187 protein-coding genes, 3 tRNA genes, 2 rRNA genes and 3 pseudogenes (2 of these 195 only partly in view) are annotated in these 198,971 nt (G+C 34.7%); 107 read left to right on the forward strand and 88 right to left on the reverse strand.

What is annotated here, in order from left to right:
* The 4 genes from R3L15_RS01520 to R3L15_RS01535 form a co-directional block, all read right to left on the reverse strand.
* Positions 1-3,090 carry the 5' portion of a T9SS-dependent choice-of-anchor J family protein gene (locus R3L15_RS01520; protein WP_338732831.1) on the reverse strand. The gene continues 1,212 nt to the left of window position 1, outside the view, so 3,090 of the gene's 4,302 nt are visible here — the first part of the coding sequence; its start codon is at positions 3,088-3,090; its stop codon lies off the left edge, out of view.
* 1,749 nt (positions 3,091-4,839) lie between these two features.
* Positions 4,840-5,037, reverse strand: a complete 198-nt coding sequence (locus tag R3L15_RS01525; protein WP_338732832.1) for a hypothetical protein — start codon at positions 5,035-5,037, stop codon at positions 4,840-4,842.
* 24 nt (positions 5,038-5,061) lie between these two features.
* Positions 5,062-7,158, reverse strand: a complete 2,097-nt coding sequence (locus tag R3L15_RS01530) for a T9SS type A sorting domain-containing protein (protein ID WP_338732833.1) — start codon at positions 7,156-7,158, stop codon at positions 5,062-5,064.
* A gap of 1,337 nt (positions 7,159-8,495) precedes the next feature.
* Positions 8,496-9,245 (reverse strand): hypothetical protein, encoded by a 750-nt coding sequence (locus tag R3L15_RS01535; RefSeq protein ID WP_338732834.1) that lies wholly within the window; start codon positions 9,243-9,245, stop codon positions 8,496-8,498.
* A 1,428-nt stretch (positions 9,246-10,673) separates the two neighbouring features.
* Here R3L15_RS01535 and R3L15_RS14270 point away from each other — a divergent pair.
* The 16 genes and pseudogenes from R3L15_RS14270 to R3L15_RS01610 form a co-directional block, all read left to right on the forward strand.
* Positions 10,674-10,853, forward strand: a pseudogene (locus R3L15_RS14270) (hypothetical protein); the annotation flags it as partial.
* A gap of 72 nt (positions 10,854-10,925) precedes the next feature.
* Positions 10,926-11,099 (forward strand): annotated as a pseudogene (locus R3L15_RS14275) (DapH/DapD/GlmU-related protein); the annotation flags it as partial.
* On the forward strand, positions 11,099-12,520 hold the full coding sequence (locus tag R3L15_RS01545) for a lipopolysaccharide biosynthesis protein (RefSeq protein ID WP_338732836.1): 1,422 nt from the start codon (positions 11,099-11,101) through the stop codon (positions 12,518-12,520). The pseudogene R3L15_RS14275 and the gene R3L15_RS01545, both read left to right, overlap by 1 nt.
* Before the next feature lie 3 nt (positions 12,521-12,523).
* On the forward strand, positions 12,524-13,630 hold the full coding sequence (locus R3L15_RS01550; RefSeq protein WP_338732837.1) for a glycosyltransferase family 4 protein: 1,107 nt from the start codon (positions 12,524-12,526) through the stop codon (positions 13,628-13,630).
* The gene (locus R3L15_RS01555) at positions 13,627-14,316 is read left to right on the forward strand and encodes a sulfotransferase family 2 domain-containing protein (protein ID WP_338732838.1); all 690 of its coding nucleotides are present in this window, start codon (positions 13,627-13,629) and stop codon (positions 14,314-14,316) included. Before R3L15_RS01550 ends, R3L15_RS01555 begins: the two co-directional genes overlap by 4 nt.
* A gap of 1 nt (position 14,317) precedes the next feature.
* Positions 14,318-15,187, forward strand: coding sequence for a hypothetical protein (locus R3L15_RS01560; protein WP_338732840.1), 870 nt, complete (start codon positions 14,318-14,320; stop codon positions 15,185-15,187).
* Between the two features lie 41 nt (positions 15,188-15,228).
* Positions 15,229-16,242: a glycosyltransferase gene (locus R3L15_RS01565; protein ID WP_338732842.1), complete on the forward strand. Its 1,014-nt coding sequence runs from the start codon at positions 15,229-15,231 to the stop codon at positions 16,240-16,242.
* Positions 16,235-17,659 carry a hypothetical protein gene (locus R3L15_RS01570; protein WP_338732843.1) on the forward strand — a complete coding sequence of 475 codons (1,425 nt, stop codon included), beginning with the start codon at positions 16,235-16,237 and terminating at the stop codon, positions 17,657-17,659. The genes R3L15_RS01565 and R3L15_RS01570 overlap by 8 nt, the downstream gene beginning before the upstream one ends.
* A 411-nt stretch (positions 17,660-18,070) precedes the next feature.
* A pseudogene (locus R3L15_RS01575) lies at positions 18,071-18,801 on the forward strand (glycosyltransferase family 4 protein).
* Positions 18,798-19,655 (forward strand): sulfotransferase, encoded by an 858-nt coding sequence (locus R3L15_RS01580; protein WP_338732844.1) that lies wholly within the window; start codon positions 18,798-18,800, stop codon positions 19,653-19,655. The pseudogene R3L15_RS01575 and the gene R3L15_RS01580 overlap by 4 nt, the downstream one beginning before the upstream one ends.
* Positions 19,642-20,826 (forward strand): delta-aminolevulinic acid dehydratase, encoded by a 1,185-nt coding sequence (locus R3L15_RS01585; RefSeq protein ID WP_338732845.1) that lies wholly within the window; start codon positions 19,642-19,644, stop codon positions 20,824-20,826. The genes R3L15_RS01580 and R3L15_RS01585 overlap by 14 nt, the downstream gene beginning before the upstream one ends.
* Before the next feature lie 2 nt (positions 20,827-20,828).
* Positions 20,829-21,527, forward strand: coding sequence for a WecB/TagA/CpsF family glycosyltransferase (locus tag R3L15_RS01590; protein WP_338732846.1), 699 nt, complete (start codon positions 20,829-20,831; stop codon positions 21,525-21,527).
* 682 nt (positions 21,528-22,209) lie between these two features.
* Positions 22,210-23,304 (forward strand): non-hydrolyzing UDP-N-acetylglucosamine 2-epimerase, encoded by a 1,095-nt coding sequence (gene wecB, locus R3L15_RS01595; protein ID WP_338734101.1) that lies wholly within the window; start codon positions 22,210-22,212, stop codon positions 23,302-23,304.
* Between the two features lie 112 nt (positions 23,305-23,416).
* A complete protein-coding gene (locus tag R3L15_RS01600) occupies positions 23,417-24,529 on the forward strand; it encodes an MraY family glycosyltransferase (protein ID WP_338732847.1) in 1,113 nt (370 codons plus the stop codon).
* Positions 24,530-24,588: 59 nt separating this feature from the next.
* Positions 24,589-25,356 (forward strand): polysaccharide biosynthesis/export family protein, encoded by a 768-nt coding sequence (locus tag R3L15_RS01605; RefSeq protein WP_338732848.1) that lies wholly within the window; start codon positions 24,589-24,591, stop codon positions 25,354-25,356.
* Between the two features lie 3 nt (positions 25,357-25,359).
* A complete protein-coding gene (locus R3L15_RS01610) occupies positions 25,360-27,696 on the forward strand; it encodes a polysaccharide biosynthesis tyrosine autokinase (protein ID WP_338732849.1) in 2,337 nt (778 codons plus the stop codon).
* A gap of 80 nt (positions 27,697-27,776) precedes the next feature.
* Here the strand turns inward: R3L15_RS01610 and R3L15_RS01615 are convergent, their stop codons facing one another.
* From R3L15_RS01615 to R3L15_RS01665, 11 genes are all read right to left on the reverse strand, one after another.
* Positions 27,777-28,295 carry a hypothetical protein gene (locus R3L15_RS01615; RefSeq protein WP_338732850.1) on the reverse strand — a complete coding sequence of 173 codons (519 nt, stop codon included), beginning with the start codon at positions 28,293-28,295 and terminating at the stop codon, positions 27,777-27,779.
* A gap of 145 nt (positions 28,296-28,440) precedes the next feature.
* On the reverse strand, positions 28,441-29,109 hold the full coding sequence (rpe, locus tag R3L15_RS01620; RefSeq protein ID WP_338732851.1) for a ribulose-phosphate 3-epimerase: 669 nt from the start codon (positions 29,107-29,109) through the stop codon (positions 28,441-28,443).
* 141 nt (positions 29,110-29,250) lie between these two features.
* On the reverse strand, positions 29,251-30,114 hold the full coding sequence (locus R3L15_RS01625) for a sigma-70 family RNA polymerase sigma factor (protein ID WP_338732852.1): 864 nt from the start codon (positions 30,112-30,114) through the stop codon (positions 29,251-29,253).
* Positions 30,115-30,242: 128 nt separating this feature from the next.
* The gene (locus R3L15_RS01630) at positions 30,243-31,472 is read right to left on the reverse strand and encodes a glutamate-5-semialdehyde dehydrogenase (RefSeq protein ID WP_338734102.1); all 1,230 of its coding nucleotides are present in this window, start codon (positions 31,470-31,472) and stop codon (positions 30,243-30,245) included.
* A complete protein-coding gene (proB, locus tag R3L15_RS01635) occupies positions 31,460-32,236 on the reverse strand; it encodes a glutamate 5-kinase (RefSeq protein ID WP_338732854.1) in 777 nt (258 codons plus the stop codon). Before proB ends, R3L15_RS01630 begins: the two co-directional genes overlap by 13 nt.
* A gap of 1 nt (position 32,237) precedes the next feature.
* Positions 32,238-33,044 (reverse strand): pyrroline-5-carboxylate reductase, encoded by an 807-nt coding sequence (proC, locus tag R3L15_RS01640; protein ID WP_338732856.1) that lies wholly within the window; start codon positions 33,042-33,044, stop codon positions 32,238-32,240.
* A 282-nt stretch (positions 33,045-33,326) separates the two neighbouring features.
* Positions 33,327-35,513 (reverse strand): polyribonucleotide nucleotidyltransferase, encoded by a 2,187-nt coding sequence (locus R3L15_RS01645; protein ID WP_338732857.1) that lies wholly within the window; start codon positions 35,511-35,513, stop codon positions 33,327-33,329.
* Between the two features lie 176 nt (positions 35,514-35,689).
* On the reverse strand, positions 35,690-35,959 hold the full coding sequence (gene rpsO / locus R3L15_RS01650) for a 30S ribosomal protein S15 (RefSeq protein ID WP_125466962.1): 270 nt from the start codon (positions 35,957-35,959) through the stop codon (positions 35,690-35,692).
* Between the two features lie 168 nt (positions 35,960-36,127).
* Positions 36,128-36,985, reverse strand: a complete 858-nt coding sequence (gene accD, locus R3L15_RS01655; RefSeq protein ID WP_338732858.1) for an acetyl-CoA carboxylase, carboxyltransferase subunit beta — start codon at positions 36,983-36,985, stop codon at positions 36,128-36,130.
* A gap of 45 nt (positions 36,986-37,030) precedes the next feature.
* Positions 37,031-38,098, reverse strand: a complete 1,068-nt coding sequence (gene fbaA, locus R3L15_RS01660; RefSeq protein ID WP_338732859.1) for a class II fructose-bisphosphate aldolase — start codon at positions 38,096-38,098, stop codon at positions 37,031-37,033.
* Positions 38,099-38,147: 49 nt separating this feature from the next.
* Positions 38,148-40,673, reverse strand: coding sequence for a POTRA domain-containing protein (locus R3L15_RS01665; protein WP_338732861.1), 2,526 nt, complete (start codon positions 40,671-40,673; stop codon positions 38,148-38,150).
* A gap of 99 nt (positions 40,674-40,772) precedes the next feature.
* On the opposite strand from R3L15_RS01665, the gene R3L15_RS01670 reads away from it, so the two are divergent.
* Positions 40,773-41,501, forward strand: a complete 729-nt coding sequence (locus tag R3L15_RS01670) for an RNA methyltransferase (RefSeq protein ID WP_338732863.1) — start codon at positions 40,773-40,775, stop codon at positions 41,499-41,501.
* Here the strand turns inward: R3L15_RS01670 and R3L15_RS01675 are convergent.
* Together R3L15_RS01675 and ubiE are read right to left on the reverse strand one after the other, a co-directional pair.
* A complete protein-coding gene (locus R3L15_RS01675; protein ID WP_338732864.1) occupies positions 41,488-42,201 on the reverse strand; it encodes a porin family protein in 714 nt (237 codons plus the stop codon). The genes R3L15_RS01670 and R3L15_RS01675 overlap by 14 nt on opposite strands.
* A 1-nt stretch (position 42,202) precedes the next feature.
* Entirely contained in the window at positions 42,203-42,931 is a 729-nt protein-coding gene (gene ubiE, locus R3L15_RS01680; protein ID WP_405023542.1) for a bifunctional demethylmenaquinone methyltransferase/2-methoxy-6-polyprenyl-1,4-benzoquinol methylase UbiE, read from the reverse strand.
* A 137-nt stretch (positions 42,932-43,068) separates the two neighbouring features.
* Between ubiE and trkA the strand changes: the two genes are divergently transcribed.
* Both trkA and R3L15_RS01690 read left to right on the forward strand, forming a co-directional pair.
* On the forward strand, positions 43,069-44,418 hold the full coding sequence (trkA, locus tag R3L15_RS01685) for a Trk system potassium transporter TrkA (protein ID WP_338732865.1): 1,350 nt from the start codon (positions 43,069-43,071) through the stop codon (positions 44,416-44,418).
* Positions 44,419-45,912 carry a potassium transporter TrkG gene (locus tag R3L15_RS01690; RefSeq protein WP_338732867.1) on the forward strand — a complete coding sequence of 498 codons (1,494 nt, stop codon included), beginning with the start codon at positions 44,419-44,421 and terminating at the stop codon, positions 45,910-45,912.
* 68 nt (positions 45,913-45,980) lie between these two features.
* Here R3L15_RS01690 and R3L15_RS01695 read toward each other — a convergent pair whose 3' ends face one another.
* Positions 45,981-47,168, reverse strand: a complete 1,188-nt coding sequence (locus tag R3L15_RS01695; RefSeq protein WP_338732868.1) for a pyridoxal phosphate-dependent aminotransferase — start codon at positions 47,166-47,168, stop codon at positions 45,981-45,983.
* Between the two features lie 21 nt (positions 47,169-47,189).
* On the reverse strand, positions 47,190-48,287 hold the full coding sequence (locus tag R3L15_RS01700) for an acyl-CoA desaturase (protein ID WP_125466971.1): 1,098 nt from the start codon (positions 48,285-48,287) through the stop codon (positions 47,190-47,192).
* A gap of 143 nt (positions 48,288-48,430) precedes the next feature.
* Here R3L15_RS01700 and rsmG point away from each other — a divergent pair, with 143 nt between their 5' ends.
* Complete coding sequence (rsmG, locus tag R3L15_RS01705; protein ID WP_338732869.1) at positions 48,431-49,060, forward strand: 16S rRNA (guanine(527)-N(7))-methyltransferase RsmG; 630 nt, start codon at positions 48,431-48,433, stop codon at positions 49,058-49,060.
* A gap of 33 nt (positions 49,061-49,093) precedes the next feature.
* On the opposite strand, the gene R3L15_RS01710 is transcribed toward rsmG, so the two are convergent.
* The gene (locus R3L15_RS01710) at positions 49,094-50,704 is read right to left on the reverse strand and encodes a T9SS type A sorting domain-containing protein (RefSeq protein ID WP_338732870.1); all 1,611 of its coding nucleotides are present in this window, start codon (positions 50,702-50,704) and stop codon (positions 49,094-49,096) included.
* A 144-nt stretch (positions 50,705-50,848) separates the two neighbouring features.
* Positions 50,849-52,477, reverse strand: a complete 1,629-nt coding sequence (gene pruA / locus R3L15_RS01715) for an L-glutamate gamma-semialdehyde dehydrogenase (protein ID WP_338732871.1) — start codon at positions 52,475-52,477, stop codon at positions 50,849-50,851.
* 144 nt (positions 52,478-52,621) lie between these two features.
* On the opposite strand from pruA, the gene R3L15_RS01720 reads away from it, so the two are divergent.
* Both R3L15_RS01720 and R3L15_RS01725 read left to right on the forward strand, forming a co-directional pair.
* Positions 52,622-53,347 (forward strand): NRDE family protein, encoded by a 726-nt coding sequence (locus R3L15_RS01720; RefSeq protein ID WP_338732873.1) that lies wholly within the window; start codon positions 52,622-52,624, stop codon positions 53,345-53,347.
* Positions 53,337-54,335: a DUF6695 family protein gene (locus R3L15_RS01725; RefSeq protein WP_338732874.1), complete on the forward strand. Its 999-nt coding sequence runs from the start codon at positions 53,337-53,339 to the stop codon at positions 54,333-54,335. Before R3L15_RS01720 ends, R3L15_RS01725 begins: the two co-directional genes overlap by 11 nt.
* Here the strand turns inward: R3L15_RS01725 and apaG are convergent.
* Together apaG and R3L15_RS01735 are read right to left on the reverse strand one after the other, a co-directional pair.
* Positions 54,332-54,718 carry a Co2+/Mg2+ efflux protein ApaG gene (gene apaG / locus R3L15_RS01730; RefSeq protein WP_338732875.1) on the reverse strand — a complete coding sequence of 129 codons (387 nt, stop codon included), beginning with the start codon at positions 54,716-54,718 and terminating at the stop codon, positions 54,332-54,334. The two genes, R3L15_RS01725 and apaG, sit on opposite strands and share 4 nt — an antisense overlap.
* Before the next feature lie 97 nt (positions 54,719-54,815).
* Positions 54,816-56,066: a DUF5103 domain-containing protein gene (locus tag R3L15_RS01735; protein WP_338732876.1), complete on the reverse strand. Its 1,251-nt coding sequence runs from the start codon at positions 56,064-56,066 to the stop codon at positions 54,816-54,818.
* A 170-nt stretch (positions 56,067-56,236) separates the two neighbouring features.
* On the opposite strand from R3L15_RS01735, the gene R3L15_RS01740 reads away from it, so the two are divergent.
* From R3L15_RS01740 to nqrF, 6 genes are read left to right on the forward strand one after another with little or no spacing between them, the layout of a single operon-like run.
* A complete protein-coding gene (locus tag R3L15_RS01740) occupies positions 56,237-57,592 on the forward strand; it encodes a Na(+)-translocating NADH-quinone reductase subunit A (protein WP_338732877.1) in 1,356 nt (451 codons plus the stop codon).
* Between the two features lie 39 nt (positions 57,593-57,631).
* Complete coding sequence (locus tag R3L15_RS01745; protein ID WP_338732878.1) at positions 57,632-58,855, forward strand: NADH:ubiquinone reductase (Na(+)-transporting) subunit B; 1,224 nt, start codon at positions 57,632-57,634, stop codon at positions 58,853-58,855.
* Position 58,856: 1 nt separating this feature from the next.
* Positions 58,857-59,600, forward strand: coding sequence for a Na(+)-translocating NADH-quinone reductase subunit C (locus R3L15_RS01750; protein ID WP_338732880.1), 744 nt, complete (start codon positions 58,857-58,859; stop codon positions 59,598-59,600).
* A 4-nt stretch (positions 59,601-59,604) separates the two neighbouring features.
* Entirely contained in the window at positions 59,605-60,249 is a 645-nt protein-coding gene (locus R3L15_RS01755; RefSeq protein ID WP_338732881.1) for an NADH:ubiquinone reductase (Na(+)-transporting) subunit D, read from the forward strand.
* A 51-nt stretch (positions 60,250-60,300) separates the two neighbouring features.
* Complete coding sequence (gene nqrE / locus R3L15_RS01760; RefSeq protein ID WP_125466983.1) at positions 60,301-61,020, forward strand: NADH:ubiquinone reductase (Na(+)-transporting) subunit E; 720 nt, start codon at positions 60,301-60,303, stop codon at positions 61,018-61,020.
* A 1-nt stretch (position 61,021) separates the two neighbouring features.
* A complete protein-coding gene (gene nqrF / locus R3L15_RS01765) occupies positions 61,022-62,329 on the forward strand; it encodes an NADH:ubiquinone reductase (Na(+)-transporting) subunit F (protein ID WP_338732883.1) in 1,308 nt (435 codons plus the stop codon).
* Positions 62,330-62,511: 182 nt separating this feature from the next.
* Here the strand turns inward: nqrF and R3L15_RS01770 are convergent, their stop codons facing one another.
* From R3L15_RS01770 to R3L15_RS01790, 5 genes are read right to left on the reverse strand one after another with little or no spacing between them, the layout of a single operon-like run.
* Complete coding sequence (locus R3L15_RS01770) at positions 62,512-63,267, reverse strand: DUF6090 family protein (protein WP_338732884.1); 756 nt, start codon at positions 63,265-63,267, stop codon at positions 62,512-62,514.
* Entirely contained in the window at positions 63,260-63,979 is a 720-nt protein-coding gene (locus R3L15_RS01775; protein WP_405023543.1) for a DUF6090 family protein, read from the reverse strand. Before R3L15_RS01775 ends, R3L15_RS01770 begins: the two co-directional genes overlap by 8 nt.
* Before the next feature lie 29 nt (positions 63,980-64,008).
* Complete coding sequence (locus R3L15_RS01780) at positions 64,009-64,752, reverse strand: DUF6090 family protein (protein WP_338732886.1); 744 nt, start codon at positions 64,750-64,752, stop codon at positions 64,009-64,011.
* A gap of 28 nt (positions 64,753-64,780) precedes the next feature.
* Positions 64,781-65,551, reverse strand: a complete 771-nt coding sequence (locus R3L15_RS01785; RefSeq protein ID WP_338732887.1) for a DUF6090 family protein — start codon at positions 65,549-65,551, stop codon at positions 64,781-64,783.
* A complete protein-coding gene (locus R3L15_RS01790; protein ID WP_338732888.1) occupies positions 65,544-66,326 on the reverse strand; it encodes a DUF6090 family protein in 783 nt (260 codons plus the stop codon). Before R3L15_RS01790 ends, R3L15_RS01785 begins: the two co-directional genes overlap by 8 nt.
* Positions 66,327-66,478: 152 nt before the next feature.
* Here R3L15_RS01790 and R3L15_RS01795 point away from each other — a divergent pair, with 152 nt between their 5' ends.
* Together R3L15_RS01795 and R3L15_RS01800 are read left to right on the forward strand one after the other, a co-directional pair.
* Positions 66,479-66,856, forward strand: coding sequence for a Na(+)-translocating NADH-quinone reductase subunit F (locus tag R3L15_RS01795; RefSeq protein ID WP_338732890.1), 378 nt, complete (start codon positions 66,479-66,481; stop codon positions 66,854-66,856).
* Positions 66,856-67,830 (forward strand): FAD:protein FMN transferase, encoded by a 975-nt coding sequence (locus R3L15_RS01800; RefSeq protein ID WP_338732891.1) that lies wholly within the window; start codon positions 66,856-66,858, stop codon positions 67,828-67,830. Before R3L15_RS01795 ends, R3L15_RS01800 begins: the two co-directional genes overlap by 1 nt.
* On the opposite strand, the gene R3L15_RS01805 is transcribed toward R3L15_RS01800, so the two are convergent.
* From R3L15_RS01805 to map, 3 genes are read right to left on the reverse strand one after another with little or no spacing between them, the layout of a single operon-like run.
* Positions 67,831-68,601: a methyltransferase domain-containing protein gene (locus R3L15_RS01805; RefSeq protein ID WP_338732892.1), complete on the reverse strand. Its 771-nt coding sequence runs from the start codon at positions 68,599-68,601 to the stop codon at positions 67,831-67,833.
* Positions 68,598-69,386, reverse strand: coding sequence for a DUF3050 domain-containing protein (locus tag R3L15_RS01810; RefSeq protein WP_338732894.1), 789 nt, complete (start codon positions 69,384-69,386; stop codon positions 68,598-68,600). The genes R3L15_RS01805 and R3L15_RS01810 overlap by 4 nt, the downstream gene beginning before the upstream one ends.
* 3 nt (positions 69,387-69,389) lie before the next feature.
* Positions 69,390-70,208 (reverse strand): type I methionyl aminopeptidase, encoded by an 819-nt coding sequence (gene map / locus R3L15_RS01815; RefSeq protein WP_338732895.1) that lies wholly within the window; start codon positions 70,206-70,208, stop codon positions 69,390-69,392.
* 125 nt (positions 70,209-70,333) lie between these two features.
* Between map and R3L15_RS01820 the strand changes: the two genes are divergently transcribed.
* The gene (locus R3L15_RS01820; RefSeq protein WP_338732896.1) at positions 70,334-71,602 is read left to right on the forward strand and encodes an acetyl-CoA hydrolase/transferase C-terminal domain-containing protein; all 1,269 of its coding nucleotides are present in this window, start codon (positions 70,334-70,336) and stop codon (positions 71,600-71,602) included.
* A 1-nt stretch (position 71,603) separates the two neighbouring features.
* Here the strand turns inward: R3L15_RS01820 and R3L15_RS01825 are convergent, their stop codons facing one another.
* Together R3L15_RS01825 and gpmI are read right to left on the reverse strand one after the other, a co-directional pair.
* Positions 71,604-72,014: a BT0820 family HAD-type phosphatase gene (locus R3L15_RS01825; protein ID WP_338732898.1), complete on the reverse strand. Its 411-nt coding sequence runs from the start codon at positions 72,012-72,014 to the stop codon at positions 71,604-71,606.
* Positions 72,015-72,050: 36 nt separating this feature from the next.
* The gene (gpmI, locus tag R3L15_RS01830; protein WP_338732900.1) at positions 72,051-73,568 is read right to left on the reverse strand and encodes a 2,3-bisphosphoglycerate-independent phosphoglycerate mutase; all 1,518 of its coding nucleotides are present in this window, start codon (positions 73,566-73,568) and stop codon (positions 72,051-72,053) included.
* Positions 73,569-73,829: 261 nt separating this feature from the next.
* Here gpmI and R3L15_RS01835 point away from each other — a divergent pair, with 261 nt between their 5' ends.
* The gene (locus tag R3L15_RS01835; RefSeq protein WP_338732901.1) at positions 73,830-74,219 is read left to right on the forward strand and encodes an ankyrin repeat domain-containing protein; all 390 of its coding nucleotides are present in this window, start codon (positions 73,830-73,832) and stop codon (positions 74,217-74,219) included.
* A gap of 61 nt (positions 74,220-74,280) precedes the next feature.
* Here the strand turns inward: R3L15_RS01835 and R3L15_RS01840 are convergent, their stop codons facing one another.
* Positions 74,281-75,045 carry a M48 family metalloprotease gene (locus tag R3L15_RS01840; protein WP_338732902.1) on the reverse strand — a complete coding sequence of 255 codons (765 nt, stop codon included), beginning with the start codon at positions 75,043-75,045 and terminating at the stop codon, positions 74,281-74,283.
* A 49-nt stretch (positions 75,046-75,094) separates the two neighbouring features.
* Positions 75,095-75,544: a GNAT family N-acetyltransferase gene (locus R3L15_RS01845; protein WP_338732903.1), complete on the reverse strand. Its 450-nt coding sequence runs from the start codon at positions 75,542-75,544 to the stop codon at positions 75,095-75,097.
* A gap of 91 nt (positions 75,545-75,635) precedes the next feature.
* On the opposite strand from R3L15_RS01845, the gene R3L15_RS01850 reads away from it, so the two are divergent.
* Positions 75,636-75,711 (forward strand) — tRNA-Gly (locus R3L15_RS01850).
* Between the two features lie 29 nt (positions 75,712-75,740).
* Here the strand turns inward: R3L15_RS01850 and pepE are convergent.
* Positions 75,741-76,448 carry a dipeptidase PepE gene (pepE, locus tag R3L15_RS01855; protein ID WP_338732904.1) on the reverse strand — a complete coding sequence of 236 codons (708 nt, stop codon included), beginning with the start codon at positions 76,446-76,448 and terminating at the stop codon, positions 75,741-75,743.
* Positions 76,449-76,563: 115 nt separating this feature from the next.
* Here pepE and R3L15_RS01860 point away from each other — a divergent pair, with 115 nt between their 5' ends.
* The 5 genes from R3L15_RS01860 to R3L15_RS01880 all read left to right on the forward strand — a co-directional run bounded on the left by R3L15_RS01860 (position 76,564) and on the right by R3L15_RS01880 (position 81,408).
* Positions 76,564-77,367, forward strand: a complete 804-nt coding sequence (locus R3L15_RS01860; protein WP_338732905.1) for a carboxypeptidase-like regulatory domain-containing protein — start codon at positions 76,564-76,566, stop codon at positions 77,365-77,367.
* Positions 77,354-78,115, forward strand: a complete 762-nt coding sequence (locus R3L15_RS01865) for a hypothetical protein (RefSeq protein WP_338732906.1) — start codon at positions 77,354-77,356, stop codon at positions 78,113-78,115. Before R3L15_RS01860 ends, R3L15_RS01865 begins: the two co-directional genes overlap by 14 nt.
* Positions 78,116-78,170: 55 nt before the next feature.
* Positions 78,171-78,683 (forward strand): DUF6702 family protein, encoded by a 513-nt coding sequence (locus R3L15_RS01870; protein WP_338732907.1) that lies wholly within the window; start codon positions 78,171-78,173, stop codon positions 78,681-78,683.
* A 59-nt stretch (positions 78,684-78,742) separates the two neighbouring features.
* Positions 78,743-81,043: a M1 family metallopeptidase gene (locus R3L15_RS01875; RefSeq protein ID WP_338732909.1), complete on the forward strand. Its 2,301-nt coding sequence runs from the start codon at positions 78,743-78,745 to the stop codon at positions 81,041-81,043.
* 77 nt (positions 81,044-81,120) lie between these two features.
* On the forward strand, positions 81,121-81,408 hold the full coding sequence (locus R3L15_RS01880; protein ID WP_125467001.1) for a twin-arginine translocase TatA/TatE family subunit: 288 nt from the start codon (positions 81,121-81,123) through the stop codon (positions 81,406-81,408).
* Positions 81,409-81,411: 3 nt separating this feature from the next.
* Here R3L15_RS01880 and R3L15_RS01885 read toward each other — a convergent pair whose 3' ends face one another.
* The 9 genes from R3L15_RS01885 to kynU form a co-directional block, all read right to left on the reverse strand.
* Complete coding sequence (locus R3L15_RS01885; RefSeq protein ID WP_338732910.1) at positions 81,412-81,843, reverse strand: redoxin domain-containing protein; 432 nt, start codon at positions 81,841-81,843, stop codon at positions 81,412-81,414.
* Positions 81,833-82,486, reverse strand: coding sequence for an O-methyltransferase (locus tag R3L15_RS01890; protein ID WP_338732911.1), 654 nt, complete (start codon positions 82,484-82,486; stop codon positions 81,833-81,835). Before R3L15_RS01890 ends, R3L15_RS01885 begins: the two co-directional genes overlap by 11 nt.
* Positions 82,486-83,574, reverse strand: coding sequence for an amidohydrolase family protein (locus R3L15_RS01895; RefSeq protein ID WP_338732912.1), 1,089 nt, complete (start codon positions 83,572-83,574; stop codon positions 82,486-82,488). The genes R3L15_RS01890 and R3L15_RS01895 overlap by 1 nt, the downstream gene beginning before the upstream one ends.
* A gap of 38 nt (positions 83,575-83,612) precedes the next feature.
* Positions 83,613-84,134 (reverse strand): 3-hydroxyanthranilate 3,4-dioxygenase, encoded by a 522-nt coding sequence (locus R3L15_RS01900; RefSeq protein ID WP_338732913.1) that lies wholly within the window; start codon positions 84,132-84,134, stop codon positions 83,613-83,615.
* Between the two features lie 94 nt (positions 84,135-84,228).
* Positions 84,229-85,011 (reverse strand): SDR family oxidoreductase, encoded by a 783-nt coding sequence (locus R3L15_RS01905; RefSeq protein ID WP_338732914.1) that lies wholly within the window; start codon positions 85,009-85,011, stop codon positions 84,229-84,231.
* Between the two features lie 56 nt (positions 85,012-85,067).
* The gene (locus tag R3L15_RS01910; RefSeq protein WP_338732915.1) at positions 85,068-86,507 is read right to left on the reverse strand and encodes an aldehyde dehydrogenase; all 1,440 of its coding nucleotides are present in this window, start codon (positions 86,505-86,507) and stop codon (positions 85,068-85,070) included.
* A gap of 69 nt (positions 86,508-86,576) precedes the next feature.
* Positions 86,577-86,987: a RidA family protein gene (locus tag R3L15_RS01915; protein WP_338732916.1), complete on the reverse strand. Its 411-nt coding sequence runs from the start codon at positions 86,985-86,987 to the stop codon at positions 86,577-86,579.
* 3 nt (positions 86,988-86,990) lie between these two features.
* The gene (locus tag R3L15_RS01920; RefSeq protein ID WP_338732917.1) at positions 86,991-88,391 is read right to left on the reverse strand and encodes an NAD(P)/FAD-dependent oxidoreductase; all 1,401 of its coding nucleotides are present in this window, start codon (positions 88,389-88,391) and stop codon (positions 86,991-86,993) included.
* Positions 88,384-89,616: a kynureninase gene (gene kynU / locus R3L15_RS01925; protein ID WP_338734105.1), complete on the reverse strand. Its 1,233-nt coding sequence runs from the start codon at positions 89,614-89,616 to the stop codon at positions 88,384-88,386. Before kynU ends, R3L15_RS01920 begins: the two co-directional genes overlap by 8 nt.
* 231 nt (positions 89,617-89,847) lie before the next feature.
* Between kynU and R3L15_RS01930 the strand changes: the two genes are divergently transcribed.
* Positions 89,848-90,648: a class I SAM-dependent methyltransferase gene (locus R3L15_RS01930; RefSeq protein WP_338732918.1), complete on the forward strand. Its 801-nt coding sequence runs from the start codon at positions 89,848-89,850 to the stop codon at positions 90,646-90,648.
* Here the strand turns inward: R3L15_RS01930 and msrA are convergent.
* From msrA to R3L15_RS01945, 3 genes are all read right to left on the reverse strand, one after another.
* Entirely contained in the window at positions 90,645-91,331 is a 687-nt protein-coding gene (gene msrA, locus R3L15_RS01935) for a peptide-methionine (S)-S-oxide reductase MsrA (RefSeq protein ID WP_338732919.1), read from the reverse strand. The genes R3L15_RS01930 and msrA overlap by 4 nt on opposite strands.
* Positions 91,332-91,449: 118 nt before the next feature.
* Positions 91,450-92,229, reverse strand: coding sequence for a C4-type zinc ribbon domain-containing protein (locus R3L15_RS01940; RefSeq protein WP_338732920.1), 780 nt, complete (start codon positions 92,227-92,229; stop codon positions 91,450-91,452).
* Positions 92,230-92,232: 3 nt separating this feature from the next.
* Entirely contained in the window at positions 92,233-93,327 is a 1,095-nt protein-coding gene (locus R3L15_RS01945; protein WP_338732921.1) for a Nif3-like dinuclear metal center hexameric protein, read from the reverse strand.
* 53 nt (positions 93,328-93,380) lie between these two features.
* Here R3L15_RS01945 and lpxK point away from each other — a divergent pair, with 53 nt between their 5' ends.
* A complete protein-coding gene (gene lpxK / locus R3L15_RS01950; protein ID WP_338732922.1) occupies positions 93,381-94,388 on the forward strand; it encodes a tetraacyldisaccharide 4'-kinase in 1,008 nt (335 codons plus the stop codon).
* Here the strand turns inward: lpxK and R3L15_RS01955 are convergent, their stop codons facing one another.
* The 3 genes from R3L15_RS01955 to lipA are packed head-to-tail and all read right to left on the reverse strand — an operon-like array spanning position 94,389 to position 98,545.
* Complete coding sequence (locus R3L15_RS01955; RefSeq protein ID WP_338732923.1) at positions 94,389-96,629, reverse strand: ATP-binding protein; 2,241 nt, start codon at positions 96,627-96,629, stop codon at positions 94,389-94,391.
* 42 nt (positions 96,630-96,671) lie between these two features.
* On the reverse strand, positions 96,672-97,670 hold the full coding sequence (gap, locus tag R3L15_RS01960; RefSeq protein WP_338732924.1) for a type I glyceraldehyde-3-phosphate dehydrogenase: 999 nt from the start codon (positions 97,668-97,670) through the stop codon (positions 96,672-96,674).
* Positions 97,670-98,545 (reverse strand): lipoyl synthase, encoded by an 876-nt coding sequence (gene lipA / locus R3L15_RS01965; RefSeq protein ID WP_338732925.1) that lies wholly within the window; start codon positions 98,543-98,545, stop codon positions 97,670-97,672. Before lipA ends, gap begins: the two co-directional genes overlap by 1 nt.
* A gap of 436 nt (positions 98,546-98,981) precedes the next feature.
* On the opposite strand from lipA, the gene R3L15_RS01970 reads away from it, so the two are divergent.
* Together R3L15_RS01970 and R3L15_RS01975 are read left to right on the forward strand one after the other, a co-directional pair.
* Positions 98,982-99,824, forward strand: a complete 843-nt coding sequence (locus R3L15_RS01970; RefSeq protein WP_338732926.1) for a GLPGLI family protein — start codon at positions 98,982-98,984, stop codon at positions 99,822-99,824.
* Entirely contained in the window at positions 99,799-102,438 is a 2,640-nt protein-coding gene (locus R3L15_RS01975) for a carboxypeptidase-like regulatory domain-containing protein (RefSeq protein WP_338732927.1), read from the forward strand. The genes R3L15_RS01970 and R3L15_RS01975 overlap by 26 nt, the downstream gene beginning before the upstream one ends.
* A gap of 20 nt (positions 102,439-102,458) precedes the next feature.
* Here R3L15_RS01975 and R3L15_RS01980 read toward each other — a convergent pair whose 3' ends face one another.
* Genes R3L15_RS01980 through R3L15_RS01995 form a run of 4 tightly spaced genes read right to left on the reverse strand, consistent with a single transcriptional unit; the run spans position 102,459 to position 105,531 of the window.
* The gene (locus tag R3L15_RS01980) at positions 102,459-103,673 is read right to left on the reverse strand and encodes an Nramp family divalent metal transporter (RefSeq protein WP_338732928.1); all 1,215 of its coding nucleotides are present in this window, start codon (positions 103,671-103,673) and stop codon (positions 102,459-102,461) included.
* On the reverse strand, positions 103,670-104,218 hold the full coding sequence (locus R3L15_RS01985) for a sigma-70 family RNA polymerase sigma factor (protein ID WP_338732929.1): 549 nt from the start codon (positions 104,216-104,218) through the stop codon (positions 103,670-103,672). Before R3L15_RS01985 ends, R3L15_RS01980 begins: the two co-directional genes overlap by 4 nt.
* Complete coding sequence (locus R3L15_RS01990) at positions 104,209-105,321, reverse strand: glycosyltransferase (protein WP_338732930.1); 1,113 nt, start codon at positions 105,319-105,321, stop codon at positions 104,209-104,211. The genes R3L15_RS01985 and R3L15_RS01990 overlap by 10 nt, the downstream gene beginning before the upstream one ends.
* Positions 105,322-105,327: 6 nt before the next feature.
* On the reverse strand, positions 105,328-105,531 hold the full coding sequence (locus tag R3L15_RS01995; protein WP_338732931.1) for a membrane or secreted protein: 204 nt from the start codon (positions 105,529-105,531) through the stop codon (positions 105,328-105,330).
* Positions 105,532-105,673: 142 nt separating this feature from the next.
* Here R3L15_RS01995 and aqpZ point away from each other — a divergent pair, with 142 nt between their 5' ends.
* On the forward strand, positions 105,674-106,363 hold the full coding sequence (aqpZ, locus tag R3L15_RS02000; RefSeq protein WP_338732932.1) for an aquaporin Z: 690 nt from the start codon (positions 105,674-105,676) through the stop codon (positions 106,361-106,363).
* Between the two features lie 43 nt (positions 106,364-106,406).
* Here aqpZ and R3L15_RS02005 read toward each other — a convergent pair whose 3' ends face one another.
* The 4 genes from R3L15_RS02005 to R3L15_RS02020 are packed head-to-tail and all read right to left on the reverse strand — an operon-like array spanning position 106,407 to position 110,000.
* Complete coding sequence (locus tag R3L15_RS02005; protein ID WP_338732933.1) at positions 106,407-107,204, reverse strand: anti-sigma factor; 798 nt, start codon at positions 107,202-107,204, stop codon at positions 106,407-106,409.
* Positions 107,205-107,212: 8 nt separating this feature from the next.
* Complete coding sequence (locus R3L15_RS02010) at positions 107,213-107,746, reverse strand: sigma-70 family RNA polymerase sigma factor (RefSeq protein ID WP_338732934.1); 534 nt, start codon at positions 107,744-107,746, stop codon at positions 107,213-107,215.
* Positions 107,747-107,793: 47 nt separating this feature from the next.
* Entirely contained in the window at positions 107,794-108,807 is a 1,014-nt protein-coding gene (murB, locus tag R3L15_RS02015; protein WP_338732935.1) for a UDP-N-acetylmuramate dehydrogenase, read from the reverse strand.
* Positions 108,807-110,000: a pyridoxal phosphate-dependent aminotransferase gene (locus R3L15_RS02020; protein WP_338732937.1), complete on the reverse strand. Its 1,194-nt coding sequence runs from the start codon at positions 109,998-110,000 to the stop codon at positions 108,807-108,809. Before R3L15_RS02020 ends, murB begins: the two co-directional genes overlap by 1 nt.
* A gap of 136 nt (positions 110,001-110,136) precedes the next feature.
* On the opposite strand from R3L15_RS02020, the gene R3L15_RS02025 reads away from it, so the two are divergent.
* The gene (locus tag R3L15_RS02025) at positions 110,137-111,444 is read left to right on the forward strand and encodes an aspartyl protease family protein (protein WP_338732938.1); all 1,308 of its coding nucleotides are present in this window, start codon (positions 110,137-110,139) and stop codon (positions 111,442-111,444) included.
* Between the two features lie 33 nt (positions 111,445-111,477).
* Here the strand turns inward: R3L15_RS02025 and R3L15_RS02030 are convergent, their stop codons facing one another.
* Positions 111,478-111,903, reverse strand: coding sequence for a DUF1573 domain-containing protein (locus R3L15_RS02030; RefSeq protein WP_338732940.1), 426 nt, complete (start codon positions 111,901-111,903; stop codon positions 111,478-111,480).
* Positions 111,904-112,078: 175 nt separating this feature from the next.
* Here R3L15_RS02030 and R3L15_RS02035 point away from each other — a divergent pair, with 175 nt between their 5' ends.
* Together R3L15_RS02035 and R3L15_RS02040 are read left to right on the forward strand one after the other, a co-directional pair.
* Positions 112,079-114,706 (forward strand): valine--tRNA ligase, encoded by a 2,628-nt coding sequence (locus R3L15_RS02035; RefSeq protein WP_338732941.1) that lies wholly within the window; start codon positions 112,079-112,081, stop codon positions 114,704-114,706.
* A 1-nt stretch (position 114,707) separates the two neighbouring features.
* A complete protein-coding gene (locus tag R3L15_RS02040) occupies positions 114,708-115,517 on the forward strand; it encodes a DNA/RNA non-specific endonuclease (protein ID WP_338732942.1) in 810 nt (269 codons plus the stop codon).
* Here the strand turns inward: R3L15_RS02040 and R3L15_RS02045 are convergent.
* The 4 genes from R3L15_RS02045 to gcvP form a co-directional block, all read right to left on the reverse strand.
* Positions 115,510-116,358 (reverse strand): glycosyltransferase family 2 protein, encoded by an 849-nt coding sequence (locus R3L15_RS02045; protein WP_338732943.1) that lies wholly within the window; start codon positions 116,356-116,358, stop codon positions 115,510-115,512. The two genes, R3L15_RS02040 and R3L15_RS02045, sit on opposite strands and share 8 nt — an antisense overlap.
* Entirely contained in the window at positions 116,358-116,882 is a 525-nt protein-coding gene (locus tag R3L15_RS02050) for a methyltransferase (RefSeq protein ID WP_338732944.1), read from the reverse strand. Before R3L15_RS02050 ends, R3L15_RS02045 begins: the two co-directional genes overlap by 1 nt.
* A gap of 2 nt (positions 116,883-116,884) precedes the next feature.
* A complete protein-coding gene (locus R3L15_RS02055; protein WP_338732945.1) occupies positions 116,885-117,943 on the reverse strand; it encodes a 3-oxoacyl-ACP synthase III family protein in 1,059 nt (352 codons plus the stop codon).
* 102 nt (positions 117,944-118,045) lie between these two features.
* Positions 118,046-120,895, reverse strand: coding sequence for an aminomethyl-transferring glycine dehydrogenase (gene gcvP, locus R3L15_RS02060; RefSeq protein WP_338732946.1), 2,850 nt, complete (start codon positions 120,893-120,895; stop codon positions 118,046-118,048).
* A gap of 120 nt (positions 120,896-121,015) precedes the next feature.
* Between gcvP and R3L15_RS02065 the strand changes: the two genes are divergently transcribed.
* A complete protein-coding gene (locus tag R3L15_RS02065) occupies positions 121,016-121,846 on the forward strand; it encodes a hypothetical protein (RefSeq protein ID WP_338732947.1) in 831 nt (276 codons plus the stop codon).
* On the opposite strand, the gene R3L15_RS02070 is transcribed toward R3L15_RS02065, so the two are convergent.
* From R3L15_RS02070 to R3L15_RS02110, 9 genes are all read right to left on the reverse strand, one after another.
* Complete coding sequence (locus tag R3L15_RS02070) at positions 121,829-122,092, reverse strand: hypothetical protein (RefSeq protein ID WP_338732949.1); 264 nt, start codon at positions 122,090-122,092, stop codon at positions 121,829-121,831. The two genes, R3L15_RS02065 and R3L15_RS02070, sit on opposite strands and share 18 nt — an antisense overlap.
* 3 nt (positions 122,093-122,095) lie before the next feature.
* Positions 122,096-122,647, reverse strand: coding sequence for a sigma-70 family RNA polymerase sigma factor (locus R3L15_RS02075; RefSeq protein WP_338732950.1), 552 nt, complete (start codon positions 122,645-122,647; stop codon positions 122,096-122,098).
* 461 nt (positions 122,648-123,108) lie between these two features.
* A complete protein-coding gene (locus R3L15_RS02080) occupies positions 123,109-123,861 on the reverse strand; it encodes a methyltransferase domain-containing protein (RefSeq protein ID WP_338732951.1) in 753 nt (250 codons plus the stop codon).
* Positions 123,825-124,592: a DUF2071 domain-containing protein gene (locus R3L15_RS02085; RefSeq protein ID WP_338732952.1), complete on the reverse strand. Its 768-nt coding sequence runs from the start codon at positions 124,590-124,592 to the stop codon at positions 123,825-123,827. Before R3L15_RS02085 ends, R3L15_RS02080 begins: the two co-directional genes overlap by 37 nt.
* On the reverse strand, positions 124,579-124,956 hold the full coding sequence (locus tag R3L15_RS02090; RefSeq protein WP_338732953.1) for a DoxX-like family protein: 378 nt from the start codon (positions 124,954-124,956) through the stop codon (positions 124,579-124,581). Before R3L15_RS02090 ends, R3L15_RS02085 begins: the two co-directional genes overlap by 14 nt.
* A gap of 52 nt (positions 124,957-125,008) precedes the next feature.
* A complete protein-coding gene (locus R3L15_RS02095; RefSeq protein ID WP_338732954.1) occupies positions 125,009-125,512 on the reverse strand; it encodes a MarR family transcriptional regulator in 504 nt (167 codons plus the stop codon).
* A gap of 140 nt (positions 125,513-125,652) precedes the next feature.
* Positions 125,653-127,686, reverse strand: coding sequence for a M3 family metallopeptidase (locus R3L15_RS02100; protein WP_338732955.1), 2,034 nt, complete (start codon positions 127,684-127,686; stop codon positions 125,653-125,655).
* A 210-nt stretch (positions 127,687-127,896) separates the two neighbouring features.
* On the reverse strand, positions 127,897-128,376 hold the full coding sequence (gene purE / locus R3L15_RS02105; RefSeq protein WP_338732956.1) for a 5-(carboxyamino)imidazole ribonucleotide mutase: 480 nt from the start codon (positions 128,374-128,376) through the stop codon (positions 127,897-127,899).
* Between the two features lies 1 nt (position 128,377).
* Positions 128,378-129,532: a 5-(carboxyamino)imidazole ribonucleotide synthase gene (locus tag R3L15_RS02110; RefSeq protein ID WP_338732958.1), complete on the reverse strand. Its 1,155-nt coding sequence runs from the start codon at positions 129,530-129,532 to the stop codon at positions 128,378-128,380.
* Between the two features lie 134 nt (positions 129,533-129,666).
* On the opposite strand from R3L15_RS02110, the gene R3L15_RS02115 reads away from it, so the two are divergent.
* The 6 genes from R3L15_RS02115 (at position 129,667) to R3L15_RS02140 (ending at position 134,435) form a co-directional block, all read left to right on the forward strand.
* Positions 129,667-130,773, forward strand: a complete 1,107-nt coding sequence (locus tag R3L15_RS02115) for an adenylate kinase (RefSeq protein WP_338732959.1) — start codon at positions 129,667-129,669, stop codon at positions 130,771-130,773.
* Positions 130,774-130,814: 41 nt separating this feature from the next.
* On the forward strand, positions 130,815-131,813 hold the full coding sequence (gene obgE, locus R3L15_RS02120; RefSeq protein ID WP_338732960.1) for a GTPase ObgE: 999 nt from the start codon (positions 130,815-130,817) through the stop codon (positions 131,811-131,813).
* A 13-nt stretch (positions 131,814-131,826) separates the two neighbouring features.
* Complete coding sequence (locus R3L15_RS02125) at positions 131,827-132,534, forward strand: ion transporter (protein WP_338732961.1); 708 nt, start codon at positions 131,827-131,829, stop codon at positions 132,532-132,534.
* Between the two features lie 18 nt (positions 132,535-132,552).
* Positions 132,553-133,071 (forward strand): DUF4136 domain-containing protein, encoded by a 519-nt coding sequence (locus R3L15_RS02130; protein ID WP_338732962.1) that lies wholly within the window; start codon positions 132,553-132,555, stop codon positions 133,069-133,071.
* Between the two features lie 83 nt (positions 133,072-133,154).
* Positions 133,155-133,706, forward strand: a complete 552-nt coding sequence (locus R3L15_RS02135) for a DUF664 domain-containing protein (protein ID WP_338732964.1) — start codon at positions 133,155-133,157, stop codon at positions 133,704-133,706.
* Between the two features lie 12 nt (positions 133,707-133,718).
* Positions 133,719-134,435, forward strand: coding sequence for an SDR family oxidoreductase (locus tag R3L15_RS02140; protein WP_338732966.1), 717 nt, complete (start codon positions 133,719-133,721; stop codon positions 134,433-134,435).
* 37 nt (positions 134,436-134,472) lie between these two features.
* On the opposite strand, the gene R3L15_RS02145 is transcribed toward R3L15_RS02140, so the two are convergent.
* A complete protein-coding gene (locus R3L15_RS02145) occupies positions 134,473-140,670 on the reverse strand; it encodes an MG2 domain-containing protein (RefSeq protein WP_338732967.1) in 6,198 nt (2,065 codons plus the stop codon).
* A 142-nt stretch (positions 140,671-140,812) separates the two neighbouring features.
* On the opposite strand from R3L15_RS02145, the gene R3L15_RS02150 reads away from it, so the two are divergent.
* The 5 genes from R3L15_RS02150 to R3L15_RS02170 all read left to right on the forward strand — a co-directional run bounded on the left by R3L15_RS02150 (position 140,813) and on the right by R3L15_RS02170 (position 144,484).
* The gene (locus R3L15_RS02150) at positions 140,813-141,550 is read left to right on the forward strand and encodes a hypothetical protein (RefSeq protein ID WP_338732968.1); all 738 of its coding nucleotides are present in this window, start codon (positions 140,813-140,815) and stop codon (positions 141,548-141,550) included.
* 63 nt (positions 141,551-141,613) lie between these two features.
* Complete coding sequence (gene murC / locus R3L15_RS02155; RefSeq protein WP_338732970.1) at positions 141,614-142,969, forward strand: Mur ligase family protein; 1,356 nt, start codon at positions 141,614-141,616, stop codon at positions 142,967-142,969.
* A gap of 143 nt (positions 142,970-143,112) precedes the next feature.
* The gene (locus R3L15_RS02160) at positions 143,113-143,751 is read left to right on the forward strand and encodes a hypothetical protein (protein WP_338732971.1); all 639 of its coding nucleotides are present in this window, start codon (positions 143,113-143,115) and stop codon (positions 143,749-143,751) included.
* 90 nt (positions 143,752-143,841) lie between these two features.
* Positions 143,842-144,288 carry a hypothetical protein gene (locus tag R3L15_RS02165; protein ID WP_338732972.1) on the forward strand — a complete coding sequence of 149 codons (447 nt, stop codon included), beginning with the start codon at positions 143,842-143,844 and terminating at the stop codon, positions 144,286-144,288.
* A complete protein-coding gene (locus R3L15_RS02170; RefSeq protein WP_338732973.1) occupies positions 144,278-144,484 on the forward strand; it encodes a helix-turn-helix transcriptional regulator in 207 nt (68 codons plus the stop codon). Before R3L15_RS02165 ends, R3L15_RS02170 begins: the two co-directional genes overlap by 11 nt.
* Positions 144,485-144,551: 67 nt before the next feature.
* Here R3L15_RS02170 and R3L15_RS02175 read toward each other — a convergent pair whose 3' ends face one another.
* Positions 144,552-145,139, reverse strand: a complete 588-nt coding sequence (locus tag R3L15_RS02175; protein WP_338732974.1) for an FMN-binding negative transcriptional regulator — start codon at positions 145,137-145,139, stop codon at positions 144,552-144,554.
* Between the two features lie 53 nt (positions 145,140-145,192).
* Between R3L15_RS02175 and radC the strand changes: the two genes are divergently transcribed.
* The 4 genes from radC to R3L15_RS02195 are packed head-to-tail and all read left to right on the forward strand — an operon-like array spanning position 145,193 to position 148,732.
* Complete coding sequence (gene radC, locus R3L15_RS02180; RefSeq protein WP_338732975.1) at positions 145,193-145,891, forward strand: DNA repair protein RadC; 699 nt, start codon at positions 145,193-145,195, stop codon at positions 145,889-145,891.
* A gap of 9 nt (positions 145,892-145,900) precedes the next feature.
* On the forward strand, positions 145,901-147,202 hold the full coding sequence (locus R3L15_RS02185; RefSeq protein WP_338732977.1) for a polysaccharide deacetylase family protein: 1,302 nt from the start codon (positions 145,901-145,903) through the stop codon (positions 147,200-147,202).
* A complete protein-coding gene (locus R3L15_RS02190; RefSeq protein WP_338732979.1) occupies positions 147,192-147,881 on the forward strand; it encodes a YjjG family noncanonical pyrimidine nucleotidase in 690 nt (229 codons plus the stop codon). Before R3L15_RS02185 ends, R3L15_RS02190 begins: the two co-directional genes overlap by 11 nt.
* Before the next feature lie 29 nt (positions 147,882-147,910).
* Positions 147,911-148,732: a hypothetical protein gene (locus tag R3L15_RS02195; RefSeq protein ID WP_338732980.1), complete on the forward strand. Its 822-nt coding sequence runs from the start codon at positions 147,911-147,913 to the stop codon at positions 148,730-148,732.
* On the opposite strand, the gene R3L15_RS02200 is transcribed toward R3L15_RS02195, so the two are convergent.
* The gene (locus tag R3L15_RS02200) at positions 148,729-150,006 is read right to left on the reverse strand and encodes a replication-associated recombination protein A (protein ID WP_338732981.1); all 1,278 of its coding nucleotides are present in this window, start codon (positions 150,004-150,006) and stop codon (positions 148,729-148,731) included. The two genes, R3L15_RS02195 and R3L15_RS02200, sit on opposite strands and share 4 nt — an antisense overlap.
* A gap of 101 nt (positions 150,007-150,107) precedes the next feature.
* Between R3L15_RS02200 and R3L15_RS02205 the strand changes: the two genes are divergently transcribed.
* Positions 150,108-150,854 carry a rhomboid family intramembrane serine protease gene (locus R3L15_RS02205; RefSeq protein WP_338732982.1) on the forward strand — a complete coding sequence of 249 codons (747 nt, stop codon included), beginning with the start codon at positions 150,108-150,110 and terminating at the stop codon, positions 150,852-150,854.
* Here the strand turns inward: R3L15_RS02205 and rlmB are convergent.
* From rlmB to R3L15_RS02235, 6 genes are all read right to left on the reverse strand, one after another.
* Complete coding sequence (gene rlmB, locus R3L15_RS02210) at positions 150,851-151,585, reverse strand: 23S rRNA (guanosine(2251)-2'-O)-methyltransferase RlmB (protein ID WP_338732983.1); 735 nt, start codon at positions 151,583-151,585, stop codon at positions 150,851-150,853. The genes R3L15_RS02205 and rlmB overlap by 4 nt on opposite strands.
* A 67-nt stretch (positions 151,586-151,652) precedes the next feature.
* A complete protein-coding gene (locus R3L15_RS02215) occupies positions 151,653-152,672 on the reverse strand; it encodes a hypothetical protein (protein WP_338732984.1) in 1,020 nt (339 codons plus the stop codon).
* 5 nt (positions 152,673-152,677) lie between these two features.
* Positions 152,678-153,529: a hypothetical protein gene (locus R3L15_RS02220; RefSeq protein WP_338732985.1), complete on the reverse strand. Its 852-nt coding sequence runs from the start codon at positions 153,527-153,529 to the stop codon at positions 152,678-152,680.
* A gap of 19 nt (positions 153,530-153,548) precedes the next feature.
* Positions 153,549-155,054, reverse strand: coding sequence for a SusD/RagB family nutrient-binding outer membrane lipoprotein (locus R3L15_RS02225; protein ID WP_338732986.1), 1,506 nt, complete (start codon positions 155,052-155,054; stop codon positions 153,549-153,551).
* An 11-nt stretch (positions 155,055-155,065) separates the two neighbouring features.
* On the reverse strand, positions 155,066-158,131 hold the full coding sequence (locus R3L15_RS02230) for a SusC/RagA family TonB-linked outer membrane protein (RefSeq protein ID WP_338732987.1): 3,066 nt from the start codon (positions 158,129-158,131) through the stop codon (positions 155,066-155,068).
* Positions 158,132-158,251: 120 nt separating this feature from the next.
* Positions 158,252-159,874, reverse strand: coding sequence for a POTRA domain-containing protein (locus R3L15_RS02235; protein WP_338732988.1), 1,623 nt, complete (start codon positions 159,872-159,874; stop codon positions 158,252-158,254).
* Between the two features lie 250 nt (positions 159,875-160,124).
* Here R3L15_RS02235 and rpsL point away from each other — a divergent pair, with 250 nt between their 5' ends.
* The 36 genes from rpsL to R3L15_RS02415 all read left to right on the forward strand — a co-directional run bounded on the left by rpsL (position 160,125) and on the right by R3L15_RS02415 (position 182,514).
* Positions 160,125-160,499 (forward strand): 30S ribosomal protein S12, encoded by a 375-nt coding sequence (rpsL, locus tag R3L15_RS02240; RefSeq protein WP_036121756.1) that lies wholly within the window; start codon positions 160,125-160,127, stop codon positions 160,497-160,499.
* Positions 160,500-160,522: 23 nt separating this feature from the next.
* Entirely contained in the window at positions 160,523-160,999 is a 477-nt protein-coding gene (rpsG, locus tag R3L15_RS02245; RefSeq protein ID WP_036121758.1) for a 30S ribosomal protein S7, read from the forward strand.
* A gap of 8 nt (positions 161,000-161,007) precedes the next feature.
* Entirely contained in the window at positions 161,008-163,137 is a 2,130-nt protein-coding gene (gene fusA / locus R3L15_RS02250; RefSeq protein ID WP_338732989.1) for an elongation factor G, read from the forward strand.
* A gap of 11 nt (positions 163,138-163,148) precedes the next feature.
* Positions 163,149-163,454 carry a 30S ribosomal protein S10 gene (gene rpsJ / locus R3L15_RS02255; RefSeq protein ID WP_007650482.1) on the forward strand — a complete coding sequence of 102 codons (306 nt, stop codon included), beginning with the start codon at positions 163,149-163,151 and terminating at the stop codon, positions 163,452-163,454.
* A gap of 141 nt (positions 163,455-163,595) precedes the next feature.
* On the forward strand, positions 163,596-164,213 hold the full coding sequence (gene rplC, locus R3L15_RS02260) for a 50S ribosomal protein L3 (protein ID WP_338732991.1): 618 nt from the start codon (positions 163,596-163,598) through the stop codon (positions 164,211-164,213).
* The gene (gene rplD / locus R3L15_RS02265) at positions 164,213-164,842 is read left to right on the forward strand and encodes a 50S ribosomal protein L4 (protein WP_338732993.1); all 630 of its coding nucleotides are present in this window, start codon (positions 164,213-164,215) and stop codon (positions 164,840-164,842) included. The genes rplC and rplD overlap by 1 nt, the downstream gene beginning before the upstream one ends.
* Before the next feature lie 6 nt (positions 164,843-164,848).
* Entirely contained in the window at positions 164,849-165,139 is a 291-nt protein-coding gene (gene rplW / locus R3L15_RS02270) for a 50S ribosomal protein L23 (protein ID WP_125467072.1), read from the forward strand.
* A 10-nt stretch (positions 165,140-165,149) separates the two neighbouring features.
* Entirely contained in the window at positions 165,150-165,977 is an 828-nt protein-coding gene (gene rplB, locus R3L15_RS02275) for a 50S ribosomal protein L2 (protein ID WP_338732995.1), read from the forward strand.
* A 6-nt stretch (positions 165,978-165,983) separates the two neighbouring features.
* Positions 165,984-166,262, forward strand: coding sequence for a 30S ribosomal protein S19 (gene rpsS, locus R3L15_RS02280; protein ID WP_125467074.1), 279 nt, complete (start codon positions 165,984-165,986; stop codon positions 166,260-166,262).
* A gap of 6 nt (positions 166,263-166,268) precedes the next feature.
* Positions 166,269-166,676: a 50S ribosomal protein L22 gene (gene rplV, locus R3L15_RS02285; protein ID WP_125467075.1), complete on the forward strand. Its 408-nt coding sequence runs from the start codon at positions 166,269-166,271 to the stop codon at positions 166,674-166,676.
* Positions 166,677-166,685: 9 nt separating this feature from the next.
* The gene (gene rpsC / locus R3L15_RS02290) at positions 166,686-167,390 is read left to right on the forward strand and encodes a 30S ribosomal protein S3 (RefSeq protein WP_125467076.1); all 705 of its coding nucleotides are present in this window, start codon (positions 166,686-166,688) and stop codon (positions 167,388-167,390) included.
* A 20-nt stretch (positions 167,391-167,410) separates the two neighbouring features.
* The gene (gene rplP / locus R3L15_RS02295) at positions 167,411-167,836 is read left to right on the forward strand and encodes a 50S ribosomal protein L16 (RefSeq protein ID WP_125467077.1); all 426 of its coding nucleotides are present in this window, start codon (positions 167,411-167,413) and stop codon (positions 167,834-167,836) included.
* A gap of 13 nt (positions 167,837-167,849) precedes the next feature.
* Complete coding sequence (gene rpmC, locus R3L15_RS02300) at positions 167,850-168,041, forward strand: 50S ribosomal protein L29 (protein WP_338732997.1); 192 nt, start codon at positions 167,850-167,852, stop codon at positions 168,039-168,041.
* A gap of 14 nt (positions 168,042-168,055) precedes the next feature.
* A complete protein-coding gene (gene rpsQ, locus R3L15_RS02305) occupies positions 168,056-168,313 on the forward strand; it encodes a 30S ribosomal protein S17 (protein WP_125467079.1) in 258 nt (85 codons plus the stop codon).
* A gap of 2 nt (positions 168,314-168,315) precedes the next feature.
* Positions 168,316-168,684: a 50S ribosomal protein L14 gene (gene rplN / locus R3L15_RS02310; RefSeq protein WP_036121793.1), complete on the forward strand. Its 369-nt coding sequence runs from the start codon at positions 168,316-168,318 to the stop codon at positions 168,682-168,684.
* A gap of 12 nt (positions 168,685-168,696) precedes the next feature.
* A complete protein-coding gene (gene rplX / locus R3L15_RS02315) occupies positions 168,697-169,008 on the forward strand; it encodes a 50S ribosomal protein L24 (protein WP_338732998.1) in 312 nt (103 codons plus the stop codon).
* A 2-nt stretch (positions 169,009-169,010) separates the two neighbouring features.
* Complete coding sequence (rplE, locus tag R3L15_RS02320) at positions 169,011-169,562, forward strand: 50S ribosomal protein L5 (protein WP_338733000.1); 552 nt, start codon at positions 169,011-169,013, stop codon at positions 169,560-169,562.
* 4 nt (positions 169,563-169,566) lie between these two features.
* Positions 169,567-169,836, forward strand: a complete 270-nt coding sequence (gene rpsN, locus R3L15_RS02325; RefSeq protein WP_046756854.1) for a 30S ribosomal protein S14 — start codon at positions 169,567-169,569, stop codon at positions 169,834-169,836.
* Positions 169,837-169,910: 74 nt separating this feature from the next.
* Positions 169,911-170,309, forward strand: a complete 399-nt coding sequence (rpsH, locus tag R3L15_RS02330) for a 30S ribosomal protein S8 (RefSeq protein ID WP_338733002.1) — start codon at positions 169,911-169,913, stop codon at positions 170,307-170,309.
* A 13-nt stretch (positions 170,310-170,322) separates the two neighbouring features.
* Positions 170,323-170,865 (forward strand): 50S ribosomal protein L6, encoded by a 543-nt coding sequence (gene rplF / locus R3L15_RS02335; RefSeq protein ID WP_338733003.1) that lies wholly within the window; start codon positions 170,323-170,325, stop codon positions 170,863-170,865.
* A gap of 10 nt (positions 170,866-170,875) precedes the next feature.
* Positions 170,876-171,232, forward strand: coding sequence for a 50S ribosomal protein L18 (rplR, locus tag R3L15_RS02340; RefSeq protein WP_125467084.1), 357 nt, complete (start codon positions 170,876-170,878; stop codon positions 171,230-171,232).
* 7 nt (positions 171,233-171,239) lie between these two features.
* Entirely contained in the window at positions 171,240-171,764 is a 525-nt protein-coding gene (gene rpsE / locus R3L15_RS02345) for a 30S ribosomal protein S5 (RefSeq protein WP_036121814.1), read from the forward strand.
* Positions 171,765-171,776: 12 nt separating this feature from the next.
* Positions 171,777-171,959 (forward strand): 50S ribosomal protein L30, encoded by a 183-nt coding sequence (gene rpmD / locus R3L15_RS02350; protein WP_338733004.1) that lies wholly within the window; start codon positions 171,777-171,779, stop codon positions 171,957-171,959.
* A gap of 12 nt (positions 171,960-171,971) precedes the next feature.
* Positions 171,972-172,424 (forward strand): 50S ribosomal protein L15, encoded by a 453-nt coding sequence (gene rplO / locus R3L15_RS02355; protein WP_338733005.1) that lies wholly within the window; start codon positions 171,972-171,974, stop codon positions 172,422-172,424.
* 14 nt (positions 172,425-172,438) lie between these two features.
* Positions 172,439-173,785, forward strand: a complete 1,347-nt coding sequence (gene secY, locus R3L15_RS02360) for a preprotein translocase subunit SecY (RefSeq protein WP_338733006.1) — start codon at positions 172,439-172,441, stop codon at positions 173,783-173,785.
* 9 nt (positions 173,786-173,794) lie between these two features.
* A complete protein-coding gene (gene infA, locus R3L15_RS02365) occupies positions 173,795-174,010 on the forward strand; it encodes a translation initiation factor IF-1 (protein ID WP_125467089.1) in 216 nt (71 codons plus the stop codon).
* 4 nt (positions 174,011-174,014) lie between these two features.
* A complete protein-coding gene (ykgO, locus tag R3L15_RS02370) occupies positions 174,015-174,131 on the forward strand; it encodes a type B 50S ribosomal protein L36 (RefSeq protein WP_013305171.1) in 117 nt (38 codons plus the stop codon).
* Between the two features lie 2 nt (positions 174,132-174,133).
* Positions 174,134-174,508 carry a 30S ribosomal protein S13 gene (rpsM, locus tag R3L15_RS02375; protein ID WP_125467090.1) on the forward strand — a complete coding sequence of 125 codons (375 nt, stop codon included), beginning with the start codon at positions 174,134-174,136 and terminating at the stop codon, positions 174,506-174,508.
* 114 nt (positions 174,509-174,622) lie between these two features.
* Complete coding sequence (gene rpsK / locus R3L15_RS02380; RefSeq protein ID WP_125467091.1) at positions 174,623-175,006, forward strand: 30S ribosomal protein S11; 384 nt, start codon at positions 174,623-174,625, stop codon at positions 175,004-175,006.
* Positions 175,007-175,175: 169 nt separating this feature from the next.
* Positions 175,176-175,781 carry a 30S ribosomal protein S4 gene (gene rpsD / locus R3L15_RS02385; protein ID WP_338733007.1) on the forward strand — a complete coding sequence of 202 codons (606 nt, stop codon included), beginning with the start codon at positions 175,176-175,178 and terminating at the stop codon, positions 175,779-175,781.
* A 97-nt stretch (positions 175,782-175,878) separates the two neighbouring features.
* Positions 175,879-176,871 carry a DNA-directed RNA polymerase subunit alpha gene (locus R3L15_RS02390; RefSeq protein ID WP_338733008.1) on the forward strand — a complete coding sequence of 331 codons (993 nt, stop codon included), beginning with the start codon at positions 175,879-175,881 and terminating at the stop codon, positions 176,869-176,871.
* Between the two features lie 64 nt (positions 176,872-176,935).
* Complete coding sequence (gene rplQ, locus R3L15_RS02395; RefSeq protein WP_338733009.1) at positions 176,936-177,409, forward strand: 50S ribosomal protein L17; 474 nt, start codon at positions 176,936-176,938, stop codon at positions 177,407-177,409.
* 105 nt (positions 177,410-177,514) lie between these two features.
* Positions 177,515-178,621: a glutamine-hydrolyzing carbamoyl-phosphate synthase small subunit gene (carA, locus tag R3L15_RS02400; RefSeq protein ID WP_338733010.1), complete on the forward strand. Its 1,107-nt coding sequence runs from the start codon at positions 177,515-177,517 to the stop codon at positions 178,619-178,621.
* Positions 178,622-178,769: 148 nt separating this feature from the next.
* On the forward strand, positions 178,770-180,062 hold the full coding sequence (gene eno, locus R3L15_RS02405) for a phosphopyruvate hydratase (protein WP_338733011.1): 1,293 nt from the start codon (positions 178,770-178,772) through the stop codon (positions 180,060-180,062).
* 186 nt (positions 180,063-180,248) lie between these two features.
* A complete protein-coding gene (locus tag R3L15_RS02410; protein ID WP_338733012.1) occupies positions 180,249-181,535 on the forward strand; it encodes a citrate synthase in 1,287 nt (428 codons plus the stop codon).
* A 64-nt stretch (positions 181,536-181,599) separates the two neighbouring features.
* Positions 181,600-182,514 (forward strand): arginine deiminase family protein, encoded by a 915-nt coding sequence (locus R3L15_RS02415; protein ID WP_338733013.1) that lies wholly within the window; start codon positions 181,600-181,602, stop codon positions 182,512-182,514.
* Positions 182,515-182,529: 15 nt separating this feature from the next.
* On the opposite strand, the gene R3L15_RS02420 is transcribed toward R3L15_RS02415, so the two are convergent.
* Both R3L15_RS02420 and lysS read right to left on the reverse strand, forming a co-directional pair.
* On the reverse strand, positions 182,530-184,593 hold the full coding sequence (locus tag R3L15_RS02420; protein ID WP_338733014.1) for a response regulator: 2,064 nt from the start codon (positions 184,591-184,593) through the stop codon (positions 182,530-182,532).
* Positions 184,594-184,667: 74 nt separating this feature from the next.
* On the reverse strand, positions 184,668-186,359 hold the full coding sequence (lysS, locus tag R3L15_RS02425; RefSeq protein ID WP_338733015.1) for a lysine--tRNA ligase: 1,692 nt from the start codon (positions 186,357-186,359) through the stop codon (positions 184,668-184,670).
* Positions 186,360-186,570: 211 nt separating this feature from the next.
* On the opposite strand from lysS, the gene R3L15_RS02430 reads away from it, so the two are divergent.
* Genes R3L15_RS02430 through R3L15_RS02440 form a run of 3 tightly spaced genes read left to right on the forward strand, consistent with a single transcriptional unit; the run spans position 186,571 to position 189,131 of the window.
* Positions 186,571-186,729 (forward strand): YqaE/Pmp3 family membrane protein, encoded by a 159-nt coding sequence (locus R3L15_RS02430; RefSeq protein WP_125467102.1) that lies wholly within the window; start codon positions 186,571-186,573, stop codon positions 186,727-186,729.
* Between the two features lie 29 nt (positions 186,730-186,758).
* Positions 186,759-187,472, forward strand: coding sequence for a lipoyl(octanoyl) transferase LipB (lipB, locus tag R3L15_RS02435; RefSeq protein ID WP_338733017.1), 714 nt, complete (start codon positions 186,759-186,761; stop codon positions 187,470-187,472).
* Positions 187,473-187,532: 60 nt separating this feature from the next.
* Positions 187,533-189,131 (forward strand): T9SS type A sorting domain-containing protein, encoded by a 1,599-nt coding sequence (locus R3L15_RS02440; RefSeq protein WP_338733018.1) that lies wholly within the window; start codon positions 187,533-187,535, stop codon positions 189,129-189,131.
* A gap of 50 nt (positions 189,132-189,181) precedes the next feature.
* Here the strand turns inward: R3L15_RS02440 and R3L15_RS02445 are convergent, their stop codons facing one another.
* The 4 genes from R3L15_RS02445 to R3L15_RS02460 all read right to left on the reverse strand — a co-directional run bounded on the left by R3L15_RS02445 (position 189,182) and on the right by R3L15_RS02460 (position 194,089).
* Positions 189,182-190,231, reverse strand: a complete 1,050-nt coding sequence (locus tag R3L15_RS02445) for a nucleoid-associated protein (RefSeq protein ID WP_338733019.1) — start codon at positions 190,229-190,231, stop codon at positions 189,182-189,184.
* 106 nt (positions 190,232-190,337) lie between these two features.
* Positions 190,338-190,886 (reverse strand): hypothetical protein, encoded by a 549-nt coding sequence (locus R3L15_RS02450; protein ID WP_338733020.1) that lies wholly within the window; start codon positions 190,884-190,886, stop codon positions 190,338-190,340.
* A gap of 146 nt (positions 190,887-191,032) precedes the next feature.
* On the reverse strand, positions 191,033-193,459 hold the full coding sequence (locus R3L15_RS02455; RefSeq protein ID WP_338733021.1) for a ribonuclease HII: 2,427 nt from the start codon (positions 193,457-193,459) through the stop codon (positions 191,033-191,035).
* Between the two features lie 30 nt (positions 193,460-193,489).
* Positions 193,490-194,089: a ribonuclease HII gene (locus R3L15_RS02460; protein ID WP_338733022.1), complete on the reverse strand. Its 600-nt coding sequence runs from the start codon at positions 194,087-194,089 to the stop codon at positions 193,490-193,492.
* A 71-nt stretch (positions 194,090-194,160) separates the two neighbouring features.
* Here R3L15_RS02460 and R3L15_RS02465 point away from each other — a divergent pair, with 71 nt between their 5' ends.
* The 5 genes from R3L15_RS02465 to R3L15_RS02485 form a co-directional block, all read left to right on the forward strand.
* On the forward strand, positions 194,161-196,125 hold the full coding sequence (locus tag R3L15_RS02465) for a putative porin (protein WP_338733023.1): 1,965 nt from the start codon (positions 194,161-194,163) through the stop codon (positions 196,123-196,125).
* 759 nt (positions 196,126-196,884) lie between these two features.
* Positions 196,885-198,410 (forward strand): 16S ribosomal RNA (locus R3L15_RS02470).
* Positions 198,411-198,491: 81 nt separating this feature from the next.
* Positions 198,492-198,565, forward strand: a tRNA-Ile gene (locus R3L15_RS02475).
* A 100-nt stretch (positions 198,566-198,665) separates the two neighbouring features.
* A tRNA-Ala gene (locus tag R3L15_RS02480) sits at positions 198,666-198,739 on the forward strand.
* Positions 198,740-198,916: 177 nt separating this feature from the next.
* A 23S ribosomal RNA gene (locus R3L15_RS02485) occupies positions 198,917-198,971 on the forward strand; it runs 2,766 nt beyond the window's last position.
* Together the 16S and 23S rRNA genes with 2 tRNA genes alongside form the textbook arrangement of a ribosomal RNA operon.

Consider the following 198,971-nt stretch of genomic DNA (forward strand, 5'->3'; position numbering starts at 1 on the left):
TCCCGAAGTCGCTAGATTGCTATTCGCTACTTGAAAGGCAGGAACAAGTTGTCCCGATACAGGTGCCGCAATTAAATCGTTACCACCTGTTGTGCCAGAGCCCATTTGATTAGTGTAGCGGTTGTAGGTTGTTGTGCCACTACCAGAAACGGAATTTGCAAGTAAGCTAGAATACGTAGTCGAACTAGAGTTTAGTATTATTTCTCCATTGTTAGTAACATCATTAGCAATAACATAAATTCCTTCTGTAATAGTTACCGTAACATCATTTTCAATTTCAAGATTGTTAATGTGTACGTTTTCAGTACAGGTGTAATCACTTAAAATATAGGCATCAGAATCACTGGTACTTGATCTTGCATGATTGTTATTTAACCAAGTGTCGTTATCAAAATAAATAAGGTAATCTAGCTCTCCTGGATTTGCTTCAATGTCTGGGGTATTAATGAAATCACCACTAAAGATGTTTTGATAATCCCTTTCTCCAGCAACAGCTACTGTTGTGTTTGTGTCGTCTAGGAGAATACCGTCTGCTGTATCTACTGTACCACCTTCAAAAAGTTGCCATCTTCTGCCAGTTCCAAAAAACATACTTGAAGTTCCTTCCATAAATAAGGTGTTGTTATTTAATGTGCCAAATTCAGTTTCAAAACTTGTTTGTGTTTCGCCTCTTGAAATAATTAGGAAATTTCTAGGAGGGATTGTGGTTGGGCTAAAATCACTTAAGTCCCATACAGTACCATCGTAAAGCATTACTAGTTTTGTTGTGCTTAAATCTATAGTCGTGTCAGAAAAGTTAAAGATTTCAATAAATTCATTGTTATAGTCGCTTGCATCACTTACTTCTGTAATAAACAAGTCTCCAGGAGTTGGGGTGTTAGGAGCTGCTGTTGTAGTTGCTGTACCATTTAACGGTGATGTTGTGTTGTATAGAGGTCCATCTAAACACGCCTCGTTATAAGCAAACACAAACACATAATATGTTGTTTCAGCATCTAAATCTGTTGCTGTAAATGTATTGTTGGCATCAGCTTGAACAACAATTCCATTACCTAAAACATCATTAGTGTTGTATGTGGTTTCGTCGTTAGGCGTAGCGCCTAAAGTAGCCGATTCGCTTATGACTACTAAATAAGCATCGGCAGTAGTTGAGGTAAAGTTGCCACTTATACTATTATGGGTAATTGTGTTTGTTTGTAAGTTAGATGGTTGACTACTAGGTGTAATACATGAAGTTAGCTCTGGTGCTGTGACTTCTATATCAAAGGTGTCTTCCGCGGCAGAGTTGTATGCTTCTACTTGTATATAATAAGTTGTTCCAGTAGTTAAAACATATTCTATAGTTTCGGTAGAACTTAATGTTGCTGAGTCTGCAATGTGTGAATCAGGAGTTGGGCATGAGGAGCTATACAAATATAAATCGGCATCACCGGAAAAGTTAGATAAGGTAATCGTATAAGTTTCATCATACGTAGGCGTTATAGAATACCACACATCTACATTTTCAAATGGTGATGTGAATGTTGCGTTAGCTAAAGTGCCGTTTGTAACACCTGTATTTGCTGTTATAGCTATAGCGTTGCTGCATAGGTTGTTGTCTGGTGCAGGTTCTCCTTCCTCTAAAGTGAAATTTTCTAAAGTCCAGCTAGAACATGAGGTGTTGTCTTCGTATAGAAAAGCGAGATAAACATTAGTTGCATTTACGCCTTGTAAACCAGTATGGTCTTCTGTTACACCGCCATTACCACTAGTTATGGTGGTTATTGTTGACCATGTAGCAGTATTTGGGTCAGAAGTGCCGTCATAATCTGTAGAGTATTGTACAATGATATCTGTTCCTGAGTATTGTTCAGCTAAGGTAAAAGATAGTAATTCATTACTTGAACCCGATAAATCAAAAGCAGGGGTAATTAACCAATCTTCGGCATTACAATCATTAGAGTAAGCATTCATTTCAACACCACTACCAGAATTGTAGTCCCATGAATTAACTTCGTCATTATCATATTGTGTCCAATTATCTGAAAAAGGGTCAGTGCTAGTCGCATCAATACTATAGGGTAAGCTTAGTGCTGGTGCAGCTTCATTATCAGTAATTGTTAAATCAAATGTAGATTGAATACCCACAGCAGCATTATTACCACCAGTAACATTTTGAATGCTAAACGTTAAAGTCTCATCTCCTTCAAAAACTGCATCATCCGTAATTGTTATGGTTAGCGTTTCATTAGCAGAAGCACCTGCGGGAAAAGTTACAGTTTGTGTTGTATATCCGTCAATATCCGTATTGTCACCTGTGGTTAAAACCACATCAAAAGCGGTAGCGTTAGTCGCATCTTCGTTGGTGATGGCAAATTCCAAGTCATAAGTGCCAACGCCTTCAGAAACTGAGGCTGACGCTGAAGTGAATTGTACTTGGGTGTCGGTGGTAATTAATGTGCCTTTTAGAGTAAAATTGTCAACACCAAATGCTTCGTAGTTAGCATTAGAATCACATACTAATCTTAAGTATAATGTGCTTCCAGCGCCAGTAAAATTATCACTTACAATGGTTTGTAGTGAATATGTTAGGGTAACTCCATTTAGAGTATTATTTCCTCCTATAGCATTTCCATTTAGAAATATCGGTTCGTTTGTGCCATCACCTCCTGCTTGAAAATTATATAAAATATTCCAGTTTGAATTATCCCAAGAGTATTCAACACTTAAGTCATCAGAAGAATCCCAATCTTCTGGCACAGCTCCAAAATCTGCGGATAATTCTAAATCTGTATAATTTGTTACATCAATAGGGTCAAAACTCAAAATACCAGGACTACTTGAGTTAATTGAATTTGGGTTAGAGCCTACAAATAACCAAGAGCCTGTGACGTTTGTGTAAGGGCCATCTCCTCCACTCTCGTAAATAGCGTCATCACTTGGTTCAGCTCTATGGAAGTATCGGTCTCCCGAGTCAGTACTTGGGGTCTGACTAGGTGTATGACTGTAACCATTTAAATCTGTTTCAAAATCTTGGGTGTAAATTGTTGACTGCCCAAACCCCATAGTCGTTATGCATAAGGCGAGCAGTAAAAAGTACATGTGTTTCATAATATAATTTTCTTGTCTTGTGTTACAATATATTAGGAGGGGCAAAGTATTAAAATATTGCATGTACGGGGTAACCTACATGTTAAGAAATGATGAAATGAAGTGACTTTTAGATGAAAGGATTATTTTTTTGGATGAATGACAGTTAATAATTACCCAATAATACATACACTGTCATTCAGAGTGCCGTTGTCATTCAGAGCGCTAGCGAAGAATCTCACACGTAAAGAATAGATTCTTCAGTCACGATGTTCCTTTAGAATGACAAGTGTATTGTGTTATTTAGAGCGCCGTTGTCATTTAGAGCGCTAGCGAAGAATCTCATACATAAAGAATAGATTCTTCAGTCACGATGTTCCTTCAGAATGACAAGAGTATTATGTCATTCCGAGCGCCGTTGTCATTTAGAGCGCGAGCGAAGAGTCTCACACATAAAGAATAGATTCTTCAGTCACGATGTTTCCTTCAGAATGACAAGCGCATTATGTCATTCCGAGTACTACTGTTATTTAGAGCGCTAGCGAAGAGTCTCATACATAAAGAATAGATTCTTCAGTCACGATGTTCCTTCAGAATGACAAGCGCATTATGTCATTCCGAGTACCATTGTCATTCCGAGCGACAGCGAAGAGTCTCACACGTAAAGAATAGGTTCTTCAGTTACGATGTTCCTTCAGAATGACAAGCGCATTATGTCATTCCGAGTACCGTTGTCATTCAGAGCGCGAGCGAAGAATCTCATACATAAAGAATAGATTCTTCAGTTACGATGTTCCTTCAGAATGACAAGCGCATTATGTCATTCCGAGTACCATTGTCATTCAGAGCGCTAGCGAAGAGTCTCATACATAAAGAATAGATTCTTCAGTCACGAAGTTCCTTCAGAATGACAAGCGCATTATGTCATTCCGAGTGCCGTTGTCATTCAGAGCGCTAGCGAAGAATCTCACACGTAAAGAATAGATTCTTCAGTTACGATGTTCCTTCAGAATGACAAGAGCATTATGTCATTCCGAGTACCGTTGTCATTCAGAGCGTAGCGAAGAATCTATGTTTAAAAAGGTCAGATTCTTCAGTCACGATGTTTCCTTCAGAATGACAAGCGCATTATGTCATTCCGAGTACCGTTGTCATTCCGAGCGCTAGCGAAGAGTCTCATACATAAAGAATAGATTCTTCAGTCACGATGTTTCCTTCAGAATGACAAGTGTATTATGCTATTTAGAGCGCCGTTGTCATTTAGAGCGCTAGCGAAGAGTCTCATACATAAAGAATAGATTCTTCAGTCACGAAGTTCCTTCAGAATGACAAGCGCATTATGTCATTCCGAGTACTACTGTTATTTAGAGCGCTAGCGAAGAATCTTTCATCCGTATAAGAATAGATTCTTCAGTCACGATGTTCCTTCAGAATGACAAGGGCATTATGTCATTCCGAGTACTACTGTTATTTAGAGCGCTAGCGAAGAATCTCACACGTAAAGAATAGATTCTTCAGTCACGATGTTCCTTTAGAATGACAAGTGTATTGTGTTATTTAGAGCGCCGTTGTCATTTAGAGCACGAGCGAAGAGTCTCACACATAAAGAATAGATTCTTCAGTCACTGCGTTTCCTTCAGAATGACAAGCGCATTATGTCATTCCGAGTACCGTTGTCATTCAGAGCGCTAGGGAAGAATCTCATACACCAAACAATAAAACATGCCTTTGCCCTGCTGAGGAGCATTAGCGAGGGGAATGTTAGGCATATTAATCAAACAACCCATCACGAAAACCATCGCCTGGAGCTTCTGGCGAGGCAGCTTGGGCTTGCTTAGGGTTCAGTAAAACATAGGTACCTATAGCTGTTAGTGCAGCATATTTGCCGTAGTTCCCCATTTTTTTAAGAGCCTCCTTACGAGTCATGGTTGTTTTGGTAGTAGTCGTTTTTTTATGATTAGTTTTCATTATATAGGCGTGTTTTAAAGGGAGTTAATCAAGAGCAATTTTTTTGTTTATAGTACCATTTGCGGTTTGTAGTCTGAAGATATATATTCCTGCGGCTAATTTAGGGAGCGCAACAGTATGGCTTCTACTGGCTTGAAAGTCATGGTGTAATACTTGCTTTCCGCTTATGTCGTAAAGGTCTACTGCTGCCTTGCCTTGTAGTGAGCCTACAATCCGTAAGGCATTTCCGTGATCTATGGTGTAAACACTAATGGGATTGTTATTTAACAAGTGTTCGGTATGCAAGGCTTGATTCGAAGTATACATATAAAAGCGCCCCGTACCGTTCATGGTATTGTTTATAGTTATTTGGTAGTTACCACCGTTGTGTAACGACGTTACCGTTTCTGCTTCGGTGTCTTCTAGATATACACCTAAGCCTTCAGGGAGGTTAACGGCATTAGCGGTAAAGGTTAGGGTGCTTCCAGCAGTAGCGTTAACCCCAATAGGAATAACCATTTGGTCGTGGTTTGTGTTAGGTAAAGATTGAATGCCTAAATCGCGTCCAGTACTATTGTTTACCGCATGGCTGTAAATGGCAAAGGTGTTAGAGACCCCTGAAAATATAGAGCTATCATAACCGTTATCAAAACCTGTTGTGGTGCCATCAATATAAAAGATGTCTGTAGCACGTGTGAGACTTCCATTACTTAACATAAGGTGTAGTTCTGGGCGGGTATTTTCGGGATTACGCTGAAAGGTGTCAGTGTTTTGGTGCGATAGCATGGCTTGGGTAAAACTAAAGTTGCCACCAGTATCACTAGCGCTAACAAAAAAGCCTTGCCCAGGTGCAATAAAACGACTCCCTGTAGCGTGATTGATTTGTTGGTAGCTATCGGTGGCTTGATTCCAAAACCATAGGGTTTTTTCACTAAGTACGGCGTCATTAACATCAAGGATGTTGTTGGTGGCATCGGCATCGACCGTACCGGGGATGTATGCCGGGTAAGGATTCCCGATAAGGTTAAACCTATTCGCCGTTCCGTTAGCAATAGGCACATCCACAGCAGTAGTAGGCATGCTACCAGTAAAGCTAATATCGCCAGCATTAGCCAAAGCAACAGAATAGCCTGTTCCAGAGGCAAAACTTCCCGAACCACTACTGCCAGATTGGTAGTAATTCCAAGCCGAGCCATCATTCGCATAAGGTGCTAGCCCAAGGTTGGAGCCAGACCCACTAGCTAAATCTTCATTAGTCGCAAAGGTATCGATGTCCTGTCCGGAAACCGGCGCACTTACTAAGTACCAGTTAGCTGTTGGTAAGTTGCGGATATAAGTAATATCACCGGTGGTTGTACCATCAACAATAAGAGAGCTTCCTGAGTTAACAATTAAACTACCGTTGTTGGTTAGGTCGCCGGTAACACTTAGGGGATGACTAACCGTTAGGCTACTGCCACTATCTACGGTAAGGTATGGTATGTCCAATTCGCTGTCCATGGTTACGGTGCTGTTATTTGTAATGGTATATAAGCTTGTTAGTTGTAAATTATTAAAACCAAAATTTTGAACACCACCTTGATTGGTGGATTGAAACTTTACGGCATCTATATGTGTGAGGTCACTGCTGGCGGTGTTGTTGGTGCCGCTGGCACTACCAAAGCTAAAGGAGTAGGTGTTGCCGCCTTCATACGTAAAGGTAAAGTTAAGACTGGTATTGGCGGCATAAGGTTGCGCGGTGTCAAAATCACTGCCTCCATCATTAAACTTCCAATCCGATGCACCGCCTTTAAATACTAAAGTAATCACAGGTGTTCCTTGATTAAGGAGTTGTACAAATACTTCACCTACTTCATCGTTAATGGTGGTGGAATGTCCGATATCGACACTCAATTGATCGCCTGCTTGCAGAGGGCTGGGAAAGTCTCGTTCGGCAGCCGCATAGTTTCCAGAACCATCAGAGTATAAGGCAAAACTTGGGTCACCTTGGCCACTACCTCCTTTATAGTAGCCGGCTGAGCCATTAGTGTAAATATTCCAAGCACCAAACCCTGTGCCACCATTGTCACCATCTTGAAATCCGTCATCGTAGGCCGTTTCATTAATATTATCCATTGCTAAAGAAAAGCGATCCGTTCCCAAAGTTTGCGCAATGCTGATGGGTAGCGTGAGAGTAGTTAGTATTATCAATATATAAAATTGTTTCATAAGATATTGTGGTTTTCGTAATAGTTACGTGTTAAATTTAACAAAAATATAATGTTAGCAAAGGTGAGATGGTTACGAAAACGTTTTCGCGTTGATAACTTTTTAGTCGTGAATAGTGAGTTGTGAGTCGTCAGTTGTGAGTGGTGTGGTTGACTTAGATCTGTCATGTTGAACTTGTTTCAACATCTAAGGTTGCGCCTGTTTCCAGACCCTGAAACGAGTTCAGGGTGACAGTTCAGGGTGACAGCTCTGGGTGATAAGGTTTTATTTTATTGGATTTGTCATGCTGGATTTATTTCAACATCTAAGGTTGCGCCTGTTCTTGGATATTAAAACGAGTTCCTAGACCCTGAAACGAGTTCAGGGTGACAGTTCAGGGTGATAAGGTTTTATTTTATTGGATTTGTCATGCTGGATTTATTTCAGCATCTAAGGTTGCGCCTGTTCTTGAATCTTAAAGCGAGTTTCCAGACCCTGAAACGAGTTCAGGGTGACAGCTCAGGGTGACAAGGTTTTATTTTGTTGGATTTGTCATGCTGGATTTATTTCAGCATCTAAGGTTGCGCCTGTTCTTGGATATTAAAACGAGTTCCTAGACCCTGAAACGAGTTCAGGGTGACAGCTCAGGGGGATAAGGTTTTATTTTATTGGATTTGTCATGCTGGATTTATTTCAACATCTAACGTTGCGCCTGTTCTTGGATATTAAAACGAGTTTCCAGACCCTGAAACGAGTTCAGGGTGACAGTTCAGGGTGACAAGGTTTTATTTTATTGGATTTGTCATGCTAGATTTATTTCAACATCTAACGTTACGCCTGTTCTTGAATCTTAAAGCGAGTTTCCAGACCCTGAAACGAGTTCAGGGTGACAGTTCAGGATGACAAGGTTTTATTTTATTGGATTTGTCATGCTGGATTTATTTCAGCATCTAAGGTTGCGCCTGTTCTTGGATATTAAAACGAGTTCCTAGACCCTGAAACGAGTTCAGGGTGACAGCTCAGGGTGATAAGGTTTTATTTTATTGGATTTGTCATGCTGGATTTATTTCAGCATCTAACGTTACGCCTGTTCTTGGATATTAAAACGAGTTTCCAGACCCTGAAACGAGTTCAGGGTGACAGCTCGGGGTGACAAGGTTTTATTTTGTTGGATTTGTCATGCTAGATTTGTTTCAGCATCTAGCGTCACCTCATGACGTCCTATTACCTTTACCTTAATAAAAAAAGCGAACACTTTGGTGTTCGCTTTTTCTTAGGACAGCAGACAGCAGTTACAATACCTCGATGAGTTCTAAGGCGTTAAACGCCCCATTGTTTAAGGGGTATTGTATCCCGTTAACCTCCTGGAAAAACGCTACTTTTAAAAAGTAAAAGCTTTGTCCTGTTCCTGTAGCTGGAGCAGCAGGGGTTAAGGTTATTGTGGTTGCCGTCCCGTTAATGGGGAGGTTTTCCACATTACTTAACTGTAGGTCGCTACTATCTGTAGCGAAGTCGAGATTTAAAAATGCCGCACTAAAGCTCACGTGGGTAGCCCCTTCAGGAATACTAATTTGCTGATTCGGAATTAAATCGGTTATCGTTACCATTCCTGTGGCGGTGTCTAAGCTAAAATGTGCTTGAAGCACACTATCCATAGTGGCATGCTTGTTAAAATTAAACCCCTTAAGCCAGGCTTTCCCTAAGGCTGTTAAAATACCCGTAGCCACATTTCGCTGCCCTCTGGCTGAGGTAAGGTCTTCGTTTTTTACCTTACTCATAACTTGGGTTACCCTTGCTGTGACGCGTTTGTCTTTGGCGTCGGCCATTAGGCTGTTAATGGCTCTGCGTAACTGTTTGCCACTAGTAGCCATGTTGCCAAACTCTGAGATATTCTCTCGGGTACGTGCAAAATTAGGGTCGTTCATAATGCGGTTTTTAGAGACGCCGCCTTTACTACGAACGTAATATCCGTCTTCGTTTTTGTAGAAAGTCACCTCGCCGAGGGTACCTTCTACGTTAAATAATGACTTGTATTTAGCCATAACATTTTGGTTTTATGCATGCTCTGGCATGCGTTATACAATATAGTTTACCAAACAGTTGTGTGTATTCGTTAAAGGGGTCTATGTGCACCTAGTTGCCTAAACGGTGTTTTTTCACTGTTTGTTAACACAATATTAATCAGGATTTTGGGTGCTTTTTTTTTAAGTTCCGTTTAAGGCGTATAACGTCTTAACATGACTTAAGAGCTCTTTTTTTAGGGTGTTTTGTGGTGGTGGCTTCCTTTTTCTTCTGCGATTTTGTTTTAATCACCTGTTAATCAGAGTGTTGCATAGTTTGAGTCTTTGGCATGGTATCGTTGTGGGGTTTTCATAGGGTATCTATGGGGTATCTATAGGGTTGATCGTGAGATGTGAGATGTGAGATTTGAGTTGTGAGAGGTATGGTTTTACGGTTTCCAATTTTTTGATTTCCAGTTTTTAATGAGCGGTGAATAAGCGGGGTTTTGGTTGTCCTTTTTTATGCGCTTCCTTTAACACTAGTAGCAAGATGCCTCTATTTACGTGTTTTTTTATTTTAACTATAGACCTGGAATTACCTGTTGTTTTCAGGGGTTGTTAGCATTATTTCATAAGTTATTAACCGTTATGGTGTTGACTTTGTGTTGATACTTAAATTTGGTTGTCCTTTTTTTCTTTTCTAAGGGATGTTAGTTTTGTTTATATATTTGTTAATCATGCGATTGTATTTGTATAGGCAAGACATAATGACGTTAAATGCGGTAAGCGATAAGGTGGCTCTTAAGATCATGAACGAGATTCGTGACACTTACAACTTACCTAAAAAGCGCTATGTTAGTGTGCGCGCCTATTGTAAGTATTTTATGGTGCCGCGTGAGGAGGTGTATGATGCATTAAAACTTAAAAAAACCGGCTAACGATGCCTAATCCCAAATCCCAACACCCCCCAAATTCCTGCGTCCACATTCACCGAAGCTTCAGCGAAGGTGAAAAAGCAGGAATCTCAAAAAAACTGCGGCAATCTCAAAATACAACAACCAAAAATCAAAAATCGTAATTCATAACTCGTACATCCCTAATTCTCCGAAGCTTCAGTGAAGGTGAAAATCGTAACTCGTCAATAGTCCCTCGTCAATCAAAAATCGTATATCGAAAAGCTTATCATTTTCTTAGGAGGATATGGGAATTGTTTTAGTTTTGCATGATATGCTTTAGGATATGAGGTGATTAGATTTCTAAAATAGAGATAGAGGGTTATAGGTTGTGAGTTAATTACTAACACAATATTATATGTTAGCGATAAAAATTGAAAATAAGGTAAGGGTAGAGTGGAGAAATTTAAAGTCTAAACTGAGATCCTTGTTGCTTTTTGGAAAAATTAATAAGGTTTATTTTGGTCAAGGAGTAAGTTTAAGTGGTGAGTTAAAGTTGGGAGATAATATACATATTATGGATAACTCTAAGCTTAGGGGAAAGAACACTGTAATAGAAAACAAAGTATTCATTCACGAAAATGTTTTGATTAGGTCTCTTGAAGCTGTTGTGATAGGAGAGGGTACCACAATTAATAGAAATACGTGTGTGTTAGATAATGTTATAATTGGAAAGCATTGTTCAATTGCTCCTAATTGTGTAATAGTTGGTTCTAATCATAACTTTAGTGATGAGAAACAGTCCATAAAACAGCAAGGATTTTCATCCAAGGGTATTATAATTGGAGAGGACGTGTGGATTGGGGCAAATGTTACAGTTTTAGATGGTGTTAAAATTGGTAAAGGAGCTGTAATTGCAGCTGGAGCAGTGGTTAATAAAAATGTGCTAGAGTATTCTGTTGTAGGTGGTGTACCAGCTAAGTATATTGGAAAACGAGCTTAATGAGAGGTTATCATTATTCATGGAGTGCTATACAGCGTTTTGGAACTCAAATCATAAGTTTTGTTGGGAATGTGCTTATTGCACGTCTGTTAACACCCGATGATTATGGGCTAATTGCCATGTTGGCAATCTTTATGAGTATTGCCATGAATTTTACAGAATCTGGTTTTGCCGATTATCTCATTAGAGATCCTAAATCTTCATCTAAAGAATTTTCGGTTGTCTTTGTTCATAATGTTGTATTTGCTGTTCTGTTCTATGCTATACTCTACATAATAGCACCATGGATAGCAAGGTTTTATGAAGAGCCAGAACTTGTTGTAATCACAAGGGTGCTTGGACTAAATATTATAATAAAAGCATTGAGCTTATCAGAGTTTACCAGAATGCGAAAGGCATTAGAGTTTAAAAATATGGCCATTATTCAGATAGTTGGAGCTTTAGTGGGGCTAATAGTAGGTTATCTAATGGCATTATATAATTATGGTTATTGGGCATTGGTTGGTCAGGTGTTAACAATGGGGGTAGTTACATTGATAATGTTGACTGTGGTCAATGCATGGTGGCCCAAATGGTATTTTGATTGGAAAATGTATAAGGTTATGCGTAAGTTTGGAAACAATATGTTGGTATCGTACTTTACAAACCAAATAGGAGCCAATCTGTATGCAGTATTTATTGGTAAGTTTCATAGCGCATCGGCTTTAGGTTTTTACAATCAGGCAGAAAAAATCAATAAAATTAGTTTCCAAAGCATCAATGGGATTGTATTGACAACCTCTTATTCTCTATTAGCAAAAGAACAGAATAGAGTAAAGCGACTTAAAATGTATAAGAATCTGCTCAATCATTTTCTGTTTGTACATTTAGCAATAAGTGCGTTTATAATAGGTGCAGCAAAACCTATTATGAGCTTTGTTTTTGGGGTGCAGTGGTTGCCAACGGCTCCTTTGTTGCAATTAGTTTTAATTTCTTTTCTATTACAACCATTAGTTACTATTAATTCAAACATTGTTAAGATAGAAAACAAACCTCATATATATCGCAACCTTACGTTTTTGAGAAATGGATTGTTACTTTTAATGTTGTTGATAACCTACACATTTTCAATTGAAATTATTTTGATGGGTCAAATTATAGCAAGAATGATATCTGCTATTGTAGATGTTTTTGTCTGTGGAAAATATATTGAGTTTTATCCTGTAAAGCAGCTAGTTATTTTAACCAAACAAATCTTAGCTCCTGGTGTAGCATTGGTGTTTGGGTTTTTAATGCTAAGACAATTAGAAACTCAATTAGATATTGTTAAGTTAATGGGCTATGCCCTTGTATATATAATAGTGTTTGTAGGTGTGAATCTAGTGGTTAAAAATGAGACGATGGTTTTGTTAATTAAGAAAATCCAGAAGTCAAAGCAATAGTATATGGGGAGTAAGCCAAAAAAAATAGTGATACTTCACCTTGCACATTGGGATCAGCTTCTTGGTGGAGCAGAATTGCAACTCAAATATTTGTCCCAATATATAGCAAATATGGGGCATGAGGTACATTTTGTTTACCCTAACCGAACTCATAAAAAAATAGAAGATACTCATGTGCGGTTACACCCTTTAAACTATATAAAAACTATAGGGTCATATGGCAAAATGTGGTTTGTGTATAAAAGATCGATTAACAGTAAATTAAGCAAAATACAGCCAGATATAATAATAACACGTACATTTTCTTCTTGGGCTGGTATTGCTTCACAATATGCAAAATCACATAGTTTGAGGCATATTCATTTTATCGCTTCTAACAATGATGTGAATAATAGAGAGAAGAAAATTACATGGAGAAAAGCTTTTAATAAATTAGAGCTTAAATACTTTAATAAGATTTTTAACAGCAACACTGAGATTGTTGTTCAGAACGAGGAGCAAAAAAGATCAGTGGAGAATAAGCAAAAACTAAAGAGCATATTACTCTCTCAAGCTGCTCCAGAAAATGATGTAGCACTCATAGATAAAGCAGATGATGAATTGAAAGTAGTATGGATTGCTAACTTTAAGCCACTAAAGCGTCCTGAAAAATTTCTCGAAATAGTAGAGCACTTCAAAAACAGGGATGATATTACCTTTAGTATGATAGGTGGTTATAGCAATACTTATTATAATGATTTGCTCAAGCCATATCACGAAGTGTCTAACTTTCAGTATTTAGGGAAACTTACTAATGAAGAGGTAAATAAGGTTTTGGATACAGCTCATGTATTAGTTAATACAAGTGATTACGAAGGATTTTCAAATACGTTTATTCAAGCTTGGTTACGTCAAGTAGTGGTGTTGAGCCTTAACTCAGATCCTAATAACATTCTAAAGAATGAAAAAATAGGTTATCAAACAAATAGCATAGAAAAATTGAAGGCAATATTAGAAGGTTTCTGTAGAAATGATAAATCAACACTAATACATACAGGTAATAGTGCAAGAGAGTACGCTCTAAGTAATCATGTAATTAATGATAAATACTTTAAAAAAATTAAATTATGATCTCACATAAAAAAAAGCTCGTTTTTATACATCTTCCGAAATGTGCAGGAACCTCAATAGAACATGCATTGGGTCATTCAGAAGATTATTCTGGGAGGTCTAGTCAAGATCACAGATCTATAAGGGATATTCAACCAATAAGTTTAGCTGATATCAAATATTTCAGTAAGGACTTTTTACTTGCTTTAAGATATCGTTATAAATATTACAAAAACCAAAAAACGACAGTTAATCCAAACAATTATATTACTGTTAATAAGAAGGAATATGATGAGTATTTTAAATTTTCATTTGTTCGAAACCCATATCACAGAGCCTATTCATGGTATAATGGGATTATGAAAGACCCTGTTCACAGAAAGCAATATAATATAGATTCAGATATTACATTTGAAGAGTTTCTGGTAAAATACCTACATAAAAAAAGACTAATGAAACCTTATATGCATTTTTTAAAAGAATATTCTGGAAAAATACCTTTAGATTTTATTGGTAGATTTGAATCTTTAGAAGATGATTTCAAGTTCATATGTGATACTTTAAATATTAAGGTTGAACTGCCTCATAAAAATAATAAGAAGAGCTTTCAAAAGGACTATTCAAAAGTTTATACAGAGAAATCATACAATTTAATTACAGAATATTATAAAGAAGATATATCTTATTTTAACTATGTCTTTGAATAAAATGGGAAAAACAATAATAAATATATTAGGTGCAGGTCGATCTGGCACAACAATGCTAGATCTAATTTTAGGTAGCGATAATGAATCGTTTTCCATGGGCGAGGTTTGTGCATGGTTTCGGCCATTTAGAGAACATCATTTTACAATTGATTGTAATTGTGGTAATCCAAAATGCAAATATTGGTTAGCGTTAAAAGGAGTGGATGAAAGTAAATTTTATACCCATGCTTTTACAAAGTGGAATGTAAAATATATTATTGATTCATCTAAAAATTTATCTTGGATGATTGATGGCCACAGTTGGGCTAAAAAACAAAATATTGAAGTAATTAATTTTATTATATATAAGCCAATTATTGATTATATCTTCTCAATCTGGAAACGAGGGGAAAGTGTTGATGCTGCGCTTTATAGATACAAGTTATATTACAAGCGCTTTTTTGAATCGGGTATTGATGCTTACGCTGTAAACTTTGATGAGTTGGTAAATAATACTGATACTATGTTAGATGTAATTACCGACATCACAAAACAACCTAAAGTAGAGAACAGACACCAGTTTTGGGTAAAGGAGCATCATCATTTATTTGGTAGTGGAGGTACAAGAAATCAAGCTAAAGAAGGGGAGTCTAAAATAAAAACAAAAGAAAGTTTTCCAGAAGAGTTTGTAAAACAAATCCCAGATTTTAAAAATAGAATCGAGAGAGATAAACAGCTTTCAAGAATTTTGTTGAAATTAGAACAAATAGATGTTAAAGAAAAAAATAGGCAACCTAATCATGGTATTAGAAAGCCGTTATGGTATTATTATTTAAAAATACACAATAGGTTTAAAACAAAGTTTCCTTCATCATCAAAGACTAAGTTTTGAAAAGTTTATTGATCATTCATAAAAAACAATTTGGGTATCATATGGATACCTATAAGCTTGTTTCGCATCTCTCAAAATATTTTAAGATAACATATATTTGTTTTGACTCGGGCTTGCCTAAGTTAGAAGTTTTAGGTGTTAATATTCAGTACGTGAGTTCAATGGGCGGAGTTTTTAAGCGAGCAGTACGTTTTTTTAAAACCTCTTTTTATCATTTAAAAAAAACACACGATGTTGTTTTTTTAGATTATTTTCATGGATGTTCTTTGTTGAATTTTTTTTCAAAGTCAGATATTATATTAGATTATAGGACGGGTAGTGTTCACGCTAATAGTCTTAAACGAAAGATTGATGATGTAATGAGAGCAGTGGAAGCTAAATTTTTTAGTCGTGTTACGGTAATTTCTGATGGGTTGAGAAAGAAGCTTTGTATATCTCCTGATAAATCTTATATATTGCCTTTAGGTGCAGACGTTATGTCAAAGAAACCAAAAGTTTTTGATGTACCTCGTCTTTTTTATATTGGTACTCTCAATAACAGAGAAATGTATAAAACTATTAGTGGAGTGTCACTTTTTCTAAAATCAAATCCGTCATTTAAAAGCAGTTTAACTTATGATATTGTAGGGACAGGGTATAAAGGAGAAGAAGTTAAACTTCAAGAAATGGTGAAGGAGTTACAATTAGAAAACAATATTACTATTCATGGCAGAAAGTCCCATCATGAAATACAACCATTGTTAGATTATTGTAATATAGGTGTGTCTTTTATACCTATTACCAGTTATTTTGATCATCAACCTCCAACAAAAACTTTTGAGTATGTCTTGGCAGGTATGGTCTGTTTGGCTACTGCTACAATAGAGAATACAAAATATATCAATGATAACAATGGTGTATTACACAAGGATACACCAGAAGCATTTGCTAATGCATTACAAAAAGTAGTGTTGAACTTTGATGGTTATAATTCAAATGCTATTCAGAATACATTAAAAACGCATACTTGGAAAAATATCGCCTCACAATTTAAAGCTTATTTAGACAATGAATGATGCATTTATAGTCAATCCGCTAATGGTAGTGGCAGGTATAGTCCTTATTCCTGTGTTTATTTGGTTTGCTCGCCAACGGCTAACAAAAAATGTGTTGTTGATAGGAGCATTGTTTTGTCTTGTTTTTTCGGCAGGAACATTAGAGGTTATAGGTTTGAACAATTCCATTATAAGAATAGTTTCAGAAATTTTTGTCCTGCTGATATTTGCTAAAGGTGTTTTAATAGGGGCAAAGAAGAAAAAGCGTGTTTTTCCTGGCTTTTTTTGGCTTCTGTTATTTATAATTCTATCGGTTTTGTCAGCCACTTTAAACGAAATAAATAGTATATCGGTACTGCTTTTTTTTAGAGATTATTTAGTGGTGTTTCTTTTTTTCTATGGTGTACTAAACTTAACTTTAAGTTTTTATGAATACCAAAGGCTTAAAACACTTTTGCTCTACTTATGTATGGCGCAAATTGGGGCCAATATTATTAAATATTTAGTGGTTCGAGATATAATTGAGCCTTATATAGGAACAATGGCAGTTTTAGGTGGGAGTATAACTGTTATATTTGCACTCATTGGTACGAGTTATGCCTTGTCCAACTACCTTGTGTCCAAAAAAAGAATACACCTCCTGTGGGTATTGGGTTTTATGTTATTTTCCTTATTGGGTGGTAAAAGAGCATCTGTTGTATATTTTCCCATTCTGTTTCTTTTGCTTTCCTACATATATCAAAGACGTTTTGAGCAATTTAAATTAAGAGGGGTAAAGCGCTTCGCTCTTTTTACAATTTTTACTCTAGGGCTTATATATTTGTCCGTAAGATTAATGCCGTCGCTTAATAAGGAACGTAAAGTTTGGGGAAGTTTTGATATTGCTTATGCCTTAGATTATACTGAACGATATGTTACAACAGGGGCAGGTGCAATTGATGCTGTGGGTAGGTCAGAGGCCCCTATATACATATTGAATATGCTCATAGATGATAATCCGTATAGTTTAATGCTTGGTTATGGTGCTGGGCATTTAGTAAAATCGAGTTTTAACGAGCAGATGGTGAAAAGTGGAAGTCAACAAGAACTATCAGAACAACTTTACGGTGTTGGCTATGGAGCTAGGACGACCATTCTTCAGTTTTTATTACAGGTTGGTATTTTAGGAGTGTCAATATTTCTTATTTATATCAGCCGTGTTGTTATTTATTGTAAAAAGTCTTTTAAAGATGCGAAAAGTAGATGGGAAAGCCAACGCAATTATTTGTTTTTTATCGGAGTAGTGTTTGTTTATTTCTTAGATGTTTTTACGTATTCTACAACTATGAGTGGATTACGAGCACCTGCTCTAGTTTTATTTTTCTTTTTAGCACTTTGTCAAAGAGTGGAAATGTATAATTATTTTTTAACTAGTAAGTCTAATAAAAATAACGAATAGTTTTGTTGTGGTAATTAGAAAAGCATAGATGATAAGAATAACCAAAGAAAAATATATAGGTACACTATAAAAAGATCAAACTTTAGATAATTAAATTAAGTGAAAATTCTAATCAATACACCAGATTTAAGTTTACCAGGCGGTGTTGCCAACCACTATAAAGGGCTTTTACCATATTGGACAGAAGAAGTAAAGTACAATTTTGTAGGTGGTCGTAAAGGGATTCCTGGGTTTCTTATGCTACCCTACGATTATCTTAAATTCTGTTTGCTTTGCTGTTTTGGTGGTTATAATGTCGTACTGCTAAATCCTTCCTTGGGGCGCACAGCAATCAAAAGAGATGCTATTTTTTTAAAACTAGCGAAATGGTTTGGTAAAAAAACAGTGGTGTTTTTTCATGGCTGGGATAAAATGATAGCATCGCAAATAGATAAATCTCCGCGTTCATTTGTTAAACATTTTAATAGAGCGAATGGTTTATTGGTATTAGCAAATAGTTTCAAAAAACAATTACAGCAATGGGGAATTACAAAACCAATTTATCTAACAACAACTAAGGTTGATGATATTTTGCTTAGTAATTTTAAGATAGAAGATAAGATATTCAACAACACATTGTTATTCTTAGCTCGTATTGAAGCCAACAAGGGAATATTCATAACTATTGAGGTAATGAAAATACTAAGCAGCCAATACCCAGATTTAAAACTATTCATAGCAGGAACAGGGTCGGCACTCCAAAAAGCCAAAGATCAGATGGAGCAATTGCAGCTTAATAATGTTCATTTTTTGGTAACGTTTCAGGGGACGAGTTGGTGAAAACATTTACGAAGTCAGATATATATATTCTGCCAACAACGCATGGTGAAGGAATGCCAACGTCGGTGTTAGAGGCTATGGCATTTGGGCTTCCGGTAATATCAAGGCCTGTAGGAGGATTAAATGATTTTTTTGAAGAACAAAAAATGGGAGACTTAATAGAAAGCATAGAACCCCAAGAGTATGCAAACAGAATCTCACTTTTGTTAGAAAATAAAGAGAGGATCGTTAAAATGAGTAAGTACAATTATAAATATGCTCAAGAACATTTTATGGCCTCAAAAGTAGCTTCTGAAATTGAATCGATATTAAAAAATATATGAAAAACAGTCCAATATTCATTATCGGTGTAAGTAGAACAGGTTCTAAGTTTTATATGCAATTATTAAACTCTCATAAAGAAATTTTTATTGCGCCCGAACTTATGTTTAAGCACCCTCAAAAAAAGGACATGTTTTCTACTTTAAATGAAGAATTGAAACAGCTAGACAATAGATCCTTGATGGATTCAATTTATAATTTAAATCTAAAAGGCAGCTATAAAAGTACTATAGATTTAGTACCTTCTGATCTATTGATTAAACACCTAAATAAAGATGAGGTTAAAAATCCTTATGATGTTCTAAATATCATTTTGCAATTGGCGACTCAAAGTGAAGGTAAGAAAATCTGGGGAGCTAAATTTCCTATACATTTTAGTTATACCAATGAATTGTTAAAGGAAATTAATAATTGTTTGGTTTTATTTTTAACTCGAGATCCAAGAGACATATACACCTCAGATTATACTAAGAAGAGTAAAGAGAAAAGAACCACAGGTAACAAGTTCCCTATCAAGGGCTATTTATTAAAGCCGGCAGTATTGTTTTACACAATATGGGAATGGAGAAGAAGTTTAAATGTTTATGGTCAATTACAAAAAAGTAAGGATCATGATAGAGTTCGGATGTTCAAGTATGAGAACATAATTTCCCAAAAAGAGAATGTAGTCAAAGATATTGCCAATTTTATTGATGAGAGTCCGGAAGCTTTTTCAACTGAAGAAATGAAAATTGTAGATTCTAGTTTTTCAAAAAAACTTGAGTTAAATCGATGGAAAAAGAAGTTAAGTCTTATTGAGAAGTTGATTTTTAAAATAGCTGTTGGTCGTAAAATGAAAAAGTATGGATATTACTAAATCATTTCAAAAACTAAAAACCTATTGCGAAACCCAAAACTTCGCAGGTTGGGACCCTTACGATGGTTTAAACTCTAAAGTGTTTCAAGCATTACCTTTAAAACATTGGGATTTGGCACGCCTAGCTTGGATACAAGGCTTTAAGCGCAGTCCTGTTAATTTTAGGAAACTATTACTGGTACCTAAGCAGCACAACTCAAAAGGTATAGCATTATTTCTTTTAGGCTATTGCAGGTTATATCAAGCAGCCAGTAATGGTAAAGCTGAATTCGGAACCCCAGAAGAACTTTTAGAAAAGATAAAGTACATCACCCAACTACTTTTAGATATGAAAGTAGAAGGCTATGCAGGCGCATGTTGGGGCTATAACTTCGATTGGCAGGCAAGACGACTCTTCCTATTCAAAAAAAACACGCCAACAGTAGTAGCAACAGCCTTTTGTGTAGAGGCACTGATAGAAAGCTATAAGATTACACAAGATGAAAACGTACTAAATATAGCCCTGTCATCAGCAGAATTCGTGTTGCAAGATTTATCCCGTACAGCACACGGTAAAGGACACATCTTTTCATACAGTATCAAAGACGGCAACAATACGGTAATCAATGCATCGCTATTAGGTGCAAAAATTTTAAGCTATGCCTATAAATACAAGCAAAAGGAAGTGTATTTAGACATGGCAAAAAAAGCGATAATAGCAGCATGCGATTTGCAAGAAGATGATGGCTCTTGGATTTATGGCTTGCTACCAGTACAGTCCTGGAAAGACAGTTTTCACACCGGATTTAATTTAGATGCTATAGAAACCTATCAACAAAATACTGGCGATACCACGTTTCAAGAATACATAGATAAAGGGTGGAAATACTATACAGCACACTTTTTTGAAGCAGATGGAAAGCCAAAATATTATCACGATAAAACCTACCCTATAGACATTCATTGTCCGGCACAAGTCATAGTAACAGCTTCAAAGCTCAATCAATTCAAAGCACATACAGAGCTGTTAGAACGTACACTAAATTGGACGATTGAAAACATGCAATCTAAAAAAGGCTATTTTTATTACCAGTATAGACAAGGCATGAGTTCAAAGATTCCATACATGCGATGGAGCAACGCTTTCATGTTTAATGCAATGGCACACTATTACTTAGAAAAGAACAAATAATTATGCAGTCGCAAGCCCTAAATAACGTCATTACCTACGCACCAAAATCTAGAGAACAGCTCATAAACTATGCCTTTGAGCACCATAAAATCCTAGTAGCCGTAAATGCCGAAAAAATTCTACATGCCACCGATCAAAGTCGTGCCATTATTAACCGAAACTTGGGCTACCCAGATGGTATAGGTGCCGTTTGGGCATTACATAAAAAAGGCTATAAAGAGGTGGTTAAAATTCCAGGATGCGAACTTTGGTTAGACATTGTAAAAAAACACCATAAAACGAAGGCCTTTTATTTGGTAGGAGGTAAACAGGAAGTTATAGATGAAACAGTAGCAAAGCTTAAACAAGACTTTAAAGGCATCAATATCTGTAACTATAGAAACGGCTACATTAAAACTGAAGCTGAAGAAAAAGCACTCATTGAAGATATCGTAAAGCACCAGCCAGAGGTCGTTTTTGTAGCTATGGGCTCACCAAAGCAAGAACTTTTAATGGAGCGCATACAACAGCAACATCAAGCCGTATATCAAGGCTTAGGCGGAAGCTTCGATGTCTATACAGGCCATGTAAAGCGGGCTCCAAAATGGTGGGTTAAAAATAATCTGGAATGGGCATATAGACTCATTAATCAACCTTCAAGGATTAAACGTCAAATCCATCTCCTGCGATTTTTGTGGAACCTGCAATGGGGGCGGTATTGACAATGGACAATGGACAATGAGCAAGCCTTGTCACCCTTCTACCTGCCGTTAGGCAGAGAACTAGGTTCAGAGTCTTGGTTGTGTAGGTACGGTGTTTGGTTGAGATGCTGAAATAAATTCAGCATGACAACTTTTTGTCTATTATATCTTGTCACCCTGAGTTGTCACCCTGAACTCGTTTCAGGGTCTAGGAACAAGCGCAACCTTAGATGCTGAAATAAATTCAGCATGACAGATTTAAATAAACCACCCCATTCTGGTAACATCAGAAGACAAACGACTGTCTGTAGTGATAGCAAACAAAGATACGGAAGTGCGTTCCAGATTCTTCAGTTACTACGTTTCCTTCAGAATGACAAGAGTATATGCCATTCAGAGCGCCATTGTCATTTAGAGCACAGTGTCATTCAGAGCGTAGCGAAGAATCTATGTTTAAGAAGGTCAGATTCTTCAGTCACTGCGTTTCCTTCAGAATGACAAGAGCGTCGTTGTCATTCAGAGCGTAGCGAAGCATCTTTTACAACCCCAATCCCAGGCCTTAGACAGTCCGTAGATACGCCGTAGATACATCGTACATAGTCCGTATAGCCTTGGTACCCAAAAAAGGGCATTAAAAACCTCAGAATCACACGATAAAAAGTATATATTTGCCGTTCACATACAAACCTAACCCTAATTGTATATGCCACAAATAACCATCGTCGCTGGAGCAAGACCCAACTTTATGAAGATAGCGCCCATTATCCATGCGCTTCATGGGGTGCAGGATACGGGAAATGCAATAACTTACAGATTAATTCATACGGGACAGCACTACGACAAAATCATGTCCGGGAACTTTTTTGAGCAACTCAATATCCCACAGCCCCATTCCAATTTAGGCGCCGGTGGTGGGAGTCAAGCCGAACAAACGGCAGCCATTATGATAGGCTTTGAAAAAGAACTACAAGCTCACCCTAGTGATTTGGTCCTTGTGGTAGGCGATGTCACCTCTACCATGGCCTGTGCCATTACGGCGCAAAAGTTGCACGTCCCTGTGGCACATGTAGAAGGTGGAATTCGTTCTAACGATTGGGCCATGCCCGAAGAGATTAACCGTTTGGTAACTGATGCGATTACCAATCATTTTTTTACGACCTCCGAACTAGCCAATGCCAATTTGAAGGCCAGTGGCGTGCCCGATGCGCGTATCCATTTTGTGGGAAATACCATGATAGATACCTTGCTAGCCAATCAAGACCGTTTACAACCCCCCCCTGTTTGGAATAGCTTACACTTACGTCCTAAACAGTATGGCGTAATGACTTTACACCGCCCGGCCAATGTAGATGAAGAAACACAGCTAGTAGAGCTTATAAACGCCATTATGTCTCATAGTCAAGACATGCCCGTCGTGTTTCCTGTGCACCCGCGTACGGCTAAAATACTAGAACGTTTGGGGATTGGTCATAGTCGTTTGCACACCATTTCGCCATTGGGGTATTTAGAGTTTAACTATTTGGTGAAACACGCTAAGGTTGTTATAACAGACTCAGGAGGAATTACCGAAGAGGCGTCTGTCATGAATGTACCCTGTATGACCTTGCGAGATAATACCGAGCGCCCAGAGACCATAAGCCTAGGAACCAATGTGCTGGTAGGTACAGCCCCGAATGCCATACAACCACATTTAGAGACACTCTTTGCTGGCCAATGGAAAACGGCCAAAACCATACCGCTATGGGATGGCAAAGCCGCCCAACGTATTGTAACGAAACTACAAGATATTTTAACCTAAACCATAACATAGGGGTAACAGTTATTTGATATGACCACTTTGTTAAAGTCATGTTAATGTAATACATTTGTATTCCCCTCCCTTTAAACTGCTGGTTCAAATCTTATTGCTTATGATTAAAGAACTACTTTATGCGATTACCCCAGAAAACCACCCTGTTATATGGATGGTGGTAACCTGTGCATTGGGGTTTCTGGTGGCTTATAATGCGTACCCGTCTGTTTTATTTGTCGCTCGTGAAAAACACCTTATGGATGAACCCGAATCACGAAGTGCCCATAAAGAGCGTACCCCAACATTGGGTGGTATAGGTATATTTATTAGTATTATGGTCGTGCTTACGCTTGTAGGCGCTTTTTTAAACACAAAAGTGTTACTATTAGTCATGGGCAGCATTACCATCTTATTTTTTATTGGATTAAAAGACGATTTGGCGGGGACGTCACCAGGGAAAAAGCTTTTTGGGCAACTCTTAGCGGCAACCTTGTTGTTGGTGTTTACCAATACGAGAATTGTCGGGTTTTCGGGGATTCTAGAAGTTTCTGTATTGCCTTACGGGCTCTCGTTAGTATTTACGTTGTTTGTATATATTATTATTGTAAATGCTTACAATTTGATTGATGGTATTGATGGATTGGCAGGGAGCATTGCATGTTTGGTAAGTATGGTATATGGCATACTGTTTTTAATGGCTAACCAACTAAGTTTAGCGATTCTGGCTATGGCCTTAGTAGGAAGCATATTGGCGTTTTTACGGTGTAATTTTTCTAAAAAACATAAAATATTCATGGGCGATACAGGCTCTATGGTCGTGGGGTTCTTGTTAGCTTTTTTTACGGTTAGTTTTATTAATATCGTGCAAACTGCACCAAGCTCGCCTTATTATAAAGATGCACCAGTAGTGGCTATTGCGTTGTTGTTTTATCCGTTACTAGATACGCTACGCGTGTTTGCATTACGGGTGTTTAAATATAAAGTAAGCCCGTTTAAAGCCGACCGTAACCACATTCATCATCATATTATAAATTTAGGCTATAGCCACTTACAGGCCACCATTTGGATTGTTGCAATTAATGCCCTAATTATTGTGATTACTTTTAAGTTGTTGCCACTTAATTTAAATACCCAAATACTATGCTTAGTAGGGTATGGTGCCTTGCTGTATGGTTTGCCATTTGTAATAAAGGCTAAAGCTAAAACTTCCTTACCAGAAGATAGCTATTAAATTTATATTGTCCTTTGCGAATAAGTGAATAGTCTTATATTTGCGGCAATAGTAAACTTATGAGACAAACAAGACCTTTTATAATTTTAGTAACGGTGTTAGGGCTGCTGACGTCTTGCGCTTCTAAAAAAGACATCTTGTATATGCAAGATGCCGAAGCGGGAACTAGCAAAGCTATTAGCTATACTAATCCGACGATACAGCCTAACGATATCCTAAAAATCACCGTAGAAAGCACCTTGCCAGAGGCAGCATTACCGTATAATAAGGTAGCTTCTAATACGATGACCCAAAACTTGCAAATCATGCAATTAGATGGGTATTTAGTCTCTAAAAACAACACGATTACCTTTCCGGTATTAGGAACCATAGCAACACAAGGGAAAACCACCGCAACATTGGCTGAAGCTATTAGAGAACAACTTATGGAAGGTAACCATCTTGCCGATCCTTCTGTTAATGTACGCTTATTAAATGCTAAGGTATCGGTATTAGGCGAAGTCAAGCAACCCGGTACCTTTACTTTTACTGAACAGAACATTACCCTTATGCAAGCCTTAGGCTATGCCGGCGATTTAACCATAAATGGAAAGCGCGACGATATTATTGTGATGCGTGAATTGGATGATGAGATGCAAATTGCACATATAAACCTAACAGAGTCGTCATTTATAGATTCCGAGTTTTATTATATTAAACCTAACGATGTGATTGTGGTAAACCCTAATAACACTAAAGTAAAAACGGCTGGGTTTATTGGCAATGCAGGAACCGTGCTTACCATAGCGTCTTTAGCCTTAAGTGTGACTATTTTATTAACCCGATAAATTATGGCAAATACTCCCCAACAGACTCCTTTTGATTTTTATGATGACGACCCTGTTGATATCAAGGCGGAAGTACGACGTTATGTGCGCTATTGGCCGTGGTTTGTCGTGGGGTTGCTTATAACCCTATCAATAGCGATTTTTTATTTAAGATATACGCCTAATGTGTATCAAACCCAAGCCAAAGTTAAAATTCTTGACGAGTCCGAAGGCTTAGAATTACCCACAACAGGCTTTATCTTTAACCGTAGTAATATCAATTTAGAGAATGAAATTGAAATCATGACCTCTTATTTGATTTTAGAAAAAGTGGTGAAAGACTTAGGGTTAAATACAGCTTTTTATGAAGAAGGGAATATTAAAACCTCTCAGTTAGCCCAGTTACCTATTGGTTACGAACAACTTATTGCAGCAGATAGTGTGACAACGTCGGAAACCTATAAGGTGTCTGTTGAAGAAACTGGTTTTGAGGTTGAAGCTATAGATACTGAAGAGATTACCAACTTTGCCAACCACAACACCTATTTAAGCCGCCATAACTTGCCCTTTCAATTGCGACTGGAAGCTAGCCAAAAAGAAGTGCTTATAGGGAAAACCTTTATAATTAGCTTGCAGCCTATAAAAAAAGCCACGCTTGGATTAAAAAGGGCTATAGAGGTACAAACGATTGGGGAACAAAGCGATTTACTGCAACTAAGTATTAAAGGGGAGTCCCGAGAACGCTCAGAAACCATTTTAAATAAGCTCATAGATATCTTTAACCAAGACGGTATAGAAGACCGTCAGTTGGTATCTAAACGCACCTTGGAGTTTATAGACGAACGTTTTGTGTTTTTAGCAGAAGAGTTAGATTCTATAGAAGTTAATAAGCAAGAGTTTAAGCAAGAGAATAATCTAATCTATTTGGAAGTAGATGCTCAATCGGGTATAGAGCAGCGTAGTCAATCGGATGCCGAAGCGTTTAAGATAGAAAATCAATTGGCTTTAGCAAAAGCCTTGCAGGAGGCCCTCGAAAAACAAGATCAAACCGATTTGCTACCCGCAAATATAGGCTTACAGGACAATGGTATTAATGCCTTAATACAAGACTATAACACCATTGTGACTAACCTGAATAAAATAACGGTAAATGGAGGGCGTAACAACCCTACAGTTATTGCTTTAACAGATCAACTCGCTAATGTGCGTCGTAATATTACAAGTTCGGTAAATACGTATATTTCACAATTAGAACTATCTAAATCTCAAATCAGATCGCGAAACCAACGTTTTGTAGGTCAAGTAGCCCAACTTCCTGAAAAAGAAAAACTGTTACGGGCTATAGAGCGTCAACAAAAAATAAAAGAGAGTTTATACCTGCTATTATTACAAAAGCGTGAGGAAGCCGCTATTAATTTAGCCATTACCGAACCATCTATTAAAGTGGTAGAATACGCTTTAAGTGGCGAAGAGCCTATTGCGCCTAAGTCTAACATTATTTTAATGGGGGGCTTGTTATTAGGCTTGTTGTTACCGTTTGGGGTTTTATATCTAAGGTTTATGTTAGATACCAAAGTGCATCAAAAGGAGGATATTACTAAGGTAAATAGCGAGACGCCTGTTATCGCAGAGATTCCAGATATGAAAAAAGAGGGCACAAAACTATTTACAAACCCTAACGATCGCTCCATGTTAGCCGAAGCTTTCAGGATTTTAGCGGCTAATGTAAATTACAGTTTGCCTTTAGATGAGGAGGCTTTAGGAAAGGTGATTTTTTGTACCTCGACTATTAAAGGCGAAGGAAAAACCTTTACCAGTTTAAACCTCTCTCTGGCTTTGTCTAGTATGAATAAAAAAGTCTTGCTAATTGGGGCCGATTTGCGTAATCCACAAATTCATACCATTGTTAAAGTGGATAAAGATCAAGTGGGGCTATCTAATTATTTACACGACCCTACTATAGATTGGAAAACGTGTAAAACATCCCTTTTTAAAGCACATCCCAATCACCAGATCTTATTTTCTGGAAGCATTCCACCAAACCCGCCAAGTTTATTAACCAATGGTCGTTTTGAACAGTTGTTAGACGACGCTAAAACAGCGTTTGATTATATAATTGTAGATACCGCACCAAGTATTTTAGTAACTGATACCACGCTAATAGCACCTTTAGCAGATGCGACCTTATATATGGTACGTGCCGATGTGACTGAAAAAAGCTTATTGCAGTTCTCTAAAAACTTGGCAGAGACTAAAAAACTTAATAACATGTTGTATGTGTTAAATGGTGTAGGAGCAAGTAAAGCCTATGGGTATAGTTATAATTATGGGTATAATTATGGGTATGGGCATGCCAAATAATATAGATCTGTTATGATATAAAAAAGCCCCTAACGCATTCGCATAAGGGGCTTTTATTTTGTATTAAACGAGTATGTTGTTTATAAACAGAACACGAATTGTACGTGATGTTGAAAGTGGCTGCTATCTGCTGAGTTTTTGTCTAAAGCAAATTTAGCGATACTTTGTATTTTAATACCAAAGCTATGATCTGAATTTAACCAAGCAATCGCTCCAGCACCTGCATTTAACGAAAAGTTAGTTTCCTGAATGACAAATAGCCCAGGCCCTGCACTAACAAATATATCTAACCAAGAACGGTGATCCCAGAATAAATCACGTCCAATATGGTAATTGGCGTGTATATCTGTAGCAAAATAGGTTTCATCTTGAGGCGTGCCTCTACCATCAACCTTATCTCCAGCATTAAAGCCATTTAGCGATAGAGTGAGGTCTGCCGAAAAGGCGTCAGAAATAAGCTTGTTAGCAGTTGCAGAAATAGGGTGTTTAAACGCCCAGTCGTCAGGGCTGTTGTATGGAGATTGCGAACCAATATTGTTAATAAGGTTGGTACCTAAACTAAAACTCCAATCGTCTGCTTGGTGTTGCGAAAAACTCATAAGGCTAACGCTTAAAAAAAGAATAAGGCAAAAGTGTTTCATTGTAAATTGATTATAGGGTTATCGTGTTTAAAAATCAAATATAATATAATTTGTTAAAGATGTATACCTAGAAGCTATAAGATGTACTCATTTTAAGAATCTCTTAATTTGAGGCTAGTATGAGTTGTTTTAAATTAGTAATTGTGTCTTGTGGGGTAGCACTTTTAAAAATATAACTGCCAGCGACTAATACATCGGCACCAGCATCGACTAACGCCTTGGCGTTTTTGTTGGTTACCCCACCATCAATTTCTATTTGTGTGGAAGCGCCTTTTTTATCAATAAGGGCTTTTAGCTGTGTGATTTTGTTATAGGTGTTTTCAATAAATTGTTGCCCACCAAAACCAGGGTTGACACTCATGATACAAACCAAATCAATATCGGTAATCGTATCTTCTAATAGCGCTACATTTGTGTGCGGATTTATAGCTACACCAGCTTTCATGCCTTCGGCTTTTATAGCTTGAAGGGTGCGGTGTAAATGTGTACAAGCTTCGTAGTGTACAGTAAGGATATTGCTCCCTAATTCGGCAAATGTTTTTATGTAGCGATCGGGATCGACAATCATTAAATGCACATCAATGGTTTTATGGGCGTGTTTTGAAATGGCTTTTAAAACAGGCATACCAAAAGAAATGTTCGGCACGAAAACGCCGTCCATAATATCAATATGAAACCAATCGGCTTCACTTTGGTTAACCATGTCGATGTCGCGTTGCAGGTTCGCAAAATCTGCTGCAAGAATGGATGGGGCTATTAATTTAGACTTCATGAGTTGTGTTGTTTTTTGCAAAAATAGCGTAAAAAAATGAACCCTCGGTCATCACTCCGAGGGTTCTTTCATCAATCAAAAAACGAACAGTTATGTTTTGTAACTGTTGTGCTTGTAATATAAGGTTATTTTTTAAAAATCCTAACCTAAGTACGTTTTTAATATTTTACTTCTTGAGGTGTGTTTTAAACGTCTAATAGCTTTTTCCTTAATTTGACGGACACGTTCACGTGTTAAATCAAAAGTTTCTCCTATTTCTTCTAGAGTCATTGGGTGTTGATTTCCTAAGCCAAAATACAGACGAATCACATCGGCTTCACGTGGTGTAAGGGTTTCTAAGGCACGTTCAATTTCTGTACGAAGCGACTCGTGTAATAACTCTTTATCTGGATTTGGCGATTCACCACTATTTAATACATCGTAAAGGTTTGAATCTTCCCCTTCAACAAGCGGTGCATCCATACTTACATGGCGTCCCGAGTTTTTCATAGACTCTTTAACATCGTTAATAGTCATGTCAAGTTCCTTAGCAATTTCTTCGGGACTTGGTGGGCGTTCATGCGACTGTTCTAAAAACGCAAAGGTTTTGTTTATTTTGTTTATAGAGCCAATTTTGTTTAGGGGTAAACGTACAATACGCGATTGCTCGGCTAAGGCTTGTAAAATAGATTGACGAATCCACCAAACGGCATACGATATAAATTTAAATCCACGTGTTTCATCGAAACGTTGGGCCGCTTTAATTAGTCCTAAGTTACCTTCGTTAATTAAATCGGGTAGCGTAAGCCCTTGGTTTTGGTATTGCTTTGCAACAGATACTACGAAACGCAAGTTAGCTTTGGTTAATTTTTCTAAAGCGATTTGGTCGCCAGCTTTAATGCGTTGTGCTAATTCCACCTCTTCATCGGCAGTAATTAGGTCAACTTTCCCTATTTCTTGTAAATACTTGTCTAAAGAAGCTGTTTCTCTGTTAGTAACCTGCTTCGTAATTTTAAGTTGTCTCATTTAAATAAAAGATCCTATAAAAAAGTTATATAATGGTGTACTTATAGTTATACGTAATAAGCTACGTAAATGTTACAAAACAGCTAAAAAAAAAGCTGCAATATTACATTGCAGCTTGTTGTGCGTTCTTAAACTCTCACGTGGCCATCGCCAAATACATAGTATTTGTTGGTGACTAATTGTTTTAGTCCTAATGGTCCACGATGGTGTAATTTATCGGTGCTAATAGCGAGTTCGGCTCCAACACCCATTTGCCCACCATCTGTAAATCGGGTAGAGGCATTATGGTACACCGCAGCACTATCTATTTGTTCCATAAATAGGGCGGCTGTGTCTTTGTTTTCGGTAATAATGGCTGCAGAGTGGCCACCCGAATATTTGTTAATCATAGTAATCGCCTCGTCTGTTGACGCCACTTCGGCAAGCACAATTTTTAAGGCTAAAAATTCTTCATACCAAGTGTCTTCATTGTCAATAGTGGTTTCATTAGGTAATACTTTGGCTACGTTATCATCGGTTACAATAGTTACATTTACGCCCTGTAATACCTTTTGAAGGTCTTTTAATTTGTCCTCGTAATTAGGGATGTTTTTATTAATTAAAACCTTATCTAACGCATTACAGCCTGAGATTTTATCGGTTTTAGCATTTACGATTACTTTAACAGCTTTTTCCCAATCGGCATCCTCTGACACATATAGAAAGTTATTACCACGGCCACTTATAAGAACAGCACAAGAGGCGTGGTCTTTAACAAACTTAATTAAGCGTTCGCCACCACGAGGTACAATTAAATCAAGCGGTTCTGATGGATTTCTTAAGAACTCTTGTGTTTCTTCGCGTTTTAAGTGCAATAGTCTAATCCAGTCTTTAGAAAGTCCATTGCTTTCTAGGGCTTCATGCCAGCATTGTTCTAAAATTAAGTTGCTATTAATGGCCTCTTTACCGCCTTTTAATAAAATTTTATTGTTGGCTTTAAAGGCTAACACTGCCGCTTCGATGGTCACATCTGGTCTAGATTCGTAAATAATTAAAATCGTACCAAACGGTGCCGTTTTGTTGGTGATTTGTAGTCCGCTATCCAAGGTCATGTCCGAGATAGTTTGTCCTACGGGATCGTCTTGTGCCATGACTTCGCGTACGGCTTGAATCATGCCATCAACTTTTGCCTCGTTAACAACCAATCGGTCATACAAAGCTTGATCGTCTCGATTAAACGCATCGAGATCTTTTTTGTTGGCGGCGATAATATTTTGGCGTTCTCTATCCAAGATGGTAATCATGGATTGAAGCACGTTGTTTTTTATGTCTGAACTTAAAAGTTTCATAATGTGTGTTGTGTTTTTTAGTGAATAAATTTTGTGCCGACTTCTTTGTCGTCAATAATGTCTACAATAACATTTTCACGTTTTCCGTTGGCAATGTAAGTTGGGATGTCTTTTTTGGCAGTGCCTTTGGCAATTTTTAATTTAGAGGCCATACCACCACGCCCTTCGCCTTCTTTTTTATTAGAGGCTTTAACGTATTTTTCAACATTTTCATCAACTTTAACTTCGTCAAGTTTTTTAGAGCTATCGTCGTCTGGGTGTCCTGTATAAAGTCCATCGGTATCTGATAATATAATCAATCTATCAGCATCAAGCAACTCGGCAACTAGGCTAGCAAGTTCGTCATTATCAGAAAACATAGACATGGTTAATGATACGGCATCGTCTTCATTGGCAATAGGAATAACGCCTTCCGATAGTAAGCCTTCGTAACAATTCACCATGTTTTGACGGTGTTTGCCTGGATCGAAATCTCGTTTTGTGGCTAATACTTGAGCGCAACGCATACCATAATCGTGAAAGATGCTATAATAGTGTCGCATCATTCTTGGTTGTCCAATGGCCGAATAGACTTGGCGTCTAACAGATTTGTCTTTTATTTTAGTTTTTCCTAAAACTTCTTTTCCGGCAATAGCCGATCCTGAAGATACGAGGATAACCATGATGTCGCGTTCGTACAACACAGCAATTTGCCTTACCAGTTCTCGTAATACAGGGCCTAATATTCTATTGTCTTTGTTGGTTAACACATTGGTGCCCACTTTTACAACAATGCGTTTTATATCGTCTTTCATGTTATTTGTCGTTTCCTAGTTCTACAGCGCGATCAAAAGCGGCATAAGCGGCTTCTTGAATGCGTTGTTTTACATTATTGTCTTCCATAGAGTCTATCGCAGCTTGTGTGGTGCCGCCTTTAGAAGCTACACGGTCAATCCATGTTTCTGGGGAAATATTAGATTGATTAAATAACTCGATAGCACCTTCAAAGGTGTTGCTAACAAGTACTTTAGAATCGTAGTCTGAGAAGCCCATTTTCTGTGCGGCTTCTAACATAGATTGCATAAAGTAAAATACGTAGGCTGGCCCACTACCTGAAATTCCTGTAGAGGCGTCGATGTATTTTTCGGTGTCTACATGAATAGAGGTTCCTGTGGTGTCTAGTAAATTTCTTACCATAAGAAGTTCTACTCTAGATACAGCTTTAGACTCGGTATATGAGGTGACACCTTTACCTACTTTTGCCGGTAGGTTAGGCATGGTTCTAATGACTTTTTTTGCACCTAATTGCTCTTGTATGGTATCGATAGTTACACCGGCCATTAAAGATACAAAAATTTGTTGTTGGTTTATCATAGGTTTCATGTCTTCAAACAAGCTTTCACTATGATAAGGCTTTACAGCTATAAAAACGATATCAGCTTTAGGAAGGCAGTCTTCCAAGCTTTCGTAAACGTCAAAATTGGGGTTTTCTCTAAGTGTTGAAATTTTCTTTGGATCAGTATCATATATTTTTAGGTTGTGTTTTCCTAAAAGTGGTGATTGCGACATTCCTTCGGAATATGTTAATCCCATATTTCCTGCTCCAATTACAAGTACTTTCATGTTTTGTTTTTAAAATATTGATTTTCAATGTTATTTGCTATATAAGCCACAAGGATTATGCGATAGTGCCAAATAGTAGCATGGATTTGAAAAATTATGATATTGAAATGTTTTTCCTGTATATTGTAAGAGGTTGGAATGTAAACCGTGATTTTCTTGAAGAATGTTAAATTCTAACGTTGCTAAAAACTGTCATTATGTCGGTGACAAAACAGGGGTGTGCATAAAAAAAGCCTTAACAGATTTGTTAAGGCTTTTATGAGTATATAGTAAAGAGATAAACTATTCTTTATCTTTCTTGTGATCTTTATGACCGCCTTTATGATTTCCTTTAGGTTTGCTTTGGTAACCTTCAGGTTTAGGTAATAAGGCTTTTCTTGAGATTTTCTCACGTTTTGTTCTTGGGTCAAAACCAAAATACTTCACGTCTACAAGATCACCTAGGTTCATCACATCGGTTACGTTGTTTGTACGTTCCCAAGCCATTTCAGAAATATGTAATAACTGCTCGTTTCCAGGCGCATCAACAAATTCTAATACGGCACCAAAATCAAGGATTTTAACTACCTTCATTTCGTACACGCTACCTTTTTCAGGTTTAAATGTCATGGCCTCAATTTTAGCTAAAACAGCATCGATACCTTCTTGACTTGTTCCTAAAATTTCAACAACTCCTGTTTCGTTTTCTTCATCTTCGTTAATAACGATAGTCGTTTCGGTGTTTTTTTGTAGCTCTTGAATGTTTTTACCACCAGGGCCAATAAACGCACCAATTAAATCGCCAGGAATGGTTGTCGTCACCATTTTAGGAGCGTGTGATTTAACTGAGGTGTTAGGTGTTTCAATAGTATCTGTTAATTTACCTAGGATATGCATACGACCATCGCGCGCTTGTTTTAAAGCTTTTACTAAAATTTCGTAGCTAAGGCCTTTAATTTTAATATCCATTTGGCAAGCTGTAATACCATCGGCAGTACCGGTAACTTTAAAGTCCATATCACCTAAATGATCTTCATCACCAAGAATATCGCTTAATACCGCATAACGTTCGCCGTCGGAAATTAATCCCATAGCAATACCAGAGACAGGTTTTTTAAGTTGCACACCAGCATCCATTAAGGCCATTGTACCCGCACAAACGGTAGCCATAGATGATGATCCGTTACTTTCTAAAACTTCTGATACGACTCTTACAGTGTAAGGGCAATCGGCTGGAACCATTTTCTTTAACGCACGTTGTGCTAAGTTACCATGACCAACTTCACGACGCGAAGTCCCTCTAATTGGTCTCGCTTCTCCAGTTGAAAATGGTGGGAAATTATAGTGTAAATAAAAGGTCTCTTCGCCTTGGTAGGTTGGTAAATCAATCACGTTAGCTTCTCTAGAGGTTCCTAAGGTTACAGTCGCTAAAGCTTGCGTTTCGCCTCTTGTAAAAATAGATGATCCGTGTGTTGAAGGTAAGTAATCTACTTCACACCAAATTGGGCGAATATCGGTTGTTTTACGACCATCTAAACGAATGCCTTCGTCTAATGTTAAGTTTCTTACCGCTTCTTTATGGGCTTTTCCAAAGTATTTAGAAATTAATTTACCGTAAGCTTCTTGTTCTTCTTCGGTAAATAAGGCTTTAACTTCGTCTTTAACTTCGCTAAATGCTAAGCCGCGTTCTTGCTTAGAGGATCCTGCCTTGGCAATATCGTAGCATTTTTGGTAAGCAGCGTCGTAAACTTTTTTCTCGATAGTTTCGTATTCTACTTCTGGTTCGTATTCACGAGTTTCTTTTTTACCAAAGGCTTCAGCTAATTTTACTTGCGCAGCGCATTGTACTTTAATGGCTTCGTGAGCAAATTTGATAGCATCGGCCATTTCTTCTTCCGAAATTTCATCCATTTCACCTTCAACCATCATCACAGAATCGGCAGAAGCTCCTACCATCATATCGATATCGGCTTCGTCTAATTGTGCACGACTAGGGTTAATAATGAATTCACCATTTACACGTGCTACGCGAACTTCAGAAATTGGTGTTTCAAAAGGAATATCGCTTAATTGAATAGCTGTAGAAGCAGCTAATCCCGCTAAAGCATCTGGCATTACATTTTCGTCGTGAGACATTAATTGAATCATGACTTGTGTCTCGGAGTGATAGTCTTTTGGAAATAACGGGCGTAGTACTCTGTCTACTAAACGCATGGTTAATACTTCGTCGTCGCTAGGTCTGGCTTCACGTTTAAAAAATCCGCCAGGATAGCGTCCTGCAGCAGCAAATTTTTCACGGTAATCTACTGTTAAAGGTAAAAAATCGACATCTGCAGCGGTGTAGTTAGACACGACTGTACAAAGCAACATGGCGTTACCCATTTGCACAACAACCGAACCATGGGCTTGTTTAGCCAATTTTCCGGTTTCGATAGAAATTTCTCTTCCATCGTCGAGGGTTATCACCTCTTTAAAAGTTTGTGGAATCATAAAATTATTAATTCTTATTCAGGCTAAATGTTAGTCTGAACTTGGTTAAACATTGGCGTTGTGTTGTTGTAGTTGTTGTGTTTACCAATGAAAAACTATAGTACAGCTTTTTAGTTTATGGTCTTTGTTTTAAAGACGTATATAATCAAAAAAGAGGCCGCGAAGCCTCTTAAATGTTATTTTCTAATTCCTAATTCCTGAATTAACTCACGATATCTTACAATATCTTTCTTAGCTAAGTAATCCAGTAACGATCTACGCTTACCTACTAATTTTACTAACGAACGCTCGGTGTTAAAATCTTTTTGATTGTTTTTTAAGTGTCCAGTTAAGTGGTTAATTCTGTGGGTAAACAATGCAATTTGTCCTTCGGTTGAACCGGTATCGTTTTTTCCTTTACCGTACTTTTCGAAGATTTCTGCTTTTTTTTCTTTTGTTAAATACATTCTAATATTATTGTAAATGATTGTTATGTATTACTCAATGTTACTTGAGTAGTTATGAAAGATTTTCTTTCAAGCGGCAAATATAGGCATAATTATTTAAATATTCTTAATGTAATCATGGCTTAGATGTAAAAAAAGCAATCATTTTTTATGTGATTGCTTTTTTATTTAGGCTCTTAATGGTTGGTTAGATATTAAATCGATATATAAATTAACCTTGTCTTTTAAATCTTTACGATGTGTTATAAAGTCTAAAAACCCATGTTCTAGTAAAAACTCTGAGGTTTGAAACCCTTCTGGGAGTTCTTGCCCTGTAGTATCTCTAACGACGCGTGGTCCAGCAAATCCTATTAATGCACCGGGTTCGCTAATATTAATATCGCCTAGCATAGCAAAGGACGCTGTTGTTCCTCCTGTGGTAGGATCGGTACATAACGAGATGTAAGGTACTTTAGCTTCGGCTAGTTGGGCTAGTTTTGCTGAGGTTTTAGCTAATTGCATTAAAGATAATGCGGCTTCCATCATACGGGCACCACCTGATTTTGAGATAATCATGAATGGTATTTTCTTCTTTAAAGCATAATCGGCAGCACGGGCAATCTTTTCACCAACAACACTTCCCATAGAGCCTCCAATAAAGGAAAAATCCATACAGGCAACAACTAAGTTGTTACCTTTTGATTTTCCTACGGCAGTTTTTACAGCGTCTTTAAGTTTTGTTTTCTCTTGCGCTGCTTTTAAGCGGTCGGGATATTTTTTTGTGTCAACAAATTTTAAAGGGTCTTTAGATTCTAACTTTGTATCTAGTTCTTTGTATTTGTTATCGTCAAAAAGTATTTCGAAATATTCTTTACTTCCTATTCTTACATGGTAGCCGTCTTCTGGACTAACGTAGAAATTTTGTTCAAGCTCTTTGGTATCGACTATTTTTCCTGTAGGTGATTTATACCAAAGCCCCTTAGGAGTGTCTTTTTTCTCCTCGGTGCTTGTTTGAATGTTTTTTTCTTTTCTTTTAAACCAAGACATTAAAAAATAATTTTAATTAAAGTTTGTTAGTTGCAACATGCAAAGTTATAAAGTATTTACATTATTAAGGTCTTCGAAGGCTTTTTTTAGTCTTTCAACAAAAGCGTCTTCTCCTTTACGCAACCATACTCTTGGGTCGTAGTATTTTTTATTTGGCACATCGCTACCTTCTGGATTGCCAATTTGTGTTTTAAGATAGTCGGCTTTGTCGTTCATGTAATCTCTTACTCCTGTCATAAAAGCGTATTGCATATCGGTGTCGATATTCATTTTAATAACACCATATCCAATGGCTTCTCTAATTTCTTCTACTGTAGATCCTGAGCCACCATGGAATACAAAATCGATATGATTGTGTTCTACATTATATTTTTTAGTGATATACTCTTGAGAGTTTTTTAAGATTTTTGGTGTTAATTTCACGTTTCCTGGTTTATAAACACCATGAACGTTACCAAAAGCAGCTGCAATGGTGAATTGATCACTTACTTTGCTTAATTCTTCGTAAGCATAAGCGACTTCTTCTGGTTGGGTGTAAAGTTTAGAGTCGTCTACATCGGTATTATCAACACCGTCTTCTTCACCGCCTGTAATACCAAGTTCTATTTCTAGGGTCATGCCCATTTTACTCATTCTTTCAAGGTAGGTTTTGCAGATCTCTATGTTTTCTTCAAGGGGTTCTTCACTTAAATCAATCATATGAGAACTGTAAAGTGGTTTTCCGGTTTCTTTAAAATGCGCTTCACTAGCATCTAATAAGCCATCAATCCAAGGAAGTAATTTTTTAGCGCAATGGTCGGTATGTAAAATAACAGGAACACCATAAAGTTCTGCCATTTGGTGTACGTGTTTTGCGCCAGCAACTGAGCCCGCAATTGCAGCTTTTTGATTGTCGTTACTTAATCCTTTACCCGCATTAAATTGTGCGCCACCGTTTGAAAATTGAATAATTACAGGTGCATTTAAGGCTGCTGCAGTTTCTAAAACACCGTTAATAGAATTGGATCCTATAACATTTACCGCAGGTAATGCATACCCGTTTTCTTTTGCATGATTAAAAATGTTTTGAACCTCTTTGCCTGTTGCAACTCCTGGTTTAATATTGTGTGCCATGTTGTCTTTATTATTTGTTTGATTAACAAAAATAATAAAATTATATGGCTTAAAAGGGGTAATTTATACCAATGTTGTAAACGGCATTCTGAAAATTGTAATCGTTAAACCAACGGTTTTGGTCTAAGTAGGAGGGGTCGTAGGTTTTAAAACCAATATCGAAACGGAAGAGTACTGGACCAAAATCATAGCGAAACCCCATACCCGACCCAATAGCGATATCTTTTAAAGCGCTAAAACTATCTAGTGTGGCATTGTCGTCTTCAACATCATCTAAAGCATTCCAAATATTTCCAGCATCTACAAATAAAGCCCCATGAAAACTGCCAAAAATATTAAAACGTTGTTCGACACTTAAGGCAATTTTTAGGTTTGCTTCGTTAAACTCGTTATTAGATTCTGAACTTCCAGGTCCTAAACTATAGGCGGTCCAAGCTCTATTGTCGTTGGCGCCACCGGCAAAAAAACTTTTAGAGAACGGGATGTTTGTAGAGTTGCCATAAGGTATGGCAAAGCCAAAAAAGCTTCTAATGGCAACAACATTTTTTTTGCCTAAATCCCAGTGTTTAACATAGTCTAATTCTGTTTTAACATACTGCGAATAGGCAACGTTAAACATTTCGTAGCGGTCATTAGAATTTTTTTCTAACCCACTTAAACTAGCAATGGTAGAAAACAGGTTTCCTGCAAACTCAATTTTAAACCTAAAGATAGAGAAGGTTTCGTCGTAAAGCGTTTCTCGATTGTCTCTTACGTAATTAAAGTTGCTCGCAAAAATAAGGTTGTCTTTGGTAAGTCGTTCTTTTCTTTCGTTGATTGCTGAAACGGTGTCATAATCATCGTCGTTTGATGATATAGAGGTGTTTCCGTTTAAAACATCATTTATAAAAGCATCTGTTTGTGAAGGATAGGTTAAATCGTTACCGTTATTATAGTTAATACTAGAGGCAATATCATTTAAGGAGTTGTAGGAGTTACCGTAAACACCAAAATAATTGTCTGGGTTTAAGTTTTTTACATACTGTACGTTGAATAAATCTAATCTATTTGTAACAATGTTTGATGGGTGCCATTTATAGTTAAACACGCCAGAAAATGTTTGTTTGTCTAAGCCAATGTTTGTTTGACTTGTTGTTGACAGTGATATACGTGTGCTTGGAAACATGGTTTTTGGGATTATTTTTTCGGTATTTATAGGAAAAAATAATCTTGGAATAGTAAGTTTTAAATTAGCTCCTAACTCATTAATATCAAAAAAGCGATCTCTGTTATCACCAGCATCTTTGGAGGCTCCAATGGATCCTAGTGCAGAAATTTCGAGTGTTTCGGCACCACGAAATACATTTCTAATGAGTAATCCTGGATTAAAAGAAAACCCAACAGTTTGTATGTTACTTTGGTAAGCTTCGGCGCTTAAGTTTAACGCAAAACGCTTTTTGGGCATTAAATAGATGTTTGCTGTTAATGTGGTGTCTGGGTTTTCGATATATTCTATATCTGGATAACTAAAGGTTTTTAAATCGCTTAAATGTCTGTAGGAATTTCCACGGTCTTTGTCTTGATAAATTTTATTTGGGGTAATAAATACAGCATCGGTTAATGCTTTAGGTTTAAAACGCATTTTGTTAAAACTGTATAAATTATAATTTTTATACTGTACTGTGTCTGAGATTTGTTGTGCTTTATTTTGATAGGAATAATCGGTGTAAATATTAACGTCTTTGACTTTGTAAATATGTAAAGGTAGTGTGTAAGAGGAGTCTAAAGAGGTGATTTTTCTATTAGAAATTTGTAATTCTACATTAACCTTATTATTGGTATACACCGTGTCCATTTCAAAAAACACATAATCTTCGGAGAAATGATACACGCCAGAATTTCTCATTTGGTAAGTAATTCTGTTTTTTTCAGTTTCAAAATCGGTGGTTTCATATTGTTTTCCTTGAACAATATGAGAATTGGTTATTTCTGTTTGATATAAAGAATCTATAATTGGCGATGCGATATCAAGACTTAAAGAATCTACAATATAAGGTTCTTTGGTAGTGACATGGTAAGTTATTTCGGCTTTTTTATCGCTAATTTGTGTAACTTCAGAAGAGGTTTCAACATTAAACCAGCCATTGTTAAAGTAATAGGCTTTTAGTTGGTTTTCGGATTTTTTTGTTTTCTCTTCATTGATAATAGTTGGAGCTTCACCTGTTTTTTTAAGCCAATTATTAAACCCTATTCTAGAGTCTATATATTTATCTAATTGTTTTTTTGATAAGAAGTTTTCTAAATGTTGGCGTTTTTTAGGTTTGGCATCTATTCCCGCATTTATAATAGAGTCAATATTAGGTCTTGCTAAGTTGTAAATATGTAGGCGAAGTGGTGTAAGACCAAGCAATTCTCTATTTTTTTGCTGGTAAAGAAGGTTGTTTATACGTTCTGTTTTGTTTTTCTCGCCATTAACAAGAATGGTATTTTTAACAAGCAGTTTTTTACCTTCAGGAACGCGTTTTACCGAGTTACATGAAAACAAAACTCCTAAACAGAAAATAATTAATGCTATTTTTGAAAAAAATAATTTCAAATACTAGTAATATTAGCTTTGTGGCTTAGTTTATGTCTTGATGTATAGTTAAAATCAAAAATACACTATTTAGCCGAAAAATTATTGAAACACGTTTTAATGTTATCTAAAAATCAAATAAAACTCGTTAGAAGTTTAAAGCAAAAAAAATACCGGCAGCAACATGGTCTATTTATAGCCGAAGGTGTAAAAACCATTACAGAGCTTTTAAATTCTAATTTTGAATTGTATCATTTATATACAACAGACTCCTTCAATATTGATGCCAATTTTGAAACTATTATCTCTTTTGCCGAATTAAAAAAAATAAGCGCTTTAAAATCGCCTAATACAGCATTGGCTGTTTTTGTAATGCCAGAACAAACCCCTGTTGATTTAAATACGTTAATAGTGGCATTAGACGATGTTCAAGACCCTGGAAATTTAGGCACGATTATTAGACTATGCGATTGGTTTGGTGTAACACATTTAGTGTGTAGTGAGAATACCGTAGACTGTTTCAACCCAAAAGTAATACAAGCCACAATGGGCTCGATTACACGGGTGAATATTGTGTATAGTTCGTTACGCGATTTTTTAAGTGATGTAGACGTTGATGTGTTTGGAACCTTTATGGACGGAGAACCTGTTTATAGTCAACAATTACCAGAGCAAGGTGTTCTGGTTATGGGTAATGAAGGTAATGGTATTTCAGATATGGTTAAACAGCATATAACCAAAAAAATAGCCATTCCTCGATTTGGAGACACGCAAAAAACCGAGAGTTTAAATGTGGCTACAGCAACAGCAATATTGTTGAGTGAGTTTAAACGTTCTACTGGAACGTAAAGTTGATAAAGACGCCACGAGTTTTCATGGACTCTATGTTTCCGGTCCAGGGGCTGTTAGGATCGTAATCTCTAACAACTTCATCGTTTATGGCAAAAACCCCTCTAATAGATGGTGTAAACTTGAACCAGTACAAGTAGAAATCGATACCAAAGCCAATTTCGTAAAAGTACATATTAGATTTTGTTCTAAATTTACCATTACTATTATCGTCTGGATTCTTTTCGTTACTCGATAAATTTATGGCTGTAGAAATACCGCCAACAATAAAAGGTTTAAAGTTGTTTAATCGTTTGGTAGATAGCTTTAATAGAAGCGGAACATGAATGTATGTCGATTTAATCTCACGTTTTAAGTCGGAATCGGTATACTCCATGCCTTGAAAATAACTTGGGTGATATTCTAAGTTACGAGTGGTCATGTATAGTCCTGGTTCTAGCCTAACATCCATATAGTCGTTAATACGCATATTACCAATTAATCCAACATTAAAACCGGTGGTTTTATTAACTAAAATATCTTTACGGTCAAATTTATAGTCGAAATTAAAATCGTAACTATTAAACCCTAAAAAGTATCCGTAGCTTAAAAACTTTTTATCAAAATTATCAAGATTTCTTATACGTTCTTTGCTAAAAAGTTGTGCCGAAGCGACTTGCGTTATCAGAAAAAATACAAGACAATAAAGACTCTTCTTCATATTACTTTTTTGATGATTTATAAATTGTTGCGACTCCTAAGGTTTGTGGGAAGTCTTCAACCTGTATAAACCCAATTTTTCGTAAAATATTGTTTAAAGCTTCACCATATGGAAATGCCGATGCCGAATCGCTTAAATATTTATAGGCGCTTTTGTCCTTAGAGAACAGTTTGCCTATTAAAGGCATAATGTGTTTTGTGTAGATATTATAACCTTGTTTAAAAGGTGTTTTGGTTGGGATGGAGGTTTCTAAAATAACAAAAGTACCTCCAGGTTTTAATACACGTAAAATTTCTGAAAGTCCTTTTTCTAAATCTTCAAAATTTCTAACGCCAAAAGCTACTGTTATGGCATCGAATGTATTGTTTTCAAAAGGAAGGTTTTCAGAGTCGCCTAAAACCATTTCAATAGTTTTATTTAATTTTTTTTCGGCTACTTTTTGCTTCCCAATATCTAGCATACCTTGACTTATGTCTAAACCAACAATTTTTTTAGCATTGGTTTGTGCTAAGTTTATGGCTAAATCGCCAGTTCCTGTTGCAATATCTAAAATAGATTCTGGATTGGTTTGTTCAATCATAGCAACCACACGTTTACGCCATTTTATATCAATACCAAAGGAAATAACACGATTTAAGCTGTCGTAACCGCCAGAAATATTATCAAACATTTTAGTGACTTGCTCTTTTTTCTTTAGGTCACTATCTTTATATGGTTTTACTTTTGCCAAGATTTTAAAAATTTTGTCAAATATAAACTATTAAGCAACCATTTTACAAAGGCTTGACCAATAATTATATATTGTAATTTTTTATCACTCAACTATTTTTGCTGTATATTTGTTCTTCGATATACATAATACAGATAATGAAAATAATTATTGCTGGAGCTGGTGAAGTTGGATTTCATTTAGCAAAATTATTATCCTACGAATCCCAAGAAATTACTTTAATAGATGTTAACAAAGAAAGGTTAGCATATGCTGATACCCACTTAGATATTAAAGTTATTAAAGGTGATGCCACCTCAATTGCCATATTAAAAGATGCCCGAATAGAAAGTACCGATTTATTTATAGGTGTAACCGCATCTGAAACCACCAATATTACAGCCTGTGTTTTAGGTAAGCAATTAGGGGCTAAGCGTACAATTGCTAGAATATCGAATACAGAATTTATTCATCATAAAGATGAAGTAGGCTTTACCAAATTTGGTATAGATGAATTAATTTCTCCTGAGGCTTTAGCGGCTGCCGAAATAGAATTGTTGCTTAACCAGTCGGCTTTTAACGATAGTTACGAATTTGAAGATGGTGCTTTAACTATGTTTGGGTTAAATTTATCTAGAACAGCCACATTTGTTGGGAAAACTGTTAAAGAGGCTGCCGAAATTTTACCAGAAATACATTTTGTGCCTATAGCCATACAGCGTTTTGGTACGCAATACACAATCATTCCTCGCGGTGATACACAATTTAAAGAAGGCGATAGTGTGGTTTTTATTACTAGTGAAGGTGGTGCCGAGGAGCTTTGTAGAATGACGGGTAAAGTTAATCGTGAGATTAAGAATATTATGATTCTAGGCGGAAGCCAAATTGGGTATAAATCGGCAAGAGATTTAAGTAAAGCTTATTCTAATATAAAACTTGTAGAAAAAGATAGAAAGCACGCTATAGAGTTGGCAGATCAACTGCCGCGAACATTAGTTATAAATGGCGATGGTAGAAACGTAGATCTTTTAGAAGAAGAACATATTAGCGATATGGATGCTTTTATTGCTGTTACAGAAAACTCTGAAACCAATATTATGTCTTGTTTGGTTGCTAAATCAAAAGGCGTAAGAAAAACTATAGCGCTTGTTGAGAATATGGATTATTTTGAACTATCACAATCCATAGGTATCGATACCTTAATTAATAAAAAACTGCTTGCTGCGAATAATATATTTAGATACATAAGGAAAGGTGAAGTTGTCGCCATGACCAAGCTAAATAATATGAATGCCGAATTGCTAGAGTTTAAAGTAAAATCAACATCGAAGGTTTGTAATAAGTACATAAAAGATGCTGGCTTTCCGCGTTCTGCTATTGTAGGCGGAGTTATAAGAGATGGTCAAGCCCATATTGCACTTGGTGATTTTAAAGTCACCGAAGGTGATATGGTTGTGGTATGTTGCTTACCTAGATCTATCAAACAAGTTGAAAAAATGTTTTTGTAAATGAAACTCAATTACAAAATTATCTTTCATTTTTTTGGGTTACTATTATTGTTTAATGGCGGTTTTATGCTATTAGCTTCTTTAGTAAGCTTAATTTATAAAGATGGTGCTACCATTGGAATTTTTGAAGCTGCTGGCTTAACCATACTAACAGGGTTGTTAGTTATGTTTAAAACCAAAAGCCATAAAAAGGAAATGAATAAACGCGAGGGCTACATTGTTGTAGGTCTTGGTTGGGTTATTATGTCGCTTTCAGGAACCTTGCCTTATGTGTTTTCTGGTGCTATTCCAAGTTTCACGAATGCTTTTTTTGAAACCATGTCTGGGTATACTACAACAGGTGCATCTATTTTAAATGATATAGAAGCGATACCTGAAGGTATCTTATTTTGGCGTAGTTTAACCCATTGGATAGGCGGTATGGGAATTATTGTATTAGCTATTGCTGTTTTGCCATTGTTGGGTATTGGTGGTATGCAAATGTTTGCCGCCGAAGCGCCAGGACCTAACGCCGATAAGCTTCATCCAAGAATTACCGATACAGCTAAACGTTTATGGCTAATTTATTTTGGCTATACCGCAGCCGAAACTATTTTGCTCAAGGTGGCTGGTATGTCTTTTTTCGATGCTATTAATCATGCACTTTGTACGTTATCAACAGGAGGGTTTTCTACAAAAAACGCTAGCATTGCTTATTGGAATGACCAGCCTATTATTCAATATATTATTATAATTTTCATGTTTTTAGCAGGGACTAACTTTGTATTAAGTTATTTTGCTTTTAAAGGAAAGGTGCAAAAAGTGTTGCATGATGGCGAGTTTAAACTTTATTTTAAGTTTATTGTAGCGTTTACAATTATAGCAGCTTTAATTATCTACTTTCAAGCCGATGTGTCAAAATCGTCTATTGTTCATCCTATGGTTTGGGGAGAAGCCGAAAGCGCCTTTAGGCATGCGTTATTTCAAGTGTTAGCTATAGTAACAACAACAGGTTTTGTAACTGCCGATTATACTCTTTGGTCACCCTTTTTAGTCGTGTTTTTCTTCGGATTAATGTTTCTTGGTGGTTCGGCAGGAAGTACCTCTGGTGGGGTAAAAGTGATTAGACATTTAATTCTTATAGAAAATGGATTCTTAGAATTTAAAAGGTCGCTTCATCCTAATGCTATTTTACCCTTGCGTTACAATAAGCGGTCTATTTCTGGAGATATTGTATTTAATATTCAAGGCTTTTTTATTCTTTATATGTTGTCTTTTATTGTTGGAGCTTTAGTGTTTTCTATGCTTGGTATAGATTTTGAATCTTCGGTAGGTTTGGCTGCCTCTAGTTTAGGTAATGTGGGACCAGCATTAGGCGATTTTGGGCCAGTTAATAACTATGCTGCTTTGCCATCTTTAGGAAAATGGTGGGCATCGTTTTTAATGTTAATAGGACGATTGGAACTCTTTACAGTGTTAATTTTATTGATGCCTTTCTTCTGGAGGAATCGATAAAGATACTTTGCTAAATAAAAAAAGCCACTTTTTAAAAAAGTGGCTTTATGATGATAAAACTATTCAATTTAGTTAACGGCAGCTTTAATACGTTTTAAAGCCTCGATAATTTGATCTTTTGATGCGGCATAAGAGATACGTATGCAATCTTTATTACCAAAGGCTTCGCCGGTAACTGTCGCTACGTGGGCTTCTTCTAGTAAGAATAAAGAAAAGTCGGTAGCATTGTTAATTAGTTTGCCTTTTAGAGTTTTTCCAAAGTAATACGATACATTAGGGAAAACATAAAATGCGCCTTCAGGGATATTTGTTTTAAAACCTTCAATATCATTTAATAAGTCTAAAATTAAACCTCTTCTCGATTTAAATTCATCAACCATAAATGTGATGTGTTCTGGAGATTCCGTTAAAGCAGTAATAGCAGCACGCTGCGCAATACAATTAGTTCCAGATGTAATTTGTCCTTGCATTTTTGTACATGCTTTAGCAATCCATTCTGGTGCTCCAATATACCCTATTCGCCACCCCGTCATGGCAAATGCTTTAGCTAATCCATTAACTGTTATTGTACGGTTATACATACTAGGAATAGAGGCGAAGCTAAACATTTTTGTGCCATAGCTTATGTGCTCGTAAATCTCATCGGAAAGAATGAAGATGTCTGGGTGTTTTTCTAACACTTTGGCCAAAGCTTTGTATTCTTCTTCAGAGTAAATACTTCCACTTGGGTTATTAGGTGAATTAAAAAACACCATTTTTGTTTTAGGCGTAATGGCGGCTTCAAGCTGTTCTGGTGTAATTTTAAAGTCGTTTTCTATAGTAGAAGGGATTTCTTTAAAGTTGGCTTCACACAACATTGCAATAGCCGAATAACTCACCCAGTAAGGAGCGGGTAATAACACTTCATCACCAGGGTTTAACAATACTTGAGCGACATTAGCAATAGATTGCTTGGCTCCAGTGGAAACAACCACTTGATTAGGTTGATAATCTAAATTATTATCGCGCTTAAATTTTTGGCATACAGCTTCTTTTAGCTCACGATAACCATCAACAGGTGTGTAAGAGTTATAGTTATCATTTATAGCTTGAATAGCGGCCTCCTTAATGTAATCTGGCGTGTTAAAATCAGGTTCACCTAAACTTAGTCCAATAATATCGATGCCTTGTTCTTTAAGTTCTCTAGCCTTGGCAGCCATGGCCAATGTTGCCGATGTAGGCAAACTATTAATTCTGTTGGAAAGCTTATCGTTCATTTATTGTGATAGAAATATGGTTTAAACAGTAGCAGGTTTCATTCCCATTTCTTTTAAGAATTTAAAATGGGCGATAACAGCTTTTCTTGTTGTCTTGTATTCGTTATAAGGTAAATTAAATTCTTTGGCAGTTTCCCTTACAATTTTAGAAATCTTGGTATAGTGTACGTGACTAATATTTGGGAATATGTGATGTTCTACTTGATGGTTTAATCCGCCAGTAAACCAGTTTACAACTTTGTTTTTTGTAGAAAAATTCACTGTTGTTTTTAACTGGTGTACGGCCCAAGAATTTTTCATAGTTCCTGATTCTTCCGGCATTGGCATTTCGGCTTCTTCCATGACGTGAGCCAATTGAAATACCACACTTAAAATTAATCCAGCGGTGTAATGCATGATAAAGAATCCTATTAAAATTTTCCACCAAGCTATATCTAATATTAACATAGGTAGTACAATCCAAACAGCTATATAAATAAGTTTTGATATTACTAATTTACTCCAGTTCCATACTGGATTAGGAAACTTACCATACGAAAGTTTGCGTTTCATATAGCGTTTCATTTGTTGCCAATCTGTGGTAATGGCCCAGTTTATAGTTAATAAACCATAAAGTAGCACCGAGTAAACATGCTGGAATTTATGGTGCCAATGCCAATCGGCATTTTTAGAGAAACGCAGAATGCGTCCTGCTTCTAAATCTTCATCATGACCGTGAATATTTGTGTACGTATGATGTAATACGTTGTGTTGTACTTTCCAATTGTAAACATTTCCAGCAAGAATATAAATGCTGCTTCCCATAAGGCGGTTTACCCATTCTTTGTTTGAATATGCGCCATGGTTTCCATCGTGCATCACATTCATACCAACGCCTGCCATTCCTATTCCCATAACAATGGTTAAAAGAAGTTGTGCCCACCCTGGAATGTTTAGTGTAAGTAATAAGAAATATGGTGTTAAGAACAGCGAAAACATCACGATTGTTTTTACCCAAAGTTTCCAGTTTCCTGTACGTTTTATGTTATTGTCTTTAAAATAAGCATTAACACGTTTGTTTAAGGTTCTAAAAAACTTAGCAGAATCTGTTCTTGAAAAAGTAAGTGCTTTATTTGTCATCTTTTTATGATTTTAATCTATAATTACAAATAGTATCTGTAATTATTAAAGGCCAAAGATAAATAATATCTTAAGGTTAGGTGGTAAAGTTTTCATAAAAATATACACAATAAATTCTCTACTTTTGTCGAAAAATAAATCTAATGGAACTCATACTTAAATATTTTCCTCATTTAACAAGTGAACAAATTCAAAAATTTGAAGCCTTAGAAGAGCTTTATAAAGATTGGAATTTAAAAATAAATGTTGTTTCTAGAAAAGATATTGATGAACTGTATTTAAGGCATGTGTTGCATTCTTTAGCTATTGCAAAAGTTATAACATTTAAACCTGGTACTAAAATTATGGATGTGGGAACAGGAGGTGGTTTTCCAGGAATACCTTTAGCCATTTTGTTTCCTGAGTGTTCGTTTCATTTGGTAGATAGCATTGCCAAAAAATTAAAAGTGGTTAATGAGGTTGTTGATGGTCTTGGATTAGAGAATGTGAAAACAACACATACTCGTGTAGAAGAGCTAGACGATACTTACGATTTTATTGTAAGTAGAGCTGTTGCTGCTATGCCAACTTTTGTAAGATGGATAAAAGGCAAAGTAGCTAAGAAGCAAAACAATACCTTGAAAAATGGTATTTTGTATTTAAAAGGAGGTGATTTAACCGAAGAACTTCAAGATTATAAAACAACAACCATTTATCCTATTAGCGATTTTTACAACGAGCCGTTTTTTGATACCAAAAAAGTGGTTCACTTACCTATAAAATTTAAAGGTTAATAAACCACTTAGGGTATTGTGGAGCAGTTAAGATTATCTTACCACAATTTTTTCTCTTAATGAAATACCTTTTTGAGTATTAATATTTAAAATGTATAAACCAGAAGCTACATTAATTGCAATATCTGTTTTTGCGTTTAGGTTGGTTACCGTTTTAAATACTGATTTTCCTGTTAAATCTGTTATAGATATTGAGGTGTTTTTAAAATTTTCTTGTGCAATTAACGTTAGGTGTTCGTTAATAGGGTTTTGAGCAATTTTAATATAGTTATCAGCAATCACTTGCTCTTGTATAGTAAGTGCGTTTTCTAAAATTTCGTTTAAAGCAAAAGCTACATTTAGATCGGTTAAAGTAACATGAGGCTCGTTATTGTCGGGGATGTAAGCGTTAACAAAAGGAGAGGCCGTCATGTTAGGTGTATTATACCAGTTACTATCTGTAATGGCTAAAGAGCTTAATGTTGGTATGAAATTAAAGTATTGGGAATTGAGGTTGTCAACAAATTCAGTAATTAATGCATTAGAACCATCATCAAAAGAATATAAATCAAATTGTCCACCAGGAGCACTATCTATACCGTCTGATGTTGCTGGGGATTCCGCTGTAGCACTGTAAGTTACAGGAAATCCAAAGATAGATAATAGGACATCGGTGACTGTTATATTTTGATTGGCTGCTGGTGTAAAATGAATGTCGGCTGTAGCAGTAATACCAAACTCGACATCAAAAGTGTGATTAATTAACTCCATTCCAGGTGTGCCAGTTATTTGCGCTATACCACTTCCATTTGAAATAGCTACATTTCTAGTGTCTTCGGGAAATCCTAAGTTTGTTAATTCGGCATGAAAAGCATCTCTATAATTAGGGGCTCCTATAGGTGTATGTGTAATAGCACTTTGGTTAACACCACCGCCATCAACATGACCTAAATAATGGTCTATAAGCATTTGTTTCGCTGCAGGGCTATTTAAAAGGCCGTTAACTAAAGGTTCTAGCTCTGTAATGCCGGCTCCATTTAACATATAATTGAAAAGGTATTGTATGCCAATAGGGACGTTAGCTCCTAAATGAGGCGAATCGAATGAGATATATAATCTAGTATCATGATCCATGGTATTTTGTTCCATATAGCTTAGCGCATATCTAGAAATTAAACCACCCATACTTGGGCCAATAACCACATTTTCCTCAACACCAGTTTTCATGCCGTTAATTTCATTAATTAAAGCAATGAGAATAAAAGCATTTCGTTGGATATAATCGGCACCGCCATTTATTTCAGCGCCATCGGCAGTTCTTGTATATGTTGGGAAGTTTAAAACAACAAGATCAAAGCCTTCGTTTCTTACAACATCGGCTAAATTTTCAACAGGATTGCCGTAATCTAATAAACCGTACATCGAAGGAATATCTCTAGTGTCATTAGGGTCAAAACCATCAACAAAAAAGATAGGTTTATCAAGAACGCCATCAACATTATCGTAATAAATTTTGTACTCGCCAGTTCCTATATGGCTTTCGGTTTCATCAATACCTTGAAATGGTATGGTTGAGTTAATGTTTACTATGGCGCTTTCGCTACCTGCTTGGGCAAAAAACATATAAGGGAGCAAAAACGTAATGAGAAAGTAAATTTTTTTCATAGGATATAATTTGATTAATAGCTTTGATAAATATAATAAGTTTAATTGGTTCAGTAGTTTAGGATTGGGATTTTAAGATAAAACGCAAAAAAAATCCTTAAAAGGAGTGCTTTTAAGGATTTTGAAGTTTTTTTATTTAAAAAATTATTCGCCTAAGAAAGGATATCTGTAATCTATAGGCGTAACAAAAGTTTCTTTAATTAATCTTGGAGACACCCAACGTAATAAGTTTTGTGCACTTCCTGCTTTATCGTTAGTTCCCGAAGCTCTAGCACCTCCAAAGGGTTGTTGTCCTACAACAGCACCAGTTGGTTTATCGTTAATATAGAAGTTTCCTGCCGAGTTTTCAAGGGCTTGAACAGCTTCTTCAACGGCATATCTACAATTTGATAAAATAGCTCCTGTTAAAGCATATTCACTAGTTTCGTCAACAAGTTTAAGGGTTTCGCTATAGTCATTGGCGTTGTAAACATAAATGGTTATAACTGGCCCAAATAATTCGGTACACATGGTGGTGTATTTAGGGTTTGTTGTTACAATTACGGTAGGTTCAATAAAATACCCTTTAGATTTATCGTAATTACCGCCAACAATAATTTCAGCTTCATTACTAGCTTTTGCCTCATCAATATATTTAGCAAGTTTATCGAACGATCCTTCGTGAATAACAGCCGTAATAAAGTTTTCCATGTTTTCTGGAGATCCCATTTTAAACGATGTTACATCTTCTATAACATAATTTTTAACATCTTCCCATAAATTAGAAGGAATATAAGCTCTTGAAGCAGCGCTACATTTTTGACCTTGGAATTCAAAAGCACCACGAGAAATAGCAGTAGCGACTTGTTTGGCATTAGCCGATTTATGAGCTACGATAAAATCTTTTCCGCCGGTTTCTCCTACAATTCTTGGGTAGGTTTTATAGTTGTGGATGTTGTTTCCTATTTTTTTCCAAAGTTCTTTAAAAACAAATGTAGATCCTGTAAAATGTAGTCCTGAAAATTCAGCGTGATTAATAATAGTATCGGTAATCATAACAGGATCGCCAAATACAACATTAATCACACCATCTGGAACGCCAGCTTCTTTAAAGACGTCCATAATAACTTTTGCAGAGTAGATTTGACTATCGCTAGGTTTCCAAACCACAACATTACCCATTAAAGCCATGCACGATGGTAAGTTTCCAGCAATGGCGGTAAAGTTAAAAGGAGTTACGGCATAGGTAAATCCTTCAAGTGGTCTGTATTCTACACGGTTCCAAGCACCACTAGTGCTTTCGGGTTGTTCCATGTAAATTTCGGTCATGTATTGTACATTAAAACGAAGGAAGTCTATAATTTCGCAAGCTGAATCAATTTCTGCTTGGTGAATATTTTTAGACTGCGCAATCATTGTTGCAGCATTCATTTTAGCACGGTAAGGTCCGGCAATTAGTTCTGCAGCCTTTAAGAAAATACCTGCGCGTTGTTGCCAAGGCATTTTAGCCCATTTTTTTCTAGCTTCTAATGCAGTAGAAATAGCATCTTCAACATGCGTTTTTTCAGCTAAATGATACGTGCCAACAACATGTTGATGGTCGTGAGGTGGCGACATGGTTCTAGTGTTTCCTGTTTCAATGTCTTTACCGTTTATATATAATGGTACGTCAACTTTACTGTTAAACATGTTTTTGTATTCAGCTAAAACCTCCTCGCGTTCTGGAGATCCAGGAGCGTAAGTTTTTACTGGTTCGTTAACTGCAATTGGTACGTTAAAAAATCCGTTTGCCATGAGAATTTAGATTTTATTGATTTGTAATTTTTTAGCATTGCAAATTTAATATTTTAAAACGGGTTTGTTTGCAAATTTGATTATAAAAAGGCGTTAAATATTAGAAATTTTGTAAGTTGCCATTTTTATGTTACAATATAGTATATGTGTACAGTTACTCTTGCCCCGCAAGGCCAAAATAGTTTTGTTTTAACCTCTAACCGAGATGAAGCACCTGGGCGTGAAAATTTAGCCCCAACATTCTATAATGAAGATGGTGTTAAGTTGTTATATCCTAAAGACAGTTTGGCTGGAGGTACTTGGATAGGTGTTAGCGAGAAGCAACGTTTAATTTGTTTATTGAACGGTGGGTTTAATAAACATAAAAGAAAAGAGGAATATAGATTGAGTCGTGGTGTGGTTGTTAAAGATTTATTGACTTGTGAGGACTTTAAAACTGAAGTAGCTAGCTATGATTTGAATGGTGTAGAGCCTTTTACAATAGTTTGTGTGGAATGGATTGAAAGGTTGCGTTTTTTAGAGCTTGTTTGGGACGGCAATAAAAAACATGTAAAAGACTTACCGTTGGAACCACATATTTGGTCATCATCTACATTGTATACTGCGTCTATGAAACAGGAGCGCAAATTATGGTTTGAAACATTTAAAAAAGAGACTGCTTTAAATACGTCTACGTTACTTAAATTTCATAAACACGCTGGTGAAAATAATGATGACTTTGGCGTTATAATGGACAGAGGGTTTGTAAAAACAACGAGTATAACACAAGTTGAAAAATGTAATCATTTAGTAACCATGCAATATGAAGACTTACAAACTAGCACAAGAACATCAGTTGTCTTTGATTTTAACTTAATTCATGAAAAATAATAATACAGGAATTATTTTAACCCTAGCTTATCCTGAAACTATTGTTCGGCATGCCGAAGAATGGTATTCGCCTTTTTTAAAGTATTTGGGAATAGGTAATCAAACTCATGTAAGAGCTGGGCATGCAGCTTTAGTGTTAATTAGTAAAGAAACAGGTATTTTAGAATATTACGATTTTGGACGCTATGTAACACCTCATGCTACAGGTCGTGTAAGAGCAAAAGATACCGATTGCGAACTGGAAAAGCCCTTAAGAGCAAAACTGGTTAATGATAATATTGTAAACCTAAACGACATTTTAAATTATTTGGCAACGCATCCAGAATTCACACATGGTGAAGGTACATTGTATGCATCTGTTTGTAAAAAGGTAAACTATAATAAAGCTAGTGAGTTTATTAAAATTATGCAGGAAAGGCAGTTTATAAGGTATGCTGCTTTTATAAAAAAGGCGACTAATTGTGCGCGGTTTGTTACAGATACTTTAATTACTTCGGTTACAGATAATACCATAAAAAAGCGACTTGTTAGGTCAAAAAAGTTTACCCCTAGTACTGTTGGTAATGTTGTTGCGGCAAATTCAGAGGCAGATGTTTATAAAGTGCAAGACAATGGGAGTATACAGGTTTTTAATGGATCGGTTAGGCAAATTAACCAAATGTGTTTTTTAGATAGATTGAAAACACATCGTGTGTCTAATGTTGGAACATTGAAGCCAAAAGGACAAGAGTATGTGAATAGTAACGCGCAATGGTTATCTGGAATAGGGTCGGGAGCTTGGTTTGAATTGCATGAAAGTAATGTAGAACAAGAATATCGCTTTAGAAGAGTTTCTCCTAATGGAATGGTAGATGTGGATGCGATTTTTATTCTGCAAGAAGAAGGTTTTCAGTATAGCACACCTTATACTTTTTTGTATTCTTCTAACTGTTTGTATTGTCATGTAAAGCAAAACAATACCATTTATCGCTTTGATAAAAAATCTTAATTAAGGGCGAAAGGCGCACTTAGCTTGAACGTAGGAATGACTACTTGAAATTTTTTAGTGGTGTTAAGGTTTGTCATATTGTAGTGTCCTCTCATAGCGCCAAAAGGAGAGGTTAAAAGGCAGCCGGAAGTGTATGTGTGAGCCTCACCAGGTTTTAATACAGGCTTTTTTCCAATAACACCTTCACCAGAAACAATGGTTTCATTATTTAAAGCATCTTTAATAATCCAATGTCTAGCAAATAACTGTACGGTATCTTTACTTTGGTTTTCAATAGTTACTTTGTATCCATAGGCAAATTGAATTTTATAATCCTTATAAAATGTGCCTTCGAATGACGTTTCTACTGAAATTTTTATGCCTTTTGTAACTTGTTGAACCATTTGGGTTTTTGTGTGCAAAAGCTTTTATTGTCTAGCTAAAATAATAAAAATTTATTTAATTAATTAGGCGAATTAATACTTTAACGTGTTGTTAAATTTAGTTGGATATGTTCACTGAATTAGCTTCGCCAAGACCAATTAATCTATCGTATCTTGCGCCTAAATCACGATAATATACTAACACTTTGTAGTTGTTTTCGGTTTGATAAAAGTTTCCGCCTATACTACCTTCTTCAAGTATACCATTGTTGTCTATGGTAACATATTTATAATTGTAAAAGCCTTGTTTTAATAAAATACTGGCTTCGTACATACCTTCTTTGTCGTTGTAATGCATCAGGTTGCTTTCATCTGTAGCATAATTATTAAAGTTGCCATACACATATACTTGTTTTTCTTTTAACTCTTTTCTGGTGAGAAGAGCAAAATGAATCCACGCATAATCTGCTTCAATGTTGGTGTTTTCAACATCTATAGCGGTTATTACAAAGTTTCCATTAATGTCTGGGTTGTAAGTGTATGGTCTGTCTTTTCTAATAATGTTGGCAAACAAAAAGTTGTTATATAAGTTGCCAAGTTCAATATATTGTATGCCAGTATTGGCGGCTCTAATGTCTTTATTTTCAAAGAAAAAATACTCGTTTCCAGCCCAAAAACTAGTCTCTTTCGTGTATTTGTATATTAATTCGTTTCCTAAGGTGTATTGCGGTTTTAAGCCCGATATAGCTGTGTTTAAGTTGTTGTTTTGTACAATTAAAGTTTTAACGGTTTGTGTAGGATTGTTAAACCTTAAGTTGCTAGAGTTTATGGTAATGTCCACACTTTGTTTGCCATCAATATCTTTTACATCCCTAGATCTTTTTATGCTCACGCCAACATTGGCTAGATCTTCGTAAATCATAAATTTTCTAGAGAAGACTAATTCGTCATATTCATTGAATACTTTAATCATGTAGTTTCCAGAAATTTTCAAGCCTCTGGTTCTTTGGTTGGGAATGGTTAGCTTATAATGCGAATAAATTTGATAGGTGTTAAACGAATTCTCGTAGTTTCGTATACGTTGGTTGTCGAAACCTTCCATAAATTCGGCTCTTGCTAAAACCGATGGTGTCCAATCGTAGTTATAATGCTCAATTTTGTAATAATAATCATCTTCATTGCCATTTAAAGCATCAAACTCTAATACTAAAAACTCTCCTTTTCGAAGCACAGGGAGTTGACTTTCAGGAGTATCGCCTTTAAACGTAATGGTTTTAATATAATCTGGCGGATTTACTTCTTTAACTTGAGAGAAGAGGTTGTTAATAGTTAGTGCGGTTAGTGCAAAAAGAATATGTTTTAATGTCATTTTATACAGTCAAGGTTTGTTTGTAAATATAAGCAAATTTTATGCCTAAGGCGATTTGTTTATTTAGAATTGTTATAAATAAAATACTCATGAACTTTCTATATTATTATTTCCCATTTACTTCGTAAATTTGCTGCGATTTTTTGAGAACTAATATCAAAATTAAACCTATGTCAAACGACATTAAGATTAAAAAAGGTCTGGACATCAACCTTGTTGGTGAAGCTGAAAAAACTACTGAAAATGCCATAGTTAGCAATTTCTACACCATCAGACCTGAAGATTTCCACGGCATTACTCCAAAACTTATCGCAAAAGAAGGCGCCAAGGTAAAAGCTGGCGAAACTGTATTTTACAACAAAGATGTTGAAGATATGAAGTTTGTGTCTCCTGTTGCTGGTGAAGTTGTTGAGGTGGTACGTGGTGCGAGAAGACGAATTATGGCAATTAAAATCCAAGCAGATAAAGAACAGGCGGTGGTAGATCACGGTAAGTTTGATATCGCTAAAGCCAATGCCGAAAGTATTAAGGCACATTTAATGGCTTCAGGGTGTTGGGTTTTTATTAAACAACGTCCTTACGATGTGATTGCCAATCCAACAAAAACGCCTAAAGCTATTTTTATTTCTGGCTATGCCTCGGCACCTTTAGTTGCAGATTACGATTACGTATTGCAAGGGAAGGAAACCGAAATGCAAACAGCAATTGACGCTTTAGCGAAATTAACTGAAGGTAATATTCATGTTAGTGTAGGTAAAAACGCTACGTCTCCTTTAGCTGGGTTAAATGGCATTACCTTGCATAAAGTGTCTGGACCGCATCCATCAGGAAATGTGGGGACACAGATTAATAAAATAGATCCTATAAACAAGGGCGAAACGGTTTGGACTATCAACCCACAAGACTTGGTAATTATAGGTGAATTATTGTTAACAGGTAAATTTAATGCAGAACGTATTGTTGCTATGGTAGGTTCTGAAGTTAAAAGGCCACGTTACTTTAAAACCAAAATAGGTAGCGAAGTTTCTACAATGATTTATGACAACGGTATCGATAAAGATGCTAATGCAAGAATTATTTCTGGAAACGTACTTACAGGAACACAAATTAAACCAGATGGTGCTTTAGGGTATTACAATAACACATTAAGTATTATTCCAGAAGGCGATGATTACGAATTGTTTGGTTGGAATAAACCTATTTTTAATAAAATATCAACGTCTAGAGCGATGACATTTTCTTGGTTAAACCCAAAGAAAAAATACGATTTAAATACCAATACCAACGGTGAGCATAGAGCTTTTGTAGTAACAGGAAGTTACGAAGAGGTTTTTCCTTTAGATATCTACCCAATGCAAATTCTAAAAGCTTGTATGTATAAAGATTTAGATGAAATGGAAGCCTTAGGTATGTATGAAGTAGCTCCTGAAGATTTTGCACTTACAGAATTTATTTGTGTGTCTAAACAACCACATCAAAAAATTATTAGAGAAGGTCTAGATATAATGATTAAAGAAATTGGTTAATCGTTCATTTTAATCTTTAGAATGAAAAACTTTAAATAAATGAGTTTAAAAAGTAATTTACATAAACTAAAAGAAAAGTATAAAGGCACCAAGATGGCGCCAGCGTTTAACGCGCTTCATACGTTTTTATACTTGCCTAACGAAACCACTCACGGTGGGACGCATATTAAAGCAGCAGACGATTTAAAGCGTACTATGAATACCGTGATTATGGCATTAGTTCCATGCTTAATTTTTGGAATGTTTAATGCCGGATATCAACATCATTTAGCTTTAGGAGACATAGAAGCTGCCAACGGATTTTTCGGAGCCACATTTTGGACTTGGGATAACTTAGTAGTAGGACTATGGAAAGTATTACCATTAGTTATAGTGTCTTACGGTGTTGGTTTAGCTATCGAATTTTTATTCGCTGTAATTAAAGGACACGAAGTAGAAGAAGGGTACTTGGTAACAGGGATGTTAGTACCATTAATTGTACCAGTAGATTTACCACTTTGGATGCTAGCCGTAGCAGTAGCTTTTGGTGTTGTAATAGGTAAAGAAGTATTTGGTGGAACAGGAATGAATATTCTTAACCCCGCTTTAACCATTCGTGCCTTCTTATTCTTCGCGTATCCAACATGGATGTCTGGAGATAAAGTTTGGGTTCACGGTGCTAAAGAACGCGCTAGCGAAATTGCAGCAGGAGCCAATGTCGATGCCATTTCTGGTGAAACTATTTTAGGTAGTTTGGCTCAAGGTCAAGATGCTGGATATTCTGTTGCAGATATGTTCTTCGGAATGATTCCAGGTTCGGTTGGAGAAACATCAACGATATTAATTTTATTAGGTGGTTTATTCTTAATTCTTACAAAAATAGGAAGCTGGAGAATTATGCTATCATCTGTAATAGGCGCTTTAGTTATGGGCTTAATCTTTAACGGTGTTGTAAATGCTGGTTGGATAACAGAAAGCAGTAAATTTTATGGCTTAATGAGCACAGAGTTCTGGCACCACTTATTAATTGGTGGATTTGCTTTTGGTGCTGTGTTTATGGCAACCGATCCAGTAACCGCTTCACAAACCAATAAAGGAAAATGGATTTACGGATTCTTAATCGGATTTATCTCCATATTAATTCGTGTATTCAATCCAGCATATCCAGAAGGTGTTATGTTAGCCATCTTATTGATGAACGTATTTGCACCAACCATAGACCATTACGTAGTACAAGGTAATGTGAAGAAAAGAATGAAACGTTTAAAAGCAAAAACAGCTTAAAATGAGTAATAAAACAGATAGCAACGTATATACCGTATTGTTTGCCATAGGAATGGTAATCGTAGTAGGTGCTTTGTTAGCCTTTACGGCAGCATCACTTAAACCTACAATTACAAAAAATGTAGAGCTGGAAAAGCAGCAAAACATTTTATACGCCATGGGTGTAAATGAAAACGACGAGAGTAGTGCTAACTTTGTATCTACAGATGTCGCTCCAGAATTATTTAATAAGTACATTACTAAGCAAATCGTAATTCAAGACGGTAACGTTACTGAAAACGATGAAGCTTACTTAATCGATATTAAAAAAGAAAAAGCTAAAGGCGACGCTTCTAAAAGAAGATTGCCATTATTTATTGGAGAGAAAGACGGTCAGACGTATTACATTGCTCCAATACGCGGAAAAGGGCTTTGGGATGCTGTTTGGGCATACATAGCTATGGACGAAAACATGGTAATTCAAGGGGCGTATTTCGATCATAAAGGAGAAACACCAGGTTTAGGTGCTAACATTAAAGAACGTTACTTTATGGACGACTTTATTGGTGAGCACTTATTAGATAGCGAGGGCAATTTTAAAGGTGTTGATATTTCTAAAAGCAATGCCGATCCATTAAATAAAGACAAAACTGATAACGAAGTAGATGCTATCGCTGGAGCTACCATTACAGGAAATGGTGTGGCAGCAATGATTAAAGGCGACTTGTCGTTGTACGTGCCTTATTTCAAAAACTTAAATAACTAATCTTATGGGATTACTTTCTAAAAAAGACACAAAATTAATTACAGACCCGTTAGCGGATAACAACCCTATTACCATTCAGGTATTGGGTATCTGTTCGGCCTTGGCTATTACGGCGCAATTGAAAGCTTCAATTGTAATGTCGTTATCTGTATTGTTCGTATTGGGAGTGGGTAACGTGGTTATTTCATTAATCCGTAACATTATTCCATCGAAGATTAGAATTATTGTTCAATTAACTGTAGTAGCTGCTTTAGTAATTATTGTAGATCAAGTACTAAAAGCCTATGCGTATTCTTTAAGTAAAGAACTTTCGGTATTTATTGGATTAATTATTACCAACTGTATTATTATGGGACGCTTTGAAGCCTTTGCATTAGGTAATGGCCCATGGAAATCGTTCTTAGATGGTATAGGAAACGCATTAGGTTATGCGGTAATTCTAGTTATAGTAGGATTCTTTAGAGAGCTGTTAGGTTCTGGAACCTTATTAGGTTTTCCAGTTTTGGGAGATCCTATCAAAAAAACGGGATTGTATGCCATAGGCTATGAAAACAATGGCTTTATGCTATTATCGCCAATGGCATTAATTGTTGTAGGAATTATTATTTGGGTACAACGTAGTAGAAACAAAGATTTAATAGAAGACTAAAATTGGCTTGTCATTCTGAACTTGATTCAGAATCTCATCAAAATATAGAATATGGAACATTTAGAATTATTTTTCAAATCAATTTTTATAGATAACATGGTATTTGCCACATTCTTAGGAATGTGTTCTTACCTAGCTGTATCTAAAAAAGTAAGCACAGCTGTTGGTCTTGGTGCTGCTGTAATATTTGTATTAGCAGTAACTGTACCTGTAAACTGGTTATTAGATCAATACATCTTGCAACCAGGAGCATTACAATGGTTAGGCGCAGAATATGCCGATTACGATTTAAGTTTCCTATCGTTTATCATGTTTATTGCAACTATTGCAACCATGGTACAATTAGTAGAAATTGTGGTAGAAAAATTCTCACCATCATTATATAACTCTTTAGGTATCTTTTTACCACTTATTGCTGTAAACTGTGCCATTCTTGGTGGATCGTTATTTATGCAATCTAGAGAAATAGAAACTATTGGGTTAGCGTTTAATTACGGGATTTCTTCAGGTATTGGTTGGTTCTTAGCAATCTTAGCTATTGCAGCCATTCGTGAAAAAATACGTTATTCAAACGTTCCTGCACCGTTAAGAGGTTTAGGAATTACCTTTATTATTACTGGTTTAATGGCCATTGGATTTATGAGTTTTGGAGGAATGTTAACTGGTGGCGATGATGAAGGTAAAAAACAACCTGAAGAAACTGCAAAAGTTGAAAAGGTTAACAAAAAAGAAAACAAATTAGCTGAAAACACCACTACAATAAACGAGTAACATGATATTAGCAGCAGGTACATTAGGAACAATTTTAGCAACCGTAGCCGCTTTTTTAGTGGTCACCTTACTATTGGTGGGGTTGTTATTATTCGTAAAACAAAAACTTTCTCCATCTGGTCCAGTAACCATAAAAATTAATGGTGAAAAAGAAGTTGAAGTAGCTTCTGGAGGAACCTTATTATCTACTTTAGGTAACCAAAAAATCTTTTTACCATCAGCCTGTGGTGGTGGTGGAACATGTATTCAATGTGAATGCCACGTATTAGAAGGAGGAGGCGAAGCACTTCCAACTGAAACACCTCACTTTACACGTAAAGAGTTACAACACGGTGCGCGTTTAGCTTGCCAAGTAAAAGTAAAGCAGGATATGGAAATTACCATACCTGAAGAAATTTTCGGAATTAAAAAATGGGAAGCCGAAGTGGTTCGTAATTACAACGTAGCTTCCTTTATTAAAGAGTTTGTTGTTCGTATTCCAGAAGATATGAATTATAAAGCTGGTGGGTATATTCAAATTGAAATTCCACCATGTACTATCAATTATAAAGATATTGATATTACAGCACACCCAGAAGAGCATGAAACACCAGATAAGTTTCAAGCTGAATGGGATAAGTTTGGTTTATGGCCATTAGTTATGAAAAACGACGAAGTTGTCGAGCGTGCTTACTCTATGGCTTCTTACCCAGCAGAAGGACGTGAGATTATGCTTAACGTGCGTATTGCCACGCCGCCATGGGATAGAAACAAAAATGGTTGGATGGATGTTAACCCTGGAGTAGCATCGTCTTACATTTTTGCTCAAAAGCCAGGAGATAAAGTTATTATTTCTGGACCTTACGGTGAATTCTTCATCAACGAGTCTGATGCAGAAATGCTTTATGTAGGTGGTGGAGCAGGTATGGCACCAATGCGCTCACACTTATACCACTTATTTAAAACCTTAAAAACAGGTAGAAAAGTAACGTATTGGTATGGTGGGCGTTCTAAACGTGAGTTGTTCTATATTGAACACTTTAGAGAATTAGAAAGAGACTTCCCTAACTTTAAATTCTATATGGCATTGTCTGAACCATTAGAAGAAGATAACTGGAAAGTAAAAGAAAATATAGATGCGCCAGGCGATGGCTTTGTAGGATTTATTCACAATTGTGTAATCGATAACTACTTAAACCATCACGATGCACCAGAAGATATTGAATTATACTTCTGTGGCCCACCGTTAATGAATAAGGCGGTTGAGAAAATGGGGCAAGATTTTGGTATCCCAGACGAAAACATCCGATTTGATGATTTTGGTGGATAAACCAAAACAGTATATAATAAAAAGCCAACTTATTTTGAGTTGGCTTTTTTTATTTAATGAGATCAGGGCTGCAATAGTGTATAGCAAGTACTCAAATTATATCTATCATTATTCTTCTAATTTGTTTTACCCTCGTTGAGAAGCGTTTTACGGATGTTTCTAAAGAATTTTATCATAACTGTTTATTCACTTGATATGTGCTTTTTAATTTGAAAAATTAAATTTATTGCTGTTTCCTTTCTAGTTTTCATTGTATTCAACATTATTTGCTTTCGGTCTAGAGCATGTCTAATTCTTTGTCTGCCTTCGGTGGAAGTAATAACTCGTAACAACTCTTGCTTTCTCTCGGGTTCAGATTGCTTATAACTCGGGTTGTTTTTAACCTTAAAAAATTGTGGAATTTCTATTTCTAGAGTGTTAAGCCAAAAGTCCTCATCTTTATTAGTCCATTGTTCTTCCCATGAAAACTGTTTTTCTGCAAACTCAGCTCTGGTAATGTAATATTCGCTAATAGCTTGATCTAACTCAGATGAACCCAGTAAAGAGGAGAGACTTGCGTTATTAATTTTATCAAAAGCCTGAGTGGTTAAAAGTAATCCCCATTGATTTAAAGGAAGCATATAATACAAGGAGTCTGATGTTGTATTTACAAAAAGAGAATCATTTAGAAGTTTTACGCAATTATTGCTCTGAAACTCATAATTTGCAATACTTCGGTTTAGCATTAGTGTATCGGTAGCCAAATCTTCTACCATGTTTTTTAATAACTTACGTGCTCTATTATTTTCTATTCGGTTTTGGTTCCAATTATTAATTTGTAACGCAATTAATATCCCAATTACTACCAGAATAATTTCTCCAATGGCATACTTTAGGTAGTTATTAGTTTTGCCTTCACTAAGAAGTTTTTTGCGTATGTTTCTAAAGAATTTAATCATTTTCATCTAGAGTTTGAAGGGTTTCTATAAGCGCTTCCGTTTTTTTGGAAACCAGCTCATAAATCATGATTCTTGAGTTAGTAAAGTCTAACTTTGAATTTAGTAAATTGTCAAAAACCGTGATAAACTCAACATCATCCATAGCATCCCAAGTTTTAGATTTGAATTTATCATTTATTCCAAAAAAATTATACTTTTCGGGTTTTGTGGCCAAAAGATTTTGCACTTGGACTGCATGTAGATAATCCGCAAGGTATAGCTCTATAAGATCATTATATTCTTCTTGAATCGCTGTGAGTTCGAGCATTAAATCTTGTACATGTTTAGGATATAATTGTATTTCCCCCGAAGTTTGTAAAGACCGCATTGTCTTGTCATTGTAGTTTTTTTTGTTGTCTATGACCATATCAAATTCATATCGGGCAATCTGTTTCATGGTGTCTATGGTAGCGCTTTCTGATTTTAATCTTTCATGAAAACCTTTTAAGACCTCCATTTGTTTCTTAAGAAATTCTGTATTCTTTCTAAAATCTGTAGTGTCTTGTTTTAGTTCTTTTAAAAGGGACTTGGTATAAATCTCTCTTTTATTTAGACCTTTTCTGTGTTCATTCCAATTATTAATCTGTAATGCAATTAAAATACCAATAACCACAAGAATTATTTCGCCAATGGCGTATTTGAAATACTTGCTAGTTTTGCCTTCGTTGATCAAGTTTTTACGGATGTTTCTAAAGAATTTTATCATGAACGAGTTTCTGTAGTTAAAAGAACTGATGGGTAGGTTTTTCCTATATGTTTTATTAGGGAGTTTATTAATTCAATATTCTGCTCTAAAGTCCAGATGTAGGAAGTATAGCTAGCAAAAAAATCAGCATAGAGATTTTCGAATGCCATAGATTTAACAATAGGTCTAACATCAACATAATTATCACTTTTGGTAATTTTGTTTGGGTACATTTCATGCATTAAATTTTTTATGCTAACGTTTTTGCTTAAAAATGGAACCAATTTATTTCTAAATACATCAACTGCTGATAAATTCATTGCAGTAATATCATCAATAGAGTTATTGTAGTCCTGGAGTTCATTTAAAAGCGTTTTAGAGTGACTGAACCTAAAACTTTCTATACCTAATATCCTTTTCAATTTCTGGTTAATTGGTGTAAAGCTGGTGATTTTTGATGATTTAAAAATATGCTCGTTTAGCTCTTTGTTGGTTAATGACTTTAGGGAATCATTACTTATATTAAGTAGAAAAAGTACTTCTTGGTTTATTTTTTCAATAACCTGTTGGTGTTTTGTGGTTACTTTTAAGTTTTGCTGTAATTCATTATGTAGTTCTTTCACAATTACCAATTCTTTTTGAAGCTCTTTTCTGTGTTCATTCCAATTATTGATTTGAAGCGCTATGAGAATACCAATAACTACTAGAAAAATTTCGCCAATAGCGTATTTAAAGTAGCGTCCTGTTTTATTTTCACTCATAAGGTTATAGCGTATTTTTCTAAAGAATTTAATCATTTTCTATATTGGCTTCTATTAAACTTAAAGTATCTTTCAAAAAACGCATGATCACATTTTCATTTACGGTAACGTAGGATTGATTTATATAATAATCAAACAACATGCTATCAACTTCTAGGCTTGACAGGAAAGCTACGTAATTTTCTTTTGGGATTTCTATAGGTTGAATTATAATATCACGTTTGTAATCAGATCTGTTCATTGAAACGTCTACATTTCGCAGAGGAATGAACTTGTACAATATTCTAGGTACATTGTTTACCCAATATTCTCTTCTGATAATAATGTCTTCTTTGTAATCGTCAAGCTCACCTGTCCACTGGTTTAGCGCATATTTTAATTTAGAATCTCTTATGAGTTCCAGATTACCAGAAGATGTAATGTCGTTCATAACACCTAATCGCGCATCAAAAGTGGCGTAATTGTACATTTGCCCTAATAAGCTATCAATGGTTTTGGTTTTAAATGCGTTTGTATGGTCAAAATTCATTAACGTAACAATGGCATTTAAACTCCCTTTATTTAAAGCATGGTCAAATTCGAGTTCTGTTATATTTTGTTTGAATTCTTCTCTTAAACTCAAAAGGATTTGCTGTTCCTTTTCTATATCTTTTTGCTTTTCATTCCAATTGTTAATCTGTAATGCAATGAGAATACCAATAACAACAAGCACAATTTCGCCAATAGCATATTTAAAATACCTACTAGTTTTGCCTTCGTTAAGAAGTTTTTTTCTGATATTTCTAAAGAATTTAATCATTTGTATTCAATTCTTTGTCGATTAATGCAATGGTTTTGTCTGTTAGTCTAACAAGGCCATACTTAACCCAAACTTCATCGGCTACATACATTAAATATATTTTATTTAATGTTAGGTAGGTGTTAGGATCCTTGACTAGAGCTGATAACTCCATATTGTTTGATAAAAATTCTGGATGTGTTGGAATTAATGGATGAATTAAAAATTTTTCTGGAATTTCGGGAAGCAAGTATAGTCTGGCCATTAAATTAACGATCTTGTTATCATCATCAACATTTAGCATATCAGTGCTCCTGTCGTTAATTCTTTTTCTAGAATTAGTATAGTCTTTTAATTTAGAAAGGTTCTGTTTTAGGCTATCACTTAACATTTCAAACTTACCAGAATTAATAGCTTCTTCTTGTACCGAATTCAGTAAGGATAATGTTCTGCCATAAATCATTTCAGACAGATAATACTTTAGACTATCACTAGGAATGGCATAATCTCCCACAGAATACAGAAGTACTTTATTAAACTTACTATTACTTTCATGTATTTCAAGTAGGTAGCTATCCAGCTCATTTTTATTGTTAACCAATTCATTTTTTAGAGCCAACATAAGTTTTTGCTTACTGTTTTCCAGTTTTCTGTTTTCATTCCAATTATTGATTTGTAGTGCAATCAGGATTCCAATGACAACCAGAATGATTTCGCCAATGGCGTATAATAAATATTTAGAAAATCGATTCTCTTTAAGAAGCTGTTGTCTTAAACGGCGAAAAAAAGTTAGCATATACTCAACAGTTTTTTGAGTAGATGGAGTTGTTGGTTGGTTTGGTTGGCGTTAACTATTTGAAAACTAAAATAGTTAACTAGCTTCAAATAAGTTATCCTAAAAGTAATAAAAAAATTAAGTAGGCCTAAAATATGTTGTAGTTTTGTAGTATGAGTAAACCATTAACAGAGCAAGAACTGCATAACTTAGCTATGAATCATGTTGGCAAAGACCTTGAATCTAGAGGTTTTGAATTTATTGCCGTAAATAGCCAGCTTAAAAAGCATCCACAGTTTGTGTGTATCGATAAAAAAAGTCAGTATTATTTTGTTATAGTTAAAGCAGTTATGTTGCCCAATAATCCTAATAATTACGATGTTGTTTGGATGGAAACCTTTAAAAAACATGCACGCGATAAAGACGCCAAAGTATTGTATGCTGGCGTAGGTTTAGGAAATCCTAACGGCCAAGAATTGCCTGTATACTTAAACGAAGAATATTTAATTGAATACAATGGTATTCAAGTTATAGATATGAATTTAAACTAATGAGATATTTAGCTTTTATACTCACTTTACTACTTGTTGTTTCTTGTAAACAACAGCCAAAAAACATTAAAATTTCAGGTGCTGTTTTTGGAACCTCTTACTCGGTTATTTATAATAACGATACCAATTATAAACCACAATTTGATAGCTTATTTGCAGTAGTTAATCAGTCCATGTCTACCTATATTTCAGACTCTAACATATCAAAAGTAAACCGCAATGAGTCTGTTGCATTAGATCCTCATTTTATTAAGGTTTTTAAGCGTTCAAAGGAGATTTATCGTGTTACCGAAGGCGCTTTCGATCCAACCATTGGTGCTGTAGTAAATGCCTGGGATTTTGGCCCAAAAGGAACCATTAAACAGTTAGATAGTCTAAAAATTGATAGCCTAATGCAGTCGGTAGGCTATAATAAAATGGGATTAGTTAATGGGAAAATTCAAAAACGTAAAGGAGCCTTTATCGATTTTAATGCCATAGCTAAAGGCTACGGTGTTGATGTTATAAGTGCATTTTTAGAAGATAATGGTATACAAAATTACTTGGTTGAAATAGGCGGTGAAATACGTTGTAAAGGCATTAATATGGAAAAAGAATCGCCTTGGAAAGTAGGAGTAGAAATGCCTCATTTTGATGGCACACAATCCATTTTAAAAGCGATTACCCTACATGACGAAGCTATGGCGACTTCTGGAACATATAGAAAGTTTAAAACAGATGAAAATGGCAATCGTTACTCTCATATTATCGATACTAAAACAGGCTATCCTAGTAAAACCAATTTGTTGAGTATTTCGGTTATTGCAGACGATTGCATGACTGCCGATGCTTATGCGACAGCCTTTAAAACAATGGGGATTGAAAAGGTGAAAAATTTCTTGGTTTCACATGAAGAGTTGAAAGTATTCTTGATTTTTGAAAATGATAAAGGCGAATTTGAAACCTTAAATATTAATGGGTTTCCAGAAGATTAATTAGTGTTCTTTCTTGACCACAGGTATTATTTCACCTTCAGCCAAACGGTATTTATCAATTTCTGAAGGCATAATGGTTGCTGTATAATCCACTTCTTCAACCGTAAAGCCAATACTTCTTAATTTATCAAAGTAATCACGCCCATAAATTCTAACATGATCGTATTGCCCGAAAATTTTATCGCGTTCTTTTTTATCGGTTATGCTGTTATCTTCAAAAGTAACTTCTCTATTTAAATCCTGCGGAATTTGAAAGACACCCCAACCATTAGGTTTCATAACGCGATACAATTCTTTCATGGCTTTTGTGTCGTCAGGAATATGCTCTAAAACGTGATTGCATAAAATAACATCGTAGCTATTGTCTTCAAAAGGTAAATTGCAAATATCGGCTTTTACATCGGCCAAAGGTGAGTTTAAATCGGTAGTGGTATATTCTAGGTTTTTAAGTTTTCTAAAACGTTTGTAAAAGGCTTGTTCTGGAGCAAAATGCAAGACCTTAAGTTTTTCATTAAAGAAATTGGTCTCGTTTTTTAAATACAACCAAAGTAGTCGGTGACGTTCTAGAGATAATGTAGAGGGTGACAATACGTTTGGGCGTTGCTTACCATAGCCATAAGGCAAAAAACTTTTAAAGTTTTTGTTGTCGATAGGATCGGTGTAATTATTACCTTTTAAAACTAAAGCGACAATGGGGCGCACAACATAACTAAGCCTAATTAAAATAGGTCTAGGAATACTGTTTAGTAGTATTTTAAAGAGTTTTTTCAATACGTTTTTTCAGCTTCAATCTTTGTAATCAAATTGTAAATACCATCCCAAAGTTTAATACGCTGGTTTAATGCGGCTTTTGCTGTTTCTAAAACATCTAACCATTTTTGGTTATCGGTACCACATAATTCTTCAATCATTTTTAATGATAGAGGACCGTGTTCGTCACCATCTAATTCAATATGGCGGTTAAGGTAATAGGTTAATTTGCTGTAGGAGTTGTTTGTTGTTTTAGACTGATTAATAATTTGAAAAAACATATCAGGAATTACGTCTTCACGACCAAAAGTAAATGCCGAGGCTATTTTATGAGTCTGTTGTGTATTAATAACCTGAAACGTAAAGGCAATAAAATTTGCGGTGTTCTTTTCTAAATTAACAAACTCTAAAGTTTTGTTTACTGAGTGTCCTTCTGAAAGAATCTTGGTAAATAATGCGATGTTTTTAGTATTTGCACCTATTTGCTGCATAGCTTCTAAATACATTTCGTAATGACTTTTAGGTTCTCCTAATTCATTAATATCGCTTTCTTCACCTAAAACAATTTCATTAATAAACCGTGCTGTTGCTGGGTTTTTTACAGGAAGCCAAGGAAGTGTAGTGCATGTTAACTTGTTTTGTAACGCTTTTAAAAGCGACATAAAATCCCAAACAGCAAAAACATGCTGTTCCATAAAACTTTTAATATCGTTTAACGATGTTAATGCACTGTAAAGTTTATGGTTATTTAGTTGTTCTCTTAAGGGGGCAAGCTCCTTTTCTATAACCTGAATGTTGTAATTCATGCTTTAAAGCGTTAAGGCTTTTTGTCTAAACTCATCTTCTTCGTTGCTTTCAATACCTAATGCTTCGTATACATAGGCAAACGTTGAAAGAATTTCTGGTTTACCATCAACAATAGCAACATCGTGTTCAAAGTGCGCACTTGGCTTACCATCGCGAGTTACAATAGTCCAACCGTCCTTAAGTTGTTTTATTTTTTGAGTGCCAAGGTTTATCATAGGCTCAATGGCTACTACTTGGCCTTCCAAGAATTTTTTACCGCGACCACGTTTTCCATAGTTTGGCATTTCTGGATCTTCATGCATTTTTCTTCCTAATCCGTGACCCACAAGCTCTCTTACAACACCATAGCCTTGGTCTTCACAATATTTTTGAATAGCATAACCTACGTCACCAACACGGTTACCAAGCTTAAATTCTCTAATACCTATATAAAGCGATTCTTTGGTGGTTTGAAGTAACTTTTTTGTTTCTGAAGCAACCTCGCCAATTTCAAAAGTATAGGCATGATCGCCATAAAACTCATTCATTATAGCGCCACAATCAATAGAAACAATATCACCTTCTTCCAAGGGTCTATCTGTAGGAAGGCCATGAACTACAGCTTCGTTAACACTACAAAGTAGTGTTGACGGGCAATCGTACAACCCTAAAAACCCTGGAATAGCGCCTTGCGATCTAATAAAATCTTCAGCTAATTGGTCTAATTGGTTAGTGGTTACGCCAGGTTTTACTTCTTTGGCCAACATACCTAATGTTTTAGATACAACCAAAGCACTTTGACGCATTAATTCTATTTCTTCTCTTGTTTTTACTATAATCATACTCTTAAAATATGTGCAAAGATACTTAAAAATATACGAGTTAAATTATTATGTTGTAATATGATTTTTGACAGTTTTTATTACAACTATTATTCTGAAATTTGCACTAACAAAACACTCATATTATGTACACACCTGTTACAGCCGAAAAAGCATTGGAAATTGTTAAATCTAATGATAAAATTTATTTACAAGCAGCAGCTGCAGCTCCTCAAGTTTTAATTAATGCCTTAACGAACCGACATAAAGAGTTAAGAAATGTTGAAATTTGTCAGCTCCATACCGAAGGCGACGCACCTTATGCTAATCCTGAGTTGCGCGATAGTTTTCATGTAAATTCTTTTTTCATAGGTAAAAATGTACGCCACACTTTAAAAGCAGGTAATGGATCGTACACCCCTGTTTTTTTAAGTGAGTTACCATTACTTTTTAAACGCAATATTATTGATTTACAGGTAGCTTTAATACATGTGTCTGTGCCAGATAGACATGGATATTGCTCTTTAGGAGTTTCTGTAGAAGCAACGCTAGCAGCCATTGAAAATGCCGATTATGTGATTGCCCAAGTTAATAAGCAAATGCCTAGAACACATGGTGCTGGAATAATTCATGTTTCAGAAATAAATGCTTTTGTTGAATGTGATGAACCGTTACCGGCACACACTATGTCTAGCCCAACAGAAACAGAGCAAATAATTGGCGATTATGTAGCTAGTTTAATAGAAGATAAAAGTACCCTGCAAATGGGAATAGGAAGTATTCCTAACGCAGTCTTATCAAGATTAACAAACCATAAAGACCTAGGGTTGCATACCGAAATGTTTTCAGATGGGGTGATTGATTTAATATTAAAAGATGTTATTAATGGAAATTATAAAACCATCAATAGAGGACGTGCGTTGAGTACTTTTTTAATGGGATCTAAACGTTTATATGATTATGTAGATGATAATCCTTTTATAGAAATGCGTGCTTCAAATTATACTAATGATGTGTCTATTATAAAACAAAATCCTAGAATGGTAGCAATAAACTCGGCTATAGAAGTTGATGTTACCGGACAAGTTTGTGCTGATTCTATAGGGTCTAACATGTATTCAGGTGTTGGTGGTCAAATGGATTTTATTCGTGGCGCTTCTTTAAGTGAAGGCGGAAAAGCTATAATAGCCTTACCATCTATTACTAAAAAAGGTATTAGCAGGATTGTACCTTCGTTAAAGCCTGGAGCAGGTGTAGTAACTACTCGATCTCATGTGCATTATGTGGTAACCGAATATGGTATTGCAAATTTATATGGTAAAACTATTCAGGAGCGTGTAAAAGCTTTAGTTAATATTGCACATCCCGATTATAGAGAAGACATTGATAAAGCCTATTTTAATATGATTAAATAACCTAAGATTTTAAAAAACCAAAGAGTCCTTTTTTACGACGTTTAGGGATATTGGGTGTTTCCTTAGTAATTATTTGGTAGACTTCTCCCCAACCAATAAAACCTCCAATATTTCTATCGTCTATAAAGAGGTCGGCGTGTATTTTTCTGCTTTTACTATAATCGAACTTTTCTTCTTGAAAACTTTTGTTTACAGCGTAGAAAGTGATTCCATTTTCCTTACAAAAGGCAATAGCTTCTTCTAATCTAATACCACTTCTGTAGGTCCATAAGATAAGTCTGTGTCCATCTTGTTGAAGTCGTTTTAAGGTTTCAAAAGCAAATAGTTTAGGCTTCCCTATTTTAGGATAGGCATCGTCTACTATGGTGCCATCAAAATCAACAGCAATAATTAACTTGTTTTGAAAATTCATACGCTTTATCTGTATATTTAAAATATAGCTAAAAAGTTAAACTAAGCTATGTTGTGTCATAGTTTTAGGTTGTTCAACCCCCAAAAGATGTAAAATGGTGGGCGCAATATCTCCTAAAATACCATCTTTAATAGGTAATTTGTCTTTATCTATTAAAATTACAGGAACAGGGTTTGTGGTGTGCGACGTGTTTGGAGATCCGTCTGGGTTAACCATCGTTTCGCAATTGCCATGATCGGCAATTAAAATAGTTGTGTAATCGTTTTCTAAAGCTGTTGTAATTACATCTTTAACACATTCATCTACTGCTTCGCAGGCTTTTATAGCTGCTTCCATAACACCTGTGTGGCCTACCATATCACCATTTGCAAAGTTTAAACATACAAAATCTGTGTCTCCTTTTTGTAGCTCTGGAATTAACGCATCGCGTAGTTCGTAGGCACTCATTTCTGGTTGTAAATCGTAAGTTGCTACTTTGGGTGAGTTTCGTAAAATTCGGGTTTCTCCTTTAAAAGGTGTTTCGCGCCCTCCTGAAAAGAAAAAAGTAACATGTGGATACTTTTCGGTCTCCGCTATTCTAATTTGCGTTTTATTATTTTTTTCAAGGACTTCGCCTAAGGTTTCTTTTAGATTTTCTTTATCGAACACCACATGAATACCTTTAAAAGAATCATCATAATTAGTCATGGTTACATAATGCAAATCTAATTTATGCATGTTTTGTTCATGGAAATCTTTTTGGGATAACGCTTGGGTTAATTGGCGACCTCTATCTGTTCTAAAATTGAAGAAAATAACAACGTCCCCTTCTTTAATTGTAGCAATAGGATTATCGTTATTATCTGTCATAACAATGGGTTTTATAAATTCATCTGTAACATCGTCTTCATAACTTTGATCGATAGATTTTAAAACCTCTTTTGATTGGGTTCCAATACCATTTACTAAAGCATTGTAAGCTAGTTTAACGCGTTCCCAACGGTTGTCTCTATCCATAGCGTAATAACGGCCAGTTACGGTGGCTAGCTGTGTGTTGGTGTTTTCTATATGTTGTTCTAATTCTGTAATAAAACCATACCCCGATTTTGGGTCAACATCGCGCCCATCTGTAAAGGCATGAACATAAGAGTTTGCAACACCATATTGATTGGCAGCATCTATTAACCCTAATAAATGATTAATATGCGAATGAACACCACCATCGCTAACTAGGCCTAAAAAGTGAACGGGTTTGTTGTTTGTTTTTGCATATTCAAAAGCTGTTTTAATGGCAGCTTCGTTTCCTAAGGTGTTATTTTTAACGGCTAGATTAATTTTAACAAGGTCTTGATAAACAATACGCCCGGCGCCTAAATTCATATGGCCAACTTCGCTATTTCCCATTTGTCCTTCGGGTAGGCCAACATGCAACCCATCGGTTCTTAAATTGGCATTAGGGTAATTTTTATAAAGCGAATCTATAAAAGGGGTGTTGGCATTATCTATAGCAGAAACTTTCGGGTCTGGAGATTTTCCCCAGCCATCCAAGATCATTAAAATTACTTTTTTATTCATGTTACTAGCTTTAAGTTATCAAAGATAAAAGTTTATAAGTTCTAACTTAAAAATCATACTATAAAATAAAAATGATTAATCGTTTTTTATGCTTTTTTTTAGTGTAAGTTAATTAGTGTAAGGGTTTTAGTGAGGTGTTAACATGTTTGTTCGCAGAACGTTAAATAAATGTTATAAGATTTATTTTGTGTAACAAACTAAAAAAATAGTCGTCTATTTAGTATAATCAAAAATCAATCAATTAATTTAAATTCTTTCATCATGAAAAAAACAACAGTTATTTTAGCTCTTGCATTAGGATTATCTTTTGGATATACTCATGCAAACAACGATCTTAATCCTTCAAACAGTATTGAAGTTATCTCATCACCATCTATTAGTCCTTTTTGTACATCTGTGGCTAAAGGCGATATAGTTACTGTTAAAAAACTTATTGAACTTGGTGTAGACGTAAACGAAAAGTCAAATGGTATGACACCAGCTATGTATGCTGCAAGGTATAACAGGGTAGAAATTTTAGAGCTTTTAATTAAAGAAGGAGCTAATTTAAAATCTAGAAGCAAGAAAGGGCATACAGCTTTAAAATATGCTGAAATGTCTAATGCTAAAGAAGCACAAGTGTTAATTAAAAACACTTTAAAGAAGAAGTAAACAGTAGTTTATTTTCAAGTTGGTTAGTTAGTTAAAAAGGTCTCTAGAGTTGAGACCTTTTTTAGTTTTGATATTTTTCTATGGCCTCTAGAATATGTTCAATTCTATTTTCAGGGTCTGGATGTGTACTTTGAAATTCAGGAACACGATTAGGTCCTGCGGCAGTTTTTAAAATTTCCATCACTCCAATCATCTCTTTAGGATTATAGCCCGCTTTTATCATAAACTTAACGCCTAAATCATCACTTTCTAACTCATCATCACGACCATTAGCTAATAACGTATTTTGACCAATAGATTGTACAAACCCACCCATATCGGCACCCACAGAAGCTCCCATAGTAATGGTTTTCCAAAAATTAGATTCGCTTATACGTTCGTTAGAATGTTTTCCTAGAACGTGTCCTATTTCATGACCTAATACGCCAGCTAATTGATCTTCATTTTCAAGTTTAGAAAATAATGCATACGTAATAAAAACCTGCCCGCCAGGCAAAGCAAAAGCATTTATCGTATTTGGGTCTGCTAGTAAATGAAAGTCGTAGTTGTAAGGTGTTTCATTTGCTATGCTACTATTAACAAGTTTTGCGCCAACTTGATCTACAAAGGCTTGATATTCTTTATTAGGATATAACCCGCCATGTTGTTGTGCCATTTGAGGGGCACTTTCTAAACCAATAGCAATCTCTTGATCTGGAGAAAGTGTAATGGTTTGTGTGCGGCCTGTATAGGGGTTAACTTCTTGTTGACTACACTTTCTTAAATAGGCAAAAGCGACTATGGCAACCCCGATTAATAGTCTTATTTTAAAATTCTTACGACGCATGTTACTAGATGATTAGAAAGTTAAATTTACTAAAGTAATTTTTAAAATGTTAATTTATTTTTCTAAACATGGTAAAATGATTTCCGATAAGTGGTATAGAAAATGGTTGCCCTAAAACTTGAAATTGGTTTCTTTTGTAAAAAGAAAGAGCTATTTCTCTAGCATTGCACCATACAACTTTACAATGTAATTCGGTTAGTTTTTTAATGCTAGCATCAATAAGGTATTTGCCTAAACCTTGGCCTTGATAGGGGGTTAAAATAGCCATCCCTCGTAATTGATATTGGGATCTTTCTTGTATTTGCTTATTAGAATTAAGCATAAGGCTAACCACGCCAATAAGTTGCTTTTTATAAAAAAGCCCTAAATGATATGTGGTGTCTAAATTATCGCCTTCAAAAACACAGTCGGTTATTGGGCGTCCTTCTCGTAAAACAGAATGTCTTACACTATGTGTGTCTTTTGCAGAAATAGGTTTTATAAAGTAGTCCTTGTTCAATTTTGAAAAAGAATAAAAAGGTTAATAGGTTTAATTTGCTGAAAAAGATTTTTGCTACAATAAATCTTTAACTATATTTGCACCCACGATTGCGGGAGTAGCTCAGTTGGTAGAGCGTCAGCCTTCCAAGCTGAATGTCGCCGGTTCGAACCCGGTCTCCCGCTCCAAAAAGCTTCACTTTTATAGTGAAGCTTTTTCATTTTAAGTCACTTAGGTCTGTGCCTGTTTCAATTTCATAAGGTGGTTTGTTATACTCGAAAATTCGTGCTTGTAATTCACCTTTTAATACAATGGTTTTATTTGTAATTTCTAGCCAACTACCTTCGCGTAAGCCTACAACAGGTTGTGTATTAAACTTATGAAACTCTTTTAGTCGTGTTTCACGAGTTTCTCCCATATGCTTATTATTAGGTAATGGGTCGAGATAATGAGGATTAATATTAAACGGCACCAAACCAAGGGTTTTTAAACTTGGTGGATATACTATAGGCATATCGTTTGTGGTGTTCATAGTTAATCCGCCAATATTGCTTCCTGCACTTGTGCCAAAATATTTAGCTCCATTAAGAATGTTGTTTTTTAAGGGATCTATTATATTGTTTTTATAAAGTTGTTGTACCAATAAAAAGGTGTTTCCGCCACCAGTAAAAATTGCTTTAGCGTTACTTATCGCTTCTACTGGGTTATTGTACTGATGCAACCCAATAAGAGTTCTATTTATTTTTTTAAAAGCTTCTTGTGCTTTTTTCGTATATTCATTGTGAGTAATGCCACCAGGTCTGGCATAGGGTATAAAAACAATGTCTTCTATACCATTAAAAAAGGTGTCTAGTTCGGGTAAAATATAATCTAAATAGTCACTGCCATGAATGGTTGACGTACTTGCAAGAATAATATGTTTCATAAAATAACTTTTGGTAAAAGTAATTAAAGCTGTCATTTAACAAAAGTTTATTAAACCCTTCCGAAGACATTAAGATATGAAACGCTTACTTTATACTAGCTAAAAACCAATGATTTTGAAACACATACTACTTTTTACATTTTTGTTATTTTCCTTATTAATATATTCTCAAAATGATAGAATTGAAATACAGGGCGTTATTATTGCTGACCATAACGATGTAGAAGGGGTAACGGTTTATAATTTAACCACCCAAAAAGGAACAATAACACAAGCCGACGGGCATTTTTCTTTGTTGGTTGCAGAGCATGACATTTTAGAAATATCGGCGCTACAATTTCTTCCAAAAACGGTTAGAATAACAAAGCAAACTATTGAGACGGGTATATTAAGAATATTATTAATAGAACAAGTGAATAGTTTAGATGAGGTTCTTGTATTCTCGTCAGATTTAACGGGTTTATTAGATGTAGACTTAGATAATGTACAACAGGTTGAAGTAGATCCTTTAGGAAATATGTCTTTAGGCGATGTTAAGAGCATGAATTTTGAAATAGACCATTTAACTAAAGTGGATAACCAACTTATGAAAGAAGGGCAATTTTATAACGGTGTAGATTTTGCCGCATTATTAAGTTTGTTTTTTAAACGTAAAAAGAAACCTATAAAAAACTATCGTACCTATCAGCCTAAAAAAATTAGTTATCCTAAAGATATTTCTAACAAATTTTCTAATCAATTTATAGCAAGTCAATTTAAAATCCCTCAAGATGAAGTAGAAGCCTTTTACGCGTTTTGCTACAGAAAGGGTTTTGATGATGCATTGTTACAGCCTAAGAACGAAGTGTATTTGTTGGAATACTTTGCGACGATGAGCCAAAAATATGTAACAGAAAATAAAACTATTGGAAAAGACTAAACTGCTCGTTTTTTTAAGTTGTTTTTTCTTGGTTTTATGTTCTTACGCACAAGACATAGAGCTTAAAGGAAAACTTGTTTCAAATTTAAATGTGGAGAATATTCATATTATAAATCAAACATCACATACATTTTCGGTGGCCAATAAGTTTGGTGAGTTTGTAATTCCAGCTCGTAAAAACGATACCTTAAAAATAACCTCAATCCAACATAAACCCAAAGAGGTTGTGATTACAGAATCTATATACTCAGAACGCTTTGTTGAGATTTTTTTAGAGTCTTTAACATATGATTTAGACGCTGTAACTGTTGGTAAAATACTAACAGGAGATTTACTAAAAGATGTAGAAAGTGTAGAAGGACAACCCGTGACGGCAAAAATGTTAGGTATTCCTAGTTATCAAGGCAAGCCACTTACGCATAACGAAAGAGTGTTGAATGAAGCGACAACAGGAGGGGGAATAATTCCGTTAAATCCTATTTTAAATGGAATTTCTGGAAGAACCAAAAAGCTAAAAAAACGCGTAACATTAGAACGCCGTGACGAACTCCTAAGAAAAATAAGAGAACGATTGGAAGACGAGCTCTTTCAAATGGCAGCGTTAAAAAAAGACTTAAGAGCCGATTTTTTCTATTTTTGTGCCGAAGATCCAAACTTTATAACACGCTGTAAAAACACAAACGATTTAGAAATCTTAACCTTTTTGCAGGAAAAACTTCAGCAGTATAAAGAGAATTTAAAACAGTAAATACATTATTTGGAACGTTTTTTGACTCCTAACAATAGCGTTTCAAAGCTTGAATATGAAAACATACATTAAATACATAAGTTTACCATTGTTGTTGTTCTTTTTAGCCTTTGGTATGCACAAATACTATGTAAGTGTTACCCAAATTGAATACGTAAAAGAGCAGTCATCAGTACAAATAATTACCCGCATTTTTATTGATGATTTAGAAAATGTGCTAAAAAAGCGTTACGATAAAAATATCAGCTTGAAATATAAAAACGAATCCGAAAAAGTAAACTATTACATAGAGCGCTACCTAAAAAGCAAAATGAGCATTAAAATTAATGGCGAAGAGCAAATGATAAACTTTATAGGGAAAGAATACGATGTCGATATTGCTATCTGTTATCTTGAAATAGAAGATGTTAAGAGTATAAAAACTTTCGAAATTTCCAATGAGGTTTTATTTGATATGTTCAAAGAACAGAAGAATGTAATACGAACAAATATTAATTCTAAAAATAAGAGTTTTATACTTATAAAAGAAAATGATAAAGCTATGTTAAACTTTAACGAAAAACCGTAGCTAAATCTTGAAAAATCATTACTTTTCCAGACAATTTTTTTACTAACAAACTTTCAAAAATGAAGATTTTTAAGAGATTATTCCTTTCAATTATGTTTTTGTCAGCAGCTACTTTCGCTCAAGAACAGGAAGCCCAGGAAATAAAACAAGGGCACACAAATAATAACAAGTTTAAACAAATGTACGATGAGTTTTCAACGCCAAACATGTATCGTGCAGCTTCAGGTGCGCCAGGTCATGCGTATTACCAACAACAAGCAGACTATAAAATGGATATCGAGTTAGACGATAAAAACGCTAGACTTTATGGTAATGAAACCATTACCTATACCAATAACTCACCAGATCAATTAAACTATTTATGGGTGCAATTAGATCAAAATATGCGCGCTAAAGATTCTAAAACCCCACTTATTGAAGGTAGCGGTGTTGCTCCAGCAAATCAAACGTCTTCATTTGCAAATAATTATATGACAGAACCTTTTGATGGAGGTTTTAACATTCAAGAAGTAAAAGCAAAAGGTAAAGATTTACCACACATGATTAACAGAACTATGATGCGTGTTGAACTTCCAGAACCATTAGAATCTGGTGATAGTTTTGAGTTTTCAATTAAATGGTGGTATAACATAAACGATCACGTTAATGGTCGTGGACGTTCTGGGTATGAATATTTTCCAGAAGACGGCAATAGAGCTTATGTAATTGCGCAGTTTTACCCAAGAATGGCGGTTTATAACGATGTAGAAGGATGGCAAAACTCTCAATTTTGGGGACGCGATGAGTTTGCGTTACCATTTGGTGATTTTGAAGTAAATATTACTGTTCCTGCAGACCATATACTGGATGCTACAGGAAAGTTAACCAACCGTAAAGAAGTCTTTTCAAAAGAGATGATGAAACGTTACGAAAAGGCTAAAAAATCTTACGATGAACCTGTTTTAATTGTAACTCAGGACGAAGCAGAAAAAGCAGAAAAAGCATTTTCAGAAGATAAAAAAACATGGAAATTTTATGCCGAAAATGTTCGTGATTACGGTTTCGCAACATCACGTAAGTTTATCTGGGATATGATGGCCGTTAAAATAGGCGATAAAGATGCTATGGCGGTGTCTTTATACCCAAAAGAAGGAAACCCATTATGGGAAGAATGGTCTACAAAAGCGGTTGCAAGTACGTTAAAATCGTATTCAAGAATGACCTTCGATTACCCATATCATAAAGCCATTTCTGTACATGCCAAAAATCAAGGTATGGAATATCCTATGATTTGCTGGAATTATGGTCGTCCAGATGAAGAAGGAAATTATAGCGACAGAACAAAATACGGTATGATGAGTGTTATTATACATGAAGTTGGACATAACTTTTTCCCAATGATTGTGAATAGTGACGAGCGTCAATGGACCTGGATGGACGAAGGTTTAAACACCTTTGTGCAATATGTAGCAGAGCAAGATTTTGGTAAATGGTATCCAGATGCTTTATCTGAAGGGCACGACACGTATCCGTCACGTCGTGGGCCAGCAGCCAAAATTGTCCCTTACATGGGCGGCGATCAAAATTATATCGCGCCAATTATGACCAAAGGACTTAATACCTATCAATTTGGAAATAACGCTTACGGAAAACCAGCAACAGCATTAAATATTTTGCGCGAAACGGTTATGGGTGAAGAGCTATTTGATTATGCTTTTAGAGAGTACTCACAACGCTGGATGTTTAAACATCCAACACCAGAAGATTTCTTTAGAACTATGGAAGATGCCTCGGCATTCGATTTAGATTGGTTTTGGAGAGGTTGGTTTTACACAACCGATTGGGTAGATATAGGTGTAAAAGAGGTTAAAAAATACTATGTGTCTTCAGAACCTAACGAATATGTGAAGAATATCGTTAAACAGCGTGGTATGAAAATGAGTGATTTACCACCTTTAGTGTATATGGTAGAAGATGGTAGCGAGGAATATAAGGAAAGCATGAAAGACCAAGATTTATTGGATATTCCTACAGTTAAGGAGTATGTTATGGATAACTTTTCTGAAGAAGAACAAAAAAACATCAAGCAACCTAAGTACTTCTATAATGTAACATTTGAAAAACCAGGAGGTTTAGTCATGCCAATAATTGTAGAATATTCGTATGCCGATGGCACGTCAAAAACCGAACATTATCCAGCGCAAATATGGCGTTATAACGATAACGAGGTTAGTAAAGCCATAGCGTCAGATAAAGAGATAGTAGGTATAACGGTAGATCCTAATTTAGAAACGGCCGATGTAGATACTTCTAATAATTCCTGGCCACAGCAAGAGGAACAAAGTGCTTTTGATAAGTTTAAAGAAAAAGTAAAAGACTAAATAAATTTTTAAAAGCCGATTTTTTTAAATCGGCTTTTTTATTCTGTTATAATAGCAACACTTACTATATTTGCATTGTGATACAAGAAGCAACATTTTTATTTATAGGAACTACAGAGGTTGTTTTTATCCTTTTTATTGTAGTTATGGTCTTTGGTGCCGATAAAATTCCAGAGATAGCTAAAGGTATGGGGAAAGGTTTGCGAATGCTTCGTGATGCTTCAAACGACATCAAGTCAGAAATTACCAAAAGTGCCGAAAAAAACGGTATTGATACTAGTATTACGAAAGATGTTCAAGACGAACTCAACAAAGTAAAAGACGATCTTGAAGATTTTACAGGTTCTGTAAGACGAAAGATGTAACCATTACGCTAAACTTTCTAAAGCGTAAAGCAGTCTGTTTTCAGCATTAGCTTGCGATCCAAAAATAGAGCGATACAGTGTATTATCTTTGTTTATAATAAGCCATTGCGGCGTGCCTTCACTATTAAAAGCATCGTAAGTAACATGATTTTCATCTAAATAGATAGGAAAAGGTAGTTGTTTAGTTGTGAAAATACTTTTTATGTCATCTTCAGTAGTTTTCTCGTTATTGAAGTTAGAATGAATCCCAATTACTGTTATGTTTGGAAACATATTTTGAAGTTTGTATGCTAACGGAATGGCACGTCCTGTACACCCTAAACATTGATTGTTATAGAGTAAAAGTAACAAGTTCTGGTCTTGATAAGTAGAAAGAAGATCTATACTATTATGCTCAAAATCTTGAACAACGATGGAACTAATTTTAGGTGTCATGACTGCATTTTCTACTAATTGTTAAGCCGTCTCTAATAGGTAGTAATACGGTTTCTATACGAGAATCTTCTTTTAGTAACCTATTGTATTCTAATAAAGCTTTGGTGGATGTATCATCCTTTTTAACAGGTTGAATAACTTTGCCACTCCATAATACATTATCCGATAAAATAATGCCGCCAGGATTTAATTTGTCAACAATAACATTGAAATAATTGGGGTAATTATCTTTATCAGCATCAATAAATACTAAATCAAAGGTATTATTTAATTCAGGAATAATATTTAAGGCATTACCTAAATGTTGATGAATTTGATGTCCTCGTCCTGATTTGTCAAAATATTTTCGTTGAAAATCGACAAGCTCTTCGTTAATATCAATAGTATGTAATGCACCTTCTTTTTGCATACCTTCTAAAAGACATAAAGCAGAATATCCTGTGTAGGTGCCAATTTCTAGAATAGTTTTTGGATTAACTATTTTTGAAATCATACTCAATATACGCCCTTGATAATGTCCGCTTAACATACGCGGTTGCAGGATTTTTTGATAGGTTTCTCTATGTAGTTCCTGCAATAGTTGTGGCTCGTCTTCAGAGTGAGCTACCACATAGTCATCTAATTCTTCTGGTAAGAAATGCATTACCCTAAAATTTTGTTTGTCAAGTCTTGCTTGCCTTTTTCGTCATCGCCATAAAGCCATTGCAATACGTTATCTTCCCACATAGCATCTTTTTCCGTTTCATTTATAATGTCACGTTCTATGGCTAAGTCTAATATTTTTCCTGGGTAAGATGATTGTGGTAAACTTTCCATTTCACCTAACGGATAGGGATCATCTAAGCCTATTAATACCTGTTTAGAACCTTGATTTTTTATAAGTAAGTCTAAAGAATTAGTATCGTGGACTAAAGTGTCAAAAAAGATGTTTTTATGGCCAACAGCCTTTCTTGGGTGCACTTTGCCTTCAAACAAATCGTGGCGCCCATCAAACCCTTGAATACGTCTTCCTAGGTTAATTTGTGCTAATTGACCACCATGAGCAAAACATACACGCATGTTAGGGTATTTTTCGTAATACCCATTTAAGGTTAAAAAGTGATACGCATCGGCGCATTGTGCGAGCATCCAAATAAGGTGGAATCGCCAAGCCGTGTTTTCTAACTTAATGAACTTTTCACCATCATACGGATGAATTTCTACAGCAAGATTGTATTTGTCAGCCAGTTCAAAAATAGGTTCGTTTTCTTCATCAAAAATACAACGCCATGTACCAATGGTGTCCATGTAATGTGTTGGTAAACACAATAAACGCATACCTAATTCTTCAACACAACGTTCAATCTCCCAACACGCACCACGTACGAACCCTGGGTGAACAACAAAACCACAAGTGAATTTTCCTGGATTTTCAGCTTGAATACGACCGTTAAAATCATTTTGAAAACGCAACGCTTGTTTCATTTCCTCCAAACGCAAGCCATTACCATAGAGTTGCGATAAGTTTAAAACCACAGCGTGGTCAATCTTAAAGCGTTCCATCCAAGCCAATTTTTCATTCAAAAAGAAGCTGGAATCGGTTATTGGTCTATTCCAATCTTTTTGAAGCATAAATTTCCGGTCTTTGTCTACCCAGAAAATGCCTTTGTCCTTCATAAATTGAGGGATTTCCTCTGGGTAAGGCAATAAATGCGAATGGCCGTTTATACGTAATTTGCGTTTTTGTTTCATAGGTCTGAAAAAGGTTGGCGGTCTTTAAAAATTATATGTTATTTTTTGGGAGGATGCATCACTTCGCTACAATTGTTACAGGTACGTTTTTCTTCGTTACTGTAATATTTGTCAAAAATCACAGGCATATCGGTTTCAATATTGTCTAACGGAAATTCCTCGCGATATAACAACTCGTTGCAGTTCTCACAATACCATTCCAAGGCATCGTTTACACCGTCTGGACGCGGATATTCTATTACTAAGCCCACAGTGTCTGCTTGTCGCTGTGGCGAATGCGGTACCTTAGGCGGTAATAAATAAATATCTCCTTCTTTAATATGAACATCTTCCGGTTTACCATTATTCATTATTTTTAACACCATATCGCCTTCTAGCTGATAGAAAAATTCTGGTGTTTCGTTATAATGATAATCTTTTCGGCTATTTGGTCCACCAACAACCATTACAATGTAATCTCCGTTTGGCCATACACATTTGTTGCCAACAGGCGGCTTTAATAAATGGCGGTTTTCGTCAATCCATTCTTTAAAATTCAAAGGGGTTACTAAATTGCTCATATGTGTGTTTTTTTTTGGCGTGTCCCTAACGGGTCGGGCTTTTCGCGCTACACGGTAGCTTGCTTCAATCCCTCACGCAGATTTTGTTATAAAGTTACAAAGATTTTGTTCGTCCACCATCAACAGGAAGGTTAATTCCGTTAATGTAACTAGCACATTCACTAGCTAAAAAAGTAATGGCATAAGCCAACTCTTCAGGCTTAGCAAAACGTTTTGCTGGAACGGCTTGTTTCATAGCATTAGCAGCTTCATCTTCGGTTTTTCCAGTTTTAGCCGATTTATTTTTTATAATTTCTGTTAAGCGTTCGGTTCCTGTGGCACCTGGCAAGACATTGTTTACGGTAATACCAAATTGTCCTAATTCGTTAGCCAGGGTTTTACTCCAATTGGCTACAGCGCCACGAATGGTATTACTTACACCAAGGCCATCCAAAGGTTGTTTAACCGAAGTGGAAATCACATTAACAATACGTCCAAAACCTTCTTTTTTCATAAAAGGTACTAAGGTTTGCGCTAAGACGTGATTACACTTTAAATGTTGTGTAAAGGCATTTTGAAACTCCTCTAGTTTGGCTTCAAATATTGGTCCGCCAGCTGGTCCACCAGTATTATTAACTAAAATATGAAACCCTTGGTTGTTGGCAACAAAGTCTGCAACTTTTTGTTGTAAAGTTTCTGGATTTGAAAAATCAGCTACAATGTAGCTGTGGTTTTGAGAATGTGGTAATTCTGCTAAAACAGCTTTTAGTTTGTCTTCGTTTCTTGCTATAAGTGTTACGTTTGCGCCTTCATTAGCTAGAGCTATTGCTGTGGCTTTTCCAATACCAGCTGTGCTTCCGCAAACCAAAGCGTTTTTGTTGTTTATATTTAGATTCATATTATTTCTTGATTGCTATATGTTTAATTATGTTGTGTTTGATTGTTTTTCACTACTTAATACTTAATGCACACATTTTTAGGTTCGGTAAAAAAGCGTAAAGCTTCAAAGCCTCCTTCACGACCAACGCCAGAGGCTTTCATGCCGCCAAAAGGAGTACGTAAATCGCGCATTAGCCAAGTGTTTACCCAAACAATACCAGCTTGTATTTGATGGCTCATACGCATGGTGCGTTTTAAATCGTTTGTCCATAATGTGGCTGATAACCCATATTTTACTTTATTGGCCATTTGTAGCACATCGTCTTCAGTTTTAAACGGCATTATGGTAACCACTGGGCCAAAAATTTCTTCTTGGTTCACGCGACACTCATCTGTTGGAACTTCAATAACGGTTGGTTCTAAATAATAGCCGTTTTCAAAACCTGTTACGGTAACCTGGTTGCCGCCACATAATATTTTGCCGTTTTCTTCTTTGGCAATTTTTATATAATCCATTACTTTTTCTAGGTGCGGTTTTGATACCAAAGCACCAATATTAGTATCGTTTTTAGATGGATGACCAACTTTGAGTTGCTTTACTTTTTTAACAAAATCGGTTTTGAACTTCTCATAGATGGAGGCTTCCACAAAAATACGACTGCCACATAAACAAATTTGACCTTGATTGGCGAACGATGATTTCACGGTTGTTTTCAGCATATCGTCATAATCGCAATCTGCAAAAATAATGTTAGGGTTTTTGCCGCCTAATTCCAAAGACAGTTTTTTAAACATTGGCGCAGCAGTTCTAGCAATATGAGCTCCTGTTGCCGTTCCACCAGTAAACGAAATGGCTTTAATATCTGGGTGCTCAATTATGGCTTGTCCTGTCGAGGTTCCTAAACCATGAACAATGTTTAAAACGCCTTTTGGTAGCCCCGCTTCATTACAGATTTCACCTAATAAGTAAGCCGTCATTGGCGTGACTTCGCTTGGTTTGGCAACAACACAGTTTCCTGCCGCTATGGCTGGAGCAATCTTCCAAGTAAATAAATAGAGTGGAAGATTCCAAGGTGAGATACAACCAACCACACCAATGGATTGACGTAAGGTATAGTTTATGGCGTTCATACCAACGCTTTCGTGACTTTCACTAGCAAATTGTGTAATAGCATTGGCAAAAAAGCGAAAGTTACTCGACGCTCTAGGAATATCTATAGCCTTGGCTAAACTTATAGGTTTGCCATTGTCTTTGCTTTCAGCTTTAGCTAATTTGTCGAGGTTGGCTTCAATGCCTTCAGAAATTTTAAGTAAAATACGGCTGCGTTCTTCCAAAGTAGTTCGCGACCAACTTGGAAAAGCTGATTTTGCAGCAATATAAGCGTTTTCAATATCTTCTTTTGAAGAGTTGGGAATTTGCCCATATACTTCACCGTTTGAAGGGTTATAATTATCTATCCAATTGTTTGAAGATGGATTGTGAAAGTTACCGTTTATGTAGTTTTTTATGTTCATATTTTTAGATGATAGAACCAAGAGACAGGAGCCAAGACAACTTGGTCTGATGTCTTGCTTCTTATGTCTTTATTTTTGCTTCTTGTAAGCCATTACTTTTATTTCTACCAACAAATCGGGATGCGGTAATTGATGAACAGCAACAGTAGTCCTTGTTGGACCAGTAGCTTTCTCAAAAAACTCGGCGTAGGCTTTATTGTAGCCAGCAAAATCGTTCATATTGACTAAAAAGGTAGTGACATCTACCACGTCTTTTAAACTAGCACCAACAGTTTGTAAGTTTTTATCGATGTTTTTTAAAACCTCTCTGGTTTGTACTTCAGCGTCTAATACTTTAGTATTCATTTCGTCTATCAACTCCACACCAGCGATGGTATTATCTGCTCTACGGGAACTGGTTCCTGATACAAAAATAAAATCTCCTACAACTTTAACGTGTGGATAGGCACCACGAGGGGTTACTTTAGTTCCTTCGTTCATAATTTATGATTTTAAACCAGCAATTCTATCGTCTTCTAGAATGTTGTCGGTTTCGGTTGTTACTTTTTCTAAATTCGATTTTAAGTCGTCGTTTATGTTTAACGTGCCATCTGCTAGCATATTTAAAATAGCTTTGTCTTGAGCCCGACCACGAAGCATAGCATCGCGATAGCCAATATCTTCATTAAAGGTTACTAAGGAATATTTTGAGGAATATTCGGTTGGAAATTCTTTTTCAAAAGCCATTTCTAAGTTTCGTTTTTCTCTGAAATTAGGATGGTTAACGTGACCTTTCATTTCATAGAAATTGTCAATCGCTAAGTCGGCAATGGCATCGGTGTCTTTTTTTCTGTTGGCTTCGTAAACTTTAAAAATGGTTTCCCAATCTTGATGTCCTTCATCCAACACTTTGTCAAACTCGGTAACATCTTCAAACGAGGCATTCATACCTTGGCCGTAAAATGGAACAATGGCGTGCGCGGCATCACCCATTAACAAGGTGTTACCTTTGAAATGCCAAGGCGAGCATTTTACAGTGCCTAATGGCGAAGTTGGGTTTTCAAAGAAATCATCTACCAAGTTGGGCATTAATTCCAAGGCATCTTTAAAATACTTCTCAAAGAACTCCAAGACGCGTTCTTTAGTCGTTAAATTGTTAAAATTGTATTCGCCTTCATCAAAACTTAAAAATAAAGTGACCGTAAAACTACCATCTAAATTAGGTAATGCAATAAGCATAAACGCTTCGCGTCCCCAAATATGAAGCGCATTTTTAAAGGTTTTGTAACTACCGTTTTCTCCAGGGAGAATACTAAGTTCTTTGTATCCGTGAGACAACCAGTCTTGCGAAAAGCTAAAGAGGAACTTTTTACCTAAATAATAACTTTTACGAAGTGCTGAGCCAGCACCATCTGTGGCAAAAATAACGTCGGCGTCTTCTATAAATTCCTTTTTAGTATCATAATCTTTGAAAAGCGCTGTGGTTTTTTCAAAATCAACCGACAAACATTTTTTATTGAAATGAATGTTAACATTATCGTGCTTTTCGGCTTCGGTGAGTAATAATTCGTTTAAACCACCACGAGAAATAGAGTTTATGTATTCGTCTTCACGACCACTATATGGCGCTAAAACGGTGTTGCCTTCTACATCGTGAAGCATTCGTCCTTTCATTGGAATGCAAAGTGGCATGACTTTATCTAAAATGCCAACCAGGTTCATAGCTTTAATACCGCGATCTGAAAATGCTAAGTTTATGGATCGGCCAGCGCTAATGTCTACTTTTCGCATATCTGGACGTTTTTCCATAACGGTTACATTGTAGCCGCGTTGTCCTAAGCGTAAGGCTAGGAGAGAACCACAAAGTCCAGCACCAATAATAAGTATGTTTTGTTGTTTAGTCATGTAATATTTCTTTCAAGCGTTCAACCATTTTATATACATCTTCATAACTATTGTAAAGCGGAACAGGAGCACAACGAATCACATCGGGTTCGCGCCAATCGGCAATAACACCAGAAGCCGTAAGTTTATCAAATAAAGCTTTATCGGCATTTTTAACTTGAATAGACAATTGGCAACCACGTTCTTCTGGGTTTTCTGGTGTGATAATACGGATAGTGTCTTCGCCTAATTGTTTTAGTAGGAATTCAAAATACCCTGTTAATTTTCTAGATTTTTTGGTTAGAGCTTCCATACCAACTTCGCCAAAAATATCTAAAGACGCCCTGATAGCAGTTAAAGACAAAATAGGCGGATTACTTAATTGCCAACCTTCGGCACCTGGAAGTACATCAAATTCGTGACGCATATTAAAACGCGTTTGTTTGTTGTGGCTCCACCATCCTGTAAAACGGTTTAAGGTTTTATCGTGAGCGTGACGTTCGTGAACAAAGGCACCAGCTAAACTTCCTGGTCCAGAGTTTAAATACTTGTACGAACACCAAACGGCAAAATCGGCTCCAGAATCGTGCAGGTTTAACTGGACATTTCCAGCACCGTGAGCACAATCAAAACCAACCATACAACCGTGCTCGTGACCTAGGTTTGTAATGCGTTTCATATCAAAAAATTGCCCAGTGTAGTAATTGGTGTTGCCAATCATAATCAAGGCAATTTCATCGCCGTGTTGTTCTAAAATGGTTTCAAGGTCTTCGTAGTGGTATAGTTCTTCTCCTTTTTTAGGTTTCCAAAGAATGAGCCCTTCGTTATCGTCAAATCCGTGATGACGTAATTGCGATTCCACAGCGTATTTATCAGACGGAAACGCATCGGCTTCAATAACAATTTTATAGCGCTTGGGTGTAGGTTTATAAAACGATACCATCATAAAATGAAGGTTGGCCGTTAGGGTGTTCATTGTAACTACTTCAATAGGTTTAGCACCAACTACTTTGGCCATATTCTCAGTAAGAAATTCGTGATAAGGTAACCACGGGTTTTTGGCTTCGGTATGACCTTCTACACCTAGATTTGCCCAATCGTTTAGTTCTTGATCGATGTAGTTTTTTGTGGTTTTTGGTTGCAAGCCTAAAGAATTTCCGCAGAGGTATACAAGTTCATTCCCATTGTTGTCTTTTGGGATGTGAAATTTACTGCGGTACGCTTTTAATGGATCGTTTTCATCCATTTCCTTGGCGAAATCCAGCCCTGTTTTATAGTTCAATGTGTGTTGTTTTTGTGAGTTTTCCCAAAAATACAAATAATAGAAAAGTTTTAAGCGCTGATGCCTTAAAAAAAGCAAAGCACTTTGACCAATGGTGAAAGTGCTTTAAATATATATAGGCGCACGAGGCGGAATATTCTATTTATGCTATATACGTAGGAAAGTTGTATTTTAGATGTTGAAAATATGAGTTATATGAAAGAAAATCAACCGTATTTTGAAGTTAACAAAGCGACTTGGAACGAAAAGGTAAAAGTCAACGCTACAAGCGATATGTATGACTTAATGTCTTTTAAAAAAGGAAAAACGTCTTTAATGCCTTACGAGCTAAATGCATTGGGTGATGTTTCAGGGAAGCGTTTATTGCATTTGCAATGTCATTTTGGACAAGATACGTTAAGTTGGAGTAGGGAAGGCGCCAAATGTGTTGGCGTGGATTTGAGCGATGAAGGTATTGCGTTGGCAAAAAAACTTAATGATGAATTGCAATTGGATGCTGAGTTTGTTTGTTGTAATGTACTGGATACGTCAAAGTATATAAATGCCGAGTTTGATATTGTTTTTACCAGCTATGGTGTGATAGGTTGGTTGCCCGATTTGAAACCTTGGGGGAAAATGATTGCCGAACGTTTAACTTCTGGAGGTGTCTTTTATATGGCCGAGTTTCACCCTATTGTTTGGATGTTTGATTATTTGGACGAAAAGCCAACGTTGAAATATGGTTATATGCAAGATGATGTGATTTATGAAGAGTATGAAGGCACTTATGCCAATACTAACTCAAAAATGGTAAGTAAAGAGTATGGTTGGAATCATGGTTTAAGTGAAGTGGTTAACGCATTAACCGAAGCAGGTTTGCATATAGATTATTTAAATGAATATGATGAAAGTCCTTACAATGTATTGCCAGATTTGATTAAAACACAATCTGAAATGTATGTTACTAAAGACAAATTATATCCTTTGATTTTTGAAATAAAAGCGACGAAACCTTAGTTTTTGTTTAGGTCTTTAATAACATCGTTCACTTCTTTTTTTACCAACAATGGGCAGGTTTTGTATAATTTATCCAAACGCTTGTTGGATACATTTCTAACATATGGATGATTAGGGTTCCTTGCTTCAAAGTTTTGATGATAGGCTTCGGCTTCCCAGAACTTTTGAAACGGCATAATTTCGGCAGCGATGTTACTACTTATTTTTTTTGCCCATTTAGCTTTTTTGGCTTCAGCAATTTGTTTTTGCTCATCGTTTTGATAAAAGATGATGGAACGGTATTGCGAGCCCCAATCTGGTCCTTGGCCATTTACTTGAGTCGGGTCTTGCGTGCTGAAATAGACTTCAACCAAATCTGAAAAACTCACGACATTGGGATCGTAAATGACTTCTACTGCTTCAGCATGTCCTGTTCGTCCTGTATTACTAGAGTTATATGTTGGGTTTTCTGTATGGCCGCCAGAGTAACCTGAAATAGCGTCTTCTACACCAATAACACTTTGGTAAATGGCTTCAACACACCAGAAACAACCACTGGCAAAATAGGCTCTTGCTTTGCCATCTTGTAATGAAACCTGAGTTGGTTTTATGTTTACCATAGCTTGTTGTTTTTTGTTGTTTTGGGCGTTGTTATTGCAATTAAATAAAAGCGTGAAAATGATTAAGGAAGCAACTTGTTTCATAACATCTTTTTTTAAGTAGTCGAAACAAAAGAGAGAACCTTATAGTAACAAGGTGTTTTTTATAAAAAAAAGCCCTTGCATGAGCAAGAGCTTATAATTTATAATGTGAAACTATGGCTTATAGCTTAGCAAAAAGCTTGTCCATTTTTTCTTTTTCTTCTTCGGCTAATTGTGCGTCTACTAAAATACGTCCACTATGCTCATCGGTAATAATGCGTTTTCTTGTTGCAATTTCCATTTGAATTTGTGGTGGAATTGTAAAGAAAGATCCACCAGAAGCACCTCTTTCAATAGGAACAACTGCTAAACCGTTTTTTACATTAGTTCTTATTCTAGTGTAAGCTTTTACAAGTCTTTCTTCGATGTTTTTCTTGTAATCTTCAGATTTATCTATTAAAGCTTTTTCTTCTTTTTCTGTTTCGGCTAAAATAGCATCTAGTTCACCTTTTTTGTGTTTTAGATGTTTTTGACGCTCTTTAAGCTTGTCTTTAGTTTCAGAAATAACTTCTTTCTTTTGTTCGATTTGTGCCTTAAACTCTTTAATGTTCTTTTCGGCTAATTGAATTTCAAGTTCTTGGAATTCAACTTCTTTAGTAAGTGAGTTGTATTCTCTGTTATTTCTAACATTTTTTTGTTGCTCACTGTACTTTTTAATTAGTGCTTTCGACTCTTCAATTAAGTTTTTCTTGTCACTAATTTGATTGTTGATAGACTCTAAGCTTGAATCTAATTTCTCTAACCTTGTGTTAAGACCTTCGACTTCGTCTTCTAAATCACGAACTTCTAAAGGAAGTTCCCCACGAACATTTCTTATTTCATCAATGCGAGAGTCGATTAGTTGCAAATCGTAAAGAGCTCTTAAACGCTCTTCTACAGTTAGTTCTTTCTTTTTTGCCATACTTTAAAAATAATTTACCGGATTGGTATTGGTCTTTGATAAAACGATTGCAAAATTAGTAATTTTTTTTGTAAGATAGGTAGTTAGAAGGTTTTTTGTGAACTGTTCGCTTTCAAAATGGCCAATATCGGCTAAAAGAATCTGGTTATTTGCCGAAAAAAAGTCGTGATATTTTAAATCGGCCGTTATATAAGCATCTGCTTTTTGTGCTTTGGCAGCGTTAATAGCAAAACTTCCTGAGCCACCTAATACAGCTACTTTTTTAATAGGTTTGCCTAAAAAACTACTATGTCTTATACATTCGGTTTTCATGTTTGTTTTTACAAAATCTAGAAAATTGCTTTCAGACATTTCTTCTTTTAATTCACCAATCATACCTATACCAATTTCTTGGTTTTTATTGTCTAATGTTATAATGTCGTAAGCGACTTCTTCGTAAGAATGTGCCTTGAATAGAGCTTTTAAAATGTGATTTTGTTTGTGTTTTTCGAAAACGACTGTGATTTGTGTTTCTGCTTCGGTGTGTGTTTCGTTTTTGTTTCCAATAGTGGGATTAGACTTGTCATTTCCCATAAATGTTCCAGAACCTTCAACATTAAAACTACAATTACTGTAATTGCCAATGCTTCCTGCACCAGCTGCAAAAAGTGCGTTTCTAACTATTGACGCTTCTTCTTTTGGGACAAATGTGGTTAATTTTTTAAGTGTATTTTTTTGAGGGATTAATATTTGCTTATTTGTAAGTCCCAACTGTTCGCTTATCATGTGATTAACTCCTAATAACGCATTGTCTAATGCGGTGTGAATGGCATAAATAGCAATGTCGTTTTTTATAGCTTTTAATACAGTTCTTTCTACGTAATTTTTGCCTGTTAAGCTTTTTAAACCTTTAAAAATAATGGGGTGAAAGCTTACTATTAAATTACAGTTGTTTTTAATGGCCTCATCTACAACATCTTCAAGTGTATCTAGAGTGACTAAAACACCTGTTAGTTTTTGGGTTTTATCGCCCACTAGTAAACCAACGTTATCAAAATCTTCAGCATAATGTAATGGTGCTAATTCTTCTAAATAATTAATTACCTCTTGAATAATCATAAAGTTTTAGGTTTGGAATTAAAAACAAATATAAAATATTTACTTTCGTTACTATGAAATTACTACGCATACTTCTATTTCCAATTGTGCCTATTTATTATTTGGTGACTTGGTTGCGGAACTTATTTTACGATTTAGGTTGGAAAAAATCAACTTCTTTTTCTTTTCCAGTAATATGTGTGGGTAATTTAAGTACTGGCGGTACTGGAAAAACCCCCATGATTGAGTATTTAGTAACCTTATTAAAACAAGAATACAAATTGGCTACGTTAAGTAGAGGTTACGGTAGAAAGACATCAGGTTTTAAACTGGCAGATAAACAAGATACAGCAAAAACTTTAGGCGATGAACCTTTTCAGTTTTATAATAAATTTAAAGAGACTATTAGTGTTGCTGTTGATAGTAATCGTGTTCGCGGTATTAATAAATTAATGGCGTTTCAGCACCCAGATGTTGTCTTATTAGATGATGCGTTTCAGCATAGAAAGGTAAAAGCAGGATTAAATATTTTGCTAACGACTTATAACGATTTATATATTAATGATTTTGTCTTGCCAACGGGTAATTTACGAGAACCTAAAACAGGCGCTAAACGAGCCGATATAATTGTAGTGACTAAATGTCCTGATAACCTTTTAGAAGAAGAACGAAGACGTATTACAGGGATGTTACAACCAAAAGCACATCAACAAGTGTGTTTTAGTTATATAACTTATTCTAAATATGTTTTTACAGAAACCGATAACATGCTGTTAGCAGATTTGGAATCGTTTACTTTGGTAACAGGAATAGCTAACCCTAAACCGCTTTTAAATGTTCTTAATGAAAAAGGATTGCATTTTAATCACATGCGATTTAAAGATCATCATGCTTTTAGTGATAAAGATGTTGCCAAAATTATAGAAGAAAATAAGGTGATTGTTACTACAGAAAAAGATTATATGCGTTTACTAGAGTTTAAGGTTTTGAAAGGAAGATTGTATTATTTACCAATTGAGATAGGTTTTTATAATGCACCTACTTTTAACCAGATTGTAAAAAACTTTGTTGCGAACGTTTAGTTAGGTTGCTTTTTGGTGATTTTCTCCCATTAATGCATTAAATAATTTTTTCTCGAAATCTTCTTGTTTGAAAGGTTTGGAGATAATATCGTCAAAACCAGCTTCGTCAAACTCATGCATTTTATCTTCGAGTGTTACGGCTGTTAAGGCAAAAATGGTAATTTCTTTGTTAAACCCACGTATTATTTTGGTGGCTTCAAGTCCGCTAATTCCTGGCATATGAATATCCATTAACACCACATCGTAGGCTTTGTCTTTAACACTTTCAACAGCTGCTTCACCATGATCAACAACATCACAATTAAGTTTCATTTTGTTGAGGATTTTCTTGGTAATCATTTGGTTGATTTTGTTATCCTCAACAACAAGAATGTTAATATTCTCTAAGTCTATATCGCTAATATCATTAAAATAGCTTTTCTTTTCTTCAACAACTTCTTCTTTTTCGGTATACTTTAATGGAATTTCAAAAATAAAATTAGAGCCTTTACCCAGTTCGCTTTCTAAGTATATTTTTCCTTTTAAAATTTTAACTAACCCTTTTACAATGGAAAGTCCTAAACCGGTTCCGCCATATTTTCTGTTAATTTGAATAGAGCCTTGCGAGAAGCTATCAAACAGTTGTTCTTGTTTTTCTTTACTAATACCAATGCCGTTGTCTTCTATTTCAAATCTTAGATTAAATATTTCGCTATTTTGGCTTAGTTTACTCACTTTAACCCAAATATCACCATCTTTAGTAAACTTAATCGAGTTTCCTACTAGGTTTATTAATATTTGCGAAATCTTAATTTGATCGGCAACAAAGTTTTCGGGTAAGTTTTCTTCATATTCAAAATGAAGTTTGGTGTTGTTATCGTTTGCCGAGTTTTTTAATGCTGCAATAACATTGGTAATCTTTTTCTTTAAGTTAAAAGGCTCGGGTTCTATGTCAACTTTATTAGCTTCAATTTTATTAATTTGAAGAATGTCATTAATAAAGGTTAACAAATAATCTCCAGAGAATTTTAAAGATTTTAAATGTTGGATTTGTTCTGGTTTTGGGTTTTCTTCCAAAAGCATATTAGTTAAACCTGTTACAGCATATAGCGGTGTTCTTAACTCGTGTGTTACGGTAGACAAGAAATTGGCTTTGGTTTTTGATGCGAGTTCGGCTTTTTCTTTAGAGACAATAAGTTCACTATTTTTTTTGTGAAGCATATTGTTGGTTTTTAACCTAATATTATTGTTTTTGTATAATGATAAGGTAAGTAGCGATAAAATAGTAATTAAAGCAATACTTAAAATGGTTGTTAGTTTGCTTAAATCGTTTGCGGCTTTTTGCTCTTCTAAGTCTGCCGATTGTTCTTTTTGATATTCAGTTTGATTGTCTGTTAATAATTGAATACGCTTTTCGTTTGATAGGTTATTACGTTTAACTTCTAACAACGAATCGGAGATGAATACATATTTCTTTAAAAAGTTATTGGCTTTTTTGTATTCGCCATTTAGTTGATGTAAGTCGCTTATAATTAAATATCCTTCATTTAAAACATTTACAAAATTATTGTTTTTTGCAATGGATAGGCCTTCGTTAGCTTCAGAAAGCGCATCGTTTTTAAGGTTGAGTTTGTAAAGTGCTAATCCAAGGTTTATTTTGGCACTACTTAATACTTTGTCTAATTCATACCTATTAGCAAGGACAACAGATTTTTGTAATTTCGATTTGGCTTCGGAATATTCCCCTAAAGCTAAATGTGTTTTTCCTTCGTTAAGTAATACTTCGGCAACATAATTATTTAAATTAGCTTGCTCGAATAACGAATGGGACGAGGTGTAATATTCTAAAGCTTTATTGAATTCTTTTTTAGAGTAATAAACATTACCCAAAACTTTATAGGTTTCGGCTAAATTGGTTTCATCTTTAGCTAAACGCTGAATTTTATTAGCCTTGATAAGCGATTTTATAGCTTCGTTAGGTTCTTCTGTTATAAATTGAAGTTTGCCAATTTTAGAATATATAATACCTAAGCTTTTTTTGTTATCTATCTTTTGAGCAAGTTTTAAAGCTTCGTCTAATTCATTCTTCGCTTGAAAATAATTATGGCTTTCAATATCAAATTGGGCTTGATTTACTCTGTAATCAATATTATTCTGAATAGTTTCAGGATCATCACTAACACTTTCTTGTGCTAACGCGCCAAAACTCATTAAAATAATAAGAAGCGTATAAGTATGTTTTAAAATTTGGGACATATTCATAGTCACTATTACGGACAAATATAAATATTTATTCGATAAAAGTCATGATTTGTTCGATAAATAACACATTAAATCTAATATTCTAGAAGAATAACCAGTTTCATTATCGTACCAACCTATAATTTTTACCATATTTCCAATTACAGATGTCATTTCAGCATCAAATATACAAGAATTCGTATTTCCCACAATATCAATAGATACGATTGGGTCTTCGGTATATTGCAGGATATGCTTGTAAGCATTTTTAGAAGCTTCTTTAAAAGCTTTATTTATCTCTTCTATACTTACGGTTCTTTTTACATTGAATGTAATATCGGTTAAAGACCCATTAGGAACCGGAACACGAATACCACAACCTCCTATAACACTGGCTAAATCTGGAAATATTTTAGTTAATGCTTTGGCGGCTCCTGTTGTTGTAGGTACTATAGATTGTCCTGCTGCTCTAGCTCGACGAAGATCGCGATGTGGTTGATCGTGTAAACTTTGGTCGGTAGTGTAGGAGTGTACCGTTGTAATATAAGCTTGGTCAATGCCACATAAATCATTAATGATGTTAATCATTGGTGCGGCATTATTGGTTGTGCAAGATGCGTTAGAAACCATCGTTTCGGAACCATCTAGGATGTTGTCGTTTACACCAAGAACAACCATTTTAATATCATCATCTATTGGAGGAACACTTAAAATAACTCGTTTAGCGCCATTGTTTAAATGGTGTTGCAAACTTAATTTGTCTTTAAATTTACCTGTAGATTCTATAACAAAATCAATGTTATATGGCGACCAGTTTATTTGGCTAGGATGATTATTGTTTAATAAAGGAATGGATGTGCCGTTAACCAAAATATTATTTTCGGTATAGGATACATCTGCATTAAAAATACCATGAATACTATCGTATTTTAATAAATGGCTTAAGGTTTTAGCATCAGCCAAATCGTTTATAGCAACAATCTCTATAGCAGGATGGTTTAAGGCAAGTCTAAATAAGCGTCGACCAATTCTTCCAAATCCATTAATGCCAACCCGAATCATTAGTTGATGTGTTTTTGGGCTTTGTACGAAGATCTTACCAGAGCACTGCTTTCTACGTGACGGAAACCAAGCTCTAAACCAATCTCTTTATATTCTTGAAATTCATCAGGTAGAATAAAACGCTTAACCGGTAAATGTTTTTTACTTGGCTGTAAATATTGACCGATGGTAACAACATCCACATCGTTTTCTCTTAAATCGTGTAGCGTTTCAATAACTTCTTCGCGTTTTTCACCTAAACCTAACATAATACCAGATTTTGTACGGCGTTGGCCTTGGCTTTTTAAGTATTTTAAGACACCTAAACTTCTATCGTATTTTGCTTGAATACGCACATCGCGAGTTAAACGACGAACAGTTTCAATATTATGAGACACCACTTCTGGAGCAACATCTATAATTCTATCAATATGGCGTTCTACCCCTTGAAAGTCTGGGATAAGAGTTTCTAAGGTGGTTTCTGGGTTCATGCGGCGAACAGCTTTTACGGTTTCGGCCCACATAATGCTTCCCATATCTTTTAAATCATCACGGTCAACACTAGTTAAAACCGCGTGTTTTATTTTCATAATTTTTATAGAACGCGCTACTTTTTCTGGTTCATCCCAATCTACCGTTTCTGGTCTTCCCGTTTTTACACCACAAAAGCCACAACTTCTTGTACATACATTTCCTAAAATCATAAAGGTTGCAGTGCCTTCACCCCAACATTCACCCATATTTGGGCAGCTTCCCGAAGTGCAAATGGTGTTAAGGTTGTACTTGTCTACTAAACCACGTAGCTCTGTGTATTTTTTTCCAGTAGGAAGTTTTACGCGAAGCCATTTTGGTTTGCGTTCTTTTGGTAATATATTGGATGCAGTTTTTGTTTCCATAAACTAAAATGAATGTGCAAAGATATGTATAATCTTGTGTTTTTGTGTTAAAAACGTTGTAAGGATTGTTCTTAACATTAATTTAACATGGTTTTACGTGTATATATATATTGTTGGATATTAATCATTTAAATTTCAAATTATGAAAAAAGTATTTTTGTTATTTTTTGTATGCTTTTTTTGCGTCCTATACTGGAATCAAAGAGAAGAGCAATAACCACTTGACTTTTGAGAAGAAAAAGCCATACAACCTTACTTATTCTATTAACATACCTGGTTGTGTTTATAATGGTACCTATTCAGGTTGGTGTAGTCGAGCTGAGTGGGAATATTTTTATGAAGATGTCGTAGAGGCTTGTTAGTGTTTAAGATATTTTTCATGAAAGGTAGAGGCTAAAGTTTCTACCTTTTTATATTTTTAATTTATTGGAACTAAATGAAAAAACATGTCACTACTTTCATAAGTATTTTATTTTGTTTATTGATTTATTCACAAAATAAACAAGGAAAAGTTATTTATGAATTTGATGTTAATTTAGAAGATTATTTGGATAACTATGCTTATAAAGCAGAGTTGATTTTTGATACGGAGCAAACACATTTTGTATATAACTCTATTCAGTTAGAAGGTAAGTCTAGTGTTGATTTTGACACAGAAATAAAACATAAAGAAAATCATTTTGCTAGTGTGCGTCGTATTTTTGAGAATAATGGGTTAATTGTTCATCATGATTTAAGTACGAAAAGAATAATTTCAAAAGTCTTATTAGCAAATAAGTATTTAGTGTTAGTAAAACAGGATAGTATAAAATTTAATTGGAACATAACTAACACACAAAAAAAAATAGGCGAGTATAAAGCGTATAAAGCATATACCGATTATATGGGAAGAGTTTATGAGGCTTGGTTTACGTACGAAATTCCGCTGCCAATTGGCCCATGGAAATTTAGTGGTTTACCAGGGTTAATACTTGAAGTTAAAGATGAATATAATCAAATAATAATTAATTTTAAAAAGCTTGTTTACCCTATAAAGAAGGCAAGAGTATTTACAAAACCAACAGGCGGTGAAGAAATGAAACTAGAAGAGTTTTTAGAGGAAAATTATAGGTTGTATTTGTCACAAATTGAAACAGCAAAAGCTGTAATGGCTGCTAGAAATATTAAAGTAAATAATACATTTAAACCTCTGCCATATTATTCAATCGAGTTTTTGCCCAAGCAAGAATTTTTATTAGAAGAATTATTTAATTGTGAAGATAGTCAGGATAAAAAATAAAAGTGTCTTTCTGCTAATTTTTATTTTTATACAATTACATTCTTTTTCTCAAGAGCGTTTTATTTTCAAAGGTAAAATTGTAGATACTTTAGGTGTTCCAGTTTCTAATGCTAATATTTTAGTTAATAATATAAATGGGGAACGAGTTAGTTTTTCAAAATCAGATCATTCAGGTTCTTTTCACTTTGATTTAAAAAAACAATCTACAAATTACATTTTTGAAATTAGTAGTTTAGAACATCAACACACTAGTTTTATATTAACTCCTGAAAATCAGGTTGCTCAAAAAAAGGAGTTTAAACTTAAGATGAGAGGTGAAATTTTGAGTGAGGTATTAATTTCTGTTAAACAAAAAATTAGAAAAAAAAATGACACTATAGTCTATGATGCTACTCAATATGTGAAAAAAAATGATAATGCAGTTGAAGACTTAATAAAACGATTACCTGGTATAAAAATTGATTCTGATGGAGGCATTTCAGTAAATGGAAAAGCAATATCTAAAATATTAGTAGAAGGTAATGATTTGTTTTCGGAAAACTATAAAATAATTTCTAAAAGCCTAAACCCTAATGCTGTAAACGAAATTGAGATCTTAAATAATTACAATGACAATTTAATATTAAAGCAAATAAGTCGTTCAGATAATGTTGCTTTGAATTTAAAATTTAAGGATAGTATAAAAAACCAAATAGTCGGAGATGTTAAGTTAGGTTTAGGTGTTCCTAAAAAGACCAATAATAAATTGGACGCAATGTTGTTGAATTCCAAAACGAATTTTTATACCACAAACACATTTAACAATACAGGTTCTAGATCGAATAAATTATTTAATGACACTTCTTTTGAAAATAATAACATTAACAGATTGTCGGAATATAGAAAAAAAGCTAATTATTTAATCAGGGATGATGACATTAATCTACCCAAAGAAATTGATGAAACAAATATAAATGATAATAATTCTTTGCTAAATGCATTAGGTGCTTCTCAAAATATAAATGAAAAACTTACTATAAATGCACTAGTTTTTTATAGTGACGATAAGATATTAAAAAAATCAAATAAGTTGACAGAGTTTAATGCCCAAAGCTCTTTAACAATTTTTGAAAATAAAAGTATAAAATCGAAAACTAACTTAAAAAATGTTGATTTAAAACTAAAAAATATTATCAGTACAAATAAATTACTAAATGTAGATTTTAGACTATATAAAGAAGAATCTAATTCAAATGATAAAATCCTAGGTGTAAACCAAAACTTTCATAGTAATTTAAAAAATGAAGATGTTTACTTCTCTCAACATATGGATTATACGGTTAAAATAACTGATAATGCGGCTATTTTATTTGAGAATAATTTCACAAAAAACGCAAAAAAACAACATTATAATCTAGTTAATCAAATCATAGAAAACAATTCTTATAGTAACTTGGTTCAGAATTACAAAAATGAATTTTCGCTTTTTGAATTTGGGGCATATTATATTTCAAAAAAACTAAATTTTCAATTAGGCTATTCTAATTTTAAAGAGTCTTTAATTTCTAATTTTTATAAAGAAAATGTTTCACAATTAGATAATAATATAAGTAATGATGAAAGCTTAAAAAACATAAGGTTATCAGCTTTTGGTTCGTATGAACATAATTTTTATAATAAAGTAAACTTATTAGTTGGACTTTCATGTATATACGATAAAAACCAAGTTATTAATAGAGACAATAATAACTTGTTGTATTTGATGCCTAAAATTAAAATAACATTTAAAACTAGATTATTGGGTAAAACAGTTTTAAACTATAATTATAAAAATAATTATCCTAATTTAAAGGACTTATATGGAAATTATATATTGATAGATAATAGAAGTTTTTTTAAAGGAAGTGATACTTACTTAAGGCAAAGAGAGCACTCAATATCTTTGGCTCATTATTACAGTAATTGGAAAAAACAATATCATTTAAATATATTATTTGATATAAATTATAAGACAAATGGTGTAGTAACTTCTCTAACTACAAATAGTCCTTATCTTTTTTATAATAAAAACTTTGGGAAATCCATTAATAGGTTTTTATTAAAAGCAAATTGGTCTAAATATATACCTAAATTAAAGTCTTCAATAGGATTAAGTGTATACAATCTTACAAGAAATTATCAAACTTCACTTAATTCTACAACCTCAGATGTTAGAAATTCAATGTTTAATATTGGTTTTAGTTATGCTAGCCTGTTTAAGTCAAAAGTTAATTTTAAAACAGGTGTTAATGTAGAGACAAATAATAATAAGTTAAAATCTATTAAGAATACTAGTACAACTAAGAGGCTAAAGTCGTATTTTGATGTTGAGTATGACATTGGGGAAAATTATTTTGTTAGTTTAAGTTCAAACCAACTATATCCTTATTCAAACTCTAACAATAAGCAAGTTTATAATTTTATCAATGCGTCTTTACTTTTTGATATAAAAAACTTGAAGTTTAATTTGTCGTGTCAAAATTTATTAAATCATAAATCTATTGAAGAGATTACAATTATAGATTTTCAAAAAACTAAAGAAAACCTGTTTCTTATTAATCGCTTTGTATTGCTAGAGGCTAAATGGAATTTTTAGTGATAATTCTCATAACTATGCTAAATGGTTGTTAAGTACCAAACACTAAAACCAATCAAAAATATTATGCTAATCCAACTAAATATATGCATTGTTTTTGAAGGTCGCCAAGCTTGTGGTGTATGTTTGCTACTAATAAGCTTGTAATTTAAAATAGCATAGAAAGGTGCTGTTAAAAACGATAATATTGTAGCGATTTCAATAAGTGTACCCATTTCAGAAAGAAATAAGAAGAAAATAGCTAAGGTGCCAATGGTTAATAATAATATCCAAAATAGATAGCCCTTTTTGTGATTTTTGCTAAAGAGTAGCGAGGTGGTTTTATCCATGGCTCTTGGTGAAGCATCTAAGGTTGTTAAGGTGGTGCTAAACATGGTTGTAAAAGCGGCAATACCAATAAGCCAATACGCCCAATGTCCAAGACTGTCTGTGTACATTGTAATGAGTTGGTTAGAAAATACTGCTGCCGAACTACTAAAACTCACGTTAGATTGATGCATAACTAAAGCGCCTAAAGCAAGAAAGCACAACCCAATTATAATAGTGCTAAAAAAGCCTACATTAAAATCGAATAATGCTGTTTTAGGTTCTAAAGAAGCATCCATTTTTTTCTTTTCTAACGACCATAACGAATGCCATACCGAAATATCTAAAGGTGCGGGCATCCACCCCATAAAAGCAATTAAAAAAGCAATGCCAACCGTATCGTTAGGAATAATTTGAGAGAAAGACAGTGTTTCATTTGTGTTTGAAGTAGCCATTACAACTGCAGCTATGGTGCTTATGGTTAGAGTGACGACAATAACTTTCATTAATTTGTCTAAGAACGCATAGCGTCCTTTAAGTAAAATACCCAAACATGTAGCAAGTACTAACAATGTCCAATATTCAATAGGCCAATCTAAGCCAAACAGCGTTTTTCCTAAGCCTGCTGTAACGATAGTAACAGCTGTTTGAATGGTAAACATAGTGGCGAATGTGATAATAAAATAAGCTATTAAAACACCATTGCCTAATCTTTTGTAGCCGTCTAAAAGGCTTTCTCCAGTTGCTGTTGCATAGCGAGGGCCAAATTGAAAAAACGGATATTTTATAATGTTTATTAATAGCAATGCCCAGATTAACCCAAAACCAAAGTCGGCACCAGCTCTTGTAGATTGTACCAAGTGCGATACGCCAATGGCAGCACCAGCAAACAGCAAACCAGGACCTAAAGATTTAAACCGAAGCATCATTTTTTCTTAATAATTTCAGCTAAAAGTTTTTTAGCACGAAGCAGTTTTACTTTTACATTATTAATGGGTTCGTCAAGTTCTTTAGAAATTTCCTTGTAGCTTAATTCTTGAAAATACCTAAGATTAATAACTTTTTGGTAATGTGGTTTTAGTTTTTTGATGTCGCGAAGCAACTTAGCCAAATTTTGCTCTTTGATAAGTTTATCTTCAGCTGTTGGAGACTCGTCGGCAATGGCAAAATACTCATCTTCTACATGTTTGTTTGCAGTACTTTCAATAGAAGATTTTTGCTTTCTCAATAAGTCTATATGAATGTTTTTTGAAATGGCAATTAGCCACGTCTTAAAAACATAATTATCATTATAGGTGTCTATTTTATCAAAAGCTTTTGAAAAGGTTTGTATGGTAATATCTTCGGCATCATTTTCATTTTGAGTACGCTTTAATTGAAAGCCATAAACATCGTTCCAATAAGTGTCTAACAAGTAGTTAAATGCTATTTGGTCGTTCTTTTTTGCTTTTTCAATAGCGTCTTTTATTTCCAATGATGAGGTTTTGAGATGAGATTTTTTATAAAGATAACCATTTGCATACTAATTAAAAACAATTCTAGAATAGGTAATATAGCTAAAAGCCCTTTTTCATTTAGTTTTTTAGATGTTTTTCCTAGTATTAAATATAGAAGCAAAAACCTAAAAAGAACTAACGATAGGACAATAGGCCAATTAAAAGTTGTTAGTAATAAAGCAATGGCCAATCCCCAAAACAAGAATTGCGATGCATAGAATGTAGATAGTAAAATTTTATGTTTTAACTTATAGCGATGTGCTGTGCTTATGTGTCGTCTTTTTTGTAGCACCCAATCTTTAAAGGTAGTTTTTGGTAGCGACTCTGTAAAGCTGGTTTTTGTTACGCAAATTGCTGTGTTTTTTCCAGTAGCAATTTCGTTTATAAACAAATCGTCATCGCCAGAATTAATATCAATATGATTCATAAACCCTCTGGCGTCGTAAAAGGTTTCGCTTCGGTAGGCTAAATTTCTGCCAACCGCCATATAAGGCATGCCAAGACTTGCATAAGAAAAATATTGCGTAGCAGTAAGTAAGGTTTCAAACCTAATTAGCATATTTAAAAAGGAGCCTTTTATGCGTTTATAAGCGCCGTAGCCAATAACGATGGTTTTTGTATGACTAAAATGCGAACTCATATCACTTATCCATTTATTGGATACAGGTTTACAGTCGGCATCTGTAAAAAGTAAAGTGTTGTTTTTTGCAGCTTTAATACCCAATGTTAAAGCGTATTTTTTGTTGGCCCAAAACGCTTCAATGTTTCTAACATTTACAATTTTAATATTGTTGTATTGTTTTTCGAATTGTTCCATAACATCAAGAGTGTGATCTCTGGAGCTATCATTAATTAAAATAACCTCGAAATTTGGGTAATCTTGTTCTAAAATTGAAGGCAGAAAGTTTTGAAGATTTTCAGCCTCGTTTTTGGCACAAATAATAACCGAAACCGGAATAGTTTTGGCCTTTTTATGTTTGATTTTCTCAAAAGCAAATTTTGAAAAAATCCCTAAATAAAATACAGTTTGTATGCACACTACTACTATAAAGCTGTAGAATACGATATCTATAAACTGCATTGAAGCTTACGAGTGTTGAGGTTCGTTACAAGAGTCGAATTGATCTGGAGTTTTTCCACAGAATCCACAAGCGTCGCCATTTTTGTTAAGCATCGGGTTTTGGCTAGCGCAAGTTCCTGCAAATTTACCGTCTTTTTTAGCCCATATTTTTATAGCAATACCAGCAACTCCAAGTCCTAATAAAAGTAATGTAATCAATAAAAGTTTCATAGTCGAAATTTTATGCAAAGGTACAATTTTTACAGCTGAAAAACATAATTACATTATAGTATTTAAGTGTGTAGAAAAATTAAAATGTGACTTATTATAATATTCTGTATCTTAGAAGTATACAATATTAACTTTTTATATTATGAAAAAACTATTAGCAGAATTTTTTGGAACCTTTTGGTTAGTTTTTGGTGGTTGCGGAAGCGCCATCTTTGCAGCAGCTTTTCCAGAATTGGGTATTGGCTTTGCAGGAGTAGCATTGGCTTTTGGTTTAACAGTTTTAACTATGGCTTTTGCCGTTGGACATATTTCCGGTGGTCATTTTAATCCTGCAGTAACATTTGGGCTTTGGGCTGGGGGTAGATTTTCTATTAAAGAATTACCAGGTTATATTATTGCACAATTAATTGGAGCCATTATAGCAGCAAGCGCTTTGTATTTTATTGTGTCTGGAGTAGATGGTTTTGAAAGTGTTGGTGGGTTTGCTTCTAATGGCTATGGGGAGTTGTCGCCAGGAGGCTATTCATTAACGTCTGCTTTTGTGGCTGAGTTTATTTTAACAGCATTCTTTTTACTTATAATTTTAGGAAGCACAAGCGAAAAAGCACCAAAAGGCTTTGCGCCAATTGCTATTGGTTTGGGATTAACATTAATACATTTAATTAGTATCCCTATTACAAATACTTCTGTAAATCCCGCAAGGTCTACCAGTCAAGCGTTGTTTGCTGACGGTGCTTACTTAAGTCAAGTATGGTTATTTTGGTTGGCACCTATTGCTGGCGCAATTGTGGCTGGTGTGATAGGAAAGTTTCTTTATGGGAATAATAACTAGTTATAAAAAAAGCTGAGTTTTTTTGACTCAGCTTTTTTTGGTGTTATTTCTGTTGAAGTGAAATCTCAGCGACTTCATTTTCAATATTTACATTATCTGAATTTTCTTTGTCTTCAATAGTAATTGAAAGGCCTAAAGCATTTTCCATATAAGGAATTGTTTTTAGTTTTCTATCAGCTTCATCCAAAATGCCTAAGTTTACCATTCTATCTTGCACTTCGGCCCAAATTTGATAGGTTTGGTTTTCTGGAAGTTTAGGGAGCGAAACCACATCAATCATTGATGTTTTTTCCTTAGGGTTAATGTAAGCAACTGTTTTTAAGTTTTTTGCTCTATCATTTCCACGCAACACATATTTTTCGGTGTCAGGGTTATTCAGTTTCATAAACTGACGCATTAAATCGTCTAACTTATTATTGTTGTTTTCAATATCGTTACGTAAATCAAATATTTCGTCGACAACGACTTGGTTTTCGTGCTTTAATGCTTGATTTTGTTGGTAAAGCGTGTAAGATAGTGTAGCGAAAGCAATAGTAGCAACACTAGCCGCTATAGAGTATTTAAACCATTTTTTAGTGGGTTTTTTTCTGGCAGCTAATGTTTTTACAGGCTTGTCGTCTAACTCATTTAAAACATTGTTTAAAATGCTTTTTGGCGCTTCAACGGCATGGTATTTGGCCATAATTTCCAAGTTGTCTTGCAATGTGTTGTATGCTTGTTCTACTTCTGGGTATTTTGAAATATAAGTTTCAACCATTTCTGTTTCGGCAGAAGTAGTGTCACCTAAAAGATATTTTTCTAATAGGTCAGAATTTAAAAAAGTAGTTATTTTATCATTCATGACGCTTTTTATTCTGGATCGTAAATTTTTCTTAATTCACGAAGTCCAATTTTTAATCTTGATTTTATAGTACCCAGCGGAATGTCTAGTTCATCGCTGGCTTCTTGTTGTGTCATCCCTTCAAAAAATAAGGCTTCAAGTACAATTTGATACTTTTTATCCAAAGTTTTTAAATGGGTTTTTAGGTCCATAACATCTTGATTTATACTCTTGGATGTCAATTTATATACGTTTGAAACCTCAATTTGGATCTCTTTGCTCTGTTTATTTGATTTAGAACGTATTTTGTCTATGGCTGTGTTGTAGGTAATTCTGTATAGCCAAGTGAATAACTTTGCTTTTTTAGGATTGTAAGATTGGGGCTTTTTCCAGACTTTTATTAAGCTTTCTTGAAGTACATCTTGAGCAAGATCTTCGTCTTTTAGTACTTTCATAGCGACACCCAAAAGCGCATCGGCATAATTTTCATATAGCAGTGTGATGGCTCTTTTGTCACTTTTTCCTAAAAGGTCGATAATTTCTTTTTCTATTGAAGTCCTCAAATGGTTACCTGTTTCGTTTAAGTTAGAAAGTCTAAAGTTAGATATTTTTAAATAATATTGACTTCAGTTTCAATATCAATATTAAAAATTCGTTTAACGGTTTTTTGAATTAACCTTGCTAGATGTAATATATCCTTTCCATTTGCATTGTTGTAATTTACAAGAACTAGAGCTTGTTTTTTATGTACCCCATAGTTGCCAAAGGTTTTTCCTTTAAAGCCGGACTGCTCGATTAACCAACCGGCAGGGATTTTAATTTCATTTTTAGAAATTTTGTAAAAAGGTACGTTTGGAAAGTTGTTTTGTAAGATGTTAAAATGTGGTTTTGTAATAATAGGATTTTTAAAAAAACTACCACTATTACCAATTTCTTTAGGGTTTGGTAATTTACTTTCTCGAATAGCAATAACAGCTTTCGAAACATGAGATATTGTAGGTTTTTTTACATCCATTTTCTCTAGTTGAGCTGTAATAGCGCCATAACCAGTATGAAGGTTGTGTTTGCTTTTCGTTAACGAGAAACAAACGCTAGTAATAATATATTTTCCTTTAGCATTTTGTTTGAAAACAGATTCGCGATACCCAAAATTGCAATCCGATTTTGAGAAAGTAACTATGTTTTGTGTGGCTATTTCTATAGCATTACAAGACACAAAAACGTCTTTTAGTTCTACACCATACGCGCCGATGTTTTGTATTGGAGCGGTGCCTACATTACCTGGGATTAGAGATAGATTTTCAATTCCACCAAAGTTATTTTTTAAGCACCAAAGTACAAACTCATGCCAGTTTTCTCCTGCATGAGCTTGTATGGTGACGTGTGTGTCGTTTTCTGAAATAACTTCAATACCTTTTATATTAATGTGTAAAACTAAAGCGTCTATATCTTTGGTGAGTAGCATGTTGCTGCCGCCACCAAGAATAAAGAGTTTTTCTTTTTGAAACTTGTTTAAAGCTAATTTTAAATCGTTTACAGTATTAATTTCTATAAACTTTTTAGCTTTTACATCAATACCAAAGGTGTTGTATGGTTTGAGAGATATGTTTTCTCTAACAGTCATTAAGATTTTTTATAAACTTTTAAGGCTTCACTTAAAATATGAACCGCTTTAATTAAGCTTTCCTTTTTTAATACGTAAGCAATCCTGATTTGGTTTTTTCCCACACCTTTTGTAGAGTAAAAACCTGCTGCTGGAGCAACCATAACTGTTTCACCGTCAATATCAAAATGTTCTAAAAGCCATTGTGCAAAATCATCTGCATCTTCAATGGGAAGTTCTGCAATACAGTAAAAAGCACCTTTAGGCTTAGCAACTTGAACACCATCTATTTTTTCTAATTCTCGAATTAGTGTGTTGCGTCTATCTACATATTCTTCAATAACATTATCAAAGTAGCTTTGTGGGGTTTGCAGTGCAGCTTCACTAGCAATTTGGGCTAATGTTGGAGGGCTCAATCTTGCTTGGGCAAATTTTAATGCCGTAGAAATAATCTCTTTATTTCTAGAGACCAAACAGCCTATTCTAGCACCGCACATACTGTATCTTTTAGAAACAGAATCTATCATAATAGCATGATCTTTAATGCTATCCTCTTGCATGATAGAGTAGTGTTCGTAACCATCATAAATAAACTCACGATATACTTCATCTGCAATTAAAAATAAATCGTGTTTTATTACTAAAGCAGCTAGTTTTTGTATTTCTTCTTTTGAATAAAGGTACCCTGTAGGATTTCCGGGGTTACAAATAAGAATGGCTTTGGTTTTAGGTGTAATAAGTTGCTCGAATTCTTCAATTGGAGGTAGTGCAAAATTATCTTCAATTTTAGAGATTACAGGCACAATGTTTACACCAGAAGCTGTAGAGAATCCATTGTAATTGGCATAAAAAGGTTCTGGAATTATAACTTCATCGTCAACATCCATAATGCTTCCAAAGGCAAATAAAAGGGCTTCGCTACCGCCTGTTGTTACAATAATATTGTCTTTATTAACCTCAATGTTTTGCCCATGATAATAGTTAGCGATTTTTGTGCGATAACCATCAGAACCTTCAGATCTTGTATAGGCTAAAATATCTAAGGAGTGAACCTTTACAGCATCTAGCGCTATTTCTGGGGTTTTTATATCGGGCTGCCCAATGTTTAAGTGATATACAGTTTTACCTTCTTGATAAGCTTTTTCTGCGTAAGGCACCAATTTTCTAATTGGCGATTGCGGCATATCTTGCCCTTTTTTTGATATTGTTGGCATGTCTTTTTATTTGTCTGCAAATGTCTGAAAATAATCTTAAAGTTTTTTTAAAAACCACCGTTAAAAAGCCATCTTAAGTTAAAGATTTGTAACTTGATATAGTATTGATTATTAGTTTTTTGTGAGAAGATATTTAATGTTAGTGTTTTTTTTGGTAGGCGTGAGTATAAATGTTCAGGCGCAAGATGGTTTTGTAATGCATGGAAAACGCTCAAAAAAGATCCATTTTAAGTTAAGTAATAACCTTATTGTTGTTCCTGTAGAGGTTAATGGTGTCGAATTATCCTTCTTATTAGATACAGGGGTTAATAAGTCGATTATTTTTAATTTTTTGAATTTAAAGGATTCGCTTCAAATTAAAGAATCAGAAAAAATATTTTTACGAGGCTTAGGAGAAGGGGTACAAGTAGAAGCTCTAAGATCTCAAGGAAATGTGGTAAGAATTGGCGAAACGGTTAATTTAAATCAAGAGTTATTTATTGTTTACGATACTAATTTAAGTTTTGCTCCGCGTTTAGGGGTTCCTGTTCATGGTATTATAGGATACGACTTTTTTAAGAATTTTATAGTAGAGATAAATTATAGCAGATCTTTTTTAAGAGTGTACAACCCTAATTTGTTTTCTCCTAAAATATGTCGAACATGCAAAGTGTTGGATTTAACTTTTTATAAAAACAAACCGTATTTAAAAGCACAAGTCACTATTTCTGGTAAAAAAATACCAGTTAACTTACTGATTGATTCTGGAGGAAGTGATGCGTTATGGCTGTTTAAAGAGGACCGTTTAGGAATTGTGCCTAGCAATATATTTTTTGAAGACTTTTTAGGTTATGGTTTAAACGGAAGCGTTTATGGTAAACGCTCTAAAGTAGATGCTTTTACAATTGCAGGGTTTCAATTTAAAAACACCAACGTGTCTTTTCCCGATTCCTTGTCTATATCTAATGCCAGACAATATAAAAATAGAAATGGCAGCCTTGCAGGAAATATTTTAAAGCGCTTTAATATGTTTGTTGATTATTCAAACGGAAAGTTAATCCTAAAAAAGAATAAATATTTTAATGAGGAATTTAGATATAACAGAGCAGGATTAGAACTAGAGCAAAATGGTGTGATGCTTGTTGTAGAAGAACAACTTAATTTAAGAAGTGGGCAATTAATAAAGTTTGGAAATCAAAATATAGCAACTAATCCCGAATATGAAATAGGCTTAAAACCAGCGTTTGAAGTTGTAGAGCTTAGAAAAGGCTCGCCAGCTGAAAGAGCAGGCGTAATTTTAGGCGATGTAATTTTGGAAATTAATGGAAAATCTGCAGGAGAACTATCATTACAACGAATCGTAAAACAGTTTTATGGTAAGTCGGGGAAACAAATAAAACTACTTATAGATAGGGCGGGGAAACAACACGAAATACTATTTAAACTAGAAAGTATGTTTGATTAAAAAAAAAGCCCTGAATAATCAGGGCTTACTTTTTTATTTTTCCATCACACTTTTCTGTTTCTTTTCTAAAACACTTGTTTTATTAGGATCAATAACTTCTCCTTTTATTTTAAGTGCTACAGTAGGTGTGTCTGCATTAGATGTTACTGTAATGGTTTTTCTAATCGGCATCACACGATTAGTGTCGTATTTTACTTTTATTTCGCCAGTTTTTCCTGGTAGGATTGGACCTTTAGGCTTTTCTGGAACGGTACATCCACAACTAGATTTGACATTAGAAATTACTAATGGTGCATTTCCTGTATTAGTAAACTCAAAAACACGAACACCATCAGCGCCTTTTTCAATTGTGCCATAGTCAATAACATCGGTTTTAAACTCGATTTTAGCAACTTTATCTTGTGCTGTAGCAGTAAAGCTTAATAAGCTAATAAATAATATTGTAATTAAATTTTTCATAATATTTATATTTTATTGAACGGTAAACTTACTTACTTTTCAGTCCTCATGCAAAAAAAATAGACGTAATGCATGTTAAAAAAAGCTAATCATTATGTATCAAGCCTTAAATCTTTTTACAGAAACCAAATTATAAGTACTTTTGCACATTGTATTTCAAAAACTATTCCAAAGTATGAGTATTCCATCAAAATATGATGCTAATCAAGTAGAAAGTAAATGGTATGATTACTGGATGAAACATGAGTATTTTCATTCCACACCAGATAAACGTGAACCATATACCATAGTAATTCCACCACCAAACGTTACAGGTGTTTTACATATGGGACATATGCTAAATAACACCATTCAAGACGTGTTAATTCGTAGGGCGCGTTTACAAGGTAAAAATGCGTGTTGGGTGCCAGGAACAGATCATGCGTCTATAGCAACCGAAGCTAAAGTTGTAGCAAAGCTTAAAGCGCAAGGCATTGATAAAAACGATTTAACTCGAGACGAGTTTTTAAAGCATGCTTGGGATTGGACACATGAATATGGTGGTGTTATTCTAGATCAATTAAAAAAGCTGGGATGTTCTTGCGATTGGGATAGAACGAAGTTTACAATGGATGACGATATGTCTGAAAGCGTTACCAAAGTATTTATCGATTTATATAATAAAGGCCTAATATACCGTGGCTACCGCATGGTAAACTGGGATCCAGAAGCTAAAACAACTTTGTCCGACGAAGAGGTGATTTATGAAGAAAAGCAAGGGGTACTATATTATTTGGAATACAAAATTGAAGGTAGCGACGAAACTGTAACTATTGCAACCACACGTCCTGAAACCATTTTAGGAGATACAGCAATTTGTATTAACCCTAACGACGAGCGTTTCACACATTTAAAAGGAAAAAAGGCCATTGTGCCGTTGTGCGATCGTGTAATTCCTATTATAGAAGACGAGTATGTAGACCTTGAGTTTGGTACAGGATGCTTAAAAGTAACACCAGCTCATGATGAGAATGATAAAATGCTGGGTGATAAACACAACCTTGAAGTCGTAGACATTTTTAATGACGATGCTACACTGAATAGTTTTGGATTACATTATGAAGGCAAAGATCGTTTTGTAGTACGTAAAGAAATTTCTAAAGAGTTAGAAGATAAAGGGTATTTAGTAAAAACAGAAACTCATATTAATAAAGTAGGAACTTCCGAAAGAACAAAAGCTGTTATCGAGCCACGATTAAGCGACCAATGGTTTTTAAAAATGGAAGATTTGGTAAAACCAGCTATAAAAGCCGTTTTAGAAACCGAAGAGGTAAAACTATTCCCTAAAAAGTTCGAAAACACCTATCGCCATTGGATGGAAAACATTCGCGATTGGAATATTTCGCGACAATTATATTGGGGGCACCAAATTCCTGCCTACTATTATGGCGACGGTAAAGACGACTTTGTTGTTGCTGAAAGTATTGAAGAAGCCCATAGTTTAATCGAAAAAAAAGGAATCATCGTAGATCGCGAAGATATACGTCAGGATCAAGATGCCTTAGATACTTGGTTCTCATCTTGGTTATGGCCAATGAGCGTGTTCGATGGTGTTCGTAATCCAGAAAATGCCGAATTTAAATACTATTACCCTACAAACGATTTGGTAACTGGACCAGATATTTTATTCTTCTGGGTAGCGAGAATGATTATTGCAGGTTACGAATATACAGGCGAAAGACCATTCGAGAATGTATACTTAACCGGCTTGGTGCGCGACAAGCAACGCCGTAAAATGAGTAAATCCCTCGGTAACTCGCCAGATGCCTTAAAGTTAATTGAAGAATTTGGCGCCGATGGTGTTCGTGTAGGACTGCTGTTAAGTAGTGCGGCTGGTAATGATCTGTTGTTTGACGAAGCCTTATGCCAACAAGGTAAAAACTTTGGGAATAAAATCTGGAATGCCTTTAGATTAATTTCAGGTTGGGAAGTAAGCGAAACAATCGAACAGCCAGAATCTAGTAAAATAGCTATTGAATGGTTCGAAAATAAATTTCAGCAAACGTTAGCCGAAATAGAAGATCATTTTTCAAAATATCGTTTAAGTGATGCTTTAATGGCAACGTATAAGTTAATTTGGGACGATTTTTGTTCATGGCTGTTAGAGATGATTAAACCAGCATACGGCGAGCCAATCGATGCAAAAACATTACAACAAGTTATTGCGCTTTTCGAAGATAACTTACGCATCTTACATCCATTTATGCCATTTTTAACCGAAGAAATTTGGCAATTCATTTCTAAAAGAACACCAGAAGAAGCCCTAATTGTTGCTCAATGGCCAAAAGCAAAATCAGTAAACGAGAGTTTAATTGCTGAATTTGAAGTGGCACAGGATGTTGTTTCAGGCATACGAACCATTAGAAAAGAAAAGAATATTGCGTTTAAAGACGCTATTGATTTTTCAGTTTTAAATAACGATAAAATTAAACCAACATTCGATAGCGTTATTCAGAAATTAGGAAACTTAGACGCTATAAATTACGTTACCGAAGCTGTAAAGGGTGCGCTAACATTTAGAGTAAAGTCAAACGAGTATTTTATTCCAATGGCAGGTGCAATTGATGTGGAAGCTGAAATTGAAAAATTAACTGAAGAGTTAAACTACACCGAAGGCTTTTTAAAATCAGTACAAAAGAAACTATCTAACGAGCGTTTTGTTAACAATGCACCAGAACAAGTGGTAGCCAACGAGAAGAAAAAAGAAGCCGATGCTTTGGCAAAAATAGAAACGTTAAAAGCGAGTTTAGCATCGTTACAATAGTATGAGCAAACGAACCATATATTCCTTAATTACTATTTTTTTAGTCTGTGGAATATATGTGTTCGAAGCTTATCTTACCAAGAAGGAGCAAGAGGCTATTGTTAAAAACGGATTGTTAGAGAAAGAACTTACCAATACCTTTTTCTTGCCAACAAGTACAACTGGGCAAGTTGTGCATCACCATGGCTATTCCTTATCGTATAGTGAGCCAAACGAACAAGCCGAATGGGTAGCTTATGAGCTTAAAGAAAATCAATTAGTTAATTCTAACTTTAAACGACCCTATTTTGAAATCGATTCAACAGTAAAAACAAGTGCAGCCCATTGGCGAAATTATAAGCGTTCGGGGTACGATCGTGGACATTTATGTCCTGCTGCAGATAGAGAATTTGACTATAATTTGTATGTCGAGACCTTTTTAACAAGTAATATAAGTCCGCAGGAACATGAATTTAATGCAGGTGTTTGGAATAGATTAGAGCAAAAAATACGATATTGGGCAAAACGCTATCGTGGTGTTTATGTAATTACGGGAGGCATTTTAAAAGGTAATATGAAAACTATTGGTGAAGAACGTGTTTCGGTACCTAATCAGTTTTATAAAATTGTCATGGATTATAACGGTGGTAACCCTAAGGCTTTGGCGTTTTTAATACCTCATGAAAATTCAACCAGACCACTTTATAATTTTGTGGTTTCAATAGATTCTGTTGAAACATTAACAGGAATAGACTTTTTTCCAGAGTTAGAAGATACAATTGAAGATAAATTGGAAGCTTCAAATAGTTATAAAAACTGGTATTTTAATTAAATTTATTTAAAATACCTTTCCAGCGTAATTGACGTATAAACTTGCCTTGCTCCATGGTAACTAGTTGTTCAACCTTATTGTTTTTGGCTTTAAAATATCCCAATACATAATCTCTAAATAGCGAAAACCGACGTTTTTTGTAGGCTAGTTTTATAGCCGAAATAAGAGTAATTATAAACCCGTATCGCATTTTGTACATGGCTTCACCTTGTAAATATTTTGAGGCTTTGTTGTAGCTAATGCCTGTTGGTTTTAAGTGTTTAACATGAAGTGAATCATCGGTAATAAGTTGCCAGTTGTAAAATTTAGCTAGAAGTTCATCAACAGTGTCCCAACCCATTGATGGTTTTAGTTTGCCAATATCTAAAAAACATTGTTTACGATAAGCTTTTAAAGCGCCGCGTATATGGTCTTTGCGTGTTAAGTTTTCTAAAACCCAATGGCCATCTTTTTCAATATAGCAAAATCCAGCTGCCATACCAAGTTTAGGGTTTGTTCTAAAATGAGTAGCAATTTGTTCGAGATAATTTTCTGGAAAAATTAAGTCGGCATCAAATTTACAAATCACATCGTAGTTGTTATCTAAAGTTTCAAAGCCTTTATAAAACGCATTGATTATTTTACTGCCGGGCAAATGTTTGTTAGACGATTGATTGTTGATTAATGATATCCAATTGAATTTTTCACAAAATGATTCAACAATGTCCTGAGTATTATCGCTTGAGTGGTCGTTTACAACTACCACATGTTTAGGTAATAAGGTTTGCTTAACTAACGATTGAAGTGTGTGTGCAATGACATCGGCTTCATTATGAGCAGGTATGACAATGTAGAAGTTCATTAGTGTACTCTTTCGGCATAAACAATATAATATCTAGGCGTAAACCAACGAAGAAGAGGCCGGATACCTATTTTTTTTGTTGGATTGGTCCATTTTTTACGATCTATAATTTTCCACCCAGCCTTCTCTAAAAGCCAATCGAATTGCCAATCTTCAAATTCATGATAATGCCTGTCCCATTGGTCTGTTTTACTGCGGTAAGCCGAGGCAAACCATAATTTTAAGGGTACGCTAGCCACCAATTTATCCGTTTTTATGGATTTTAAAACGGTGTATGGCGATAGTAAATGCTCGAAAATTTCAAAAGCAGTTATTACATCAGCTTCAGAATTTTCAATGGTTGAGATGTTTTCATCTAAGTCTTCACCTTGTGTATTTTCAACATTAAACCCTTCAGCAGACATAATTTTAGAAAATGGATTTTCTACACCTAAATCTAAAATTGTCTCGTTAGTTGAAATGTGCTTTTTTAAGAATTCTAACGTATGTTTAAATCGTTTGTTAGGATATGTTTTTTCGTACATTATTAATATCTGTAAGCAATAGCGTTTATGTGCATACCAGCACCAACACTTGCAAATATAATAACATCGCCTTTTGAAAGAGAATGGTTTTCTAATTTATTGTGTTTAACCAAATCAAATAGTGTAGGTACGGTGGCAACAGAGCTATTTCCTAGTTTGTGAATACTCATAGGAGTAACGTTGTTTGGTTCTGGGGTTTTATAAAGTCTATAAAAACGTTTTATAATAGCTTCGTCCATTTTTTCGTTAGCCTGATGGATGAATATTTTTTTAACGTCTTTTATGTCAACGCCGCTATTATCTAGACAGGTTTTCATAGCTTTAGGAACTTGGGTTAAGGCAAACTCATAAATTTTTCTGCCTTGCATTTTAATATAGCGCGTGTCTGAAGATAGTTCTTGGTTATTGGATTTTCCGAAGAAGAGATAGTAGGCTTCATCATGAGTAAAGCTTGCTGTTTCATGTGATAAAATACCGTTGTTTTCGTTAGTTTGTTCGATAACAGTTGCGCCAGCGCCATCTGAAAATATCATGGAATCACGATCGTATTTATCAACTACTCGCGACAACGTTTCGGTGCCAATTACCAAGCATTTTTTAGCCATGCCTGCTTTAATAAATGCTTGTGCTTGAATAACGCCTTCTATCCAACCTGGACAGCCAAATAAAATATCATAAGCTACACACTTGGGATTTTTAATTCTAAGAATATGTTTTATTCTAGCGGCCAACCCAGGTAGAATATCGCTTTGATTGGTGTTGTGTTTAACATCGCCAAAATTATGTGCAACAATAATGTAGTCTAATGTTTCTGGATCAATGTTGGCATCGTTTATAGCTTTTTCGGCAGCAAATGCGCCAATGTCAGATGATGTTAAATGGTCTTGAACATATCTACGTTCCGTAATTCCTGTAATGGCTTCAAATTTTTCAACAATAACTTCGTTAGTAGAATTTATGGTTGAGCCATCTGTGTTTAAGAAGGTATGATTGTTAAAACTGTTGTTTTTTTCAATTGTCTCTGGAATGTAGCTTCCAGTTCCTGTTATAGTAATGCCCATAAAAAAGTTCGCTTTTAATCATTGCAATGTAACTAATATAATTACCAATAATTAAAAGCGAACTATAAATTATACATCTTTTACGATGTTCAAACTGTTAAATTAGGCTTCCATGTATTCTTCAATAGGCGCGCAAGTGCAGATTAAGTTACGGTCTCCGTAAGCGTCATTAACACGGCGTACTGATGGCCAAAATTTATTATCTTTAACATACTTTAACGGGTAAGCAGCTTTTTCTCTACTATATGGAAAGTGCCATTCTTCTGCCGTCAACATTTCTAATGTATGCGGTGCATTTTTAAGCACATTGTTAGTGTCTTCTTTCGATGTTATATCTATTTCTTCTTTAATTGAAATCATAGCATCACAGAAACGGTCTAACTCTTCTTTACTTTCACTTTCTGTAGGTTCAATCATTAAGGTTCCTGCAACTGGGAAAGATACCGTTGGTGCATGAAAACCGTAATCAATTAAACGCTTAGCAATATCGGTAACTTCTATACCATTGGCTTTAAATGGACGGCAATCTACAATCATTTCGTGTGCAGCACGTCCCATTTCACCAGAGTATAATGTTTCAAAATGTCCTTGAAGACGCTCTTTCATGTAGTTGGCGTTTAAGATAGCCATTTTGGTAGCGTCGGTAACCCCTTTAGTTCCTAACATTTTAATATAGCCGTACGATATTAAACATACTAAAGCAGATCCATAAGGTGCTGCAGAAATAGCATCTATAGCTTGATCACCACCTGTTTTTATTACAGGGTTTCCTGGTAAAAACGGTACTAATTGTTTCGCAACACAAATTGGTCCAACACCAGGACCGCCACCACCATGAGGAATGGCAAATGTTTTATGTAGGTTTAAGTGACAAACATCGGCGCCAATTTTACCTGGGTTAGTTAATCCAACTTGGGCATTCATATTAGCACCATCCATGTATACTTGTCCGCCGTTATCATGAATAATCTGTGTGATTTCTTTTATTGCCGATTCGTAAACACCGTGTGTTGAAGGATAAGTTACCATTAAGCAAGACAGATTGTCTTTATATAATTCGGCTTTTTCGCGTAGGTCGTCTACATCTATATTACCTTTTTCTGTAGATTTTGTTACCACCACTTTCATGCCTGCCATAACTGCAGATGCTGGGTTTGTACCGTGAGCTGAAGCCGGGATTAAGCAAATATTTCTATGGCCTTCACCTCGCGATTCGTGGTAAGCCTTGATGACCATTAATCCTGCAAATTCACCTTGTGCACCAGAGTTTGGTTGTAGCGATGTGGCAGCAAAACCAGTAATTTCAGTTAATTGGTCTTCTAGTTCTTTTAAAACTGTAAGGTAGCCTTTAGCTTGTTTTGCTGGAACAAAAGGATGTACATTTGCCCATTTAAAAATGCTTAAAGGAAGCATTTCTGCTGCAGCATTTAATTTCATGGTACAAGAACCTAACGAAATCATGGAGTGATTCAATGACAAATCTTTGCGTTCTAATTTCTTGATGTAACGCATTAATTCGGTTTCGGAATGATACTTATTGAAAACATCTTCGGTTAAAAATGATGTTTTACGTTGTAGGTCTTCCGAAATAGCGTTTTCTTGAGGAATGCTATCTATAGTAAAGGCTTCCTTATTGGCGATTTCAGAAAAGACTAAGATTAAATAATTTAAATCGCGAACAGAGGTTGTTTCATTAATAGAAATAGTTACTGTTTCCTCATCTGGGTAGTGGAAATTAACTTTCATTTTCTTAGCTAATTTCTTTACCTTTTTAGCGTTAGTTTTTATTTGAAGTGTATCAAAAAATTCAGTGTTTACTTGCTCAAATCCTAATTGTTTTAAAGCGTTAGAAAGTAATACTGTTGCACTATGTACACGGTTAGCTATAAATTCTAAACCTTTTGGGCCGTGATAAACAGCGTACATTCCAGCCATAACAGCTAAAAGTACTTGAGCGGTACAAATGTTTGATGTAGCGCGATCGCGTTTTATATGTTGCTCGCGTGTTTGTAAAGCCATTCGCAAAGCACGATTGCCATCCATATCTTTAGTTACACCAATTATTCGACCTGGAATTTCACGTTTATAAGCTTCTTTTGTTGCAAAATAAGCTGCGTGAGGTCCGCCGTATCCCATAGGGATACCAAAACGTTGTGTGGTTCCTACAACTACATCGGCTCCAAATTTTCCTGGAGCTTCTAGCTTAACTAAACTTAAAATATCGGCAGCAACAGCTACTTTTATATTGTTGGTGTTTGCCTTTTCTATGAATGATTTTATATCGGTTACTTGACCGTATTTTCCTGGGTATTGTAGTATGGCTCCAAAGAATTCAGAAGAAAAATCAAAGTTATCTTCTTTTCCTATAACCAATTCAATACCTATTGGTAATGCTCTTGATTTAAGAAGGGAAAGAGTTTGTGGTAAAATGTCTTCTGAGACAAAAAACTTGTTAATGCCAGCTTTTTTTTGTGCTCTTTCGCGAACAGCAAATAATAAACTCATGGCTTCAGCAGCAGCTGTACTTTCATCTAAAAGAGAGGCGTTAGCGAGTTCCATTCCAGTAAGATCGGCAATCATGGTTTGGAAGTTTAAAAGGGCTTCCAAGCGTCCTTGGGCAATTTCGGCTTGATAAGGTGTGTAAGCCGTGTACCAACCTGGATTTTCCAAAATATTACGTTGAATAACAGCAGGTAAAATGGTTGGGTGGTAGCCTAAACCAATATAGGTTTTATAGACTTTGTTCTTTTTTGATAAGTTATGAATATGAACCAGATATTCTTGTTCGCTCATGGCTTCGTCAAGATTAAGTGGCTCTTCAAGTTTTATACCATCTGGGAGAGTTTCAAAAATAAGTTGCTCTAGAGAGTCTACACCAATGGTGTTTAGCATCTCTTTTTGTTCCTGTTGATCTGAGCCAATATGGCGCAGTGCAAAAGACGTTGTATTCATTAAAATTATAGTTGCGTTTAAAGCTGCAAAATTACGGAATAATTCAGGGTTTTTTGTTAAAGAGAACTAAAGTTTTTAACCAAAAATAGTGGTTATTAACACATTGCTTATTTTTGTGGTATGCAGTTGGCAAAAAATCTTTTTAACTTTTATCTTAATAGCAGTATTCATGTGGCTTTAAGTGTGTTTGCGTTGTCCTGGGTTACGGTTATTGAATTTGATTTCTCTTTTGATGAAAATGTAATGAGTTTTGTTTTTTTTGCATCGATTACAGGTTATAATTTTGTGAAGTATTTTGGGTTAGCAAAATTTCATCATAGAAGTTTGGCAAAATGGCTTAGAGTCATACAGGTTTTTTCGTTGTTGTGCTTCGTAGCCATGATTGTTTTTTTCTTTACATTAAAACCAAATACTTGGTGGTATATTTTAGGAATGGCTGTGGTCACTTTCTTATATGCCATACCTTTTATACCTCGAAAATATGTGTTTGATTCTCATAATAATTTGCGAGATATTGGTGGTATAAAAGTCTATATTATTGCTTGTGTTTGGGCTATTGTAACAGTGTGCTTGCCTTTAGCGAATGGTGGTTATGAGGTAAGTTTTGATGTGTTAATTACGGTACTGCAACGGTTTGTGTTTGTGTTGGTGCTGATGTTGCCTTTTGAAATTAGAGATTTGCAATATGATAGTTTGAAACTAGCAACTATTCCGCAGAAGATAGGCGTGAAGCGAACCAAAATTTTAGGAAGTTTGGGATTGGTTGTTTTTTGTTTGTTGGAATTAATGAAAGATCATGTTCAAAGAGATTTTTTAACATCTACAGTTATTATTTCAATTATAACACTGTTGTTTTTATGGTTTTCAACGCAAAAGCAAAAGGTTTATTATTGTGCATTTTGGGTAGAGGCTATTCCTATATTTTGGTTGCTGTTATTGCTGCTTTTTTAATTCCTGTTTAAACTGTTTTTGTAAGTGTTTTTTTTCGGAATTATTTAAACAGTTAATATTTGAGCCTTTAATGCTATGAGTGAGTTTTTTATTTCTTTTAACGTAAGAACGCGTTACACGACACCATAAATATCTAACGTTTAATTTCATTTTTTCTAGAATAGAGGCTTCTTTGTATTGCGCTTTATCGCAAATATGCTTCGCTTCGTCACAAGAAATAAATAAAAAAGACTTTTTTTGTTTCATAATTTAAAACCAAGTTTTTTCCATACAATCTGCCATAGCATTTCTAGCTCTATGGATAATTACCCAAAGGTTAGACGCAGTAATATTTAATTCATTACAAATAGTCTCGGTATCAAGACCTTCAATTGTTTTCATTCTAAAAACGCTAGCTTGTTTTTCGGGAAGTTTGTCTAAGCATTTAAAAATAGCCTCACCTAATTCGTCGTTTTGTAAATCATCTTCAGCAGTTTTGTCGTAAGGGTCGGCAACTTGTTCTTCTAGCCAGTCACCATCATTGTCTTCTGCATTATAACTCATTCTTACTTCTGCCTGCCCTTTTTTAGAATTGATTTTGCGGTAATAATCAATAATTTTTCGTTTTAAAATGGCAATAAGCCACGTGCGTTCGCTAGCATTGCCCTTAAAGTTTTTCATAGATTTTAATGCCGCAAAAAACGTGTCTTGAACTAAATCCTTAGCCATTTCACGGTCGTTAACACGTGAAATGGTGTAGTTAAAAAGATAATCGGAGTATTTGTTTATCCAATTATCAGGATTTAGTTTGTGGGTTGGCATTTTCTTTTTACTGGGATTTAATCAAAGTTAGGTAAAAAATTTAGTTCTATAACTTATTCATGTAATATGTTAGTAAGAAGGTAAGGCTAAAATATAACCACAATAATGAAAACAAGATATGAATTACGGTTTCAAATATTTTGCCTTTCCATAATTTTGGAGAATACACAAAGAATTGAAACAATAGTCTGAAACTCCAAAATACACCTAGTCCCAATGCTATTTTTTTACCTAATAAAGTTTCGGTTAGTTCTACTGAAGAAGTAATGCATAACAATCCCATCAAGCCAACTGTGATTGCAATAAAGAATGTATGAGTTTGCATCATCTGATTATTAATTAAACTCAAATGTTTTAGTTCTTTATTCCAATTAAAATACTTTGGGAAAGCAATGTGGATACATGCTAGTACTAGTAAAAGATAGCCAGCTATTTTTATATGAATTATCATAATGTATTTATTAAGGTTGGTAATTGAATACTGACATAAAAGGAGTGAATTTATTTTCGTTAAACGTTGTGAATCCAGCATTTTTAAAAGCTGTTTTCCAATGCCTTCTTGAAAAGAAATGTGTAAAACCAAAAGAAAAAGCCATAAAGTTTGGAAAGTCTCGTAAGTGTTCTACCATAATGAGTTTTCCGTTAGGTTTACAGATTCTGTGGCATTCTTTTAAAAATTGAACTTTTTCATTATAAGATCGAATTTCATGAGCTGTTGAAAGAAGAAAAATAATATCTACAGAATGTGTTTGAAGCGGAATGTGATCAGTTTTTATTTGTAAAGTGTTAGGGTAGGTTAAACTTACTTTTCTTGCTCTAACAATTGCAAGTTCTGTATGTTGTTTAGCATTGTAAAAATCAAATACCTGAAGTTTTGATTTTGGAAACTTATTCTTCAAAATATAGCTTGTTTCATCAAAACCTGCATTAATGTTTACGGCTAGCTTTTTTTCAGAATCTTCAAGTTGTAATGACTTTAGCCAATCAAAATTATAGTAACCTGAAAAATCGTAGACATAAGCCGAAACTATTAATGGCATCATTAATCCATATAAGAATAGACCTATAATTATCCATAATAGTGCTTGCGACCACTGAAAATATAATTGACTTAAAATTATTATTGTAATTGCTGTAATTCCTATAACATAAAAGTGTCTGTTAAAGCTTAAAATGTTTAGGACGCCTTGAAATTTTTTTCGTTTTGTTTCCATATTTCTTTTTTTCCTTTTTTCCAATAATACGGGATGTGTTCAATAATAAATGCGTTTGCTAGATGATGGTTTTTTAATTTAAGGGCATTGATAAACTCAAATTTATACTCAATTACTTTTAATGGTTTTGGTTTCCAGTTTTGTCTTACACCTTCAATAATCAATACTTCTTTTTTCTCTTTATTATAAGTGAATGTAAAGGGTAAAGGACCAGCAAATCGTCGTGCTTCTTTCCAGTTTAAAAAAGGTGAGTTTTTAGGTAAATCCGTAGCTTTATCATCTTTTTTGTAAGTGATTTTAAAATTTGATTTTTTAGAGGTTATTTCAACATTGTTTTTGGTTTTTATTTTTGTAATATCAGTAGTTGTATAATTATAATGGGTAAAGATGTTGCCCATGAAGGCCATTTTTTGTTTATCAGTTTCTGACTTTATTATGTATAATCCGCGTAAACGTTTGCCTTTGTTAGTGGTGTAGCGCACAAAAATGCGATAGCCAATTAAGAAAAAATCATTACCTAATAATTTTGGAAATCCCTTAGGACGTAAATTTTTGGTTTGTACCATGGCTATAGCTATGAATGCCCATTTATCTTGAAATGTGTCTAGTTGTAAACAATCAGGTATTAAGGGCTCCAACTGTTTTTTTGGCACGGCAAATGTTAATACAACCGAGCTTTCAAACAAAGCTTCAACTCCAAAGGGATGATTTTTAAGATTAGATAAGTTCATGATGCGTTTTGTTAATATGATAGTGATTGCAGTAAATAACGACGATTAATACAAGGGCGAACAATGCGTTTAGCTTTCCCCAAAATAACAGTTCAGGAGTGATTATGAATTCTAAAATGTTCATGCTTGCTATAATTACAATTTGGGTAATAGTATTAAATTTTGTGGCTTTATTAGATAGAATCCAAAACGCCATAGTAATTTCTAAAATTCCTATTATTATGGTTAAAGGTCTTGAGTAGTCTTCACCCAAAATTTTTGAAACAATTTGTTCGTGTCTAGGCACTGCATTTAAAACCTTACAAAACAGTCCGTTTATAAACCAGATACTTGCTATAATTATATTGTTTATTTTTTGATTCATCTTTATATGTTTTGAACTTTCAAAAAATATTGAAAGTTTATTGCAAATTTTTTTATTTAAAAAGTTTAAGTAATGATTTTGTTAACCAATTTTGCTTTTGGTTTACAGCCTTATTAATCATAAGGTCTATTGTATCGGTTAATTCGTGTAGTGCTTTAGTTTGTTTTATTAGTTCTTTAGTATTTTTTGTGCCATCATCTTCTATGGATGAAACGTCTTTAAGTATTTTTATAACTGGCTTTATCTCACGTCTGCTTCGTTCTTTAGCTACAATTATTGCTAATTCTTGTACATCTTTTTCTGTTGTAAAGTATTCTCTACGTTCACCAGGGATAATTTCTTTAGTAACAATACCCCAATCCATTAACTGCCTTAGATTCATGCTTGTATTACCTCTGGAAATTTTTAGTTCGTCCATGATGTCTTCCATAGATAAAGGTTTTGTGGCTATAAAAAGAAGGGCTTGTATTTGTGCCATAGCTTTATTTATGCCCCAAAGAGAACCTAAACTTCCCCAAGTGCTAATAAATTTGTCTTTGGCTTCTTTGTATTTCATAAGACAAATATATAAAACATTTTAAACTTTCAAAAAATATTGAAAGTTTATTTTATTTTTCAGTTTGTTATTCTGAGATCAGTAAAAAATTCCTTGGCAAGAAAGGATGAGATGCTGAATCAAGTTCAGCATGACAAGCTTTATTTCTCAATCAATCCTGCACGTCTTAATAAAGCTTCGGGTTGTGGTTCTTTACCACGAAAACGCTTGTATAAAGTCATTGGATCTTCGGTGCCACCTTGAGAGAGTACGTTCTCTTTAAATTTATCTGCTACAGTTTTACTAAAAATGCCGTCTTCTTTAAAATATTCAAAAGCATCGGCATCTAAAACTTCTGCCCATTTATAGCTATAATATCCTGAAGAATATCCACCTTGAAAAATATGAGAAAACGAGGTGCTCATACAATTTTCAGAAACATCTGGATAAAGTTTGGTGTTTTTAAAAGCATTAAGTTCGTGACTTTTTACACTTTTTATATGTGATGGGTCTTGACCATGCCAACTCATATCTAATAATCCGAAGCTTAACTGACGTAACGTTTGCATACCTTCGTGAAAAGTTGATGACGCTTTAATTTTTTCTATTAAGTCCATTGGAATCACTTCGCCAGTTTCATAATGTGTGGCAAACAATTCTAAGGCTTCTTTTTCGTAACACCAATTTTCTAACACTTGACTTGGTAGTTCTACAAAATCCCAAAAAACACTTGTTCCTGAAAGACTTGGGTAGGTTGTGTTTGCTAGCATACCATGTAGGGCATGTCCAAACTCGTGGAACAATGTGGTTACCTCGTTAAAAGTTAATAACGACGGTTTTGTTTTTGTTGGTTTGGTAAAATTACATACAATAGAAATGTGTGGTCTGCTGTTTTCACCATTTTTTACATATTGCGGTTTGTAAACAGTCATCCATGCGCCATTGCGTTTTCCTTCACGTGGGAAAAAGTCGGCGTAGAAAATAGAAATATAGTTACCCTTATTATCGGTTACTTTATAGGTTAAAACGTCTGGATGGTATTTATCAATAGTGTCAATTTCTTCAAAATTTAGTCCGTAAAGTTTTTTGGCAACAGTAAAAACACCATTAATAACGTTTTCTAACTTAAAATAAGGTTTTAGCTTTTCGTCGTCTAGGTCGAAAAGTTTTTGTTTTAGTTTTTCTGAATAATAAGCGCTATCCCATTTTTGTAATTGGTCAATATTATCCAAATCTTTAGCAAAATCGCTTAGTTTTTTAAACTCTTTAGTAGCAGCGGGTTTGGCTTTTTCTAAAAGGTCGTTTAAAAAGGTGTTTACGGTTTCTGGGGTTTTTGCCATACGCTCTTCGAGAACAAAATGGGCGTGGGTTTTATAGCCTAATAAGTTAGCGCGTTTATGACGTAGATTGGCAATTTTTAAAACAATATCTTGGTTGTCAAGATTATCGTTATGAAACCCTTTAGAACCAAATGCAAGCGCTAGTTTTTTTCGTAATTCACGGTTATCTGCATAGGTCATGAATGGAATATAACTAGGGTATTGTAATGTAATAATCCAACCTTCTTTTCCTTTTTGTTCGGCAGTTTGTTTAGCATCTTCTTTAGCGCTTTCAGGAAGTCCAGATAAATCGGCTTCGTTGGTAACATGAAGCTCATATTTATTGGTTTCTGCTAGAACATTTTCACCAAAAGTGAGTTTTAGTTTACTGAGTTCTTTATCTATTTCGCGAAGTTGTTGTTTTTTGTCTTCGGGTAGGTTAGCACCGTTTCTTGAAAAGCTTTTGTACTTTTTATCTAGAAGTGTTTGTTGCTCTTTATTTAGGTTTAAAGAATCTTTTTGATTGTAAACTTCTTTAACACGTTTAAATAACGCTTCATTTAAAGTAATGTCGTTACTAAACTCAGATAGCAAAGGTGAAACTTCTTGTGCTATTTTTTGAATATCTTCGTTGGTTTCAGCAGAATTAAGGTTAAAGAAAATACTTGAGACTCTATCCAACTGTTCTCCAGAAAAATCTAAGGCTTCTATAGTATTCTTAAAACTAGGTGCTTCTGAATTATGTGTAATGTCGTTTATTTCAGCTTTAGCATTTTTTATAGCTTGTTTAAAAGCAGGAAGAAAATGGTCGTTTTTAATTTTTGAAAAAGGTGCTGTATTGTGTTGTGTGTCAAAAGGTTGTTTTAAAATAATCATAGTTTTTTAGCTAATGTGAGTAAAAAAGTAATTGCTTTCCTACTAATGAGTTGTAAATCTGAATATTAACAAAAGTTTTGGTTTTTTTTCAAATATTAGGTGTTATATTTGCACCGATTTTTCATAAGTGATTTAAAAGGAACCCCCTTTTAAATAAATTGGTTAATAGCGTTAAAAGCCTCGACAACTGTCGAGGCTTTTATTTTTATATTATAAATTTTTGGCAGATTCGTGAACTTTCGCTTTTAAGTTTTCTTTGTAATCTATAATTTTTTCTAGGATATTTTTATTCGAACTTCCCAAAATTTGCGCAGCTAAAATACCTGCATTTTTTGCGCCATCTAAAGCAACAGTGGCAACAGGAACACCGCCAGGCATTTGTAAAATAGATAGAACAGAGTCCCAACCATCAATAGAATTTCTGCTTTTTACAGGAACACCAATTACAGGAAGTGGCGATAAAGAGGCAACCATACCTGGTAAATGAGCCGCACCACCAGCACCAGCAATTATAACAGCAATATCTCTTTTATGAGCATTGGAACCATAGTCGAATAATTTGTCTGGAGTACGATGTGCTGATACAATATCAACGTCTACTTCTATATCAAATTCTTTTAAAATATCGATAGCGTCTTGCATGACAGGCAAATCGCTTTTACTTCCCATTATTATACCTACTTTACTCATATTATTTGCTTATTACTTTAATTGTGTTTTTTACTTGTTCAGCTATTTTTCTTGCTGTATTAATGTCTTTATCTACTATAGTAACGTGCCCCATTTTTCTAAATGGCCTAGTTTGTTTTTTACCGTAAATATGTGGTGTAACACCATCCATTTTCATAATGTTTTCAATGTTTTCGTATACAACATCACCAGTGTGGTTTTCTGCACCAACTAAATTTACCATAATACCGCCAACTTTACTATCTGTTTTTCCTAAAGGAAGATTTAAAATAGCACGTAAATGTTGCTCAAATTGCGACGTGTAGCTCGCCTCTATAGTTTGATGCCCAGAATTATGTGGTCTTGGAGCAACCTCGTTAACTAAAATGGTGTCGTCTTGTGTTTGAAACATTTCTACAGCTAATAAGCCTACATGATTAAACGCTTTGGATGTTTGAAGTGCAACCTCTTGCGCTTTTTTAGCCACGGTTTCATCTATTCTAGCGGGGCAAATAACATATTCTACTTGATTGGCTTCTGGGTGAAACTCCATTTCTACAACAGGGAATGTTTTAACCTCGCCAGCAGCATTTCGTGCCACAATAACGGCCAGTTCGTTTTTAAACGGAATCATTTTTTCGGCAATACATTCTACATTGGGTAGTCCTTCTAAATCGTCAAGTTGTCTTATCACTTTTACACCGTTTCCATCGTAACCAAATTGGGCACTTTTCCATACAAAAGGCAATTCTAAACCGCCATTGTTTAAGGCTTCTCTTATTTCAGTAGTATAAGCAAACCTTGAAAATTCGGCAGTAGGAATATTGTTATCAATATAAAATAACTTTTGTTTGGCTTTATTTTGAATGGTGCGTAATGTTTTAGATGACGGGAAAACAGTAATGCCTTCCTTTTCTAAAGTTTCTAAAGCATCAACATTAACGTTTTCAATTTCAATGGTTAGTGTATTAACATTTCTTCCAAAGGAAACAACCGTGTCATAATCCATTAAATCGCCTTGAGAAAATTCGTTGCAATCAATTTTTGAAGGAGCTTCGTTACTAGGATCTAAAACACAAGTGTAAACATCAAATTTTCTTGTATTGTAGAGTATCATTTTGCCAAGTTGCCCACCGCCAAGGATACCAAGCTTAAAGTTAGAGGAGAATAAATCCATTCTGCGAAATATTTTCAGCAAAAATACAAATCAATATGCTGTGAAAAAAGCTAAAACAGAAACAATGTAAAGGCAAATTCGCAAAACGTTAATCAAATGATTATCTTTGCTTTTCTAAAAATAAAAAATAAGAGGTGAAGCTTCACGATTTAGAATTTAAACCGTTTATAAGAGCTAAAGAAATTGAGCAAACTGTTAGCCGAATGGTAACAGAAATAGCCAATGATTTGAAAGATGAAGTTCCTGTGTTTGTGGGGATTTTAAATGGCTCGTTTATGTTTGTAAGTGATTTTGTAAAAGCCTACCCAAAACCGTGCGAGGTAACATTTATTAAGCTCGCATCTTACGAAGGGGTGAAATCTACAGACGACATTCAAAGACTAATAGGCTTAACACAGGACCTTACGGGACGAACGGTAGTAATTTTAGAAGATATTATTGATTCCGGGAAAACGTTAGCCGAAGTACATCGTATTTTTAAAAATGAAAATGTAAAAGCGCTTAAAATAGCGACTCTATTTTACAAACCCGAAGCTTATAAAAAAGACTTTAAATTACATTATGTAGGTATAGAAATTCCAACAAAATTTATTGTAGGCTATGGTTTAGACTACAGTGGTTTAGGGAGAGACTTGCCAGAAGTATATCAACTTAAAACAACACAACACATGACAAATTTAGTCCTATTTGGACCTCCAGGTGCTGGAAAAGGAACACAAGCAGAATTCTTAAAAGAAAAATACAATTTAGTACATATTTCTACCGGAGATGTGTTCCGATACAATATAAAAAATGAAACTGCTTTAGGAATGCTAGCAAAATCTTACATGGATAAAGGTGAGTTGGTTCCAGACCAAGTAACCATAGATATGCTAAATGCCGAAGTTGAAAAAAATACAGATGCTAACGGTTTTATTTTTGACGGTTTCCCAAGAACCAATGCGCAAGCAAAAGCTTTAGATAAGTTAATGGATGAAAAAGACTCTCAAATTAATGCTATGATTGCACTTGAGGTTGATGATGAGGTGCTTGTTCAACGTTTATTAGAACGCGGAAAAACAAGTGGCCGTGCCGATGATGCCGATGAAAACATTATTAGAAATCGTATAACAGAGTATTATAAAAAAACAGCTATTCTTAAAGACTTTTACTCGGCGCAAGACAAATTTTACGGTGTTGATGGTGTAGGTAGTATAGAAGAAATCACAGAGCGATTAAGTAAGGTTATAGACAACCTTTAAAAGTTCAATTAAAAATATTCCTGTGTTTACAGGAAGTAACTATGACAGAAGGAAATTTTGTAGACTACGTAAAACTATATGTGTCATCGGGTAAAGGTGGGAAAGGTTCTGCACATTTACACCGTGAAAAGTATATAGCTAAAGGCGGACCAGATGGAGGTGATGGTGGTCGAGGAGGTAACGTAATAATACGCGGTAACAAAAACCTTTGGACCCTTTTTGAATATAAATTTAAACGCCATTTTAGAGCAGAACATGGTGGCGATGGCGGTAAACAGCGTAGTACAGGAGCCGATGGCGCCGATGTGTATATGGATGTTCCTTTAGGAACGGTTGTTAGAGATAAACTTTCGAATGACATTCTTTTTGAAATTACCGAAAACGGTGAAGAAAAAATTATTGCTCAAGGCGGAAAAGGTGGACGCGGTAATTGGCATTTTAAAAGTGCTACCAATCAAACGCCACGTTATGCGCAACCAGGAATACCAGGAGAGGAAAAAGAAATTATTCTAGAGTTAAAAGTTTTAGCCGATGTAGGTTTAGTAGGATTCCCAAATGCAGGGAAATCTACATTACTATCGGTAGTTACAGCAGCTAAGCCTAAAATTGCCGATTACGAGTTTACAACCCTAAAACCTAATTTAGGGATTGTAAAACATAGAGAATTTCAAACGTTTGTTATGGCAGATATCCCTGGAATTATAGAAGGTGCTGCCGAAGGAAAAGGTCTTGGACATTACTTTTTACGCCATATAGAACGTAACTCTACACTATTATTTTTAATTCCTGCAGATGCCGATGATATTAATAAGCAATACGATATTTTGTTGGGTGAGCTAAAACGCTATAATCCCGAAATGTTAGATAAAGAACGTTTTATTGCGATATCGAAAAGTGATATGTTAGATGAGGAATTAAAAACCGAATTAAAAGCAGAGCTCGATAAGACTCTTCCTGTAAATTATATGTTTATTTCTGCCGTAGCACAACAAGGTATTACCGAGTTAAAAGATAAATTATGGGATATGCTTAACAATTAAAATCGACCCCCACATGAAAGATTTTATTAAAAGCATTGTAGAGATTAACGATAATAAATTAAGCCGTTGGTTTGCTTTTATTATTCAAGGGTTAATTTTATTATCGGTTATAGCTTTTACGGTTGAGACGTTACCAGATTTAAAGCCGCAAACAAGAGACATACTCAAGTCTATAGAAATTGTAACCGTTATTGTTTTTACTATAGAATATTTGTTAAGAATTTATGTAGCAGATAATAAACCGAAATTTATTTTTAGTTTCTATGGAATTATTGATTTGGTATCCATTTTACCATTTTACCTAGCGATAGGTTTCGATTTAAGATCGCTTCGTGCCCTTCGTTTTTTACGAATTTTTAGAGTGCTAAAAATGGTTCGATACAATAAAGCTATGGCGCATTTTATGTTTGCTATAAAATCGGTAAAAGAAGAAATTATATTATTTGTCATGGTTACCATGATATTAATTTACTTTTCAGGTGTAGGAATATATTATTTTGAAAATCAGGCGCAGCCAGAAAATTTCTCGTCAATTTTTGATAGTTTATGGTGGGCAATTATTACCTTAACAACCGTAGGTTATGGCGATGTTTATCCCGTAACAATAGGTGGTAGAGTTTTTACATTTTTAATTTTAATGATAGGGTTAGGAATTGTAGCTATTCCAACAGGAATTATTTCATCAGCGTTAACTAAAACTATGGATGAAAAAAATGAGTAACTTTAAACATAAAAAAATATGAGATACATACCTTTTGTCCTCTTTTTGTTACTTGTGTCATGCGCACCGGTTAAAGTAAGTTACGATTATGATGACACTGTAGATTTTTCATCATATAAAACCTATAACTATTATTCCGATATAAAAACAGGATTAAGCGAGTTAGATAGTAAGCGTATCTTTACTATTTTAGATAAAGCTTTAGAAAAGAAAAACCTTACCTTATCTAAAAATCCAGATTTCTATATCGATCTTCAAACTTCTCAGCATAAAGAAGCCAACAGAAGTAGAGTTGGTATAGGTATTGGCGGTGGCGGAAGGCATGTAGGAGGAGGTGTTTCGGTTGGTGTTCCAGTAGGAAAGGACAATATTAAAAGAGCTATCCAATTCGATTTTGTCGATGAAAACGGCAAAGGACTTTTCTGGCAAGCTATTAGTGAAAGCTCTTACAACTCTAACGATACTCCAGAAGAACGCTTAACACAATTGCAAACCATTGTAGATAAAGTATTAGAAGGCTATCCGCCAAAAAAATAATACTTATTCGTTAAGTTGATGTTAATGGTTTTTGGTTACATTTTAGGTTGTGTATCTTGAGGTACTTTAAAAAAACAACCATTATGAAAAACCATGTATTTACCTTAATTTTCTTATTTTCTGTCTTTACAGCATCGTCTCAATATCAAGTAGAACCTCCAAGAGGGTTTAGCCAAAATATTGGTAATATGGTGAGTATGTTAGATAATTTAAAAGATAGAGTAGAAGGATTAGTAAAAGACTTAACCCAAGAGCAAACCGATTTTCTTATCGATGAAAATGCTAATAGAATAGGCGCTATTATTTACCATCTAGCAGCCACCGAAGCGTATTATCAAATATATACTTTTGAAGGTAGACAGTTTAACGAAGAAGAAAAAGCGAAGTGGGAAACAGCATTAAGCTTAGGTGAAAAAGGGCGCAAAGATATCCAAGGGAAGCCTATAAAATACTATTTAAACATTTATGACGATGTTAGAAAGAAAACCAAAAAGTTATTAAAGCAAAAAGATGATATCTGGTTTTCTGAAAAGAATGGTGTAATGACAAACCATTGGGCGTGGTTTCACGTAATGGAGCATCAAGCAAATCATATGGGGCAATTAGCCTTTTTAACAAAACGATTACCAAATTAAAATAGATATATTATGACACATAAAGTAGCTTTAATAACAGGCGGAACAAAAGGTATAGGCTTTGGTATTGCGAAAGCTTTATTAGACCAAAATATTAATGTAGCCATCACAAGTAGAAGTAGCGCTAAAGCTCATGAAGCAGCTGGTAAACTTAACGCGGCATCTAAAACCGATGCCAAGGTTTTTGGTTTAAAAGCCGATGTACGAAGTTTAGAAAGTCAGCAAGAAGCCGTTAACGATGTTTTAAAAGAGTTTGGCCAATTAGATATTGTTGTAGCGAATGCTGGTTTAGGGCATTTTGCAAGTATTGAAGATTTAACACCCGAACAATGGCAAGAAACCATCGATACCAATTTAACGGGTGTTTTCAATTCTATAAAAGCGAGTGTCGATGCGTTGAAAGCTTCCAAAGGATATTACATAACTATTTCTAGTTTGGCAGGAACCAATTTCTTTGCCAAGGGTTCTGCGTATAATGCGAGTAAGTTTGGAGTAACAGGATTTACACAATCTGTAATGTTAGATTTAAGACAGTATGGTATAAAAGTAAGTACCATTATGCCGGGGTCGGTTTCTACAAACTTTAATGGTAACGAACCAAGCGATAAAGATGCTTGGAAAATTCAAAGTGAAGATATTGGCGAACTGGTTGTCGATTTAATAAAAATGAATCCACGCACCTTACCAAGTAAAATAGAAGTAAGGCCAAGTATGCCACCAAGTAAATAAACAAAAAAGCGGTTTCATTTTGAAACCGCTTTTTTTATTAGTTTTTAACTGAAATTCTAACCCCTTCGCTATGGCTGCTAAACTCTGGCGCGTACATACTTTGTATCGTGGTAATGCCATTACTCATATTACCAGCGTTGTTAACACGTAAATCGTACTCAAACACATAAACGCCTTTTGGTAGAAAGTCGAAAAAGAAGTTGGTGCTTGCATCTTTGGTGCTTTCGTAATATCCTAATCCATCCTGCCATTTGTATTTTGAGAGTACATTTACAGGTTCTAATCCAGAAGCGCGCATATCCTTCATATGAATAAACTCCATATCACGATCGCTTCGTAATTCAATACGTACACGAACTAAATCGCCAACTTCAAGTAGCGTTTCAGGTGTGATTTCGGTAATCACTTCACCAGTATCTGTATGCGTTTTTTTGAATAATTTCTTCTGAAGTTTTAAAGGTGTTTCAGCAGAAGTAATGTTGTCTAAATCTTCAAAATATTGCCAGTACAAACTTCCCCAAGCAATACCATCGCTTTTTTTGGTTAGGGTTACACTAGCCATTTCTGGTGTAATTTCTGAAGCATTCCAAGCGGTTTTATAATAGCCTGTTCCGGCTTCCACTTTTACATTGTCCAATTTTGAAGGATCGATTTGTTTTCCGCCAACCAAAACATCAACAGCTTCGGTAACAGATAACCAATTGCTACCTTGAAGTAACAGCGCATATACAGCATTGGTTGTGGCTTTGGTGGTTTCCCATTTGTTGGTTTGCTTGTTTTTAAGCAACCATATTTTTAGGTTGTCGATGGTTTCAAGGTTTTTTACTTCACTTTGAAAAACCGTACCAACTTCAGAAAATACTTCAATCATCAAGGCTTGGGTTTCAATAGGCGCTTGATACCAATACCAAGATGCCGAGTTTTCTTTCCAATACATACCTAATTCCTCTGAAGTGATGCTGTTTTCTTTGAGTGATTTTAAAATGCTTTCGGCTGTTTTATCATCATTCATTCTATGGGTTATCAACGCCATTAATCCTTTTGAATACAACGATCGTTTTAACCAATATTTCTGAATTTGCGATAGATAATAATTGGAAATATTTTTGACTTCTTTGGATTGTTCGATTTCTGGAAAAAAGCTACGCATATACAAGTAATGCAGTTGTGTATAAGTCAAATGATCTTTGCTTAAATCGACATTTTTATTGTGTTTTTTAAGGTTATTGTATTCTTCAACAAGTTTTGAATCGAGATACCTAATAGCTTTGTTTATCATTTGAGATTCCTCGTCGCTTTGCTCTGTCGGAATAACATTGAGGCGTTTTAAATGCCCAAATCCAGTGATGATGTGTTGCGTAATAAAACGGTTTGGTCGTCCGCCATTAAACCATGCCCAAGCGCCATTATCCATTTGATTTTGTTTGAGCTTACGTAAGGTGTTTTGTAGTTCGTTGTTCATTTTGTTGAGGTCAAACAACAAGGCAATGCGCTTTTTTTGTTCGGTTTCACTTTGTGCGTCGCGTAACCAAGGTGTTTCTTGAATAAGAATGTTTTTTAAGTCTTCATTCTTTTCCAGATTACTAATAAGTGCATCTTGAGAAGCCCATTGCTTAAACACCTCCTGAATTCTCGGATTACTGTTGGCAATATGACTCGCCAAGGCATTAGCGTAATATCGGCTAAACGTTTGCTCGTTGCAATCATACGGATACTCCATTAAGTATGGCAAGGCTTGAACGGCATACCAAGCCGGATTGGAAGTCATTTCCAGAGTTAATTTATGATGTTTTAAGGTGGTTGAGGTATTGGTTTTTAATTTGTCTAACGTAAACGTTCTGGTTTCGTTGCTTTTTATCCACATCGGCAACGTTTCAGTAACTAACATTCTGTTAGATAAAACAGGTAATGCGTTTTGTTCGCCATCACTAAAATCGCCAGCTTTGGCCAGAATTTTATATTGAATGGCATTGATATTTTCTGGGATTGACAAACTCCAAGCAATTTGAGTGTTGCCGTTTTGTTTTATAGAAAAGCTTTCAATAGCACTCGAACTAATTATCGTCTCGGTAATGACTTTTCCAGTTACAGCATCAAGTAATTGCAATTGCGCTTGCCCAGATAAAGTTTTATCGGACAGATTGGCGATTTTGGTGCTAATAACAATCTTGTCGCCGTGACGTAAAAACCGAGGTGTGTTTGGTATGACCATAAGTTCTTTTTGTGTCACGGTTTCCAAACGGGTTATTGCACTTTCCAGTGTTTTGGTATGCCCTAAAAGTTGTAACTTCCATTGAGTTAAAGCTTCTGGTGTTGTAAAACTAAAACTTACATTGCCATCTTTATCGGTTTGTAACTGCGGATAGAAAAAGGCCGTTTCTTGGAGGTTTTTACGAGTTTGAACTAGAGATAAATCAGTTTTTTTAGTTGTTATGACAAGCACACCATTAGCACCTTGTGAGCCATAAAGAGCGGCACCATTAGCTCCTTTTAAAGTATCTGCTTTTAGGATTTGATTGGAAGATAAATTTTGTAGTTCTTCTTCAGAAGCTATTTTGCCATCGATAACGATTAGTGCTTTATTTTTACTTGATATAGATCGATCTCCTCTAAAAGTTATTTTAGTGTCTCTTGTAACTCCAAATGATGTAGTAACTACTTCATCCATTTCAGCATCTTCAGCAACCATTTCGTTTATCGCAATACCAGAAACCTTACCACGTAACATCTGGTGTCGGTTTCCTAAGTGTAATCCAAACCAATTTAATTCATCATATTCTTGTAGTGGATAATTAGCATACAAAAGATTTTGGTTGTACACTCTAAAGCCATTAATAGCAAAACTTAAACGGGCGTTTTTACGTAAATACGAATTGTAAATAGGTTGTTGTAATGGGGTAAAATTCCAACTATGTGGTTTAAATTGGTCTAACGACTTGTCGTACATACTAGCCAATAATTCGGCTGAAACTTGCTCACCTTTAGGCCCTTTTACCTTAAAACTCCACGTTTCTTTTTCACCTGGTTGAAGCTTGTCTCTAAAGGTTGTGGTTTCAATTTCTAAATCGGTTTTAGGGTAGGGGACAGCAATCATTTTAACCCCAGAACCAAAACTATTAGCAAATGCATAATTATAATGCACGGCAAATCCGCCGATATCTTTTTTAGTCACGGGAATACTAATCGTTTTTTTCTGATTATTGAGTGTGATAATTTCGGTTTTAACCAGACGTTTATCTTTTTCAACGGCTAGTGTGACCACCATATTCTTAGCTGAAGATCCTATGATAACATTTACTCTATCATTAGGTTGATAGCTTGATGTATCGGTTGTAATACTGAATAGTTGATTATCGGCTAAGGTTTTGTCTTTAGTACTATAAAGTGTTGTTCTAGTTTGGTCTTTTACTGATTGCCCAAATTTGTCCTCCGTTTCCAAAGTGATAAGATATTTGCCGGATTCCCACTTTTTAATGTTGCCCAACAACAGCTCCTTGGAATTTTCAGTATTGAAAGATTCTTCAAACACCAACTCGCCTTTTTCCCAATTTTTTGAATCACTTTCATTGGTATAGGCTTCGTTAGGGAATTTTTTCAAAAACTCATTTTTGGCAATTTCTTGGTAATCTGGTGACTCCCAAGGTCGTGGTCTAAGCACACGATTTGGTGCGTTTAATTTATACATTTTTATGGTTCCTATTGCAGGAACAAACTCACCGTTTAGGTTTTTGGTATCTATGGTAAGTTGATGCTTGTTATTAGATTTGTCCAAGGTGTTTTCAACCAGGATTTTTGCTGTCAAAGCGTGATAGCCAACATTGACAAAGGTTGTGCTACTTCTAGTTTCACCGTTAATGTCGGTAACATCTGCCGTGACTTCATATTGAAATGTAGGTAGGTTATCTTTGTTCACATTCTGGTCTGGAAGTGCCAAGAACGTAATATTGAATTCCCCGTTGTCATTGGTTGTGGTTTCGCCAAAGGCAATTTCTTGAGGCTCACTGTTAAACCAAGGTCTTGACCAATAATACCATCTTGGGAACTGTACTTTTCTATGTACACGATAGACCACTTTGGCGTTGGAAATATTACTTCCTGCATAAGCTTTTGCGGTTCCGTTTACCGTGACAGAATCGTTGACTTTAAAGGTTTCGCTTACAGGATTGAAATTGGTTTCAAATTTTGGGCGCTTGTATTCTTCAACAGAGATGTTGGCATAAGTATATTCGCCACAAAACATATCCAAACTATAACTTCCAGTTAGGCCGTTGTTTGGTAAAATGAATTCTCCTGAAACCGAGCCATATTCGTTGGTTTTTAAAAGTAGTTCGCTAACCACTTCGTCATTAACATTTTTGAGTCTGATTTTGGCGGCTTGTCCTGCGTTAATTTTGGTCGTTCCGTTTTTTATAATGGTGTTTATTCCTTTAAAATATACGGTTTGTCCAGGTCTGTAAATACTTCTGTCGGTAAACAAAAAACCTTTGTGTTGGATTTCGTTTTCTGGATTGTTGTTACGGTAGTTATACAAGTAAAACTCTCCAAAATCAGCTGTATCATTGTTGCAATTTACATTAATATTAACGTTTCTTAATCGCTCATTACCTTGTTTACTTCTATTGAAAAAACCTTGAGGATCTGTGGTGTAAGTTTCGTTAAACGTAGTCTTGTTATAATTTTTTTGATACGTTAATACTATTTTAGCACCACTAATAGGTTGTCCATTATTACGGTTAATAATTTGAAAACGATATTGAAAATCATCGGTTAATTCTACAATGGCAAGATTGGTGACTTGAATGGTTTTTGCGGCAAAAGTTTGTTCGGTATTATTTACATTGGCTGTAATAATATAATGTCCATTGTTAAGCTGTGGAATACCGACTTCGGTTGTATGAATTTGGTAATCGTTTTCGTTTTTTAATTTACTTGTAAATTCTTTGTGTGTTGATAATTTATTGAGGAATAAACGCTTTTTATCTTCTCGGTAAATTTTATTAAAAGCCTTTATTTGCGAATACGATGCGTTGTAGATTTTAAAATTTAAAGCATTTATATTCTTATAACGTACTAAAACTTTAGCATGCGTATTAATAGGAGATTGCGTTTCTGATGTAATTTGAAGCTGTTCGCTAAGAATTTGTTCTTTAAGGACTTCTAATTTTTTTGCGGCCCGACTTTTCGGGTAAGCAAAAATGTAGTTATTGCAAATTGCCAAGGCTTCCTTCAACTTCCATCTATTATCTTCGTTTGTTTTTGCATTATAAGTATGTCCTTGTTTCTTTAATATTTTAGCTTTTTCAAACGCATACAAACCCGAAATAGCTTGCCCTTTGTACTTTGCTATATTCTGGTCTAGGGCTTTTAAAAGTACCTTATCTTTATTTGTGAATGTACTATTGTTGTAAACAAAATTTAAGCGTTCAAGGTCCACTTCAACTAAGGCTTCTGGTGATTTCCTTTTTAAATGATATGCTGTAAGGTTTTGATATAGTTTTAAGGCGTTAAGTTGAAGAGATGTGGTGTCTTTTGAAACAATATTTAGTTTTGAAAACTCACTAGCTGTAGTTAAAAGCTCAGGGTTGTCAATTTCAAATTTGTACGCAGGTTTACTAATGCTGTTTTCATCGGTTTTATAAAATGATAGTGCGTTATGTGCTAAAATATCGTAAAGTGTAGGTCTGAGTTTTTTCGAGCCTTCAGCTGTTGTGATAATACTTTTAAAATCATGAACAGTTATACTTTGTAACTGTTTGGAATCACTTAACGAGTTTTGGTAATAGCAACTAATTTCTTCGAATAAAGTTTGCAAATCCCAAGTTCTAAAATCGGTGTTATCAACTTTTTCAGAAGTTTTGGTACGGTCGTAAAATTTCCATCTATTTTTCTGAAAATATTGCCAATATAAGGTAGCCAACATGTTTTCCAACACGGCTTTAGTAGCTGAGTCGTTATTAATGATTTCGGTTTTAAAATCGTTTATAATATTCAGTTGTGCATCTTCTTCTAGAATTAAAGCATATTTACTTTTAAACAGTAAAGTTTTTATTTGCTGCGGTTTATTATCCTCTTTTTTGGCCTGACTTTCAATTTGCTCAACAATTTTTAAAGCCGATTTTGGTAGGCCTTTGTTATCAAAATCTTCAACTTGTTTCCAGAGAGACTCATAATTGTCTTGAGCTTGTGTTGTGTGAGCAAAAAGTATAATCATTAAAAGTGCCGTAAAATATTTCATATGTGTTGAGTTCTTCAAAAGTTACATTCAAAATGTATTCCAAAATAAATGAATTGGTGTAAAAATGTAGTTAACTTTAAGTGAAGTTAGCTAAATTTTAAGTAATCTTGAAAAAGCAATTTTTTAATTTCTACAATTTGATATGCTTCGGTTAGTTATCTTTTTTGTGTGTACTATTTCAGTTTTTGGACAATCTGAAGTAGAAAATATATCAAGCTTACTTGCCCAGAAAGAGTATCGCACTGCAAAAGAACAGGCCGAAAAACTTTTTGCGGCTCAACCAACAAATTTGAAAGCGCAAGAGCTTTTAGGAGATACTTACGGTTATTTAAAAGACTGGGATAAGGCCATTACTATTTACAAAAATCTTACTGAGTTAAAACCGTACAATGCTAATTACCATTATAAATATGGCGGTGCGTTAGGTATGAAAGCTAAGTCTGTTAATAAGCTACAAGCGTTAATGATGATTAATGATGTTGAACAAGCATTTTTAAAAGCCACTCAACTAAATCCTAAGCACATTAACGCGCATTGGGCTTTAGTACATTATTACTTGTACGTTCCAGGAATTGTTGGTGGAAGCAATAAAAAAGCCTTGAATTACGCTAAAAAATTGCAAGCATTATCCGCCGTTGATGGCTTTCTAGCTTTGGGGCAAGTGTCTGAATACAAAGAAGACTTTAAAATTGCGGAAACCAATTATAAAAAAGCTGTTTCGGTAGGAGGAAGCAAAACCTGTTACATGCATTTGATAGACTTATATGTGACTTTTGAAAAATACCAAATGGCTGTCAATACTCTACAAGAAGCCTATAATAAGTTAGGAGACGATAGCTTTTTAGAGCGAATTTCTGAAATAAAAACCAAAATAGATTAAGGCTTTACATACTTCTTGCTTCCAAGAAAAACCTATATCTTTGAGGTTTCAATTGCAAGTTTTATGAATGTACATTTTATCGCTATTGGTGGTGCAGCTATGCATAATCTAGCCATAGCATTGCACAATAAAGGGTATCAAGTAACCGGAAGCGACGACACGATTTTCGATCCGTCAAAATCGCGATTAGAAGCTAAAGGATTATTACCCGAACAATTTGGATGGTTTCCAGAGAAAATCACCAAAACCCTTGATGCTATTGTATTAGGAATGCACGCTAAAGCCGATAACCCCGAGCTGTTAAAAGCCCAAGAGTTAGGATTGAAAATTTATAGCTATCCAGAGTTTTTATACGAACAATCTAAAGATAAAACACGTGTAGTTATTGGGGGAAGCCATGGAAAAACCACTATAACATCAATGATTTTACATGTTATGAACTATCATGATCGCGATGTCGACTTTATGGTTGGTGCACAATTGGACGGTTTTGATGTGATGGTAAAACTCACCGAGGACAATGATTTTATCGTTTTGGAAGGTGATGAGTATTTAAGCTCACCTATAGATAGACGCCCAAAATTTCATTTATACAAACCAAACATCGCTTTATTAAGTGGTATTGCTTGGGATCATATTAATGTATTTCCAACTTATGAAAACTATGTAGAGCAATTTAAAATTTTTGTCGATAGTATTGTGCAAGGCGGAAGTATTAATTATAACGAGGAAGATAATGAGGTAAAACGTGTTGTAGAAGCTAGCGAAAACCCTATACGAAAAATAGGATATCATACCCCAGAATATACCATAGAAAACGGTGAAACACTTTTAGACACGCCAGAAGGACCAATGCCTATTGAAATTTTTGGTGCTCATAATTTAAATAATCTGGCTGGCGCTAAATGGATTTGCCAACATATGGGCATTGATGAAGACGATTTTTATGAAGCTATTTCTACATTTAAAGGCGCTAGTAAACGTTTGGAAAAAATAGCAGAAACATCAACAAGTGTAGCTTATAAGGATTTTGCGCACTCGCCCAGCAAGGTAAAAGCAACTACAACAGCTTTAAAAGAGCAATATCCCAACCGAACTCTATTGGCTTGTTTGGAATTACATACTTATAGTAGTTTAAATGCCGAATTTATAAAGGAATATAAAGGTGCCTTAGATGCAGCCGATGTTGCCGTAGTGTTTTATTCACCACATGCTGTTGAGATTAAGAAACTTGATGCTGTTACCCATGAGCAAATAGCGCAAGCTTTTGATCGTGATGACTTGATTATTTATACCAACCCAGACGATTTTAAGAGTTATTTATTTTCCCAAGATTTTAATAACAAAGCCTTGTTGCTAATGAGTTCAGGTAATTATGGTGGTTTAGACTTTGATGAAGTAGAAGGATTAATTAAGTAACTTTATCATTCTGGATTTGGTTCAGGATCTTATGTTTATTAATAACACAATAAATAACAAGTGTACCGTTTCTAAGACATACTAACCATTTACTACTTTTTATAAAAGACAATTACGTTTATTAACTAATTTAATTTATTAATATGATTCGTAATTTGTTATTATTTGCTCTAGCAATATTAATCTTTTCTTGTACTTCTGATGATTCTCAAATTCAACAAGATGATGAAGCCAATTTTTATGCTTTGGAAGTAGGCAATTGGTGGGTTTACAAAAACTATAAATACAACATTAATACTGAGTTTTATGAGAATACAGGAGTTGTGGACTCTGTCAGTATTGTTGGTACAGAAATGATTGATGGAAGTACCTATTATGAGTTTAGAACTAAAACCACTGGAAATGAAGATGGCATAACCTATTGTAACCCTAATGGAGAACATTTTGAGTTATTAAGGGATTCCTTAGGGTATTTGATTTGGGAAACAGGTCAAATCAAATTCACCAATAACGATTATGAGCAAAGGGAATTGAATGCTCAAAACTGGGGAACTATTTACGAAAAGCTTATGCAAGAGCAGGAAACCCTTTCTGTAGAATCTGGAACTTTTAGCTGTATTTATTTTGAGCGTTATGCAATTGACTCTAATGGGAATCAACTTCCAGGAAAGGATCATTTTTATTATTCAGATGGTATTGGGTTGATTTATGATACTAGTTCATTTGTTTCAGATCCAATACATGTTGTAGAGCGTCGATTGGATACTTACTTTGTTCAATAAAATTGATGAAAAAATAATAGTTCAAATATTTGTTATTTAAAAAATGTAAAGCTAACTTTACGTAAAGAAAACTTTACAAAAAATAATATTATGTTTAAACTTCTACCACATCGTTTTAAAAAAATGGGGCTAATTATAGCACCAATTGGATTTTTTCTTTGGTTAGTCATGCAGAAGGGGTGGATATCAAGTTTTTCAAAAATTATTGGACTTACAAATCCGACCTTATTGAATATAAGTTTTGCAATTCTTGGCTTTTTCTCTTTTATGTTTGGTCTTTATGCTTTGGCATTTTCTAAAGAAAAAATAGAAGATGAAATGATAAAAAATATACGATTAGAGTCTTTTCAGTTTGCTGCTTTATTACAAATTGTAATTATAACTATAGGCTTAATTTGGGTTGGTTTAATGAAAAATCCGCCAAAAGATGCTGGTTTAATGTTATTTTTTATTGCAACAATTTTCATTTTTTGGTTAACATACATTACACGTTTTAATTACATTCTTCACTTTGAAATTTACAAACATGAAGAATAATGTTAAGGTAATAAGAAAAGATAAAGGATTAACACAAGAGAAACTAGCCGAATTACTTAATGTATCTCGTCAAACAATCATATCTATTGAATCCAGTCGTTATGTTCCGTCAACAATGTTGTCTCTAAAAATAGCAAAGTACCTTAGTAAGAGAGTTGAAGAGCTTTTTGAACTAGAACAGAAGGATTTTGATTAAAAAGATAGTTAGCTTAAATGATAGGTTTTGTTCAGAACTAATTGATGATAATTTAGATTAAGCTAAACTAAAACATCTTGTTCAAAAACTTTTCAATACTTTTTTGATGCTGTTTTATGAGTTCTTGTTTAGCTAATTCAAAATCTTCTGTGTTGCGGTTTTGGGAGAGTTTAAACTTGCCTTCCCAATGCGAAATGGTTATTTCAAACCCTTTTACGTAGGGTAAATAAGCTTCCATTTTTGGGTTGTCGGCTTTTAAAATATAGGCATTTTCAGGCTCTAAAAAGGTGGTCATGTTAATCATACTTTGTTTAATTTTATCTGCATCCGTAATTTCCGTAGCTATTCCTTTTAAATGCACTTTTACGTAGTTCCAAGTAGGGAGTTGTTCGGTTTTGTACATGCTAGGAGAAATGTAGCATTGCGGTCCAGAAAAAATAATAGTAACAGGCTGGTTATCTTTTAATAATTCGGCTTGGGGATTAAACTTATCTACATGTCCAATAAGCTTGTTGTCATTATAAATAAGCGGTAAATGTGTAACAACTGGCTCATCATTTTTTACCGAGATAAGTGTAGCTAGAGGAAATTTCGCCATCATGGCAATCATGTGAGCTTTGTTGTTATCTTGATGAATTTTAGGTGGATACGCCAATTTAGAATGTCCTGTAAGTTGATTTATAAAAATACAATATTTATATTTATAAAATGACTGATAAAACTAGTTCGTTTTCTATAAAGCATTGGAATCAAGATGATCAACCAAGAGAAAAGCTACGCGATAAAGGAAAATCTGTATTAAGCGATGCCGAGTTGGTGGCTATTCTCATAGGTTCAGGTAGTCGAGAAGAAAGTGCTGTAGAGCTTTGTAAACGTATTCTAGCAAGTGTAGACAATAACTTAAACGAATTAGGAAAACTATCTTTAAAGCAATTAATGGCATTTAAAGGAATAGGCGAAGCTAAGGCTATAAGTATTGCTGCTGCCATGGAATTAGGAAGACGACGTAGGGGAGAAGATGCTTTAAAACGAAAAAAAATAACCTCCAGTATTTCAGTATTCGAATTAATGCAACCCATAATAGGCGAATTACCACACGAAGAATTCTGGATTATTTATTTAAACAATTCTAATAAAGTTTTACAGAAACTTCAGTTAAGCAAAGGTGGTATTACCGGAACTCTGGTTGATGTGCGTTTGGTTATGAAAACAGCCTTGGAATGTGGTGCAACAGCTATAATTTTAACTCATAACCATCCTTCGGGAACGTTAAAGCCAAGTGCGGCAGATAAACAGATAACACAAAAGTTAAAAGAAGCAGGACAAAGTTTAGATATTAAAGTACTAGATCATCTTATCGTAACCGAAAATGCTTACTTTAGCTTTGCCGATGAAGGTGTTATATAAATACTTTTAATGCTATTAGTTTATACTCATAAAATCACACCGCGATTAACCTATGCTTTTAAGCATATTTGTACACGTGTTTTAGGTGTTCCTGTAAACTTCACGACAAAAGTAGAGGAGTTTATTGCACATAATAGTATAAAAATGTCTTATACAAAACAGCCATTAAGCAGTGAAGTTTTTGTAAGAAGCCATGAATTGCTATTTGAACAAGGATTATCTGATTTAGATTTTTATGTTCAAGATTGGGATGATACAAAAGGTTTTTTTTCCACAACGGAAAAAAGCACCTTACCTTTTGATATTTTTGCAGCAACATTTTATTTGTTAAGTCGATATGAAGAGTATTTACCACATGTAAAAGATGAGTATGGTCGTTTTACAGCCACCGAAAGTCTAGCTTTTAAGCACGATTTTTTACATCAACCAGTTGTAGATATTTGGTCTTACAAGTTAAAAACTGTGTTACAAAAACAGTTTCCGGAATTTCAATTTCCTGAAAAGAGTTACGATATTAAACCCATAATAGACGTTCCTTCACCTTACGATTTTAAACAGAAAGGATTGCTAAGAACCATAGGAGGAACCTTAAAAGACTTAGTGAATTTTAAGTTAAAAAAACTCTACTTAAGGTTTTTAGTTTTGTTTGGTTTACGCCATGATCCTTACGATACCTATAAGTACATTCTGAACAAACAGAAACAGTACGATTTTAAATTTCAATTTTTCTTTTTAATTGGTGATTATTCAACTTTTGATAAAGGTGTTAGCGCACAAAAAAAGCAATATATTTCATTAATAAAACACGTGGCAGATTATTGTCATGTTGGTCTAAAAGCATCATATTTTGCTTTAGAGAATAGTAGTATTCTAAAGAAAGAAAAAATACGAATGGAGTCTATATTAAACACATCGTTGTCAGCTTCTAGACAATCGTTTTCAAAGCTTAATTTGCCAGAGGCTTACCGTAATTTGGTGGACTTAGAGATTTTTGAAGATTATACGATGGGCTATGTTAATCATTTAGGGTTTCGAGCCGGAACATGTACGCCATTCTACTTTTATGACTTAGATTATGAAATACAAACCCCACTAAAGGTTCATCCTTATCATTTAATGGATTATGCCTTATTAAAAATTCATTCGCAATTAGATAAGAAAAAAGCCATTAATGAATTAATTAAAGAAATTAAGGCAGTAAAAGGTGAGTTTGCACCAGTTTTTCATAATTACACGTTTAGTGAAATAGAACGTTGGCAAGGATTTAAAGAACTTTTTAATTTAATGTTAGATTCGAAATATGAAGCTTAACGGAATAACCGATGTTTTTTTTGATTTAGATCATACACTTTGGGATTTTGATAAAAACTCAAAGCTAACTTTTGATAAAATATTTAAAATAAATGATATTGAAGTAGATTTAGATGAGTTTGTCTCTGTATATGAACCCATAAATTTTCAATATTGGAAACTATACCGTGAAGAAAAAATAGATAAGAAAAACCTTAGATTTAATAGGTTACAGGATACGTTTACTATACTTAAGTTACAAGTTCATGAAACGACTATAAATAAACTTTCAGACGATTATATTACGTATTTATCTACTTATAATCATCTTTTTAATAACGCTGTAGAGATATTACATTATTTATCAAAAGACTACCAATTGCATATTATTACCAACGGTTTTAATCAAGTACAACGAAAAAAACTAGTCAATTCTAAAATAGACGTTTTCTTTAAATCGGTAACAGATTCTGAATCTGTTGGTGTGAAAAAACCAAACTCGAAAATTTTTAATCATGCTATAACATTAGCAAATACTTCACCAGAGCAAAGCATTATGATAGGTGATAATTTAGAAGCTGATATTTATGGCGCATTAAATGTTGGCATTGATGCTATTTTTTATAACTTAAACAATACTTCTGTAGATAATGGTATTAAACAAATTACGAGTTTACAAGAGTTAAAGGATTACTTATAAATACTATACTTACAATTAAAATATTTTACATGAAAAGGACTTGTTTATTATTGTTAACGCTGTTTTTAACATTATCAGCTTACACACAAAAAAATATAAATAATTATAAATATGTTGTCGTTCCTAAGAGTTATGACTTTTTAGGTGAACCTGATAAGTACCGATTAAATTCTTTATCACAGTTTTTATTCGAAAAATATGGTTTTACTGCAATTATGGAAGGCGATGAGTACCCAGAAGACTTGCAAAAAAACGGATGTTTAGCCTTGTACAGCAATGTAGAAAAAGATGGTGGTCTGTTTTTAACCAAATTAAAAGTAGTTTTAAAGGACTGCAAAAAGGATATCGTTTACGAATCTAAATTAGGACAGAGTAGAGAAAAAAAATATGTTGTAGCTTACAATAAAGCACTTAGAGATGCTTTTGTGTCTATAGATATGTTACAATACGCTTACGAACCATTGCCAGAGGATAACAAAAGCGATAGTGAAGAGGTAAAACAACTCAAAGCTGAGATTAAGCAATTAAAAGAAGATAAATCAAAACCAATAAATAATACTGTTAATGTAGATATAGCTACAACAACTCAAGTAGCAAAAGAGGCAGCACCTTCAAAAACAACCGATTCAGCTTTAGTGTATCAAGCTAAACTTAATTCCAATGGGGTGTTCTCTTACGATGTTTTTACCAATGGCGAAAAAGCCTTTACATTATTATATACAGGAAAGGAAGATATTTATATGATTAAAGATAAAAATGCAGTTGTTTATAAGCTTAATGGTAATTGGGTTAAAGCAGAGCAATTAAATACTGGAGACTTACAGGTTAAAGTTATAGACCTTAAGTTTTAATAGCCGTATTTATTTTTCCAACGTTTTTTTAAAAAGTCACGTTGGGCATTTTCTCTTGCATTATTACCTGGTTCGTAAAATTTCTCTCCAGTAATTTCTTTGGGAAGAAATTCTTGTTCAGCAAAATTATTATTGTAATTATGGGCGTATTTATAATTATCGCCATAGCCTAAATCTTTCATTAATTTAGTTGGCGCATTTCTAATTTCAAGAGGTACACTTAAATCGCCTGTTTGTTTAACCATAGCTTGTGCCGAATTAATAGCTTGATATGCAGTATTACTTTTAGGCGAGCAGGCTAGGTAAGTGGCACATTGGCTTAAAATAATTCTAGATTCTGGGTTGCCTATAACCGAAACAGCTTGAAATGTATTATTAGCAATTACTAATGCTGTAGGATTAGCATTTCCAATATCTTCACTTGCTAAAATTAACAAGCGTCTAGCTATAAATTTAACATCTTCACCACCTTCAATCATTCTTGCCAACCAGTAAACAGCTCCATTGGGGTCGCTACCACGAATAGATTTTATAAAAGCTGAAATGATATCGTAATGTTGCTCGCCCGTTTTATCGTAACGTACGGTATTACTTTGTACTTTATTTAAAACAAATTCGTTTGTTATTGTAATTTCTTCTGCGGTTTCCGATGTAATGATTAATTCAAAAATATTAAGTAGTTTCCTAGCATCACCACCAGAAAGACGTAATAAAGCATCGGTTTCTTTAAGGGTGATGTTTTTTTTAGCTAGTTGTTCATCTTTTTCAATTGCACGCGTTAAAAGGGCTTCTAAATCGGTTTTTTCAAAAGCATTTAAAATATAAACTTGACATCGTGAAAGTAGGGCAGGAATCACTTCAAAGCTTGGGTTTTCTGTTGTGGCACCAATTAAAGTAACCCAGCCTTTTTCAACAGCTTGTAATAAGGAATCTTGTTGCGATTTACTAAATCTATGAATTTCATCAATAAATAGAATAGGGTTTTTAGTTGTAAACAAGCCACCACTATTTTTTGCCTTTTCAATAACTTCTCGAACATCTTTTACTCCAGAATTTATGGCGCTAAGTGTGTAAAATGGTCTTTTTGATTGTTCGGCAATAATGTTAGCCAAGGTCGTTTTACCTGTTCCTGGTGGTCCCCAAAAAATCATAGATGGAATAATACCTTGCTCGATATGTTTGGTTAATACACCTTTGTCACCCACAAGATGTTTCTGACTAATATAGTCTTCCAAAGATTTTGGTCGTAATCGTTCTGCCAATGGTTCGTTCATGTGGTAAAAATAATGTAATTTAAGTGGAATTAAAAGATGTTGATTACTGACATTTTATCACATCAGTCTATATTGGATTACCTTTTGCTTATAAAGTTAATATGAATCACTTACATGACGACAATTTTAAGTTTACCAATGGTGTAGTACTTTACCCTATATTATTTGTTTTAATTATTTGGGTGGTGTTTTGGGTTGAGATTAGATTTGGTTTAGATTTTACGTTTTTAGGTGTTTATCCACAATCGTTGTCTGGTTTAAAGGGTATTGTATTCAGCCCTTTTATACATTCCAATATTACGCACTTATATCATAATACCATACCCTTATTTGTTTTAACTGCTGCCATGTTTTTTTTCTACAAAGACATTGCATGGAACGTAATTGTTTATGGAGTTCTGCTTTCGGGTTTGCTAACTTGGCTTATAGGACGACCATCTTACCATATTGGAGCAAGTGGCGTAATTTATGTATTGGTGAGTTTTACTTTTTTTAAGGGTGTTTTTGCTAAACACTTTAGACTTATTGCTTTGTCTTTATTAGTTGTTTTTCTTTACGGAAGCATGTTATGGTACATTTTTCCAGTTAAAGAGCAAATGTCTTGGGAAGGACACTTGTCGGGGTTAATTACAGGATTATTGTTTGCTTTTATTTTTAGAAATAAGATAGCAAAACCAGTTAAATATGAGTGGGAAGATCCTGAGTATAACGAAGATGATGACCCATTTTTAAAGCATTTTGATGAAGACGGTAATTTTATTGAAACACTACCAGAAGAAGAATTTGAAACAGATGAAAACTCTTCTTATAGGGTAAATTATATTTTTAAAGAAGACAATAAGGACTAATGTCTTTGTCTAACTACTTCATACAAAAAGGCACCACAAGCTACAGAAACATTTAAAGACTCTATATCGCCAAGCAATGGTAGTTTTGCTTTTTCATCTACAGCTTTTAAAACCGAAGGGGAAATACCTTTGCCTTCAGCACCCATTATAATACCTGTAGGTTCTTTAAAGGAAACATCATAAATAAAATTATCTGTTTTTTCAGTAGCAGCTACCACTTTTATACCAGAAGCCTGTAAATGAAATACAGCATCTTTAATATGATCTACTTTACAAATGGGGATTTTAAAAACTGCACCAGCACTTGTTTTAATTGTGTCGGCATTTACTGGAGCGCCACCTTTTTTCTGAATAATAATACCATTAACCCCTGTACATTCGGCAGTTCTTATAATAGCACCAAAGTTTCTAACATCGCTTAGTTGGTCTAACAATAAAAATAGAGGTGTTTTTCCAGATTCTATAACACTCATAACCAAGTTGTCTAAATCATAAAAGTCGATAGGTGAGATTTGCGCAACAACACCCTGATGGTTTTTATGTGAGAGTCTATTTAATTTTTCAACAGGAACTACGCTATAGGAAATATTTTCTTTTTTAACGAGATCATGTAACTCTTTATATAATTCGCCTTGTAAGCCTTTTTGGATAAAAAGCTTATCAACTGTTTTTCCAGATTCTATGGCTTCAATAATAGCACGTAAACCAAATATTTGAGTGTTTTTTTCCATGGGGTAAAGGTATAAAAAAAGCGACTGAAAATTTCAGTCGCTTTTTTATCTTTTTATAAAAAAGATTTTATTTGTTTCTAGCAGGTAAATTTGAAAAACCTGTTAGTAAAGAACCTAACTCTGCTTGTCTACCAGAACCTAAAGTTTCACCTGTTGTTACATCAAAAATAGTAACAACATCTCCTGTAATGTTAAATGAAATAACATACGTTGGAGGAAGTGCTAAGCCTGGATCTGATGGTTGAGTAGTGTCATATGCATTTTCATCTGTTTGAACATAGCTTCCAGATAACTGTGTACCTCCTCTAAGGTAAGATACTGTAATAGGAATATTAAAATCTAAACCTAAAAGATCTAAGCTTGCGTTTTCATATAGTGTTTGGAACACGTGAAAATCGCCTTCTCCTAAAGATAAAGGTATAATTGCTTGTTCAGGACAATCTGCAGTAGCTGCTAAGTAAGATAATAAATTGAAATCAGCATCAGCTAAAATAAAATCATTATCATAACCTACTTCACATAATGAATATTCAGTATCATTATAAGTAAAAGTTCTCTCCCAATCAAATGTCATAGTAATATAATCTGCTGCAGTATTTGTAACATCAATAGTTAATGGGATTTCATCATAAATATAAGCTGCCATATTTCTTCTTGATAAAACTTTTAGTTTTACTTCTTCATCAAGATCATAAGCATCATCAACTAATAATTCAACAGAAAAATCTATAGAAGTTGAGTAAGCAGGAATAGTTAAAACTTTATCTCCTTCTTGTAATCCCCAATCTCCAGGATCAATTTGATCATTTAAAAGAATTTCAAAGTCTTCATGCTCTATAGCTTCAGAGTCTTCATCTACTACTACAAAAAGATTAGAGTCTCTATTGGTCGCTTTATCTAGGTTAATTGTAAAGGTTACAATCTCACCTTCAGCTGCACTAGCACTATTATTTAAGGCACTAGCTTGTGGTTTATTGCTAGAATCATAGTCTTGAACGTCGTTATCTACACTACTACAAGAGTAGATTGATACTGCAAAAGCTCCTAACAATAAATATTTTAAATTATTAAATTTTGTCATTTTCATAAATTTTATTGTTTAACATAAGTTGAGGTGTACGTTGATCCAGCCCAACCAAAGAATGATTGACTATGTTCCATGGTTAAGGTACCAGTCTCAGCATTGTACATACCGCCATCAATACATCCTATTGCTCCATCAGCGTATCCGCAATAAACAGGTTGTGTATCTACTGCTACAATACCTCCACATAAAATTGAAATGGTTCCAGGGTTTGCTATATCGTTAGTAGAGCACATGTGCAATAAACCACCATCGGCTTCAGTGATATCAAAAGTACCATCTCCATTATCAATAATTTGAACCTCTTGACTTGTACCAGGACAAACATCGTTTGTCATAACGTAAGTTCCTGCTAAATCAGCTTGACAAATACCTTGTAATGTTAAATCGATAGATTTAAAGTCTTCAGATATAATGTATCCTGAAGCACTTATCTCGTCAATAACAACAGTAATATACTTAGCGTTGTCTGGATCTAAGTTAGCAGTATGAACAGTTAATGGAATAGTTCCAAATGTCTCACCAGCTTCAATTGTCATAGGAGAAGTGGCATTTACGTCATACTCAACACCTTCTTCAGCATAATCAGGATATACATCTGGATCCATAGATTCTATATGCCAAGTTACAGTAATATTACTAGAACTAGCTCTAGATAATAGTATTGGTAGATTATAATCTTGATCATCACCTAAATCAACTACAAAGTTTACTGATCTAGCATCTCTCTCAAATTGTACAAATTGAGGAGTATTGTCAAAGTCTCTAAGTTCATTTTCTTCGTCATCAACTAAACAAGATGTAAAAGCTAATGCTAAGAACGAGACTAAAATTAGTTTTGTAAATTTCATTTTTTTCATTTTTATAGAATTTTTTTAATTATTCATTCCAGAATACTGGAACAGAGAACATATCGCTATTGCTTTGTTGTGGAACGTTAGCAGAGTTAGAGATATACTCAGATTGTGGGTATAAAAGTCTAATAAATCTTGCTGGACGTGAAGCGTTAATTGCTAACGGTACATCTGGATAACCAGTTCTTGTATATTCAACAAAAGACTCTAAGCCATTAATTCCATTTAAGGCGATCCACTTTTGAGTCATAATAGCTTCTCTTTTATCTGTAGTAGTATTCCAACCTAAACCTTCACCATCAATGGTTCCGTTATCGGTTTCAATATCAGTCATATATGTTCCCATAGCAAGACCATGGAAAGCAAAAGAATCAGTAATTGCTTGTTGGAAGTAATCTAAACCTGAGCCTGGGAATCCATAATATTCTGCTGCCTCAGCTTGTAATAGTAAACTTTCAGAAGACGTCATTAAAATTCCGTCTTGTTCACTACTAATAACAAGAGATGGTCCAATACGAGCAGAGTTTGGAGTTGCTGTATCATTAGTTTCACCTTGAACAATACCTAAAATAGCAAAACCAGATTCGGCTTCGTAAATACCGTTTATTCTGTTATCGAATATACCATTGGTACTACCATTTAAAAACTGTACAGCGTAATCTGCTGCTCTTATAAAGTCTCTGTTAAATGTTGCGTTTCCTCCAGAATCTTCACCATAACTAGCAAAGTAAGGGTTTTGCTTGCCGGCATCATTAGAATAACCAGGATTAATAGTTACTGTTTCTCCAGCTCCTAAAAGAGGTTGCCCACTTAATGCTGCAATTTGATTACTTACAAAACTAGCATCACCTGTAGTTCTTAAAGATTCTCTTAAAAGAATACGTAACTTTATTGTGTTAGCAAACTTTTCCCACATAGCCATATTACCTGCAAAAACAACATCTGCATCGGCTAGTTCTTCAGTATCTAAATTTGTATTATTATTTATAAGATCAACAGCATCCGTTAAATCTTGTAAAAGAGCTCTATAAACACTTTCAGCATCATCATAAGCTGGAGTTAAGTTTTCTTGAAATTGGTGCATTTCTGTAAAAGGAATATCACCATAAAGGTCTACTAAATATTGAAAGTAAAAAGCTCTCATAATTTTGGCTACAGCAATATGATTTTCATAATTAGGGAAATCTGTATTAATAATTGCTGTTAAGTTAGCTGTTGAGCTAAATAAACCATCCCAAATACCAGCATAAAAAGTATTATCTATACCAGTTAAAGTAAATTCTTCTACAAAACCACCAGTTACACTAGTAACATCTCCAGCCCAGTTTTGCATCATGGAATTACCTAGGTAATTTCCTGTGGAAGTAAAAGTCGAAAAAGGTCCTGTTAACGCTGCAGGAAGTATTAAATCTGGATTTAAACTTTCTGCTTGTGGGTTATTTGGATCTTCATTTATATCCAAATAGTCTGAACAACTTGCAATACTAAATAGTGCAAGTGATAGAATAAATATGTGTTTTATTTTCTTCATTTTCATTTTTTTTAGAATGTTAGATTGACATTAAAACCAAAAGATCTTGTTGAAGGGTATTGAGCTGTATTACTAATACCTTGCGCATTTCCTGTAGAAAAGTTAACCTCAGGGTCAATACCAATGTTTTCATCAGGGAAAACTGTAATAGGGTTTCTAGCAATTACACCAACTGATAATCTATCAATTTTAGTGTTTGATAAAATCTTGCTTGGAAATTCATAAGTAAGAGATAATTCTCTAACTTTAAATGCTGTGGCATCAAAAATATTATTCTCACCAACATCGGCATAATCTCCAGAGAAATAGTTTACATAATCAGCCATAGTATTCCCACCAGTTGTGTAAGAATTATTAGCTTCATATACTCCAGGAGAAACCTCGATTGCAGAGTTAGGGAAAATAAATGGTTGTCTTCCGTTTTGCGCCGTTACAGGGGCATGACCACTCCATGTTAATTCTCTAGCAGTTAACGATCCAAATACATGACCCGTTCTGTAATCCATTACAGCGGATAAAGTAAAGCCTTTGTAGCTGAATGACGTATTATAATTAATAATATAATCTGGAGTAGTTTTTTGTGGATTAACAAACTCTGATGTTGTTCTTGGAGCGTTATATGGAGAATCAGTATCTATAAGAACTCTTCCATAAGGATCTCTTTCGTAGCTGGTTGCTTTAATAACAGGGAAAGGTTGTCCTACTTCAGCAAAGATAGCCATACCAGCTACTGAGTTTGTTAAAGCTAAACTGTTAACACCATCTGCTAATTCATCAACCTTAGTTTCATAAGTTGTAAAACTTAAATTGTTTGTCCATTCAAAATTATCTGTTCTAATAGGTGTGAAGCCTAAATCAACTTCAAATCCTTCAGAAGAAGTCTTACCAATATTCTGTGTTAGGTTAGATACACCTGAAGCAGAAGATCCTTGCACGCCTATAATTTGGTTTTTGTTTTCTGTGTTATAATAAGAACCACTAAGTGTTAATCTACGCTTAAAGAACTCCAAATCAAGATTAAATTCTAATGAATTGATATATTCATTTTCAATCATAGGATCTGTAATAGATGGGTTTATAACAAACGAGTTTAAGTCCCCATAAGAATAGCCTCCTGCTTGAACACCAACAACATCAGTAGCATAAGTACCAACGTTTGCATTACCTACTTGTACATAGTTAGCAGAAACTTTAGCATAACCTAATACATCACCTTTTATAGATGGGAAAGCTTTTGTAGGAACAAAAGATAAACCTACACTAGGATAGAAGAACGATCTGTTATCTTTATGTAATCTAGAAGTCCAATCATTTCGTCCTGTAGCAGATAAGAATAAAAAGTCTTTATAGCCTAAGTCTACTTGTCCAAATAAACCTATTGTTCTTGATCTTGCTTTTGAGTTACCAGTAGTTGGTACACCAGTATAGTTTTGAGCATTGTAGAAACCAGCAATGGTTAAGTCTGTATCGCTATGAGAAACAGAGCTACTCATGTTATCTGTGATGTTGTTACCTAATAACACTTGTAACGAGAAATCATCAGATAAGTCGTAGTCAAAATTCACTAATAAATCAGAGTAAATAGATCTAGAAGATGATTTTGACGTGGCATAACTAGATAAAATAGAACGGTCTGAACCACTAAATTGAATGACATCTGTAAAGCCATTTCTGTAGCTTTCACCTGTTGTTTCAGTCAATGTACCACTGATACGATAAACCACATTAATGTTATCATTAACGTCGTATTTTATTTCACCAATACCATTAAATCTATTAGTATCGTTGTCACTTCTTTGATTATTTAAATACCAATAAGGCGAGTTAAAATAACCATTCCAGTGTAAGTTGTTATCTCCTGTTGAGAAGTCATTAACATCAACGTTACCTGGTGTATGTAGTAATTCACCATACAAGGCATTAGAGGTTGTATTTGTACTTCTTGTAACATAAGAAGCGTTACCACCTATAGTTAACTTACCTAATTTTTTATTAGCTTTAAAGTTAACTGTTGTTCTATTTAGTTCATCTCCTGGTATCACGAATTCAGTTCTTTGGTTACCAACAAATAGAGAAGTACTTGACGTTGCTGTTCCTCCTGAGATTGCTACAGAGTTTTGAAATGTAGTACCGTTTGTGAAGAAGTCTTTAACATTATCCTCAATTGGAGCGTATGGTCTAACAGTAAAGTTACCATCATAGTCAGGTAAACCTACAGGTTGTAAAGAACCATCATATCTTGGTCCCCATCCACCGTTTTCATAAGTGTAGTGGTTACCATCCCATCCTTGACCGTAAAGAGTTTGTCTTTCTGGTAAATAGGCTACAGATTCAAATTGCGTTGATGTATTTATGTTTACTCTCATTTTACTGCCTTCAGCCCCTTTTTTAGTGGTAACGATTAACACACCGTTTGCACCTCTAGACCCATATAAAGCAGCACCATTCGCACCTTTTATGGCGTTAACAGATTCAATTAACTCAGGGTTTAAATTGCTTAAAAAGTTAGCTGATTGAATAACACCATCAACTACAACTAAAGCTTCATTGTTACCTGTAATAGATCTAGGCCCTCTAAATACAATTCTTGTATCTTGATCAACACCGTAATTAGTTGTGTTAATTTGTAAACCAGAAACCTTACCAGCTAAACTTTGCACAACGTTTGGGTTGTTAGCTTTAGTTATTTCATCAGCATCAACAACTTGATTAGATGTTGTGATTTGATCAGCAGTACGTTCAACATTGAATGCTGTAATTACTACTTCATCAATAGCTTCAACATTAGGCTCCATAGCGAAGCTAATAGTGTTGGAAGCACCAACAGCCATTTCTTTAGTAGTGTAACCTACAAAAGAATAAGACAATACATCGCCTTGGTTAGCGCCGATAGAGTAATTACCGTCAAAATCTGTTTGGGTACCGTTAGTAGTCCCTTTTACAATAACATTAACTCCAGGGAGTGGTAATCCGTTTTCATCGGATATCGTTCCTGAAATTGTTTTTTCTTGCGCGAACGAAAGTTGCACAACAAACGCTAGAAATAGCGTTAGAATTCCACTAAACTTTGTTTTCATTTTATATTTTATTTGAATTAGTCTACGCCAAAAATCATAATAAAAAGTTAATTAAACAATAAATAAGGGTTAAAATTTTGAATTTTTTTGCGAAAATCACCGTGTGAAGCTAAAGTTTTCCTAAAAAAATGAAGTTAAGCTTAGGTGTACTTGAGAGTTGGAAAACTTAAATTTTTGGGCTTCAGTTTTGCCGTTGGCATAGTTGAATTTTAATAGCCCTGCTTTTGTTAATATGCCAAAACCTAACCCAAAACCGTAAAGCTTTTCTTTCTGATTTACAATGTCATTCTCTAAGTAAGAGAAATCTATAATGGTATGAAGGTAAATACTTTGACTTAGTGAATATCTGTATTCTGTATTAATGACGCCATATAAATTTGCGGCTAGGCTATTCTCTTTAAAGCCTCTAATAGAATTTATTCCTCCAAACCGGTAGAGTTCGTTTTCTAAATAATTATTAGAGATTAAATAGCCGCCATTAGCCTTTATGAAAACACTATTTTTACGATTTAAATTAAAGATTTTATAGGTATCAATAAATATATTGTGTTGTTCGTTTTTTTCTTCACTATTTCTATATCCCGTTCCTAATTCTAAATTAATGTATGTGGAAACAGGGAATAAACGATTGTTTGTTTGTATGTTTTGGTGTAGGTAGCCTATGTTGTAGAAAAAGGATTCGTAGTCTTCAATAGGAGTAAAGTTACTGGTGTTACTTAATAAGTTGTTTGACTTTATTGATTTTACCCCAGCTGAAATTTCATTTTTTGCATTTAACTGATATAAAAGTTTGGCGTTTTGAGATGCTGTTGTAAATGATGAATCTTTTTTAAATAGGTTTAATTGTAATTGAACCCCGATTGGAGAGTTAAATATATATGGTATTTTTAAGTTAGCATTAAATGTTCGTTGTTCGTTTTCATCGCTCTTATATATTAGTGAGAATGATTCGCCTAGATTTAGATTATTGTTTAAATCTAGGTTTAGATAGCCGTTAAATTCTAAGTTGCCGCTTTCTTCGTTTGTTCCAAACCCTAAAAAACCATCAAAATTATTGCTTTTGGTTTTTTTAAGATATACATATAATATAGTAGAGTCTTTGGTGAATAAAACTTCAGGATCTTTTATTTGACTAGAAAAACGTAATTGATCTAGATTGGATAGTTTTTTTTTAGTGCTATTTAGGTTAAATACATCTCCTTCTTTAATTTTTAAGTTATGTTTTAAATATGCTTTTGGGAATTTTTTATACCCTTTTACTATAATCTTGTCAATTTTTCTGCTTTCTGCTTTTTGTGTTAAAGTTAAATGGGCTTTTAGTGTGTTCTTATTTATAACGTGTTCGGTGAGTTTCACTGTCGAAAACGGATCTCCTGATTCAACTATCTTGGCGCTTAGTTGTTCGAGAGTATTTTGAGTTTCCTCGAAAGGAATTATAATATAGTCTTTTGTGGTTGTGTTTCTGGTTATTTCATTTAAATATGTTTTGATGCTGTTTTCTTCGTTAAAGAAGATCTTGACTGAGTCAATTTTGTTACCTAAAAGCATTTCGCAGGTAATAAGACTATCGGTTGTTTTTTTTACACTAGATGTTTTTGTCCCTATATAGCCATTATTAATTAACGTTGTTTTTAACTTGTTAATTTCATTCGTGACCGATTTAAAGTTGTTGTGCTTGTTTTTGTAGCCTATTCGGTTTATAGTTTGTGTTTCTAAACTATCTTTGCTGGTAATTTGTAACATTAAGTCTTGGCCAAAACTTATGTTTGCATTTACACAATATATAAAAAGGAGTAAAATGAAAGTTCTAAACACGTTTTGCAATAGGGTTTAGTGTGTAAAGCTAACGCAAAATGTAAATATATGATATGTAAGAGGTGTCAAAATTTTAATTCACTTGAAAATTAATGCAATAACATTTGAAAAATTAATTTTTATTTCTACCTTTGCAGCCCTCAAAAGTGAGGGTTAAAATAATTTTATATAGAAATATATGCCAACAATTTCACAATTAGTACGAAAAGGAAGAGCCAAAATAACCAAGAAGAGTAAATCGGCTGCTTTAGATTCGTGTCCACAAAGACGTGGGGTTTGTACGCGTGTATATACGACTACGCCAAAAAAACCTAACTCAGCAATGCGTAAAGTTGCAAGGGTAAGGTTAACTAATGGTAAGGAAGTAAACGCATACATCCCAGGTGAGGGACATAACTTGCAAGAGCACTCGATAGTATTGGTTAGAGGTGGAAGGGTAAAAGATTTACCAGGTGTTAGATATCACATTGTTCGTGGTGCATTGGATACCGCAGGTGTTCAAGGTAGGACGCAACGTAGATCTAAGTACGGTGCAAAACGCCCTAAGAAGTAATTAAAAACTTTTAAGAAGAAGACATGAGAAAAAGACAAGCGAAAAAAAGGCCTCTTTTACCAGATCCACGTTTTAACGATCAGTTAGTAACTCGTTTCGTTAATATGATGATGTGGGATGGAAAGAAGTCTGTGGCTTTTAAAGTGTTTTACGAAGCAATAGATATCGTAGAGCAAAAGAAAACAGATGACGAAAAAACAGCTTTAGAAATTTGGAAAGATGCACTTTCAAATGTGATGCCTCACGTAGAAGTGCGTAGCCGTCGTGTAGGTGGTGCTACGTTTCAAATTCCAATGCAAATTCGTCCAGACCGTAAGGTGTCAACTGCTATGAAGTGGTTAATTAACTTTGCGAGAAAAAGAAACGAAAAATCAATGCCTCAAAAACTAGCTGCTGAAATTTTAGCTGCAGCTAAAGAAGAAGGTGCTGCCGTTAAGAAGCGTTTAGATACTCACAGAATGGCAGAAGCAAATAAAGCATTCTCTCACTTTAGATTCTAAAATATAAAATGGCACAAAGAGATTTAAAATATACAAGAAATATAGGGATTGCCGCTCATATTGATGCTGGTAAGACAACAACTACAGAGCGTATTCTTTTCTATACAGGAGTTTCTCATAAAATAGGTGAAGTACACGATGGTGCTGCAACTATGGACTGGATGGAGCAAGAGCAAGAAAGAGGTATTACAATTACTTCAGCTGCAACAACTTGTACTTGGAAGTTCCCAATGGAAAATGCTAAAGAATTACCAGAAACTAAAGGGTATCACTTTAATATTATCGATACTCCGGGTCACGTTGATTTTACCGTAGAGGTAAACCGTTCGTTAAGAGTATTAGATGGATTAGTATTCTTATTTAGTGCTGTTGATGGTGTTGAGCCACAATCAGAAACTAACTGGAGATTAGCAGATAACTACAAAGTGCCTCGTATGGGGTTTGTTAATAAGATGGACCGTCAAGGATCTAACTTTTTAGCAGTTTGCCAACAGGTAAAAGATATGCTAGGGTCTAACGCAGTGCCAATTGTATTACCAATTGGAGATGAGGCAGACTTTAGAGGGATTGTAGATTTAGTAAAAAATAGAGCTATCGTTTGGCATGAGGATAATTTCGGTTCTACGTTTGACGTAATCGATATTCCTGAAGACATGAAAGACGAAGTTAAAGAATATAGAGCAAACCTTATCGAGGAAGTAGCTGGATACGACGAAAATCTTCTAGAGAAATTTATGGAAGATGAAGAGTCTATCACAGAAGATGAAATCCACGCAGCATTACGTGCAGCAGTTATGGATATGTCTATCATTCCTATGATTTGTGGTTCGGCATTTAAAAATAAAGGTGTGCAGTTTTTATTAGATGCTGTTTGCCGTTACTTGCCTTCACCAGTAGATAAGGATGCTATTGTAGGTACTGATCCAAATACAGGAGAAGACACTACACGTAAACCAGATGTAACAGCGCCATTTTCAGCGTTAGCATTTAAGATTGCTACCGATCCTTTTGTTGGTCGTTTAGCATTCTTCCGTGCATACTCTGGACGTTTAGATGCAGGTTCTTATGTGTTAAATAACCGTTCTGGTAAAAAAGAACGTATTTCACGTATTTACCAAATGCATTCAAACAAGCAAAATGCAATTGAATATATTGAAGCAGGTGATATTGGAGCTGCAGTAGGATTTAAAGATATTAAAACAGGTGATACATTATCAGATGAGAAGTCACCTATCGTTTTAGAATCTATGGAATTCCCAGATCCAGTAATTGGTATTGCTGTTGAGCCAAAAACGAAGGCAGATGTTGATAAATTAGGAATGGCTTTAGCTAAATTAGCTGAAGAAGATCCAACATTTACAGCTAGAACAGACGAGTCTTCAGGACAAACAATTATATCAGGAATGGGTGAGCTTCACTTAGATATTATTGTAGATCGTCTTAAGCGTGAGTTTAAGGTAGAAGTTAACCAAGGTCAACCTCAAGTAGAGTACAAAGAAGCTGTTACACAAAGAGCTGAACACAGAGAAACTTACAAGAAACAGTCTGGTGGTCGTGGTAAATTCGCAGATATCGTATTTACTTTAGAACCAGCTGAAGAAGGTAAACAAGGTCTTGAGTTTGTTTCAGAAATTAAAGGTGGTAACGTACCAAAAGAATTTATTCCTTCTGTAGAAAAAGGATTTAAAATGGCAATGCAAAATGGTCCATTAGCTGGATATGAAGTAGACGCCATGAAAGTTACTTTAACAGATGGTTCTTATCACGATGTGGATTCAGATCAATTATCATTCGAATTGGCTGCAAAGTTAGGATTTAAAGCTGCTGCAAAAGCTGCAAAAGCTGTAATCATGGAGCCAATTATGAAATTAGAAGTGTTAACTCCTGAAGAAAACATGGGAGATATTGTAGGGGACCTTAACCGTCGCCGTGGTCAAGTAAATGACATGAGCGATAGAGCAGGGTCTAAAGTTGTAAGGGCTAACGTACCGTTATCTGAAATGTTTGGTTATGTAACATCATTAAGAACATTGTCATCAGGTAGAGCAACATCAACAATGGAATTCTCACACTATGCTGAAACGCCTGCTAATATCTCAGAAGAGGTGATTAAAGCAGCAAAAGGAGTTGAAGCTTAAATTTTAAGAAAATGAGTCAAAAAATTAGAATAAAATTAAAGTCTTACGATCACAACTTAGTAGACAAATCTGCTGATAAGATTGTAAAAACAGTAAAAAGTACTGGAGCTGTAGTAACGGGACCAATTCCATTACCAACACACAAGAAAATTTTTACTGTACTACGTTCACCACACGTAAACAAAAAATCTAGAGAGCAATTTCAATTAAGTTCTTATAAAAGATTACTTGATATCTATAGCTCGTCATCAAAAACTATCGATGCTTTGATGAAACTAGAATTGCCAAGTGGTGTAGAAGTTGAGATTAAAGTATAAGTAAACTACTGCTTAGGTAGAAGACATGTCCCACCGATGCGGTCGCGGGAAAAACGGTAAAAATACATTTCAGGGTTGAAAAGTATTTTGACCCTGAAATTTTTTAAATAAGTAAGTAATAATAAATTTTAATTAATAATTATGTCTGGGTTAATAGGAAAAAAAATCGGTATGACCAGCATTTTCGATGACAATGGAAAGAATATTCCATGTACAGTTATCCAAGCTGGACCATGTATCGTTACCCAAGTCAGAACTGACGAAGTTGATGGCTATAACGCTGTTCAATTAGGTTTCGATGACGCGACAGAAAAAAGTGCTACAAAAGCTGAATTAGGTCATGCTAAAAAAGCTGGTACTTCTGTAAAGCGCAAAGTTGTCGAATTTCAAGGTTTTGACGAGGAGTACAAGTTAGGCGATGCTATTACAGTAGAGCATTTTGCTGAAGGAGAATTTGTTGATGTATCAGGTACATCAAAAGGTAAAGGGTTCCAAGGTGTTGTTAAAAGACACGGTTTTGGTGGAGTTGGTCAAGCAACACACGGTCAACATAACCGTTTAAGAGCTCCTGGATCTATTGGTGCTGCATCATATCCTGCACGTGTATTTAAAGGTATGCGAATGGCCGGAAGAATGGGTGGCGAGAAAGTGAAAGTTCAAAATTTAAGAGTTTTAAAAGTAGTTCCTGAAAAGAACTTACTTGTTGTTAAAGGATGCGTTCCTGGACACAAAAACGCTTATGTAATTGTAAGAAAGTAATGAAAGTAGCAGTTTTAGATATAAACGGAAAAGACACAGGTAGAAAGGTTGAACTTTCTAAAGATGTGTTTGCTATAGAGCCAAACAACCATGCTGTTTACTTAGACGTTAAGCAATATTTAGCTAACCAACGTCAAGGAACACACAAGGCTAAAGAAAGAGCAGAAATTGCTGGAAGTACACGTAAAATTAAAAAACAAAAAGGAACAGGTACTGCAAGAGCAGGAAGTATTAAATCTGGACTTTTTAAAGGTGGTGGACGTATGTTTGGTCCAAGACCTAGAAATTACGGGTTTAAATTAAACAAAAACCTTAAACGTCTAGCTCGTAAATCTGCTTTAACAATTAAAGCAAATGACAAGGCGATTACAGTACTTGAAGATTTTAACTTTGATACTCCAAAAACAAAAGAGTTCAAAGCTGTGCTAAAAGCCTTAAGCTTAGAAGATAAAAAATCACTCTTTGTGTTGGGAGCGTCAAATAATAATGTATATTTGTCGTCACGTAATTTACAAGGGCATGAGGTTGTAAATAGCTCTGAATTAAGTACTTACGGGATTGTGAATGCGAATCAAGTAGTGCTTTTAGAGAGTTCATTAGAAGGAATTGAAACGAATTTAAGTAAATAAGGAACCATGAACATCTTAATAAAACCTATAATCACAGAAAAAGCGACCACTCAAAGCGAGACTTTGAATGCTTATGCTTTTGAGGTGAATACAAAGGCGAACAAGATAGAAATTAAAGAAGCGGTAGAAGCTGCTTATGGTGTTTCTGTTGAAAAAGTTCGTACGATAAATGTCCGCCCAGAAAGAAGTACTCGTTATACAAAAACGGGGATTCAAAACGGAAAAACAAAAGCTATTAAAAAAGCAATTGTTCAAGTGGCGGAAGGTGAGATTATTGATTTATACAGTAATATGTAAATAGACAAAAATGTCAGTAAAGAAATTAAAACCAATCACGCCAGGTCAGCGTTTTAGAGTAGTTAATGGGTATGACGCCATTACTACTGATAAGCCGGAGAAAAGTTTACTTGCTCCGAAAAAAAGATCTGGTGGTAGAAACAGTCAAGGAAAAATGACCATGCGCTACATAGGTGGTGGTCATAAGAAACGTTATCGTATTATCGATTTTAAGCGTAACAAAGCAGGAGTATCTGCGGAAGTTATGTCTATCGAGTACGATCCAAACAGAACTGCATTCATCGCTTTATTAAAATATGAAGATGGTGAAAAGAGATATATTATCGCGCAAAACGGTCTTCAAGTTGGGCAAAAAGTGGTTTCGAATACCGAAAACGTACCAACTGAAATCGGTAACGCTATGCCATTAAATAAAATTCCATTAGGAACAATTATTTCATGTGTTGAGTTAAGACCAGGACAAGGTGCTGTAATGGCACGTTCAGCTGGAGCCTTTGCTCAGCTAATGGCAAGAGAAGGTAAATTTGCTACTATTAAATTACCTTCTGGAGAAACACGTATGGTTCCTGGATCTTGTATGGCAACAATAGGCGTTGTGTCAAATTCAGATCATCAATTACTTGTAGCTGGTAAAGCTGGTAGAACACGTTGGTTAGGTAGAAGACCAAGAACAAGACCAGTAGTAATGAACCCAGTAGATCACCCAATGGGTGGTGGTGAAGGACGTTCTTCTGGAGGACATCCTCGCTCAAGAAAAGGATTGCCAGCTAAAGGTTATAGAACACGTTCTAAAACTAAGGCAAGTAATAAATATATTGTAGAACGTAGAAAGAAATAATAAGACATGGCAAGATCATTAAAAAAAGGACCTTACGTTCATTATAAATTAGAGAGAAAAGTTCAGGCCAATGTTGAGTCTGGTAAGAAAACTGTAATCAAAACTTGGTCAAGAGCCAGTATGATTACTCCAGATTTTGTTGGACAAACGATAGCTGTGCATAACGGACGTCAATTCGTGCCAGTATATGTAACAGAAAACATGGTAGGACATAAATTAGGAGAATTTTCACCAACACGTTCATTCCGTGGACACGCAGGTGCTAAAAACAAAGGAAAAAGGTAATAAGCTATGGGAAGTCGTAAAAAACAAATGGCAGACGCTATTAAGGAACAGAAGAAGCAAATTGCTTTCGCTAAGCTTAATAACTGTCCTACGTCTCCAAGAAAAATGCGTTTAGTAGCCGATTTAGTAAGAGGTGAACGCGTGGAAAAAGCTCTAAATATCTTAAGATTTAGCCAGAAAGAGGCATCAAATCGTTTAGAGAAGCTTTTATTATCGGCTATTGCCAACTGGCAAGCGAAAAATGAAGACGCCGATATTGAAGCAGCTGAGCTTTATGTGAAAGAAGTAAGAGTAGACGGAGGAGCAATGCTTAAAAGATTGCGTCCAGCTCCACAAGGTCGTGCTCACAGAATTAGAAAACGTTCAAACCACGTTACATTAGTGGTGGATGCTAATAATAAAACACAAAGTTAAGATAGAGGTATGGGACAAAAAACAAATCCAATAGGAAACCGCTTAGGAATTATCAGAGGATGGGAATCTAACTGGTTTGGTGGCGACGATTATGGAGATAAACTTGCCGAAGACGACAAGATTAGAAAGTATATCCATGCACGTCTATCAAAAGCTAGTGTTTCAAGAGTAATTATCGAGCGTACACTTAAACTTGTAACCGTTACTATCACTACGGCTCGTCCAGGTATCATTATTGGTAAAGGCGGTCAAGAGGTAGACAAGTTAAAGGAAGAGCTTAAAAAGATTACAGGTAAAGAAGTTCAAATAAACATATTTGAAATTAAAAGACCGGAACTAGATGCGCACTTAGTAGCAGCCAGCATTGCACGTCAAATCGAGAATCGTATTTCTTACCGTCGTGCTATTAAAATGGCTATTGCTGCCACTATGAGAATGAATGCTGAGGGAATTAAAATCCAAATTAGTGGTCGTTTAAACGGAGCTGAAATGGCACGTAGCGAACACTACAAAGAAGGACGTATTCCTTTATCAACATTTAGAGCCGATATTGATTACGCACTTGTAGAAGCACATACTACTTACGGTAGATTAGGTGTAAAAGTGTGGATCATGAAAGGTGAAGTATATGGAAAAAGAGAGCTTTCTCCGCTTGTTGGATTGTCTAAGAAGCAAGGAAAAGGTGGACGCGGAAAATCCCGTCGTAGAAAGTAATTTTTTAAACAAGAAAGAACATGTTACAGCCTAAGAAAACAAAATTTCGTAAGCAACAAAAAGGACGCATGAAAGGAAATGCCGGAAGAGGGCATAGACTAACAAGCGGTTCTTTTGGAATAAAATCTTTAGACGCTAAGTTTATAACAGCACGTCAAATAGAAGCAGCACGTATTGCCGCTACACGTTACATGAAAAGAGAAGGATCTATCTGGATTAAAATTTTTCCAGATAAGCCAATTACAAAGAAGCCTCTTGAAGTACGTATGGGTAAAGGTAAAGGTGCCGTAGAATATTGGGCAGCTGTAGTAAAACCTGGTAGAATGTTGTTTGAAGTAGGTGGTGTACCTTTAGAAACAGCTAAAGAAGCATTACGATTAGCAGCACAAAAATTACCAGTAAGAACTAAGTTTGTTGTTGCAAGAGATTACGAACACGAAGCATAATTTATTTGATATTATGAAACAATCAGAAATTAAAGAATTATCTGTTGCTGAGTTACAAGAGAAACTTAGTGAAACAAAACAGAGCTATTCAGAGTTAAAAATGGCTCATACTATTTCTCCTTTAGAGAACCCAATTCAGTTACGTGCAACAAGACGTACCGTAGCAAGAATTGCAACCGAATTAACTAAAAGAGATTTACAATAATTCTGCAGTAGAATATGGAAACAAGAAATTTAAGAAAAGAACGTATAGGTGTAGTTACCAGTAATAAAATGCAGAAGTCGATTGTGGTTTCTGAAGTAAAAAAGGTAAAACACCCTATGTACGGAAAATTCGTATTAAAAACGAAAAAGTACGTTGCACACGACGAAACAAACGATTGTAACATTGGAGATACTGTAAAAATCATGGAAACAAAACCCATGAGTAAATCCAAATGTTGGAGATTAGTTGAAATAATTGAAAGAGCGAAGTAATTATGGTACAGACTGAATCAAGATTAAAAGTAGCAGATAACACCGGAGCTAAGGAAGTATTAACAATACGTGTTCTTGGTGGTACTAAAAGAAGATATGCTTCTGTAGGAGATAAAATAGTTGTTTCTGTAAAAGAAGCCACTCCTAATGGAAATATCAAAAAAGGTGCTGTCTCTACAGCAGTAGTAGTACGTACTGTAAAAGAAGTACGTCGTCCAGATGGATCTTATATCAGGTTTGATGATAACGCTTGTGTCCTTTTAAACCCACAAGGTGAAATGAGAGGAACACGTGTATTTGGACCTGTAGCAAGAGAACTTCGTGATAAACAATTCATGAAAATTGTATCATTAGCACCAGAAGTGCTTTAATGAAATTATAAAATGACAAAGCTTAAAATCAAATCAGGAGATACTGTAAAAGTAGTAGCTGGAGATCATAAAGGATCAGAAGGTAAAGTGCTTAAAGTATACAAAGATAAAAACAAGGCGATTGTTGAAGGTGTGAACATGGTGAAAAAACACATGAAGCCAAGTGCACAAAACCCTCAAGGAGGAATCGTTGAAAAAGAAGCAGCTATTCACGTATCTAACTTATCATTGTTAACCTCAAAAGGAGAAACAACACGAGTAGGATACAGAATGGAAGGAGACAAGAAAGTAAGATTTTCCAAAAAATCTAATGAAGTAATTTAGTTATGGCATATACACCGAGACTTAAAGAAGAGTACAAGAGCAGAGTAATCTCAGCTCTTACAGAGGAATTTGGATATAACAATGTAATGCAAGTTCCTAAACTAAAAAAGATAGTTTTATCTAGAGGTATTGGCGCTGCTGTTGCAGATAAAAAGTTAATCGATCACGCTATTGATGAGCTTTCTGCTATAACAGGACAAAAGGCTGTTGCAACAATGTCGAAAAAAGACGTTGCATCATTTAAACTTCGTAAAGGAATGCCTATTGGAGCTAAAGTTACTTTACGTGGAGAACGTATGTACGAATTTTTAGATCGTTTAATTACATCGGCACTTCCACGTGTAAGAGATTTTAATGGTATTAAAGCCACAGGTTTTGACGGTAGAGGTAATTACAACCTAGGAGTTACCGAACAAATTATCTTCCCAGAAATTGATATCGATAAGGTAAACAGAGTTTCAGGAATGGATATTACATTTGTAACTAGCGCAGAAACCGATAAAGAGGCAAAATCATTATTAACAGAATTAGGATTACCTTTTAAAAAGAATTAATACTATGGCTAAAGAATCAATGAAAGCCCGTGAGGTAAAAAGAGCAAAAACAGTAGCTAAATATGCAGAAAAACGCAAAGCTTTAAAAGAAGCTGGCGATTACGAAGCATTACAAAAGTTACCAAAAAACGCTTCTCCAGTACGTATGCACAACCGTTGTAAATTAACTGGAAGACCAAAGGGTTATATGAGACAATTTGGTATCTCACGTGTAATGTTCAGAGAGATGGCTAACAAAGGGTTAATACCTGGAGTTAAGAAAGCTAGCTGGTAAAAAACAAATATAAACTGGTCTCAGGTTTAATGTTGAAAGACAATATTAAAAACCGTTACCGAAATTTAATAACTATGTATTCAGATCCAATTGCGGATTATTTAACGCGAATTAGAAATGCTGTACGAGCCAACCACAGAGTGGTAGAGATTCCAGCATCTAACTTAAAGAAAGAAATAACTAAAATATTATTCGATCAAGGATTTATTTTAAGTTATAAATTTGACGACTCGTCTGCTCAAGGAACAATTAAAATTGCCCTTAAGTACAATAAAGACACCAAAGAGTCTGTAATTAAAAAAATACAGAGAATTAGTAAACCAGGTTTACGTAAGTACTCAAGTTCAAAAGAAATGCCACGTATTTTAAATGGTCTTGGAATTGCTATCGTTTCTACCTCTCATGGAGTTATGACAGGTAAACAAGCAGAACAAGCAAACGTTGGTGGAGAAGTATTGTGTTACGTATACTAAAAAGCTGAAAAAAATGTCAAGAATAGGTAATAGCCCAATAGCAATCCCAGAAGGAGTAACAGTAGACGTTAAAGATAACGTTGTTACAGTAAAAGGGAAGTTAGGAGAATTAACCCAAGAATTTTCAGCTGTAACTGTAAAAGTTGAAGAAGGAAATTTAACGGTTGAACGTTCTTCTGAGAAAAAAGATGAAAAATCGAAACACGGTTTATACAGAGCTTTAATCAATAACATGATTGAAGGTGTTTCTAAAGGTTGGACAAAAGAATTAGAGTTAGTAGGAGTAGGATATAGAGCAAGTAACCAAGGTCAAAAATTAGATCTAGCCTTAGGTTTCTCTCATAATATCGTTTTAGACCTTGCCCCAGAGGTGAAAGTTGAAACTATCTCTGAAAAAGGAAAGAACCCAAGAATCAAGCTAACATCTCACGATAAACAACTTGTAGGACAAGTAGCTGCAAAAATTCGTTCTTTCCGTAAGCCAGAACCTTATAAAGGAAAAGGAGTGAAATTTGTTGGTGAACAAATTAGAAGAAAAGCAGGTAAATCAGCATAATAATTAAGTTATGGCATTAACAAAGAACGAAAGAAGACAAAGAATAAAGAACAGAGTTCGTAAAATAGTTTCTGGAACAGAAGCTAGACCAAGATTATCTGTTTTTAGAAGTAATAAAGAAATTTATGCTCAAATAGTTGACGATGTAACAGGAAAAACCATTGCATCATCATCATCAAGAGATAAAGAAATTAGTTCTGCTAAAGGAACCAAAACTGAAGTTGCTACATTAGTAGGAAAGTCGGTTGCTGAAAAAGCCCTTAAAGCAGGTGTAGAAACCATTTCTTTTGATAGAGGTGGGTACTTATATCACGGTAGAGTAAAATCATTAGCTGAAGGAGCTAGAGAAGCAGGACTTAAATTCTAAATATATTATGTATCAAAAATATAAAAGCGCAGAATTAGTAAAACCAGGTGGATTAGATCTTAAAGATCGTTTAGTTGGTGTACAAAGAGTAACAAAAGTAACTAAAGGTGGTAGAGCATTTGGTTTCTCAGCAATCGTAGTGGTTGGAGACGAAGCAGGTGTTGTTGGACACGGTTTAGGGAAGTCTAAAGACGTAGCAAGTGCTATCTCTAAAGCTGTAGAAGACGCTAAGAAAAACTTAGTTCGTATCCCATTAGTTAAAGGAACACTACCTCACGAGCAAAAAGGTAAATACGGCGGAGCAAGAGTAAACATTATTCCTGCTGCACCTGGTACCGGAGTTATTGCTGGTGGTGCTGTAAGAACTGTTTTAGAAGCAGTTGGTGTACATGATGTATTATCAAAATCTCAAGGGTCATCAAACCCACATAATGTAGTAAAAGCAACTTTCGATGCGTTACTTCAATTAAGAGATGCAAAAGCAGTTGCAAGAGAAAGAGGAATCTCTCTTGAGAAATTGTATAAAGGTTAATAAAGGATAACGATGGCAAAGATTAAAGTTACAAAAGTAAAAAGTGCAATCAACCGTACCCAAAGACAAAAAAGAACCCTAGAAGCATTAGGACTTAAAAAAATTGGTCAAGTAGTTGAGCACGATGCCACACCAAACATCCTTGGTATGGTTAATAAAGTTAAACATTTAGTTTCTGTAGAAGAAACAAAATAATAAGATACTGAAATGGATTTAAGTAATTTAAAACCTGCTGAAGGTTCAGTTAATAACAACGCAAAACGCGTTGGACGCGGACAAGGATCCGGAAAAGGTGGCACTGCAACAAGAGGTCACAAAGGAGCAAAGTCTCGTTCTGGATATTCTAAGAAAATAGGATTTGAAGGAGGGCAAATGCCACTTCAAAGACGTGTGCCTAAATTTGGTTTTACTAATAGAAACCGTGTAAGCTATCAAGGTGTAAACTTAGATACAATACAACAATTAGTAGACGAAAAAAAGATAACCGATACTTTAGATTTTGAAACGATGGTTTCTTTAAGATTAGCTAGAAAGAATGAACTAGTAAAAATCTTAGGAAGAGGCGAATTAAAATCAAAAGTAAAAGTATCTGCTCATAAGTTTACTGCGTCAGCTCAAGCAGCTATTGAAGGTGCTGGAGGCGAAGCTGTAACTTTATAATCACGTTTAAGCGCATGAAGTTTATAGAAACAATAAAGAACGTTTGGAAAATAGAAGAACTAAGAAACAGAATTATACTAACCCTAGGTCTGTTATTAGTTTACCGTTTTGGTGCACAAGTAGTTTTACCTGGTATTGATGCTGCTCAATTAGAGAGCCTGCAAAGTAATACAGAGACAGGATTGTTAGGATTACTTAATGCGTTTACCGGAGGAGCATTTGCAAATGCATCGGTTTTTGCTTTAGGTATTATGCCTTACATTTCGGCTTCTATTGTGGTACAGTTAATGGGAATTGCTATTCCTTACTTACAAAAACTACAAAAAGAAGGCGCTAGTGGTCAAAAGAAAATAACACAAATTACACGTTGGTTAACCATTGCTATATGTTTGGTGCAAGCACCAGGATACTTAGCTAGTTTACCAACGGCATTTGGAATTCCTCAAAGTGCCTTTTTATTAGGGACAGGAGGATTATTCTATTTTTCATCTATAGTTATTTTAGTAACAGGTTGTATATTTGCAATGTGGTTAGGTGAAAAAATCACTGATAAAGGTATTGGTAATGGTATATCGCTATTAATTATGGTAGGTATTATTGCAACTTTACCTAAAGCATTCTTACAAAATGCCTCTTCAAGATTAGAAGGAAACAATGTAATGTTAATCCTTTTTGAATTGGTAATTTGGTTAGTGATTATCTTAGCTTCTATAATGTTAGTAATGGCTGTTAGAAAAATAGCCGTTCAATATGCAAGACGAACAGCTTCTGGTGGCTACGAGAAAAATGTATTTGGATCAAGACAATATATTCCATTAAAGTTAAATGCTTCTGGAGTAATGCCAATTATATTTGCTCAAGCTATTATGTTTGTACCAGGTTTAATAGGAGGAACATCTTTAATGAAAGATTCTGCTGTAGGACAATGGTTGCAAACTCAGTTTGCTGACATATTTGGATTTTGGTATAATTTAGTATTTGCCTTATTAATTATAGTATTTACATACTTCTATACGGCAATTACAGTACCAACAAACAAAATGGCTGATGATTTAAAACGAAGCGGCGGGTTTATACCAGGTATAAGACCAGGTAGTGAAACGTCGGAATATTTAGATAAAATAATGTCTCAAATAACCTTACCAGGATCTATATTCTTAGCTCTAATAGCAATTTTCCCTGCTATTATTGTTAAGGTGTTAAATGTACAATCTGGTTGGGCCCTATTTTTTGGAGGAACATCATTGTTGATTATGGTAGGAGTTGCAATCGATACCATGCAGCAAGTAAATTCTTATTTATTGAATAGACATTATGATGGCTTGATGAAAACAGGTAAAAATAGAAAAGCAGTCGCTTAAAAAAATACTATGGCAAAACAAGCACCTATAGAACAAGATGGAACAATTATAGAAGCATTGTCTAATGCAATGTTTCGCGTAGAGTTAGAGAATGGTCACATTGTGACAGCTCATATCTCAGGAAAAATGAGAATGCACTACATAAAATTGTTACCAGGAGACAAAGTAAAATTAGAAATGAGCCCTTACGATTTAACTAAGGCTCGCATAACTTATAGATACTAATACTATGAAAGTAAGAGCATCAGTAAAAAAAAGAAGCGCAGATTGTAAAATCGTGCGTAGAAAAGGTAGACTTTACGTAATCAACAAAAAGAATCCTAGATTCAAACAAAGACAAGGATAATTATGGCAAGAATTGCAGGTGTAGACATACCAAAACACAAAAGAGGTGTTATCTCTTTAACTTACATCTACGGTGTAGGAAAAAGTAGAGCAAAAGACATTTTAGCAGAGGCTAAAGTTGATGAAAACACTAAGGTTCAAGATTGGAACGACGATCAAATTAGTAGCATTCGTGCTGCTGTAGCAAACTATACTATTGAAGGTGAGCTACGTTCTGAAACACAATTAAACATTAAGCGATTAATGGATATAGGATGTTACAGAGGAATTCGTCATAGAGCGGGACTTCCATTAAGAGGTCAACGTACTAAAAACAACTCTAGAACAAGAAAAGGTAAAAGAAAAACGGTTGCTAACAAGAAAATGGCAACTAAGTAATAATTTTTTTGAGACGTTAGTCATTAGTATTTAGAAGTTAGACGAATCTGCTTGAAATAGAAATGTTTAGGATTCTAATAACTATAAACTAACAACTAAAAACTAATATTTAATATGGCAAAGTCAAATACAAAGAAACGTAAAGTTATTGTAGACGCAGTTGGAGAAGCTCATATTACAGCTTCTTTCAATAACATAATCATCTCTCTTACCAACAAAAAAGGTGACGTAATTTCATGGTCATCAGCTGGTAAAATGGGATTTAGAGGATCTAAGAAAAACACACCTTATGCTGCTCAATTAGCTGCTGAAGATGCTGCAGGAGTAGCACAAGAAGCTGGATTGAAAAAAGTAAAAGTTTACGTTAAAGGTCCTGGAAATGGTAGAGAATCTGCTATTCGTTCTATCCACAATGCAGGTATAGAAGTAACAGAAATTATTGATGTTACACCATTACCACATAACGGATGTAGACCTCCAAAACGTAGAAGAGTTTAATTACATGTAAACTTAAAATTAATATCAACTGTTCTAAATAGTTGATATTAATTTTTTTATATGTAAATTTGCAAACTGAAAAAATTTAAACAAGTATAACAAGAGATTAACGATTATCGAAGGATAAGACTAAGACCTTAATTCAATAATCACTCTAAAATTAATTAAAATGGCAAGATATACTGGTCCTAAAACTAAAATAGCTCGTAAATTTGGTGAAGCTATTTTTGGAGAAGATAAATCTTTTGAGAAAAGAAATTATCCTCCAGGTCAACACGGTGCAAACAAACGTCGTGGAAAAAAATCTGAATACGCAATTCAGTTACAAGAAAAACAAAAAGCTAAGTATACTTACGGTATCTTAGAACGTCAATTTAGAAACATGTTTAAAAAAGCAACTGCAGCTCCTGGAATTACAGGTGAAGTATTATTGCAATTATGTGAATCTAGATTAGACAATGTAGTTTACAGAATGGGAATTTCTCCTTCTCGTCGTGGTGCTAGACAATTAGTTTCTCACAGACACATTACTGTAAATGGAAACTTAGTAAACATTCCTTCTTACCAATTAAAAGCTGGCGATGTTGTAGGTGTAAGAGAAAAATCAAAATCACTTGAATCAATCGCTAATTCTTTAGCAAATTCAAGCAACGTATACGAATGGATTACTTGGAATAACGAATTAAAAGAAGGAACATATGTTTCAGTTCCTGCTAGACTTCAAATTCCTGAAAATATCAACGAGCAATTCATCGTCGAATTATATTCTAAATAATAAATTAACAACATTGGTATTTAGCCAAAGGGTTTATTCGTACTTCTTCAAACTTATAAACCGCGCAACTAAATAACAATTAAAACGAAGAAAACAAATGGCTGTATTTAATTTTCAGAAACCAGATAAAGTAATCATGATCGACTCGACAGATTTCGAAGGTAAATTCGAATTCCGTCCTTTAGAGCCTGGTTACGGATTAACAGTAGGAAATGCTTTAAGACGTGTGTTATTATCTTCTTTAGAAGGTTTTGCAATCACATCGGTTAGAATGGAAGGCGTTGACCACGAATTCTCAACCATTTCAGGTGTTGTAGAAGACGTAACAGAAATCATTCTTAATTTAAAACAAGTACGTTTTAAAAGACAAATAGAAGATGTAGATAACGAATCTGTATCAATAGCAATTTCTGGACAAGAGCAAATTACTGCTGGCGATTTCCAAAAATTTATCTCAGGATTCCAAGTGTTAAACCCAGAATTAGTTATTTGTAACTTAGATTCTAAGGTTAACATTAACATGGAAATTACTATAGAAAAAGGAAGAGGTTATGTTCCTGCAGAGGAAAATAAAAAGGCATCTGCACCAGTAGGTACCATTTTTACCGATTCTATTTACACTCCTATAAAGAATGTAAAATATAGTATTGAAAACTATCGTGTAGAGCAAAAAACAGATTACGAAAAATTAGTTTTTGAAATTATTACAGATGGTTCTATAAATCCACAAGATGCTTTAACTGAAGCTGCAAAAACACTAATTCACCACTTTATGTTATTCTCAGATGAAAGAATAACTCTTGAAGCTGATGAAATTGCACAAACAGAAACTTATGATGAAGAATCACTTCACATGAGACAACTACTTAAAACTAAATTAGTAGACATGGATCTTTCTGTACGTGCTTTAAACTGTTTAAAAGCAGCCGAAGTAGATACTCTAGGAGATTTAGTATCATACAATAAGAACGATTTAATGAAATTCCGAAACTTTGGAAAAAAATCATTAACAGAACTAGAAGAGTTAGTTAGTGTAAAAGGCTTAAGTTTTGGTATGGATTTATCAAAGTATAAATTAGATAAAGAATAATAATGCTTCATAATTTGCTCTCCTATCGTGGATTGAAGCAAGATGAAAGCGAAATTTAAACGTCATGAGACACGGAAAGAAATTTAACCATTTAGGTAGAAAAACAGCTCATAGAAAAGCAATGCTTGCTAATATGGCTTGTTCTTTAATCGAACACAAACGCATTAATACTACCGTAGCAAAAGCTAAAGCGCTTAAACAATTTGTTGAGCCATTAGTAACAAAGTCTAAAGAAGATACTACTCACAACAGAAGAGTTGTTTTTTCTAAATTAAGACAAAAAGATGCTGTAGCTGAGCTTTTTAGAGAAGTTGCACCTAAAGTTGGTGATAGACCAGGCGGATATACTAGAATTATCAAATTAGGTAATCGTTTAGGTGATAATGCAGATATGGCAATGATCGAGTTAGTTGACTACAACGATACTTATAACCCATCTGGAACAGCTAAAAAGAAAACTCGTAGAAGTAGAAGAGGCGGTGGTAGTAAGCCTACTGCAGCAGCGGCTAAGCCAGAAGCTTCAAACGAAGAAGAATAAAATGTTTTTAGCATGATAACATAAAGGATAAACTATTTTAGTTTATCCTTTTTTTTATGCAATTTTGCAAAACCTTTTTTCAAAACAAAACAACAACACAGCGCAATGAAGTACAAGAAAAGAGAAAAAGCCCTTATTTTACTAGCCGATGGTACCATTTTTTACGGTAAATCGGTTGGCGGAAAAAAAGGAACTTCCTTTGGAGAAATATGCTTTAATACAGGTATGACTGGGTATCAAGAAATTTTTACAGATCCATCATACTACGGTCAACTAATGGTTACCACAAATGCACATATAGGTAACTATGGTGCAAATACAGAAGAAGTAGAATCCGATTCCATAAAGATTGCAGGTTTAATATGTAGAAACTTTAGTTATGAATATTCGAGAGTTAATGCCGATTTTTCTCTAGAAGAATTCTTAAATAAACATAACTTATTAGCTATTTCAGATGTCGATACAAGAGCTTTAGTTAGTTATATTAGAGATAATGGTGCTATGAATGCCGTTATATCAACCGATGTAGATAATATAGAAGGCCTTAAAAAGCAATTGGCAGATGTGCCAAATATGAATGGGTTAGAATTAGCTTCTAAAGTATCAACCAAAGAACCGTATTATTTTGGCAATGAAAACGCCTCTTATAAAATTGCTGCTTTAGATATAGGAATTAAAACAAATATACTTAGAAACTTTGCAGAAAGAGATGCCTATATAAAAGTATTCCCTTACAATACATCTTTCGAAGAGATGCAATCTTGGAATCCAGATGGCTATTTCTTATCAAATGGTCCTGGAGATCCAGAACCATTGCAAGAAGCCCAGGCTTTAGCTAGGGAAGTTTTGGATAAAAATTTACCTTTATTTGGTATTTGTTTAGGACATCAAGTTATAGCATTAGCAAATGGTATATCAACATATAAAATGCATAATGGCCACCGCGGCATTAACCATCCTGTTAAAAACTTAGTAACAGGTAAAGGAGAAATTACTTCTCAAAATCACGGTTTTGCCATTAATAGAGAAGATACCGAAGCTCATCCAGATATTGAGATTACCCATGTTCATCTTAACGATAACACGGTAGCAGGTATTAAAATGAAAAATAAAAACTGTTTTTCAGTTCAGTATCATCCAGAAGCTAGTCCTGGACCACACGATGCGTCGTATCTTTTCGACCAGTTTATGAAAAATATCAAGAATAAATAATAAAGAAACCTCAAAGATTATTGAAATTCTTTGAGGTTTTTTTGATACGAAAACATTATAGTGAAAATTTAATTGAATAATAATTAAGCTATTAACAATAAGCGCAAGTATTTTGTAAATTTGTTAGAATAGTAATTAAATAGAACATATGAGTATTATAGTAAACATTCATGCAAGACAAATATTAGATTCAAGAGGAAACCCAACTGTAGAAGTTGATGTAGTTACCGAAAACGGTATTTTAGGACGAGCTGCTGTTCCATCGGGAGCATCAACAGGAGAACACGAAGCTGTAGAGTTACGTGATGGTGGTAACGATTATATGGGAAAAGGCGTATCAAAAGCCGTAGAAAATGTTAATACTATAATAGCACAAGAGCTTTTAGGAGTATCTGTTTTAGAGCAAGCGCTTATCGATCAAATTATGATTGAGATAGACGGAACACCTAATAAATCAAAATTAGGAGCTAATGCTATCCTTGGTGTATCTTTGGCAGTTGCCAAAGCTGCAGCAAACGAATTAAACATGCCATTGTATCGTTATGTTGGCGGTGTTTCAGCAAAAACGTTACCCGTTCCTATGATGAATATTATTAATGGTGGTTCTCATAGTGATGCCCCAATTGCATTTCAAGAGTTTATGGTTATGCCTGTAAAAGCAAAGAATTTTACACATGCTATGCAAATGGGAACCGAAATTTTTCATAACCTTAAAAAGGTACTTCACAATCGAGGTTTAAGCACTGCAGTAGGAGATGAAGGTGGTTTTGCACCAACTTTAGAAGGCGGAACAGAAGATGCCTTAGATACGATAGCTAAAGCTGTAGATAAAGCAGGATATAAATTAGGCGATGAAGTCATGATTGCTTTAGATTGTGCTTCAGCCGAATTTTATGTTGATGGTAAATACGATTACACAAAGTTTGAAGGCGATAAAGGACAAGTAAGAACATCTGAAGAACAAGCACAATATCTAGCCGATTTATGTGCCAAATATCCAATTATTTCAATAGAAGATGGAATGGATGAAAACGATTGGGACGGATGGAAGCTCTTAACAGAAAAAGTTGGCGATAAAGTACAACTTGTAGGAGACGATTTATTTGTAACAAACGTAGAGCGTTTATCTAGAGGAATTGAAAATGGTATTGCAAACTCCATCTTAATTAAAGTAAATCAAATAGGAACTTTAACCGAAACCATTGCGGCTGTTAATATGGCGCATAATGCAGGCTACACGTCTGTAATGTCTCATAGATCTGGAGAAACCGAAGATAATACCATTGCCGATTTAGCAGTAGCTTTAAATACGGGGCAAATAAAAACAGGTTCGGCCTCACGTAGCGACCGTATGGCAAAATATAATCAATTATTAAGAATAGAAGAAGAATTAGGAGATATTGCTTACTATCCAAAGGAAAACGCCTTTAAAGTAAGCTAAGAGGTTTTCCAGTTTAAAAATTAAAAAGCGATTGTTGATCTTTCAATAATCGCTTTTTTTATGCATAGTTTTTAACAATTTCTTAATAGCTAAAACCTTTACTAAGTTACTTCATAAATCCTTAGATATTTCTTAAATTTGTGACACTTTCAAAAAAACGTCAAATTATTAAAATATAACAGACATATGTCAGATAAAGCTACATTAGAAATTAATGGCCAAAAGCATGAATTTCCTTTAATTACTGGGACAGAAAACGAAGTCGCCATAGATATTAAAACACTAAGAGGAGTTACAGGTGGAGTTACTACCATAGATCCAGGTTACAAAAATACAGGGTCATGTGAAAGTGCTATAACATTTCTTAATGGAGAAAAAGGAATTTTAAGATATAGAGGATACTCTATTGAAGATCTTGCCGAAAAAGCCGATTTCTTAGAAGTAGCATATTTATTAATTTTTGGAGAATTACCAACACAAGAACAGTTAGATAAGTTTCACAGCGATATTAAAAAACACTCTGTTGTAGATGACGATGTAAAAAAGATATTAGATGCTTTCCCAAAATCGGCACATCCAATGGGTGTTTTAGCATCTTTAACAAGTGCATTAACAGCATTTAATCCTTCTTCTGTAAATGTAGAGTCTGAAGAAGATATGTATAATGCTATTGTTAGAATTCTAGGTAAATTTCCTGTTTTAGTAGCATGGACAATGCGTAAGAAACAAGGATTACCACTTAACTACGGTAGCGAAGATTTAGGTTATGTAGAAAACATTTTAAAAATGATGTTTGAAAAGCCTAATAAAGAATACCAGCAAAGCGAAATATTAGTCAATGCTTTAGATAAATTATTAATTCTTCATGCCGATCATGAACAAAACTGTTCAACATCTACAGTTAGAATAGTTGGTTCATCGCATGCTGGGTTATTTGCATCTTTATCTGCTGGAATTTCTGCACTTTGGGGACCATTACACGGTGGTGCTAACCAAGCTGTTCTAGAAATGCTAGAAGGCATTAAAGAAGATGGTGGAGATACTAAAAAATACATGGGTAAAGCAAAAGACAAAGAAGATCCATTCCGTTTAATGGGATTCGGTCACCGTGTTTATAAAAACTTCGACCCTAGAGCAAGAATTATTAAAAAATCGGCAGATGAAGTGTTGGGTGATTTAGGTGTGGAAGACCCAATTCTAGATATTGCTAAAGGTTTAGAAAAAGAAGCTCTAGAAGATGACTACTTTGTAAAACGTAAACTTTATCCAAACGTAGATTTTTATTCTGGAATTATTTACCGTGCTATGGGCATTCCTGTAGAAATGTTTACAGTAATGTTTGCCTTAGGTAGATTACCAGGTTGGATTGCACAATGGAGAGAAATGAGAATGAGAAAAGAACCAATTGGCCGTCCAAGACAGGTTTATATAGGAGAAAATCATAGAGATTTTAAAACCATAGAAAACAGATAAAATACACAATTATAAATTAAAAGCTTCATAGGCATATGAAGCTTTTTTTATTTTTATTTCCTTTATGTTGAAATTACATATTAAAAACGAAACCTCTAGGTTACGAGCAGTTGTATTAGGAACAGCAGAAAGTAACGGGCCAATTCCTAAAATTGAAGATACTTACGATCCTAAATCACAACAACATATAAAAGCCGGAACATATCCTAAAGAATCTGATATGATTAAGGAGATGGAAGCTGTTGCTCAGGTTTTAAAAAAGTATGATGTTACAGTTTACAGACCAGATATTATAACAGATTACAACCAAATTTTTTCAAGAGATATTGCTTTTGTTATAGAGGATAAATTTGTAAAGGCTAATATTCTACCAGATCGAGATAAAGAATATCAAGCCATTCAACATGTTATAAAACAAATTCCAAAAGAAAATGTAATTGTGTTACCAGAGGATTGCCATATTGAAGGTGGCGATGTTATGCCTTGGAACGACTATATTTTTATAGGAACGTACTCTGGAGAAGATTATCCCGACTATATTACCGCAAGAACAAATACAAAAGCTGTTGATGCTATAAGAGCAATTTTTCCAAATAAAACAGTAAAGTCGTTTGAATTGCGAAAATCTAATACAAATCCAAAAGAAAACGCGCTGCATTTAGATTGCTGTTTTCAACCTGTTGGAAAAGATAAGGCCATTATTCATAAAAACGGATTTTTAATAGAAGAAGAGTACCAATGGTTGGTAGATTTTTTCGGTAAAGACAACGTTTTTGAAATTACTAAAGACGAAATGTACAACATGAATAGCAATATATTTTCCATCTCTGAAGATGTTGTTATTTCAGAAAAAAACTTTACGCGATTAAATACTTGGTTACGCGAGCAAGGCATTACTGTTGAAGAAGTGCCTTATGCCGAAATAGCTAAACAAGAAGGGTTGTTACGTTGTAGTACCTTACCACTTATTCGAGATTAGTTGTTTAATACTTTATTAATTGTTAGGGAAATACATGTTTATAAGTTTGTAAAGACGCTCTTTAACAAATGGTTTGGTAAGGTAATTTGTCATACCGCTATTTATGGCTTTTTCTATAGCGGTTGTAGTGACGTTTGCCGATAAACCAATAATAACAACGTGATCGTTAACTTTTCGTATGTTTTTGGTTGCTTCATACCCATCCATTTCTGGCATATGAATATCCATAAAAATTAGATTGTAATCTGCTGTTTTTGTCTTTTTTAAGGCTTCTAATCCATTGTTGGCAATATCAACTTGAATATTAACTTCTTCAAGTAATTTTTTTAATACAATAACATTTATGTTGTTATCGTCTACAATTAAAACCTTTAGATGTTCTAATTGTAAGTCATCGATAGATTTGTCTATAACATGCTCTTGGTTATCACTGACTTTAAATGACGATGTGAAAACAAAAGTACTACCATTATCTTCAGAACTTTCAACAGTAATATTGCCATTTAAAAGTTCGGAAAACTCTTTGCTAATAGCTAAACCTAGTCCGCTACCTTCATGTTGCTTTTTTAAACTGCTGTCTAATTGTGTAAATCGTTTAAAAATAGTTTTTAATTTACTTTTAGGAATGCCTACTCCAGTATCTTTAATACTAACTTTTACTTTTAGTTTGTCATCAATAAGTTGTTCTGTGTAGCTTACATTAATGCCACCTTTTTCGGTAAATTTAAGAGCGTTTTTTAAGAGGTTTGTAAAAACTTGAGAAAACTTATTTTTATCACCATAGGCTTTAATACCTGCATTTTGCGTTAAATTGGTTTTTAAAAACAGATTTTTTTCTTCAAACTGAAGTTGAAAAGTATCGGTAATATCTTTAACCTTTTTTAATGGTGAAAAAGAGGATTCTTCAAGCGTAACAGTTCCCGATTCTATTTTATGTATTTCAAGAATATCGTTTACAATAGCTAAAAGGTTTTTAGAGGATTTGTCCATTAGACCAATGTATTCTCTTTCATTATCGCTAAAGTTGCCTTGTTTTAAAATTTGAATAAACCCAAGAATAGCATGTAGCGGAGTCCTTATTTCATGACTCATGTTAGACAAAAAGTCGGTTTTGGCTTTAGAGGCTTCTTCTGCTTTCTGTTTTTCTTTTTTTAAGCTTAAGTTTAAGTTTGCCAATCGGGTATTACTATCTAATGCTTTTTGTGTTTCTTTTAACGATTTATGATAAAAATAGCTTAATAGACTAAGAAGAAACGATAGCATTAAACCAAAAAGTAAGGTGTAATTTATAAATGTTCTTTCTTCTGTAGATGAGAGTAGTTCTTTTGTAGGGTATAGTTTTAATTTCCAATCTTGATTTTTCAGTTTATCAGCTTTTAATAAACTAGAGAAAGTATAGCTATTATCAACATGGGCTTTTTTAGTCATGTTGTAGCTATAAAAAGCTGTGCCGTTATGATCTGTTAATTCTATACAAAAGTTTTCTAAACCTTTTGAAAACTCATTAAAGTTCTGGGTGAAATCCATGCCAGATGTTACGGTACCCTGAAAGGCATTATTATAATATGTTGGAACATCAATTAAAAAAGCGTAACCTCCTTGTGTCATTTTAGACCAAGGGGTAATGTTAATTGTTTTCTGTTTTGAATGTTTTATCCAATCGTCTCTTCTATAATCAACGGTCGAAATATCTAAACCAATAGCTTCAATGTTTTCCTTTATAGGAGTTATTTTTGTTATAATCATGGAGCTATCTATCCATTCAATAAATTTTGCTGAATGCGATTGGTTTAAAATCATATTGGTTTCTTTTTTCCAATACTTATGATAATCACCTTCAGAAATTTCCAGACGGTTTTTTAGGTTTTCAATTCTTTGAACCTCTTTGTTTATGGTTTTTATAAATTCTTTGGTTGATAACGTACCTGTTAATTGAATTTGTTCTTTTACTCTTACCTGATAATCGTGTATAGATTTATCCCAGATAAAATAAGCCACTGTAGAAAGACCAATAAATATGGCAATAGGAAAAATGAGGATATTTCTACCAGAAGTTAGTATTTTGGTTAAATCCTTCATATATAGTGGTGTGTAAAGAGGTTTTTAACCATAGAAAAATTTTTATAACTTTTCTATGGTTAGAAGCCTTAAATCTATAACATTTCTACAAATAAACCAGTATCGGTTTTATTTACTTTAGCTAAACCGTTTTTGGTTAATCCTTTAATAGATTTGTCCCATTTTTTATTACTTAAACCAGACTGTATTTTTAGCTCGTTTAAATCTATTGGACTATTGGCTTTTAATAAATTAAAAACCGCTTTTTCTTCCTCGGTCATTTCTGGTATCTTTTTCTCTGGTTTCATTTGCGGGAAGAACAATACTTCTTGAATAGATTGATTGTTGGTTAGGAACATAATTAATCTGTCCATACCTATGCCCATTCCAGACGTAGGCGGCATACCATATTCTAAGGCGCGTAAGAAGTCGTAGTCTATAAACTGCGTGGCTTCGTCATCACCTCGGTCGGCTAATTTTAATTGATGCTCAAAACGTTCTCTTTGGTCTATAGGATCGTTAAGCTCAGAATACGCATTGGCAATTTCTTTACCACAAACCATAAGTTCGAAACGCTCGGTTAATTCTGGATTATCGCGATGTTCTTTACATAAAGGGCTCATTTCTTTTGGGTAATCTGTAATAAAGGTTGGTTGTATATAATTGCCTTCACATTTTTCACCAAAAATTTCATCAATTAGTTTTCCTTTACCCATGGTGTCATCAACTTCAATACCCATTTCTATAGCTGCTTGACGAATCTCATCTTCAGATTTACCTGTAATATCAAAACCGGTAAATTCTTTAATAGAATCGGCCATAGTGATTCGCTTATATGGTGCTTTAAAATCGATTTCATGTTCGCCAAAAGTAGCTTTAGTGGTGCCATTTACTGCGGTAGCACAATGCTCGAGTAGTTTTTCGCAGAAATCCATCATCCAGTTATAGTCTTTATAAGCAACATAAATTTCCATTGCAGTAAACTCTGGGTTATGGGTGCGATCCATACCTTCGTTACGGAAGTTTTTAGAGAATTCATAAACACCTTCAAAACCACCAACAATTAAACGTTTTAGGTAAAGCTCGTTGGCAATTCTCATATATAAAGGAATATCTAGAGAGTTGTGATGTGTTACAAATGGTCTTGCTGCAGCACCACCAGGAATAGATTGTAGGATAGGTGTTTCTACTTCAAAATAACCAGAGTTGTTAAAAAACTCACGCATGGCGTTAAAGAGTTTTGTGCGTTTTACAAAAACATCTTTTACGTTGGGGTTTACAACTAAATCGGCATAGCGTTGTCTATAGCGTTGTTCTGGATCGTCAAATTTATCATGAATGTTGCCTTCGGCATCTACTTTTGGTAATGGTAATGGTTTTAAAGATTTACTTAATAACGAAAAATCTTTTACCATAACTGTTTTCTCGCCTACTTGGGTTGTAAACAATTCACCTTCTATGCCAATAAAATCACCTATATCAAGGAGTTTTTTATAAACATCGTTGTATTTACTTTTATCATCGCCAGTGCAAATTTCATCTCTATTAAAGTATACTTGTACACGTCCTTTGCTATCTTGTAACTCGGCAAAAGAGGCCTTACCTTGAATACGGCGCGACATTAATCGTCCTGCAATGACTACTTTTTTACCATCTTCGAAGTGTTGTTTAATGCTTTTCGAGGTGTCTTTTACAGGGTATAAATCGGCAGGGTAAGGATTTATTCCTAATGCTCTTAATTTGTTTAATTTTTCTCTTCTTACTACTTCTTGTTCTGAAAGTTGCATGCTAATTGTATTTTGAATTTTACCATTTGTGGTAAGCGTGTGCAAAATTACATTATTTCAAAAAAATAGCATATACCTTATGGTAGGAATTTAGTATTAGGTGAAAAGGGTGTTTTCTCATATTTTTAAGAATAGTTTTTTAAACCAAGTTGTAACAAGATTACTGTAAATGCGTCCTATACATACATCAATCATTTAAAATAATCATCGTATGAGTTTTTGGAGAGTCTTACTTTCTATTTTATGTCCGCCGTTAGCTGTTTTAGATAAAGGTTGCGGTTCTATTTTAATTGTATTTTTGCTTTGGCTTTGTGGCTGGGTTCCTGGAGTTATTGCAGCATTAGTAATTTTAAATAATCCTAAATCGTAACCCATTATTTTTCCGTATTTTTGTGCGCTATGAATAAACAAATAGAGTTACAGGAATTAGGGAAGAAAGATTATAAAGAGACTTGGGACTATCAGGAATCTCTTTTTAAGTCTATTTTAGATTTAAAAATTAGAAATAGAAGAGAAGCTCTTAACTTAAAAACACCCAATTACTTTTTATTTGTCGAACATCCACATGTATATACCTTAGGGAAAAGTGGCGATATGTCTAACTTATTGATAGATGAAAAGCAGTTAGCCGAAAAGGGCGCGACTTTTTATAAGGTAAATCGTGGTGGCGATATTACCTATCATGGTCCAGGACAAATTGTTGGGTACCCAATTTTAGATTTGGATAATTTTTTTACCGATATTCATAAATACTTACGCTTTTTAGAAGAAGTTATTATTCTCACCCTTGCCGAGTATGGTTTAAAAGCCGAACGTAGTAAAGGCGAAACTGGTGTTTGGTTGGATGTAGGAACACCATTTGCTAGAAAAATTTGTGCTATGGGCGTTCGTGCCAGTCGTTGGGTAACCATGCATGGGTTTGCGCTAAATGTGAATGCCGATTTAGGTTATTTTGATAATATGATTCCTTGTGGCATTCGTGGAAAAGCGGTAACCTCCTTAAATGTAGAGTTAGGACAAAAAGAGGTTAATGTAAACGAGGTAAAAGAGAAACTTCTCAAGCATTTTAAAGCATTGTTTGAAGCGGAATTTGTGTTAAAAAATAACGTTTAGATATCGTAGAGATACATTCAATTGTTTTATATTTAACATTTTAACCAATTGAATTTATCTATGAAACAATGTTACGTATTACTTTTTACCTTATGTTTTTTCAATCTTAGTATTGGCCAAAACACCCTTTTTTACACGGTAGAATCTATTCCTTATCAGTCTTTTCAAGGCGATGCAGAAGTTACTTTTAATCAAGATGATGTCTATTCTGATGTAATTAATATTCCCTTTGACTTTAGTTTTAGTTCTTACTATCAAGGCTTTTTTTACGAAGACTTTTTTTCTCAGCTAGTTATTAGTTCTAATGGTTCCATAAGTTTTGATACTAGTTTAGCAAATGGATATTGTCCGTGGGCTTTTAGTGACACCTTACCAGTAAGTGATAGTAATCATAATTTAGCCCAAATGAATATTTTTGGGCCGTTTCATGATATATATAATATGGCTCCAGGGGTAGATAACGGAGTAGTGTTTACAGGGGTTTCTGGTGAAGCGCCCCACAGAAAATTCTACGTGGTTTATGATAGTATACCACAGTTTTCATGTACAGAATTATTGTCAAGTTCTCATGTTGTATTACACGAAACTACTGGAATTATAGAAGTCTTTATTTATGATAAACCACTTTGTGACTGGAATGGCGGTAATGCGGTAATAGGGTTACAAAAATCTATAGGGGGAGATATTGTTGCAATTACACCAACAGGAAGAAATACAGGAGCTTGGGAAACAAGTTCTGAAGCATGGCGTTTTACACCTGCTTCAAATTTTGATGTTGTTATTTGCGATGTGGATAATAATGGTGTAGAGCAGTTTGATTTAGACCCTTACAAAGCGAACATATTAGAACTATTTAATTTATCTCCCGATGAAAATTCTATAACTATTTTAAATGAGAATGAAGTCGTTGTATCTGGAAGCGTAGCATTAACTACAACTCCAATCGATTATACAATAGTGATAAATCCTGGAATAGCTGAAGAAACATTTCAATTAACATTGTCTGCTATAGATTGTACGGCTGATGCAGATACCGATGGCATGCCAAGTGATATGGAAGACGTAAATAATGATGGTAATTTAGCTAATGATGATACTGATGGCGATGGAATTCCCAATTACTTAGATGATGATGATGACGGTGACAATGTGTTAACTAATATAGAATTGGTTTTTGGTGATGGAAGAACGATCGAAAATAGCACTTCATCTCCTACATTTTTAGACACAGATAACGATGGAATTCCAAATCATTTAGATTTTGATGATGATGGTGATGGGATCTTATCCATCGATGAAGATTATAATGAAAATGGAGACCCAACAGATGATGACTTAAACAATAATGGTGTTCCAGATTATTTGGATGCGCAACAATTGAATGTTGAGGAATTGAGTTTGGAAACTAACTTATTTACACTTTATCCTAATCCTACAAGTACCGATATTAATATTGCTTTTCCAGAGCAATTACAAGTTGAAAGTAAGTTATTAGAGATAACAATATACGATTTACAAGGTAGAGAAGTGATACAGTCTCAACAACGCATTAGTAACAATAATGTTGCATTAAATATTTCTAATTTAGCCTCCGGAAATTATATTTTAATGGTTAAAATAGATGGTTTACAGAAAGCAAAAAAGTTTATAGTCGAATAATATTTTGATTTGCTAAATAAAAAAAAGCACTCAAAATTGAGTGCTTTTTTTTAGCCTTCTTCGTTAAAATACACTTTGTAGTAATGCATTTTTTTCTCATCGTCGTAACCGCGTTCTAGATATTCGCTGGAAGCGTCTGGTGCATCAATATCCAGTTTTATTTGAATGTTGGTGTCGAGCTTAATATCGGTTTTTAATTTGCGTTTAGCTTTTTTTACCACGTTTTCAGCCACGTCAAAGTGGTTGCGAATAACAACATCAAGCTCGGTTTCAAAGCTTTTTTTGTAGTCATCAAAAAGGGTTTTGTGTTTGTCTTCTTCAAAAATATCGTCTTTAAACTCTTCTACATTAACACTTTCGTGTTCTTTAAAATAGTCGATGGTTTTTGCAAGGAAGGTGTTTTGTTCTTGGTTGCCGTAGGATGTTTTTAGTACTTCTTCAGAAAAATCTCTACATAACTCGATATACTGTTGGGTGTGTTGGTTGGCATCGTCAGCATATTTAACGTTTAAAAAGTGTTTGGTCCAGTATTGGGCATCATAATTATTATTGTCGGCACTTAATACAATATGGCCTTCACCATCACTTTGATTTAAAATAAGACAGCCTTTATCTACCTTTTTACTGCTAATTCCTTTTTGTACGACAATATCGTAACTATTATTTTCTAAATAGGTTTGAAAAAAATTGACCTTATTTTCAATTTTAAAAATGCCAAGGGCATTGGTGGTTATCTCGTTAAATTCAATACCTTCAAAAAGTACGATAAGCACATCGCCTGTTTTTATTTGGGCAGAATTAGACTGCTCGAATAAATGCTCTACAATGTGTTTTGAAGTATCTATAAAGGTGTCTTCATCTGAAAAAATAGCAGTGCTATAGGTGTTTATTTCGTTTAAACTAATGTTGGCATGATGACTAAAACGGTAGCTTTGCACTTCGCTAACAAAAGGTTTTAATAGAAATGGTAGCATGAGATCGTAACTATCATCATCAAAATGAATAAGGTTTTCGGAAAACGCATTTCTGGTATGGTTAAATTTATTACCTACTTTATGCAAAATACATTTTGCAATTGCGGCATTTTTTCTTGAAATCATAACATAAAAATTAGAGTACAATACTAATCATTTCCTTGTAAAAAGGGTGTAAAAAAAAAGCCGAAGGTTCTAGCTTCGGCTTTTTTTATTTAAGACTAATTGATAATTAGTCTTCTAATTCAAAATGGTTTATTAATTCTTCGTGACTCATTTTTGTATAATCGATAGATTGTGTTCTATTGGTAGAGCTATTAGAACTATCAATAATAAAATATTTCACTTTGCTAACTGAAGCTCCAAGAGTACCACTAGTTTGTGCTGAATAAATAGTTAGTAAATTTAGAGTGTAATCAAAAGTTATTAATTGATCTCCTCCATCACTTTCAAGCCAATTAAAGGTCATAGGGTACCAAGTGGCTTCTTCAAATAGTTGAAAATGTACTAGAATTAGGCTATTGTCTAATACATCTTGAGTAATATCTGTATCATTAATTTCATAGATGTTTGCTTGGGCACCAAGATACGACCCTGCTGTCCAATCTAAATAAGGACGACCAGGGTCTGCTTCAATAGTTTTTACAATAACGTTAGCATTACCGTCTTCTCCAGCTGGCCCTTGAGCACCATCTTCACCGTCTTCTGGTGAACAGGAAACACTAAAAATAACTAATAAAGCTAATGCAATTTGTTTAAGGTTTAACATAAATGGTTTCATAAGTATTTGGTTTTTAATTAATAAAGCGTGAATATAGCCAAATACTACCTTGATAAAATTGTTAATGTATAGTTGGTGCGAAGCGTTGTATAGTTGGTGTTAAATATTGTGTAAGTTGCAAGCGTTTAATTTACAGTTTTTTTAGTCTAGTTTATTTGATAGATTAAAATAGAATTATCGCTGCCTTTGGTTACAAATTCTAGGTTTCTGTCCTTATCTATATTATCGAGCTCTATTTTAGAAGCGCCGTAAACAGGGAAGTTGTCTATAGATTTTGCATTACTGTCAAATAGGTGAATTTTATTTGTTTGTAAATCGGTAATGGCCACGTAAATTTTATCGTATAAATAGAAAATTTCTGGTGCCGTATAGTTGCCGTAATCCATTTCAAGAGTTTTGTTTTTAATGGTTAAACGGTTTTCAGATTGCGCTACAAGTGTTTTAATGGTTGTGGTTAAATAGTGTCTATCGGTAAGGTTTAAGTCTCGAGATGCGGTATTTCCTTTTTGGTCTATGGTAACAAGAATACCATTTTTGGTGGTTGTAGCAAAGTTGTTTTGATATTCGTAAACAGCTTGATTAGAATAATTATATTGTTTTTTTGGTGTTATTCTAGTTTTTCCTGTTCTGTCTAAAATGTATAATTTATCGTTTGTTTTTAATATGATGTAGTCTTTTCGTCCTATTCTTATGTGCTGTGGCTGATGGACGATAGCGCTATTTGCCGATTTAAATGTGAAGCCTTTTACTGTTTTTCCTTTGGCGTCTATCATAAAAATGTCCTTGTCTTGAGTAATAAGTAAGCGGTACTTTTTGTTGTTATCGTAATCGAAAACCGAAAGTGGTTGAGTGATTTGGTCGTTAAACTTTATAGGAAATGGTTTTACATCATTTCCATTTCTATCAATAACATGAACTTTATTGGCGGTTGCAAAAGTTAGTTGCAAACGGCCATTTTTATACATGTCTATTTGGTTAATTTTACCTAAAATAGCTCCAGGAAGTTGTTTTTTCCAAAGAATTTTTCCCTTATTAGAAATTAAGTATAAATTGTTTTTTATGTCTTGAACAACAATTTCTTTTTCTTTGGTGACGTGGTTTTTTACAAATTGCGGGGTGTTAAGTAAGCGTTCGTTTAGTTTTATATTAAACTCTTCGGTAACCGAAGCTTCGGCAGCTTTTACTTTATTCTTTTTAATAATACCATGAATATGTGCAAAGTTATTGTCGTTAATAAACTGGACTGTGGCCCATTTGTAGTCATCGTTTTTAATGATAGCTTTTTCAGATAAACTTCGTTTTAAAATACGATTTAAGTGTGTGGTGTTTGCCGAGATTAAAAGAGAGCTTTCATCGCTTAGTTTTTCTGTAATGTTTTTAAAGTAGCTTTTGTCGCTTAATGTGGTGTTGTTTTGATAGTTGGCAATTATGTTTTGTAATACTTCAATATCATCACTAAACACAAAAAAGTTGTCTAGTACAATATATTTGTTTGCTTTAGTATAGTTAATAAAAGGGTAAAATGTGTTTTTAAATAATTTAGGTTCATTAAAACTTAAAATATCGATACTTCTATAGGTTTCAATATGTTGTTTGTTTAATGAAATGGCTTGTGATGTTGTGGTTTCATCTAAAGAGTTTAAAACAAGAGCTTGTTTGCTACCTTGAAAAATAATACCAATTTCTGTAATGCTTCCAAATAGGGTTTTGTCTAAATTAAGCGTGTCTGGGGTTTGATAATGAGTTAAGTTTTTATGAAAGGTAGTAAAGTCGTTAAAAGTTATGCTTAAAAAACCATCGCTGTTGGATGGCGTTACTTTATATAAGTCGTTTTTTTGCGGTGTTGTACCGTTAAAAACAGATATTAAACTTTTTGTAGAGTCGGTAGCTTTGGTAATACCATTAAATAAAAGTTCGTCTTGTTCTAAGTTAATATCTATTAAAGAAAATTCGGTAAACTTATATTTTAAAGTATCTTCAACGAAAAAATCTGAAAAAAATTGGGTTTTATTTTCATCTATAAAAACAGAAAGTTGGCTGTTATTGGTGGCTGTTTTAAGTAACGTTTTATTGTTGTTAGAATGTCCTTTAATTGAAGAAAGTAATAGTTCTTGTGTTGTTGCACCTATAAAAATACTGTCTTTAATAGTGGTGTAAAGTACTTGTTTGTCTATAGTTGCTTTTTTTAAGGTTTGATTTTTAGTTGTTATGGTTTCAATACTATGGTTAGGAATAGCGTCTAGTTTAAAAATGCTATCATTAAACTTGGTTAATACCGCATATTGCAATGTATTATTATTGTCTTCAGAAAACGAAATAATAGTTTCACCTTGATTGTTTAAGTGGTTTAGGAGAGATGTTTTGTTTGCAAGCTCGTTAAAAAGAGGCGTCTTGTTTAGTTGTTGTAAAAAATGATTGTTTTCAAGGTTACTAAACAAGTTTTGTAAGCCATTACTTTTTATAACAATAGAGGCTTCTTCTGGAATATAGCTATACAGATCCTTCTTTTCTTTCTTAGAAGTACAAGCGGTTAATAAACATATACATAGTAATAGATGAAAAACTGATTTCATGTAATGAAGGATTTTTTGCAAATATAAAAGTTATAACTCTAATTTTAATTGTTCAGGTAATAGTCTAAAAGATTTTCTATGATATTGAGTAATGCCATGGTCTTTTATAGCCTGTCTGTGTTCTTTTGTTGGGTAACCTTTGTTTTTTTTCCAGTTATACTGTGGGAATTCGTCGTGTATTTTAGCCATATAGTCGTCGCGATACGTTTTGGCAAGAATAGAAGCCGCAGCTATAGATAAGTATTTTCCATCTCCTTTAATAATGGTCTCGTAAGGAATGTCGTTAAAAGGTTTAAATTTATTGCCATCAACGATAATGTATTCTGCCGTTTCTTTTAAATTAGAAATAGCTTTATGCATAGCCAAGATAGACGCATTTAAAATATTAATCTTATCTATTTCTTTAGGAAAAACATGTGCTACAGCGTAAGTGAGTGCATGAGTTTCTATATAAGTTCTAAGTTCATAGCGTTTAGATTCAGAAAGTTGTTTAGAGTCGTTTAGTACTTTATGCTTAAAGTTGTCTGGTAAAATAACTGCAGCAGCCGTAACGGGGCCCGAAAGACAGCCTCTACCAGCTTCATCTGTACCGCATTCTAGTTTAAAGTCTGAATATTTGAGCTTAAGCATTTAAATAAATCTTAATAAGGTATCGTTATTATAATATATGTATATAAATTTGCAAGGTCTAAAAAATAATTATGAAGAAGCTTTTTTTGGCAGTTTTTTTAATATCGGTAGTTCATTTAGGATATTCTCAAAACAGACCTATCCTTTCTAAAGATAAAGATGCTACAGGGAATAATAGATTGGGTGAAAACAATCAGTACTCTACTAAAAGTACGAGTAATGAAAATATAAAAAATGAAGATGCCAAAATCGAGGACTATCTCATAATATCTAAAGAGAGAGATACCACAATAGTAGATACCACATTAACCATTTTAAAAGAGTATAAATTTAATTACCTACGAAAAGATAATTATGGTCTATTGCCTTTTTCCAATGTTGGACAGTCCTACAACACCTTAGTATATCATTTTAATGATACTAATTTAATGCCACTATTTGGAGCAAGAGCACGTCATTTTAATTATATGGAAATAGACGATATTAATTATTATCGTGTGCCAACGCCACTTACCGAACTTTATTTTAAAACAGCTTTCGAACAAGGACAACAATTAGATGCATTTTTTACCGTAAATACATCTGAGCAATTAAATATGTCCATAGCTTATAAAGGAGTTAGGTCCTTAGGGAAATATCAAAACATACTTACAAGTACAGGGAATTTTAGATTTACCACTAGTTACAATACTAAAAATAACAGATACGTTGCCAATGCACATATTGTAATGCAGGACTTATTAAATAACGAAAACGGAGGGATAACCGATAGCAATGTGCCTTATTTCGAATCTGGAGATCCCGAGTTTAAAGATCGTGCTGTTTTAGAAGTGAATTTTGAAGATGCCGAGAATATATTAAAAGGAAAACGCTTTCATTTAGATCATAGTTTTAAACTAATTCAAAAAGACTCCACATCTAGTAACCAATTAGCTTTAGGGCATATTATTTCTTTTGAAGATAAATATTACGAATACAATCAAACAAGGCAGAACGATTACTTTGGCGAAGCCTTTCAAGGCACCAATTTAAGAGATCGGGTGACACTTGAGAATTTTTACAATCAAGTTTATGCTAAATATGAAAACAAAACATTAGGAGAAGCCACCTTTAATGTTGCCCATAATAATTACAATTATGGCTACGATAAAGTAACCTTTATAAGCAACCAATATATAAGCAACCGTTTAAAAGGCGATGTTGTATCATTAGGAGGTACATACAAAAATACAATTGGGGCTTTTAATGTAGAAGGAAACTTTGGGTTAAATATCTCAGGCGATTTCGATGGTAATTATATAAGCGGAAAAGCTTCATATAATGTAACCAAAGATATCGGGTTGTCGGCAATGATTACCCATAGCTCTAAAGCACCAAATTATAATTATCAATTATACCAAAGTGTTTACGAAAACTATAATTGGCAATCAAACTTTAATAACACAGAAACCCAACAACTAACCTTTGCATTACAGTCTAACAAAATAGCTAATGTCTCAGTCGATTTAATTACAATAAACGATTATCTATATTTTAAAAAAGATGAAAGCTTAGGTTTAGTCAAACCTTTTCAAAACGATGCGTCTGTAAATTACTTAAAAGTTAATTTAGAAAAAGAGTTTACGCTAGGCAAGTTTTCTTTAATGAATACAATGACCTATCAAAACGTTAAAGATGATAACCAAGTTTTTAATGTGCCAGAGCTAGTAACAAGAAACACTTTATACTATTCCAATCACTTTTTTAAACGCGCCTTGTTTTTGCAAACAGGAGTAACCCTTAGATATTTTACCAGTTATAACATGAATGCCTACGATCCACTTTTAGCCGAGTTTTATGTGCAAAACGATCGAGAATATGGCGATTTCCCCAGATTAGACTTCTTTATAAATGCTAAAGTGCAACAAGCAAGAATTTTTTTAAAAGCAGAGCATTTTAATTCAGCATGGACAGGATACGATTTTTATTCTGCTCCAAACCATCCTTACAGAGACTTTGTAGTTAGGTTTGGTATCGTCTGGAACTTCTTTCTATAATATATATAAAGATAAGTTTCATACAAGATTCGTAAATACCAATACAATAATCATAACTCATCATTCAATATGGGCGTTCCCCTTCTCAAAGATCGGGTCGGGCTGTTCGCTATATCTTTTTTGTTATAACTAACAAAGTCGAGAAACAAAAAAGGATGCCACTTCCATCCCTAACGCATTTAGTGTTTAATTATAATATACCATAAGTATAATCTACTATAATATATAAAAAGTACAAAAGGGTAGAGCAGTAGTTATACTATATATGTATACTAGTTCAGGATGCTTTATTTGCGGTCTGCTTCCACATCAAACATCAAAAAACAAAATAATTTGTGTGGTAATAAAAAAAGATTTACTTTTAATGTCTTGTTTTTTAAGCTGGTAGATTTTAATTAAAAAAAAACTTCAAAAAAAGGTCGAAAAAAATTTGTTTAGAAGAGAAGGAAGGTTGTATATTTGCACCCTCGAAAACGCCACTAGTAGTGGTTAAAAAACGAGACGTTCTTTAAAAAATATACGGCACGAAAAAAAATTAAAAAAAAACTTCAAAAAGTTTTTGTAAATTAAAAAAGGGTTGTATATTTGCACCCGCTTTGCGAAACAAGGCGATAAAGAAAAGAAAAAACGTTCATTAAAATATTGAATTGACAGCGTAAGAAATAGTTTGGAAACGGATTATTTCAACAACGAGAGAACAAACCATTTTGAGTCCTTTTAGAATACTTATTCAAAGTTGTTAAAATTATTTAAGATTTAACGATGAAGAGTTTGATCCTGGCTCAGGATGAACGCTAGCGGCAGGCCTAACACATGCAAGTCGAGGGGTAACAGGGAAGAGCTTGCTTTTCTGCTGACGACCGGCGCACGGGTGCGTAACGCGTATGCAACTTACCTTTTACGGGGAGATAGCCCAGAGAAATTTGGATTAATATCCCATAACATATAGATAAGGCATCTTATTTATATTAAAGTTCCGGCGGTAAAAGATGGGCATGCGTTCTATTAGCTAGTAGGTGCGGTAACGGCGCACCTAGGCGACGATAGATAGGGGCCCTGAGAGGGGGATCCCCCACACTGGTACTGAGACACGGACCAGACTCCTACGGGAGGCAGCAGTGAGGAATATTGGACAATGGGCGAAAGCCTGATCCAGCCATGCCGCGTGCAGGAAGACTGCCCTATGGGTTGTAAACTGCTTTTATACAGGAAGAAACCCCTTTACGTGTAGAGGGCTGACGGTACTGTAAGAATAAGGATCGGCTAACTCCGTGCCAGCAGCCGCGGTAATACGGAGGATCCAAGCGTTATCCGGAATCATTGGGTTTAAAGGGTCCGTAGGTGGATAATTAAGTCAGAGGTGAAATCCTGCAGCTTAACTGTAGAATTGCCTTTGATACTGGTTATCTTGAGTCATTGTGAAGTAGTTAGAATATGTAGTGTAGCGGTGAAATGCATAGATATTACATAGAATACCGATTGCGAAGGCAGATTACTAACAATGCACTGACACTGATGGACGAAAGCGTGGGGAGCGAACAGGATTAGATACCCTGGTAGTCCACGCCGTAAACGATGGTCACTAGCTGTTCGAACTTCGGTTTGAGCGGCCAAGCGAAAGTGATAAGTGACCCACCTGGGGAGTACGTTCGCAAGAATGAAACTCAAAGGAATTGACGGGGGCCCGCACAAGCGGTGGAGCATGTGGTTTAATTCGATGATACGCGAGGAACCTTACCAGGGCTTAAATGTAAGTTGCATTAGTTAGAGATAGCTATTTCTTCGGACTACTTACAAGGTGCTGCATGGTTGTCGTCAGCTCGTGCCGTGAGGTGTCAGGTTAAGTCCTATAACGAGCGCAACCCCTGTGGTTAGTTGCCAGCGAGTCATGTCGGGAACTCTAGCCAGACTGCCGGTGCAAACCGTGAGGAAGGTGGGGATGACGTCAAATCATCACGGCCCTTACGTCCTGGGCTACACACGTGCTACAATGGCAGGTACAGAGGGCAGCCACTGCGCAAGCAGGAGCGAATCCACAAAACCTGTCTCAGTTCGGATCGGGGTCTGCAACTCGACCCCGTGAAGCTGGAATCGCTAGTAATCGGATATCAGCCATGATCCGGTGAATACGTTCCCGGGCCTTGTACACACCGCCCGTCAAGCCATGGAAGCTGGGAGTGCCTGAAGTCCGTCACCGCAAGGAGCGGCCTAGGGTAAAATCGGTAACTAGGGCTAAGTCGTAACAAGGTAGCCGTACCGGAAGGTGCGGCTGGAACACCTCCTTTCTAGAGAAAGACGACTTGAATAAACAAGAGGTTAAAACTTGGTTAGTTCTCTTGCTGTTAATTTAAAGATCTATATAGCACAGTCTCATAGCTCAGCTGGTTAGAGCGCTACACTGATAATGTAGAGGTCGGCAGTTCGAGTCTGCCTGAGACTACTAAATGGAAATTTTAGAGGTTGAGCACCAGTTTACAGTACACAGTTTACGGTACGCAGTAACTGATTACTGAATACTGATACTGCTGACTTAAAAATTGGGGGGATTAGCTCAGCTGGCTAGAGCGCCTGCCTTGCACGCAGGAGGTCATCGGTTCGACTCCGATATTCTCCACAAGAAATTAATAATTAATAATTATTAATTGTAAAGTTCATTGACATATTGGAAAAGATACATGAAACGATAATCAAATTAAATTTTGATTGTTGGGAAATTATTGTAACGAGCAATAATTAACGATTTGATATAATATTTATATTAAATATAAACTCATTAAAAAGACAAAAAGTACAATAAGCTAAATAAGGGCGTATGGGGGATGCCTAGGCTCTCAGAGGCGAAGAAG

This window comes from Mangrovimonas cancribranchiae (genome assembly GCF_037126245.1).
Lineage (GTDB): Bacteria > Bacteroidota > Bacteroidia > Flavobacteriales > Flavobacteriaceae > Mangrovimonas > Mangrovimonas cancribranchiae.

Coding starts and splice junctions, on each gene's coding strand:
- R3L15_RS01525 (WP_338732832.1), bottom strand. CDS start 5,037: ATGAAAACTAATCATAAAAAAACGACTACTACCAAAACAACCATGACT.
- R3L15_RS01535 (WP_338732834.1), bottom strand. CDS start 9,245: ATGGCTAAATACAAGTCATTATTTAACGTAGAAGGTACCCTCGGCGAG.
- R3L15_RS01545 (WP_338732836.1), top strand. CDS start 11,099: ATGAGAGGTTATCATTATTCATGGAGTGCTATACAGCGTTTTGGAACT.
- R3L15_RS01550 (WP_338732837.1), top strand. CDS start 12,524: ATGGGGAGTAAGCCAAAAAAAATAGTGATACTTCACCTTGCACATTGG.
- R3L15_RS01555 (WP_338732838.1), top strand. CDS start 13,627: ATGATCTCACATAAAAAAAAGCTCGTTTTTATACATCTTCCGAAATGT.
- R3L15_RS01560 (WP_338732840.1), top strand. CDS start 14,318: ATGGGAAAAACAATAATAAATATATTAGGTGCAGGTCGATCTGGCACA.
- R3L15_RS01565 (WP_338732842.1), top strand. CDS start 15,229: ATGGATACCTATAAGCTTGTTTCGCATCTCTCAAAATATTTTAAGATA.
- R3L15_RS01570 (WP_338732843.1), top strand. CDS start 16,235: ATGAATGATGCATTTATAGTCAATCCGCTAATGGTAGTGGCAGGTATA.
- R3L15_RS01580 (WP_338732844.1), top strand. CDS start 18,798: ATGAAAAACAGTCCAATATTCATTATCGGTGTAAGTAGAACAGGTTCT.
- R3L15_RS01585 (WP_338732845.1), top strand. CDS start 19,642: ATGGATATTACTAAATCATTTCAAAAACTAAAAACCTATTGCGAAACC.
- R3L15_RS01590 (WP_338732846.1), top strand. CDS start 20,829: ATGCAGTCGCAAGCCCTAAATAACGTCATTACCTACGCACCAAAATCT.
- wecB (WP_338734101.1), top strand. CDS start 22,210: ATGCCACAAATAACCATCGTCGCTGGAGCAAGACCCAACTTTATGAAG.
- R3L15_RS01600 (WP_338732847.1), top strand. CDS start 23,417: ATGATTAAAGAACTACTTTATGCGATTACCCCAGAAAACCACCCTGTT.
- R3L15_RS01605 (WP_338732848.1), top strand. CDS start 24,589: ATGAGACAAACAAGACCTTTTATAATTTTAGTAACGGTGTTAGGGCTG.
- R3L15_RS01610 (WP_338732849.1), top strand. CDS start 25,360: ATGGCAAATACTCCCCAACAGACTCCTTTTGATTTTTATGATGACGAC.
- R3L15_RS01615 (WP_338732850.1), bottom strand. CDS start 28,295: ATGAGTTTTTCGCAACACCAAGCAGACGATTGGAGTTTTAGTTTAGGT.
- rpe (WP_338732851.1), bottom strand. CDS start 29,109: ATGAAGTCTAAATTAATAGCCCCATCCATTCTTGCAGCAGATTTTGCG.
- R3L15_RS01625 (WP_338732852.1), bottom strand. CDS start 30,114: ATGAGACAACTTAAAATTACGAAGCAGGTTACTAACAGAGAAACAGCT.
- proB (WP_338732854.1), bottom strand. CDS start 32,236: ATGAAAGACGATATAAAACGCATTGTTGTAAAAGTGGGCACCAATGTG.
- proC (WP_338732856.1), bottom strand. CDS start 33,044: ATGAAAGTACTTGTAATTGGAGCAGGAAATATGGGATTAACATATTCC.
- R3L15_RS01645 (WP_338732857.1), bottom strand. CDS start 35,513: ATGATTCCACAAACTTTTAAAGAGGTGATAACCCTCGACGATGGAAGA.
- rpsO (WP_125466962.1), bottom strand. CDS start 35,959: ATGTATTTAACAAAAGAAAAAAAAGCAGAAATCTTCGAAAAGTACGGT.
- accD (WP_338732858.1), bottom strand. CDS start 36,985: ATGTCTTGGTTTAAAAGAAAAGAAAAAAACATTCAAACAAGCACCGAG.
- fbaA (WP_338732859.1), bottom strand. CDS start 38,098: ATGGCACACAATATTAAACCAGGAGTTGCAACAGGCAAAGAGGTTCAA.
- R3L15_RS01670 (WP_338732863.1), top strand. CDS start 40,773: ATGTTATCTAAAAATCAAATAAAACTCGTTAGAAGTTTAAAGCAAAAA.
- R3L15_RS01675 (WP_338732864.1), bottom strand. CDS start 42,201: ATGAAGAAGAGTCTTTATTGTCTTGTATTTTTTCTGATAACGCAAGTC.
- trkA (WP_338732865.1), top strand. CDS start 43,069: ATGAAAATAATTATTGCTGGAGCTGGTGAAGTTGGATTTCATTTAGCA.
- R3L15_RS01690 (WP_338732867.1), top strand. CDS start 44,419: ATGAAACTCAATTACAAAATTATCTTTCATTTTTTTGGGTTACTATTA.
- R3L15_RS01695 (WP_338732868.1), bottom strand. CDS start 47,168: ATGAACGATAAGCTTTCCAACAGAATTAATAGTTTGCCTACATCGGCA.
- R3L15_RS01700 (WP_125466971.1), bottom strand. CDS start 48,287: ATGACAAATAAAGCACTTACTTTTTCAAGAACAGATTCTGCTAAGTTT.
- rsmG (WP_338732869.1), top strand. CDS start 48,431: ATGGAACTCATACTTAAATATTTTCCTCATTTAACAAGTGAACAAATT.
- R3L15_RS01710 (WP_338732870.1), bottom strand. CDS start 50,704: ATGAAAAAAATTTACTTTCTCATTACGTTTTTGCTCCCTTATATGTTT.
- pruA (WP_338732871.1), bottom strand. CDS start 52,477: ATGGCAAACGGATTTTTTAACGTACCAATTGCAGTTAACGAACCAGTA.
- R3L15_RS01720 (WP_338732873.1), top strand. CDS start 52,622: ATGTGTACAGTTACTCTTGCCCCGCAAGGCCAAAATAGTTTTGTTTTA.
- R3L15_RS01725 (WP_338732874.1), top strand. CDS start 53,337: ATGAAAAATAATAATACAGGAATTATTTTAACCCTAGCTTATCCTGAA.
- apaG (WP_338732875.1), bottom strand. CDS start 54,718: ATGGTTCAACAAGTTACAAAAGGCATAAAAATTTCAGTAGAAACGTCA.
- R3L15_RS01735 (WP_338732876.1), bottom strand. CDS start 56,066: ATGACATTAAAACATATTCTTTTTGCACTAACCGCACTAACTATTAAC.
- R3L15_RS01740 (WP_338732877.1), top strand. CDS start 56,237: ATGTCAAACGACATTAAGATTAAAAAAGGTCTGGACATCAACCTTGTT.
- R3L15_RS01745 (WP_338732878.1), top strand. CDS start 57,632: ATGAGTTTAAAAAGTAATTTACATAAACTAAAAGAAAAGTATAAAGGC.
- R3L15_RS01750 (WP_338732880.1), top strand. CDS start 58,857: ATGAGTAATAAAACAGATAGCAACGTATATACCGTATTGTTTGCCATA.
- R3L15_RS01755 (WP_338732881.1), top strand. CDS start 59,605: ATGGGATTACTTTCTAAAAAAGACACAAAATTAATTACAGACCCGTTA.
- nqrE (WP_125466983.1), top strand. CDS start 60,301: ATGGAACATTTAGAATTATTTTTCAAATCAATTTTTATAGATAACATG.
- nqrF (WP_338732883.1), top strand. CDS start 61,022: ATGATATTAGCAGCAGGTACATTAGGAACAATTTTAGCAACCGTAGCC.
- R3L15_RS01770 (WP_338732884.1), bottom strand. CDS start 63,267: ATGATTAAATTCTTTAGAAACATACGCAAAAAACTTCTTAGTGAAGGC.
- R3L15_RS01780 (WP_338732886.1), bottom strand. CDS start 64,752: ATGAGTGAAAATAAAACAGGACGCTACTTTAAATACGCTATTGGCGAA.
- R3L15_RS01785 (WP_338732887.1), bottom strand. CDS start 65,551: ATGATTAAATTCTTTAGAAATATCAGAAAAAAACTTCTTAACGAAGGC.
- R3L15_RS01790 (WP_338732888.1), bottom strand. CDS start 66,326: ATGCTAACTTTTTTTCGCCGTTTAAGACAACAGCTTCTTAAAGAGAAT.
- R3L15_RS01795 (WP_338732890.1), top strand. CDS start 66,479: ATGAGTAAACCATTAACAGAGCAAGAACTGCATAACTTAGCTATGAAT.
- R3L15_RS01800 (WP_338732891.1), top strand. CDS start 66,856: ATGAGATATTTAGCTTTTATACTCACTTTACTACTTGTTGTTTCTTGT.
- R3L15_RS01810 (WP_338732894.1), bottom strand. CDS start 69,386: ATGAATTACAACATTCAGGTTATAGAAAAGGAGCTTGCCCCCTTAAGA.
- map (WP_338732895.1), bottom strand. CDS start 70,208: ATGATTATAGTAAAAACAAGAGAAGAAATAGAATTAATGCGTCAAAGT.
- R3L15_RS01820 (WP_338732896.1), top strand. CDS start 70,334: ATGTACACACCTGTTACAGCCGAAAAAGCATTGGAAATTGTTAAATCT.
- R3L15_RS01825 (WP_338732898.1), bottom strand. CDS start 72,014: ATGAATTTTCAAAACAAGTTAATTATTGCTGTTGATTTTGATGGCACC.
- gpmI (WP_338732900.1), bottom strand. CDS start 73,568: ATGAATAAAAAAGTAATTTTAATGATCTTGGATGGCTGGGGAAAATCT.
- R3L15_RS01835 (WP_338732901.1), top strand. CDS start 73,830: ATGAAAAAAACAACAGTTATTTTAGCTCTTGCATTAGGATTATCTTTT.
- R3L15_RS01840 (WP_338732902.1), bottom strand. CDS start 75,045: ATGCGTCGTAAGAATTTTAAAATAAGACTATTAATCGGGGTTGCCATA.
- pepE (WP_338732904.1), bottom strand. CDS start 76,448: ATGAAACATATTATTCTTGCAAGTACGTCAACCATTCATGGCAGTGAC.
- R3L15_RS01870 (WP_338732907.1), top strand. CDS start 78,171: ATGAAAACATACATTAAATACATAAGTTTACCATTGTTGTTGTTCTTT.
- R3L15_RS01875 (WP_338732909.1), top strand. CDS start 78,743: ATGAAGATTTTTAAGAGATTATTCCTTTCAATTATGTTTTTGTCAGCA.
- R3L15_RS01885 (WP_338732910.1), bottom strand. CDS start 81,843: ATGACACCTAAAATTAGTTCCATCGTTGTTCAAGATTTTGAGCATAAT.
- R3L15_RS01890 (WP_338732911.1), bottom strand. CDS start 82,486: ATGCATTTCTTACCAGAAGAATTAGATGACTATGTGGTAGCTCACTCT.
- R3L15_RS01895 (WP_338732912.1), bottom strand. CDS start 83,574: ATGAAACAAAAACGCAAATTACGTATAAACGGCCATTCGCATTTATTG.
- R3L15_RS01900 (WP_338732913.1), bottom strand. CDS start 84,134: ATGAGCAATTTAGTAACCCCTTTGAATTTTAAAGAATGGATTGACGAA.
- R3L15_RS01905 (WP_338732914.1), bottom strand. CDS start 85,011: ATGAATCTAAATATAAACAACAAAAACGCTTTGGTTTGCGGAAGCACA.
- R3L15_RS01910 (WP_338732915.1), bottom strand. CDS start 86,507: ATGAACATAAAAAACTACATAAACGGTAACTTTCACAATCCATCTTCA.
- R3L15_RS01915 (WP_338732916.1), bottom strand. CDS start 86,987: ATGAACGAAGGAACTAAAGTAACCCCTCGTGGTGCCTATCCACACGTT.
- R3L15_RS01920 (WP_338732917.1), bottom strand. CDS start 88,391: ATGACTAAACAACAAAACATACTTATTATTGGTGCTGGACTTTGTGGT.
- kynU (WP_338734105.1), bottom strand. CDS start 89,616: ATGGATGAAAACGATCCATTAAAAGCGTACCGCAGTAAATTTCACATC.
- R3L15_RS01930 (WP_338732918.1), top strand. CDS start 89,848: ATGAAAGAAAATCAACCGTATTTTGAAGTTAACAAAGCGACTTGGAAC.
- msrA (WP_338732919.1), bottom strand. CDS start 91,331: ATGAAACAAGTTGCTTCCTTAATCATTTTCACGCTTTTATTTAATTGC.
- R3L15_RS01940 (WP_338732920.1), bottom strand. CDS start 92,229: ATGGCAAAAAAGAAAGAACTAACTGTAGAAGAGCGTTTAAGAGCTCTT.
- R3L15_RS01945 (WP_338732921.1), bottom strand. CDS start 93,327: ATGATTATTCAAGAGGTAATTAATTATTTAGAAGAATTAGCACCATTA.
- lpxK (WP_338732922.1), top strand. CDS start 93,381: ATGAAATTACTACGCATACTTCTATTTCCAATTGTGCCTATTTATTAT.
- R3L15_RS01955 (WP_338732923.1), bottom strand. CDS start 96,629: ATGAATATGTCCCAAATTTTAAAACATACTTATACGCTTCTTATTATT.
- gap (WP_338732924.1), bottom strand. CDS start 97,670: ATGATTCGGGTTGGCATTAATGGATTTGGAAGAATTGGTCGACGCTTA.
- lipA (WP_338732925.1), bottom strand. CDS start 98,545: ATGGAAACAAAAACTGCATCCAATATATTACCAAAAGAACGCAAACCA.
- R3L15_RS01970 (WP_338732926.1), top strand. CDS start 98,982: ATGAAAAAACATGTCACTACTTTCATAAGTATTTTATTTTGTTTATTG.
- R3L15_RS01980 (WP_338732928.1), bottom strand. CDS start 103,673: ATGATGCTTCGGTTTAAATCTTTAGGTCCTGGTTTGCTGTTTGCTGGT.
- R3L15_RS01990 (WP_338732930.1), bottom strand. CDS start 105,321: ATGCAGTTTATAGATATCGTATTCTACAGCTTTATAGTAGTAGTGTGC.
- R3L15_RS01995 (WP_338732931.1), bottom strand. CDS start 105,531: ATGAAACTTTTATTGATTACATTACTTTTATTAGGACTTGGAGTTGCT.
- aqpZ (WP_338732932.1), top strand. CDS start 105,674: ATGAAAAAACTATTAGCAGAATTTTTTGGAACCTTTTGGTTAGTTTTT.
- R3L15_RS02005 (WP_338732933.1), bottom strand. CDS start 107,204: ATGAATGATAAAATAACTACTTTTTTAAATTCTGACCTATTAGAAAAA.
- murB (WP_338732935.1), bottom strand. CDS start 108,807: ATGACTGTTAGAGAAAACATATCTCTCAAACCATACAACACCTTTGGT.
- R3L15_RS02020 (WP_338732937.1), bottom strand. CDS start 110,000: ATGCCAACAATATCAAAAAAAGGGCAAGATATGCCGCAATCGCCAATT.
- R3L15_RS02025 (WP_338732938.1), top strand. CDS start 110,137: ATGTTAGTGTTTTTTTTGGTAGGCGTGAGTATAAATGTTCAGGCGCAA.
- R3L15_RS02030 (WP_338732940.1), bottom strand. CDS start 111,903: ATGAAAAATTTAATTACAATATTATTTATTAGCTTATTAAGCTTTACT.
- R3L15_RS02035 (WP_338732941.1), top strand. CDS start 112,079: ATGAGTATTCCATCAAAATATGATGCTAATCAAGTAGAAAGTAAATGG.
- R3L15_RS02040 (WP_338732942.1), top strand. CDS start 114,708: ATGAGCAAACGAACCATATATTCCTTAATTACTATTTTTTTAGTCTGT.
- R3L15_RS02045 (WP_338732943.1), bottom strand. CDS start 116,358: ATGAACTTCTACATTGTCATACCTGCTCATAATGAAGCCGATGTCATT.
- R3L15_RS02050 (WP_338732944.1), bottom strand. CDS start 116,882: ATGTACGAAAAAACATATCCTAACAAACGATTTAAACATACGTTAGAA.
- R3L15_RS02055 (WP_338732945.1), bottom strand. CDS start 117,943: ATGGGCATTACTATAACAGGAACTGGAAGCTACATTCCAGAGACAATT.
- gcvP (WP_338732946.1), bottom strand. CDS start 120,895: ATGAATACAACGTCTTTTGCACTGCGCCATATTGGCTCAGATCAACAG.
- R3L15_RS02065 (WP_338732947.1), top strand. CDS start 121,016: ATGCAGTTGGCAAAAAATCTTTTTAACTTTTATCTTAATAGCAGTATT.
- R3L15_RS02070 (WP_338732949.1), bottom strand. CDS start 122,092: ATGAAACAAAAAAAGTCTTTTTTATTTATTTCTTGTGACGAAGCGAAG.
- R3L15_RS02075 (WP_338732950.1), bottom strand. CDS start 122,647: ATGCCAACCCACAAACTAAATCCTGATAATTGGATAAACAAATACTCC.
- R3L15_RS02080 (WP_338732951.1), bottom strand. CDS start 123,861: ATGGAAACAAAACGAAAAAAATTTCAAGGCGTCCTAAACATTTTAAGC.
- R3L15_RS02085 (WP_338732952.1), bottom strand. CDS start 124,592: ATGAACTTATCTAATCTTAAAAATCATCCCTTTGGAGTTGAAGCTTTG.
- R3L15_RS02090 (WP_338732953.1), bottom strand. CDS start 124,956: ATGAATCAAAAAATAAACAATATAATTATAGCAAGTATCTGGTTTATA.
- R3L15_RS02095 (WP_338732954.1), bottom strand. CDS start 125,512: ATGAAATACAAAGAAGCCAAAGACAAATTTATTAGCACTTGGGGAAGT.
- R3L15_RS02100 (WP_338732955.1), bottom strand. CDS start 127,686: ATGATTATTTTAAAACAACCTTTTGACACACAACACAATACAGCACCT.
- purE (WP_338732956.1), bottom strand. CDS start 128,376: ATGAGTAAAGTAGGTATAATAATGGGAAGTAAAAGCGATTTGCCTGTC.
- R3L15_RS02110 (WP_338732958.1), bottom strand. CDS start 129,532: ATGGATTTATTCTCCTCTAACTTTAAGCTTGGTATCCTTGGCGGTGGG.
- obgE (WP_338732960.1), top strand. CDS start 130,815: ATGACAGAAGGAAATTTTGTAGACTACGTAAAACTATATGTGTCATCG.
- R3L15_RS02125 (WP_338732961.1), top strand. CDS start 131,827: ATGAAAGATTTTATTAAAAGCATTGTAGAGATTAACGATAATAAATTA.
- R3L15_RS02130 (WP_338732962.1), top strand. CDS start 132,553: ATGAGATACATACCTTTTGTCCTCTTTTTGTTACTTGTGTCATGCGCA.
- R3L15_RS02135 (WP_338732964.1), top strand. CDS start 133,155: ATGAAAAACCATGTATTTACCTTAATTTTCTTATTTTCTGTCTTTACA.
- R3L15_RS02140 (WP_338732966.1), top strand. CDS start 133,719: ATGACACATAAAGTAGCTTTAATAACAGGCGGAACAAAAGGTATAGGC.
- R3L15_RS02145 (WP_338732967.1), bottom strand. CDS start 140,670: ATGAAATATTTTACGGCACTTTTAATGATTATACTTTTTGCTCACACA.
- R3L15_RS02150 (WP_338732968.1), top strand. CDS start 140,813: ATGCTTCGGTTAGTTATCTTTTTTGTGTGTACTATTTCAGTTTTTGGA.
- murC (WP_338732970.1), top strand. CDS start 141,614: ATGAATGTACATTTTATCGCTATTGGTGGTGCAGCTATGCATAATCTA.
- R3L15_RS02160 (WP_338732971.1), top strand. CDS start 143,113: ATGATTCGTAATTTGTTATTATTTGCTCTAGCAATATTAATCTTTTCT.
- R3L15_RS02165 (WP_338732972.1), top strand. CDS start 143,842: ATGTTTAAACTTCTACCACATCGTTTTAAAAAAATGGGGCTAATTATA.
- R3L15_RS02170 (WP_338732973.1), top strand. CDS start 144,278: ATGAAGAATAATGTTAAGGTAATAAGAAAAGATAAAGGATTAACACAA.
- radC (WP_338732975.1), top strand. CDS start 145,193: ATGACTGATAAAACTAGTTCGTTTTCTATAAAGCATTGGAATCAAGAT.
- R3L15_RS02185 (WP_338732977.1), top strand. CDS start 145,901: ATGCTATTAGTTTATACTCATAAAATCACACCGCGATTAACCTATGCT.
- R3L15_RS02190 (WP_338732979.1), top strand. CDS start 147,192: ATGAAGCTTAACGGAATAACCGATGTTTTTTTTGATTTAGATCATACA.
- R3L15_RS02195 (WP_338732980.1), top strand. CDS start 147,911: ATGAAAAGGACTTGTTTATTATTGTTAACGCTGTTTTTAACATTATCA.
- R3L15_RS02200 (WP_338732981.1), bottom strand. CDS start 150,006: ATGAACGAACCATTGGCAGAACGATTACGACCAAAATCTTTGGAAGAC.
- R3L15_RS02205 (WP_338732982.1), top strand. CDS start 150,108: ATGAATCACTTACATGACGACAATTTTAAGTTTACCAATGGTGTAGTA.
- rlmB (WP_338732983.1), bottom strand. CDS start 151,585: ATGGAAAAAAACACTCAAATATTTGGTTTACGTGCTATTATTGAAGCC.
- R3L15_RS02215 (WP_338732984.1), bottom strand. CDS start 152,672: ATGAAAATGACAAAATTTAATAATTTAAAATATTTATTGTTAGGAGCT.
- R3L15_RS02220 (WP_338732985.1), bottom strand. CDS start 153,529: ATGAAAAAAATGAAATTTACAAAACTAATTTTAGTCTCGTTCTTAGCA.
- R3L15_RS02225 (WP_338732986.1), bottom strand. CDS start 155,054: ATGAAGAAAATAAAACACATATTTATTCTATCACTTGCACTATTTAGT.
- R3L15_RS02230 (WP_338732987.1), bottom strand. CDS start 158,131: ATGAAAACAAAGTTTAGTGGAATTCTAACGCTATTTCTAGCGTTTGTT.
- R3L15_RS02235 (WP_338732988.1), bottom strand. CDS start 159,874: ATGTTACAAATTACCAGCAAAGATAGTTTAGAAACACAAACTATAAAC.
- rpsL (WP_036121756.1), top strand. CDS start 160,125: ATGCCAACAATTTCACAATTAGTACGAAAAGGAAGAGCCAAAATAACC.
- rpsG (WP_036121758.1), top strand. CDS start 160,523: ATGAGAAAAAGACAAGCGAAAAAAAGGCCTCTTTTACCAGATCCACGT.
- fusA (WP_338732989.1), top strand. CDS start 161,008: ATGGCACAAAGAGATTTAAAATATACAAGAAATATAGGGATTGCCGCT.
- rpsJ (WP_007650482.1), top strand. CDS start 163,149: ATGAGTCAAAAAATTAGAATAAAATTAAAGTCTTACGATCACAACTTA.
- rplC (WP_338732991.1), top strand. CDS start 163,596: ATGTCTGGGTTAATAGGAAAAAAAATCGGTATGACCAGCATTTTCGAT.
- rplD (WP_338732993.1), top strand. CDS start 164,213: ATGAAAGTAGCAGTTTTAGATATAAACGGAAAAGACACAGGTAGAAAG.
- rplW (WP_125467072.1), top strand. CDS start 164,849: ATGAACATCTTAATAAAACCTATAATCACAGAAAAAGCGACCACTCAA.
- rplB (WP_338732995.1), top strand. CDS start 165,150: ATGTCAGTAAAGAAATTAAAACCAATCACGCCAGGTCAGCGTTTTAGA.
- rpsS (WP_125467074.1), top strand. CDS start 165,984: ATGGCAAGATCATTAAAAAAAGGACCTTACGTTCATTATAAATTAGAG.
- rplV (WP_125467075.1), top strand. CDS start 166,269: ATGGGAAGTCGTAAAAAACAAATGGCAGACGCTATTAAGGAACAGAAG.
- rpsC (WP_125467076.1), top strand. CDS start 166,686: ATGGGACAAAAAACAAATCCAATAGGAAACCGCTTAGGAATTATCAGA.
- rplP (WP_125467077.1), top strand. CDS start 167,411: ATGTTACAGCCTAAGAAAACAAAATTTCGTAAGCAACAAAAAGGACGC.
- rpmC (WP_338732997.1), top strand. CDS start 167,850: ATGAAACAATCAGAAATTAAAGAATTATCTGTTGCTGAGTTACAAGAG.
- rpsQ (WP_125467079.1), top strand. CDS start 168,056: ATGGAAACAAGAAATTTAAGAAAAGAACGTATAGGTGTAGTTACCAGT.
- rplN (WP_036121793.1), top strand. CDS start 168,316: ATGGTACAGACTGAATCAAGATTAAAAGTAGCAGATAACACCGGAGCT.
- rplX (WP_338732998.1), top strand. CDS start 168,697: ATGACAAAGCTTAAAATCAAATCAGGAGATACTGTAAAAGTAGTAGCT.
- rplE (WP_338733000.1), top strand. CDS start 169,011: ATGGCATATACACCGAGACTTAAAGAAGAGTACAAGAGCAGAGTAATC.
- rpsN (WP_046756854.1), top strand. CDS start 169,567: ATGGCTAAAGAATCAATGAAAGCCCGTGAGGTAAAAAGAGCAAAAACA.
- rpsH (WP_338733002.1), top strand. CDS start 169,911: ATGTATTCAGATCCAATTGCGGATTATTTAACGCGAATTAGAAATGCT.
- rplF (WP_338733003.1), top strand. CDS start 170,323: ATGTCAAGAATAGGTAATAGCCCAATAGCAATCCCAGAAGGAGTAACA.
- rplR (WP_125467084.1), top strand. CDS start 170,876: ATGGCATTAACAAAGAACGAAAGAAGACAAAGAATAAAGAACAGAGTT.
- rpsE (WP_036121814.1), top strand. CDS start 171,240: ATGTATCAAAAATATAAAAGCGCAGAATTAGTAAAACCAGGTGGATTA.
- rpmD (WP_338733004.1), top strand. CDS start 171,777: ATGGCAAAGATTAAAGTTACAAAAGTAAAAAGTGCAATCAACCGTACC.
- rplO (WP_338733005.1), top strand. CDS start 171,972: ATGGATTTAAGTAATTTAAAACCTGCTGAAGGTTCAGTTAATAACAAC.
- secY (WP_338733006.1), top strand. CDS start 172,439: ATGAAGTTTATAGAAACAATAAAGAACGTTTGGAAAATAGAAGAACTA.
- infA (WP_125467089.1), top strand. CDS start 173,795: ATGGCAAAACAAGCACCTATAGAACAAGATGGAACAATTATAGAAGCA.
- ykgO (WP_013305171.1), top strand. CDS start 174,015: ATGAAAGTAAGAGCATCAGTAAAAAAAAGAAGCGCAGATTGTAAAATC.
- rpsM (WP_125467090.1), top strand. CDS start 174,134: ATGGCAAGAATTGCAGGTGTAGACATACCAAAACACAAAAGAGGTGTT.
- rpsK (WP_125467091.1), top strand. CDS start 174,623: ATGGCAAAGTCAAATACAAAGAAACGTAAAGTTATTGTAGACGCAGTT.
- rpsD (WP_338733007.1), top strand. CDS start 175,176: ATGGCAAGATATACTGGTCCTAAAACTAAAATAGCTCGTAAATTTGGT.
- R3L15_RS02390 (WP_338733008.1), top strand. CDS start 175,879: ATGGCTGTATTTAATTTTCAGAAACCAGATAAAGTAATCATGATCGAC.
- rplQ (WP_338733009.1), top strand. CDS start 176,936: ATGAGACACGGAAAGAAATTTAACCATTTAGGTAGAAAAACAGCTCAT.
- carA (WP_338733010.1), top strand. CDS start 177,515: ATGAAGTACAAGAAAAGAGAAAAAGCCCTTATTTTACTAGCCGATGGT.
- eno (WP_338733011.1), top strand. CDS start 178,770: ATGAGTATTATAGTAAACATTCATGCAAGACAAATATTAGATTCAAGA.
- R3L15_RS02410 (WP_338733012.1), top strand. CDS start 180,249: ATGTCAGATAAAGCTACATTAGAAATTAATGGCCAAAAGCATGAATTT.
- R3L15_RS02415 (WP_338733013.1), top strand. CDS start 181,600: ATGTTGAAATTACATATTAAAAACGAAACCTCTAGGTTACGAGCAGTT.
- R3L15_RS02420 (WP_338733014.1), bottom strand. CDS start 184,593: ATGAAGGATTTAACCAAAATACTAACTTCTGGTAGAAATATCCTCATT.
- lysS (WP_338733015.1), bottom strand. CDS start 186,359: ATGCAACTTTCAGAACAAGAAGTAGTAAGAAGAGAAAAATTAAACAAA.
- R3L15_RS02430 (WP_125467102.1), top strand. CDS start 186,571: ATGAGTTTTTGGAGAGTCTTACTTTCTATTTTATGTCCGCCGTTAGCT.
- lipB (WP_338733017.1), top strand. CDS start 186,759: ATGAATAAACAAATAGAGTTACAGGAATTAGGGAAGAAAGATTATAAA.
- R3L15_RS02440 (WP_338733018.1), top strand. CDS start 187,533: ATGAAACAATGTTACGTATTACTTTTTACCTTATGTTTTTTCAATCTT.
- R3L15_RS02445 (WP_338733019.1), bottom strand. CDS start 190,231: ATGATTTCAAGAAAAAATGCCGCAATTGCAAAATGTATTTTGCATAAA.
- R3L15_RS02450 (WP_338733020.1), bottom strand. CDS start 190,886: ATGAAACCATTTATGTTAAACCTTAAACAAATTGCATTAGCTTTATTA.
- R3L15_RS02455 (WP_338733021.1), bottom strand. CDS start 193,459: ATGAAATCAGTTTTTCATCTATTACTATGTATATGTTTATTAACCGCT.
- R3L15_RS02460 (WP_338733022.1), bottom strand. CDS start 194,089: ATGCTTAAGCTCAAATATTCAGACTTTAAACTAGAATGCGGTACAGAT.
- R3L15_RS02465 (WP_338733023.1), top strand. CDS start 194,161: ATGAAGAAGCTTTTTTTGGCAGTTTTTTTAATATCGGTAGTTCATTTA.